Origin of the sequence: Escherichia sp. SCLE84 (assembly GCF_012584495.1) — a bacterium.
GTDB lineage: Bacteria > Pseudomonadota > Gammaproteobacteria > Enterobacterales > Enterobacteriaceae > ECMA0423.
This window is the reverse complement of sequence record NZ_CP051430.1, coordinates 2,935,987-3,166,672: the sequence shown is the minus strand read 5'-3', so window position 1 is coordinate 3,166,672 and position 230,686 is coordinate 2,935,987. Positions and strand designations below refer to the sequence as shown.

The following is a 230,686-nucleotide window of genomic DNA, read 5'->3' as shown; positions in this document are numbered from 1 at the left end:
GATTCACGTACTGGGATCGGATATCCCTCACCATAACCGAACCGTTTTGCGGTTTTTCAATGACGCGCTGGCTGCGACGAGCGAGCACGCGCGCGAGTTTATGGTTGTTGGCAAGGACGACGGCTTAAGTGATAGCTGTCCGGCGCTTTCTGTGCAATTTTTCCCTGGGAAAAAATCGCTGGCGGAAGCGGTCATCGCGAAAGCAAAAGCTAACCGTCAGCAGCGATTTTTTTTCCACGGTCAGTTCAATCCCACACTGTGGCTGGCTCTGCTGAGTGGTGGCATTAAGCCCAGCCAGTTTTTCTGGCATATCTGGGGGGCAGACCTGTATGAGCTTTCCAGTGGCTTGAGATATAAGCTTTTTTACCCACTACGTCGCCTGGCGCAAAAGCGAGTCGGCTGTGTATTTGCCACCCGCGGCGATTTGAGCTTTTTTGCCAAAACGCACCCAAAGGTGCGGGGAGAACTGCTGTACTTCCCGACGCGGATGGACCCTTCTCTCAATACGATGGCGAACGATCGGCAACGTGAAGGAAAAATGACCATTCTGGTGGGGAACTCCGGCGACCTCAGCAATGAGCATGTCGCCGCTTTACGTGCCGTTCATCAGCAATTTGGCGATACGGTAAAAGTGGTGGTGCCGATGGGATATCCGCCTAATAACGAAGCGTACATTGAGGAAGTTCGTCAGGCGGGGCTGGAGTTATTCAGCGAAGAAAATCTGCAAATTTTGAGCGAAAAACTGGAATTTGACGCCTATCTGGCGCTACTTCGTCAGTGCGATCTTGGTTACTTTATTTTTGCTCGCCAGCAGGGCATTGGTACGCTGTGCTTACTGATTCAGGCGGGCATTCCTTGTGTGCTTAACCGGGAAAATCCGTTCTGGCAGGATATGACGGAACAGCATTTGCCAGTGCTGTTTACTACCGACGATCTCAACGAGGATATTGTGCGTGAAGCGCAGCGCCAGTTGGCGTCGGTGGATAAAAACACCATTGCCTTCTTTAGCCCTAACTATCTACAAGGCTGGCAGCGGGCGTTGGCGATTGCCGCCGGGGAGGGCGCATGAGTCTGCTGCAATTCAGTGGCCTGTTTGTGGTCTGGCTGCTCTGCACGCTGTTTATTGCCACGCTGACCTGGTTTGAGTTTCGCCGTGTGCGCTTTAACTTCAATGTCTTCTTTTCATTGCTGTTTTTGCTCACCTTTTTCTTCGGCTTCCCGCTGACCAGCGTGCTGGTATTTCGCTTTGATGTTGGTGTCGCGCCGCCAGAAATCTTGTTGCAGGCGTTGCTTTCTGCGGGCTGCTTCTACGCGGTTTACTATGTCACCTACAAAACCCGCCTACGCAAACGCGTTGCTGATGTACCGCGCCGTCCGCTGTTTACCATGAACCGCGTGGAGACCAATCTTACGTGGGTGATCCTGATGGGCATCGCGCTGGTAAGCGTCGGCATCTTCTTCATGCACAACGGCTTTTTGCTGTTCCGGCTTAACTCCTACAGTCAGATCTTCTCCAGTGAAGTCTCCGGCGTGGCGTTAAAACGCTTCTTTTACTTTTTCATCCCGGCGATGCTGGTGGTCTACTTTCTGCGCCAGGATAGCAAAGCGTGGCTGTTTTTCCTCGTCAGCACGGTCGCCTTTGGCTTGCTGACTTATATGATTGTCGGCGGCACTCGCGCCAATATCATCATCGCATTCGCTATCTTCCTGTTTATTGGCATTATTCGCGGCTGGATTTCGTTGTGGATGCTGGCGGCGGCGGGCGTGCTGGGGATTGTGGGCATGTTCTGGCTGGCGCTAAAACGCTATGGAATGAATGTGAGCGGCGATGAAGCGTTCTATACGTTTCTCTATCTCACTCGCGACACCTTCTCGCCGTGGGAGAATCTGGCGTTGCTGTTGCAGAACTACGACAACATCGACTTCCAGGGCCTGGCTCCAATTGTCCGCGATTTCTATGTCTTTATCCCTTCCTGGCTGTGGCCGGGTCGCCCGAGTATGGTGCTGAACTCAGCCAACTACTTTACCTGGGAAGTGCTGAATAACCACTCCGGACTGGCGATCTCGCCTACGCTTATAGGCTCACTGGTGGTGATGGGCGGCGCGTTGTTCATCCCGCTCGGGGCGATCGTGGTTGGTCTGATCATCAAATGGTTCGACTGGCTGTATGAGCTGGGCAACCGCGAGCCTAATCGCTATAAGGCTGCGATATTGCACAGTTTCTGCTTTGGGGCGATCTTCAATATGATCGTGCTGGCACGTGAAGGGCTGGATTCGTTTGTCTCACGCGTAGTCTTTTTTATCGTGGTCTTCGGCGCATGTCTGATGATCGCAAAACTGTTGTACTGGCTTTTTGAAAGCGCCGGACTCATTCATAAACGTACAAAATCATCGCTCCGGACGCAGGTTGAAGGATAACAATGAATAACAACACCACGGCACCGACCTATACGCTGCGTGGCTTACAGTTGATTGGTTGGCGTGATATGCAGCACGCCCTCGATTATCTGTTTGCTGACGGGCAGCTTAAGCAGGGAACGCTGGTTGCCATTAATGCCGAAAAAATGCTGACCATTGAAGATAACGCCGAGGTCAGGGAGTTAATTAACGCTGCCGAATTTAAATATGCGGATGGCATCAGCGTTGTACGTTCAGTACGTAAAAAGTACCCGCAGGCGCAGGTTTCCCGCGTTGCCGGTGCCGATCTCTGGGAAGAGCTGATGGCGCGCGCAGGCAAAGAAGGGACGCCGGTATTTCTTGTGGGCGGTAAACCTGAAGTGCTGGCGCAAACTGAAGCTAAACTGCGCAACCAATGGAATGTGAATATCGTTGGCAGTCAGGATGGTTATTTTAAACCCGAGCAGCGTCAGGCGCTGTTTGAACGCATTCATGCCAGCGGAGCGCAAATCGTCACCGTTGCGATGGGATCGCCAAAGCAGGAGATCTTCATGCGCGACTGCCGTCTGGTGCATCCAGATGCGCTGTATATGGGCGTTGGCGGGACTTACGATGTTTTCACCGGTCACGTAAAACGCGCACCGAAAATCTGGCAAACGCTGGGACTGGAGTGGCTCTACCGCCTGCTTTCGCAGCCGAGCCGCATTAAGCGTCAGCTTCGTTTGCTGCGTTATTTACGCTGGCACTACACCGGCAACCTCTGATTTTCCTCTCTTTGTAAAGCGACGGAGTGGTCACTCCGTCGCCTGTCTGCTTTTTTATTACACAAAGCATTCAAATTTTTAATGCTTTATTTGCCATTTCTCCTGAATTACGAAAACATTCGCAACACTCGATGTACCCATAACGATAACCGGTAACACCGGAAAGCATGCAAACACAACACGAGGATTTATGGCAGATAACAAACCAGAGCTACAGCGTGGGCTGGAAGCTCGACATATCGAACTCATCGCCCTGGGGGGCACCATTGGCGTCGGCCTGTTTATGGGGGCCGCCAGTACCTTGAAATGGGCCGGGCCATCCGTATTGTTGGCCTATATCATCGCCGGGCTATTCGTCTTTTTCATCATGCGTTCAATGGGCGAAATGTTGTTCCTCGAACCGGTTACCGGTTCGTTCGCCGTTTATGCGCATCGTTATATGAGCCCGTTCTTTGGTTATCTCACCGCCTGGTCTTATTGGTTTATGTGGATGGCCGTGGGGATCTCAGAAATCACCGCCATTGGCGTTTATGTCCAGTTCTGGTTCCCGGAGATGGCGCAGTGGATACCCGCATTGATCGCAGTGGCGCTGGTGGCGTTGGCGAATCTGGCGGCGGTGCGGTTGTACGGCGAAATCGAGTTCTGGTTCGCGATGATCAAAGTCACCACGATTATCGTGATGATTGTCATTGGCCTGGGCGTGATTTTCTTTGGCTTTGGCAATGGCGGGCAGTCGATTGGTTTTAGCAATCTCACAGAGCATGGCGGTTTCTTTGCGGGTGGCTGGAAAGGGTTCCTGACCGCGCTGTGTATTGTGGTGGCGTCCTACCAGGGCGTGGAGTTGATTGGCATTACTGCCGGTGAAGCGAAGAATCCGCAGGTGACGCTGCGCAGTGCCGTAGGCAAAGTGCTGTGGCGGATCCTGATTTTCTACGTAGGCGCGATTTTCGTTATCGTCACCATCTTCCCGTGGAATGAAATTGGCAGCAACGGCAGCCCGTTCGTACTGACTTTTGCCAAAATCGGTATTACCGCAGCGGCGGGCATTATCAACTTTGTGGTGCTGACGGCTGCGCTCTCTGGCTGTAACAGCGGCATGTACAGTTGCGGACGTATGCTCTACGCACTGGCGAAAAACCGTCAGTTACCGGCGGCGATGGCGAAAGTTTCCCGTCACGGCGTACCAGTTGCGGGTGTGGCAGTATCTATTGCTATTCTGCTAATTGGCTCATGCCTGAACTACATCATTCCCAATCCGCAGCGTGTGTTTGTCTACGTCTACAGTGCCAGCGTGCTTCCGGGGATGGTGCCATGGTTTGTGATATTGATAAGCCAGCTGCGTTTTCGGCGTGCACATAAAGCGGCGATTGCCAGCCATCCGTTCCGCTCAATCCTGTTCCCGTGGGCCAACTACGTAACAATGGCATTCCTGATTTGCGTTTTGATCGGCATGTACTTTAATGAAGATACGCGTATGTCGCTGTTTGTTGGCATCATCTTTATGCTGGCGGTGACGGCGATTTATAAAGTTTTTGGCCTTAATCGCCACGGGAAAGCGCATAAACTGGAGGAATAAGCAGCAAAACGCACAAACCGTAACCAAACGCGCAATTTATTTAAAAAGGGACTAGACAGAGGGGTGGGAAGTCCGTATTATCCACCCCCGCAACGGCGCTAAGCGCCCGTAGCTCAGCTGGATAGAGCGCTGCCCTCCGGAGGCAGAGGTCTCAGGTTCGAATCCTGTCGGGCGCGCCATTTAGTCCCGGCGCTTGAGCTGCGGTGGTAGTAATACCGCGTAACAAGATTTGTAGTGGTGGCTATAGCTCAGTTGGTAGAGCCCTGGATTGTGATTCCAGTTGTCGTGGGTTCGAATCCCATTAGCCACCCCATTATTAGAAGTTGTGACAATGCGAAGGTGGCGGAATTGGTAGACGCGCTAGCTTCAGGTGTTAGTGTCCTTACGGACGTGGGGGTTCAAGTCCCCCCCCTCGCACCACGACTTTAAAGAATTGAACTAAAAATTCAAAAAGCAGTATTTCGGCGAGTAGCGCAGCTTGGTAGCGCAACTGGTTTGGGACCAGTGGGTCGGAGGTTCGAATCCTCTCTCGCCGACCAATTTTGAACCCCGCTTCGGCGGGGTTTTTTGTTTTCTGTGCATTTCGTCACCCTCCCTTCGCAATAAACGCCCGTAATAACTCATTGCCCCACGGTATGATTTCGCCCTTAACGTATTGAAGGATGACTTCAGGCAAGGAGTGACCATGCTGCAACAGGTTCCAACGCGTGCTTTTCATGTGATGGCGAAACCGAGTGGTTCCGATTGTAATCTGAACTGTGACTACTGTTTTTATCTCGAAAAACAATCCCTTTACCGCGAAAAGCCAGTCACGCATATGGACGATGACACGCTGGAAGCGTATGTCCGTCACTATATCGCTGCCAGCGAACCGCAAAACGAAGTGGCTTTTACCTGGCAGGGCGGCGAACCAACGTTACTCGGGCTGGATTTTTACCGCCGTGCCGTAAAGTTACAGGCGAAATACGGTGCTGGCAGGAAGATAAGTAACAGCTTCCAGACTAACGGCGTGCTGCTCGATGATAAATGGTGTGCATTTCTGGCAGAAAATCATTTTCTTGTTGGGTTATCGCTGGACGGTCCGGCTGAGATCCACAATCAATATCGCGTGACCAAAGGTGGCAGACCAACGCATAAGCTGGTGATGCGTGCCCTGACGCTGCTGCAAAAACATCATGTCGACTATAACGTGCTGGTCTGCGTCAACCGCACCAGCGCGCAGCAACCGTTGCAGGTTTATGATTTTTTGTGCGATGCGGGAGTCGAATTCATCCAGTTTATTCCGGTGGTCGAGCGCCTGGCTGATGAAACAGCTGCCAGCGATGGACTGAAACTACATGCGCCTGGTGATATTCAGGGGGAACTGACGGAATGGTCGGTGCGCCCCGATGAATTTGGTGAATTTCTGGTGGCGATATTCGACCACTGGATCAAACGCGACGTCGGCAAGATTTTCGTGATGAATATCGAATGGGCGTTTGCCAATTTTGTCGGTGCGCCGGGTGCGGTTTGCCATCATCAGCCAACCTGTGGGCGCTCGGTGATTGTTGAGCACAACGGCGACGTTTACGCCTGCGATCACTATGTTTATCCGCAATATCGGCTGGGGAATATGCATCAGCAAACAATTGCAGAAATGATCGATTCCCCGCAACAGCAGGTGTTTGGTGAAGATAAATTTAAGCAATTACCGGCGCAGTGTCGCAGTTGTAACGTGTTAAAAGCGTGCTGGGGAGGCTGCCCGAAACACCGCTTCATGCTCGATGCCAGCGGCAAACCGGGGCTGAATTATTTGTGTGCCGGGTATCAGCGTTATTTCCGCCATCTACCGCCATATCTTAAAGCAATGGCTGATTTGCTGGCGCACGGTCGCCCGGCCAGTGACATTATGCAGGCACATTTGCTGGTGGTGAATAAGTAAAAAAGCGGCCATTTTGTGGCCGCCTGCGGTTGATTGCCGGATGCGGCGTAAACGCCTTATCCGGCCTACATGATCGTGCAAATTCAATAAATTGCAGCGTTCTGTGGATACTGGTTTGGGTGATCGTATCCGGCAAAGCCTTTGCGTGCGGTGGCAGTTGACGGGGTATCTGCTGCGCTGGCCATGAGAGGAAGAGCGGCGGCGACAGCAACAACAAGAAGTTTGGGTGAAAACGAAAATTCCATGCAAAATGCTCCGGTTTCATGTCATCAAAATGATGACGTAATTAAGCATTGATAATTGAGATCCCTCTCCCTGACAGGATGATTACATAAATAATAGTGATAAAAATAAATTATTTATTTATCCAGAAAATGAATTGGAAAATCAGGAGAGCGTTTTCAATCCTACCTCTGGCGCAGTTGATATGTAAGGCAGGTTTATTATATCACGTTGATTATTGATGCTTTTTTAGTTTTAACGGCAATTAATATATGTGTTATTAATTGAATGAATTTTATCATTCATAATAAGTATGTGTAGGATCAAGCTCAGGTTAAATATTCACTCAGGAAGTTATTACTCAGGAAGCAAAGAGGATTACAGAATTATCTCATAACAAGTGTTAAGGGATGTTATTTCCCGATTCTCTGTGGCATAATAAACGGGTAGATGCTCATTCCATCTCTTATGTTCGCCTTAGTGCCTCATAAACTCCGGAATGACGCAGAGCCGTTTACGGTGCTTATCGTCCACTGACAGATGTCGCTTATGCCTCATCAGACACCATGGACACAACGTTGAGTGAAGCACCCACTTGTTGTCATACAGACCTGTTTTAACGCCTGCTCCGTAATAAGAGCAGGCGTTTTTTTATGCATCAGAAAGGTCCCGGAGGTGCTTGCCTCCGGGTGAGAAGGAACTACTGTGGTGGGTTGTTCTGCAACGTTAACATCAAACCGTCGCGACGCATCGCTGCAGCTTCTTCCGGCTTGTGCAGTCTGTCCAGCGCGTCGGCAAGCCATGCGTAATCGTAGGCGTCCGGACGTTGTTTCAGCGCCGCGCGGAAGGCGAGCGATGCTTCCTGCCATTCTCCGTGCTTCATCAGTGACTGGCCCAGTGTGCTCCACAACAGCGGGCGATCGCCGACGTTTTTGATCTGCTGGCGCAGCACTTTTTCCAGCTGTTCCGGATTGTTGGTTTTCAGTCGAGGAATCGGCAGCAGTAGGCGATCGTCGTACTGGCGTTTCAGGCCATCGATGATAATTTGCTGGGCAGTATCATGATCGTCACATTCAATAAGATGTTCCGCCATTGCCACCTGCAACGCTACCTGATGACGCGTTTTCCGGCTTTGGTTTTTCCACCAGTTACGCAAACCTTCACTACCGTTATCGGCACGCGCCTGATCCATCAGGCCAATCCATGCCTGTTGTTCCAGCATTGCACGATGTTCTTCATCACCAACATGGGCTTTCGCCATTGATGGGATGATATCCAGCAGAGAACTCCATGCACCTGTGCGGATATACGCCTGTTCCGCCAGACGTAATACTTCCGGATGGCGTGGCGTAACTTCCAGCAGCTTATCCACGCCGTGGCGTGCAGCATGGTTTTCATTACGGGCCAGTTGCAGACGTACACGGGTGATTTCTACCGGAATGGTGTCATTGCCGGCCAGCTCTGCTGCGCGTTCCAGATGTTGGTTGGCGCGTGCTTCATCACCACGTTGTTGCGCGGCTTCGGCAGCCAGTAGATAGTTCACCACCGGTTGTTCCGCGTGATCGGCATTTTTCGCCATCAGCTTTTCAACTTGCTGATAATCGCCTTCCGCCAGTTTCAGCAGCGCCTGTTCGGTCTGCTTACGGGCACGGCGACGCTTACGTCCGACAAACCACCCACGGGTGTGTGCGCCTGTGCGGAAGATCCGCCGCAGTAGCCACTCAATGGCAAACAGCACTACCATCGCCAGAATCAAAATAATCGCCAGGCCCGTGACGCTGGTTTCGATATTGTAGTTGTCAGTCTGGATCAGCACGTAACCCTGATGACCGGCAATCATCGGGCCAACCACTATCCCCGCAATCAGCAAAACAAAGAGTAATAACACTTTTAGCATGGTTATTCTCCTTGCGGCGCGGCTGCCGGAGTATCACCTTGCGGTGCAGGTGCAGGTGCAGGTGCAGGTGCAGGTGCAGGTGCAGGTTTAGCTTCCGTTGTCCCCGCTGCCGGTTGTGCCAGCAGGTTACGCACGCGGGTCTGCATCAGTTTTTCCAGCATCGCCTGGCTTTGCAGGGTTTCCGGAAGATCCATCGAGATATTTTGCTGGCTTAACTGGTCCACCTCGTCGAGGAACGCTTTGGTGGTGGCATCATCAGTATCGTAGTAAGCTCGTACCCAGGTGGAGACGTTCTCCAGCGCCTGGCGATAAGTCTCTTCCTGGTGACGCGGTACAGCTTGTGCTGCGACCAGCAGGCGAGAGCGAATATTTTCGCGCAGATAGATATCCTGATTTGGCGCTAACAGCGGTACGGCGGTGTCATCACGACGGCGAATCGCAATGAAGTTGTCCATAAAGTTCTGCCAGCTTTTTTGCAGATTGATACGCCATTCGCTGATGGAACTGGAAAGCTCTTCACCGTCGGAATCCATCGGCGAACCATCGCTGTCATTATCGGCCAGACGCAGGTTATCTACCTGATTTGAAAGCTGATTAAGCTTAAGGATGATGCCGTCATAATCCACCTGCGAAACTGCAGAAAGGCTGGCGATATCATCGGTAATTGCCCGACGAACGGTAATCAGACTCGGGTCATTCATATCCGCCAGGCTGGCATCTGCACTTTTCAGCAACGCTGCAGCGGTCGTGACGTCCTGATCGCTCCACAGCTTCCGTCCGGCGAGTTTCACCAGAAAATCGGCCTGAGCCAGCAGCCAGGTTTTAGCATCGCTGCCGGAAATGGTGGCGACCTTTTGTTGGACTTCATCCAACTGTTTTGCCAGCGTTTCTTGCTGACGATTCGCCTGCTTAAGCTGTGCAGCTTGTTGCTTAATAATGCCTTCCAGCTCGGCTTTTTGGCTCTCCTGGGCTTTTTGCAATGCCGTCAGTTGGTTAGCCAGGGCATCGCTGGTGGCGGTCTGATTGACGGCCTGTTGTTTACCCCAGCCATACAAACCGACACCCGCCGCCAGAGCAATAGCGATAGCCACCGCGCTGAGAATCAATGCAGTATTGTTCTTACTCTTTTTTTCTGTTGCGACAGGTTGTGACGTGGTGTCCACGGCCTCCCTGGTCTCTTCAACCACGGCGGAGGTTTTTTCTTGTTCCGTCATTATGGCTTCCTGTTATGAGAGTTATTGTAATGCCCGTAAAAGCGCATCGTTGTCAGCGTTATCGGCGACCTTAATGTCTTGCCAGCCCAGTTCCCGGGCGAGTTTCGCCAAACGCTCACTGACGACCAATAGTCGACAGTGTAGTAACCAGTGCTCACGATACCATTGTGGGATCAGCGACCAGAGTTGCTGCAACATTTCACCGCTGGTAACAACGACCATCGTCACCTCGCAGGATTGCCAGCGCATCGCTTCTTCTGCACCATCGTAATGGATTGCGCATCGTTGATAACATTCACAAAAAGTGACCTCAGCACCGCGCGCTGTCAGGGTATCCCCAATTAGCTCACGACCGCCATTGCCACGTAATATCAGCGCACGTTTGCCCGCAATATTTTGTAATTCAGGTAATTGTAGCAAGACTTCGCTGATTTCCCGATCCTGCGGGTAGAGAATCTTCTGTCCGCTTACGGTATGTAGCGCCAGTGCGGTGGTGCGTCCAATGGCGAAATAATCAGGTAGTCGGGGCCATTTACGATCTTGCTGATGCAGCTGTGATTGGGCAAAAGCAACCGCGTGTTGCGAGAGGGCAAACAACAGATCGCTCTCCCCCAGCGCCGCCAGTTGATCAGCAAGTTGCGGTAATTGTCGACCCGGAGAAAACTCAATCAGCGGAAAATGCCAGGCCACCTGCCCCAGTGTGCGCAGACGGCTCACTAACTCTTCTCCAGCGGGAGACGGGCGGGTGACCAGGATACTCATGCCGGGGCGTCTCCGTTATAGACTTCAGCGAGGATCTCGCGCGCGCCGTTATTCAGTAGCTCTTCTGCCAGCGAAATCCCCATTTGTTCGGCATTTTGCGGCGCACCGCGGCGTTCACCGCGAATAATCTGCGAACCGTCCGGCGCGCCGACCAGCGCACGCAGCCAGATTTCACCATCAATAAGCTCGGCGTAGCTACCAATTGGCACCTGACATCCACCTTCGAGACGGGTATTCATGGCGCGTTCTGCGGTAACGCGCAGTGCAGTTTCGTGGTGATTCAGCGCGGCAAGCAGCTCGCGAGTGCGCGTATCATCAAGGCGGCATTCAATACCGACTGCACCTTGTCCTACCGCCGGAAGAGAAATCTCGGGTGGTAACGCGGCGCGAATGCGGGACTCCAGACCTAAACGTTTTAGTCCGGCTACGGCAAGAATGATGGCATCGTATTCGCCGTTATCTAGTTTGCTCAGGCGAGTGCCGACGTTGCCGCGCAGGGAGCGGATAATCAGATCCGGGCGGCGTTCAGCCAGTTGGCACTGGCGACGTAAACTGGACGTCCCGACGATACTGCCTGCCGGTAACGCATCCAGACTGTCATAATTATTGGACACAAAGGCATCGCGAGGATCTTCACGCTCACAAATAGTGACCAACCCCAGACCTTGCGGGAATTCAACCGGCACATCTTTCATTGAATGTACGGCGATATCGGCGCGATTCTCCAGGAGCGCGACTTCCAGCTCTTTTACAAATAAGCCTTTTCCGCCTACTTTCGCCAGCGGCGTATCAAGAATCACATCGCCGCGCGTCACCATCGGTACCAGTTCAACCACCAGGCCCGGATGGCTCGCCATCAACTTGTCTTTGACATAGTGTGCCTGCCAGAGTGCAAGTGGGCTTTGGCGTGTGGCAATTCTTAAAACATTGTCTAACATGCTTGTTACCGTCATTATCATCCGTGGTCCATCCTAACATCCTTGCCAGAGTGATGTCAGTGTTGTGGTGAAACGTAGACGCCTGCGCAAACCGTAAAATGAGGTCTGGCAGTGGATCCTGACAGGCGTTTCACGCCGTCGTAATAAGGAATTTACAGAGAATAAACGGTGCTACACTTGTATGTAGCGCATCTTTCTTTACGGTCAATCAGCAAGGTGTTAAATTGATCACGTTTTAGACCATTTTTTCGTCGTGAAACTAAAAAAACCAGGCGCGAAAAGTGGTAACGGTTACCTTTGACATACGAAATATCCCGAATGCCGCGTGTTACCGTTGATGTTGGCGGAATCACAGTCATGACGGGTAGCAAATCAGGCGATACGTCTTGTACCTCTATATTGAGACTCTGAAACAGAGACTGGATGCCATAAATCAATTGCGTGTGGATCGCGCGCTTGCTGCTATGGGGCCTGCATTCCAACAGGTCTACAGTCTACTGCCGACATTGTTGCACTATCACCATCCGCTAATGCCGGGTTACCTTGATGGTAACGTTCCCAAAGGCATTTGCCTTTACACGCCTGATGAAACTCAACGCCACTACCTGAACGAGCTTGAACTGTATCGTGGAATGTCAGTACAGGACCCACCGAAAGGTGAGCTTCCAATTACTGGTGTATACACCATGGGCAGCACCTCGTCCGTAGGGCAAAGTTGTTCCTCTGACCTGGATATCTGGGTCTGTCATCAATCCTGGCTCGATAGCGAAGAGCGCCAGTTACTACAACGTAAATGTAGTCTGCTGGAAAGCTGGGCCGCCTCGCTGGGTGTGGAAGTCAGCTTCTTCCTGATTGATGAAAACCGCTTCCGTCATAATGAAAGCGGCAGCCTGGGGGGCGAAGATTGTGGCTCCACCCAGCATATACTGCTGCTTGACGAATTTTATCGTACCGCCGTGCGTCTCGCCGGTAAGCGTATTCTGTGGAATATGGTGCCGTGCGACGAAGAAGAGCATTACGACGACTATGTGATGACGCTTTACGCGCAGGGCGTGCTGACGCCAAATGAATGGCTGGATCTCGGTGGCTTAAGCTCGCTTTCTGCTGAAGAGTACTTTGGTGCCAGCCTTTGGCAGCTCTACAAGAGTATCGATTCCCCATACAAAGCGGTACTGAAAACACTGCTGCTGGAAGCCTATTCCTGGGAATACCCGAACCCACGTCTGCTGGCGAAAGATATCAAACAGCGTTTGCACGACGGCGAGATTGTATCGTTTGGTCTCGATCCATACTGCATGATGCTGGAGCGTGTTACTGAATACCTGACGGCGATTGAAGATTTTACCCGTCTGGATTTAGTACGTCGCTGCTTCTATTTAAAAGTGTGCGAAAAGCTCAGCCGTGAACGCGCCTGCGTAGGCTGGCGTCGCGCAGTGTTGAGCCAGTTAGTGAGCGAGTGGGGTTGGGACGAAGCTCGTCTGGCAATGCTCGATAACCGCGCTAACTGGAAGATTGATCAGGTGCGTGAGGCGCACAACGAGTTGCTCGACGCGATGATGCAGAGCTACCGTAATCTGATCCGCTTTGCGCGTCGCAATAACCTTAGCGTCTCCGCCAGTCCGCAGGATATCGGCGTGCTGACGCGTAAGCTGTATGCCGCGTTTGAAGCATTACCAGGTAAAGTGACGCTGGTAAACCCGCAGATTTCACCCGATCTCTCGGAACCGAATCTGACCTTTATTTATGTGCCGCCGGGCCGTGCTAACCGTTCAGGTTGGTATCTGTATAACCGCGCGCCAAATATTGAGTCGATCATCAGCCATCAGCCGCTGGAATATAACCGTTACCTGAACAAACTGGTGGCGTGGGCATGGTTTAACGGCCTGCTGACCTCGCGCACCCGTTTGTATATTAAAGGTAACGGCATTGTCGATTTGCCTAAGTTGCAGGAGATGGTCGCCGACGTGTCGCACCATTTCCCGCTGCGCTTACCTGCACCGACACCGAAGGCGCTCTACAGCCCGTGTGAGATCCGCCATCTGGCGATTATCGTTAACCTGGAATATGACCCGACAGCGGCGTTCCGCAATCAGGTGGTGCATTTCGATTTCCGTAAGCTGGATGTCTTCAGCTTTGGCGAGAATCAAAATTGCCTGGTAGGTAGCGTTGACCTGCTGTACCGCAACTCGTGGAACGAAGTGCGTACGCTGCATTTCAACGGCGAGCAATCGATGATCGAAGCCCTGAAAACTATTCTCGGCAAAATGCATCAGGACGCCGCACCGCCAGATAGCGTGGAAGTCTTCTGTTATAGCCAGCATCTGCGCGGCTTAATTCGTACTCGCGTGCAGCAACTGGTTTCTGAGTGTATTGAATTGCGTCTTTCCAGCACCCGCCAGGAAACCGGGCGTTTCAAGGCGCTGCGCGTTTCTGGTCAAACCTGGGGGTTGTTCTTCGAACGCCTGAATGTATCGGTACAGAAACTGGAAAACGCCATCGAGTTTTATGGCGCGATTTCGCATAACAAACTGCACGGCCTGTCAGTGCAGGTTGAAACCAATCACGTCAAATTACCGGCGGTGGTGGACGGCTTTGCCAGCGAAGGGATCATCCAGTTCTTTTTCGAAGAAACGCAAGACGAGAATGGCTTTAATATCTACATTCTCGACGAAAGCAACCGGGTTGAGGTGTATCACCACTGCGAAGGCAGCAAAGAGGAGCTGGTACGTGACGTCAGTCGCTTCTACTCGTCATCGCATGACCGTTTTACCTACGGCTCAAGCTTCATCAACTTCAACCTGCCGCAGTTCTATCAGATTGTGAAGGTTGATGGTCGTGAACAGGTGATTCCGTTCCGCACAAAATCTATCGGTAACATGCCGCCTGCCAATCAGGATCACGATACGCCGCTATTACAGCAGTATTTTTCGTGATGAACGTGCCGGAAAGCGAGGCTTATCCGGCATGCAATCTTAGCGGAAACTGACTGTTTCACCCGCCTGCTGCGTCGCCGCCTGTTCCAGCAAATCCCAGAAGGTTTCGCCGCTGCGATCGCAAATCCACTCATCGCCTTTCAGATCAAAATGGTAGCCGCCTTGTTTGGTTGCCAGCCATACCTGGTGCAGCGGTTCCTGTCGGTTGATAATGATTTTGCTGCCGTTTTCAAAGGTAATGGTCAGTACGCCGCCGTTGATTTCGCAGTCGATATCGCTGTCGCCATCCCAGTCGTCCAGGCGTTCTTCAATGGTCAGCCAGAGTTGATCAGCCAGGCGATGAAATTCACTGTCGTTCATTGTTGTATCCTGTTTTTAAGTGATGGCGGCAGTATAGCGGCATGGGGTCAGGGCTTCAAAGTTTGCACCTCTGCGGCTGCGTTCCGGCACGATTCATCCGTCACCGGAATAATGATGTCTCAGTGTAGCGAAAGATTTGTCTCTTCATTAGGGCGCAGTTACACCACGCCTTTCCCTGTTTCTGGTAAACATTATGATCAGGTTTACCGAGCGAGCATCCTCACGCTGACGGAACTAAAAAAGCCAACAAACAAACCACATTGCGATAGTGCATAAAGCCATCCTGGCGCGAGGTGCCGATCACGAAACTACCAGCAAAACATAAATCCCCACGTGTAAGCGTTATACTCGCAGCATTTCCTCACTTTTCAGACTTCATAAAGAGTCGCTAAACGCTTGCTTTTACGCCTTCTCCTGCGATGATAGAAAGCAGAAAGCGATGAACTTTACAGGCAATCCATAATGAAAAACGTGTTTAAGGCACTCACTGTATTAATTACTCTCTTCAGCCTGACGGGCTGCGGTCTGAAAGGTCCGCTCTATTTCCCGCCTGCAGATAAAAAGGCACCGCCGCCGACCAAACCGGTAGAGACGCAAACGCAATCCACGGTGCCGGATAAAAACGATCGCGCCACTGGCGATGGTCCATCCCAGGTGAATTACTAAAAGTCAGTTTCTGTACCCGCGTGATTGGAGTAAATGATGCAGTTCTCGAAAATGCATGGCCTTGGCAACGATTTTATGGTCGTCGACGCGGTAACGCAGAATGTCTTTTTTTCACCGGAGCTGATTCGTCGCCTGGCGGATCGGCACCTGGGGGTAGGGTTTGACCAACTGCTGGTGGTTGAGCCGCCGTATGATCCTGAACTGGATTTTCACTATCGCATTTTCAATGCTGATGGCAGTGAAGTGGCGCAGTGCGGCAACGGTGCGCGCTGCTTTGCCCGTTTTGTGCGTCTGAAAGGGCTGACCAATAAGCGTGATATCCGCGTCAGCACCGCCAACGGGCGGATGGTTCTGACCGTCACCGATGATGATCTGGTCCGCGTAAATATGGGCGAACCCAACTTCGAACCTTCCGCCGTGCCGTTTCGCGCTAACAAAGCGGAAAAGACCTATATTATGCGCGCCGCCGAGCAGACAATCTTATGCGGCGTGGTGTCGATGGGAAATCCGCATTGCGTGATTCAGGTCGATGATGTCGATACCGCGGCGGTAGAAACGCTTGGTCCTGTTCTGGAAAGCCACGAGCGTTTTCCGGAGCGAGCCAATATCGGTTTTATGCAAGTGGTTAAGCGCGAGCATATTCGTTTACGCGTTTATGAGCGTGGGGCAGGAGAAACCCAGGCCTGCGGCAGCGGCGCGTGTGCGGCGGTGGCGGTAGGGATCCAGCAAGGTTTGCTGGCCGAAGACGTACGCGTGGAACTCCCCGGCGGTCGTCTTGATATCGCCTGGAAAGGTCCGGGTCACCCGTTATATATGACTGGCCCGGCGGTACATGTCTACGACGGATTTATTCATCTATGAAGCAACCAGGGGAAGAACTGCAGGAAACACTCACGGAGCTTGATGACCGGGCGGTTGTCGATTATCTGATTAAAAATCCTGAGTTTTTTATCCGCAATGCGCGCGCAGTAGAAGCGATACGTGTGCCGCATCCGGTACGCGGCACCGTTTCGTTGGTCGAGTGGCACATGGCCCGCGCACGTAATCATATTCATGTTCTGGAAGAGAACATGGCGTTGTTGATGGAGCAGGCTATCGCCAACGAAGGGCTGTTTTATCGCCTACTCTACCTGCAGCGCAGTCTCACCGCCGCCAGCAGTCTCGATGATATGCTGATGCGCTTTCACCGCTGGGCGCGCGATCTCGGCCTGGCTGGTGCGAGTCTGCGCCTGTTTCCGGATCGCTGGCGCTTAGGTGCGCCGTCGAACCACACTCATCTGGCATTAAGCCGTCAGTCTTTCGAACCGCTGCGTATTCAGCGTCTGGGGCAGGAACAGCACTATCTTGGGCCGCTTAACGGACCGGAGCTGCTGGTGGTGCTACCGGAAGCGAAAGCGGTGGGATCGGTGGCGATGTCGATGCTGGGAAGCGATGCTGATTTGGGTGTTGTGCTGTTTACCAGTCGCGATGCCAGTCACTATCAACAAGGGCAGGGAACGCAGTTACTTCATGAAATTGCGCTGATGTTGCCGGAGCTTCTGGAGCGTTGGATTGAACGCGTATGACCGATTTACACACCGATGTAGAACGCTACCTACGTTATCTGAGCGTGGAGCGCCAGCTTAGCCCGATAACCCTGCTTAACTACCAGCGTCAGCTTGAGGCGATCATCAATTTTGCCAGCGAAAACGGCCTGCAAAGCTGGCAGCAATGTGATGTGACGATGGTGCGCAATTTTGCTGTACGCAGTCGCCGTAAAGGGCTGGGAGCAGCAAGCCTCGCGTTACGGCTTTCTGCGCTACGTAGCTTTTTTGACTGGCTGGTCAGCCAGAACGAACTCAAAGCTAACCCGGCGAAAGGTGTTTCGGCACCGAAAGCGCCGCGTCATCTGCCGAAAAACTTCGACGTGGACGATATGAATCGGCTGCTGGATATTGATATCAACGATCCCCTCGCTGTACGCGACCGTGCAATGCTGGAAGTGATGTACGGCGCGGGTCTGCGTCTTTCCGAGCTGGTGGGGCTGGATATCAAACACCTCGACCTGGAGTCTGGTGAAGTGTGGGTAATGGGGAAAGGCAGCAAAGAGCGCCGCCTGCCGATTGGTCGCAACGCTGTGGCGTGGATTGAGCACTGGCTTGATTTGCGCGACCTGTTTGGTAGCGAAGACGACGCGCTTTTTCTGTCGAAACTGGGCAAGCGTATCTCCGCGCGTAATGTGCAGAAACGCTTTGCCGAATGGGGCATAAAACAAGGGCTGAATAATCACGTTCACCCACATAAATTACGTCACTCGTTCGCTACGCATATGCTGGAGTCGAGCGGCGATCTTCGTGGTGTGCAGGAGCTACTGGGTCATGCCAACCTCTCCACCACGCAAATCTATACTCATCTTGATTTTCAACACCTTGCCTCGGTGTACGATGCGGCGCATCCACGCGCCAAACGGGGGAAATAATGCGTTTTTACCGGCCTTTGGGGCGCATCTCGGCGCTCACCTTTGACCTGGATGATACCCTTTACGATAACCGTCCGGTGATTTTGCGCACCGAGCGAGAGGCGCTTACCTTTGTGCAAAATTATCATCCGGCGCTGCGCAGCTTCCGGAATGAAGATCTGCAACGCCTGCGCCAGGCGGTACGGGAAGCGGAACCCGAGATTTATCACGACGTGACACGCTGGCGTTTTCGTTCGATTGAACAAGCGATGCTCGACGCCGGGCTGAGTGCCGAAGAAGCCAGTGCCGGCGCACATGCAGCAATGATCAACTTTGCCAAATGGCGCAGCCGAATCGATGTCCCGCAGCAAACCCACGACACCTTAAAACAGCTGGCGAAGAAATGGCCGCTGGTGGCGATCACCAACGGTAACGCCCAGCCGGAACTGTTTGGTTTGGGGGATTATTTTGAGTTTGTGCTGCGCGCTGGCCCGCACGGGCGCTCAAAACCGTTCAGCGATATGTACTTTCTGGCTGCGGAAAAACTCAACGTGCCGATCGGCGAGATCTTACATGTTGGGGACGATCTCACCACTGACGTGGGTGGGGCAATTCGCAGCGGAATGCAGGCTTGTTGGATCAGACCGGAAAATGGCGATCTGATGCAAACCTGGGACAGCCGTTTACTGCCGCATCTGGAAATTTCCCGGTTGGCATCTCTGACCTCGCTGATATAATCAGCAAATCTGTATATATACCCAGCTTTTTGGCGGAGGGCGTTGCGCTTCTCCGCCCAACCTATTTTTACGCGGCGGTGCCAATGGACGTTTCTTACCTGCTCGACAGCCTTAATGACAAACAGCGCGAAGCGGTGGCCGCGCCACGCAGCAACCTTCTGGTGCTGGCGGGCGCGGGCAGTGGTAAGACGCGCGTACTGGTGCATCGTATCGCCTGGCTGATGAGCGTGGAAAACTGCTCGCCGTACTCGATTATGGCGGTGACGTTTACCAACAAAGCGGCGGCGGAAATGCGTCATCGTATCGGGCAACTGATGGGCACCAGCCAGGGCGGCATGTGGGTCGGCACCTTCCACGGGCTGGCGCACCGCCTGCTACGTGCGCACCATATGGACGCCAATCTGCCGCAGGATTTCCAGATCCTCGATAGCGAGGACCAGCTGCGCCTGCTTAAGCGTCTGATCAAAGCCATGAACCTCGACGAGAAGCAGTGGCCGCCGCGCCAGGCAATGTGGTACATCAACAGCCAGAAAGATGAAGGCCTGCGTCCGCATCATATTCAAAGCTACGGTAATCCGGTGGAGCAGACCTGGCAGAAGGTGTATCAGGCGTATCAGGAAGCGTGCGATCGCGCGGGGCTGGTGGACTTCGCCGAGCTGCTGCTGCGCGCTCACGAGTTGTGGCTTAACAAGCCGCATATCCTGCAACACTACCGCGAACGTTTTACCAACATCCTGGTGGACGAATTCCAGGATACCAACAACATTCAGTACGCGTGGATCCGCCTGCTGGCGGGCGACACCGGCAAAGTGATGATCGTCGGTGATGACGACCAGTCAATCTACGGCTGGCGCGGGGCGCAGGTGGAGAATATTCAGCGTTTCCTTAATGATTTCCCCGGTGCCGAAACTATTCGTCTGGAGCAAAACTACCGCTCTACCAGCAATATTCTGAGCGCCGCTAACGCCCTGATTGAAAACAATAACGGGCGTCTGGGTAAAAAACTGTGGACCGATGGCGCGGACGGTGAGCCTATTTCCCTCTATTGCGCTTTTAACGAACTCGATGAAGCGCGTTTTGTGGTTAACCGCATCAAAACCTGGCAGGACAACGGCGGGGCGCTTGCCGAGTGCGCCATTCTCTACCGCAGCAACGCCCAGTCGCGTGTACTGGAAGAAGCACTGTTGCAGGCGAGTATGCCGTACCGTATTTACGGCGGGATGCGCTTCTTCGAACGCCAGGAAATCAAAGACGCACTCTCATATCTGCGTCTGATTGCCAACCGTAACGACGACGCGGCGTTTGAGCGCGTGGTGAATACGCCAACGCGGGGTATTGGTGACCGGACGCTGGACGTGGTGCGTCAGGCATCGCGTGATCGCCAGTTAACGCTGTGGCAAGCGTGCCGTGAACTGTTGCAGGAAAAAGCCCTCGCCGGACGTGCTGCCAGCGCCTTACAGCGGTTTATGGAACTGATCGACGCCTTAGCGCAGGAAACTGCCGATATGCCGCTACATGTACAGACTGACCGGGTAATTAAAGACTCCGGCCTGCGCACCATGTACGAGCAGGAGAAGGGCGAAAAAGGTCAGACGCGTATCGAAAACTTAGAGGAACTGGTGACGGCAACGCGCCAGTTCAGCTACAACGAAGAAGACGAAGATTTAATGCCGCTGCAGGCATTCCTCTCCCATGCGGCGCTGGAAGCGGGCGAGGGGCAGGCGGATACCTGGCAGGATGCGGTGCAGTTGATGACGCTACACTCGGCGAAAGGTCTGGAGTTTCCTCAGGTGTTTATCGTTGGTATGGAAGAGGGCATGTTCCCAAGCCAGATGTCGCTGGATGAAGGCGGGCGTCTGGAAGAAGAACGCCGTCTGGCCTACGTTGGTGTAACCCGCGCGATGCAGAAACTGACGCTGACCTACGCGGAAACCCGCCGTCTGTATGGTAAAGAGGTTTACCATCGCCCGTCGCGCTTTATCGGCGAGCTGCCGGAAGAGTGTGTGGAAGAGGTGCGCCTGCGCGCTACGGTAAGTCGTCCGGTCAGCCATCAACGGATGGGGACGCCGATGGTCGAGAACGACAGCGGCTACAAGCTCGGTCAGCGTGTACGCCACGCTAAGTTTGGTGAAGGCACCATCGTCAATATGGAAGGCAGCGGTGAACATAGCCGTTTGCAGGTGGCGTTCCAGGGCCAGGGAATCAAATGGCTGGTGGCGGCTTACGCCCGGCTGGAGACGGTATAACGTTGCGGGATGCGGTGCGCCACACCGCATCCCGCATCAGTAACTTACTTAGCGCACTTCTTCACATCAATATTCCAGTCAGCACCAGACGCAACCTGATGTTTCTGCGCGAAATTATCCATATTCAGCGCCACGGAAACATTCAATAAGCTGTTCAGATACACCATCGGCTGGCCTTCAGGCACATCGCCGAAGCTTGCGACATACGGCATTTTCCCTACGTATTTTTGCTGGGAACCTTCGGAAATGGTCACACACAACGTGTCGTTGAGTTTGATTCCTGCCTGATTCAGCAACTCGTCGCTGATATTGCTCCAGACGTTGCCGTACTGAATATCGAGAATCGGGATATTGCCCTTCACTTCACCTTTTGTTGCTTTGGCTTTCTGATAAGAAAGTTCGACAACTTTTGCAGGAAGCTCTGGCCCCACCTGTTCGAACGTGATCGCTCCGGAAGCCAGGCGTGCACCGGTGTAGGCATACACGTCACGACCGTGGAAGGTATATGACTTTTCGGAACCTTTCAGGCGGTTGGTTTTTTCATCGATTTGCCGGACGCTCTCAATACCCAGCGATTCCGCCACCAAAGTGAGCGTACCGTTATCTGGTGAAACGAAGTATTGACCGTTTTTGGTTTTCAGCACTACCGATTTACGGTCTGTACCAACACCTGGATCGACCACACTGACAAATACCGAACCTTGCGGCCAGTAACTGGCGGTCTGATACAGGCGGTAAGCGCCTTCCCAGATGTTATAAGGTGGAATTTCGTGTGTTAAATCAAATATTTTAAGATTATGGTCAACGCCGAAAGCGACCCCTTTCATCGCCGAGACGGCGCCATCTTTCAGGCTAAAATCCGTTTGTAAAATCAATGCGTTATCCGCATAAGCGGATGATGACCCTATACACGCTAATAAAAACAACGCTGAAACCGTTTTTTTCATCTATATTTCCTTAAGTTATCTGATGTTGTCCTGTGTTGTGCCAGACGAAGAGCATCTGGAACTCATAAGTTTAACGCTCTCTATTTTGTTTACCCAGAGCACGCCTGATGGATTCAGATTTTAACCACAAAATTTAAGTGTTCCGGGGAACGTAAACAGGAGGAAGCAGGAAAAAAATGTGTCGCCGTTGCGTGTTGACGGCAAAATTTTGCTGGCGTAACATGCGCGCACGATCACTCTAAGAGGACATTCGCCTTGGACACACCCAGTAGATACTGGCTCACTATCCTGTCATTCAGGATCAACTCCTAAGGCTATCCCTTTTTGCTGATAGCCTTAGCGGTTGTCAGCGACCTCATTTTTTCCCGTCGCGCTGAGTCAGGCTGTTTAATGGTCTGAAACCCAATTTGTTTCTGTGTGCCCACCGAACTGTCCGATATTTTAAGCATTGGGAGTCCCGGTCATGCTGAGCGCATTTCAACTGGAAAATAACCGACTGACCCGGCTGGAAGTCGAAGAGTCACAACCCCTTGTAAATGCAGTATGGATTGATCTTGTCGAACCGGACGACGACGAGCGACTGCGCGTACAATCTGAACTTGGCCAGAGCCTGGCAACCCGCCCGGAACTGGAAGACATCGAAGCATCGGCACGTTTCTTTGAAGACGATGACGGCCTGCATATTCACTCCTTCTTCTTCTTTGAAGATGCGGAAGATCACGCCGGTAACTCCACTGTGGCATTTACCATCCGTGATGGTCGTCTGTTTACTCTGCGTGAGCGTGAACTGCCTGCATTCCGTCTGTATCGTATGCGCGCCCGTAGCCAGTCAATGGTGGACGGTAACGCCTACGAGCTGCTGTTGGATCTGTTCGAAACCAAAATCGAACAGCTGGCAGATGAAATTGAAAATATCTACAGCGATCTGGAGCAGTTGAGCCGGGTGATTATGGAAGGGCATCAGGGCGATGAGTACGATGAGGCGCTCTCCACGCTGGCGGAACTGGAAGATATCGGCTGGAAAGTTCGCCTGTGTCTGATGGATACCCAGCGTGCGCTCAACTTCCTGGTGCGTAAAGCGCGTTTACCGGGTGGGCAACTGGAGCAGGCGCGTGAAATCCTGCGAGATATCGAATCCCTGCTGCCGCATAACGAATCCCTGTTCCAGAAGGTGAACTTCCTGATGCAGGCGGCAATGGGTTTTATCAACATCGAGCAGAACCGCATCATCAAAATTTTCTCGGTGGTATCCGTCGTGTTCCTGCCGCCAACGCTGGTTGCTTCCAGCTATGGGATGAACTTTGAGTTTATGCCAGAACTGAAGTGGAGTTTCGGCTACCCTGGCGCGATTATCTTTATGATCCTCGCGGGCCTGGCACCGTATCTGTACTTTAAGCGGAAGAACTGGTTGTAAAAAACGAGAGCGGTGGCTTAGTCTGGCTAAGCCACCTGTTATTCAAAGGCTCCAGGTATTTAACCCTTTTACCTCTTTCTCATAGAACCATTTGTTCGTGTTAACAGCAACATAGGCTGCTACGGCAATTCCCAGAATGTTAACGCCAATTAATGCACCAACAAATAGAGATAGAATGCCAAGTAATAGAACTATAATTGCTTTTTTCCATAAGCCCAGAACAAATAAATAGATCCAGGAACAGAAGAAAGCAATGAAATTCATTTGAATAGTTAATCGTTGTCTTACTTTTAATGCTTTAAATGCTGCTTTATATTCTGGTGTTGCTCCCCAGAATCCAGGAAAGCCATGTTGATCATAAAAATTAAATCGGTATTTCCATTTTTCACTTAATGAACCATCGTTCATATATTCCTTACTCATAAATACTCCATAACTATTGTTTTGATGAATCAGTAGGTGCAAGCATTAGCATACTGAAAGTGGAAAAATAACAAATCAAAAAAATCATCGAACCATTGCCTGAACAGGCAAAATCTTCGGCTATCATTGTGATGATAGAGATGATATATACTGCTAATGTACCAAAAACATAAGTTTTTATATAGATGAAACCACTATCACGGAGTCGCTGGCAATTCATGTTGATGACGAGATAATGGAGTACGATGGTAGAGACTATAACAAGAAAACCTGCTTCCCCATCGTTAAAAAAGATAATAAGAAAGGCAAAAATGAAATTTATTAAAATAAATGAAAATATATATCGGCGTCTGGAAATCTTACCGTTAGATGTTGGGATAAACATACGTAACATAAATTTTACATCCTTGTGTGAGTCTCCTGTCAGCATGGCAATATGCCCACTCTCATACAAGAGTCGGCATATTTTTTCAGAATATATTTATTTTTTATTTGGACGTTCTACGCTGCGTATAAATCGCATCCATCACAAAAATTGCCAGCGCCACCCAAATAAAGGCGAAAGTCACCATCTTATCGGCACCCGGTTTTTCACCATAAAACGTCACAGCCAGCAGGAACATCAGCGTCGGGCCAATGTACTGGAAAAAGCCTAACGTTGAGAGACGCAGGCGCGTGGCAGCGGCAGTAAAACACAACAGCGGTACGGTAGTGACAATACCGGCGGCGATCAGCAGTAAATTCAGCGACATCGGGTTTTGCCCCATATGGCTGGTTGAGCTGTCGGCAATAGCAAACAGGTAAATCGCCGCCACGGGCAGCAGCCACATGGTTTCAATTAACATGCCGGTTTGTGCTTCTACCGCAATCTTCTTGCGCACCAGGCCGTAGAAGGCAAAACTAAATGCCAGCCCCAGCGCGATAATAGGTAGCGAACCAAAAGTCCACAGCTGGACTAACACGCCACATATCGCCAGAATCACCGCCAGCCATTGCATCCGGCGGAATCGCTCGCCGAGGAAAATCATCCCCAGCACAATGTTCACCAGCGGGTTAATAAAGTAACCAAGGCTCGCTTCCAGCATATGGTGATTGTTCACCGCCCAGATAAACAGTAGCCAGTTGCCACCAATCAGCACGGCAGAGACTGCCAGCATAAAAATTTTCTGTGGCGTCTGAATCAGCGTTTTTAAATAGGACCACTGGCGGCAAATGCTCATCAGCACCACCATAAAGAAAAACGACCAGATCACGCGATGCGTCAGGATTTCATCGGCGGGCACGTAGTAAATCAACTTGAAGTACGCTGGCGCTATACCCCAAATAAAATAAGCGGCAAGAGCGAGTAATACGCCCTGCCGCGTTTGTTTTGCATCCATCGGGAATACTCATTTTTAATTGGTAACAGCAGTTTACCTGCTTTTATGTCTTCAACCTACCATATAGGTGGCGGTGGCACTGGCAATATAAAGCTGTTCTTCATTGTGTAATTCAACGCGGGCGACGGCGACTTTATTGCCTGCACGCAACAGGCTACTGGTAGCAGTAAAACGCTCGCCCCTGCCTGGGCGCAGATAATCAACGCGAAGATCAATGGTCCCCATCCGCGATAGCCGCTGGCGTAGTTCATCTTCACTGATGGTTTCGTGGCGGGTTAAGGTACTTCCCACGCACACCAGACCGGCGGCGACATCCAGCGCCGACGCAATGACTCCGCCGTGCAAAATGCTTTGCGCCCAGTTACCCACCATCATCGGCTGATTTTTAAAGGCCAGCTGTGCGAACTCTTTTTCGTAACGCTCCAGCTCCATCCCTAACGCGCGGTTAAATGGCATGTGATAAACAAACATCTCACCCACTAATTTCAGGGCTTGTTCAGCGGTCAGTACGGCAGACATATCATCCTTATACTTCATTGGTTAATGAAATGTTGATTTTATGCTTCTTTGTTGTTGGTTTCTACTTTAGGAAGGGATAACTAACGGCAATGGAGTTAAGTATGTAAAATAGCCCGCAGAAAAACATTCACCTTATCAATAATTCGTTACGGAGAACACGACCGATGCGGACTCTGCAGGGCTGGTTGTTGCCGGTGTTTATGTTGCCTATGGCAGTATATGCACAAGAGGCAACGGTGAAAGAGGTGCATGACGCGCCAGCGGTGCGTGGCAGTATTATCGCCAATATGCTGCAGGAGCATGACAATCCGTTCACGCTCTATCCTTATGACACCAACTACCTCATCTACACCCAAACCAGCGATCTGAACAAAGAAGCGATTGCCAGTTACGACTGGGCGGAAAATGCGCGTAAGGATGAAGTAAAGTTTCAGTTGAGCCTGGCATTTCCACTGTGGCGTGGGATTTTAGGCCCGAACTCGGTGTTGGGTGCGTCTTATACGCAAAAATCCTGGTGGCAACTGTCCAATAGCGAAGAGTCTTCACCGTTTCGTGAAACCAACTACGAACCGCAATTGTTCCTCGGTTTTGCCACCGATTACCGTTTTGCAGGTTGGACGCTGCGCGATGTGGAGATGGGGTATAACCACGACTCTAACGGGCGTTCAGACCCGACCTCCCGCAGCTGGAACCGCCTTTATACTCGCCTGATGGCAGAAAACGGTAACTGGCTGGTAGAAGTGAAGCCGTGGTATGTGGTGGGTAATACTGACGATAACCCGGATATCACCAAATATATGGGTTACTACCAGCTTAAAATCGGCTATCACCTCGGTGATGCGGTGCTCAGTGCGAAAGGACAGTACAACTGGAACACCGGCTACGGCGGCGCGGAGTTAGGCTTAAGTTACCCGATCACCAAACATGTGCGCCTTTATACTCAGGTTTACAGCGGCTATGGCGAATCGCTCATCGACTATAACTTCAACCAGACCCGTGTCGGTGTGGGGGTTATGCTAAACGATTTGTTTTGATGAACGGTTGAGTGGTTGGCAAATCTGGAATCCAGCATCCAGGATTACCCTCTCAGAGACTAAAAGCATTGCAGTTTCTCGCGCAGGCGCTGAAAATAGCGCCTGTTTTTATTTCAGGCAATCGGGGTGAATGTGGCGCAGGCGGAAGTGTTGAATCTGGAGTCCGGAGCTAAACAGGTTTTACAAGAAACCTTTGGCTACCAACAGTTTCGCCCCGGCCAGGAAGAAATTATCGACACTGTGCTTTCCGGTCGCGATTGCCTGGTCGTCATGCCCACCGGTGGCGGAAAATCCCTTTGCTATCAAATTCCTGCCTTATTGCTAAACGGCCTTACCGTGGTTGTTTCACCGCTGATTTCGTTGATGAAAGATCAGGTGGATCAACTGCAAGCCAACGGCGTGGCGGCGGCGTGCCTTAACTCGACGCAAACCCGCGAGCAGCAACTTGAAGTGATGACAGGCTGTCGCACCGGGCAAATCCGCCTGCTTTATATCGCGCCGGAACGCCTGATGCTGGATAACTTTCTTGAGCATCTGGCGCACTGGAATCCGGTGTTATTAGCCGTTGATGAAGCGCACTGTATCTCCCAATGGGGCCACGATTTCCGCCCGGAATATGCCGCGCTCGGTCAGTTGCGCCAGCGGTTCCCGACGCTGCCGTTTATGGCGCTGACCGCCACAGCCGACGACACCACGCGCCAGGATATCGTGCGCCTGCTGGGGCTGAACGATCCGCTGATTCAAATCAGCAGTTTTGACCGTCCGAATATTCGCTACATGCTGATGGAGAAATTCAAACCGCTCGATCAGTTGATGCGCTACGTGCAGGAACAGCGCGGTAAGTCCGGCATTATCTACTGCAACAGCCGGGCGAAAGTAGAAGACACCGCTGCGCGCCTGCAAAGCAAGGGTATTAGCGCGGCGGCCTATCATGCCGGGCTGGAAAATAATGTCCGCGCCGACGTGCAGGAGAAATTCCAGCGCGATGACCTGCAAATTGTGGTGGCGACGGTGGCGTTCGGCATGGGCATCAATAAACCAAACGTTCGCTTCGTGGTCCACTTTGATATTCCGCGCAATATCGAATCCTATTATCAGGAAACCGGTCGCGCCGGGCGTGATGGCCTGCCTGCGGAAGCGATGCTGTTTTACGATCCGGCTGATATGGCGTGGCTGCGCCGTTGTCTGGAAGAGAAGCCGCAGGGGCAGTTGCAGGATATCGAGCGCCACAAACTCAATGCGATGGGCGCGTTTGCCGAAGCGCAAACTTGCCGTCGTCTGGTATTGCTGAACTATTTTGGCGAAGGGCGTCAGGAGCCGTGCGGAAACTGCGATATCTGCCTCGATCCGCCGAAACAGTACGACGGTTCAACCGATGCTCAGATTGCCCTTTCCACCATTGGTCGTGTGAATCAGCGGTTTGGGATGGGTTATGTGGTGGAAGTGATTCGTGGTGCTAATAACCAGCGTATCCGCGACTATGGTCATGACAAACTGAAAGTCTATGGCATGGGCCGTGATAAAAGCCATGAACATTGGGTGAGCGTGATCCGCCAGCTGATTCACCTCGGCCTGGTGACGCAAAATATTGCCCAGCATTCTGCCCTACAACTGACAGAGGCCGCGCGCCCGGTGCTGCGCGGCGAATCCTCTTTGCAACTTGCCGTGCCGCGTATCGTGGCGCTCAAACCGAAAGCGATGCAGAAATCGTTCGGCGGCAACTATGATCGCAAACTGTTCGCCAAATTACGCAAACTGCGTAAATCGATTGCCGATGAAAGCAATGTCCCGCCGTACGTGGTGTTTAACGACGCAACCTTGATTGAGATGGCTGAACAGATGCCGATCACCGCCAGCGAAATGCTCAGCGTTAACGGCGTTGGGATGCGCAAGCTGGAACGCTTTGGTAAACCGTTTATGGCGCTTATCCGCGCGCATGTTGACGGCGACGACGAAGAGTAGTCAGCGGCATAAAAAAGTGCCAGGATGAAGACTCCGTAAACGTTTCCCCCGCGAGTCAAATGTATGTTGATGTTATTTCTCACCGTCGCCATGGTGCATATTGTGGCGCTTATGAGCCCCGGTCCCGATTTCTTTTTTGTCTCTCAGACCGCTGTCAGTCGTTCCCGTAAAGAAGCGATGATGGGCGTGCTGGGCATTACCTGCGGTGTAATGGTTTGGGCTGGGATTGCGTTGCTTGGCCTGCATTTGATTATCGAAAAAATGGCCTGGCTGCATACGCTGATTATGGTTGGCGGTGGCCTGTATCTCTGCTGGATGGGTTATCAGATGCTGCGCGGCGCGCTGAAAAAAGAGGCGGTTTCTGCACCTGCGCCACAGGTCGAGCTGGCGAAAAGTGGGCGCAGTTTCCTGAAAGGTTTACTGACCAATCTCGCTAATCCGAAAGCGATTATCTATTTTGGTTCGGTATTCTCATTGTTTGTCGGTGATAACGTTGGCACTACCGCGCGCTGGGGCATTTTTGCGCTGATCATTGTCGAAACACTGGCGTGGTTTACCGTCGTTGCCAGCCTGTTTGCCCTGCCGCAAATGCGCCGTGGTTATCAACGTCTGGCGAAGTGGATTGATGGTTTTGCCGGGGCGTTATTTGCCGGATTTGGCATTCATTTGATTATTTCGCGGTGATGCCAGACGCGTCTTCAGAGTAAGTCGGATAAGGCGTTTACGCCGCATCCGACATTATTTTTCACGCATGCCTCGCCGATGCTAACAGTACTCCCACCAGCATAAACAACGAGCCGAAAATCTTATTCAGCGCCTTCATCTGCTTTGGTCCTTTAATCCATAGAGCAATCCGTTGAGCAAGGGTGGCGTAACCGATCATCACAATAATATCGACCACAATAGTGGTGACGCCGAGCACGATATACTGCATCAGTTGCGGCTGTTGCGGCATGATGAATTGCGGAAATAGCGCCGCCAGAAACACAATACTTTTGGGATTGGTGAGATTCACAAAAACTGCGCGCTGGAACAAATGTCGACGCGATTGAGTAGAGGCCAGCGATTTAAGGTCAATTGCACCAGCGGCGCGCCACTGCTGGATTCCCAGCCAAATCAAGTAAGCCGCGCCTGCCCACTTCAACACTTCAAACGCAATCACTGAGCGGGAAAATAGCGTCCCCAACCCCACGCCAACCAGCACAATATGAATCGCCAGTCCGGTCTGAAGCCCAGCAATAGACGCCACCGCGCCGCGATAACCGTGGTTGAGCGAGGTGGTCATAGTGTTGATTGCACCAGAGCCTGGCGACAGGCTTAAAATGATCGATGTCAGCAGGTAGGCAAACCACCATTCTAAGGTCATGATGAACTCCCGGTGTGTCTATTTTTGTGCCACAATACGCTACTGTCGCAGCGTTGTGTCAGGCACGCTAAAAAAAACGATTTTACGTGGTTTAAGAGGCAGATTACCCGATGTTTCAGCAGCAAAAAGACTGGGAAACAAGAGAAAACGCGTTTGCTGCTTTTACCATGGGACCGCTGACTGATTTCTGGCGTCAGCGTGATGAAGCAGAGTTTACTGGTGTGGATGACATTCCGGTGCGCTTTGTCCGTTTTCGCGCACAGCACCATGACCGGGTGGTAGTCATCTGCCCGGGGCGTATTGAGAGCTACGTAAAATATGCGGAACTGGCCTATGACCTGTTCCATTTGGGGTTTGATGTCTTAATCATCGACCATCGCGGGCAGGGACGTTCCGGTCGCCTGTTAGCCGATCCGCATCTCGGGCATGTTAATCGCTTTAATGATTATGTTGATGATCTGGCGGCATTCTGGCAGCAGGAGGTTCAGCCCGGTCCGTGGCGTAAACGCTATATACTGGCACATTCGATGGGCGGTGCGATCTCCACATTATTTCTGCAACGCCATCCAGGTGTATGTGACGCCATTGCGCTAACTGCGCCAATGTTTGGGATCGTGATTCGTATGCCGTCATTTATGGCACGGCAGATCCTCAACTGGGCCGAAGCGCATCCACGTTTCCGTGATGGCTATGCAATAGGCACCGGGCGCTGGCGCGCGTTGCCGTTTGCTATCAACGTACTGACCCACAGCAGACAGCGATATCGACGTAACTTACGCTTCTATGCTGATGACCCAACGATTCGCGTCGGTGGGCCGACCTACCATTGGGTACGCGAAAGTATTCTGGCTGGCGAACAGGTGTTAGCCGGTGCGGGTGATGACGCCACGCCAACGCTTCTCTTACAAGCTGAAGAGGAACGCGTGGTGGATAACCGCATGCATGACCGTTTTTGTGAACTCCGCACCGCCGCGGGCCATCCTGTCGAAGGAGGACGACCGTTGGTAATTAAAGGTGCTTACCATGAGATCCTTTTTGAAAAGGACGCAATGCGCTCAGTCGCGCTCCACGCCATTGTTGATTTTTTCAACAGGCATAACTCACCCAGCGGAAACCGCTCTACAGAGGTTTAAATTTCTTATGTACCAGGTTGTTGCGTCTGATTTAGATGGCACGTTACTTTCTCCCGACCATACGTTATCCCCTTACGCCAAAGAAACCCTGAAGCTGCTCACCGCGCGCGGCATCAACTTTGTGTTTGCGACCGGTCGTCACCACGTTGATGTGGGGCAAATTCGCGATAATCTGGAGATCAAGTCGTACATGATCACCTCCAACGGCGCGCGCGTTCACGATCTGGATGGCAATCTGATTTTTGCTCATAACCTGGATCGCGACATTGCCAGCGATCTGTTTGGCGTAGTCAACGACAATCCGGACATCATTACTAACGTTTATCGCGACGACGAATGGTTTATGAATCGCCATCGCCCGGAAGAGATGCGCTTTTTTAAAGAAGCGGTGTTCAAATATGCGCTGTATGAGCCTGGATTACTGGAGCCGGAAGGCGTCAGCAAAGTGTTCTTCACCTGCGATTCCCATGAACAACTGCTGCCGCTGGAGCAGGCGATTAACGCTCGCTGGGGCGATCGCGTCAACGTTAGTTTCTCTACCTTAACCTGCCTGGAAGTGATGGCTGGCGGCGTTTCAAAAGGCCATGCCCTGGAAGCGGTAGCGAAGAAACTGGGCTACAGCCTGCAAGATTGTATTGCCTTTGGCGATGGAATGAACGATGCCGAAATGCTGTCGATGGCGGGTAAAGGCTGCATTATGGGCAGCGCGCATCAGCGCCTGAAAGATCTGCATCCCGAGCTGGAAGTGATTGGTACTAACGCCGAAGACGCAGTGCCGCATTATCTGCGTAAACTCTATTTATCGTAATCGTTCTTTATTTGGTTAGTTGTCAACCTGATACTTCGCTACAATGGATACTCGTTAATCAAAGAGTTTTCCATTGTGGCGCTACTTATCATCACCACGATTCTGTGGGCCTTCTCCTTTAGCTTTTATGGCGAGTACCTTGCGGGGCACGTCGATAGCTATTTTGCGGTGCTGGTGCGCGTTGGCCTGGCGGCACTCGTTTTTCTGCCGTTTCTGCGTACCCGTGGCAATAGCCTGAAAACAGTCGGCCTGTATATGCTGGTGGGCGCGATGCAGCTTGGCGTGATGTATATGCTGAGTTTCCGCGCTTATCTCTATCTGACGGTTTCCGAACTGCTGCTGTTCACCGTACTGACGCCGCTCTACATCACGCTGATTTATGACATCATGAGTAAGCGCCGTCTGCGCTGGGGATATGCTTTTAGTGCCTTGTTGGCGGTGATTGGTGCCGGGATTATTCGCTATGATCAGGTCACCGACCATTTCTGGACTGGCTTGTTGCTGGTGCAACTCTCCAATATCACTTTTGCCATCGGCATGGTGGGTTACAAACGCCTGATGGAAACTCGCCCGATGCCGCAGCATAACGCCTTTGCGTGGTTCTATCTTGGCGCGTTCCTGGTGGCGGTAATTGCATGGTTCTTGCTGGGAAATGCGCAGAAAATGCCGCAAACCACGTTGCAATGGGGCATTCTGGTGTTTCTTGGCGTGGTGGCTTCCGGGATTGGCTACTTTATGTGGAACTACGGCGCGACGCAGGTGGACGCCGGAACGCTGGGAATTATGAATAATATGCACGTTCCGGCAGGGCTGCTGGTAAACCTGGCTATCTGGCACCAACAGCCGCACTGGCCAACGTTTATTACAGGCGCGCTGGTGATCCTGGCCTCACTGTGGGTGCATCGTAAGTGGGTCGCTCCGCGCTCTTCACAAACGGCAGATGATCGCAGGCGTGATTGCGCGCTGAGCGAATAAACGCTTCCGTAACTGGCTGACGCTGCTCGCCATCGCGCACGGCGGCGTACAGTCGGCTCCACAAGCCTTCGCCCAGGGTTTTGGTCACCACCAGACCCTGGCGCTCAAAACTCTCTACTACCCAATGCGGTAGCGCGGCAATACCCATCCGCGCGGCAACCATCTGAATCAACAATAAGGTGTTATCGACGCTTTTTAGTGACGGACTGACGCCTGCCGGCTGAAGAAAATGCCGCCAGACATCCAGTCGACTACGCTGCACCGGATAAATCAACAGCGTCTCGCTGGCGAGATCTTCCGGTGTAATTCGCGTTTTCGCCGCCAGTGGATGGTCAGGTGCTAACACCAGACGCACTTCATAGTCGAACATCGGCGAATAATGCAGGCCACTGCGCGGCAGGATATCGGAGGTCATCACCAGATCCAGCTCGCCCTGTTGCAACGCGGGCTGCGGGTCAAACGTCACGCCCGATTTAAAATCCATCTCTACCTGCGGCCAGTTCTTATGGAAATTTTCTAACGCGGGCGTCAGCCACTGAATACAGCTATGGCACTCAATGGCAATGCGCAGACGCGTCTGCTGCGGTTCATTGCAGGCTTGCAGTGCCTGGCTAATTTGCGGCAGCACCTGGTTTGCCAGTTGCAACAGGATTTCTCCCTGCGGTGTAAAGCGTAGCGGCTGGCTCTTACGCACAAATAGCCGGAAGCCAAGGCGTTGTTCCAGATCGCTAAACTGGTGAGACAGGGCGGATTGCGTCTGATGCAACGTCGCCGCAGCGGCTGCGAGAGAGCCGCAGTTCCGCAACGCTTGTAGCGTTTTCAGGTGTTTTACTTCGATCATGAAAGTCCTTCACTTCGGCATGAATAATTTGCGCTTGAGGAATATACAGTAACCGCCAATTATGGATGTGTAAACATCTGGACGGCTAAATACTAAAAATTCCATAAGGGGCATATCATATAATGACAATTCTTAATCACACCCTCGGTTTCCCTCGCGTTGGCCTGCGTCGCGAGCTGAAAAAAGCGCAAGAAAGTTATTGGGCGGGGAACTCCACGCGTGAAGAACTGCTGACAGTAGGGCGTGAACTGCGTGCTCGTCACTGGGATCAACAAAAGCAAGCGGGTATCGACCTGCTGCCGGTGGGCGATTTTGCCTGGTACGATCATGTTCTGACCACCAGTCTGCTGCTGGGTAATGTTCCGCCACGTCATCAGAACAAAGACGGTTCGGTAGATATCGACACCCTGTTCCGTATTGGTCGTGGACGTGCGCCGACTGGCGAACCTGCGGCGGCAGCGGAAATGACCAAATGGTTTAACACCAACTATCACTACATGGTGCCGGAATTCGTTAAAGGCCAACAGTTCAAACTGACCTGGACGCAGCTGCTGGAGGAAGTGGACGAGGCGCTGGCGCTGGGCCACAACGTTAAGCCTGTGCTGCTGGGGCCGGTTACTTACCTGTGGCTGGGGAAAGTGAAAGGTGAACAGTTTGACCGCCTTAGCCTGCTGAACGACATTCTGCCGGTTTATCAGCAAGTGCTGGCAGAACTGGCGAAACGCGGCATCGAGTGGGTACAGATTGATGAACCCGCGCTGGTACTGGAACTACCACAGGCGTGGCTGGACGCATACAAACCCGCTTACGACGCGCTCCAGGGACAGGTGAAACTGCTGCTGACCACCTATTTTGAAGGCGTAACGCCAAATCTCGACACGATTACTGCGCTGCCTGTTCAGGGTCTGCATGTTGACCTCGTACATGGTAAAGATGACGTTGCTGAACTGCACAAGCGCCTGCCTTCTGACTGGTTGCTGTCTGCGGGTCTGATCAATGGTCGTAACGTCTGGCGCGCCGATCTTACCGAGAAATATGCGCAAATTAAGGACATTGTCGGCAAACGTGATTTGTGGGTGGCATCTTCCTGCTCGTTGCTGCACAGCCCCATCGACCTGAGCGTGGAAACGCGTCTTGATGCAGAAGTGAAAAGCTGGTTTGCCTTCGCCCTACAAAAATGCCATGAACTGGCACTGCTGCGCGATGCGCTGAACAGTGGTGACACGGCAGCTCTGGCAGAGTGGAGCGCCCCGATTCAGGCACGTCGTCACTCTACCCGCGTACATAATCCGGCGGTAGAAAAGCGTCTGGCGGCGATCACCGCCCAGGACAGCCAGCGTGCGAATGTCTATGAAGTGCGTGCCGAAGCCCAGCGTGCGCGTTTTAAACTGCCAGCGTGGCCGACCACCACGATTGGTTCTTTCCCGCAAACCACGGAAATTCGTACCCTGCGTCTGGATTTCAAAAAGGGCAATCTCGACGCCAATAACTACCGCACGGGCATTGCGGAACATATCAGGCAGGCCATTGTTGAACAGGAACGTTTGGGACTGGATGTGCTGGTACATGGCGAGGCCGAGCGTAATGACATGGTGGAATACTTTGGCGAGCACCTCGACGGGTTTGTCTTTACGCAAAACGGTTGGGTACAGAGCTACGGTTCCCGCTGCGTGAAGCCACCGATTGTTATTGGTGACGTTAGTCGCCCGGCACCGATTACCGTGGAGTGGGCGAAGTATGCGCAATCGCTGACCGACAAACCGGTGAAAGGGATGCTGACGGGGCCGGTGACCATACTCTGCTGGTCGTTCCCGCGTGAAGATGTCAGCCGTGAAACCATCGCCAAACAGATTGCGCTGGCGCTGCGTGATGAGGTGGCCGATCTGGAAGCGGCAGGGATTGGTATCATCCAGATTGACGAACCGGCGCTGCGCGAAGGTTTACCACTGCGTCGTAGCGACTGGGACGCCTATCTCCAGTGGGGCGTAGAGGCCTTCCGTATCAACGCCGCCGTGGCGAAAGATGACACACAAATCCACACTCACATGTGTTATTGCGAGTTCAACGACATCATGGATTCCATTGCGGCGCTGGATGCAGACGTCATCACCATCGAAACCTCGCGTTCCGACATGGAGTTGCTGGAGTCGTTTGAAGAGTTTGATTATCCGAATGAAATCGGTCCAGGCGTCTATGACATTCACTCGCCAAACGTACCGAGCGTGGAATGGATTGAAGCCCTGCTGAAGAAAGCGGCAAAACGCATTCCGGCAGAGCGCCTGTGGGTCAACCCAGACTGTGGCCTGAAAACGCGCGGCTGGCCAGAAACCCGCGCGGCACTGGCGAACATGGTGCAGGCGGCGCAGAATTTGCGTCTGGGGTAAATCCAAACCGGGTGGTAATACCACCCGGTCTTTTCTCATTACAGCGACTTCTTCCCACCATACTGCTTAAACCATTCCAGCATACGCTGCCAGCCATCTTTCGCAGATTCGGCATGATAGCTCGGGCGATAATCAGCGTTGAATGCATGCCCGGCATCCGGGTAGACGATAATCTCTGCTTTCGCATTAGCAGCCCGCAGCGCCTGGCGCATCGTTTCAACGCTCTCCTGCGGAATGCTGTTATCCTGACCGCCATATAAGCCGAGAACCGGCGCGTTAAGATCGGTTGCGATATCAACAGGTTGTTTCGGTGAATTCAGCGACTTATCGCCCGTCAGTTTGCCGTACCACGCCACTGCGGCTTTTAGCTGTGGATTATGCGCGGCATACAGCCAGGTGATACGTCCACCCCAGCAGAATCCGGTGATCATTAAACGATGAACATCGCCGCCGTTGCGGGATGCCCAACTGGCGACATGATCGAGATCGGCCAGCACCTGCGAGTCAGGCACTTTTGCTACCAGACCGCTAAGCAACGTGGGGATATCGGCAAAATCATTCGGATCGCCCTCGCGGAAGTAAAGTTCAGGTGCGATAGCCAGATACCCCTCCAGCGCCAGACGGCGACAAATGTCGCGGATATGTTCATGCACGCCAAAAATTTCCTGCACTACAATGACCACTGGCAGTGGGCCATCGCTTTGCTTTGGTCTGGCATGGTAAGCAGGCATGTTATCCCCTTGTGAAGGGATAGAGGTGAAGCCCGCCACAATCGCGTCGTCCGGGGTCTGAACGATGGTCGAAGCGAGAGGCGATGCAGCAGGTGCAAATCCAGATTGTTGTGTTGTTGCCATGGTATTCTCCGTACCCTTATAAAAATGTTGCGCAATGTTAACTATAGTCAGCATGCAACAAATCACATTGCCTGAATCGGCTCATCTTTTATGCAGTCCTGCAGAATGAAGAGTGATTTATGTGATTTGAATCACTTTTGGTGGGTAAATTTATGCAACGCATTTGCGTCATGGTGATGAGTATCACGAAAAAATGTTAAACCCTTCGGTAAAGTGTCTTTTTGCTTCTTCTGACTAAACCGATTCACAGAGGAGTTGTATATGTCCAAGTCTGATGTTTTTCATCTCGGCCTCACTAAAAACGATTTACAAGGGGCTACGCTTGCCATCGTCCCTGGCGACCCGGATCGTGTGGAAAAGATCGCCGCGCTGATGGATAAGCCGGTTAAGCTGGCATCTCACCGCGAATTCACTACCTGGCGTGCAGAGCTGGATGGTAAACCTGTTATCGTCTGCTCTACCGGTATCGGCGGCCCGTCTACCTCTATTGCTGTTGAAGAGCTGGCACAGCTGGGCATTCGCACCTTCCTGCGTATCGGTACAACGGGCGCTATTCAGCCGCATATTAATGTGGGTGATGTCCTGGTTACCACGGCGTCTGTCCGTCTGGATGGCGCGAGCCTGCACTTCGCACCGCTGGAATTCCCGGCTGTCGCTGATTTCGAATGTACGACTGCGCTGGTTGAAGCTGCGAAATCCATTGGCGCGACAACTCACGTTGGCGTGACAGCTTCTTCTGATACCTTCTACCCAGGCCAGGAACGTTACGATACTTACTCTGGTCGCGTAGTTCGTCACTTTAAAGGTTCTATGGAAGAGTGGCAGGCGATGGGCGTAATGAACTATGAAATGGAATCTGCAACCCTGCTGACCATGTGTGCAAGTCAGGGCCTGCGTGCCGGTATGGTAGCGGGTGTTATCGTTAACCGCACCCAGCAAGAGATCCCGAATGCTGAGACGATGAAACAAACTGAAAGCCAAGCGGTGAAAATCGTGGTGGAAGCGGCGCGTCGTCTGCTGTAATTCTCTTCTCCTGTCTGAAGGCCGACGCGTTCGGCCTTTTGTATTTTTGCGTAGCGCCTCGCAGGAAATGCCTTTCCAACTGGACGTTTGTACAGCACAATTCTATTTTGTGCGGGTAAGTTGTTGCGTCAGGAGGCGTTGTGGATTTCTCAATCATGGTTTACGCAGTTATTGCGTTGGTGGGTGTGGCAATTGGCTGGCTGTTTGCCAGTTATCAACATGCGCAGCAAAAAGCCGAGCAATTAGCTGAACGTGAAGAGATGGTCGCGGAGTTAAGCGCGGCAAAACAACAAATTACCCAAAGCGAGCACTGGCGTGCAGAGTGCGAGTTACTCAATAACGAAGTGCGCAGCCTGCAAAGTATTAACACCTCTCTGGAGGCCGATCTGCGTGAAGTAACCACGCGGATGGAAGCCGCACAGCAACATGCTGACGATAAAATTCGCCAGATGATTAACAGCGAGCAGCGCCTCAGTGAGCAGTTTGAAAACCTCGCCAACCGTATTTTTGAGCACAGCAATCGCCGGGTTGATGAGCAAAACCGTCAGAGTCTGAACAGCCTGTTGTCGCCGCTACGTGAACAACTGGACGGTTTCCGCCGTCAGGTTCAGGACAGCTTCGGTAAAGAAGCACAAGAACGCCATACCCTGACCCACGAAATTCGCAATCTCCAGCAACTCAACGCGCAAATGGCCCAGGAAGCGATCAACCTGACGCGCGCGCTGAAAGGCGACAATAAAACCCAGGGCAACTGGGGCGAGGTAGTATTGACGCGGGTGCTGGAGGCTTCCGGTCTGCGTGAAGGGTATGAATATGAAACCCAGGTCAGCATCGAAAATGACGCCCGCTCGCGGATGCAGCCGGATGTCATCGTGCGGCTGCCGCAGGGAAAAGATGTGGTGATCGACGCCAAAATGACGCTGGTCGCCTATGAACGCTATTTTAACGCCGAAGACGACTACACCCGCGAAAGCGCGCTACAGGAACATATCGCGTCGGTGCGTAACCATATCCGTTTGCTGGGACGCAAAGATTATCAACAGCTGCCGGGGCTGCGAACTCTGGATTACGTGCTGATGTTTATTCCCGTTGAACCCGCTTTTTTACTGGCGCTTGACCGCCAGCCGGAGCTGATCACCGAAGCGTTGAAAAACAATATCATGCTGGTTAGCCCGACTACGCTGCTGGTGGCGTTGCGTACTATTGCCAACCTGTGGCGTTATGAGCATCAAAGCCGCAACGCCCAGCAAATCGCCGATCGTGCCAGCAAGCTGTACGACAAGATGCGTTTGTTCATCGATGACATGTCCGCGATTGGTCAAAGTCTCGACAAAGCGCAGGATAACTACCGCCAGGCAATGAAAAAACTCTCTTCAGGTCGCGGAAATGTGCTGGCGCAGGCAGAAGCGTTTCGCGGTTTAGGAGTAGAAATTAAACGCGAGATTAATCCGGATTTGGCTGAACAGGCGGTGAGCCAGGATGAAGAGTATCGACTTCGGTCGGTTCCGGAGCAGCCGAATGATGAAGCTTATCAACGCGATGATGAATATAATCAGCAGTCGCGCTAGCCCATTAGGGGTAGTTAAGCCGGGTAGAAATCTAGGGCATCGACGCCCAATCTGTTACACTTCTGGAACAATTTTTTGATGAGCAGGCATTGAGATGGTGGATAAGTCACAAGAAACGACGCACTTTGGTTTTCAGACCGTCGCGAAGGAACAAAAAGCGGATATGGTCGCCCACGTTTTCCATTCCGTGGCATCAAAATACGATGTCATGAATGATTTGATGTCATTTGGTATTCATCGTTTGTGGAAGCGATTCACGATTGATTGCAGCGGCGTACGCCGTGGGCAGACCGTGCTGGATCTGGCTGGTGGCACCGGCGACCTGACAGCGAAATTCTCCCGCCTGGTCGGAGAAACTGGCAAAGTGGTCCTTGCTGATATCAATGAATCCATGCTCAAAATGGGACGCGAGAAGCTGCGTAATATCGGTGTGATTGGCAACGTTGAGTATGTTCAGGCGAACGCTGAGGCGCTGCCGTTCCCGGATAACACCTTTGATTGCATCACCATTTCGTTTGGTCTGCGTAACGTCACCGACAAAGATAAAGCACTGCGTTCAATGTATCGCGTGCTGAAACCCGGCGGCCGCCTGCTGGTGCTTGAGTTCTCGAAGCCAATTATCGAGCCGCTGAGCAAAGCCTATGATGCATACTCCTTCCATGTGCTGCCGCGTATTGGCTCACTGGTCGCGAACGACGCCGACAGCTACCGTTATCTGGCAGAATCCATCCGTATGCATCCCGATCAGGATACCCTGAAAGCCATGATGCAGGATGCCGGATTCGAAAGTGTCGACTACTACAATCTGACGGCGGGGGTTGTGGCGCTGCATCGTGGTTATAAGTTCTGACAGGAGACCGGAAATGCCTTTTAAACCTTTAGTGACGGCAGGAATTGAAAGTCTGCTCAACACCTTCCTGTATCGCTCACCCGCGCTGAAAACAGCCCGCTCGCGTCTGCTGGGTAAAGTATTGCGCGTGGAGGTAAAAGGCTTTTCGACGTCATTGATTCTGGTGTTCAGCGAACGCCAGGTTGATGTACTGGGCGAATGGGCAGGCGATGCTGACTGCACCGTTATCGCCTACGCCAGTGTGTTGCCGAAACTTCGCGATCGCCAGCAGCTTACCGCACTGATTCGCAGTGGTGAGCTGGAAGTGCAGGGCGATATTCAGGTGGTGCAAAACTTCGTTGCGCTGGCAGATCTGGCAGAGTTCGACCCTGCGGAACTGCTGGCCCCTTATACCGGTGATATCGCCGCTGAAGGAATCAGCAAAGCCATGCGCGGAGGCGCAAAGTTCCTGCATCACGGCATTAAGCGCCAGCAACGTTATGTGGCGGAAGCCATTACTGAAGAGTGGCGTATGGCACCCGGTCCGCTTGAAGTGGCCTGGTTTGCGGAAGAGACGGCTGCCGTCGAGCGTGCTGTTGATGCCCTGACCAAACGGCTGGAAAAACTGGAGGCTAAATGACGCCAGGTGAAGTACGGCGCCTATATTTCATCATTCGCACTTTTTTAAGCTACGGACTTGATGAACTGATCCCCAAAATGCGTATCACCCTGCCGCTACGGCTATGGCGATACTCATTATTCTGGATGCCAAATCGGCATAAAGACAAACTTTTAGGTGAGCGACTACGACTGGCCCTGCAAGAACTGGGGCCGGTTTGGATCAAGTTCGGGCAAATGTTATCAACCCGCCGCGATCTTTTTCCACCGCATATTGCCGATCAGCTGGCGTTATTGCAGGACAAAGTTGCTCCGTTTGATGGCAAGCTGGCGAAGCAGCAGATTGAAGCTGCAATGGGCGGCTTGCCGGTAGAAGCGTGGTTTGACGATTTTGAAATCAAGCCGCTGGCTTCTGCTTCTATCGCCCAGGTTCATACCGCGCGATTGAAATCGAATGGTAAAGAGGTGGTGATTAAAGTCATCCGCCCGGATATTTTGCCGGTTATTAAAGCGGATCTGAAACTTATCTACCGTCTGGCTCGCTGGGTGCCGCGTTTGCTGCCGGATGGTCGCCGTCTGCGCCCAACCGAAGTGGTGCGCGAGTACGAAAAGACATTGATTGATGAACTGAATTTGCTGCGGGAATCTGCCAACGCCATTCAGCTTCGGCGCAATTTTGAAGACAGCCCGATGCTCTACATCCCGGAAGTTTACCCTGACTATTGTAGTGAAGGGATGATGGTGATGGAGCGCATTTACGGCATTCCGGTGTCTGATGTTGCGGCGCTGGAGAAAAACGGCACCAACATGAAATTGCTGGCGGAACGCGGCGTGCAGGTGTTCTTCACTCAGGTCTTTCGCGACAGCTTTTTCCATGCCGATATGCACCCTGGCAACATCTTCGTAAGCTATGAACACCCGGAAAACCCGAAATATATCGGCATTGATTGCGGGATTGTTGGCTCGCTAAACAAAGAAGATAAACGCTATCTGGCAGAAAACTTTATCGCCTTCTTTAATCGCGACTATCGCAAAGTGGCAGAGCTACACGTCGATTCTGGCTGGGTGCCACCAGATACCAACGTTGAAGAGTTCGAATTTGCCATTCGTACGGTCTGTGAACCTATCTTTGAGAAACCGCTGGCCGAAATTTCGTTTGGACATGTACTGTTAAATCTGTTTAATACGGCGCGTCGCTTCAATATGGAAGTGCAGCCGCAACTGGTGTTACTCCAGAAAACCCTGCTCTACGTCGAAGGGGTAGGACGCCAGCTTTATCCGCAACTCGATTTATGGAAAACGGCGAAGCCTTTCCTGGAGTCGTGGATTAAAGATCAGGTCGGTATTCCTGCGCTGGTGAGAGCATTTAAAGAAAAAGCGCCGTTCTGGGTCGAAAAAATGCCAGAACTGCCTGAACTGGTTTACGACAGTTTGCGCCAGGGCAAGTATTTACAGCACAGTGTTGATAAGATTGCCCGCGAGCTTCAGTCAAATCATGTACGTCAGGGACAATCGCGTTATTTTCTCGGAATTGGCGCTACGTTAGTATTAAGTGGCACATTCTTGTTGGTCAGCCGACCTGAGTGGGGGCTGATGCCCGGCTGGTTAATGGCAGGTGGTCTGATCGCCTGGTTTGTCGGTTGGCGCAAAACACGCTGATTTTTTCATCGCTCAAGGCGGGCCGTGTAACGTATAATGCGGCTTTGTTTAATCATCATCTACCACAGAGGAACATGTATGGGTGGTATCAGTATTTGGCAGTTATTGATTATTGCCGTCATCGTTGTACTGCTTTTTGGCACCAAAAAGCTCGGCTCCATCGGTTCCGATCTTGGTGCGTCGATCAAAGGCTTTAAAAAAGCAATGAGCGATGATGAACCAAAGCAGGATAAAACCAGTCAGGATGCTGATTTTACTGCGAAAACTATCGCCGATAAGCAGGCGGATACGAATCAGGAACAGGCTAAAACAGAAGACGCGAAGCGCCACGATAAAGAGCAGGTGTAATCCGTGTTTGATATCGGTTTTAGCGAACTGCTATTGGTGTTCATCATCGGCCTCGTCGTTCTGGGGCCGCAACGACTGCCTGTGGCGGTAAAAACGGTAGCGGGCTGGATTCGCGCGTTGCGTTCACTGGCGACAACGGTGCAGAACGAACTGACCCAGGAGTTAAAACTCCAGGAGTTTCAGGACAGTCTGAAAAAGGTTGAAAAGGCGAGCCTCACTAACCTGACGCCCGAACTGAAAGCGTCGATGGATGAACTACGCCAGGCCGCGGAGTCGATGAAGCGTTCCTACGTTGCAAACGATCCTGAAAAGGCGAGCGATGAAGCGCACACCATCCATAACCCGGTGGTGAAAGATAATGAAGCTGCGCATGAGGGCGTAACGCCTGCCGCTGCACAAACGCAGGCCAGTTCGCCGGAACAGAAGCCAGAAACCACGCCAGAGCCGGTGGTAAAACCTGCTGCGGACGCTGAACCGAAAACCGCTGCACCTTCCCCTTCGTCGAGTGATAAACCGTAAACATGTCTGTAGAAGATACTCAACCGCTTATCACGCATCTAATTGAGCTGCGTAAGCGTCTGCTGAACTGCATTATCGCGGTGATCGTGATATTCCTGTGTCTGGTCTATTTCGCCAATGACATCTATCACCTGGTATCCGCGCCATTGATCAAGCAGTTGCCGCAAGGTTCAACGATGATCGCCACCGACGTGGCCTCGCCGTTCTTTACGCCGATCAAGCTGACCTTTATGGTGTCGCTGATTCTGTCAGCGCCGGTGATTCTCTATCAGGTGTGGGCATTTATCGCCCCAGCGCTGTATAAGCATGAACGTCGCCTGGTGGTGCCGCTGCTGGTTTCCAGCTCTCTGCTGTTTTATATCGGCATGGCGTTCGCCTACTTTGTGGTCTTTCCGCTGGCATTTGGCTTCCTTGCCAATACCGCGCCGGAAGGGGTACAGGTATCCACCGACATCGCCAGCTATTTAAGCTTCGTTATGGCGTTGTTTATGGCGTTTGGTGTCTCCTTTGAAGTGCCTGTGGCAATTGTGCTGCTGTGCTGGATGGGGATTACCTCGCCAGAAGACTTACGCAAAAAACGCCCGTATGTGCTGGTTGGTGCATTCGTTGTCGGGATGCTGCTGACACCGCCGGATGTCTTCTCGCAAACGCTGTTGGCGATCCCGATGTACTGTCTGTTTGAAATCGGTGTCTTCTTCTCACGCTTTTACGTTGGTAAAGGGCGAAATCGGGAAGAGGAAAACGACGCTGAAGCAGAAAGCGAAAAAACTGAAGAATAAATTCAACCGCCCGTCAGGGCGGTTGTCATATGGAGTACAGGATGTTTGATATCGGCGTTAATTTGACCAGTTCGCAATTTGCGAAAGACCGTGATGATGTTGTAGCGCGCGCTTTTGACGCGGGAGTTAATGGGCTACTCATCACCGGCACTAACCTGCGTGAAAGCCAGCAGGCGCAAAAGCTGGCGCGTCAGTATTCGTCCTGTTGGTCAACGGCGGGCGTACATCCTCACGACAGCAGCCAGTGGCAAGCTGCGACTGAAGAAGCGATTATTGAGCTGGCCGCGCAGCCAGAAGTGGTGGCGATTGGTGAATGTGGTCTCGACTTTAACCGCAACTTTTCGACGCCGGAAGAGCAGGAACGCGCTTTTGTTGCCCAGCTACGCATTGCCGCAGATTTAAACATGCCGGTATTTATGCACTGTCGCGATGCCCACGAGCGGTTTATGACATTGCTGGAGCCGTGGCTGGATAAACTGCCTGGTGCGGTTCTTCATTGCTTTACCGGCACACGCGAAGAGATGCAGGCGTGCGTGGCGCGTGGAATTTATATCGGCATTACCGGTTGGGTTTGCGATGAACGACGCGGGCTGGAGCTGCGGGAATTGTTGCCGTTGATTCCGGCGGAGAAATTGCTGATCGAAACTGATGCGCCGTATCTGCTCCCGCGCGATCTCACGCCAAAGCCATCATCCCGGCGCAACGAGCCAGCCCATCTGCCCCATATTTTGCAACGTATTGCGCACTGGCGTGGAGAAGATGCCGCATGGCTGGCTGCCACCACGGATGCCAATGTCAAAACACTGTTTGGGATTGCGTTTTAGAGTTTGCGGAACTCGGTGTTCTTCACACTGTGCTTAATCTCTTTATTAATAAGATTAAGCAATAGCATGGAGCGAGCCTCACCATCGGGTTCGGTGAAAATGGCCTGAAAGCCTTCGAACGCGCCTTCGGTAATAATCACCTTATCACCCGGATAAGGGGTTGCCGGATCGACAATGTCTTTCGGTTTATATACCGATAGCTGATGAATCACCGCCGATGGGACTATCGCTGGCGACGCGCCAAAGCGCACGAAGTGGCTGACACCGCGGGTCGCGTTGATAGTCGTGGTATGAATCACTTCTGGATCAAATTCGACAAACAGGTAGTTGGGAAACAATGGCTCACTGACTGCAGTACGTTTTCCACGCACGATTTTTTCCAGGGTGATCATCGGTGCCAGGCAATTCACAGCCTGTCTTTCGAGGTGTTCCTGGGCACGTTGAAGTTGCCCGCGCTTGCAGTACAGTAAATACCAGGATTGCATAATGACTCTTATCCGTTTAATCGGGGCGCAAGGATAGCAAAAGCTTTACGCTAAGTTAATTATATTCCCCGGTTTGCGTTATACCGTCAGAGTTCACGCTAATTTAACAAATTTACAGCATCGCAAAGATGAACGCCGTATAATGGGCGTAGATTAAGAGGCTACAATGGACGCCATGAAATATAACGATTTACGCGACTTCCTGACACTGCTTGAACAGCAGGGTGAGCTAAAACGTATCACGCTCCCGGTGGATCCGCATCTGGAAATCACTGAAATTGCTGACCGCACTTTGCGTGCCGGTGGGCCTGCGCTGTTGTTCGAAAACCCTAAAGGCTACTCAATGCCGGTGCTGTGCAACCTGTTCGGTACGCCAAAGCGCGTGGCAATGGGCATGGGGCAGGAAGATGTTTCGGCGCTACGTGAAGTTGGTAAATTATTGGCGTTTCTGAAAGAGCCGGAGCCGCCAAAAGGTTTCCGCGACCTGTTTGATAAACTGCCGCAGTTTAAGCAAGTATTGAACATGCCGACAAAGCGGCTGCGTGGTGCGCCCTGCCAACAAAAAATCGTCTCTGGCGATGACGTCGATCTCAATCGCATTCCCATTATGACCTGCTGGCCGGAAGATGCCGCGCCGCTGATTACCTGGGGGCTGACAGTGACGCGCGGCCCGCATAAAGAGCGGCAGAATCTGGGCATTTATCGCCAGCAGCTGATTGGTAAAAACAAACTGATTATGCGCTGGCTGTCGCATCGCGGCGGCGCGCTGGATTATCAGGAGTGGTGTGCGGCGCATCCGGGCGAACGTTTCCCGGTTTCTGTGGCGCTGGGTGCCGATCCCGCCACGATTCTCGGTGCAGTCACCCCCGTTCCGGATACACTTTCAGAGTATGCGTTTGCCGGATTGCTGCGCGGTACCAAGACCGAAGTGGTGAAGTGTATCTCCAATGACCTTGAAGTGCCCGCCAGTGCGGAGATTGTGCTGGAAGGGTATATCGAACAAGGTGAAACGGCGCTGGAAGGGCCGTATGGCGACCACACCGGTTACTATAACGAAGTCGATAGTTTCCCTGTCTTTACTGTGACGCATATTACCCAGCGTGAAGATGCGATTTACCATTCCACCTATACCGGGCGTCCGCCTGATGAACCTGCGGTACTGGGCGTGGCGTTGAACGAAGTGTTTGTGCCGATTCTGCAAAAACAGTTCCCGGAAATTGTCGATTTTTACCTGCCACCGGAAGGCTGTTCTTATCGTCTGGCGGTAGTGACGATCAAAAAACAGTACGCCGGACACGCGAAGCGCGTCATGATGGGCGTCTGGTCGTTCTTACGCCAGTTTATGTACACTAAATTTGTGATCGTTTGCGATGATGACGTCAACGCACGCGACTGGAACGATGTGATTTGGGCGATTACCACCCGTATGGACCCGGCGCGGGATACTGTTCTGGTAGAAAATACGCCTATTGATTATCTGGATTTTGCCTCGCCTGTCTCCGGGCTGGGTTCAAAAATGGGGCTGGATGCCACGAATAAATGGCCGGGGGAAACCCAGCGTGAATGGGGACGTCCCATCAAAAAAGATCCAGATGTTGTCGCGCATATTGACGCCATCTGGGATGAACTGGCTATTTTTAACAACGGTAAAAGCGCCTGATGCGCGTTTGTTTTGCCCTATTTATCGATCCGACAGAGAAAGCGCATGACAACCTTAAGCTGTAAAGTGACCTCGGTAGAAGCTATCACGGATACCGTATATCGTGTCCGCATCGTGCCAGATGCGGCCTTTTCTTTTCGCGCTGGTCAGTATTTGATGGTAGTGATGGATGAGCGCGACAAACGTCCGTTCTCAATGGCTTCGACGCCGGATGAAAAAGGGTTTATCGAGCTGCATATTGGCGCTTCTGAAATCAACCTTTACGCGAAAGCAGTCATGGACCGCATCCTCAAAGATCATCAAATCGTGGTCGATATTCCCCACGGAGAAGCGTGGCTGCGCGATGATGAAGAGCGTCCGATGATTTTGATTGCGGGCGGCACCGGGTTCTCTTATGCCCGCTCGATTTTGCTGACAGCGTTGGCGCGTAACCCAAACCGTGATATCACCATTTACTGGGGCGGGCGTGAAGAGCAGCATCTGTATGATCTCTGCGAGCTTGAGGCGCTTTCGTTGAAGCATCCTGGTCTGCAAGTGGTGCCGGTGGTTGAACAACCGGAAGCGGGCTGGCGTGGGCGTACTGGCACCGTGTTAACGGCGGTATTGCAGGATCACGGTACGCTGGCAGAGCATGATATCTATATTGCCGGACGTTTTGAGATGGCGAAAATTGCCCGCGATCTGTTTTGCAGTGAGCGTAATGCGCGGGAAGATCGCCTGTTTGGCGATGCGTTTGCATTTATCTGAGATATAAAAAAACCCGCCCCTGACAGGCGGGAAGAACGGCAACTAAAACTTTATTCAGTGGCATTTAGATCTATGTCGCATCCGGCATTCGGCACACGATGCCTGATGCGACGCTGGCGCGTCTTATCAGGCCTACATTGGTGCCGGATCGGTAGACCGGATAAGGCGTTCACGCCGCATCCGGCAAGTGGTTAAACCCGCTCAAACACCGTCGCAATACCCTGACCCAGACCGATACACATCGTCGCCAGACCAAACTGGACGTCTTTGCGCTCCATCAGATTTAGCAGCGTGGTGCTGATACGCGCACCGGAACAGCCCAGCGGATGACCCAGCGCGATCGCGCCACCGTTGAGGTTGATCTTCTCGTCAATCTGCTCCATTAGCCCCAGATCTTTAATACATGGCAGGATCTGCGCGGCAAAGGCTTCATTCATTTCAAACACGCCGATATCACTGACAGAAAGCCCCGCTTTTTTCAGCGCCAGCTTCGAGGCCGGAACCGGGCCGTAACCCATAATCGATGGGTCACAACCAACGACCGCCATCGAACGCACGCGGGCGCGCGGCTTAAGACCTAATTCATGGGCGCGGCTTTCACTCATCACCAGCATGGCAGCTGCGCCATCGGAAAGCGCAGAAGATGTACCCGCCGTTACCGTACCGCTTACTGGATCAAACGCCGGACGCAGCGTGGCGAGGGCTTCCACGGTGGTTTCCGGGCGAATCACTTCGTCGTAATTAAACTGCTTCAGGACGCCGTCGGCATCGTGACCACCGGTCGGGATAATTTCATTTTTAAATGCACCCGACTGCGTGGCGGCCCAGGCGCGGGCGTGTGACCGCGCGGCAAAGGCATCCTGCATTTCACGGCTGATACCGTGCATACGCGCCAGCATTTCTGCCGTTAAGCCCATCATGCCCGCCGCTTTGGCGACATTGCGGCTCAGGCCGGGGTGAAAATCGACGCCGTGGCTCATTGGCACATGGCCCATATGCTCCACGCCGCCGACAAGACATGCCTGCGCATCGCCAGTCATGATCATTCGTGCTGCGTCATGCAATGCCTGCATGGATGAACCACACAAGCGATTGACGGTCACCGCCGGGACAGAGTGTGGTACTTCTGCCAGCAGCGCCGCGTTACGGGCGATATTAAAACCCTGCTCCAGCGTCTGCTGCACACAACCCCAGTAAATATCGTCGAGGGCCGCCGCTTCCAGCGCCGGGTTACGCGCCAGCAGGCTACGCATTAAATGAGCGGAGAGATCTTCTGCACGCACGTTACGAAAAGCACCGCCCTTCGAACGGCCCATCGGGGTGCGAATTGCATCGACAATGACAACCTGTTCCATTGTGACTCCTTAAGCCGTTTTCAGGTCGCCAACCGGACGGGCTGGCTCAACCGGAGGATAGTACGGTTCGTTATGACGCGCTTTATTACGCAGACCTTCCGGCACTTCATACAGCGGGCCGAGGTGCTGATATTGCTGTGCCATATCGAGGTATTTTGCGCTACCGAGGGTGTCCAGCCAGCGGAACGCGCCGCCGTGGAACGGAGGGAAGCCCAGGCCGTAGACCAGCGCCATATCCGCTTCCGCCGGAGTGGCGATAATGCCTTCCTCCAGACAGCGCACCACTTCGTTGACCATCGGGATCATCATGCGGGCGATAATCTCTTCTTCGCTGAAATCGCGCTTCGGCTGGCTCACTTCTGCCAGCAGGTCTTCAACGGCGGCGTCTTCTTCTTTCTTCGGCTTACCTTTGCTGTCTTCTTTATAACGCCAGAAACCGAGGCCGTTCTTCTGACCAAAGCGGTTGGCATCAAACAGCGCGTCGATGGCATCGCGGTAATCTTTCTGCATCCGCTGCGGGAAGCCTGCTGCCATGACAGCCTGAGCGTGATGCGCGGTATCAATGCCCACGACATCCAGCAGATATGCCGGACCCATAGGCCAGCCAAACTGTTTTTCCATCACTTTGTCGATCTTGCGGAAATCCGCGCCGTCGCGCAGCAGCTGGCTGAAACCGGCGAAATACGGGAACAGCACGCGGTTAACAAAGAAGCCGGGGCAGTCGTTAACCACAATCGGCGTCTTGCCCATCTTGCTCGCCCAGGCGACAACTTTCGCGATGGTTTCGTCGGAGCTTTTCTCGCCGCGAATAATTTCTACCAACGGCATCCGGTGTACCGGGTTAAAAAAGTGCATTCCGCAGAAGTTTTCCGGGCGTTCCAGCGCGTTGGCCAGTTCGCTGATAGGAATGGTTGAAGTGTTAGACGCCAGCACGGTATCCGGGCGTACTTTTTGTTCGGTTTCTGCCAGTACGGCTTTTTTCACTTTCGGGTTTTCGACAACCGCTTCTACCACAACATCCACGCGGTCAAACCCGGCGTAGTCGAGCGTTGGGTGGATTGTGGAGATCACGCCAGCCAGTTTCAGACCATCGATCTTGCCGCGCTCAAGCTGCTTGTTCAGCAGTTTCGCGGCTTCGGTCATGCCGAGGGTTAACGACTTGTCGTTGATATCTTTCATGACAACCGGCACGCCTTTCCACGCAGACTGGTAAGCGATGCCGCCGCCCATAATGCCTGCACCCAGCACCGCGGCCTGTTTCGGGGTTTCAACGTCTTTGGTGAGTTTCTTCGCTTTGCCTTTTACATATTGATCGTTAAGGAAAATGCCGACCAGTGCGCGGGCTTCGTTGGTATGCGCCAGCGGGACAAAACTTTTGTTTTCCAGGTTTAAGGCTTCTTCACGACCAAAACGGGCCGCAGCTTCAATGGTTTTTACTGCGGTGATGGGGGCCGGATAATGTTTCCCCGCTGTTTGTGCGACCATCCCTTTAGCGATGGTGAAGCTCATGGTGGCTTCAATCTTGCTCAGTTTTAGTGGTTCCAGCTTCGGCTGACGTTTTGCTTTCCAGTCGAGGTCGCCGTTAATGGCCTGGCGTAAAACCGCCTTTGCGCCTTCAACCAGTTTTTCTGCTTTGACTACGCCATCCACCAGACCGATTTTCAGCGCCTGATCCGCGCCGACATCTTTACCGGCGGCAATGATTTCCAGCGCACTGTCAGCGCCCAGCATACGTGGCATACGTACAGAACCGCCAAAGCCCGGCATGATGCCCAGTTTGGTTTCCGGCAGACCGATGCGCAGATCCGGCGTCGCCAGACGATAATCGGTCGCCAGCACGCATTCGCAGCCACCGCCCAGCGCATAGCCGTTGGCGGCAGCAATGGTCGGCACCGGCAGATCTTCCAGGCGATTAAACACGCTATTGGCAAAGTGCAGCCACTGACTTAACTGTTCTTCAGGAACGAGGAACAGGGACAAAAATTCGGTGATATCAGCACCGACGATAAAGGCTGCTTTGTTCGAACGCAGCAGCAGCCCTTTTAGATCTGATTGCTGTTCCAGCACGCCGATGGCCTCGCCGAGGCTGGCGACGGTCGCAGTGTCGAGTTTATTAACTGAACCTGGGGCATCAAATACCAGTTCGGCAATGCCATCTTCCAGCCAGTCAAGGTACAGGGTGTCGCCTTTGTAAAGCATGTCAGTCTCCTGAATCCGCAAGGTGATCTGGTCGTACCAGATGAGTCGAAGTGTGTATTTTGTGTTAAAAATATGCAAATAAAAGATTAAAGAAATGCCGATCTGATCACGCTCGGCAGAAATCACGCTCTGGATGAACGATGTGCTAAGATGCGGAGACTTAAGGTCAAAAAAACAGAAGGGTAAAAAATGGAATCACTGGCCTCACTCTATAAAAATCATATAGCTACCTTACAGGAACGGACTCGCGATGCGCTGGCGCGCTTCAAGCTGGATGCGTTACTTATTCACTCCGGCGAACTGTTCAACGTTTTTCTCGACGATCATCCCTATCCGTTTAAAGTGAACCCGCAATTCAAAGCGTGGGTGCCGGTAACTCAGGTGCCAAACTGCTGGCTGCTGGTGGATGGCGTGAACAAGCCGAAACTGTGGTTCTATCTGCCGGTTGATTACTGGCACAACGTCGAACCGCTGCCGACCTCTTTCTGGACTGAAGACGTGGAAGTGATCGCGCTGCCGAAAGCCGATGGCATTGGTAGCCTGCTGCCTGCTGCGCGCGGGAATATCGGTTATATCGGTCCGGTGCCGGAACGTGCGCTGCAACTGGGTATTGAGGCCAGCAATATCAACCCGAAAGGGGTGATCGACTACCTGCATTACTACCGCTCCTTCAAAACCGAGTACGAACTGGCCTGTATGCGTGAAGCGCAGAAAATGGCGGTCAACGGTCATCGCGCGGCAGAAGAAGCGTTCCGTTCTGGCATGAGCGAGTTCGATATCAACATTGCCTATCTGACCGCGACCGGTCATCGTGATACCGACGTACCTTACAGCAACATTGTGGCGCTCAACGAACACGCTGCGGTGTTGCATTACACCAAACTGGACCACCAGGCACCGGAAGAGATGCGCAGCTTCCTGCTGGATGCCGGGGCCGAATATAACGGCTATGCGGCTGACCTGACCCGTACCTGGTCGGCAAAAAGTGACAACGACTACGCACAGCTGGTGAAAGACGTAAATGATGAACAACTGGCGCTGATCGCTACCATGAAAGCAGGCGTCAGCTATGTGGATTACCACATCCAGTTCCATCAGCGCATCGCCAAACTGCTGCGTAAACATCAAATCATCACCGATATGAGTGAAGAAGCGATGGTCGAAAACGATCTCACCGGACCGTTTATGCCGCACGGTATTGGCCATCCGCTGGGCCTGCAGGTGCATGACGTAGCCGGTTTTATGCAGGATGATAGCGGTACGCACCTCGCGGCACCGGCAAAATATCCGTACCTGCGCTGCACCCGTATTCTCCAGCCGGGCATGGTGTTAACCATCGAACCGGGTATCTACTTCATTGAATCGCTGCTGGCACCGTGGCGTGAAGGGCAGTTCAGCAAGCACTTCAACTGGCAGAAAATTGAAGCACTGAAACCGTTCGGCGGCATTCGTATCGAAGACAACGTGGTGATCCACGAAAACAACGTGGAAAACATGACCCGGGATCTGAAACTGGCGTGATGGAAAGCTGGTTAATTCCTGCGGCACCGGTCACGGTCGTTGAAGAGATCAAAAAAAGCCGCTTCATAACGATGTTGGCGCATACCGATGGCGTTGAGGCGGCGAAAGCGTTTGTTGAATCGGTGCGGGCAGAACACCCCGATGCCCGCCACCATTGCGTGGCGTGGGTGGCGGGTGCGCCGGATGATTCTCAACAGCTGGGTTTCTCTGACGACGGGGAGCCGGCGGGAACGGCAGGTAAACCGATGCTCGCCCAGCTAATGGGCAGCGGCGTCGGGGAAATTACCGCTGTGGTAGTGCGCTACTACGGCGGCATATTGCTTGGCACCGGTGGGTTAGTGAAAGCGTATGGCGGCGGCGTGAATCAGGCGCTGCGCCAGCTAACGACCCAACGCAAGACGCCATTAACCGAATATACTTTGTAATGTGAATATAGTCAGTTAACCGGCATTGAAGCGTTGCTGGGGCAGTGTGACGGCAAAATTATCAACAGTGATTATCAGGCATTCGTTCTGCTGCGGGTGGCGCTTCCGGCGGCGAAAGTGGCTGAATTTTCCGCAAAGCTGGCGGATTTTAGCCGTGGTTCATTGCAATTGTTAGCGATTGAAGAATAATCCCCACTTCGTTTTGCAGAACTAAGGAAGCGGCAGAGATGCATTTTCGCGCCATTACCCGAATCGTTGGACTACTGGTCATCTTATTTTCAGGGACCATGATTATCCCTGGGCTGGTAGCACTCATCTACCGGGATGGAGCGGGCCGCGCTTTTACCCAGACCTTTTTTGTCGCCCTCGCCATTGGCTCTATGCTGTGGTGGCCGAACCGCAAAGAGAAGGGCGAACTGAAATCCCGTGAGGGGTTTCTGATAGTGGTGCTGTTTTGGACCGTGCTGGGTAGCGTCGGTGCGCTCCCTTTTATCTTCTCGGAAAGCCCGAACCTCACGATTACCGATGCGTTTTTTGAATCTTTCTCTGGCCTGACCACCACCGGGGCCACTACGCTGGTGGGGCTGGATTCGCTCCCTCATGCCATCCTCTTTTATCGCCAGATGCTGCAATGGTTTGGCGGGATGGGGATCATCGTGTTAGCGGTTGCGATACTGCCTATCCTCGGCGTGGGTGGGATGCAGCTCTATCGCGCAGAAATGCCCGGCCCGCTGAAAGATAACAAAATGCGCCCGCGAATTGCGGAAACGGCGAAAACCCTGTGGTTGATTTATGTCTTGCTGACCGTCGCCTGTGCGCTGGCGTTGTGGTTTGCCGGAATGGATGCCTTTGATGCCATCGGCCATAGCTTTGCGACTATCGCTATTGGCGGCTTCTCGACACATGATGCCAGTATCGGTTATTTCGACAGCCCGACTATTAACACTATCATTGCTATCTTCCTGCTGATCTCCGGCTGTAACTACGGTCTGCACTTTTCACTGTTAAGTGGGCGTAGTCTGAAGGTTTATTGGCGCGATCCGGAATTTCGCATGTTTATCGGCGTACAGTTTACGCTGGTGGTTATTTGTACACTCGTACTGTGGTTTCATAATGTCTACAGTTCGGCGCTGATGACAATTAACCAGGCGTTTTTCCAGGTGGTATCGATGGCGACAACCGCCGGGTTTACGACTGACAGCATTGCCCGCTGGCCGCTCTTTTTGCCGGTACTGCTTTTATGTTCAGCTTTTATCGGCGGTTGCGCCGGGTCAACGGGCGGTGGCCTGAAAGTGATCCGCATCCTGCTGCTGTTTAAGCAGGGGAACCGTGAGCTGAAACGACTGGTGCATCCGAACGCCGTCTATAGCATTAAGCTGGGGAATCGCGCACTGCCGGAACGTATCCTCGAAGCCGTTTGGGGATTTTTCTCCGCCTATGCATTGGTGTTTATTGTCAGTATGCTGGCGATTATCGCCACGGGCGTGGATGACTTTTCTGCCTTTGCCTCAGTTGTTGCGACATTGAATAACCTGGGGCCAGGGCTTGGCGTGGTTGCTGATAACTTTACCAGTATGAACCCGGTGGCTAAATGGATCCTGATTGCCAACATGCTGTTTGGTCGTCTCGAGGTCTTTACATTGCTGGTGCTCTTTACCCCGACTTTCTGGCGTGAATGATGGAGTAATACGTGAAAACATTAATTCTTTTCTCAACAAGGGACGGACAAACGCGCGAGATTGCCTCCTACCTGGCTTCGGAACTGAAAGAACTGGGGATCCAGACGGATGTCGCCAATGTGCACCGCATTGAAGAACCACAATGGGAAAATTATGACCGTGTGGTCATTGGTGCTTCTATTCGCTATGGTCACTACCACTCTGCGTTCCAGGAATTTGTCAAAAAACATGCGACGCGACTGAATTCGATGCCGAGCGCCTTTTATTCCGTAAACCTGGTGGCGCGCAAACCGGAGAAGCGTACTCCACAGACCAACAGCTACGCGCGGAAGTTTCTGATGAACTCGCAATGGCGTCCCGATCACTGCGCGGTCATTGCCGGGGCGCTGCGTTACCCACGTTATCGCTGGTACGATCGTTTTATGATCAAGCTAATTATGAAGATGTCAGGCGGTGAAACGGATACGCGCAAAGAAGTTGTCTATACCGATTGGGAGCAGGTGGCGAATTTCGCCCGAGAAATCGCCCATTTAACCGACAAACCGACGCTGAAATAAGCATAAAGAATAAAAAATGCGCGGTCAGAAAATTATTTTAAATTTCCTCTTGTCAGGCCGGAATAACTCCCTATAATGCGCCACCACTGACACGGAACAACGGCAAACACGCCGCCGGGTCAGCGGGGTTCTCCTGAGAATCTCAACAGAGAAAAGTAAAAAATGCTTGACTCTGTAGCGGGAAAGCGTATTATGCACACCCCGCGCCGCTGAGAAAAAGCGAAGCGGCACTGCTCTTTAACAATTTATCAGACAATCTGTGTGGGCACTCGAAGATACGGATTCTTAACGTCGCAAGACGAAAAATGAATACCAAGTCTCAAGAGTGAACACGTAATTCATTACGAAGTTTAATTCTTTGAGCATCAAACTTTTAAATTGAAGAGTTTGATCATGGCTCAGATTGAACGCTGGCGGCAGGCCTAACACATGCAAGTCGAACGGTAACAGGAAACAGCTTGCTGTTTCGCTGACGAGTGGCGGACGGGTGAGTAATGTCTGGGAAACTGCCTGATGGAGGGGGATAACTACTGGAAACGGTAGCTAATACCGCATAACGTCGCAAGACCAAAGAGGGGGACCTTCGGGCCTCTTGCCATCGGATGTGCCCAGATGGGATTAGCTTGTTGGTGGGGTAACGGCTCACCAAGGCGACGATCCCTAGCTGGTCTGAGAGGATGACCAGCCACACTGGAACTGAGACACGGTCCAGACTCCTACGGGAGGCAGCAGTGGGGAATATTGCACAATGGGCGCAAGCCTGATGCAGCCATGCCGCGTGTATGAAGAAGGCCTTCGGGTTGTAAAGTACTTTCAGCGGGGAGGAAGGGAGTAAAGTTAATACCTTTGCTCATTGACGTTACCCGCAGAAGAAGCACCGGCTAACTCCGTGCCAGCAGCCGCGGTAATACGGAGGGTGCAAGCGTTAATCGGAATTACTGGGCGTAAAGCGCACGCAGGCGGTTTGTTAAGTCAGATGTGAAATCCCCGGGCTCAACCTGGGAACTGCATCTGATACTGGCAAGCTTGAGTCTCGTAGAGGGGGGTAGAATTCCAGGTGTAGCGGTGAAATGCGTAGAGATCTGGAGGAATACCGGTGGCGAAGGCGGCCCCCTGGACGAAGACTGACGCTCAGGTGCGAAAGCGTGGGGAGCAAACAGGATTAGATACCCTGGTAGTCCACGCCGTAAACGATGTCGACTTGGAGGTTGTGCCCTTGAGGCGTGGCTTCCGGAGCTAACGCGTTAAGTCGACCGCCTGGGGAGTACGGCCGCAAGGTTAAAACTCAAATGAATTGACGGGGGCCCGCACAAGCGGTGGAGCATGTGGTTTAATTCGATGCAACGCGAAGAACCTTACCTGGTCTTGACATCCACGGAAGTTTTCAGAGATGAGAATGTGCCTTCGGGAACCGTGAGACAGGTGCTGCATGGCTGTCGTCAGCTCGTGTTGTGAAATGTTGGGTTAAGTCCCGCAACGAGCGCAACCCTTATCCTTTGTTGCCAGCGGTCCGGCCGGGAACTCAAAGGAGACTGCCAGTGATAAACTGGAGGAAGGTGGGGATGACGTCAAGTCATCATGGCCCTTACGACCAGGGCTACACACGTGCTACAATGGCGCATACAAAGAGAAGCGACCTCGCGAGAGCAAGCGGACCTCATAAAGTGCGTCGTAGTCCGGATTGGAGTCTGCAACTCGACTCCATGAAGTCGGAATCGCTAGTAATCGTGGATCAGAATGCCACGGTGAATACGTTCCCGGGCCTTGTACACACCGCCCGTCACACCATGGGAGTGGGTTGCAAAAGAAGTAGGTAGCTTAACCTTCGGGAGGGCGCTTACCACTTTGTGATTCATGACTGGGGTGAAGTCGTAACAAGGTAACCGTAGGGGAACCTGCGGTTGGATCACCTCCTTACCTTAAAGAACTGTGCTTTGCAGTGCTCACACAGATTGTCTGATGAAAATGAGCAGTAAAACCTCTACAGGCTTGTAGCTCAGGTGGTTAGAGCGCACCCCTGATAAGGGTGAGGTCGGTGGTTCAAGTCCACTCAGGCCTACCAAATTTGCACGGCAAATTTGAAGAGGTTTTAACTACATGTTATGGGGCTATAGCTCAGCTGGGAGAGCGCCTGCTTTGCACGCAGGAGGTCTGCGGTTCGATCCCGCATAGCTCCACCATCTCTGTAGTGATTAAATAAAAAATACTTCAGAGTGTACCTGCAAAGGTTCACTGCGAAGTTTTGCTCTTTAAAAATCTGGATCAAGCTGAAAATTGAAACACTGAACAACGAGAGTTGTTCGTGAGTCTCTCAAATTTTCGCAACACGATGATGAATCGAAAGAAACATCTTCGGGTTGTGAGGTTAAGCGACTAAGCGTACACGGTGGATGCCCTGGCAGTCAGAGGCGATGAAGGACGTGCTAATCTGCGATAAGCGTCGGTAAGGTGATATGAACCGTTATAACCGGCGATTTCCGAATGGGGAAACCCAGTGTGTTTCGACACACTATCATTAACTGAATCCATAGGTTAATGAGGCGAACCGGGGGAACTGAAACATCTAAGTACCCCGAGGAAAAGAAATCAACCGAGATTCCCCCAGTAGCGGCGAGCGAACGGGGAGCAGCCCAGAGCCTGAATCAGTGTGTGTGTTAGTGGAAGCGTCTGGAAAGGCGCGCGATACAGGGTGACAGCCCCGTACACAAAAATGCACATGCTGTGAGCTCGATGAGTAGGGCGGGACACGTGGTATCCTGTCTGAATATGGGGGGACCATCCTCCAAGGCTAAATACTCCTGACTGACCGATAGTGAACCAGTACCGTGAGGGAAAGGCGAAAAGAACCCCGGCGAGGGGAGTGAAAAAGAACCTGAAACCGTGTACGTACAAGCAGTGGGAGCACAGAGCAATCTGTGTGACTGCGTACCTTTTGTATAATGGGTCAGCGACTTATATTCTGTAGCAAGGTTAACCGAATAGGGGAGCCGAAGGGAAACCGAGTCTTAACTGGGCGTTAAGTTGCAGGGTATAGACCCGAAACCCGGTGATCTAGCCATGGGCAGGTTGAAGGTTGGGTAACACTAACTGGAGGACCGAACCGACTAATGTTGAAAAATTAGCGGATGACTTGTGGCTGGGGGTGAAAGGCCAATCAAACCGGGAGATAGCTGGTTCTCCCCGAAAGCTATTTAGGTAGCGCCTCGTGAATTCATCTCCGGGGGTAGAGCACTGTTTCGGCAAGGGGGTCATCCCGACTTACCAACCCGATGCAAACTGCGAATACCGGAGAATGTTATCACGGGAGACACACGGCGGGTGCTAACGTCCGTCGTGAAGAGGGAAACAACCCAGACCGCCAGCTAAGGTCCCAAAGTCATGGTTAAGTGGGAAACGATGTGGGAAGGCCCAGACAGCCAGGATGTTGGCTTAGAAGCAGCCATCATTTAAAGAAAGCGTAATAGCTCACTGGTCGAGTCGGCCTGCGCGGAAGATGTAACGGGGCTAAACCATGCACCGAAGCTGCGGCAGCGACGCTTATGCGTTGTTGGGTAGGGGAGCGTTCTGTAAGCCTGTGAAGGTGTACTGTGAGGTATGCTGGAGGTATCAGAAGTGCGAATGCTGACATAAGTAACGATAAAGCGGGTGAAAAGCCCGCTCGCCGGAAGACCAAGGGTTCCTGTCCAACGTTAATCGGGGCAGGGTGAGTCGACCCCTAAGGCGAGGCCGAAAGGCGTAGTCGATGGGAAACAGGTTAATATTCCTGTACTTGGTGTTACTGCGAAGGGGGGACGGAGAAGGCTATGTTGGCCGGGCGACGGTTGTCCCGGTTTAAGCGTGTAGGCTGGTTTTCCAGGCAAATCCGGAAAATCAAGGCTGAGGCGTGATGACGAGGCACTACGGTGCTGAAGCAACAAATGCCCTGCTTCCAGGAAAAGCCTCTAAGCATCAGGTAACATCAAATCGTACCCCAAACCGACACAGGTGGTCAGGTAGAGAATACCAAGGCGCTTGAGAGAACTCGGGTGAAGGAACTAGGCAAAATGGTGCCGTAACTTCGGGAGAAGGCACGCTGATATGTAGGTGAAGTCCCTCGCGGATGGAGCTGAAATCAGTCGAAGATACCAGCTGGCTGCAACTGTTTATTAAAAACACAGCACTGTGCAAACACGAAAGTGGACGTATACGGTGTGACGCCTGCCCGGTGCCGGAAGGTTAATTGATGGGGTCAGCGCAAGCGAAGCTCTTGATCGAAGCCCCGGTAAACGGCGGCCGTAACTATAACGGTCCTAAGGTAGCGAAATTCCTTGTCGGGTAAGTTCCGACCTGCACGAATGGCGTAATGATGGCCAGGCTGTCTCCACCCGAGACTCAGTGAAATTGAACTCGCTGTGAAGATGCAGTGTACCCGCGGCAAGACGGAAAGACCCCGTGAACCTTTACTATAGCTTGACACTGAACATTGAGCCTTGATGTGTAGGATAGGTGGGAGGCTTTGAAGTGTGGACGCCAGTCTGCATGGAGCCGACCTTGAAATACCACCCTTTAATGTTTGATGTTCTAACGTGGACCCGTGATCCGGGTTGCGGACAGTGTCTGGTGGGTAGTTTGACTGGGGCGGTCTCCTCCTAAAGAGTAACGGAGGAGCACGAAGGTTGGCTAATCCTGGTCGGACATCAGGAGGTTAGTGCAATGGCATAAGCCAGCTTGACTGCGAGCGTGACGGCGCGAGCAGGTGCGAAAGCAGGTCATAGTGATCCGGTGGTTCTGAATGGAAGGGCCATCGCTCAACGGATAAAAGGTACTCCGGGGATAACAGGCTGATACCGCCCAAGAGTTCATATCGACGGCGGTGTTTGGCACCTCGATGTCGGCTCATCACATCCTGGGGCTGAAGTAGGTCCCAAGGGTATGGCTGTTCGCCATTTAAAGTGGTACGCGAGCTGGGTTTAGAACGTCGTGAGACAGTTCGGTCCCTATCTGCCGTGGGCGCTGGAGAACTGAGGGGGGCTGCTCCTAGTACGAGAGGACCGGAGTGGACGCATCACTGGTGTTCGGGTTGTCATGCCAATGGCACTGCCCGGTAGCTAAATGCGGAAGAGATAAGTGCTGAAAGCATCTAAGCACGAAACTTGCCCCGAGATGAGTTCTCCCTGACTCCTTGAGAGTCCTGAAGGAACGTTGAAGACGACGACGTTGATAGGCCGGGTGTGTAAGCGCAGCGATGCGTTGAGCTAACCGGTACTAATGAACCGTGAGGCTTAACCTTACAACGCCGAAGCTGTTTTGGCGGATGAGAGAAAGATTTTCAGCCTGATACAGATTAAATCAGAACGCAGAAGCGGTCTGATAAAACAGAATTTGCCTGGCGGCCGTAGCGCGGTGGTCCCACCTGACCCCATGCCGAACTCAGAAGTGAAACGCCGTAGCGCCGATGGTAGTGTGGGGTCTCCCCATGCGAGAGTAGGGAACTGCCAGGCATCAAATTAAGCAGAAGGCCCAGTCGGAAGACTGGGCCTTTTTGCGCTGGTGCAGAAAAAGGTCGGATGCGACACTGGCTGCGTCTGATCCAGCCTACTCTTGCTTATCCGTTCTGCTTTTGCATCCACTCCACCACAAAATCAGCCAGCCCCTCAACATCATTAATATCCAGTAATGCGACATCAAGATTAAGCGGCACATCACTGGCTACAGCAATAACATGCCTGTCTATCACTAATTCTTCAGGTCGATGTCCGGCTCCATCGCGAAACAGCACAATCTTTGCGATCTCTTCATGCTTAAACCCTTCGACCAGAATCAAATCCAGCTTTGAGGTATCCATTCGACTTGCGAGAAACTGTAGATCCAGCTCTTCTTCGTCTGGTGTTTCCGTCATCAAGGCCCATCGTTGCTGGCTGGCAACGATGGTTTGTGCCGCGCCAGCCTTGCGCAGCTCATAGCTATCTTTGCCTGGCTTATCAACATCCATATCATGGTGCGTATGCTTAATCAGCCCTGGACGGATCCCTCTGGCGCATAATGCCGGGATCAGTTGTTTCAAAAGCGTAGTTTTTCCGGTACCACTCCACGCGGCAAAGGCGAGTAACGGTATCATCGTTTTTCCTGCCATCGGGCAAGCTCCTCTGGCGTATTCACGTTAATAAATGCATCTTTATTATCGCTGAAATCAACCGCATGACCGCCAGCCAGACGCATAAATGCCATTACCCGGCGTTCTCCTGCTTGCAGATATTCCAGTAATAAAGGCTCAATTGCGCGGTTTACCAGAGCAATAGTCGGGTGATCGCGTTCACCGTCGTGGACCCACACGACAGGCGCATCTTTGCGCTGATGATTAAGCCGGGCTGCTAAATCCTCGGGAATATAAGGAGTATCGCACGGACAAAACAAAAACCACTCGCCTGCTTCCTGCTGCATTACTGAAAGCATTCCTGCCAGAGGGCCTGGGTAATCCGCCAGTGAATCTTCAATCACTTTCAGACCGCTTGCCTGATAGATTTCCTGATGGCGATTGGCATTAACCACGACGTGAGAGAGCTGCGTCATAAGCGCGTCAGCGACATGTTGCCATAATGGTTTGCCGTTTAATTCAAGCAATCCTTTATCTACGCCGCCCATTCGTCTGGCTTTACCGCCTGCCAGCACAACGCCTGTTATCGTCGTCATCAGATTCACCGATATCGCCTCTTTTATTGTGGGATTGACCCTGCTAACGTGTCTGTCTCAAGAGTAAGGAGCATTACTATGAAATGTAAACGTCTGAATGAAGTTATTGAACTCCTCCAGCCAGCCTGGCAAAAAGAGCCAGACCTTAACCTGTTGCAATTTTTGCAGAAACTGGCGAAAGAGTCAGGTTTTGACGGCGAACTGGCGGATTTGACGGATGACATTCTGATCTATCACCTGAAAATGCGTGATTCCGCGAAAGATGCGGTGATCCCGGGTTTGCAGAAAGATTATGAAGAAGACTTCAAAACGGCGCTGTTACGCGCTCGCGGCGTAATTAAAGAGTAAAAGCTTGTAAGCGGTGCCACCAAAATCATCGTGAAATGATATCCTTCATCATTCGTAATGTTTTCCGGATGATGGGATGAACAACAGCGCTTTTACTTTCCAGACACTACACCCGGATACCATCATGGATGCTCTATTTGAGCAAGGGATCCGGGTGGATTCCGGTCTTACCCCGCTTAACAGCTATGAAAACCGTGTCTATCAATTTCAGGACGAAGATCGTCGACGTTTTGTCGTCAAATTTTATCGCCCTGAACGTTGGACAGCCGATCAAATCCTCGAAGAACATCAATTTGCGTTGCAGTTGGTAAATGATGAAGTTCCGGTCGCAGCACCTGTGGCCTTTAACGGTCAGACTTTATTGAATCATCAGGGATTTTATTTCGCTGTTTTTCCAAGCGTCGGTGGTCGCCAGTTCGAAGCTGATAATATCGATCAGATGGAAGCGGTTGGGCGTTATTTAGGGCGTATGCACCAGACGGGGCGCAAACAGCTTTTTATCCATCGCCCGACCATCGGTCTGAATGAATATCTCATTGAGCCACGCAAGCTGTTTGAGGACGCTACACTGATGCCTTCCGGGTTGAAAGCGGCATTCCTGAAAGCGACAGATGAGCTGATCGCCGCCGTTACAGCACACTGGCGGGAAGACTTCACCGTTCTGCGGCTACATGGAGACTGCCACGCCGGGAATATTCTCTGGCGCGATGGTCCAATGTTTGTTGATCTGGATGATGCACGTAATGGTCCAGCTATTCAGGATTTGTGGATGTTGCTCAATGGCGATAAAGCCGAGCAGCGGATGCAACTGGAAACTATTATTGAAGCTTATGAAGAATTTAGCGAGTTCGACACCGCTGAAATCGGACTGATTGAACCTTTACGCGCCATGCGTTTGGTTTATTATCTTGCCTGGCTAATGCGGCGTTGGGCTGATCCCGCGTTCCCGAAAAATTTCCCGTGGTTAACCGGGGAAGATTACTGGCTGCGACAAACGGCGACTTTTATAGAACAGGCAAAAGTTCTACAAGAACCCCCTTTACAATTAACACCTATGTATTAATCGGAGAGAGTAGATCATGAAAAAGATTTGGCTGGCGCTGGCTGGTTTAGTTTTAGCGTTTAGCGCATCGGCGGCGCAGTATGAAGATGGTAAACAGTACACTACCCTGGAAAAACCGGTAGCTGGCGCGCCGCAAGTGCTGGAGTTTTTCTCTTTCTTCTGTCCGCACTGCTATCAGTTTGAAGAAGTTCTGCATATTTCTGATAATGTGAAGAAAAAACTGCCGGAAGGCGTGAAGATGACTAAATACCACGTCAACTTCATGGGTGGTGACCTGGGCAAAGATCTGACTCAGGCATGGGCTGTGGCGATGGCGCTGGGCGTGGAAGACAAAGTCACTGTTCCGCTGTTTGAAGGCGTACAGAAAACCCAGACCATTCGTTCAGCATCTGATATCCGCGATGTATTTATCAACGCAGGTATTAAAGGTGAAGAGTACGACGCGGCGTGGAACAGCTTCGTGGTCAAATCTCTGGTCGCTCAGCAGGAAAAAGCTGCAGCTGACGTGCAATTGCGTGGCGTTCCGGCGATGTTTGTTAACGGTAAATATCAGCTGAATCCGCAGGGTATGGATACCAGCAATATGGATGTTTTTGTTCAGCAGTATGCTGATACAGTGAAATATCTGTCCGAGAAAAAATAATTCAATGTAAATTACATAAGGCCCGTGAATATTCACGGGCTTTTTTTATTATTTAATAAATATAAATACATTCTGATAATGCGTCCTGCCGATGGACATTATTTCAGCATAAGCGGATATTTAAAGTTTTGCTGTTTTATCAGGGAATATTTATATGATACATAAGTCAGCTACAGGTGTTATTGTTGCGTTAGCCGTAATCTGGGGTGGTGGCACATGGTACACAGGTACGCAAATTCAGCCTGGTGTCGAAAAGTTTATTAAAGATTTTAACGATGCGAAAAAGAAAGGTGAACATGCCTACGATATGACGTTAAGTTATAAAAACTTTGACAAAGGCTTTTTTAATTCCCGTTTTCAAATGCAAATGACATTCGATAACGGTGCACCCGATCTCAATATCAAGCCAGGCCAGAAAGTTGTATTTGATGTGGATGTTGAGCACGGTCCGTTGCCCATCACAATGTTAATGCATGGTAATGTCATCCCAGCACTGGCAGCGGCAAAAGTGAACTTAGTGAATAATGAACTGACACAACCGCTATTTATCGCCGCGAAAAATAAATCGCCCGTGGAAGCGACATTGCGATTCGCGTTTGGTGGCTCATTCTCTACGACATTAGATGTTGCCCCTGCAGAGTATGGAAAGTTTTCTTTTGGTGAGGGCCAGTTTACTTTTAATGGTGATGGTAGTTCATTGTCTAACCTGGATATTGAAGGCAAAGTCGAAGATATTGTTCTGCAATTATCACCAATGAACAAAGTAACGGCAAAAAGTTTTACCATTGATTCTCTGGCGCGATTAGAAGAAAAGAAATTTCCGGTTGGTGAAAGCGAGTCGAAATTTAATCAGATTAACATTATCAATCACGGGGAAGACGTTGCCCAAATCGATGCTTTCGTTGCAAAAACCAGGCTGGATCGCGTTAAAGACAAAGATTATATCAATGTCAATCTCACCTACGAACTTGATAAGTTAACAAAAGGGAATCAGCAACTCGGTAGTGGTGAGTGGTCATTGATTGCTGAATCTATTGATCCCTCAGCAGTGCGCCAATTTATCATCCAGTATAACATTGCGATGCAGAAGCAGCTTGCTGCACACCCTGAGTTAGCAAACGATGAAGTTGCTCTGCAAGAAGTGAATGCTGCATTGTTCAAAGAGTATTTACCGTTATTACAAAAAAGTGAGCCGACCATTAAACAACCGGTAAGATGGAAGAACGCACTCGGCGAACTAAATGCCAATCTGGATATCAGTATTGCCGACCCAGCCAACTCTTCATCATCCACAAACAAAGATATCAAATCGCTCAATTTTGATGTGAAGTTACCGCTTAATGTCGTCACAGAAACCGCAAAACAGCTTAATTTATCTGAAGGAATGGATGCGGAAAAAGCGCAAAAGCAGGCTGATAAACAAATCAGCGGGATGATGACATTAGGTCAGATGTTTCAGTTAATCACGATTGACAACAATACCGCCTCGCTGCAGCTGCGTTATACACCGGGTAAAGTTGTTTTTAACGGACAGGAGATGAGCGAAGAAGAATTTATGTCTCGTGCCGGACGTTTTGTTCATTAAAATACTCACTCGCCTCTGCTCATTCAGAGGCGAGTAAAACTTACTTATTCTGACGCTGTGATGACATGAGAGACGTCAGAAGCCGGTCTTTTTCCTGCCACAATGAGTTCAGCCATTGCTGAAAATGGCGCTTAAAGCTTTTGTCATTGATGTAGTCGCCATGTAACTCATCGGCAATAGGCTGTAAATCCACATGTACGACAATCCGCGTCAGTTTACCGCTTAACATATCGAAGAACGGCTGACGGTTATTGTCCGGATAACACAGCGTAACATTAAGCAGTTTATCGAATTGTTTACCCAGTACATTTAGCGCCATCGCAATGCCTGCCGCCTTTGGTGGCAACAAGTTTTGAAAAGTGGAGTGGGTTTGCTGATGTTTTTCTTGCGTGAAACGGGAGCCTTCAACGAAATTGACAATGGTGGTGGGATGCAGGCGAAACTTTTCACAAGAACGCCGAGTGGTTTCAACATCTTTACCACGTCGCTCCGGATGACGTAATAAATAAGCGCGGGAATAACGCTTCATAAACGGCATATCCAGCGACCAGCACGCCAGGCCAAGAAATGGCACCCAGGCCAGCTGTTGCTTGAGGAAATATTTATTCATCGGAATGTGCTTACGAAACAGCACGCACAGTACGACAATATCTGCCCAACTACGGTGGTTACAAATAAGCAGATACCAGTTCTTCTTACTTAACCCTTCCAGCCCGTGAACTTCCCATTGCAGGTGTGGGTTCAGATGCAGTAATACCGCCAGACCTTCACACCAGCAATACATCATAAAATCACAAAAACGCGAAACCTTTCGCCAAATGACTGGCACAGGTAGCAATAGTTTTACAATCCCGGCAATGATGATCGGGACGGAACAAAAAATAGTGACCAAAATGGTCAATACGATACTCAGCAAAAGGGTTATCGCAGCGAGTATTCTCGTCATAATGAATTTATTCAAAAGGTTAGCCATAGACAGTGCGCTAAAGAAGCGCAAGGCGCAGATTTTAGCAGAAAACGACCCAAATAACGGATGATCCTTAAGGAGAAAAATAATTCATATCTATCCACATTAGAAAAAATCCCATTATCTCAATTATTAGGGATGGATTTATTTTTAACTGCATGAAAAACAAAGACAAACATCATGCTGTAAAAAGCATGATAATAAATTAAAAGCGATGTAAATAATTTATGCACAAAGTTATCCACATGACGATTTGCGAGCGATCCAGAAGATCTACAAAAGATTTTCACGAAAAGCGGTGAAAAACTCATGTTTTCATCCTGTCTGTGGCATCCTTTACCCATAATCTGATAAACAGGCACGGACATTATGGTTCAGATCCCCCAAAATCCACTTATCCTTGTAGATGGTTCATCTTATCTTTATCGCGCATATCACGCGTTTCCCCCGCTGACTAACAGCGCAGGCGAGCCGACCGGTGCGATGTATGGTGTCCTCAACATGCTGCGCAGTCTGATCATGCAATATAAACCGACGCATGCAGCGGTGGTCTTTGACGCCAAGGGAAAAACCTTTCGTGATGAACTGTTTGAACATTACAAATCACATCGCCCGCCAATGCCGGACGATCTGCGTGCACAAATCGAACCCTTGCACGCGATGGTTAAAGCGATGGGACTGCCGCTGCTGGCGGTTTCTGGCGTAGAAGCGGACGACGTTATCGGTACTCTGGCGCGCGAAGCCGAAAAAGCCGGGCGTCCGGTGCTGATCAGCACTGGCGATAAAGATATGGCGCAGCTGGTGACGCCAAATATTACGCTTATCAATACCATGACGAATACCATCCTCGGACCGGAAGAGGTGGTGAATAAGTACGGCGTGCCGCCAGAACTGATCATCGATTTCCTGGCGCTGATGGGTGACTCCTCTGATAACATTCCTGGCGTACCGGGCGTCGGTGAAAAAACCGCGCAGGCATTGCTGCAAGGTCTTGGCGGACTGGATACGCTGTATGCCGAGCCAGAAAAAATTGCTGGGTTGAGCTTCCGTGGCGCGAAAACAATGGCAGCGAAGCTCGAGCAAAACAAAGAAGTTGCTTATCTCTCATACCAGCTGGCGACGATTAAAACCGACGTTGAACTGGAGCTGACCTGTGAACAACTGGAAGTGCAGCAACCGGCAGCGGAAGAGTTGTTGGGGCTGTTCAAAAAGTATGAGTTCAAACGCTGGACTGCTGATGTCGAAGCGGGCAAATGGTTACAGGCCAAAGGGGCAAAACCAGCCGCGAAGCCACAGGAAACCAGTGTTGCAGACGAAGCGCCAGAAGTGACGGCAACGGTGATTTCTTATGACAACTACGTCACCATCCTTGATGAAGAAACACTGAAAGCGTGGATTGCGAAGCTGGAAAAAGCGCCGGTATTTGCATTTGATACCGAAACCGACAGCCTTGATAACATCTCTGCTAACCTGGTCGGGCTTTCTTTTGCTATCGAGCCAGGCGTAGCGGCATATATTCCGGTTGCTCATGATTATCTTGACGCGCCCGATCAAATCTCTCGCGAGCGTGCACTCGAGTTGCTAAAACCGCTGCTGGAAGATGAAAAGGCGCTGAAGGTCGGGCAAAACCTGAAATACGATCGCGGTATTCTGGCGAATTACGGCATTGAGCTGCGTGGGATTGCGTTTGATACCATGCTGGAGTCCTACATTCTCAATAGCGTTGCCGGGCGTCACGATATGGACAGCCTCGCGGAACGTTGGTTGAAGCACAAAACCATCACTTTTGAAGAGATTGCGGGTAAAGGCAAAAATCAACTGACCTTTAACCAGATTGCCCTCGAAGAGGCCGGACGTTACGCCGCCGAAGATGCTGATGTCACCTTGCAGTTGCATCTGAAAATGTGGCCAGATCTGCAAAAACACAAAGGGCCGTTGAACGTCTTCGAGAATATCGAAATGCCGCTGGTGCCGGTGCTTTCACGCATTGAACGTAACGGTGTGAAGATCGATCCGAAAGTGCTGCACAATCATTCTGAAGAGCTCACCTTGCGTCTGGCTGAGCTGGAAAAGAAAGCGCATGAAATTGCAGGTGAAGAATTTAACCTTTCTTCCACCAAGCAGTTGCAAACCATTCTCTTTGAAAAACAGGGTATTAAACCGCTGAAGAAAACGCCGGGTGGCGCGCCGTCAACGTCGGAAGAGGTACTGGAAGAACTGGCGCTGGACTATCCGTTGCCAAAAGTGATTCTGGAGTATCGTGGTCTGGCGAAGCTGAAATCGACCTACACCGACAAGCTGCCGCTGATGATCAACCCGAAAACCGGGCGTGTGCATACCTCTTATCACCAGGCAGTAACTGCAACGGGACGTTTATCGTCAACCGATCCTAACCTGCAAAACATTCCGGTGCGTAACGAAGAAGGTCGTCGTATCCGCCAGGCGTTTATTGCGCCAGAGGATTATGTGATTGTCTCAGCGGACTACTCGCAGATTGAACTGCGCATTATGGCGCATCTTTCGCGTGACAAAGGCTTGCTGACCGCATTCGCGGAAGGAAAAGATATCCACCGGGCAACGGCGGCAGAAGTGTTTGGTTTGCCACTGGAAACCGTCACCAGCGAGCAACGCCGTAGCGCGAAAGCGATCAACTTTGGTCTGATTTATGGCATGAGTGCTTTCGGTCTGGCGCGGCAATTGAACATTCCACGTAAAGAAGCGCAGAAGTACATGGACCTTTACTTCGAACGCTACCCTGGCGTGCTGGAGTATATGGAACGCACCCGTGCTCAGGCGAAAGAGCAGGGCTACGTTGAAACGCTGGACGGACGCCGTCTGTATCTGCCGGATATCAAATCCAGCAATGGTGCTCGTCGTGCAGCGGCTGAACGTGCAGCCATTAACGCGCCAATGCAGGGAACCGCCGCCGACATTATCAAACGGGCGATGATTGCCGTTGATGCGTGGTTACAGGCTGAGCAACCGCGTGTACGTATGATCATGCAGGTACACGATGAACTGGTATTTGAAGTTCATAAAGATGATGTTGATGCCGTCGCGAAGCAGATTCATCAACTGATGGAAAACTGTACCCGTCTGGATGTGCCGTTGCTGGTGGAAGTGGGGAGTGGCGAAAACTGGGATCAGGCGCACTAAGATTCGCCTGAACATGCCCTTTTTTCGTAAGTAAGCAACATAAGCTGTCACGTTTTGTGATGGCTATTAGAAATTCCTATGCAACAACTGAAAAAAAATTACAAAAAGTGCTTTCTGAACTGAACAAAAAAGAGTAAAGTTAGTCGCGTAGGGTACAGAGGTAAGATGTTCTATCTTTCAGACCTTTTACTTCACGTAATCGGATTTGGCTGAATATTTTAGCCGCCCCAGTCAGTAATGACTGGGGCGTTTTTTATTGGGCGAAAGAAAAGATCCGTAATGCCTGATGCGCTATGTTTATCAGGCCAACGGTAGAATTGTAATCTATTGAATTTACGGGCCGGATACGCCACATCCGGCACAAGCATTAAGGCAAGAAAATTATTCGCCGTCCTGCGTTTCTTCTACAGGCTGCATCTCGCTAAACCAGGTATCCAGTTTCTGCCGCAGCTTGTCCACGCCTTGTTTCTTCAACGAAGAAAACGTTTCAACCTGCACATCACCGTTAAACGCCAGTACAGCTTCACGCACCATATTCAATTGCGCTTTACGTGCGCCGCTTGCCAGTTTGTCCGCTTTGGTCAGCAGCACCAGAACGGCGATATTGCTGTCTACCGCCCACTCAATCATCTGCTGATCCAAATCTTTCAGCGGATGGCGAATATCCATTAGCACCACCAGACCTTGCAGGCTCTGACGTTTTTCGAGGTATTCGCCGAGCGCACGCTGCCATTTGCGCTTCATCTCTTCCGGGACTTCCGCATAACCGTACCCAGGCAAGTCAACCAGACGCTTGCCGTCAGCCACTTCAAACAGGTTGATAAGCTGGGTGCGCCCTGGGGTTTTTGAGGTACGAGCCAGGCTTTTCTGGTTAGTCAGCGTGTTCAGCGCGCTGGATTTACCTGCGTTGGAACGGCCTGCAAAAGCCACTTCAATTCCGGTATCGGAAGGTAGGTGGCGAATATCAGGCGCACTCATCACAAAATGCGTCTGTTGATAATTCAAATTAGTCAAAGCGGTCGTCTCCGTCAGTCAAAGCTTTGTGGCGATTATACCTGAACCATAATAAAAGGCGGATTTTTCGGCGTGAGCGTTGTAAGTAAAAGCCATACGCTTTGTGAGACATTGCCGATAGTCTTTATGCGAAATAGCAGAGAAAATTCTGCGATGCATGTCAAATAAGCTATATAAATCAGTGAATTGCTTTTATATAAAACTCTGAAAATGTGCAAATACTGATGGCGGTTGATTGTTTGTTTAAAGCAAAGGCGTAAAGTAGCACCCATAGAGCGAGGACGCTAACAGGAACAATGACTCAGGATGAGGGTCAGGAGCGCCAGGAGGCGAAGACAGAGGATTGTCAGGAAGACAAACGTCCGGAGACGTAATTAAACGGAAATGGAATCAACACGGATTGTTCCGGCTAAAGGAAAAACAGGGTGTGTTGGCGGCCTGCAAGGATTGTAAGACCCGTTAAGGGTTATGAGTCAGGAAAAAAGGCGACAGAGTAATCTGTCGCCTTTTTTCTTTGCTTGCTTTCTGTTAGATTCCGCCGCAAATCTATACTGAATAAAACGGCTAAAAGACGAACCATTATGAAACCATCATCTTCAAACTCACGCAGCAAAGGTCATGCAAAAGCGCGTCGAAAAACACGCGAGGAGCTGGATCAGGAAGCTCGTGATCGCAAGCGTCAGAAAAAACGTCGTGGTCATGCGCCGGGCAGCCGCGCAGCGGGCGGAAACACCACGTCAGGCAGCAAAGGCCAGAACGCACCAAAAGATCCACGTATTGGCAGTAAAACCCCTATTCCATTGGGCGTGACTGAAAAAGTCACCAAACAGCACAAACCGAAGAGTGAGAAACCTATGCTTTCACCGCAGGCGGAGTTGGAATTACTGGAAACGGATGAGCGTCTGGATGCGCTGCTGGAACGTCTGGAAGCAGGCGAAACCCTGAGTGCCGAAGAGCAATCCTGGGTGGATGCTAAACTGGATCGTATTGATGAGTTGATGCAGAAACTCGGCCTCTCTTATGACGATGACGAAGAAGAGGAAGAAGACGAGAAGCAAGAAGACATGATGCGTCTGCTGCGGGGCAACTAACGGATTGCCGCCGTGGGCCTTCCCGTTCTGCTGATAACCCTTCCGGTTATATGTTATCTGGTGTGGTTATTCGTTAAACTACAGCGGTTGTCGCGGCGACAAAAGTGGCTGCGCAACCGGCTAATGACCCGAAACGGGCATCCGCCGGTACGCCGTAGCCGCCAGAGACGCCATCGGAAGGAGTGAGCATGTCTGTACAGCAAATCGACTGGGATCTGGCCCTGATCCAGAAATATAACTATTCCGGGCCACGATACACCTCGTACCCGACCGCGCTGGAGTTTTCAGAAGACTTCGGCGAACAGGCGTTTTTACAAGCCGTGGCGCGCTATCCTGAGCGTCCATTATCTCTCTACGTACATATCCCGTTCTGCCATAAGCTTTGTTACTTCTGCGGTTGCAATAAGATTGTTACTCGCCAGCAGCACAAGGCCGATCAGTATCTGGACGCGCTGGAGCAAGAAATCGTCCATCGTGCACCGCTGTTCGCCGGGCGTCACGTCAGCCAATTGCACTGGGGCGGCGGAACGCCGACGTATCTGAATAAAGCGCAAATCAGCCGCCTGATGAAGCTGCTGCGCGAAAACTTCCAGTTCAATGCCGATGCGGAGATTTCGATCGAAGTCGATCCGCGGGAAATCGAACTGGATGTACTCGATCATTTACGCGCCGAAGGCTTTAATCGCCTGAGCATGGGCGTGCAGGACTTCAACAAAGAAGTGCAACGTCTGGTTAACCGCGAGCAGGATGAAGAGTTCATCTTTGCACTGCTTAACCATGCGCGTGAGATTGGTTTTACCTCCACCAACATCGACCTGATTTACGGCCTGCCGAAACAGACGCCGGAGAGTTTCGCCTTTACCCTGAAACGTGTGGCGGAGCTGAACCCCGATCGTCTGAGTGTCTTTAACTACGCGCATCTGCCGACCATTTTTGCTGCTCAGCGCAAAATCAAAGATGCTGACCTGCCGAGTCCGCAGCAAAAACTCGATATCCTGCAGGAAACCATCGCCTTCCTGACGCAATCGGGCTATCAGTTTATCGGTATGGATCACTTTGCCCGTCCGGATGACGAGCTGGCGGTGGCCCAGCGTGAAGGCGTGCTGCATCGTAACTTCCAGGGCTACACCACTCAGGGCGATACCGATCTGCTGGGGATGGGCGTTTCCGCCATCAGCATGATTGGCGACTGCTACGCGCAGAACCAGAAAGAGTTGAAGCAGTACTATCAGCAAGTGGATGAACAAGGCAATGCGCTGTGGCGTGGTATTGCGCTAACGCGTGATGACTGTATTCGCCGCGATGTGATTAAGTCGCTCATCTGCAACTTCCGTCTGGATTACGCCCCTATTGAGAAACAGTGGGATTTGCACTTCGCTGATTACTTTGCGGAAGATCTCAAGCTGCTCGCCCCGTTAGCAAAAGATGGGCTGGTGGATGTGGATGAGAAGGGAATACAGGTGACGGCGAAAGGTCGCTTGCTGATCCGCAACATTTGCATGTGCTTTGATACCTATCTGCGCCAGAAAGCGCGGATGCAGCAGTTCTCACGGGTGATTTAAATAGTGAATGGCGCTTCGTTTACAAAGTAGAAAACGAAAGCGCCATCAATGTGCTGAGAACAAGATTGCCTGATGCGCTACGCTTATCAGGCCTACAAAACCTGTTGAAAATATTGCTTTTGTAGGCCGGATAAGGCGTTCACGCCGCATCCGGCATGAACAAAGAGCACTTCATCAGCAATCTGAAACTCAACTAAACAGCCCAATCATTGCGGCACACAGCACGGCAGCAACGGCAGTTTGCGGTGTGTGGCTGTCAACTGCGCCACTCGATACCAGATTAATTATTGATTCCAGCATAATGACTCTCCCCGTTTTCCGGGCAAGATCATACTGAACTTATCGGAACAGTAAAGCGCAAAATACCAGCAATTTGCGCTCAATAATCAATCTTTACACACACGCCGTGAATCACTCCATCCCCAGCTCTTTTAACTTACGCGTCAGAGTGTTGCGGCCCCAGCCGAGTAGCCGCGCCGCTTCCTGTTTATGCCCCTGCGTATGTCGCAACGCGGTCGTCAGTAACGTCCGCTCCAGCTCTGGCTGCGCTTCGGAAAGCAGATTTTGATGACCGGAACGCAGCGCTCTGTCTGCCCACTGCGCAAGAAGCGTCGCCCAACTGTCCGGTTGCATTTGCGAAGTACTCTCCGCAACCGTTGATTCAAACAGTTCGCCGGGCAAATCCTGAATCAACACTTCCTGCCCGGCGGCCATCACCGTTAGCCAGCGGCAGGTGTTTTCCAGCTGGCGCACGTTGCCTGGCCACGCCAGACGCGTCAGAGCAGCTTCGGTTTCCGGATGCAGTAACTTCGCTTCTACGCCCAGTTCGCGCGCGGCAACCTGTAAAAAATGGCGCGCCAGACGGGGAATATCTTCCCGACGTTCGCGCAGCGGCGGCAGATGAACGCGGATAACGTTCAGGCGGTGGAACAGATCCTCACGGAACTTACCTTCCTGCACTCGCTGTTCGAGATTCTGGTGAGTGGCAGCGATAATCCGCACATCCACTTTCACCGGCGCATAGCCGCCAACGCGGTAAAACTGACCGTCTGCCAGCACGCGCAGCAAACGCGTCTGCACATCCAGCGGCATATCACCAATTTCGTCGAGGAATAATGTACCGCCATCGGCCTGTTCAAAACGCCCCTGACGAATGGTATTCGCGCCAGTAAACGCGCCTTTCTCGTGGCCAAACAGTTCTGATTCGATCAAATCTTTTGGGATAGCTGCCATATTCAGCGCGATAAACGGCGCTTTGGCGCGCGGACTGTGGCGATGCAGGGCATGAGCGACCAGTTCTTTACCGGTGCCGGATTCGCCGTTAATCAGCACGCTAATAGAAGAACGCGAAAGCCGACCGATAATACGGAACACGTCCTGCATGGCTGGCGCTTCGCCGATGATATCGGTCGTTGGGCCGTTAAGCTGAACATTACGCGGCTGCTGCTGTTCCTGGTAATGACTGATAGCGCGCTCAACCAGCGCCACTGCTTCGTCGATATCAAACGGTTTGGGCAGATAATCAAACGCCCCTTGTTGATAGGCGCTGACGGCAGCATCCAGATCGGAATGTGCGGTCATAATGATGACCGGAAGCATTGGATGGCGCTGTTTAATCTGCTTGAGCAGCGCCAGCCCGTCCATTCCCGGCATACGGATATCTGAAAGCAGCACATCCGGCGTTTTGCTCGCCAGCGCCTCCAGCACTTCTGCGCCGTTCTCAAACGTCGTACAGGTTAAACCTGCCCCAGCGAGCGCACGTTCAAGCACCCAACGGATGGAACTATCGTCATCGACTACCCAGACTATCCCTCGTTGCATAAACGTCACCTTTATTTCCTGATAGGCAGGTAAACCGAGAACTCGGTATGCCCTGGCCAACTGGTAAATTCAATTTTGCCTGAATGCTGATCAATCAAATTACGAGCGATGGATAAGCCAAGCCCGGTGCCACCTTCGCGGCCGCTGACCATCGGGTAAAACAGCGTATCCTGCAAATGAGGCGGAATGCCCGGCCCGTTATCTTCCACATCAATCCGCGCCGCCAGCCGGTAGCGCTCGCCGTGTAAGGTCAGTTGAAACGCGGTGCGGGTACGCAGAATGATTTCACCGCCTTCCGGCCCCAGCGCCTGTAGCGCATTGCGCACAATATTCAGCAAGACCTGTTCAATTTGATCCGGGTCGTGCGCCAGTTCCGGCAGGCTGGGATCGTAATCACGAATCAACCGCACGTTGTCCGGCAGTTCCATCGACACCAGCGTTACCACGCGTTCAGCCACTTTGTGAATACTTTCGGTAACGCGCGTACCGGGCAGCTGCGGCCCCAACAGACGGTCGACCAGATTTCGCAGCCGGTCCGCCTGTTCGATAATCACTTTGGTATATTCGAGTAGTGATGGGTCAGGTAACGCTTTGCTGAGCAGCTGCGCCGCGCCACGTAAACCGCCAAGCGGATTTTTAATCTCATGTGCCAGGCCGCGCACTAAATCACGGGCAGCAACCTGCTGGGCGTGCTGTAGCTGTTCCTGACTTAAGCGGCGCTGGTTATCCATCGGAGCCATCTCCAGCAGGATCATGCCGTCCGGCATACGCTGGGCCGTCACAGAAAGGATATGCGAGCGCCCGTCGATGACCAGCGTCACTTCGTTATCGGTAAAACCTTGCCCCGCCTCCAGACTTTCTTGCATCAGCTCGATATTTAATGAGAAGTAGCTCAACAGTTCCGGTAACGGTGTACCAAACAATTTGCGGGAGCTTTGGGCGAGCAGTTGTTGCGCGGCAGGGTTGGCGTAATGGATCGCCAGGTTGTCATCGATTAACAAAATACTGTTAATCAGCGAGTTGAGGATCTGCCCAGCATCGGGCTGCGTGCCTGTTGCCATAAAGCAGTCTCCTGAACAGGTTGCACCATTTTAGTGCATTATAGCTTTTTACGGATAAAAAGCGCGAAGCATCAGAGAATTGACGGAGAAAAAAGCCCATGCAGAGATGGGCTGAAATTTCCACGGCAACTAAAAACCAGTCCCATCAGGCTATTTTATTTGCCATTTTGAACCTGGGCAGTGCTCGAACTCCTCACGTACCAGTGTACGCTCCGGGTTCTGCGCGCTGTCCGTGTTCAAACTGGCTGCAACAATTACGCCAGATGGGCCTGGTTTGAACCTCCGGCGTTGTTGCGCCGGGTAGTACAACTTCAACTATTAGACGCTGTAGTACAGCTCAAACTCTACCGGATGCGGAGTCATACGCACGCGGTCATCTTCTTCGCGACGCAGAGCGATGTACGCATCAATTGCTTCGTCAGTGAACACGCCACCGGCTTTCAGGAACTCGCGGTCCAGATCCAGTTCGTTCAGTGCTTCTTCCAGAGAGCCTGCAACCTGTGGGATCTCTTTCGCTTCTTCTGGCGGCAGGTCATACAGGTTTTTGTCCATGGCTTCGCCCGGATGGATCTTGTTCTTGATACCATCAAGACCGGCCATCAGCAGGGCAGCAAAGCACAGGTACGGGTTAGCTGCCGGATCCGGGAAACGTACTTCGATACGACGTGCTTTCGGAGAAGAAACCACCGGAATACGGATAGACGCAGAACGGTTACGCGCAGAGTAAGCCAGCATTACCGGTGCTTCATAGCCCGGGACCAGACGCTTATAAGAGTTGGTGGTCGGGTTTGCCAGGGCGTTAATCGCTTTAGCGTGTTTGATTACGCCGCCAATGTAGTACAGCGCCTGCTCAGACAGACCTGCGTATTTGTCGCCTGCGAACAGGTTAACGCCGTTTTTAGACAGAGACATGTGGCAGTGCATACCGGAGCCGTTATCACCGAACATCGGTTTTGGCATAAAGGTCGCGGTTTTACCGAAGCGGTGCGCTACGTTGTGCACAACATATTTGTAGATCTGAATTTCGTCAGCTTTTTTGGTCATGGTATTGAAGCGGGTAGCCACTTCGTTCTGACCAGCAGTCGCTACTTCGTGGTGATGGGCTTCAACCACCAGACCCATCTGTTCCATCACCAGACACATTTCAGAACGAATATCCTGAGCCGAGTCTACCGGTGGAACCGGGAAGTAACCGCCTTTCACTGCCGGACGGTGACCTTTGTTACCACCTTCGTATTGGGTGGAGGAGTTCCATGCGCCTTCGATATCGTCGATAGCAACGTGGGAACCGGAGATAGATGATCCGAAACGGATGTCATCGAACAGGAAGAATTCAGGTTCTGGCCCGAACAGTACGGTGTCGGCAATGCCAGTGGAACGCAGGTAATCTTCGGCGCGCTTCGCAATGGAGCGCGGGTCACGGTCATAGCCTTGCAGGGTGCCAGGTTCAAGGATGTCGCAACGGATAATCAGGGTGGAGTCGGCGAAGAACGGGTCAATCACTGCGGTGGATGCGTCTGGCATCAGCACCATGTCGGACTCGTTAATGCCTTTCCAGCCGCCAATCGAGGAGCCGTCAAACATTTTGCCTTCTTCGAAGAATTCAGCATTCACCTGATGAGCAGGGATAGTGACGTGCTGTTCTTTACCTTTAGTATCGGTGAAGCGCAAATCAACAAACTTCACTTCGTGCTCGTTCAGCATCGTCAGTACGTGTTCAGCGGACATACTTTAACTCTCCTGGATTGGTCATGGTCGTCGTGGTAACGAAATCTGCAATTATTTTGGCCGTGTCGCCGTAAAAAAGATAAAGCGAAATCTGTGCCAACTTTTAAATTGCCCCTAAAAGGCGTTATCATGCGCACCATCGTGCAAAAGGGCTGCACCACGATGTGAATGTTGCACCAATATAGTGCTTCAATGGAAACATTAAGCACCATGTTGGTGCAATGACCTTTGGATAACCCTTTTTATGCTCCGTGAAAGCGATCACAAAGGGACTCTGCAATACTTGTTTGCGGAGGATGTTTGTGATCCTGTTTTGTAGTGCGATTAATCCGTGTACAATAACGCGCTATTTCTAATGCCTGAGGCAAAGTTGTGATCGAAAAATTGCGTAATATCGCCATCATCGCGCACGTAGACCATGGTAAAACCACCCTGGTAGACAAGCTGCTCCAACAATCCGGTACGTTCGACTCTCGTGCCGAAACCCAAGAGCGCGTGATGGACTCCAACGATTTGGAGAAAGAGCGTGGGATTACCATCCTCGCGAAAAACACCGCTATCAAATGGAATGATTACCGTATCAACATCGTTGATACCCCGGGGCACGCCGACTTCGGTGGTGAAGTTGAACGTGTAATGTCCATGGTAGACTCAGTGCTGCTGGTGGTTGACGCATTTGACGGCCCGATGCCGCAAACGCGCTTCGTAACCAAAAAAGCGTTTGCTTACGGCCTGAAGCCGATTGTTGTTATCAACAAAGTTGACCGCCCTGGCGCGCGTCCTGATTGGGTTGTGGATCAGGTATTCGATCTGTTCGTTAACCTCGACGCGACCGACGAGCAGCTGGACTTCCCGATCGTTTACGCTTCTGCGCTGAACGGTATCGCGGGTCTGGACCACGAAGATATGGCGGAAGACATGACCCCGCTGTACCAGGCGATTGTTGACCACGTTCCTGCGCCGGACGTTGACCTTGACGGTCCGTTCCAGATGCAGATTTCTCAGCTCGATTACAACAGCTATGTTGGCGTTATCGGCATTGGCCGCATCAAGCGCGGTAAAGTGAAGCCGAACCAGCAGGTCACTATCATCGATAGCGAAGGCAAAACCCGCAACGCGAAAGTCGGTAAAGTGCTGGGCCACCTCGGTCTGGAACGTATCGAAACCGACCTGGCGGAAGCTGGCGATATCGTTGCGATCACGGGCCTTGGCGAACTGAACATTTCTGACACCGTTTGCGACACGCAAAACGTTGAAGCGCTGCCGGCACTCTCCGTTGATGAGCCGACCGTTTCTATGTTCTTCTGCGTTAACACCTCGCCGTTCTGCGGTAAAGAAGGTAAGTTCGTAACGTCTCGTCAGATCCTGGATCGTCTGAACAAAGAACTGGTACACAACGTTGCGCTGCGCGTAGAAGAAACCGAAGACGCTGATGCGTTCCGCGTTTCTGGTCGTGGCGAACTACACCTGTCTGTTCTGATCGAAAACATGCGTCGTGAAGGTTTCGAACTGGCGGTATCCCGTCCGAAAGTTATCTTCCGTGAAATCGACGGTCGTAAACAAGAGCCATATGAAAACGTGACTCTGGACGTTGAAGAACAGCATCAGGGTTCTGTAATGCAGGCGCTGGGCGAACGTAAAGGCGACCTGAAAAACATGAATCCAGACGGTAAAGGCCGCGTACGTCTCGACTACGTGATCCCAAGCCGTGGTCTGATTGGCTTCCGTTCTGAGTTCATGACCATGACTTCCGGTACTGGTCTGCTGTACTCCACCTTCAGCCACTACGACGACGTACGTCCGGGTGAAGTGGGTCAGCGTCAGAACGGCGTACTGATCTCTAACGGTCAGGGTAAAGCGGTCGCGTTCGCGCTGTTCGGTCTGCAGGATCGCGGTAAGCTGTTCCTCGGTCACGGTGCAGAAGTTTACGAAGGTCAGATTATCGGTATTCATAGCCGCTCTAACGACCTGACTGTAAACTGCCTGACCGGTAAGAAACTGACCAACATGCGTGCTTCCGGTACTGACGAAGCCGTTGTTCTGGTTCCGCCTATCCGCATGACTCTGGAACAAGCTCTGGAGTTCATCGATGATGACGAACTGGTAGAAGTGACCCCGACCTCTATCCGTATTCGTAAACGTCACCTGACGGAAAACGATCGTCGTCGCGCCAACCGCGCACCGAAAGACGATTAATTTCGTTTTTTAGTCATAAAAAACCTGCCAGCGATGGCAGGTTTTTTTTTGCCTGTCGTGAGCACTCAGCAATGCGAGTATCTCCCTTATAAGTCTGTGGTTACGTCAATAGAGAGCTTTGTCACAATTATCTGCAAAGTCATACGCCGTTAATTGCTTTCTTTTTTGGCGTAAGCGTAAGATGCCTCATCTGGTTTAAACCAAAAGGATTAAACAATGACGGGAAATCAATCCACCGTAGAAAATGCAAAAGAGAAACTGGATCGGTGGTTAAAAGATGGCATCACTACGCCGGGTGGAAAACTCCCTTCAGAAAGAGAGCTGGGAGAGCTGCTGGGCATTAAACGTATGACGCTGCGCCAGGCGTTGCTGAACCTCGAGGCAGAATCCAAAATCTTCCGTAAGGATCGTAAAGGGTGGTTCGTGACTCAGCCGCGATTTAATTACAGCCCGGAGCTGTCGGCGAGCTTTCAGCGGGCCGCAATTGAGCAAGGGCGGGAACCTTCCTGGGGGTTTACCGAGAAAAACCGTACCAGCGATATTCCCGAGACGCTCGCGCCACTGATTGCAGTGACACCATCAACTGAACTCTATCGCATCACCGGCTGGGGGGCGCTGGAAGGACATAAAGTTTTCTATCACGAAACATATATTAATCCTGAAGTTGCTCCGGGTTTTATTGAACAACTTGAAAACCACTCATTTTCTGCAGTCTGGGAAAAGTGCTACCAAAAAGAGACGGTAGTAAAAAAATTGATTTTCAAACCCGTCAGAATGCCGGGCGATATCAGCAAGTATCTTGGCGGTTCTGCGGGTATGCCAGCGATCTTAATTGAAAAGCATCGCGCCGACCAGCAAGGCAATATTGTCCAGATAGATATTGAATATTGGCGATTTGAGGCCGTAGACCTCATCATTAATCTGTAGGTGTTTTATGGTGACAATAAATAACGCAAGAAAGATTCTACAACGTGTCGACACTCTTCCTCTTTATTTACATGCTTATGCCTTTCATTTAAATATGCGGCTGGAAAGAGTGTTGCCTGCTGATTTACTTGATATCGCAAGTGAAAATAATCTACGTGGCGTCAAAATCCATGTTCTGGATGGCGAGCGTTTTTCTCTTGGTAATATGGACGATAAAGAACTCTCTGCCTTTGGGGATAAAGCCCGCCGTCTGAACCTTGATATTCATATTGAAACCAGCGCTTCAGATAAGGCATCTATTGACGAAGCCGTCGCCATTGCGTTGAAAACTGGGGCATCGTCCGTACGTTTTTATCCACGTTATGAAGGTAATTTGCGCGACGTATTATCGATCATCGCTAACGACATTGCCTATGTACGGGAAACGTATCAGGACAGCGGCCTGACTTTTACGATCGAACAGCATGAAGATTTAAAAAGCCATGAGCTGGTGTCGCTGGTCAAAGAAAGTGAGATGGAATCTCTTTCCTTACTGTTTGATTTTGCGAACATGATCAATGCAAATGAGCATCCCATCGACGCTTTAAAAACGATGGCGCCGCATATTACCCAGGTCCATATCAAAGATGCCTTGATCGTTAAAGAACCGGGTGGCCTGGGTCATAAAGCCTGTATTTCAGGTCAGGGTGATATGCCGTTCAAAGCGTTATTAACGCACCTTATATGCCTGGGTGATGATGAGCCGCAGGTGACGGCATATGGCCTGGAAGAAGAGGTTGATTACTATGCGCCGGCGTTCCGCTTTGAAGACGAAGATGATAATCCGTGGATCCCTTATCGCCAGATGAGTGAAACACCATTGCCAGAAAATCATTTACTGGATGCGCGGTTACGTAAAGAAAAAGAAGATGCAATTAATCAGATAAATCATGTGCGTAACGTACTACAACAAATCAAACAAGAGGCAAACCATCTTCTGAACCACTAATAAGTTTTAACTCATACGCAGTTAATAAAACCATTCCATATGAATGGTCGGTATCTTATTGCCTTTAAAACAGTGATTTTAAAAATCGCTTAGGGGATGTTATGCTCACGAAAAAGAAATGGGCGTTATTTAGTCTATTAACATTGTGTGGCGGTACAATTTATAAATTACCGTCGCTGAAAGATGCGTTTTATATCCCGATGCAGGAATATTTCCATTTGACCAATGGTCAAATTGGTAATGCTATGTCGGTAAACTCATTTGTCACGACAGTGGGTTTTTTTCTGTCTATTTATTTTGCCGATAAACTACCGCGCAGATACACCATGTCATTCTCACTCATTGCGACAGGATTACTGGGTGTTTATTTGACGACAATGCCGGGGTATTGGGGCATCCTCTTTGTCTGGGCGCTATTTGGCGTTACTTGCGACATGATGAACTGGCCGGTCTTGCTCAAGTCGGTGAGTCGATTGGGCAATAGCGAACAACAAGGTCGGTTGTTTGGCTTCTTCGAAACAGGGCGTGGCATTGTCGATACCGTGGTGGCATTTTCTGCGTTGGCAGTATTTACCTGGTTTGGCAGTGGCTTATTGGGTTTTAAAGCAGGCATCTGGTTCTATTCCCTTATTGTGATTGCCGTAGGCATTATCATTTTCTTTGTTCTGAATGACAAAGAAGAGGCACCGTCCGTCGAGGTGAAAAAAGAAGACGGAGCATCGAAAAACACCAGTATGACCTCGGTGCTGAAAGACAAAACTATCTGGCTTATTGCTTTTAACGTCTTCTTCGTTTACGCGGTTTACTGTGGCCTGACATTCTTCATTCCATTCCTGAAAAACATCTATCTATTGCCCGTTGCGCTGGTGGGGGCTTACGGCATCATTAACCAATACTGTCTGAAAATGATTGGTGGACCGATTGGTGGCATGATTTCAGATAAGATCCTGAAATCGCCGAGTAAATATCTATGCTACACCTTTATCATCAGTACCGCTGCGCTCGTACTGTTGATTATGCTGCCGCACGAAAGTATGCCGGTCTATTTAGGGATGGCATGTACGCTGGGCTTTGGCGCGATAGTCTTTACACAGCGAGCCGTATTTTTTGCACCTATCGGCGAAGCAAAAATTGCTGAAAATAAAACAGGCGCGGCGATGGCGTTGGGTAGCTTTATTGGTTACGCTCCGGCGATGTTCTGCTTCAGTCTGTATGGCTACATTCTGGATTTAAATCCGGGGATTATTGGCTACAAAATCGTGTTTGGCATTATGGCCTGCTTCGCATTCTGTGGTGCGGTGGTTTCCGTAATGCTGGTTAAGCGAATTAGCCAACGTAAGAAAGAGATGCTGGCGGCTGAAGCTTGATTAATGGCCGGATGTGCTTAATCCGGCCAACGAAAACCGTATCAACCGTAGGCCGGATAAGGCGTTTACGCCGCATCCGGCAGTTTCACATCAGAAGAAATACTTCGTCCCGATACGAATCTGGTTTTGCTCGCGGTGGTACGGTTCGACATTACGATCTAACCAACGTAATTCGAAATAAGGCAGCCAGTGTTCATTAATGCGATAACGGAAGGTATTAGTGATTTCCCAGTGATGATCTTTTCCATTGCTGCTATTAAAGTCATTTACGCGTATGAAATAATGTGGCTCAAATGTATAGGAAAATTTATCGGTGATTTTAAAATTCCAGTAGGTGCCAATTTCATAGGTGTCATTATTATCCAGTTCCCCGCTCAAATCTGTTGAACTATAGTTATTATGGTTATAGCGATTTCGTACTGTCAGATTAAACCATGGTACAAATTTATAGTTGACGTCCAGATACACTGCACCACCCGAACCGATACTCTTATCATTAATTAAGCCACCGGGCTGGATGGTTAATTTATCGGTTGGTTTGAATAAAGGATACCAACCTTCAATTTCATTATAGCCATGTTTTAGTTCATCTTCTCGCTGAAAGGTGTAGGTATTGGTTAACATAATACCCGCGCCCATATCGAAGTTATAACCCACACGTAGCATAACCTCGCCCTGATCGGAGGCAAGATTATATGCCTCCCTGTTTTCGACGTATGCGCCAGCAAATACCGAGGCAGAGGTCAGAGAAGATAATAAAATTATTGCATTAATCTTTTTCATAATAAGTCCATTTTTTAAACGTAGGGAGGCCGCCACCCACCAGAATGGAAATAGCGGCTATTGACATTTATAACGTTACGGAAGCCGTTTTTTCTTCTGTCGCCATCTCTTTATTTTTGCGTTGGTTGATTTCCTCAATAATCAATGCAAACCGTTTTTCATTGAGTGTGTAAAAGAATCCCATCGTCAATGCAGCAATAATTGCCAGTGCACAAGGCCAGATAAAAATGAGCTGACGCAAACCCTGTAATGTCGCATCGCTTTGCGCGATGTTGGGAACATAACCAATTTGCGTCAGCATAATGCCTGGCAAGAAGCCAGCAAGTGCGGCAGAAATTTTACGAAAGAAGGTATAACCGGTATAAACAGAACCTTCGGCACGAATACCGGTTTTCCATTCACCGTAATCTACGGTATCTGGTACCAGTGCCCAGTTCAGGCTGTTTACAAAGGCCGTGCCAAAAAAGGCGACACAAGAGAACATGACGAAAGTGAAAGAGTTACTTCCCCAGAAATAATTCAGTATATCACCCACCGCCCACAGCACCATGCCAGCTAAATAAACCTGTTTTTTACCAAAACATTTTACAGTTACTGGCACCAGTAATACGCCGACGAGGATGCATCCCATACTGAAGAATCCCATCCACGACAATAAATTAATATCATTCAGCACATACTGGGTGTAATAGACCTGAATCGCCAGTTTGATATTAAATGCCGCCAGAGTACACAGGTTAGCAATGCATAAAACCAGCAATGGTGGATTACGAAATATCGCGCAAAAAGATTTGAGAATACTGGCTTTATGTCCGGTTGGCGCTGTGTCCACATAATGCTCTTTGACGCCTCTGTAGCACAGCATCATAAAAATAAAGCCGCCAATGGAGAACATAAGTGCCGCACAGGCATAACCGACGGTTGAGTCAGAAAAAAGCGACTGCAACGGAATAAACGCCACGGTACAAATCAATAGCCCTATGGTTGCACCACCCTGGCGGTAAGCCGCGAGCTGCGCGCGCTCATTCGGGTTTTTGGTAATTGCCGGGATCATCGCACCATACGAGCAGTTCATCAGACTGTATGAAAGTCCAAACATCATAAACAGCGCGGTGGCAATCGTCGTTTTAACCGGCAAACAAAAGGTGGTGGCGATAAACTGGAGCGTTGCAATTAACGCCGCCGGAACTGCTGCATATAAAATAAAGGGACGAAATTTGCCTTTAGGCCCAATATTTTTCCGCGAGTCGAGTAAAAATCCGGTGAGCATATCGGTAAACGCGGTAAAAAACTTCGCCACCAGAAAGATAATCCCGCCATAGTAAGCAGGCATCCCTAATTCATCGGTATAAAATTTGAGGAGATACAGAGTACCGATGCAGAGCATTAAATTCGAACCGACGTCGCCCATACCATAGGCGATTTTTTCCCGCAGATTCAGTTTTAATGTCAGTGGATTATGGTCAGACATAATCACTCCTTATAACGCCCCGCAGGGCGTCGTTTATTATTATTACGCCGTGCGTTTACGGGCTTCTATCTCTTCCACAATGCGGACATACATCTTCTCGTTCAGGCTGTAGAAGCAACCCATCGCCACAATGGTGACTACCGCCAGTGCGCTTGGGTAGATGAAGATCAACTGGCGTAACCCTTCAATGGTGTGGTCAGCCTGTGCGACGTTCGGCACATAGCCAATTTGCGTCAGCATCCAGCCGGGGAAGAAACCAGCCAGCGCCTGAGACACTTTGCGAAAGAAGGTGAAGCCGGTGTAGACCGTGCCTTCCGAACGCACGCCGGTGCGCCACTCGCCGTACTCGACGGTGTCGGAAACCAGCGCCCAGTTCAGGCTGTTAACAAACGCTGAGCCGAAGAACGCCAGGCAGGAGAACGCCACAAAGCTGACCGAGCCGCCGCCGAAGAAATAGTTGAGCAGATCGCCCAGCACCCAAATCAGCAGGCCGCCGATATAGACCTTCTTCTTACCAAAACGTCTGACTGCGCCAGGCATCAGGAACACGCCGATGAAAATACAGCCCATGCTGAAAAATCCCATATACGACAACAGGATGGGATCGTTAAGTACGTACTGGGTGTAATAGACCTGAATGGCGAGCTTGACGTTAAACGCCCCTAAGGTGCAGAGGTTGGCAATACACAGAATGAACAGTGGGCGGTTACCGGCAATTGCGCGGAAAGATTGCAACAGGCCAGGCTTTTGCGCCGGATTGGTTGGTTGGGTTTCGACATAACGCTCTTTCACGCCTGAGTAGCAGATCCACATAAACAGCAGGCCGAACAGTGAAAACAGCGTGGCGGCGAAGATATAGCCAAGTTGCTGATTACCCTCGATAAGATTCATCACTGGCACGAATCCCACCGTGCACAGCAGCAGGCCCAGCGTAGCGCCGCCCTGACGCCATGCCGCCAGTGAGGCGCGTTCGTTGGGGTTTTTGGTGATAGCGGGAACCATTGCGCCGTAGGAGCAGTTCATCATGCTGAAAAACAGTCCGTAAAGCATAAACAGAATAGTGGCCATCACCGTTTTACCGGTGACATCAAACGGTGTGCCGACAAAGTTGGCGATCGCCAGTAAGGTGACCGGGAATGACGCATACAGAATAAAAGGACGGAACTTACCTTTTGGACCGATCTTGCGTCGGGAATCCAACATAATGCCGGTACCCATATCGGTAAACGCAGTAAAGAATTTTGAAATCAAAAAGATAATGCCGCCATAGGTGCCTGGCAGCCCCAGAACGTCGGTATAAAACTTCAAAAGATAAAGTGTACCGATATCCAGCAGGATGTTAGAGGCCAGGTCGCCAATACCGTAAGAGAGTTTCTCTTTAAAGGGCAGGCGTAAAGTTGCTGGATCTTCCGTTGTGATGTGACTCATCGATGTTCTCCCTTTGCCCATGAGTTTCCCCACGGGCGGATGTGATTAGATGCTTTTTAACGACGCGAACAGTGCCGCCCATTCGCTATCGGCGCGATAAAAGACCGGCGGCTTGCCGATGGGCGCATTAACGGTAACTTCCCCGCCCCGGAACGCTTCACCCGTCCAGGCGTGGACCCAGTTATCCTCCGGCAGATAGAGCGTCCAGTCGCTACGGCCTTCTTCATGCACCGGAGCGATCAGAATGTCGCGACCTAACAGGTACTGATATTTCAGGGTGTAAGTGTGCGCATCGTCTTCGTAATGCAGGAACAGCGGGCGCATAACCGGCAGGCCGGACTTCGCATTCAGCGCGACAGCCTCTTTCAGGTAAGGTTTCAGGGTGGTGAAGACGGAGGTCATACGGGCAAAATGGGCGATAGTTTCTGCGTCGCCGTCAAACTGCCAGTTGTCGCCAGGACGGTTACCTTCGTGGGTGCGCATCATCGGCGTGAAGGCGCTGAAATCGCACCAGCGCAGCAGCAGCTCTTTGCTGCGCTTCATCTCAAACAGGGTGGTGTAACCGCCAATGTCGCTGTGGTGCAGGCCATGTCCGGTCATTGCCAGCGACAGCGCCGCCGGGACAACCGACGCCAGGCCATCGTCGAGACTCCAGTCGACGTTCTGGTCGCCCGCCCACATCATGGTGGAGTATTTCTGGCTACCGGTAGAACCGGCGCGCATAAAGAAAAGGATCTCGCCGAGCTTGCCCGTTTCTTCAAGGGCTTCGTAGTTACATTTCGCCCACAGCGCGGGCCAGGCGTTATGCATAATTTCGGCGCTGATGCCGTTATGCAGGTAAGTGTCGGTGGGCAGATACTCGCCGAAGTCAGCCATCCAGCCGCCGCAGCCGAGTTCAATCATGTTCTTTTTGATCACTTCCTTGAACCAGGCGTAGGCTTCTGGATTAGTGAGATCGACAACGCCGCCGTAAAACTCGCCAAACTCCACCAGATAGTCACCGCCAGAGGCATCTTTTGCCAGATAGCCGTGTTGTGCCGCTTCTTCGCAGAGATCTTTATCGCTGGCAACATACGGGTTGATATAGGCCAGGAACTGCACGCCCTCCTGATTCCACTGCTTAATGCGTGAATCCAGTTGCGGGTAGTTTTCGCTGTTCCACTTCCAGTTCCACATCACGCGTTTGCCAAAAGAGGTCATACGAATACCGGACCAGTCCTGCGCCCAGATGCCGTTGACCTTCACGCCCGCGTTACGCATGGTGTCCAGTTTCTTCTGGCACACTTCCGTCCCGCCCTGAATGCCGAGCGTTACTCCGTCATAAATCCAGTCGGGCAGTTCTGGCTGGCGTCCCAGCAGGGCGGTTAATTTTTCCAGCAGGGAAATGTATGTGTCAGCACATTCAAAACGCAGCGTTGCTTTGTCTTCCCACAGCGCCAGTTCATGGTATTCCGGGGCACTAAAGTCGAAGTTCATATAGCAACTGTTATCAACATGGCAGTAATACTTCTGCGTGCTGACAAACGTAGGCTGTGGGAAGAAAGTCCAGTAATAGTCGCCGCCCGCATTTTCTTTGCAGTCGGCCTGCCAGGTGACATAGGTTTGTTTGTTGCGACCAACGCCTTGTTCACTGGTCCATAGCGGGAACGGTTTGCCACGCAGATCGAAGTAGGAAAACTGTTCGCCGCAGCCGTAGATATGGTCCTCTGGTTGAGCGGCAAGGCGCAGCCAGATACGGTTGTGGTTAAGGTTGTCGTTTTGTAGTTCCAGCAATAAACGGCCCTGATCGTCGGCAGAGATATTCAGCGTGGCGCTAATGTCAGAACCACGGCTGAAATGAATTAACCAACCATCCGGTGACTGGCTGACGATGGCGTCGGTAAGCGCAATTTTCTCCTGTAGTTTATCTTTAATGCTGAAATTACCGCGGAACATATCGATATCCGCTATACCTGAGCCAATCCATAAACAAGGATTATCTTTGCTATGGGTTAAAATAAGACGTTGTTGAAAATGTAGGGTAAAACTGTCGTTATTCTGATGAAATTGAAAATCTAATAACTGTGGACGTGGCGTATCCATAACTAATCTCCATAGAGTTGAGAACGAGATTGTTGCCTTCCTGTTATTACAGGCTTATGTAAAATGATTCTCATAAAACTGATATATAAAAACTTTACAGAAGCTGAGCTGTTTTTAACTTAATAAATTGAAGATACATAATGTTGCCTTTAGCGAGTGAAATGTTCTTCAATGATTTTGACTGCTAATCAATACAAGTTATTTTCTCTGTCCGTAAATGTTAAAAAACAGGCGGTGCGGTTTTCCTGGTTCCAGTAATAATAAGTCGATACCTGAATTAAAGGCGTTAGGCGGGCAACTCATAGGTTCAACTGCCAGTCCCTGACGCTGTAATTTTTCACCGCTATAAATTTGTACCCAGGGTTGATCGCAACAAAGGCTAACCGAAAGCGCCTGTTGTGGATGGGTAATGGTTATTTCCCACAGATCATTAGCGGTTTTAAAGGTGTGGTCGATTTTTGTCGCGGCTATTGTTTTCGCCTGCGTGAAATTTAAATCCAGCTCATCAACGTGGTGAAGCGTTGTCGGATTTACGTGTTCATCAACGGCATAAACCTGGTTTGCCGGAAGCTGGAACAGATATTCATCAACAGATGTTAAGTTGCAGGTTAAATAAGTATGAATACCCACGCCATAAGGCGCTGCGACAGTGCCGATATTCTGGCTTGCGATCTCAACGGAAAGACCCGTGTGTGCGTTGAGCGAATAAACAACTTGTGAAGCCAGCATAAACGGATAGCCGTAACTGGGCGGCAGAAAAGCTGTCAGGGTAACGCTGGTGGCGGTTAATTCACTAATTTGCCAGTCTCGCCAGGCAAGCAGCCCGTGAATAGCGGCTTTTGAACTATGTTCATTAATGGGTAACTGATATTCCTGCCCCTGATAGCGGTAACAGCCGTTGGCGATCCGGTTCGGCCACGGAATAAGCACTTTACCCAGATGCGCCAGCGGCATCTCTTCGGGTTTGTGCGGGATGACTAAATGACAACCCTGAAAGGTTAATTCAGCCAGACCAGCACCGACGGTCACAATGGTCGCGTGATAATCCCCCGCGGCAAGTGAAACGGTCTGTCCACTGCAATGCATATTGGTGATTTGCATACAAGGCACCTTAATTAACGACATACAGCCTCCCGTGAGGCTGATGTCAAACCCAAAAACTGCACCGGACGGTCCCCTCGCCCCTTTGGGGAGAGGGTTAGGGTGAGGGGAAAACCCGCACCCTATTTTCAGATCAGTTATTTCGCATTAATATCCAGCAGACCCGCTGCAACCGCTGGAGCCATGCCGGGCGCTAACGGGATACGCGGGATCACCAGGCAATGCAGCAGGTGATAAATATCCTGTTTGCCGTCCCAGACTTTGGTGGTGACCTTATTGTCCGCATCCAGCTCCTGCCACCAGGAACCATTTTCATAGTCCATCAGGTACTTAATGCAGTACTCCCACCATGTTTGATACCAGGTTTCATACTGGCGATCGCCAGTGACGGTGTAGAGCGCGTAGGCCGTACCCATTGCTTCGACGATAGGCCAACGTACACGTTCGCGGACCACCGGTTTTCCTTCCCAGTCAACGGTATAAACAATCCCGTCCGCGCCATCGGGTGCCCAGGCATCGCGCACGGTGGCGTTAAACAGACCTTTGGCATCTTCTAGCAGCCATGCTGGTGGTTGTTCGCAACGGGCTTCCAGGGCAGCATGGATGTGCAGCATTAAACGGCCCCATTCGATCCAGTGGCCTGGTGTACCTCCAAACGCGCGGAAGCGATGCGCCGGGTTATCTTTGTTGTAATCCGGCAGCGGATTCCACTGGGTATCGAAGTGTTCGTTAACGCGATAATGATTATTTCTGGCGACGTCGTGGATAATCACGGAAGCCACGCGAATCGCGCGATCCAGCCATTTTTTGTCGTGAGTGACGTCATAAACAATCAAGAAAGCTTCCACCGCGTGCATATTGGCATTGCCGCCGCGGTACTCTTCGGTTTTGCTGAAGGCTTCGTCCCAGGATTCCAGGCACATCTGCTCTTCTTCGCTCCAGAAATATTTCTCGATAATTTCAATGGTGTAATCGAGCAGCTTGCGCGCTTCCGGGTGACCCGTTGTGACGGCGCTGGCGGCACCCAGCAGAGCAAAGAAGTGTTGATAGCCCTGTTTGGAGGCATCCACCACGCCCTCGTCATTCACGCAGGCATACCAGCCGCCATATTTTTTATCACGCAGTGCGCCGTTCATGGCTTTGATACCGTGATCAACCAACGAGTAAGCGCCAGGTCGACCCATCGCCGCAGCAACGGAATAAACGTGCAACATACGAGCGGTGATCCACAGATGGGTGCCCATCTCTTCTTTGATTTGCCCTTTATTGCCTAACCAGCCAAAACCAGTCGGCACTACGGAATTTTTACCAAAATCAAAGATGCGGTCGGTTTCCTGTTCCAGCCAACGGTTGTGGCTTAGGGTGTTAAACCATTTCATTCCTTTTATCCTCATCTTAGCGGCGTTTAGCCATCATTTCGTCGACGATATCGCCAAGTTGTTGTAATTTCGGTGCGCAAACGTCACGCAGCATCAGCTCGTTGTCTGGTAAACCGACGACCGATGCCCAGACTGCACGGCCTGCCAGGAATCCCGATGCGCCCGCCGTCATTGCCACGCGTACGGCACGCGGGAACAGTTTTTCGTCGACACCGGAAGAGAGGATCACCCATGGCATATTGATATGGTCATTCAGACGTTGTGAAGCACAGAGAAGCTCTTGTTGCGGACCTTTGCCATAAAGCGGCATTTCAACTTTGTAGAGGTCAGCGCCACTGTCGCCCAGCTCTTTGGCGGCATCGATGATCGCTTGTTCGCGATCGAATTTATCGCCACGACGCGGTGGGCGGACGACTGGCTCAATGATGCTTACCAGACCGTGTGAGTGGCACAGTTCGTTGAACTCTTTCACCATATCCAGACGTTGCTGCGCATCTTCATCACTACGCCACAGCACCAGCAGTTTTAAGGCTTTGCCACCGTCTTGTTTGATCTGTAGCGGATTGATTTTGCGGTCAATAACCACGCTATCGACCGGAATACCGTTGCCAGGAATGAACTCATCGGCGGCGACAATCATGGCGCAACTTTTGGCAATCGCGTTTTGCTCAACCACCTGGCGGTAGCAGAATTGTTGATCTACCAGAATCGCCGAGGCATAAGGCGAGAGGGCCTTTGCAGCGTTAACTTTGAAATCAGTTAAAACGCTATCGGCTACCGGAGCGGGTGCCCCAGCCGCGGCAAACATCATGCGCATGGCTTCGCGCTGATCGACCGCCAGCATGGCAAAACCGCCCGATGCGCGCGTAATGTCGTTGATGGTGTACTTATTCATTCATTTATTCCTTTATCCAGTCGTTACATTTTTACTTTGGCAGTCATCCCGGCACTGACACGGACCTGTTCCAGAATGGCGGACCAGTCCTGGCGACCGCGACCCGCTGCGCGCGCCTGGCTATAAACCTCCCGTGAGGCGGCCCCCAGCGGCATTGGCACATGCAGCTGGTTGGCGACATCAAGGGCGATGCCAAGATCCTTATGGGCAAGATCGATCATGAAGGCGGGAGAAAGATCTCCGCTGAGGACTTTGTTTGGCCAGGAAGTGGTGAAGTGACCTTTACCGGCGGCGGTACCGCTCATCACTTTGACGGCAACATCGAAGGGAAGATTCAGGGCTTCGCACAAAACGGCGGCTTCTGCCGAAAGCGCATTGAGCGCGATGCTCATGTAGTTGTTGATGAGCTTAACGCGGATCCCCATGCCCGGACCGCCAGAGTTGATCAACTCACTGCCCATCGCCATCAGGATCGGTGTGGCACGTTCAACTTGTTCAGCGGTGCCGCCAGCCAGCAGTAACAGAGTACCGGTAATGGCATTTGCAGAAGTACGGCCTACCGGAACATCCATCATGCTGAAGCCTTTGGCTTGCATATCGGCAATCAATTTATCGGTTTGCAGCGGATGGATGGTGGACATATCAATGACCAGCGCATCGGTAGATAAGCCTTCGCAAACGCCGTTTTCACCGAACAACACGTTGCGCACCAGATCGCCATTCGGCAACATGGTAATGATAAATTCGGCATCTTTAGCGGCCTGCGCCGGGTTGGCGGCGGGAGTCGCACCTTTGTCTACCAGATGCCGCACAGCTTCGGCGTTCACATCAAAGACGCGAAGTTGATGCCCTTGCTGCAATAAATTGCTCGCCATTGGCGAACCCATTTGTCCTAAACCGATAAACGCGATTGCTGCCATAACCCTCTCCTGAATACAGTGATGTCACTTTTTGTCATTTATGACATGCTTTGCTTGTCTGTTTTTGATCGTATTTGTAATTTATCGTCAAAAAATTGACAGCCGTCACTTTTTAAACAATTGGTGAAATTAAAATGAACGCATCCCAAAATGTTTAAGGAATGACCATGATTCGTGTTGCTTGTGTAGGTATAACCGTGATGGATCGCATCTATTACGTGGAAGGGTTACCGACGGAGAGCGGTAAATACGTGGCGAGAAATTATACGGAAGTTGGTGGCGGGCCAGCGGCGACGGCAGCGGTTGCGGCGGCAAGGCTGGGGGCGCAGGTCGATTTTATTGGTCGCGTAGGTGATGACGACACGGGCAACAGCCTGCTGGCAGAGCTGGAATCCTGGGGCGTTAACACCCGTTACACCAAACGGTATAACCAGGCGAAATCTTCGCAATCCGCCATCATGGTGGATACCAAAGGCGAGCGGATAATCATTAACTACCCCAGCCCGGATCTGCTGCCTGACGCAGAGTGGTTGGAGGAAATTGATTTCTCTCAGTGGGATGTTGTGCTGGCAGATGTACGCTGGCACGACGGCGCTAAAAAAGCCTTCACCCTGGCCCGTCAGGCGGGTGTGATGACCGTTCTGGACGGGGACATTACGCCGCAGGATATCAGTGAGCTGGTGGCATTAAGCGATCACGCGGCCTTTTCAGAACCGGGTCTGGCGCGCTTAACGGGCGTGAAAGAGATGGCCAGTGCGCTAAAACAGGCACAAACGCTCACAAATGGTCATGTCTATGTGACCCAGGGTAGCGCAGGCTGCGACTGGCTGGAAAATGGTGGGCGTCAGCATCAACCGGCCTTCAAAGTTGATGTGGTAGATACCACAGGTGCGGGTGATGTTTTTCACGGCGCTTTGGCGGTGGCGCTGGCAACAAGTGGGGATTTAGCGGAGTCAGTCCGCTTCGCCAGCGGTGTAGCGGCGTTAAAATGCACACGTCCCGGTGGACGAGCCGGGATCCCTGACTGTGATCAAACCCGATCTTTTTTGTCACTTTTTGTATAAAATGCCAGGGTGATGGTTTTTCGAGGAATTTTCATGAGCCTTACCGAACTAACCGGTAACCCGCGGCACGACCAACTCCTCATGCTGATCGCCGAGCGTGGGTATATGAATATTGATGAGCTGGCAAATCTGCTGGATGTCTCCACGCAGACGGTCCGCCGGGATATTCGTAAATTAAGCGAGCAAGGCCTGATTACGCGCCATCACGGTGGCGCGGGTCGGGCTTCCAGCGTCGTTAATACGGCGTTCGAGCAGCGTGAGGTTTCGCAAACCGAGGAAAAAAAAGCGATTGCCGAAGCGGTGGCAGACTATATTCCTGATGGTTCAACAATATTTATCACCATTGGTACGACTGTTGAGCATGTTGCCCGGGCGTTACTTAACCATAATCATTTGCGGATAATCACCAACAGCCTGCGTGTGGCGCATATTCTTTACCACAACCCGCGCTTTGAAGTGATGGTGCCCGGCGGTACGTTGCGCTCTCATAATAGCGGGATCATTGGCCCTTCAGCGGCGTCCTTTGTGGCTGATTTTCGTGCTGATTATCTGGTAACAAGCGTTGGGGCGATTGAGAGCGATGGCGCGTTGATGGAGTTTGATGTAAACGAAGCTAACGTGGTGAAAACGATGATGGCGCACGCGAGAAATATTCTGCTGGTCGCCGATCACACTAAGTATCATGCTTCGGCGGCGGTTGAAATTGGTAACGTGGCACAGGTCACTGCGCTCTTTACCGACGAGCTGCCGCCCGCTGCGCTAAAATCACGCTTACAAGACAGCCAAATTGAAATCATTCTTCCCCAGGAAGACGCGTAGATTTTTGTGACCGTTAACCTGGCTTCATACCTTGCCACATAGCCAAACCCATCCTTTCCCGCTACAGTTAATTTCTTGTGGCGCGAAAGGAGGCAAAAATGCTCTATATCTTTGATTTAGGTAATGTGATTGTCGATATCGACTTTAACCGTGTGCTGGGAGCCTGGAGCGATTTAACGCGTATTCCGCTGGCATCGCTTAAGAAGAGTTTTCATATGGGGGAGGCGTTTCATCAGCATGAGCGTGGGGAAATTAGCGACGAAGCGTTCGCAGAGGCGCTGTGTCATGAGATGGCTCTACCGCTAAGCTACGAGCAGTTCTCTCACGGCTGGCAGGCGGTGTTTGTTGCGCTGCGCCCGGAAGTGATCGCCATCATGCATAAACTGCGTGAGCAGGGGCATCGCGTGGTGGTGCTTTCCAATACCAACCGCCTGCATACCACCTTCTGGCCGGAAGAATACCCGGAAATTCGTGATGCTGCTGACCATATCTATCTGTCGCAAGATCTGGGGATGCGCAAACCTGAAGCTCGAATTTACCAGCATGTTTTGCAGGCGGAAGGTTTTTCACCCAGCGATACGGTCTTTTTCGACGATAACGCCGATAATATAGAAGGAGCTAATCAGCTGGGCATTACCAGTATTCTGGTGAAAGATAAAACCACCATCCCGGACTATTTCGCGAAGGTGTTATGCTAAAAACCATTCAGGACAAAGCCAGGCACCGTACCCGTCCACTATGGGCCTGGCTAAAACTACTCTGGCAACGTATTGATGAGGACAACATGACAACCCTGGCAGGTAACCTTGCCTATGTGTCGTTGCTCTCATTAGTGCCGCTGGTTGCCGTTGTTTTTGCGCTTTTCGCCGCTTTTCCCATGTTTTCCGACGTCAGCATTCAGTTGCGTCACTTTATTTTTGCCAACTTTCTGCCTGCTACTGGCGATGTTATTCAGCGGTATATCGAACAATTTGTTGCCAATTCCAACAAGATGACCGCCGTTGGCGCGTGCGGGCTGATCGTCACCGCGTTATTGTTGATGTACTCCATCGATAGCGCGTTGAATACCATCTGGCGCAGTAAACGAGCGCGACCAAAAATTTACTCGTTTGCCGTGTACTGGATGATTTTAACGCTGGGGCCGCTGCTGGCAGGGGCTAGTCTGGCGATCAGTTCCTATTTGCTCTCCCTGCGCTGGGCGAGCGATCTCAATACTGTCATCGACAACGTGCTGCGTATTTTTCCGCTGCTGTTGTCGTGGATCTCCTTCTGGTTGCTGTACAGCATTGTTCCTACCATCCGCGTACCTAACCGCGACGCGATTGTCGGCGCGTTTGTTGCTGCACTCCTGTTCGAAGCAGGAAAGAAAGGTTTCGCGCTTTATATCACCATGTTCCCGTCATATCAGCTCATTTACGGTGTGCTTGCGGTGATCCCCATTCTCTTTGTCTGGGTCTACTGGACATGGTGTATCGTCTTGCTTGGCGCGGAAATTACTGTCACTCTCGGGGAATACCGCAAACTAAAACAAGCTGCTGAACAAGAAGAAGACGACGAACCATGATTGCATTAATTCAACGCGTAACCCGTGCCAGCGTCACCGTGGAGGGAGAAGTGACGGGCGAAATTGGCGCGGGACTTTTGGTGTTATTGGGTGTCGAAAAGGATGACGACGAACAGAAAGCAAACCGTCTGTGCGAGCGTGTGCTCGGCTACCGCATCTTTAGCGATGCCGAAGGCAAGATGAATCTCAACGTGCAACAGGCGGGCGGCAGTGTGCTGGTGGTTTCCCAGTTTACCCTCGCCGCAGATACCGAACGGGGGATGCGCCCAAGTTTCTCCAAAGGTGCATCACCGGATCGCGCAGAGGCGTTATATGACTATTTCGTCGAACGCTGCCGTCAACAAGAGATGAACACGCAAACAGGACGCTTCGCTGCGGATATGCAGGTATCGCTGGTCAATGATGGCCCCGTGACATTCTGGTTGCAGGTATGAGCCAGCTTCCAGGGTTGTCACGGGAAACAAGAGAGAGTATCGCTATGTATCACCTTCGGGTTCCACAAACAGAAGAAGAATTAGAGCGTTACTATCAGTTTCGCTGGGAAATGTTGCGTAAGCCCCTGCATCAACCAAAAGGTTCGGAACGCGACGCGTGGGATGCGATGGCGCATCATCAGATGGTCGTCGATGAGCAGGGTAATCTGGTGGCGGTAGGCCGACTGTATATTAATGCCGACAATGAAGCGTCCATTCGCTTTATGGCCGTTCACCCGGACGTGCAGGACAAAGGGTTAGGCACGCTGATGGCTATGACCCTGGAGTCGGTGGCGCGTCAGGAAGGCGTTAAGCGCGTGACCTGTAGCGCCCGTGAAGACGCGGTGGAGTTTTTCGCCAAGCTGGGATTCATTAATCAGGGGGAGATCACCACGCCAACCACCACGCCGATTCGCCATTTTTTGATGATTAAGCCCGTCGCCACTCTGGATGATATTTTGCATCGCGGCGACTGGTGCGCGCAGCTGCAACAGGCGTGGTACGAACATATCCCGCTTAGTGAAAAAATGGGCGTGCGTATTCAACAATATACCGGGCAAAAATTTATCACCACCATGCCGGAAACCGGCAATCAGAATCCGCACCATACGCTGTTTGCCGGGAGTTTATTCTCGCTGGCGACGCTCACCGGTTGGGGGCTTATCTGGCTGATGCTGCGTGAACGCCACCTCGGCGGAACGATTATTCTGGCGGATGCGCATATCCGCTACAGCAAGCCGATTAGCGGTAAACCTCATGCGGTAGCCGACCTTGGTGCCTTAAGCGGCGATCTCGACCGTCTGGCGCGCGGACGAAAAGCACGGGTGCAGATGCAAGTTGAAATCTTTGGCGACGAGACGCCGGGAGCAGTGTTTGAAGGCACGTATATCGTTCTGCCCGCGAAGCCATTTGGCCCGTATGAAGAGGGCGGGAACGAAGAAGAGTAGGGGCGTTTTACTTGACTGAAAAGGTTTTCAATCTGAAAACCTTTTCAGGGCCCAGGTCCGAAGTTACCTTCCCGCTCTCCAGGCAACATCCCGTAGTGCCGATCGCGCGGCCTCGCTGATACCACCTAACTGAAAAAATCCGTGGATAACGCCAAGGTAGCGTTGGCAGGTGCATTGCACTCCTTGCCCTGTCATGCGGTGATACAACGCTTCACCTTCATCGCAAAGTGGGTCGTATTCAGCGGTAATGATATGTACAGGTGGCAAGCCATTGAAATCATCGCGCCATAGAGGACTGGCTTCAGGATGCTTGCGATCAATATCTGGTAGGTACATCTCAAAGCCGCTCAGTAGAGTATCGCGTGTGATGATGTAATCGTGACCATTGCGGATATAGCTTTCGAAATGCGCAGTCGCATCAAGCATGGGATAAATTAATATGAGTTGTGCAGGTTGCCACTCGCCAGCACGCTTTAATCGCAAAGCAGTTACCAGCGCCAGATGTCCGCCCGCACTGTCACCGGCAAGAGTTATCCGCTGTTTATCAACGCCAAGTCGTTCGGCGTGTTGCAAGACTAATTCTGCACCTCGTTGCGCATCATCATGGGCGGCGGGGAAAGTATGTTCCGGTGCCAGCCGATACTGGACGGCAATAACCCGACATTGCCCGTAATAGGCTAACTGGCGCAGCTGGTTGTCGTGAGTTGCGAACCCGCCGCTAACAAAACAGCCACCGTAGTAATAAATTATCGTCGGGAGTAATGTCGGGGCATTCAGCGGCGACACTATTCGTAAGGTCATCCCTTCAAGTTCGATAGTCTGAATATCTACCCGCGTTTCTGTCTCACCCGCAAGGACAGCGCTGGCGATATAGCCCTCCCTGCGCTGCGCAATACTTTGTTGACGCGATGAGGGGCGACCCGCAGCGATAAACTTTTCGACTAACTCTGCAATTCCTTTTTCCAGTGCCATAGTAGAACTTATTTTGCTGTATGAATGTACAGTCTTATACACCCGTTTTTGCTGGATGGATACAGGGAAATTCACGGGCGTGAAAAATCTGGAAAGCGCCTCGCAAATCTAAAGACAAACCCGGCAGAGACGTGGTTTTGCTGGAGCACTATCAGTAAGCTAGTGGTTTCAAGGGTACGTCAATGACGTACAAAAAGGATTGTTACTCTAAGCCAATGGCGTATAATTATGCTCTTCATCGAAACGGAAATTTTTACTGAAGATGTTCAAAAACTGCTGACCGACGATGAATTCAGTCGTTTTCAGTTTTTCCTGCCTTGAATCCTGACTATGGTGAGGTAATACCTGAAACTGGTGGGTTAAGAAAGGTTCGATGGGTTTCAGGAGGAAAGGGGAAACGTGCTGGTGTCAGGGTTATTTACTTTCATCAGGTTAAACATTATGAGATCAGATTACTGCTTATTTATCGTAAGGGTATTAAAGATGATCTGTCTCCCCAGGAAAAAGCAATGCTCCGGTTGTTAAATACGAGGTGGTAAATGGATAAGGCACTTTTTGAGCGGTTGACTCACAGCATGGCCCAGATGAATGAAATTATTGAAGGAACGCGACAGCCTTCGCGGACTTTTGAAGTTGATGCTATGAAAATCAAAGAAATACGCCGCGCTTCAGGGTTGTCACAATCTAAATTTGCCGATCTTATTTCTGTAAGCGTAGACACGTTGCGTAACTGGGAGCAGGGGCGACGTTCACCGACCGGGCCTGCAAAGGCTTTGCTGCGAGCGATTGCCAATGATCCGCAACATGTGCTGCAAGCACTTAACCGTTAGAGGCATGGTTATGCCATACAGAAAGCACTAGCATTCAGAACTCCTGTGAAAGCGGCATAGTGGTCGCCTGCCCAGGAGTTTTGCTATGACCCGTAATCGTGCTGAACGTCGCCACCCTATGATGCGATTAAAAAAACTCATCGTCGCGCTGATGATTGACGTCAATGCTATCGGATGATACCGGGGGGTTCCGGAAGGAATTCCTTGTTTCCCGAACTGTTACCAACAAAATTATAACGATGAACAAGTAAAGACCGGTTGGTGGCAGTACTGACCGGTCTGTGATGGATGATTAATTTCACCTTAAATCCGGGTGCTGTTAGGATGCTGACATTTTTCGGGTACACCATTCAGATTATGCAAATAAAGATCCAATCAAAAAATAAACATCCCTGAATATAATATATTCATAGTATCCATAACTCATCCTGGGCGATAACTAAACCATTTTTGAGTAATAAATGAAACAACTGCAACGCTCTTATTATTTCTGGAAAACGCCTCGCAAAAACAAAACGACATGCAAAAATCCGCTTTTTTTAAATGATTTTCCGGCGTAATTTTCGCACATACATTAATGAGTAATATATGTAAGGTGGTGGTAATGGCGATGAATACGGTTTTTCTTCATTTATCAGAAGAGGCAATTAAACGGCTGAACAAGCTTCGGGGCTGGCGTAAGGTTTCACGATCTGCAATTTTACGCGAAGCGGTTGAGCAATATCTGGAACGTCAGCAATTCCCGGTGCGTAAAGCAAAGGGAGGCAGGCAAAAGGGGGAGGTAGTTGGTGTTGATGATCAGTGTAAGGAGCATAAGGAATGAAAAAAATTTTTCATTCTTGAATATAAAAAAACAGATGCCCTTATTCTGGTATTAATACAAGGCTGTTTTACTTGAACTTATAATAACTGCAACTGTTACATCGTATCTGGAAAACGCCTCGCAAAAATAAAAAATGATGCGTAAATGAGCTTTCTTTAAAGATTCGGCAAGGGTACTTTTCTCTCCATAGATTCAAAAATGATATTGGCGAGATATTTATGAACTCTCTGGCAGGTATAGATATGGGCAGAATTTTACTCGATTTATCGAATGAGGTGATTAAGCAACTTGATGATCTCGAGGTGCAGCGTAATCTTCCTCGTGCGGACCTATTAAGGGAAGCGGTAGATCAATACCTGATAAATCAATCGCAAACAGCAAGAACCAGTGTTCCTGGCATCTGGCAAGGGTGTGAGGAAGATGGTGTCGAATATCAGCGTAAGCTGCGCGAGGAATGGTAATGGGAAAAAATGATGTCAATCAGATTGCTGACAACGTGCGCGTTGTTCATGCCGGATGCGGCGTGAACGCCTTATCCGGCCTACAAAGTCGTGAAAATTCAATATATTGCAGTTTATTGGTAGATACTGTTATGGCCTGCAAGTTTTTTCCTGGTCCGGTTTCCCGGATTGCAGGCATGCCAGACACAGCGCCGTCAGGCGCTGTTTTTTTCATCCCTTCCGCGATTTTTACGCCGCTACCGGATTATGCCGTGACGCATCGAACGGCACGCCTGACTTCAGCACTCCATACGCCACCTGTGCCAGCTTGCGCATCATCGCGCCGAGAATCACCTTTCCTTTCTTGCCATTAGCCGCCAGACGGTCGCGGAACGCCCGTCCCCACTCAGTCTTACTGGTGGCTACCATTGCGGGCATATACAACGCCCTGCGAAGCGACACATGTCCGGCCTTACTCATCCGGCTCGCCCCTCTCACACTGCTACCTGATTCATAACGCCGTGGTGTCAGACCCGCAAAAGCGGCGAACTGTCTGGCATGGGCGAAGCGGTCCTTCAGACCGATATAAGCCAGCAATACCGCAGATGTTTTCTCTCCGATACCCGGGATGCTTTCCAGCAGTTTCCTGCGGTGTTTCATATCCGGATCATCGTCTGTCAGGTCTTTTATCTGCTTCTCAAGACGCTTCAGCTCTGCTTCAAGCCACAGAAGGTGAGCATCAATGCTCGGTCTCTGGACTTCCCGCGCCGTTTCAGTGCGATTCAGTTCCTGCGTGTGCATATCTGTCAGCGCCTGGTGGCGGACTACCAGGGCACGCAACGCGCGTTCAAGCGGGTGAGGCGCTTCCCAGGCTGCAGGGCGCTTCTGACGACAGAACTCTGCCAGCATGCGCGCATCCACGGTATCAGTCTTGTTACGCAGTCCTTCACTCTGAGCGAAAGCTTTACCCAGCGCAGGATTAATGACTGACACTATGTAGCCAGCATCGTAAAGGCACTCAGCGACAGGTTCCATATAGGTGCCGGTCGCTTCGATGCAGATATGCGCATGGTCAATCTTGTGACCTTTCAGCCAGCTCACCAGCTCATCGTGCCCTTTAGTGGTGTTAGCGAATTTTTTGGTGCGATGACGACCATCAGGACGCAACACATCGACATCCAGTTTCTCTTTAGCGGTGTCGATACCGATATAATGAAGTTCATGTTCCATAGTGAAACCAACCTTGCAAATACGGATTACCGGGAAAACCGGTCCATGATACTGTCCGGTTTATCACTTTGGGAGAAAGGCAGTCCGCTGCATAAATCTACGCAACAGGTTAGAACCCAAGGCCCGATACGGCATGCGGACTGCAGGCAGAGAAAACTGGCCGATTTTCTCTGCACTGGAGGGATAATACAAGGCCTGATAAGCGCAGCGCATCAGGCAATCTTACGCTTGTTATCAGTGACATACCAATAACCTTATCGATGTGTTGGAGGGAAGAACGAGGCAAACAGGCACTGGCGGCATAGCTTGAGGTGGTAACGCGGAATACGGGAGATGGTGTCGTCACACCCTATGAGCTGTAATCCGGGCGACCAGCGCCACCCGGAAAACGTCAGAGATTACTCCCCTTCACCCGGAAACAGGAACGGGTTGATGGAACTGCGGGCATAGCCTTCTTGCTCCATTCGCGCGTCCAGTACCAGAGAGGCGAGGTCATCTGCCACGGCTTCAACTTTCGGTTCTTTTTCCTGATAAAGAATCTTCAGGTAAGTGCCGCAGTCATCGCAGCTTTCGGCTTTAATCGCGGCCTGTTCGTCATCCAGCGACCAGTAATGCAGTTTGCCGCTCTGCTCGCAGTTGCTGCATTTTACGCGCACTACGTGCCATTCGGTTTCACACAGGTTGCAGTGCAGGTAACGCAGACCCTGAGTGGTGCCAATTTGCACCATGCTGGACACCGGCATAGAACCACAAACCGGGCAATATTGACGTTGCTCGCCGTATTCAGCGCGGGCTTTGCCGGGGATCAGATTGGCCATCTGCGCCCAGTAGAGCGACAGTGCAGCCCAGATAAACGGCGCTTTATCGCTGCTGACGGATGAGAAATCAGAGGCAAACAGTGCGCTGGCCATATCTTCCAGCTCCTGAGTCGATGCCTTCTCCAGATTCTCAATCACTGCCAGCGCCGGGCCGCTCATTTCAGGTTTCAGCTCAGCAATCAGCGCCATCAGCAGCTTTTGCCAGTGCTTATCACGCGGCAGAACGTGAATATCCAGCGGGGGCTTGCCCTGTGCGCTGGCTTCTTTAATGCGCGCGGTCAGATCCATCTCCAGCGGATGGTCGTACAGCACCACTTCCTGGGCGTGGGCGATAAGCGCAGCAAAGCGCAGGTAATCACCCAGCGGATTATTTTCTGCCAGCTCGCGCAGACGCTCGGCGCGGCGGTTGTATAAATTCTTGAGCCGAGGGAACAATAACGGCGGAATCATATCCGCCGTACGTTTCTCGCTCGAACCCAGCTCATCTTGCGGGATTATGCGAATACTCATTCAGCTTTCTTTTCCGTTGTCTTGCGGACCTCACGGTACCAGCGCGGGTGATGTTTCTTCGCCCAGGCGCTGGTAACCCATCCTTCCACCATGGCGGTAATCGTGCCTTTCACCCAAAGGGCGGCGTAGATATGCACCATGATAACCACAATTAACGCCACTGCGGCAAATGAATGCAGCATTAACGCGAATCGGATCACCGGGATTGAGAAAGCAGGCGCAAAATAAGGACGCCAGATAATCACGCCGCTCACCAGCAGCAGAACCAGGAAAATAATCGCCGCCCAGAAAACGCATTTCTGACCGAAGTTATAACGCCCGGTGTCACCTACTTCCTCGTTGACGACGATCTTACGAATATTCTTCGCCCAAAAGATATCATCCCGATTGATTAGGTTGTGATGCCAGTAACGGAAAAACATGATGATGAACGAGGCAAACATAACCACGCCGACAAACGGGTGCAGAATTCGCGCCAGCTGCGGTGTGCCCATGATTTGCATCAACCAGTTGAAGGACGGGAACAAAAAGCCCAGCCCGCTCACCGCCGCCAGGATGAAGCAGAAGGCGGTGATCCAGTGGTTGATACGTTCCGGCGCGGTGTAGCGCACGATGGTGTCACGTCGTTTCATTTGCGCTCCTCGTCTTTCTCTTCGTGCAGATTATTCTCTTCCTCATCCGCACGGTTCGGACCGACACCCACGTAGTGGAAGATACTGGCCGCAAAGGTAGCCGCAAAGCCAACAGCCGCGAGCGGTTTCCAGATGCCTTTCCAGAATTTCACGGTTTCGCTGATTTCCGGGTTCTCCGGCAAGCCATGATACAGATTTGGCTTGTCAGCATGGTGCAGCACGTACATGACGTGTGTACCACCGACGCCTGCCGGATCGTACAGACCCGCATTGTCGTAACCGCGGGTTTTCAGCTCAGCAACGCGCTCGCTCGCCAGCGTTTTCATCGACTCTTTCGTACCGAAGTGAATCGCGCCCGTTGGGCAGGTCTTCACGCAGGCTGGTTCTTGCCCAACCACCACGCGGTCAACGCACAGCGTACATTTGTAGACGCGGTTGTCTTCCGGGTTGAGGCGCGGAATGTCGAACGGACAGCCCGCAATGCAATAACCGCAGCCAATGCACTGCTCGGACTGGAAGTCGACGATACCGTTGGCATACTGAATAATTGCACCTTCCGCCGGGCACGCTTTCAGGCAGCCTGGATCGGAACAGTGCATACAGCCGTCTTTGCGGATCAGCCATTCCAGTTTGTCGTTCTGCTCCACTTCCGAGAAGCGCATTACCGTCCACGATTTGGCGCTTAAATCATTGGGGTTGTCGTACACCCCAATGTTATTGCCGACGGTATCGCGAATGTCGTTCCACTCTGAACACGCCACCTGACAGGCTTTACAGCCGATACAGGTGGTGACGTCGATGAGTTTCGCCACTTCTTCCTGGAAGTCCCGCGCCTGAGGCGCGGGGGTCAGACCGTTAGTCGCGGAACGACGAATGATATCTTGAGATTGATAAGCCATATGTCGTCTCCGTTACACCTTTTCCACATTCACAAGGAAGGACTTAAACTCCGGCGTCTGCGTGTTCGCATCACCAACGAATGGCGTTAACGTATTGGCAATAAAGCCTTTTTTAGCTACGCCTTCATAACCCCAGTGAATCGGAATACCGATGGTATCGATATCTTTGCCGTTCGCTTTCAGCGTACGAATACGTTTGGTCACCACCGCTTTGGCTTTGATATAGCCACGGTTGGAGGAGACTTTCACGGTATCGCCCTGGGCAATGCCAAGTTTATTCGCCAGCGACTCCCCGATTTCCACAAACTGCTCTGGTTGCAAAATCGCGTTCAACAGCGCGTGTTTGGTCCAGTAGTGGAAGTGCTCGGTCAGACGATAGGTGGTTCCGACATACGGGAACTTATCGGCTTTACCCAATGCTTCGGCGTCGTCTTTAAAGATACGTGCAGCCGGGTTCGAGATAACGTTTGGATGCAGCGGGTTAGTTCCCAGCGGCGTTTCAAACGGCTCGTAGTGTTCCGGGAACGGACCTTCCGCCATCTTATCGAGGGCAAACAGACGCCCCATGCCTTCCTGCTGCATGATAAACGGCCCGACGCCGCTACCCGGAGGCGCTGCGCTGTAGTCCGGAATATCCCAGCCGGTCCACTTAGTGCCGTCCCATTTCAGCAACTGACGCTTCGGATCCCACGGGTTACCCTGCGGATCTGCGGAGGCGCGGTTATACAGAATGCGGCGGTTAAGCGGCCATGCCCATGCCCAGCCCAGCGTGTTACCGAGGCCAGACGGATCGGCGTTATCACGACGCGCCATCTGGTTGCCTTCCGGCGTCCAGCTACCGGCGAAAATCCAGCAGCCACAGGAGGTTGTACCGTCATCGCGCAATTGGGCGAACGAGCTAAGTTGTTGGCCTTTCTTGACGATAACCGCACCGGTTGCCGGATCGGTAATATCGGCCAGCGCCTTACCGTTGCTCTCCATCGCTACTTCTTCCGACTTCGGCTCATGCGGAATGGCGTAGTTCCAGGTCATGTTCAGCACCTGGTCCGGGTTCGCGCCACCCTGTTCGGCATACATCTTGCGCAAGCGCAGGAAGATACCGGAGAGGATCTCGCCATCAGTCAGCGCAATCCCCGGGGCGTCCGCACCTTTCCAGTGCCACTGCAACCAGCGACCTGAGTTAACGATTGAACCGTTCTCTTCTGCGAAGCAGGTCGATGGCAGACGGAACACTTCGGTCTGGATCTTCGACGAGTCAACTTCGTTCAGCTCACCGTGGTTCTGCCAGAAGTTAGAGGTTTCAGTGTTCAGTGGGTCGATGGTGACGAGGAACTTCAGTTTCGACAGACAACCGATCACTTTGTTTTTGTTCGGGAATGAGGCAACAGGGTTAAAGCCCTGGCAGATATAGCCATTGACCTTGCCCTCTTTCATCATCTCGAAGTACTGCAGGACGTCGTAGCCTTTATCCCACTTCGGCAACCAGTCAAAGCCCCAGCTATTTTCCGCCGTCGCTTTATCACCAAAGAAGGCCTTCATCATAGAGACGAAGAATTTCGGGTAGTTGCCCCAGTAGTTTACCTGGCCTTCCAGCAGCGGTTTTGGCGTGTTGGCGGTAAGGTAGGTTTGCAGATCGGTCTGCTTCTCGCTTGGCAGCGTCATGTAACCTGGCAGACTCTGCGACAGTAGCCCCAGGTCCGTCAGCCCCTGAATATTGGAGTGACCGCGCAGGGCGTTAACGCCGCCGCCGGCCATCCCCATATTGCCGAGCAGCAGCTGGATCATCGCCATCGTACGAATGTTTTGCGCACCAACGGAGTGTTGCGTCCAGCCGAGGGCATACAGGAACGAGGCAGTTTTATCGTGAGCACTGGTTTCTGCGATGTATTCGCAGACTTTCAGGAACGCGTCTTTTGGCGTACCACAGATGTTTTCAACCACATCTGGCGTGTAGCGGGAAACGTGCTGTTTCAGCAAGTTCCACACGCAGCGCGGATGTTGCAGCGTGGTATCGCGTTTGGCGAAGCCGTTTTCGTCCAGTTCATAAGTCCAGGAGGATTTATCGTACTTGCGTTTTTCCGCGTCGTAGCCGGTGAACAGGCCATCTTCAAAGCCGTAATCCTCACGCACTATCAGGCTGGCGTTGGTATAGGCTTCGGTGTATTCGCGGTTGAATTTTTCATTGTTCAGCAGGTACAGCAATACGCCTGACAGGAAAGCAATGTCAGTACCGGAACGAATAGGGGCATAGTAGTCAGCTACCGCCGCCGTACGCGTAAAGCGAGGATCGATCACAATCAGCTTCGCGCCGTTGTGAATTTTGGCTTCCATCGCCCAGCGGAACCCGACCGGGTGAGCTTCAGCGGCGTTACCGCCCATCACCACGACGAGGTTGGCGTTCTTGATGTCGACCCAGTGGTTGGTCATCGCACCGCGACCAAATGTTGGAGCAAGACTTGCTACCGTTGGTCCGTGTCAGACACGCGCCTGGTTGTCGACCGCGAGCATACCCAGCGCGCGGGAGAATTTTTGCGTTAAATAGCCGGTTTCGTTACTCGACGCGGAAGCACACAGCATCCCGGTGGAGAGCCAGCGGTTAACAGTCACGCCTTCGGCGTTTTGCGCAATGTAGTTAGCATCGCGGTCTTCTTTCATCAGTTTGGCGATGCGATCAAACGCCTCTTCCCAACTGATTTGCTGCCATTTATCAGAACCTGGCGCACGGTATTCCGGAAACTTCAGACGGCTTTCGGAGTGGATGAAATCCACCAGGCCAGCGCCTTTCGGACAAAGTGCACCGCGGTTGACCGGGTGATCCGGATCGCCTTCGATATGGAAGATAGATGCTTTGGCGTTTTTTGCTCCGTCACCGAGGCTGTACATCAACAGCCCACAGCCTACGGAACAATAGGTGCAGGTATTACGGGTTTCGCGGGTGCGCAGCAGTTTATACTGCCGGGTTTCCGCGAGCGCTACGCTGGGTGCAAAACCCAGTGCCGCTGCCGTGGTGCCTGCCATACCGCCAGCGCAGATCTTAAAGAACTGCCTTCTGCTGACCTGCATGGATTGCTCCTTGTTTCGACATTGTCACGTCCCATTTACATTCGCTTGCTGCGTGTGCAGGGAGTGGGAGTTATTTTTCTTTGCGGAAGGGGCCGCAAAGGTCCAGAATTGGCTCAATTTCCCTCCATCCAGGAAGGGTTTGTAACAGAATACCATAATGTTGGTGTGTGTGTTCTTATCTGGTTAAGAGAAAGTGAAAAAAACACAGCAAAAAGAAATCGAAAATGTGACAAATATCACAGGTGTTCGTCAAATTGAGTTATGGCGGCGTGATGATTTACAACACCCACGGTTAGATGAGGTCGCGGAAGAAGTTCCCGTTGCGCTGGTCTACAACGGCATTTCGCATGTGGTGATGATGGCGTCGCCCAAAGACCTTGAGTACTTTGCGCTCGGTTTTTCGCTTTCCGAGGGGATAATAGAAAGTCCGCGCGATATCTTCGGCATGGATGTCGTTCCTTCCTGTAATGGTCTTGAAGTACAAATTGAGCTTTCCAGCCGCCGCTTTATGGGGTTGAAGGAGCGCCGCCGGGCGCTGGCGGGACGTACGGGCTGTGGCGTATGCGGCGTGGAGCAACTTAATGACATCGGAAAACCGGTGCAGCCGCTACCGTTCACCCAGACGTTTGATCTCAACAAACTGGATGATGCATTACGTCATCTCAACGATTTTCAGCCAGTGGGGCAACTGACTGGTTGTACTCACGCCGCTGCCTGGATGTTGCCATCTGGCGAACTGGTCGGCGGGCATGAAGACGTGGGTCGCCATGTGGCGCTGGACAAACTGTTAGGCCGCCGGTCACAAGAAGGGGAAAGCTGGCAGCAAGGTGCGGTACTGGTTTCCAGTCGTGCCAGTTATGAAATGGTGCAAAAGTCGGCGATGTGCGGCGTAGAGATTTTGTTTGCGGTGTCTGCCGCGACCACGCTTGCTGTAGAAGTGGCTGAGCGTTGTAATCTGACGCTGGTGGGTTTTTGTAAGCCGGGTCGGGCAACGGTTTATACCCATCCGCAGCGTTTGAGCAATTAATTAAAATAAGTCCTGCGATATATATTAAATTGCAGGACTTATTCATTTCGTGAATTTTATTATTTTATTTATAAATAAAACGCGTGTAGTGGCGTTTTCTTTTTTCATTTATTATGTTCACTCTCTTATCTATATATTTATAAGGCAATTAAATGAAAAGGAATTTATTATCTTCCGCTATTATAGTCGCCATCATGGCCCTCGGTCTGACGGGTTGTGATGATAAAAAAGCCGAAACAGAAACGCCCCCGCCTGCCAATAGTCAACCTGCCGCACCAGCTCCTGAAGCTCCCGTTGCAAAAGCAGAAGCTAAACCTGAAACACCTGCGCAACCGGTGGTCGATGAACAAGCGGTTTTCGACGAAAAAATGGATGTCTATATCAAGTGCTATAACAAGTTACAGATCCCTGTACAGAGCAGTCTGGCGCGTTATGCTGACTGGCTGAAAGATTTTAAACAGGGGCCTACCGGTGAAGAGCGTACTGTTTATGGCATCTACGGCATTAGTGAATCCAACCTCGCTGAGTGTGAAAAAGGCGTAAAAAGTGCTGTGGCGTTAACGCCTGCGCTGCAACCTATTGATGGCGTGGCGGTGAGTTATATCGATGCTGCCGTGGCGTTGGGTAATACCATTAACGAAATGGATAAATATTACACCCAGGAAAATTATAAAGACGATGCGTTTGCGAAAGGGAAAACGCTGCACCAGACATTCTTAAAAAATCTGGAAGCCTTTGAAGCTGTAGCAGAATCTTATCATGCGGCGATTCAGGAAATTAACGATAAGCGCCAGCTTGCGGAACTGAAAAATATTGAAGAAAGAGAAGGGAAAACATTCCACTACTACTCTCTGGCAGTCATGATTTCAGCGAAACAAATTAATAATCTGATATCGCAAGAGAAGTTTGATGTTGATGCGGCAATGAAGAAAGTGTCTGAACTGGAAACGCTAGTGGCGCAGGCCAAAGAAGCGGATAAAGGCGGCATGAATTTCTCGTTTATTAATTCGGCAGGCCAGTATCAACTCGAGGCTAAAAAATACGTTCGCCGCATCAGAGATAAAGTCCCGTACTCTGACTGGGATAAAGAGCAACTTCAGGACGCAAACTCAAGCTGGATGGTCGAAGACTCTTTCCCGAGAGCATTACGCGAGTACAACGAAATGGTTGATGACTATAATAGCCTGCGTTAAACGTTTTTGATGATAAATGCAGTGTCGGATGCGGCGCATCCGACACAGTTCACCCCTTGTGAAGTAACTCCATAAATGCCTCATATCCTGTTAACCCGGCAATAATCTCCGCCGGATGCTGACACAATATGCTTGCCAGATAGCTAAATATTTTTAGCTCATGACGCGCATCGGCGGCGGCGCAGGCGATCAAGACATGGTTAATGACTTCGTTATTCACCTCAACTGGTTGGGCGAGGGTAATAAAAAATCCACGAAAACGTCGCTCCTGTTCGCTCCAGCAATGTGGGATGGCGAGGCGATTAACAATCAGGTTTTCACCTTCGCCTTCGCGGGCGATGATGCGTTGTGCTTCATCGGCGGTAATATGGTGTTGTGCGACTAATTGCGCACAAATTTGCCGGGTAATATGTTGCCAGCTTTCACCGCGTACATTCGAATAATGAAAACTTCCGGGGGCAGAGAAAAAACGCTCCGGCTGTTGGCGAATAAATGCCGTCGCCAGAAAATGTTTTATTTGTTCGATACCGGCAGCCGTAATGATATTTTTTACGGTGATGTAATTATTTACCGCGTCATCCAGTAAATAATGGCTGTTGTTAATGATCAATAACGGCTCAATCTCTTCGCGAATGGCAACAAGTTCGCTTAAGCTACGGGCAATAATCACCCGACAATGTAAAACATCGCGCTCAATGGCGAGCTGATTAATAGTGGCAATCGCGTTCTGGTCCGAGAGCAAAATGATCGGCTGGCGTTCGTTTTGATGCCGTTCCAGCGCACAGGCAAAATACAAACCGATCAGATCGCTGTCGAAAAGGGGAATATCGAGCTGTTCACGCAGTAGCGTAATAAAGTGCAGACTCATATCAAAGGCCGCAGGCCAGGCGGCTTTCAGGTTATTCATGCTGCTTTGGCGGTGCTCAGCAATCCACACCGGTGCGGCAAGGCAACGTAATAAATGCCCGGTAATGTTCTCAACCAGCTGCGTATCAATAATATTCAATGACGCGATGCCCGGCACCCTTTGCAGCAACCGCTGCACATTATCGGCAGAAATTATCTGCGCTTGCTGATGCTGTTTCTCTATCAAACCTGTCAGGGTTCTTACAGCGTTATCACCAAGAAACAGACCGCTATGTTCAACGATTTGTTTTATCTCGTCACCGGGATATTGCGGCCACTCATCGGTCAGTTGATTACGCAGGGCGTAAATCGCCAGAATCAGGCTGGAGAGATAATCACCCTGCATGAGCGGCCAGCGGTGTTGGTTGTCGCAGGCCGTGGATAAATGCTGAAGGTTGTCTCGTGTTACGCCCGCCAGCGGAATTAAAAACGGATCTTTGCGCAGCAAGTTCGCCAGCAAGATAACGCGCTTCTCTTCTGTCTCATCAATGAAATGGCCCAAACCGGGGCGGCTGGCCAGGCAACAAGCGCGTTCATAACGCTGTTTTAACCGGGGCAGACGCTCTGCGACCCACGTTTCTGGCAAATTAAGCGCCGAGGCGAGTTGCGCACGGGGAGTAAAGGTATTCAGTAATAACAGTGCCAGCAGCCGATCGTCGTTATCGTGCTTTTGCAGCAACTGAAAAAAGCTGCGGCGCTCGAAGATTTCCAGCTGATAGCCCGCACTACCACTGGCGGAAATGCGGGCTTTGCCGTTAAGGGTAAAGTTGAGATAGTCAATATCACGCAGGATGGTCCTGCCTGAAACGCCAGTCTGTTGCGCCAGCTCACCAGGCGTGCGCGGCTGTTGCTCCAGCAGATCGACAATCTTTAACTGGCGTTCGTTTAGCATTAATCCACCTGACGGAACTGGCTAAACGCGTTGACTTTCTCCGCAGTTAAGGTGGTCAGAAAACCCCGTATCAGCGTGAGCAGAGCATCGTAATCGGCTTTTGAAATCATACCGCTGTTGGCGTGCAGATAACGAGTTGGCAGACACAGCGCGACAACCGGACGCCCGCCGCCCATCACGTTGTAGCGCCCGCCATCCGTCGCTCCGGTTTTCATGGTGGAAAATTGCAGCGGTAAATCATTCTGCGTGGCACAGTTTTTAAACGCTGCTACCAGTTTCTGGTTGGGGAAGTAGCGCTTGTCAAACAGCATCAGCCCCGGCCCCTGGCCCAGTTTCAGCGGGTATTTAATGTTATCAATGCCCGGAACATCACCTGCGACAGCGGTATCCAGCACGATCACCACATCCGGTTTAATGTGTTCCGCCGAGGTTTGTGCCCCGCGTAGCCCAACTTCTTCTTCCACACTGCCAACGCCATACAGCGTAATTTCTGGGTTATTTACTGTCTGTAGTAGCTCCGCCATCATCGCGCAGCCGATGCGGTTATCCAGCGCCTTGCCGACTACTTTATCTTCGCCCCAGCAGGCAAAATTGGCTTCCGGGCTAATAAAATCGCCAATTTCCACGCCGCGTTTTTCCACCTCTTCGCGACTGTTCGCGCCAATATCAATGAACATCTCATCAAATGACAGCGGTTGTTGCTTTTGCTTTTCCGTTAACGCATGAGGCGCGACGGAACCAATCACACCAGGGATTTTCACTCCCTTGTGTGTGCGTATGGTTACCCGGTGGTTGAGCATCGACTGATTCCACCAGCCACCAATGGTGGTGAAGCGCAGAAAACCGCTCTCGTCGATGTGGGTGACCATAAAGCCGACTTCATCCATATGCCCAACAACGGCAACTTTTGGACCTTTATTTCCCTTACGGGCAACAAAGCTGCCCAGACCATCAAAGGTGATCTCATTAACGCAAGGTTCCAGCGTGTTTATCAGGATGTTGCGAACTTCCTGTTCATCGCCGCTAACGGCGCTGGCTTCGCACAACTGTTGCAGTAACTCAATGTTCATGGACAAGCTCCTGTTGCGCGGCTTTCGCTTTGCGGCGTAACCACAATCCTTTCAGGACGATAATGAATGAAATGTTCAGCGCGAGGCCAATCGCCAGCACCAGATAAAACGAACCTACCGGCGACATCAGGCCGATCAGCGGGTCAAAGATACCCAAACCAGGCGCCAGACGTTTGATTCCGAAAGCGATCACCAGCACGCCGGTAATGCCGCCCGCCAGCGTATTGGCGGTAATCATCGGCAACGGAGCTGCCAGAGCGTAAGGAATAGCCGGTTCGGTTGCGACTGTGGCACCGACCACAATGGCACTACTGGCAGCCTCTTTTTCCTGTCGGGTAAACAGTTTGGGCGCAATGAACGTCGCAAGACCCGCCGCGACGGGCGGCATCAACGCGACAACGCCGACGATGGCGTACCAGTCATAAATGTGTTTTTCCAGCAGTGAGAAGCAGAAGAACCAGGCGGTTTTATTGATGGGGCCGCCCATATCGAACGCCAGCATCGCACCGACCAGAAACGCTGCCGCAAACTTCATTGATGGAGGAATGGTGTTCAGGAAGTGGAGCAGCCCGCCCATGAGGTCGGACATCACCGGCCCGATAACGTAGTAAGTGAGCACGCCGAAAACCAGCAGAGTAACGAACGGGATCAGCATTGAACCGAGCAGCGGTTGTAATGCTTTGCCAAGGCGCACTTTGCGGAACCAGAAGACGAAATAGCCAATCGCCAGCCCCAGCACCACCGCGCCGAGGAATCCCGCACCCGACTGGGTGCCGAGCAGCGCTTTGTCGTTCGCCAGATAGCAAACCAGAAACGCCGGAGCGAAAGCCGGTTTATCGGCAATCGACGAGGCAATATAAGCGCCCATGATGGGGATCATAAAGGTGAAGCCGAGGTAACCGATGGATTCAACTACCCAGGTAAACGACGGCGCACCTTTCGACATATCGGTATATGGCAAACCGAACTGCACCAGCATGTTGGCAAGCGCCACCAGAATACCGCCGCCGATGACAAACGGCAGCGCCGCAGAGACGCCCGCCATCAGGTGGCTCATCACGCTGCCGCTTTGCACTTCCTGTTTGCCAAGCTTCACGCCGCTATCTGCAGCAAAAAGATGCGAGTTTGTTGGTAATTCACTGAAAATCTGATCGATATTTTTCAGCGCCTGGGAGATGGCAATCTCATAAACCTTCTTCCCGGCAAACCGCGCGCGATCGTCACCGCTCAGGCCACGCCCGGTAGCGAGAATGACGTAATCGGCAGCGGCAATCTCTTCGCTGGATAAGCGGTTTTCGACGCCGCTTGATCCTTGAGTTTCAACTTTAATGGTATGACCGAGAGAACGGGCTTTCTGTTCCAGGGCTTCCGCCACCATGTAGGTGTGAGCGATCCCGGCGGGGCAGTTGGTGATCGCGACAATACGTAAGGATGACTCCATCGCCACTTCCTTATGAGCTGAGGGTTTGATTTAACAAGGCAAGCACCTGGTCGGTATCGCCCTGTTGCAGTTGATGAATAAATTCCTTGTGAATAATTTTGCGACACAGTGTGCCGATGATTTTGACCTGATCCTCTTCGCCGCTTTGCGGCACGCCGAGGCAGATCCAGCAATTGACGTCTTCGCCATCGCTGGCTTTCCAGTCAATAGCCTGCGCTTTGCGGGCGAATAATACGAACGGTTGTTTAACGCAGGCGCTTTTACCGTGCGGCACGGCGACACCGGAACCAAATCCAGTAGAGTGCATTTTTTCGCGCAGCAGCAGGGTTTGCAGGAACTGGTGTGAGTCGGTGATAAAACCGTTTTGTAACGCTATTGTCGCCAACTGCTTCAGAACGGAATAAGCGCCATTGCCCTGAATATTCAGGTCAATACAGCTTGCAGTAAGAGCTGCCATTAATCGGACTCCATAAAATATATTTTAATCAATTGTAATGGTGGAGCGATTAAGTGATGAGAGGCGATATGTCGGTAAACAATGACAATTTGAGACAGAGTGAAAGGTCAGATTTGCGGAGTAATGCACATAATGGTTATTTAAATAAACCACATGAATCATTAATGGGTTATTCATTATTTTTGTGATTTACTCACAATGTATCAGGGAAATATAACTTACCGGGAGATGTAATATGTTTAATTTTTCAAATCGAAATTTAAAATATTGTGCCGGAGGCATCTCTGGCACATTGGGCAATTACGGCAGGTAAAACACTTCTTGCAGCTCGCTACTCACCGGGCTGTTATCCGGGTTAGCGGGCATAACATCGGTCATATATTTCCACCAACGTTGGCAAACATCAGTGCTGGCTACCGCATTCCACCGTTCTTCAGATTCAATCTCTACCGTGGCAAACAGCAGATTACGCGCTTTGTCGAGGTAAATGGCGTAGTTATGCGCACCGTGAGATTTCAACACTGCTTCCAGTTCCGGCCAGATGGGGTTATGCCGACGCTGATACTCTTCGTGGGCGTCGGGGTTAACCTGCATGACAAAGGCTTTGCGGATCATGTTTGCTCCTTACAGCGCCAGCGCACTAGCTAGTGGTGTAACGCCGAAGCGCTTGCCGAGCGCTATCAACTCTTCACGGCTGATGGTCTGTTTCATGCCGCCCATCGAATAAACCTTCACTAATACTTGTGCTGATTTTTCTGCGGTGTCGATTAAACCGAATGTTTCATCCAACGTCGACCCGCTGCCGAAGACGCCGTGGAAGGGCCACAACACCAGCGAATGTTTTTGCATCTCTTGTGCGGTCGCCTGGCCGATTTCGTCCGTGCCGGGCACCATCCACGGCAAAATGCCAACGCCATCCGGGAACACTACCAGACACTCGGTGCTGCCTTCCCACAGTTGGCGAGTAAAGACCGCGGTGTCGTTTTCCAGTACATAGGTGAGGGCGATCAGGTTGGTGGCGTGGCAGTGCATGATCACCCGATCTTTACCGTTGGTGGCTTTAATGCGCTCGCAGTGGGAGAGAAAGTGAGCCGGAAGTTCAGAAGTTGGAACGGCTTCGTTGGTTAACCCCCAGAGAATATGGTAGCCCGCGCCGTCGCTGTCGACTTTTACGACGCCTAAGTTAGCTGCAGGATCAAGCTGGACGTTACGGAAGAATTTGCCGGAGCCGGTGACAATAAACGGTGTATTTGCCAGTAAAGGCATGGGTTGGCTGAGCGGGATATAGCGCGGTTGTGCATGGAAGTTGTCTTTATAAGGCGCGATATCGGCGTCATCCAGGCGCAGCGTCAGGTTACCGCCGTTGCGCTCGTCCCAGCCTTTCAGCCAGGCATCGGTGGTGGCTTTGATCATTCCCTGGACAAACCAGGACTGGGTAATGTTTTGCATGTTCTGTGTTCCTGTAAATTAGGTTGCCTTGTTTAGACATGGTGCTGCTTGTTCCCTTCACCCTAACCCTCTCCCCGTAGGGGCGAGGGGACTGTCCGGAGCAGTGTTCAGCTCCGTTGCCGCACGAGGCTATGTTTTTCTCCCTCGCCCTTTCAGGGAGAGGGCCGGGGTGAGGGTGACAGCCCGCATGGACATTCGACCTGTAGGCCGGATAAGGCGCTCGCGCCGCATCCGGCAGTGTTTACCCACGCTGGCTCAAAATCGCTTTCTCATAAGCCCGCACGCTCTCCAGCCATTCGCTACCTGCTGGCGTATCGTGACGTTGGCAATACATTTCCCAGACCGCCTGCCACGGCAACGATTTCTGCTCTTCCAGCAGTGCCAGACGCGCAGTGTAATCGCCCGCCGCTTCCAGCTTGCGCAGCTCAGCGGTAGGTTCCAGCAACGCACGCAGCAGGGCTTTTTTCATATTGCGTGTACCAATGACCCACGCGGCAATGCGGTTGATAGAGGCATCGAAGAAGTCAAGGCCGATATGCACCCGGTCAAACAGATCGTGACGCACAATCTCACTGGCAATTGCCTGGGTTTCATCATCCAGCAGCACTACGTGATCGCTGTCCCAGCGAACCGGACGGCTGACGTGCAGCAGCAACTGCGGCACATACAGCATGGCGGCGGAAATCTTGTCGGAAATCACTTCAGTCGGGTGGAAGTGCCCGGCGTCCAGGCACAGCGCAGTCTGGCGGCTGGTGGCATACCCCATGTAAAACTCATTGGAGCCAACCGTGTAGCTCTCTGCGCCAATGCCAAACAATTTGCTCTCAACGGCGTCGATATGGTGCGCAGGGTTTAGCTTCTCGCTGATCACCTCATCCAGTGCTGCCAGCAGACGCTGACGCGGGGCGAGACGGTCAACGGTGATATCTTTCATACCATCCGGGATCCAGATGTTCATCACCGATGGTGTGCCGAGTTGCTCGCCAAAATAGGCCGAAACGCGACGGCTGGCTTTGCAGTGATCAATCCAGAACTGGCGAATGCTGTCGTCGGCATGGGAAAGCGTAAAGCCATCGGCGCTTAGCGGATGCGAAAAGCAGGAGGGGTTAAAATCCAGACCGAGCTGATTGGCTTTCGCCCATTCAACCCAGTTTTTGAAGTGCTCTGGTTTGATCTGATCGCGCGAGACTGGCGTATCTGATTCCAGATAGATGGCATGTAAATTAAGCCGTTTCGGCCCCGGAATCAGCCGCATAGCCTGTTCCAGATCGGTACGTAGCTCACTGGCATTACGCGCTTTGCCCGGATAATTACCAGTAGCTTGAATCCCACCGGTCAGCGAACCTTCCGGGTTTTCAAAACCGGAAACATCATCGCCCTGCCAGCAGTGCATTGAAACGGGTAAACGATCAAGTTGGCGCAGCGCCTCCTCGACATCAATCCCCACCGCCGCGAAACGCTGTTTCGCCAGCTCCCAGGCCTGTTCCAGTTGAGTGGTCATGCGCAAAGCTCCTTTGTCTGTCGTGTAGAGTGAATCTGCGCCACATAGTGGGCAATTTCACTGTCAGGATTAGGGGTAAAGGTGGTCAGATTCGCGGTGGTGCTGACGACCTGACGGAAATCATCCACATTGTTGAGTTCATCCAGCGTCATTAACTGGATGCCGATATTGCCGAGCGTTGAGGCTTCAACAGGCCCGGCGATCACCCGAATACCGCAGGCATCGGCGCATAGCTGGTTGAGCAGCGTGTTCTGGCAGCCGCCGCCGACAATATGCAGTTGCGAGAAATCTTCACCGCGCAGCTGCGCCAGCTCATGCAACACATCGGCATACAGCAGCGCCAGACTGTCGAAAATACAGCGCGCCAGTTCAGCATCACTTTCCGGGATCGGTTGCGCCGTTTCCCGACACGCAGCCTGAATTTCGCTGCACATCGCTTCAGGATTAATAAAGCGATCGTCATTGGGATTGATGATGAAGCGACAGGCCGGAAGTGCCTGTGTCGCGGCGATAAGCGCCGGGAGATCGTTGATTTGCCGTTCCTGAAGCACCCGCTGAAGCAGCCATAAGCCCATAATATTTTTCAGCACCCGATAGCGACCTTCCGCCCCGCCTTCATTGGTGATGTTGGCTGCCAGCGCCGTGTCATTGGTAAATGGCGTCTGGCTTTCGAAGCCCATCAATGACCAGGTACCAGAAGAGAGATAAGCGGCGCGTGAACCGTTTAACGGCGAGGCGATAACCGCGCTGGCGGTATCATGGCTGGCAACGGCGACCACCGGAATCTCATTACCCTGCGGGCAAATCCAGTGACCTATGACATTACCCGGATGCGTCGGGCGACCAAACCAGGCTTTGTTGGCACCGCTCCACGCCAGTAGCGACTCGTCCCAGTCGTCGCTATTGATATTGACCAGTTGCGTGGTTGTGGCGTTGGTGTACTCCCAGTTCATCTTGCCGGTAAGGCGATAACTAAAATAATCCGGCATTAGCAGAGCGTGAGCAATGTGTGGAATAAGTTCAGGTTGTTGCTCCGTCAGCGCCCGTAACTGATAAAGCGTATTGAAGGGCAGAAACTGGATGCCGCTACGTTGATAAATATCGCGTTTGCCGAGTTGTTGTTGTGCCTGCGCCATCAGGCCATTGGTGCGGCTATCGCGATAAGCAACGGGCAGGCCCACACGCTGACCCTGTTGGTCGAGCAGCACAAAGTCCACGCCCCAGGTATCAATCCCAATGCTATCGATACGAATCCCTTCCTCGCACACCTTGTTTAATCCAAGGCGAATGGCACTTTCCAGGCTATCCACATCCCAGGTGACATAGCCGTTCTGACTATGCAGCCCATTGTTAAAACGATGGATTTCGCGCAGCGTCAGGCTGCGGCATTCACGCTCGTAACGCGCCAGCATCACGCGCCCACTGGATGCGCCGAGATCGACGGCGACACAATTGCGAAAGGTCATAATGTGATCCTGCTGAATTTCATTACGACCAGTCTAAAAAGCGCCTGAATTCGCGACCTTCTCGTTACTGACAGGAAAATGGGCCATTGGCAACCAGGGAAAGATGAACGTGATGATGTTCACAATTTGCTGAATTGTGGTGATGTGATGCTCACCGCATTTCCTGAAAATTCACGCTGTATCTTGAAAAATCGACGTTTTTTACGTGGTTTTCCGTCGAAAATTTAAGGTAAGAACCTGACCTCGTGATTACTATTTCGCCGTGTTGACGACATCAGGAGGCCAGTATGACCGTATTACATAGTGTGGATTTTTTTCCGTCTGGTAACGCGTCCGTGGCGATAGAACCCCGGCTCCCGCAGGCGGATTTTCCTGAACATCATCATGATTTTCATGAAATTGTGATTGTCGAACATGGCACGGGTATTCATGTGTTTAATGGGCAGCCCTATACCATCACCGGTGGCACGGTCTGTTTTGTGCGCGACCATGATCGGCATCTGTATGAACATACCGATAATCTGTGTCTGACTAATGTGCTGTATCGCTCGCCGGATCGATTTCAGTTTCTCGCCGGGCTGAATCAGTTGCTGCCACAAGAGCTGGATGGGCAGTATCCTTCCCACTGGCGCGTTAACCACAGCGTATTGCAGCAGGTGCGACAGCTGGTTGCACAGATGGAACAGCAGGAAGGGGAAAATGATTTACCCTCGACCGCCAGTCGCGAGATCTTGTTTATGCAATTACTGCTCTTGCTGCGTAAAAGCAGTTTGCAGGAGAACCTGGAAAACAGCGCATCACGTCTCAACTTGCTTCTGGCCTGGCTGGAGGACCATTTTGCCGATGAGGTGAATTGGGATGCCGTGGCGGAGCAATTTTCTCTTTCGCTGCGTACGCTACATCGGCAGCTTAAGCAGCAAACGGGACTGACGCCTCAGCGTTACCTGAACCGCCTGCGACTGATGAAAGCCCGACATCTACTACGCCACAGCGAGGCCAGCGTTACTGATATCGCCTATCGCTGTGGATTCAGCGACAGTAACCACTTTTCGACGCTTTTTCGCCGAGAGTTTAACTGGTCACCGCGTGATATTCGTCAGGGACGGGATGGTTTTCTGCAATAACGCGAATCTTCTCAACGTATTTGTACGCCATATTGCGAATAATCAACTTCGTTCTCTGGCCGAGGTAGCCACGGTGGCGCATCAGTTAAAACTTCTCAAAGATGATTTTTTTGCCAGCGACCAGCAGGCAGTCGCTGTGGCTGACCGTTATCCGCAAGATGTTTTTGCCGAACATACACATGATTTTTGTGAGCTGGTGATTGTCTGGCGCGGTAATGGTCTGCATGTACTCAACGATCGCCCTTATCGCATTACCCGTGGCGATCTCTTTTACATTCATGCTGACGATAAACACTCCTACGCTTCCGTTAACGATCTGGTTTTGCAGAATATTATTTATTGCCCGGAGCGGCTGAAGCTGAATCTTGACTGGCAGGGAGCGATTCCGGGATTTAGCGCCAGCGCAGGGCAACCACACTGGCGCTTAGGTAGCGTGGGGATGGCGCAGGCGCGGCAGGTTATCGGTCAGCTTGAGCATGAAAGTAGTCAGCATGTGTCGTTTGCTAACGAAATGGCTGAGTTGCTGTTCGGGCAGTTGGTGATGTTGCTGAATCGCCATCGTTACACCAGTGATTCGTTGCCGCCAACATCCAGCGAAACGTTGCTGGATAAGCTGATTACCCGGCTGGCGGCTAGCCTGAAAAGTCCCTTTGCGCTGGATAAATTTTGTGATGAGGCATCGTGCAGTGAGCGCGTTTTGCGTCAGCAATTTCGCCAGCAGACTGGAATGACCATCAATCAATATCTGCGGCAGGTCAGAGTGTGTCATGCGCAATATCTTCTCCAGCATAGCCGCCTGTTAATCAGTGATATTTCGACCGAATGTGGCTTTGAAGATAGTAACTATTTTTCGGTGGTGTTTACCCGGGAAACCGGGATGACGCCCAGCCAGTGGCGTCATCTCAATTCGCAGAAAGATTAATTCGCCATGCCGATGCCGACGATGTTGGCGGCGACAATAATCACCACACAACCGAGGCTCAACACCGTTACCGGACGGCGACCTGCATTGTTCCACTCTTTCAGCACCAGCCCGACGATACCGCCGCACAATACATAGAAACTCATATGCAGCATCCAACTGATGTAGTCATACTGCGCCGGAATGCGGGCGTGGCCCCAGGCATAGAAAAAGAATTGCAGATACCACATCAACCCGCCCAGTGCTGAGAGTAACACATTGTGAATGATCAGCGGTTTTGCCAGCGAGAAGTCGGCTTTTAGCGACAAATCCTTCACTTTTGCCAGACGAATGAAGCAGAAACCGAGGTTGATGATCGCGCCGCCGCCCATGATGATGACATAGCTTGGCAGAGCGACATACAGTGGATCGACGCCCAGTGCGGCAGCGGCTTCATGCATCGGTTTTGCGGCGTTCATCGCAAAAGACATACCGGCAGAGAAAATGCCGCACATCACCGCCAGCACCAGCCCTTTTTTCAGGTTGAACTCTTCGGCTTTAATGCCCATTTTGCGCTCTTTCAACTGCCCGGCGCGAGTCACAATCCCTACGCCAATCAGCGCCACCAGAACGCCGAGCAACGTCATGCGTCCGCCTTCGGTGTTAATCAGCACATCGAAATTGCCGTTGATAATTGGCGTCATCAGCGTACCGACAATCAACGTAATGCCAATGGCGATGCCAATTCCCATCGACAGGCCGAGATAACGCATGGTCAGGCCATAGTTGATATTACCGATCCCCCACATAGCGCCGAACAGAAAAACAGGCAGCAGCGTAGAGAGACTAAACGAGCTGTAATACGCCCAGAAATCCGGTAGTAACAGGGCGCTGATGGCCCACGGCAGAATAATCCACGAAACAATCCCACCGACTGACCACATGGTTTCCCATGACCATTTTTTTACTTTTTTGAACGGAGCGTAAAAACAGGCTGCACTGGCCGCGCCGATCAAATGCCAAAATATCCCCATCGTAATCGCGTTACTCATCTTCTTATCCTCATCATTTTTCGTCGCTTCACATCTCCGACGAGATGAGTGTAAAAATCGTGCTGTCGATTAACCTTTCGCCTGTTGCCGCCGTTGTCGATTTACTGGCAATCACGGCATTAAGTGGGTGATTTGCTTCACATCTCGGGCATTTTCCTGCAAAACCATACCCTTACGAAAAGTACGGCATTGATAATCATTTTCAATATCATTTAATTAACTATAATGAACCAACTGCTTACGCGGCATTAACAATCGGCCGCCCGACAATACTGGAGATGAATATGAGCTATACCCTGCCATCCCTGCCGTATGCTTACGATGCCCTGGAACCGCACTTCGATAAGCAGACCATGGAAATCCACCACACCAAACACCATCAGACCTACGTAAACAACGCCAACGCGGCGCTGGAAAGCCTGCCAGAATTTGCCAACCTGCCGGTTGAAGAGCTGATCACCAAACTGGACCAGCTGCCAGCAGACAAGAAAACCGTACTGCGCAACAACGCTGGCGGTCACGCTAACCACAGCCTGTTCTGGAAAGGTCTGAAAAAAGGCACCACCCTGCAGGGTGACCTGAAAGCGGCTATCGAACGTGACTTCGGCTCCGTTGATAACTTCAAAGCAGAATTTGAAAAAGCGGCAGCTTCCCGCTTTGGTTCCGGCTGGGCATGGCTGGTGCTGAAAGGCGATAAACTGGCGGTGGTTTCTACTGCTAACCAGGATTCTCCGCTGATGGGTGAAGCTATTTCTGGCGCTTCCGGCTTCCCGATTCTGGGCCTGGATGTGTGGGAACATGCTTACTACCTGAAATTCCAGAACCGCCGCCCGGACTACATCAAAGAGTTCTGGAACGTGGTGAACTGGGACGAAGCTGCGGCGCGTTTCGCGGCGAAAAAATAATCATTTGCCGCCTGCTGCAATGAGGCGTATAGGCCGCATATCAGCTTAAAAAATGAACCATCGCCAACGGCGGTGGTTTTTTTGTGATCAATTTCAAAATAAAAACAATGATCCGATAAAAATAAAACAGTGTTTCAATTGATGTGGTTTTGATCACTTTTATTGATTAAATGAATGTCTATCTTCGTTTCCATCAACACTGATGCTCCATTGAGGAATGACGCATCAGCCCTTAAAAATATGCCGACAGGTGATGGAAATGCAGATAAAACGCTCGATTGAGAAAATCCCGGGGGGGATGATGCTCGTCCCGCTATTCCTTGGCGCACTGTGCCACACCTTCTCGCCGGGGGCGGGGAAATATTTTGGATCATTCACCAACGGGATGATTACCGGTACGGTGCCCATTCTGGCGGTGTGGTTTTTTTGCATGGGGGCGTCAATAAAATTAAGCGCGACGGGAACGGTATTGCGTAAATCCGGTACGCTGGTGGTAACAAAAATTGCCGTCGCGTGGGTGGTTGCGGCAATTGCCTCGCGCATTATTCCGGAACATGGTGTTGAAGTTGGATTCTTTGCCGGACTTTCAACGCTGGCGCTGGTGGCGGCGATGGATATGACCAATGGCGGACTTTACGCTTCCATCATGCAGCAGTACGGCACAAAAGAAGAAGCTGGGGCATTTGTGTTGATGTCGTTGGAGTCCGGGCCGCTCATGACGATGATTATTCTGGGCACTGCAGGGATTGCCTCGTTTGAACCGCATGTTTTCGTCGGCGCAGTATTACCGTTCCTGGTGGGCTTTGCCCTGGGGAACCTTGACCCTGAATTACGAGAATTTTTCAGCAAAGCGGTGCAAACGCTGATTCCATTCTTTGCCTTCGCGCTGGGCAATACCATTGATTTGACTGTGATTGCCCAGACTGGTTTGCTGGGGATCCTGTTGGGTGTGGCAGTAATTATCGTGACCGGTATTCCGTTGATTATCGCCGATAAATTGATTGGCGGTGGCGATGGCACTGCCGGAATTGCCGCTTCCAGTTCCGCAGGGGCCGCGGTAGCGACACCTGTGCTGATTGCAGAAATGGTGCCTGCGTTTAAACCGATGGCTCCGGCAGCAACTTCGCTGGTAGCGACGGCGGTCATTGTGACTTCGATTCTGGTGCCAATTCTTACCTCTATCTGGTCACGTAAAGTCAAAGCCAGAGCAGCGAAAATCGAAATTTTAGGTACGGTGAAATAAACCTGCTTCCTTAATCCCCACAGCCGGATGAACTAACGTTCGTCCGGTTTGCTATTGAGTTCCTGCCTGGATACTTACCGCGAAAACAGCACGCCTGACATAAAATAAATATGGTCTAATGGGGAAATTTCTCGTGGAGAGGGAACAGATGCGATATCCGGTTGATGTATACACAGGCAAGATTCAGGCTTATCCCGAAGGCAAACCCAGCGCAATTGCCAAAATCCAGGTTGATGGTGAGTTGATGCTGACGGAGCTGGGGCTGGAAGGTGACGAGCAGGCGGAGAAAAAGGTTCACGGCGGGCAAGACAGAGCGCTGTGTCATTATCCTCGTGAGCATTATCTCTACTGGGCGCGGGAATTTCCGGAACAGGCGGAGTTGTTTGTTGCGCCTGCGTTTGGTGAAAACCTCTCAACCGACGGCCTGACGGAAAGTAATGTTTATATGGGCGATATTTTCCGCTGGGGAGAGGCATTAATTCAGGTCAGCCAGCCGCGCTCGCCTTGCTATAAACTCAATTACCATTTTGATATCAGCGATATAGCGCAGTTGATGCAAAACACAGGTAAGGTGGGGTGGTTGTATAGCGTGATAGCGCCAGGGAAAGTGTCTGCGGACGCGCCGCTGGAGTTGGTTTCCCGTGTCAGCGATGTGACCGTGCAGGAGGCTGCCGCCATCGCATGGCATATGCCGTTTGATGACGATCAATATCACCGTTTACTCTCCGCCGCCGGGTTATCGAAAAGCTGGACGCGGACGATGCAAAAGCGCCGACTGAGCGGCAAGATCGAAGATTTTTCCCGCCGGTTGTGGGGAAAATAACCCCCGGAGTGTAGGCCTGATAAGACGCTATCAGCGTCGCATCAGGCATCCTGCTCAAATGCCGGATGCGGCGTAAACGCCTTATCCTGCCTACAAATGCGGAGTTTAACTCCGCTTATACAGCGGCAACCAAATCACCAGCCGTAAACCGCCCAGCGGGCTGTCTTCTGCCTTCACCCAGCCACGATGCTGCTGAATGGCGGTTTCAACAATCGCCAGCCCCAATCCTGTACCGCCAGATTCACGATCGCGTGCTTCATCGGTCCGATAGAACGGACGGAAAATCTGTTCGCGATCTTCCGGGCTAACGCCAGGACCATCGTCGTCCACCGTAATGGTGATACCGTCTTTATCTACCGCAAAGCCCACTTCAATCTTCGTATGGGAATAACGCAGAGCATTACGAACAATATTTTCCAGCGCACTTTCCAGGGCGTTCGGATTGCCGTACAGCGGCCACGGCCCAGGCGGGAAGTTAACCGTCAACGACTTGCCCATCTGCTCGGCTTCGAACGCCGCGTTATCCAGCACTTCACTCCACAACTGGTTGGCTTTGATGGTTTCGCTAACCAGCGCGTTTTTTTGCTGATTACGGGACATCACCAACAGATCGTTGATCATGCTGTCCAGACGTTGCGCTTCGGTTTCAATACGCTCCAGTTCCTTGCTTTCACCACTACGACGGCGCAGTAACGCCGTACCCAGTTGCAGACGCGTCAGCGGGGTGCGCAGCTCGTGAGAGATATCAGAAAGCAGACGCTGCTGAGAGGTCATCATGCGCTCCAGCGCGGTGACCATCTGGTTAAAACTGGCACCAGCGGCAAGGAATTCCTGTGGCCCCGCTTCAAGTTCCGGGTGCTGGCGTAAGTTTCCCTGGGCAACTTCATCGGCAGCGTTTTTCAGCTTACGCGCCGGTTTTGCCAGACTCCAGGCCAACCACAACAGCAGCGGCGTACTGACCAACATGGTGACAATCAGCAGTAATAGCGGGCGGTCAAACAGTAAGTTAATGAAATCGGATTGAGAACTGCTGGCCGGACGAATCAGATAAAGTTGGTAATTATCTTCGCCATCACGCACGGAGAACGGACCGACCAGTTCCACGCGGCCATACTTTTTCTTCTGCGGATGATCGGCATTATCGGCCTGACCAATAAAGTTACGAATGATCTGCATTTCGCTGCGTTCAGCGCCGATCACGCGGCCTTCGGTGGTCACCAATAACAAACGCTGTCCTGGCGGTGCCCACTTATCAATCGCCCGGAACAGACGTCGCCACCACATTAAATCGTTGGGCGGATCGTTCGCCAGTTCCGCTTCAACATGCTGCTCAATCATCAGCCCCTGACGCTGTTCGCTATCCAGAAGCTCGGTCATCTGGCGTGAATCGAGCTTGGGTAACATCAAAACCAACATCAACACCAGCGCCAGCGTCAGCCAGAAGATGGCGAAGATGCGCGCGGTTAAGCTGCCTATCATGAAGCAGAAACCATCAGATAGCCGCGACCACGCAAGGTTTTAAACCACGGGTGACCATCTTTACGATCCGGCAGTTTACGACGCAGGTTGGAAATGTGCATATCGATAGCGCGGTCGAAAGGCGTCAGGCGTTTGCCCAGCACTTCCTGGCTTAAATGTTCACGGGAAACCACCTGACCCAGATGCTGTGCCAGCAAATAGAGCAGGGTAAACTCAGTGCCGGTTAACTCCAGCGTTTGCCCGTCGAAGCTGGCTTCCTGACGGCCTGGATTCAGCACTAAGGCATCAACTTCCAGTGTCGGTGAACCGTTGTCGTTGTTTTGCTGTTGCTCGCTCCAGTGCGAACGGCGCAGGATCGCGCGAATACGTGCCACCAGCTCACGATCATTAAATGGTTTCGGGAGATAGTCATCTGCGCCCAGCTCAAGGCCGAGAACGCGATCAAGTTCACTGCCGCGCGCCGTCAACATAATGACAGGCGTCTGGTGTGTCTGGCGAAGTGCTTTTAATGTGTCGATACCATTTTTCTTCGGCATCATTACGTCAAGCAAAAGTAAATCAATGCTGTCGTCCAGAAGATCAAGCGCCTGTTCCCCATCGTGGGCAACAATCACGTTGAAGCCTTCCATCTCGAGCAGCTCCTTTAATAGGGAAGTCAGCTCTCGGTCATCATCAACTAACAGGATTTTATTCATTGTTTAAATACCTCCGAGGCAGAAATTACGTCATCAGACGTCGCTAATCCATGACTTTACGTTGTTTTACACCCCCTGACGCATGTTTGCAGCCTGAATCGTAAACTCTCTATCGTTGAATCGCGACAGAAAGATTTTGGGAGCAAATGATGCGCATAGTTACCGCTGCCGTCATGGCCTCAACGCTGGCAGTCAGTTCATTAAGCCACGCTGCTGAAGTCGGTTCAGGCGATAACTGGCATCCGGGTGAAGAACTTACGCAGCGCAGTACGCAGAGCCATATGTTCGACGGCATAAGTTTAACCGAACATCAGCGTCAGCAGATGCGAGATCTTATGCAACAGGCCCGGCACGAACAGCCTCCTGTTAATGTTAGCGAACTGGAGACAATGCATCGCCTTGTCACCGCAGAAAATTTTGATGAAAACGCTGTGCGCGCACAGGCAGAAAAAATGGCGAATGAGCAAATTGCTCGTCAGGTTGAGATGGCAAAAGTCCGCAACCAAATGTATCGCCTGTTAACGCCGGAGCAGCAAGCGGTTTTAAACGAGAAACATCAACAACGAATGGAGCAGTTGCGTGACGTGACGCAATGGCAAAAAAGTTCATCGTTGAAGCTATTGAGTAGTAGCAACTCACGTTCCCAGTAGTAAACCCTGTTTTCCTTGCCATAGACACCATCCCTGTCTTCCCCCACATGATGTGGGGTTTTTTTTTATCCTCAATTTGCCTGCTGCTTAATGCATTGCAGATGATTTGCTTCCGTTATACTAGCGTCAGTTGATAGCGGGAGTATTTATGAATCAATCTTATGGACGGCTGGTCAGTCGGGCGGCGATTGCTGCGACGGCGATGGCTTCGTTGCTATTGCTGATTAAAATTTTTGCATGGTGGTATACCGGGTCGGTGAGTATTCTCGCCGCGCTGGTGGATTCGCTGGTGGATATCGGCGCGTCGTTGACGAATTTACTGGTGGTGCGATATTCCCTGCAACCTGCCGACGATAATCACTCGTTTGGTCACGGTAAAGCAGAGTCCCTCGCGGCGCTGGCGCAAAGTATGTTTATCTCCGGTTCGGCACTATTCCTGTTTTTGACGGGTATTCAACATCTGATATCTCCAACACCGATGACAGATCCAGGCGTCGGGGTTATCGTGACAATTGTGGCGCTAATTTGTACGATTATCCTTGTCTCGTTTCAGCGTTGGGTGGTGCGCCGGACGCAAAGCCAGGCGGTGCGGGCTGATATGCTACATTACCAGTCTGATGTTATGATGAACGGCGCAATTCTGCTGGCGCTGGGGTTGTCCTGGTACGGCTGGCATCGCGCCGATGCTCTGTTTGCATTGGGAATCGGCATCTATATTTTATATAGCGCGTTACGCATGGGATATGAGGCGGTACAGTCATTACTGGATCGCGCATTGCCTGATGAGGAACGGCAAGAAATTATTGATATCGTGACTTCCTGGCCGGGTGTTAGCGGCGCTCACGATCTTCGCACGCGGCAGTCAGGGCCGACCCGCTTTATTCAGATTCATTTGGAAATGGAAGACTCTCTGCCTTTGGTTCAGGCACATATGGTGGCGGATCAGGTAGAGCAGGCTATTTTACGGCGTTTTCCGGGATCGGATGTAATTATCCATCAGGACCCCTGTTCCGTCGTACCCAGGGAGGGTAAACGGTCTATGCTTTCATAATCAGTATAAAAGAGAGCCAGACCCGCATTTTGTGTATAAAATACCGCCATTTGGCCTGACCTGAATCAATTCAGCAGGAAGTGATTGTTATACTATTTGCACATTCGTTGGATCACTTCGATGTGCAAGAAGACTTCCGGCAACAGATTTCATTTTGCATTCCAAAGTTCAGAGGTAGTCATGATTAAGAAAATCGGTGTGTTGACAAGCGGCGGTGATGCGCCAGGCATGAACGCCGCAATTCGCGGGGTTGTTCGTTCTGCGCTGACAGAAGGTCTGGAAGTAATGGGTATTTATGACGGCTATCTGGGTCTGTATGAAGACCGTATGGTACAGCTAGACCGTTACAGCGTGTCTGACATGATCAACCGTGGCGGTACGTTCCTCGGTTCTGCGCGTTTCCCGGAATTCCGCGACGAGAACATCCGCGCCGTGGCTATCGAAAACCTGAAAAAACGTGGTATCGACGCGCTGGTGGTTATCGGCGGTGACGGTTCCTACATGGGTGCAATGCGTCTGACCGAAATGGGCTTCCCGTGCATCGGTCTGCCGGGCACTATCGACAACGACATCAAAGGCACTGACTACACTATCGGTTTCTTCACTGCGCTGAGCACCGTTGTAGAAGCGATCGACCGTCTGCGTGACACCTCTTCTTCTCACCAGCGTATTTCCGTGGTGGAAGTGATGGGCCGTTATTGTGGCGATCTGACCCTGGCTGCGGCCATTGCCGGTGGCTGTGAATTCGTTGTGGTTCCGGAAGTTGAATTCAGCCGTGAAGACCTGGTAAACGAAATCAAAGCGGGTATCGCGAAAGGTAAAAAACACGCGATCGTGGCGATTACCGAACATATGTGTGATGTTGACGAACTGGCGCATTTCATCGAGAAAGAAACCGGTCGTGAAACCCGCGCAACTGTGCTGGGCCACATCCAGCGCGGTGGTTCTCCGGTGCCTTACGACCGTATTCTGGCTTCCCGTATGGGCGCTTACGCTATCGATCTGCTGCTGGCAGGTTACGGCGGTCGTTGCGTAGGTATCCAGAACGAACAGTTGGTTCACCACGACATCATCGACGCTATCGAAAACATGAAGCGTCCGTTCAAAGGCGACTGGCTGGACTGCGCGAAAAAACTGTATTAATGATTTCGGAAAAAGGCAGATTCATTTAGCCTGAAACCGATGACAGAAGCAAAAATGCCTGATGCGCTTCGCTTATCAGGCCTACATTAATTCTGCAATTTATTGAATTTGCAAACTTTTGTAGGCCGGATAAGGCGTTCGCGCCGCATCCGGCATGGACAAAGCGCACTTTGTCAGCAATATGAGGCGGATTTCTTCCGCCTTTTTAATCCTTCAACATATACCCGCAAGTTATAGCCAATCTTTTTTTATTCTTTAATGTTTGGTTAACCTTCTGGCACGCTTTGCTCATCACAACACAACATAAGAGAGTCGGGCGATGAACAAGTGGGGCGTAGGGTTAACATTTTTGCTGGCGGCAACCAGCGTTATGGCAAAGGATATTCAGCTTCTTAACGTTTCATATGATCCAACGCGCGAATTGTACGAACAGTACAACAAGGCATTCAGCGCCCACTGGAAACAGCAAACTGGTGATAACGTGGTGATTCGTCAGTCACACGGTGGTTCAGGTAAACAAGCGACGTCGGTAATCAACGGTATTGAAGCTGATGTTGTCACGCTGGCTCTGGCCTATGACGTGGACGCAATTGCGGAACGCGGGCGGATTGATAAAGAGTGGATCAAACGTCTGCCGGATAACTCCGCACCGTACACTTCCACCATTGTTTTCCTGGTGCGTAAGGGCAATCCGAAGCAGATCCATGACTGGAACGATCTGATTAAACCGGGTGTTTCGGTGATCACGCCTAATCCGAAAAGCTCTGGTGGCGCACGCTGGAACTACCTGGCTGCCTGGGGCTACGCGCTGCATCACAACAACAACGATCAGGCAAAAGCACAGGATTTTGTTCGGGCACTGTATAAAAACGTCGAAGTTCTGGATTCTGGCGCGCGCGGCTCCACTAACACCTTTGTCGAGCGCGGGATTGGCGATGTACTGATCGCCTGGGAAAACGAAGCTCTGCTGGCAGCGAATGAACTGGGGAAAGATAAATTCGAAATCGTCACGCCGAGTGAGTCTATCCTCGCAGAGCCAACCGTGTCGGTGGTCGATAAAGTGGTCGAGAAAAAAGGCACCAAAGAGGTGGCGGAAGCCTACCTGAAATATCTCTACTCGCCAGAAGGTCAGGAAATTGCCGCGAAAAACTACTACCGTCCGCGCGACGCTGAGGTGGCGAAAAAGTACGAAAATGCGTTTCCAAAGCTGAAGTTATTCACCATTGATGAAGAGTTCGGCGGCTGGACGAAAGCGCAAAAAGAGCATTTTGCTAACGGCGGTACGTTCGATCAGATCAGCAAACGCTGATTTCCCCAGGATAATTATCAAACCCGGTGGTTTCTCGCGACCGGGTTTTTTATTTGTCACGATTTTGCGTTACCCTTGCATCTCTTTGAGGTACAGGGAAAAAAAGATGAAAAAAGCGGGTCTTCTTTTTTTGGTGATGATAGTTATCGCCGTTGTGGCTGCCGGTATTGGTTACTGGAAATTAACCGGTGAAGAGTCGGATACATTACGTAAGATTGTCCTTGAGGAATGTTTGCCCAATCAGCAGCAAAATCAAAATCCTTCGCCATGTGCGGAAGTCAAACCCAATGCCGGATACGTGGTTTTAAAAGATCTTAATGGTCCACTGCAATATCTGTTGATGCCAACGTATCGTATTAACGGTACTGAAAGTCCTTTGTTGACCGATCCTTCAACGCCGAACTTCTTTTGGTTGGCCTGGCAGGCGCGTGATTTTATGAGCAAAAAATACGGCCAGCCGGTTCCCGATCGCGCGGTTTCTTTGGCGATCAACTCCCGCACCGGGCGTACGCAAAACCATTTTCATATTCATATCTCTTGTATTCGTCCTGATGTGCGCGAACAACTGGATAACAATCTGGCGAACATCAGCAGCCGCTGGTTGCCACTGCCAGGTGGTTTGCGCGGGCATGAATACCTGGCGCGTCGGGTAACGGAAAGCGAACTGGTACAACGCAGCCCATTTATGATGCTGGCAGAAGAAGTACCTGAGGCGCGGGAACATATGGGAAGCTACGGGCTGGCGATGGTACGGCAGAGTGATAACTCATTTGTATTGCTGGCGACACAACGAAATCTACTGACGCTTAACCGTGCTTCAGCCGAGGAAATTCAGGATCATCAGTGTGAGATTTTGCGTTAAGGCGAAGAGTTAAGGAAAGTAAGTGCCGGATATGAAATCCGGCACCTGTCAGACTTAAGCCTGTTTAGCCGCTTCTGCAGCTTTAACGATCACTGCGAAAGCGTCAGCTTTCAGAGAAGCACCGCCAACCAGCGCGCCGTCGATATCTGGCTGAGCAAACAGTTCTGCAGCGTTAGACGCGTTTACAGAGCCGCCGTACTGAATGATCACTTGTTCAGCGATGTTAGCGTCAACTTTAGCGATGTGGTCACGGATGAATTTGTGAACAGCCTGTGCCTGAGCCGGAGTTGCAGATTTGCCAGTACCGATTGCCCATACAGGTTCGTAAGCGATAACCGCACCTTCGAATGCCGCAGCACCCTGAGTTTTCAGTACCGCGTCGATCTGACGTGCGCAAACTTCTTCAGTTTTGCCCGCTTCGTTTTCAGCTTCGGTTTCACCGATGCACAGAACCGGAGTCAGGCCCTGCTCTTTCAGCACCGCGAATTTTTTCGCGATCAGTTCGTCAGACTCTTTGTGGTAAGTACGACGTTCAGAGTGGCCGATGATGATGTACTGAGCGCCGATGTCTTTCAGCATAGCGGCAGAAGTTTCACCGGTGAATGCGCCGGACAGGTTCAGGTCCACGTTTTGCGCACCCAGCATGATGTGGCTGCCTTCAGCTTCGCGCTTCGCCATATCGATGTACATTTCCGGTGGTGCGATTGCAACCGCACAGCCAGCAACACCTGCCAGCTCTTTACGCAGGTTAGAAACCAGCTCGTGAACCATGTGGCGGCTGCCGTTCAGTTTCCAGTTACCCATCACTAAAGGATGTCGCATTTTAATTCTCCACGCTTATAAGCGAATAAAGGAAGATGGCCGCCCCGCAGGGCAGCAGGTCTGTGAAACAGTATAGAGATTCATCGGCACAAAGGCTTTGCTTTTTGTCATTTATTCAAACCTTCAAGCGATTCAGATAGCGCCAGCTTAATCGGTTCAACAGCGAAGGTCAGCCCCTTTTCGCCGTTGTCCGCGACAACATAACGCAGTGCACCTTCTGTCTCGGTGTAATAACGTTTGTTTTTCCCCGCCGTTAGCAGCGACTGCAGTTTTTTCTGGCTTTGTGTTTTGGTCATTAATGGGGTGAGTGTGCGGATCACTGCTGCCATGTATTCCTGAGCTTTCGCTTTCGCTGCTTTTTGCTCTGGCCCCTGGATGGGTAGCCAGGTCATTTGAATGCTTTTGATTTTTAAGGTACCGCGCTCCAGCGCTGTAGAAGCATACAAGTTCTCGTTAATTTTACTTGCAGCACGAGTGAGATTGGCTTTGTCGGGACTGCTGTCGATGGCACGAAATTCGTTCAGTGGCAGGCTGGGATTCTGGCTGTTAAAGTCTTCTCGAAACTGGCTGATGGAGAGATCGAAAGTAGGGGCTCCAGCCAGCAGATAAGGCGCGGTCGTTGCCGTATCCGGTGTTTGTGCATGCGCCGTTGTTGTAACGGTTAATGCAGAACATAAGAGAAAAAACAGCGTACACCCTGGCTTCATTGACAGTACCTTTTGTTATGACTGGCTCCGATTAAAACGATATCTGTCGCCCTTGTCAAAAGGGTAGAATCCTGGAAAAGACAACCATCAAGGAACTTACATGACCATACAGCAATGGTTATTCTCATTTAAAGGGCGTATTGGACGCCGTGATTTCTGGATTTGGATAGGCCTGTGGTTCGCAGGCATGCTGGTGCTTTTCTCACTGGCGGGTAAAAATTTACTCGATATTCAGACCGCGGCGTTTTGCCTTGTGTGCTTGCTTTGGCCAACAGCGGCAGTAACTGTTAAGCGCTTGCATGATCGCGGGCGTTCCGGCGCATGGGCATTTCTGATGATTGTGGCGTGGATGCTGCTGGCGGGTAACTGGGCGATTTTACCGGGTGTCTGGCAATGGGCGGTGGGGCGTTTTGTCCCGACGTTGATTCTGGTGATGATGCTTATCGATCTTGGTGCGTTTGTTGGCACACAAGGCGAAAATAAATATGGTAAAGATACTCAGGATGTGAAGTATAAAGCCGACAATAAATCAAGTAATTAACCTTTAATATATCTCTTACTGCTATTTTTTTCCGGGATTGTTATTTCCACGATGCAAATGACAATACCCGGAAAATCCTTCTGAACTCTTCACCTTAAGCAATATCAAAAAAAATGGTAATCCATAAGATCATTACTTGTTTGTTCTTCCCTTAACGGCGCATTATTCTTAAGTCGTAATCGACAGAGAGGCGAATATACAGAGGTGCCCTATGAAAGATGTCGTAGATAAATGCAGTACTAAAGGATGTGCGATTGATATCGGTACGGTGATTGATAACGACAACTGTACCAGTAAGTTTTCGCGCTTTTTTGCCACCCGCGAAGAAGCAGAGTCTTTTATGACCAAACTGAAAGAGCTTGCCGCCGCTGCATCCTCTGCAGATGAAGGGGCCAGCGTGGCCTACAAGATTAAGGATCTGGAGGGGCAAGTTGAGCTTGATGCGGCCTTCACTTTCTCATGCCAGGCCGAGATGATTATTTTTGAGTTATCACTGCGTTCGTTAGCTTGATGGAGTTGCTTTAGAAGGAGTTAAACATGGCTTATAAACACATTGGCGTGGCAATTTCCGGGAATGAAGAAGATGCCTTACTGGTGAATAAAGCTCTGGAGCTCGCCAGACATAATGACGCTCACCTGACGTTAATTCATATTGATGATGGCTTAAGCGAGTTGTATCCGGGTATCTACTTCCCTGCAACAGAAGATATTCTTCAATTGTTGAAGAATAAGTCGGATAACAAGCTGTATAAACTGACGAAAAATATTCAATGGCCGAAGACAAAACTGCGTATTGAACGCGGAGAAATGCCGGAAACACTGCTGGAAATTATGCAAAAAGAGCAGTGCGACCTCCTTGTCTGTGGTCATCATCACTCATTTATCAACCGTTTGATGCCGGCATATCGCGGGATGATCAATAAGATGAGTGCGGATTTGCTCATCGTGCCGTTTATCGATAAGTAACCGCTTACCAGTAATGCTCCGCTGTCATATGGCCCGGTCGGCGACGTAAATGTTTCGTCATCTGCCGGGTCTCTTTCAGCAACTGTTGTGTATCGCGCACCATCTGTGGATTGCCGCACAGCATCACATGGCTGGTTTCTTTATTCATCGGCAGGCCAATCGCGCTTTCCAGTTCCCCACTTTCAATTAACGCCGGTATCCGCCCGGTGAGCGACCCCGCTGCCGTTTCCCGACTGACCACCGTCTGAATGCGCAGTTTCCCTTCGTAGCGTTTTTCCAGTTCTTGCATCAGTGGCAAATAGCTTAAGTCGGCGGCATAACGTGCGGCGTGAACCAGGACCAGATTTTTGAAGCGATCTAAATCTTTGCCTAGTTGCAGAATCGATAAATAAGGGCCAATCGCTGTACCGGTTGCCAGCATCCATAGCGTTTCGCAGTCCGGTACTTCATCCAGAACAAAGAAGCCAGCTGCTTCGCTAACCACCTGCACTTCATCGCCTGGTTTCAGTGCCGCCAATCGTGGGCTTAATTTGCCATCGGGGACGGTGACCAGGTAAAACTCCAGATCGGGATTATCGGGCGAGTTAACATAGGAGTAGGCGCGCTGGACGCGTTCGCCGTCGATTTCAAGGCCAAGCTTGGTGAATTGCCCGGCGGTAAACGGAAGCACGGGGGCGTGAACGGTGAGACTAAACAGGGCGTCGGTCCAGTTCTGCACTTTAGTGACTTTGCCTGTTACCCAATCAGCCATGTTTTTCTCCTGTTTTGATTAACTTGCCTTATCTTCGTTCTCCGAACAAAAAAATTCCAGTCCCGAAGGACTGGAAGGCTCAATCGATCAAATCAATCAGAGGATGTGCACCTGCATTTCCGGGTCTTTGCGATCCAGATAGTGGATGGACTGAATGCGGCGAATGGTGCGTGACTTGCCGCGGATCAGCAGCGTTTCGGTAGTCGCGATATTGCCTTTGCGGCTAATGCCTTCCAGCAGATCGCCTTTGGTAATACCGGTGGCAGAGAAGATGACGTTATCGCTGCGCGCCATATCGCCCAGGCGCAATACTTTACCGGCTTCGATGCCCATCGCTTTGCAGCGTGCCAGCTCCTGCTCGCCAATGCGACGATTCTCTTCGTTGTCGCCTTTGACGTCATGACGCGCCAGCAGACGACCGTTCATGTCGCCATCTAATGCGCGGATCACCGCCGCAGAAACTACGCCTTCCGGCGCGCCACCAATACCGTACAGCACGTCAACTTCGCTGTCTGGCATACAGGTGAGAATTGAGGCCGCAACGTCGCCATCCGGAATAGCAAATACGCGTACGCCGAGTTGCTGCATTTCAGCGATAACGGCATCGTGGCGTGGTTTAGCTAGAATCGTTACCGTCAGTTCGCTCAACGGTTTGCCGAGCGCCGCCGCTACATTGCGCAGGTTATCTGCCAGCGGCAGGTTCAGATCAATGGTGCCTTTGGCTCCCGGCCCGACAATCAGCTTCTCCATATACATATCCGGCGCATTGAGGAAGCAGCCTTTATCGTCTACTGCCAGCACCGCCAGCGCGTTAGCCTGGCCCATCGCCGTCATGCGCGTGCCTTCAATCGGATCAACAGCAATATCTACCGCGTCGCCGCGACCAGTACCGACTTTTTCACCAATGTAGAGCATCGGTGCTTCGTCGATTTCACCTTCACCAATGACGATGGTGCCGTCAATGTTGACCTGGTTGAGCATAATACGCATGGCGTTTACCGCCGCGCCGTCCGCGGTGTTTTTATCGCCGCGTCCTAACCATTTGTAGCCAGCCAGCGCCGCAGATTCGGTGACGCGGGAAAATTCGATGGCAAGTTCTCGTCTCATAGCAAACTCTAAGCAGTAAGGAATGGCGCGAAGTGTAGCACAGGGGAAGGGTGGGATTATTGATGTGTGCGGGGTTGCCCCCGCACGGTTTCAGGACTACCGGATGCGGCATAAACGCTTCATCCGGCATTTACATTACTCGTCGTGTTCTTCCCACGCCATCGCGCGTTTGACCGCTTTTTTCCAGCCTGCGTAACGGTAATTACGCTCAGTGGTTTCGATGCCTGGACGGAACTCGCGTTCAATCACCGCTTTCTCTTGCAGCTCGTCGAGGTTCTGCCAGAAACCGACCGCCAGACCAGCAAGATAGGCCGCACCCAATGCAGTCACTTCGCGAACTTCCGGGCGCTCAACGCGGGTGCCGAGAATATCGGACTGGAACTGCATCAGGAAATTGTTTGCTACTGCGCCACCATCCACGCGCAGGGCGTGCAGACGGATACCAGAGTCGGCCTGCATCGCTTCCAGCACGTCACGCGTCTGATAAGCAATAGACTCCAGCGTCGCGCGTATAATGTGGTTAGCGTTCACCCCACGAGTCAGACCGAAAATCGCCCCGCGCGCATACGGGTCCCAGTACGGCGCACCCAGCCCGGTAAATGCCGGAACCACATACACACCATTGGTGTTTTGCACTTTGGTGGCGAAATATTCGGAATCGTAGGCGTCGTTAATCAACTTCATCTCATCGCGCAGCCACTGAATGGATGCGCCTGCCATAAACACCGCACCTTCCAACGCATAGTTCACTTCGCCAGTCGGGCCGCAGGCGATGGTGGTCAGCAGGCCGTTTTCTGATTTCACCGCTTTCTCGCCAGTGTTCATCAGCATAAAGCAGCCAGTGCCATAGGTGTTCTTCGCCATCCCTTCTTTCACGCACAACTGACCAAACAGCGCGGCCTGCTGGTCACCGGCGATCCCGGAGATTGGAATACGCGTGCCGCCTTTGCCGCCAATGTTAGTCTGACCGTATACTTCGGAAGAACGACGCACTTCTGGCAGCATCTCGCGCGGAATATCCAGCACTTCCAGCATTTTGTCGTCCCAGTCCAGGGTATGGATGTTGAACAACATGGTACGAGAGGCGTTGGTGTAATCGGTCACATGGACACGGCCCTGAGTCATTTTCCAGATAAGCCACGTATCAACCGTACCAAACAGCAATTCACCACGACGTGCACGCTCGCGAGAGCCTTCCACATGGTCGAGGATCCACTTCACTTTGGTGCCAGAAAAGTACGGGTCAATCACCAGACCGGTATTGCTGCGGATATAATCTTCTAAACCGTCACGTTTTAAATGCTCGCAGATTTCTGCGGTACGACGGCACTGCCAGACAATGGCGTTATAGATAGGCTTGCCGGTTTCTTTTTCCCAGACAATAGTGGTTTCACGCTGGTTCGTAATACCGATAGCTGCAATTTGATCGGAACTGATATCGGCTTTCGCCAGCACTTCTACCAGCGTGGAGCTTTGGGTGGCCCAGATTTCCATTGGGTCGTGTTCTACCCAACCTGGTTTTGGGTAGATTTGCTCAAATTCGCGCTGCGACACGCTAATGATATTGGCATCGTGATCCATTACGACCGCGCGGGAGCTGGTGGTGCCCTGGTCGAGCGCAACGATATATTTTTTTTCAGTCATGTTTAATTGTCCCGTAGTCATATTACAGCGAAGCTTTTTGTTCTGAAGGAGTTGTGGTTTCCTTTTCTTCCACAACACAGATATCGCAAGGCAAATGGCGACCAATCAGTTTGCGGTAGGCAAATGCACCTACAATCGCGCCAACGATAGGGCCGAAAAGCGGCACCAGGAAGTAAGGAATGTCTCTGCCGCCGGTAAAGGCGACATTGCCCCAGCCCGCCAGCCAGGCAAAGACTTTCGGACCGAAGTCACGCGCTGGGTTCATGGCAAAACCTGTCAATGGGCCCATAGATGCGCCAATGACCGCAATCAGTAGACCAATCAGCAAGGGAGCCAAAGGGCCGCGTGGTACACCGTTGCCATCGTCCGTTAACGCCAGGATCAGCCCCATCAGAATAGCGGTAATCACCATCTCAACTGCGAAAGCCTGCACAAAATTGATATGAGGATTAGGGTAAGTAGAGAAAGTGCCAGCCAGATCAACACTTTCAACGCTGCCGCGAACAATGTGATGAGTCTGCTCGAAGTCGAAAAATAAATTGTAGTAAAGCCCGTAAACTAAAGCCGCAGCACAGAAAGCGCCGGCAACTTGTGAAACGATAAAAGGAATAACTTTGCGCTTGTCGAAACAGGCAAACAGCCACAATGCAATGGTAACAGCGGGATTAAGATGCGCGCCGGAAACCCCTGCGGTCAGGTAGATGGCCATTGCCACCCCCAGTCCCCAAATGACACTGATTTCCCACTGACCAAAAGACGCACCAGCGACTTTTAGTGCTGCAACGCAACCCACACCGAAGAAAATCAACAACCCGGTACCGAGGAATTCAGCAATGCACTGGCCTTTCAAGGTTGATGTTTGACTCATAATCGGATCCTGAAGAGTTAATGTTTGTTGTATGCGTGAAAGTCACGGACCTCCACGATGCTTGTAGGCATGCTGTAAACTTATCGTTAACGAGCAAAAACGAGAAATATCGAACTTAAAATGTGTGTGCTTCGTCATAAAATGAGCGTTATCGCGCCATTTATTCCATCTGATTGTACATGATGCATGTTTGTTAGATCATTCGCGCAACAAATTTATTAACATTTTCGATTGATGTGGATTATGTCACCAGGAGAAGGATGAAAAGTGTGGCAAACCGTAATCTGCAAGGCGTGCCGCTGGACAGCGATGGCGCGGCTTCATACAATCGGAGCTAACTAAAGTGCGCTCGTATTTATTAAGGCGTCACCGGTAATCGGGACGAGGATTTTTATCCATCAACGCCTTGCAATTCAGGAGAGGTATGACAATGTCATTAGAAGTGTTTGAGAAACTGGAAGCAAAAGTACAGCAGGCGATTGATACCATCACTCTGTTGCAGATGGAAATCGAAGAGCTGAAAGAAAAAAACAACTCACTGTCGCAGGAAGTTCAAAATGCCCAGCATCAGCGCGAAGAGCTGGAGCGTGAGAACAACCATCTGAAAGAACAGCAGAACGGCTGGCAGGAACGTCTGCAGGCCCTGCTGGGTCGCATGGAAGAGGTCTGATTACGCTTCATCTTCCGCGTAATTTCTTTACTGTGTAGGCCAACAGGTAACGCAGAAAAAAGGCACCTTGCGGTGCCTTTTCTATCATTCAATATCCAGCGGATCTTCAGAAAGAATAATCCCGGTATTGTCGGCATAAAGATGGTCGCCGGAGAAGAAGGTGACACCGCCAAAATTGACGCGGACATCGCTTTCGCCAATGCCTTCGCCAGCGGCACCAACCGGAATTGCCGCCATCGCCTGGATGCCGATATCCAACTCTTCCAGGTCATCTACCTGACGCACCGCGCCGTAAATGACCAGACCTTCCCATTCATTTTGTACTGCCAGACGCGCCAGTTCAGCATCGACCAGTGCGCGACGAACAGAACCACCGCCATCGACGACAAGAACACGACCACGGCCATTCTGTTCGAGCAGATCGTACAGCAACCCGTTGTCCTCGAAACATTTTACCGTGATTATTTGTCCGCCAAACGACGCCCGTCCGCCAAAGTTGGAGAACAGCGGTTCCACGACGTTAACATCTTCTTGATAGATGTCACAAAGCTCGGAAGTATCGTATTTCATAGGCTTAACATTCAGTTGCTGCGAGAATTTTCAGTATATCGCGCTATGTGGGCTGTTGGCAAAATCATCAATTGTTAATTGATATTTGTCAGTTATGCTGCCCACTGGCTTAGGAATATCCCTAAAACAAACAGCAGGTTAGTCAGTAACGCTCCCTTGACAGTACGTTCCAGCATTGGTCGCATCGCCACCGGGTCCATTTCCCGCATCACATAACGGGCTTGCTTCACCAGTAATGGTGCCGCCAGCAGGAACAGCCAGCCCCACAGGCTATGCAGCGAAAAGAGATTAAACAGCGCCAGACACACCAGCGAGCCCATCAGCAGGCAGGCATGATAACGACGCGCGTTCACTTCACCTAAGCGCACCACCAGCGTGTTTTTGCCATTTTCGCGGTCGCTATTGATATCACGCAGGTTATTAATATTCAGTACTGCCGTTGCCAGCAGGCCGCATGCGGTCGCCGGAAGGATCAGTGCCGGAATCAATGTATGAGCCTGTAAATACCAGCTCCCCATGACACTCAACCAGCCAAAGAAAACCAGTACGGAAATATCACCCAGACCGATATAACCATAAGGACGATTGCCCACGGTGTAGGTGATAGCGGCAATGATCGACAACCCGCCAAGAATCAGGAAACCGACAAAATCGGCCAGCGTATGGCATGCCACTGCAACCAGTGCCAGCCCGGAGAGACAGATGAGCACGACGGTAATAATGAGCGCCCGTTTCATCTCTTGCTGGGTAATGACCCCTTTTTGCATGCCGCGTAGCGGCCCAATGCGGTCAGGTTTATCGCTGCCTTTTACCGCATCGCCGTAATCATTGGCGAGGTTAGAAAGGATCTGTAATAGCCCGGCGGTAATCAGTGCCAGCAGGGCGACCAGCGGATCGAAGTGACCTTGCCACCATGCCAGCGCTGTCCCGACGATAATTGCAGCAAAGGCGAGGGGGAGGGTTTTAGGTCGTAAACTTTCCAGCCACGCCTGAGTTCGGCTAATTTGTTGTTCAGTCATAATACGCGCCAATAAAAATGGGGCCTTTCAGCCCCATCAAACAATGATGAAAATGATTGAACGCGATTATAGGATAAAACGGCTCAGATCTTCATCTGCCACCAACGCATCCAGATGTTTGCTCACATAATCTGCGTCAATGATGATAGTTTGACCGCTTAAATCGCTGGCGTCGTAGGAAATCTCTTCCATTAAACGCTCCAGAACAGTGTGTAAACGACGAGCACCGATGTTTTCGGTAGATTCGTTCACCTGCCATGCCGCTTCCGCGATGCGCTTAATACCGGAGTCGGTAAACTCGATATTTACGCCTTCAGTCGCCATCAGTGCTTTGTACTGCACGGTGATAGAGGCATTCGGCTCGGTCAGAATACGCTCGAAGTCGCTGGTGGTCAGCGCCTGCAGTTCAACGCGGATTGGCAGACGACCTTGCAGTTCCGGGATCAGGTCAGACGGTTTCGCAATCTGGAACGCGCCAGAAGCGATAAACAGAATGTGGTCAGTTTTGACCATCCCGTGTTTGGTGGAAACGGTGCAACCTTCTACCAGCGGCAGCAGGTCACGCTGAACGCCTTCACGAGAAACATCCGGACCGGAAGACTCGCCGCGCTTACAGATTTTGTCGATTTCGTCGATAAACACGATCCCGTGCTGCTCAACAGCGTCGATAGCGTCTTGCTTCAGCTCTTCCGGGTTCACCAGTTTCGCCGCTTCTTCTTCAATCAGCAGCTTCATGGCGTCTTTGATTTTCAGCTTACGCGCTTTTTGCTTCTGGCCGCCCAGGTTCTGGAACATGGACTGCAGCTGGCTGGTCATCTCTTCCATGCCTGGAGGAGCCATAATTTCAACGCCCATCGGTGCTGCGGCAAGATCGATCTCGATTTCTTTGTCATCAAGCTGGCCTTCACGCAGTTTTTTGCGGAATGCCTGACGAGCAGCGGACGGTTCCTGCTGCTGTTCGGTCTGTCCCCAGTTGTTTTTAGCAGGTGGGATCAGCACGTCGAGAATACGTTCTTCTGCCAGTTCTTCAGCGCGATAACGGTTTTTCTCGATAGCCTGGACGCGTACCATTTTCACGGCGGCATCGGTCAGATCGCGAATAATAGAATCCACTTCCTTACCGACGTAGCCCACTTCGGTGAATTTGGTCGCTTCAACTTTGATGAACGGCGCATTCGCCAGCTTAGCCAGACGACGGGCGATTTCAGTTTTACCGACACCGGTCGGGCCGATCATCAGGATATTTTTCGGGGTCACTTCATGGCGCAGCTCTTCGTTGAGCTGCATGCGACGCCAGCGGTTACGCAGAGCAATCGCCACAGAACGCTTGGCGTTGTCCTGGCCGATGATGTGCTTATCCAGTTCGCTGACGATTTCGCGTGGGGTCATTTCAGACATGGGAGATCCTTACGCTTTGTAGCTTAATTCTTCGATGGTGTGGAAATGGTTGGTATAGATGCAAATGTCGCCTGCAATATCCAACGCCTTTTCAGCAATTTCACGAGCACTCAGTTCAGTATTTTCTAACAGTGCACGCGCCGCAGCCTGGGCGTAAGGGCCGCCGGAGCCGATAGCAATAAGATCGTTTTCTGGCTGCACCACGTCACCGTTACCGGTGATGATAAGCGATGCAGTTTCATCCGCGACTGCCAGCAGTGCTTCAAGTTTGCGCAGCATGCGATCGGTACGCCAGTCTTTCGCCAGCTCAACGGCGGCTTTGACCAGATGGCCCTGATGCATTTCCAGTTTACGTTCAAACAGTTCGAACAGCGTAAAAGCATCCGCAGTACCGCCCGCAAAGCCCGCGATGACTTTGTCGTTGTACAGACGGCGGACCTTTTTCACGTTGCCTTTCATTACGGTATTGCCCAACGTGGCCTGACCATCACCAGCGATGACCACATGGCCGTTACGGCGTACGCTTACTATAGTTGTCACGAGCTGACCCCTTGGTTACGAATACAGAGTACAAACCCCGTACAAAAGTACGGGGCATAATGCAATTATAGATGGGGGGGATTTTGAGGGTTTCAACCCCCGGCGGCGAGCCGAATGCAGTTTGTATGACCCGCCATCTTCAACCGATTGAGGGTGCTGTCTGCGTTCTCTTTGCCTTTCACCGGGCCAATGACCACACGATTCCAGCCATTGTTGGTGGTGATTTTCGAGTCAAATCCTTCGAACGCCAGCTGAGCACGTACCGTCTCTGCCTGTTCCGCGCCTCTGAACGAACCGCACTGCACCATCCAGCGGCGTTCGTCTTTTTTCTCCGCCGTCGGTTTTGGCGCGTCAGCGGCACGAGCAACCGGCGCAGCTTGCTGCGGCTTCGACTGCGCGGTCGTGTGCGCAGGGGTTTGCAGCAGATCCTGGTACGGCTGCTGAGTAGAAGCCGGTTTAGACTGGCGCGGTTGCGCCTGTACCGGCGCGGCTTGCGACGTACGCGTCTGCTGCTGCCAGCTTTGTTCAGTCGTACGCGACTGCTGAGCCAGGCGTTGCTGCTCCGCTAATTGCTGCGCCTGACGCTGGCGTTGTAGCGTTTGCTGACGCTGTTCCGGCGTCTGTTCATTCCACGGAACTTCAACCAGCTGCGTTGGCTGCTGGCGCATATCAGCCTGCATTTGTTCAAGAAGCTGACGTTGTTCTGGTGTCAGTTGCTCCGGCGTTTTCACTTCACCACCGGCAGAAGGTTCTGTGGGCGCACGCACACCCGGCTGGCGACTTTCCAGCTCTTTAATGTAGCGCCAGCGTTCTTCTGGTTTTGGTGGTAGTCCGTTACCGGTCACTTTCTGGCTTTGCAGCGTCTCGGACTCTTCTTTCTTGTGATGCGTAATGAAGTACAGACCACCGATAAAGGTCACAAGAACGGCGGCAGCAATAGCGACCATAGCGGGAGAAACCGCAGGCAGATTTCGTTGCTTTTTCCGTGAGGTGCTCTTTTTTCGCCGCGAAGGTGCCGGTTGGCTGCGGCGTACATAATCTCGTTGTGCCACTATCGTTTCGATGTATTTATTCGTTCGTCAGCCCGCCATGTTACTTAAGCGGCGGGCCTTTGACCAGTCACGGCAGTCTTAAAGGTTTACTTTAAGGTAACGCGCGTGTTGATCCCCGGATGATAAGTTCGCAGTCCATTAAACGAGAGCCACTGCCAACGTGTTGCCCCTGCATTTGATCAAGCAATAACAGCATAGCTTCCCGACCGATTTCGTAACGCGGCTGCGCGATGGTTGTCAGCGGCGGATCACAAAATTGCGTCAGGTCGATGTTATCAAAACCGATTATGGAAAGGTCTTCCGGGACTTTCAGCCCCTGGCGTTTTGCCTGAGAAAGTGCGCCGAGCGCCATCACATCGCTATGGCAGAAGACAGCAGTAGGCGGTTGTGGAAGATCAAGCAGCTGCTGCATCGCTTTGCTTCCGGCTTCGAAGGTGAAGTCGCCACGGGCGATGTATTGCGGATCAACCATAATGCCGCAGCGACGCAGCGCCTGAACGTAACCTTGCAGGCGGTAGTGACACAGCGGCATCTCTTCGGGACCGGCTATACAGCCAATCCGTTTATGCCCTTGCTCATATAGATAATTTACTGCATCAAATGCGGCGGTCAGATTGTCGATATGAACTGTAGGTAGCTCCAGTTCCGGTGCGAATTCGTTCGCCATCACCATCGGCGGCAGATTACGCTGTTCCTCAATGCTGGCATCAAACGGCAGCCTTGAACCCAGCAGCAACATGCCATCAATTTGCTTGGTGATGATCAAATCGATAAAGGTTTTTTCCTGCTGATTTTGATGCGCACAGTCGCCAATCAGCACCAGATATCCGTGATTTGCCGCCGTAACTTCGATACCGCGAATAATTTCGCTAAAGAATGGATCGCAGATATCCGGGACAATCACCAGAATGGTGCGGGATTCATTACGCTTGACGTTGCGCCCCATAGGCTGCGGTAAATAACCCACTTCCCGGGCCGCTTTTTCAACCCGATTACGGGTGGCCTGGGAGACTTTATCGGGATTCATTAATGCTCGGGAGACAGTCGCTGTAGAGACTTTTGCCTTGAGGGCAACGTCTTTCATGGTCGCGGCAGTTTCCTGCTTCTTCGCTTTCACACTCACTCCTCGCCTGGCACGTCAGGCGTACTACATCCATGTTTACTTCACATCGGCAACATTTTTAGCAGATAGCGCGTGAAAACGGTTACAGAATTTTCATGAAAAGTGTGATGAATATTGAATTTTTCGATCCGCCTCGCATCGTAAGCGGTTTAACCCTCAATCGGATCAACATCCAGTACCCATTTCACCTTGCGGGAATCCGGTATTGTATTGATGAGCGCCAGCGTACCACTAATGATGTGTTGCAAGCGCACGCGGGAAGGGTGCTGCAACAATATCTGCCAGCGCCAGCGACCGCCACGTTTAGGTGCCAGTGCCGGAACCGGACCGAGAACCCACAGTTTGTCGTCTGCCAGCGGGCTGGAGAGGATCAGATTACGCAGTTGTTGCAGGAACAGCGGCGCATGCTGATTGTTATGATCTTCCGCACGCACAATCACATGGCTGGTCCATGGCGGCAGTTGCATCATCCGTCGCTCAGCCAGCGCCTGTTCGGCAAAGGCGTCGTAGCCTTTATAGAGCAACGTTTGCAACAGAGGATGTTCTGGATGGTGCGTTTGCAGCACCACTTCGCCTTGTTTACCCGCACGCCCGGCACGACCAGCGACCTGGGTGTAAAGCTGAGCGAAACGCTCTGCCGAGCGAAAATCGGCAGAAAACAGCGCGCCGTCCACATCCAGTAACGCCACCAGCGTCACATCCGGAAAGTGGTGACCTTTCGCCAGCATTTGTGTGCCGATCAAAATCCTCGCACCGCCGCGATGTACTTCCGCCAGTTGCTGTTCCAGCGCCCCTTTGCGGCTGGTGGTATCGCGGTCGATACGAGAAATGGGCACATCAGGGAACAGCGGCGCAAGCGTCTGTTCAAGCTGTTCGGTGCCCAGCCCCACGGGTACCAGGTGCGTGGAACCGCAGGAAGGGCACTGGCGCGGCACCGGACGCTGACTGTCACAGTGGTGACAGCGCAAATGCTGTTGCGCCTGATGCAGCGTGTAGTAGTGATCGCAACGTGGGCATTCGGCAATCCAGCCGCAGTCGTGGCACAGTAGCGCAGGCGCAAAACCCCGACGATTAAGAAAGAGGATAACCTGATTGTTGGCCTGTAAATGCTGGCGCATACGGGTGATTAACGCCGGAGCCAGACCTGCCTGCACCTTCTGACCTTTTAAATCCAGCACGTGTTGAATTGCCGGACGCGCATTCCCCGCCCGGCGCGTCAGGCGCAGCAGGCGGTATTTTTTCTGCTGGACGTTGCACAACGTTTCCAGCGCGGGCGTTGCGGAGCCAAGAATAATCGGGATTTGCTCGCTATGCGCACGATACACCGCCAGGTCGCGGGCATGATAGCGCCAGCCTTCCTGCTGCTTGTAGGAGCTGTCGTGCTCTTCATCAATGACAATCACGCCGAGATTTTTAAACGGCGTAAACAGCGCGGAGCGGGTGCCGATCACAATCGCCGCCTCGCCATTTTTCGCTTTCAACCACGCCGAAAGCCGCTCGCTGTCGTTCAGGCCGGAATGCAGAACTTCCACGGGGGCATTAAAACGTTCACGAAAACGGGCGATAGTTTGCGGTGTCAGGCCGATTTCCGGCACCATCACCAGCGCCTGTTTGCCCTGAGCGAGCACGTTTTCCAGTACACTGAGATAAACCTCCGTTTTACCGGAACCGGTAACGCCCGCCAGCAGCCAGGCAGAAAAAGTATCTGCCGCGCTATGAATTGCGCCAACGGCGGTGGCCTGTTCGGTATTCAATCGCAACCGCTCACCAGAAACGGCATAGTTCGTTTGCCAGTCGCTAAACTCTGGTGTTTCACTTGCTAAATCACACAGACCTTTTTTGCGTAGCGCCTGCAACGCGGCATCATTAAATTCGAGCGTGGCGACCTGGTCGCGCCAGATTTTGCCTTGCCGTAACGCCGCCAGCGCCTGTTGTTGCTTGGGGGAGCGTTTCAGGCTGTTCAGATCCACCGCCTGGCCTTGTTCAGTGGCAAACCAGTACCACATCGGCGCGTTCGCCGCAGGCCGCCCCTGGCGCAGTAAAATCGGCAAGGCATGAAACAGCACATCGCCAATCGGATGATGATAGTAATCTGCCGCCCAGAGCAGTAACCGCCAGACGGAGTGAGTAAATACCGGCTCAACGTCCAGCACTTCCACTACCGCTTTCAGCTCGTTAAGCGGCAGCTCACTGACATCGCTAACTGACACCACAACCCCGATGCGCTCCTGCTGTTTGCCAAACGGCACGCGCACGCGACACCCGGCTTTAACCGTCATGCCTTCTGGCAGCAGATAGTCAAAGGTACGAGGAAGCGGAACGGGCAAGGCAACGTGGGCAACGGGCATAGCATCATCCTGACTTGAAATTCGGTGGGTTAGTATACACATTGCCGTAGAAGAGTGCGGATCAGTTTGCATACGCTGGTTAATTTCTGTATGATTTCGCGCCTTCGTACGAAATGATCGTATTGAAGCTATACTTTTAACATCGCGTGGTGTCTGGCGTTAGGGCTGGAAGAGCGACGCGGCCTTAAACCGAGGTTTTCCCATGAAAAAAGATATTCACCCGAAATACGAAGAAATTACTGCTAGCTGCTCTTGCGGTAACGTAATGAAAATCCGCTCCACCGTTGGTCATGACCTGAACCTCGACGTGTGCAGCAAGTGCCACCCGTTCTTCACTGGCAAACAGCGTGATGTTGCTACCGGTGGCCGTGTTGACCGCTTCAACAAGCGTTTCAACATCCCGGGCAGCAAATAAGACCGGATTTCCGAAAAAAGCGCCGCACGGCGCTTTTTTTGTGCCTGTAATTTGCCTTTTATAAATTCTGAAAAATTCCGGGGTGTTAACTCATTATCATTTCCTGTTGTTGACTGGCGCTAGGCTTCTGGTTCTTATTTATTTCAAAAGGATTTTACGATGAGCGGAAAACCGGCGGCGCGTCAGGGCGACATGACGCAGTATGGCGGTAGCATTGTTCAGGGTTCAGCCGGGGTGCGCATCGGTGCCCCAACCGGTGTGGCCTGTTCGGGGTGCCCCGGCGGGGTGACGTCCGGCCATCCGGTCAATCCGCTGCTCGGTGCAAAGGTCCTTCCCGGTGAAACCGACATCGCCCTGCCCGCCCCGCTGCCGTTCATCCTCTCCCGCACCTACAGCAGTTACCGGACAAAAACGCCCGCGCCGGTGGGGAGCCTCGGCCCCGGCTGGAAAATGCCTGCGGATATCCGCTTACAGCTGCGCGATAACACACTGATACTCAGTGATAACGGCGGCAGAAGCCTGTATTTTGAGCACCTGTTTCCCGGTGAGGACGGTTACAGCCGCAGCGAGTCACTGTGGCTGGTGCGCGGCGGCGTGGCGAAACTGGATGAAGGTCACCGGCTGGCCGCACTCTGGCAGGCGCTGCCGGAAGAACTCCGCTTAAGTCCGCATCGTTATCTGGCGACAAACAGTCCGCAGGGGCCGTGGTGGCTGCTCGGCTGGTGTGAGCGGGTGCCGGAAGCGGATGAGGTGCTGCCTGCGCCGCTGCCGCCGTACCGGGTACTGACCGGGCTGGTGGACCGCTTCGGGCGCACACAGACGTTCCACCGCGAAGCCGCCGGTGAATTCAGCGGCGAAATCACCGGCGTGACGGATGGTGCCGGGCGTCACTTCCGGCTGGTACTGACCACGCAGGCGCAGCGGGCAGAAGAAGCCCGGCAGCAGGCCATTTCCGGCGGGACGGAACCGTCCGCTTTTCCTGATACCCTGCCGGGTTACACCGAATATGGCCGGGACAACGGCATCCGTCTGTCTGCCGTGTGGCTGACGCACGACCCGGAATACCCGGAGAATTTACCTGCCGCGCCGCTGGTGCGCTATGGCTGGACGCCGCGCGGCGAACTGGCGGCAGTGTATGACCGCAGCAATACACAGGTGCGCAGCTTTACTTACGATGATAAATACCGGGGCCGGATGGTGGCGCACCGTCACACGGGCCGACCGGAAATCCGTTACCGTTACGACAGCGACGGGCGGGTGACAGAACAGCTAAACCCGGCAGGCTTAAGCTACACGTATCAGTATGAGAAAGACCGCATCACCATCACCGACAGCCTGGACCGCCGTGAAGTGCTGCACACGCAGGGCGAAGCCGGGCTGAAGCGGGTGGTGAAAAAGGAACACGCGGACGGCAGCGTCACGCAGAGTCAGTTTGACGCCGTGGGCAGGCTCAGGGCACAGACGGATGCCGCAGGCAGGACAACAGAGTACAGCCCGGATGTGGTGACGGGCCTCATCACGCGCATAACCACGCCGGATGGCAGGGCATCGGCGTTTTACTATAACCACCACAACCAGTTAACGTCAGCCACCGGGCCTGACGGGCTGGAATTGCGCCGGGAATATGATGAATCCGGCCGTCTGATTCAGGAAACCGCCCCTGACGGCGATATCACCCGCTACCGTTATGATAATCCACACAGTGACCTCCCCTGCGCAACGGACGATGCCACCGGCAGCCGGAAAACCATGACGTGGAGCCGTTACGGTCAGTTGCTGACCTTCACTGACTGTTCCGGTTATGTAACCCGCTATGACCATGACCGTTTTGGTCAGGTGACGGCGGTGCACCGCGAGGAAGGCCTGAGCCAGTACCACGCATACGACAGCCGTGGACAGTTAACTGCGGTGAAAGACACGCAGGGCCATGAAACGCGGTATGAATACAACGCCGCCGGTGACCTGACCACCGTCATTGCCCCGGACGGCAGCAGAAACGGGACACAGTACGATGCGTGGGGAAAAGCCATCTGTACCACGCAGGGCGGTCTGACGCGCAGTATGGAATACGATGCTGCCGGACGGGTCATCCGCCTGACCAGTGAAAACGGCAGCCACACCACCTTCCGTTACGATGTACTCGACCGGCTGATACAGGAAACCGGCTTTGACGGCCGCACACAGCGTTATCACCACGACCTGACCGGCAAACTTATCCGCAGCGAGGATGAGGGGCTGGTCACCCACTGGCACTATGACGAAGCAGACCGCCTCACGCACCGCACCGTGAATGGCGAAACCGCAGAGCAGTGGCAGTATGACGAACGCGGCTGGCTGACAGACATCAGCCATATCAGCGAAGGGCACCGGGTGACGGTGCATTACGGGTATGATGAGAAAGGCCGGCTGACCGGTGAGCGTCAGACGGTGCATCACCCGCAGACGGAAGCACTGCTCTGGCAGCATGAGACCAGACATGCGTACAACGCGCAGGGGCTGGCGAACCGCTGTATACCGGACAGCCTGCCCGCCGTGGAATGGCTGACCTACGGCAGCGGTTACCTGGCAGGCATGAAACTCGGCGACACACCGCTGGTGGAGTACACCCGCGACCGCCTGCACCGGGAAACGCTGCGCAGCTTCGGCCGTTATGAACTCACCACCGCTTATACCCCTGCCGGGCAGTTACAGAGCCAGCACCTGAACAGCCTGCTGTCTGACCGCGATTACACCTGGAACGACAACGGCGAACTCATCCGCATCAGCAGCCCGCGCCAGACCCGGAGTTACAGCTACAGCACCACCGGCAGGCTGACCGGCGTTCACACCACCGCAGCGAATCTGGATATCCGCATCCCGTATGCCACAGACCCGGCAGGTAACCGCCTGCCCGACCCGGAGCTGCACCCGGACAGCACCCTCAGCATGTGGCCGGATAACCGTATCGCCCGTGACGCGCACTATCTTTACCGGTATGACCGTCACGGCAGGCTGACAGAGAAAACCGACCTCATCCCGGAAGGGGTTATCCGCACGGATGATGAGCGGACTCACCGGTACCATTACGACAGTCAGCACCGGCTGGTGCACTACACGCGGACACAATATGCAGAGCCGCTGGTCGAAAGTCGCTATCTTTACGACCCGCTGGGCCGCAGGGTGGCAAAACGGGTGTAGCGGCGTGAACGGGACCTGACGGGCTGGATGTCGCTGTCACGGAAACCGCAAGTGACCTGGTACGGCTGGGACGGCGACCGGCTGACCACGATACAGAACGACAGGAGCCGCATCCAGACGATTTATCAGCCGGGGAGCTTCACACCACTCATCAGAGTTGAAACTGCCACCGGTGAACTGGCCAGAACGCAGCGCCGCAGCCTGGCGGATGCGCTTCAGCAGTCCGGCGGCGAAGACGGTGGCAGTGTGGTGTTCCCGCCGGTGCTGGTGCAGATGCTCGACCGGCTGGAAAGTGAAATCCTGGCTGACCGGGTGAGTGAGGAAAGCCGCCGCTGGCTGGCATCGTGCGGCCTGACCGTGGAGCAGATGCAAAACCAGATGGACCCGGTGTACACGCCGGCGCGAAAAATCCACCTGTACCACTGCGACCATCGCGGCCTGCCGCTGGCCCTTATCAGCAAGGAAGGGACAACAGAATGGTGCGCAGAATACGATGAATGGGGCAACCTGCTGAATGAAGAGAACCCGCATCAGCTGCAGCAGCTTATCCGCCTGCCGGGGCAGCAGTATGATGAGGAGTCCGGCCTGTATTACAACCGCCACCGCTATTATGACCCGCTGCAGGGGCGGTATATCACTCAGGATCCGATTGGGCTGAAGGGGGGATGGAACCTGTATACATATCCGCTGAGCCCGGTGAATAGCATGGATCCATTAGGATTATATGAATTTAAATCAAAAAATATAGATGATATTGGAATATTTGCATTGGCAATGTGTAATGGAGAATCAATTAACGAGAATAAAGAATATGGTGGACTAATATGTAAGAAGCAAGGTGAATATTTCCCCATGAATCCGATAAGTTCAAATGATAATGATAGTGTAGACTTGCGAAATATAAAATGCCCTGAAGGTTCAGAGAGAGTAGGCGATTATCACACTCACGGTTTTTACTCTGACGATAAAGGAAATAAAGTAACAAAAGAAAATGATGTTTATGATAGTCTAAATTTTTCAAGCAAAGATTTAACGAATTCTTATATGAATGGAATGGGAAAAAAAGAATACAGTAGTTACTTGGGAACACCAAATAACACCTATCTAAAATATAATCCCAAAGCTAAAGGGAATGGAGTTACAATTATCAGGCAAGGGAGTAATTAAAATGAAGGCAATACAATGTTGTTATTTCCTTGCTTTAGTCTCCAGTCATTTAATGGCTGGAGTTATGGGTGATGATAATATATTTTTAAGTAATTCGGATTCAGCTGCTTTATATTGTGTGGCTAAAATATTTCCAGATGGAGAAAATATTTTAATATATAAAGTAAATATAATTAATGCTAGTTCAAAAAAAGATGTTTTTTTTTATGAAAGCCCAACATCAACCCACAATGACATAATGGGGGGCGGGGGAATGTCATATGCCTATGAATATGATGTAAAATATAATATATGTCATTTGAGAAAAAAGAGCAGAATGAGGTAAAAATCTTTGGCTGTGTATTCAGTCTGGTAATCATCCAAGGAAAGCTTATCAGAAGGGTGATGACTCCAATTAGTAGAACATATATTTTCGATAAAAGCACCGATGACTTTTTCATGAAGTTCTACAGAACGCGAGAAACAGATGGTTCTGCGGGCCAGACGTTTGATTCGGGTTCTCAGGGTCAGATTGTTACGCTCAATGTGCTGAGTAAAAATCTTACCAGTCAGATGCTTCTCCTTCGGTAACTCTCTAGCGTAACTACCCCATTCGTCAGTGGTCAACATGCCGATGGTAAAAGGGTAAGCAGCGCCCGCAATTCACGACAGGTTTCGTCAGTCCGGGGGCCAAAAGTGTAGGCCAGAACACCACCAGTTTTCGTGTTGTACACGTACCAGAGCCAGTGCTGTCGCGCTTTACTGCCGACAAAGCTCCATTGCTGACTAAGTTTGCAGATGAGTGCCACATCAGCATGAGCGACCGGGGATGACGTTATTCTTCGTGGCGAGAGTTTTTTAAAGTTCGGATGACTGTATTAATGCCGATTTTCAGCGTACGGGCAGTATCGCGAACCCCGGCACCGTTGAAAGTCATTTCAGCGATTTGGTCTTTAACTCCCGGTTTACGGGGCTCGTAACAGTAACTGAGCTGAAATACCCGGTGACAGTCACGGCCGCGGAATCGATCATGTCTTTTTGGGTTCTGCCCGTGACGGTAAACCTGAACGGACTGGCAACGGGGGCAATGAAGGTTAACTGTGACCATGAAACAACCTTAAAAGCGAGTATTATATCCTTAATTCAACTAATTGGAGGCATCACCGTTTACCGGAGCGACAGCTTGCGGAAAGGTCGTGCAACTACAAAGCAACAAACAGACTACGGCGGGAATTATTTTTTTCATCATCCATTACCACGAAAACAGCGGCCACTCTTTGGCAACCGTGGTGAGTTGTGGCGCGTCGAAAACGGCTTGTGGTGAAACTACCGTTTCCTCAAGCGGAATATTTTTACCGTAGCGTTCTTTGAGCTTCGCCTGGACCAGCGGGTTGCTGAGATCAAACTCTTTCAACTTCTGCTGTTCGCCCACGCGCATTCCCAGCGCGTTCTGGTAAACCTTCCACACCACTTCCGAACAGTACTGGCGATCGTCGCTCCATGAGAAGCTGAAATCATACGGTTTACCGAGATAACGTTTTGCCGTTTGCGCCAGTTTTTGCTGTTGTTCAACACTCAGTCCGCCTTCAACGCGGCGAACGACGTATTTGCCCTTTTCACCATGGGCAATCCACTGCTTGAGCGGGGTGTATTTCACCGGGCCGACCGCTTCAAAAACGTAGGGCTTTTTGTTACGCATCACCAGCATACCGGTGTGGCTGTAATCGGAATGGGTCGCCAGTTGGATCGCTTTACTTTGCGATGAGCGAGAGATCTGAAAGATGATGTCGCCAGTTTGCGGCTGCCAGGCAAAGGCAGGCACAGAAACCAGCAGGCTGAGGATCAGTAGCCTGATTTTCATCGTTAAACGTCCTTGTATGAAAAAAGCGGCTGGTTAACTCCGCGCCGCTCTTTTCCGCTTTAGTATTCCCACGTCTCCGGGTTAATCCCCATCTCACGCATGATCTCTTTTGCCGCTTCCGGGATTTCGTCGCTGCGCTCTTTACGCAGATCGGCATCATCCGGCAAAGGTTGCCCGGTAAAGGCATGCAGAAACGCTTCGCACAGCAGCTCGCTGTTGGTAGCGTGACGCAGGTTGTTCACCTGACGACGCGTGCGTTCATCGGTGAGGATTTTTAACACCTTAAGAGGAATGGAAACCGTAATCTTTTTGACTTGTTCACTCTTCTTGCCGTGCTCAGCGTATGGGCTGATATATTCGCCGCTCCATTCAGCCATGAGATACTTAATCCTCTTCGTCAATAAATTGAGACCAGACCACACAATTTATGTGGGTACTGACCGTAAACCCGCATAGTTTACCGTACAGGCGTTACCGTGACATCGTGTAATGCACCTGTCGGCGTGATAATGCATATAATTTTAACGGCTATTTGGGATTTGCTCAATCTATACGCAAAGAAGTTTAGATGTCCAGATGTATTGACGTCCATTAACACAATGTTTACTCTGGTGCCTGACATTTCACCGACAAAGCCCAGGGAACTTCATCACATGACGCGTAAACAGGCCACCATCGCAGTGCGTAGCGGGTTAAATGACGACGAACAGTATGGTTGCGTTGTCCCACCGATCCATCTTTCCAGCACATATAACTTTACCGGATTTAATGAACCGCGCGCGCATGATTACTCGCGTCGCGGCAACCCAACGCGCGATGTGGTTCAGCGTGCGCTGGCAGAACTGGAAGGCGGTGCTGGTGCAGTACTTACTAATACCGGCATGTCCGCGATTCACCTGGTAACGACCGTCTTTTTGAAACCTGGCGATCTGCTGGTTGCGCCGCACGACTGCTACGGCGGTAGCTATCGCCTGTTCGACAGCCTGGCGAAACGCGGTTGCTATCGCGTGTTGTTTGTTGATCAAGGCGATGAACAGGCATTACGGGCAGCGCTGGCAGAAAAACCCAAACTGGTACTGGTAGAAAGCCCAAGTAATCCATTGTTACGCGTCGTGGATATTGCGAAAATCTGCCATCTGGCAAGGGAAGTCGGGGCGGTGAGCGTGGTGGATAACACCTTCTTAAGCCCGGCATTACAAAATCCGCTGGCATTAGGTGCCGATCTGGTGTTGCATTCATGCACGAAATATCTGAACGGTCACTCAGACGTGGTGGCTGGCGTGGTGATTGCTAAAGATCCGGACGTTGTCACCGAACTGGCCTGGTGGGCAAACAATATTGGCGTGACGGGCGGCGCGTTTGACAGCTATCTGCTGCTACGCGGGTTGCGAACTCTGGTGCCGCGTATGGAGCTGGCGCAGCGCAACGCGCAGGCGATTGTGAAATATCTGCAAAGCCAGCCGTTGGTGAAAAAACTGTATCACCCGTCGCTGCCGGAAAATCAGGGGCATGAAATTGCCGCGCGCCAGCAAAAAGGCTATGGCGCAATGTTGAGTTTTGAACTGGATGGCGATGAGCAGACGCTGCGTCGTTTCCTGGGTGGACTGTCGTTGTTTACGCTGGCGGAATCATTAGGGGGAGTGGAAAGTTTAATCTCTCACGCCGCAACCATGACACATGCAGGCATGGCACCAGAAGCGCGTGCTGCCGCCGGGATCTCCGAGACGCTGCTGCGTATCTCCACCGGTATTGAAGATGGCGAAGATTTAATTGCCGACCTGGAAAATGGCTTCCGGGCTGCAAACAAGGGGTAAAAATGAGTGTGATTGCGCAGGCAGGGGCGAAAGGTCGTCAGCTGCATAAATTTGGTGGCAGTAGTCTGGCTGATGTGAAGTGTTATTTGCGTGTCGCGGGCATTATGGCGGAGTACTCTCAGCCTGACGATATGATGGTGGTTTCCGCCGCCGGTAGCACCACTAACCAGTTGATTAACTGGTTGAAACTAAGCCAGACCGATCGTCTCTCTGCGCATCAGGTTCAACAAACGCTGCGTCGCTATCAGTGCGATCTGATTAGCGGTCTGCTACCCGCTGAAGAAGCCGATAGCCTCATTAGCGCTTTTGTCAGCGACCTTGAGCGCCTGGCGGCGCTGCTCGACAGCGGTATTAACGACGCAGTGTATGCGGAAGTGGTGGGGCACGGTGAAGTGTGGTCGGCACGCCTGATGTCTGCGGTACTTAATCAACAAGGGCTGCCAGCGGCCTGGCTTGATGCCCGCGAGTTTTTACGCGCTGAACGCGCCGCACAACCGCAGGTTGATGAAGGGCTTTCTTACCCGTTGCTGCAACAGCTGCTGGTGCAACATCCGGGCAAACGTCTGGTGGTGACCGGATTTATCAGCCGCAACAACGCCGGTGAAACGGTGCTGCTGGGGCGTAACGGTTCCGACTATTCCGCGACACAAATCGGTGCGCTGGCGGGTGTTTCTCGCGTAACCATCTGGAGCGACGTCGCCGGGGTATACAGTGCCGACCCGCGTAAAGTGAAAGATGCCTGCCTGCTGCCGTTGCTGCGTCTGGATGAGGCCAGCGAACTGGCGCGCCTGGCGGCTCCCGTTCTTCACGCCCGTACTTTACAGCCGGTTTCTGGCAGCGAAATCGACCTGCAACTGCGCTGTAGCTACACGCCGGATCAAGGTTCCACGCGCATTGAACGCGTGCTGGCCTCCGGTACTGGTGCGCGTATTGTCACCAGCCACGATGATGTCTGTTTGATTGAGTTTCAGGTGCCCGCCAGTCAGGATTTCAAACTGGCGCATAAAGAGATCGACCAAATCCTGAAACGCGCGCAGGTACGCCCGCTGGCGGTTGGCGTACATAACGATCGCCAGTTGCTGCAATTTTGCTACACCTCAGAAGTGGCCGACAGTGCGCTGAAAATCCTCGACGAAGCGGGATTACCTGGCGAACTGCGCCTGCGTCAGGGGCTGGCGCTGGTGGCGATGGTCGGTGCAGGCGTCACCCGTAACCCGCTGCATTGCCACCGCTTCTGGCAGCAACTGAAAGGCCAGCCGGTCGAATTTACCTGGCAGTCCGATGACGGCATCAGCCTGGTGGCAGTACTGCGCACCGGCCCGACCGAAAGCCTGATTCAGGGGCTGCATCAGTCCGTCTTCCGCGCAGAAAAACGCATCGGCCTGGTATTGTTCGGTAAGGGCAATATCGGTTCCCGTTGGCTGGAACTGTTCGCCCGTGAGCAGAGCACGCTTTCGGCACGTACCGGCTTTGAGTTTGTGCTGGCAGGTGTGGTGGACAGCCGCCGCAGCCTGTTGAGCTATGACGGGCTGGACGCCAGCCGCGCGTTAGCCTTCTTCAACGATGAAGCGGTTGAGCAGGATGAAGAGTCGTTGTTCCTGTGGATGCGCGCCCATCCGTATGATGATTTAGTGGTGCTGGACGTTACCGCCAGCCAGCAGCTTGCTGATCAGTATCTTGATTTCGCCAGCCACGGTTTCCACGTTATCAGCGCCAACAAACTGGCGGGAGCCAGCGACAGCAATAAATATCGCCAGATCCACGACGCCTTCGAAAAAACCGGGCGTCACTGGCTGTACAATGCCACCGTCGGTGCGGGCTTGCCGATCAACCACACCGTGCGCGATCTGATCGACAGCGGCGATACTATTTTGTCGATCAGCGGGATCTTCTCCGGCACGCTCTCCTGGCTGTTCCTGCAATTCGACGGTAGCGTGCCGTTTACCGAGCTGGTGGATCAGGCGTGGCAGCAGGGCTTAACCGAGCCTGATCCGCGTGACGACCTCTCCGGCAAAGACGTAATGCGCAAGCTGGTAATTCTGGCGCGTGAAGCGGGTTACAACATTGAACCGGACCAGGTACGTGTGGAATCGCTGGTGCCTGCTCATTGCGAAGGCGGCAGCATCGACCATTTCTTTGAAAATGGCGATGAACTTAACGAGCAGATGGTGCAACGGCTGGAAGCGGCCCGCGAAATGGGGCTGGTGCTGCGCTACGTGGCGCGTTTCGATGCCAACGGCAAAGCGCGTGTGGGCGTGGAGGCGGTGCGTGAAGACCATCCGCTGGCATCACTGCTGCCGTGCGATAACGTCTTTGCCATCGAAAGCCGCTGGTATCGCGACAACCCGCTGGTGATCCGTGGGCCTGGCGCGGGGCGCGACGTCACCGCCGGGGCGATTCAGTCGGATATCAACCGGCTGGCACAGTTGTTGTAATTTCAGAAATTTAATAATGCCCGGTACTCATGTTTTCGGGTTTATGGTTTCTAATGAAATATATTGAATTATCATAGGATTAGGCCGGATTAAGCGTTTACGACGAATCCGGCAAGAAGCAATAAGTACATGGTTAGTTTATATTTGCAGTCCGGTTTGCTTTGCATACCGGATTTTCTTTTTCTTACCATCCTGAAGTTTTTTCATCTTCCCTGATTTTTCCTCACCATCATTGGTCATTTTTCGGTTGACGCCCTTCGGCTTTTCCTTCATCTTTACATCTGGACGTCTAAACGGATAGATGTGCACAACACAACATATAACTACAAGCGATTGATGAGGTAAGGTATGAGCTTTTTTCACGCCAGCCAGCGGGATGCCCTGAATCAGAGCCTGGCAGAAGTCCAGGGGCAAATTAACGTTTCGTTCGAGTTTTTCCCGCCGCGTACCAGTGAAATGGAGCAGACCCTGTGGAACTCCATCGATCGCCTTAGCAGCCTGAAACCGAAGTTTGTATCGGTGACCTATGGCGCGAACTCCGGCGAGCGCGACCGTACGCACAGCATTATTAAAGGCATTAAAGATCGCACTGGTCTGGAAGCGGCACCGCATCTTACTTGCATTGATGCGACGCCCGACGAGCTGCGCACCATTGCACGCGACTACTGGAATAACGGTATTCGTCATATCGTGGCGCTGCGTGGCGATCTGCCGCCGGGAAGTGGTAAGCCGGAAATGTATGCTTCTGACCTGGTGACGCTGTTAAAAGAAGTGGCAGATTTCGATATCTCCGTGGCGGCGTATCCGGAGGTTCACCCGGAAGCAAAAAGCGCTCAGGCGGATTTGCTCAACCTGAAACGCAAAGTCGATGCCGGAGCCAACCGCGCGATTACTCAGTTCTTCTTTGATGTCGAAAGCTACCTGCGTTTTCGTGACCGCTGCGTATCGGCGGGTATTGATGTGGAAATTATTCCGGGAATTTTGCCGGTCTCGAACTTTAAACAAGCGAAGAAATTTGCCGATATGACCAACGTACGTATTCCGGCGTGGATGGCACAAATGTTTGACGGGCTGGACGACGATGCCGAAACCCGCAAACTGGTGGGAGCGAATATTGCCATGGATATGGTGAAGATTTTAAGCCGTGAAGGAGTGAAAGATTTCCACTTCTATACGCTTAACCGCGCTGAAATGAGTTACGCGATTTGCCATACGCTGGGTGTTCGACCTGGTTTATAAATAGTGTGGCTTTTGTGAAAATCACACAGTGATCACAAATTTTAAACAGAGCACAAAATGCTGCCTCGAAATGAGGGCGGGAAAATAAGGTTATCAGCCTTGTTTTCTCCCTCATTACTTGAAGGATATGAACCTAAAACCCTTTTTTATAAAGCATTTGTCCGAATTCGGACATAATCAAAAAAGCTTAATTACGATCAATTTGATCTACATCTCTTTAACCAACAATATGTAAGATCTCAACTATCGCATCCGTGGATTAATTCAATTATAACTTCTCTCTAACGCTGTGTATCGTAACGGTAACACTGTAGAGGGGAGCACATTGATGAGCACGTCAGACGATATTCATAACACCACAGCCACTGGCAAATGCCCGTTCCATCAGGGCGGTCACGACCAGAGCGCGGGGGCGGGCACAACCACTCGCGACTGGTGGCCAAATCAACTCCGTGTTGACCTGTTAAACCAACATTCTAATCGTTCTAACCCACTGGGTGAGGACTTTGACTACCGAAAAGAATTCAGCAAATTAGATTACTACGGCCTGAAAAAAGATCTGAAAGCCCTGCTGACAGAATCTCAGCCGTGGTGGCCTGCCGACTGGGGCAGTTACGCCGGTCTGTTTATTCGTATGGCCTGGCACGGCGCGGGTACTTACCGTTCAATCGATGGACGCGGCGGCGCGGGTCGTGGTCAGCAACGTTTTGCACCGCTGAACTCTTGGCCGGATAACGTAAGCCTCGATAAAGCGCGTCGCCTGTTGTGGCCAATCAAACAGAAATATGGTCAGAAAATCTCCTGGGCCGACCTGTTTATCCTCGCAGGTAACGTGGCGCTGGAAAACTCCGGCTTCCGTACCTTCGGTTTTGGTGCCGGTCGTGAAGACGTCTGGGAACCGGATCTGGATGTTAACTGGGGTGATGAAAAAGCCTGGCTGACTCACCGTCATCCGGAAGCGCTGGCGAAAGCACCGCTGGGTGCAACCGAGATGGGCCTGATTTACGTTAACCCGGAAGGCCCGGACCACAGCGGCGAACCGCTTTCTGCGGCAGCAGCTATCCGCGCGACCTTCGGCAACATGGGCATGAACGACGAAGAAACCGTGGCGCTGATTGCGGGTGGTCATACGCTGGGTAAAACCCACGGTGCCGGTCCGACATCAAACGTAGGTCCTGATCCAGAAGCTGCACCGATTGAAGAACAAGGTTTAGGCTGGGCGAGCACTTACGGCAGCGGCGTTGGCGCAGATGCCATTACCTCTGGTCTGGAAGTAGTCTGGACCCAGACGCCGACCCAGTGGAGCAACTATTTCTTCGAGAACCTGTTCAAGTATGAGTGGGTACAGACCCGCAGTCCGGCTGGAGCAATCCAGTTCGAAGCGGTAGACGCACCGGAAATTATCCCGGATCCGTTCGATCCGTCGAAGAAACGTAAACCGACGATGCTGGTGACCGACCTGACGCTGCGTTTTGATCCTGAGTTCGAGAAGATCTCTCGTCGTTTCCTCAACGATCCGCAGGCGTTCAACGAAGCCTTTGCCCGTGCCTGGTTCAAACTGACGCACAGGGATATGGGGCCGAAATCTCGCTACATCGGGCCGGAAGTGCCGAAAGAAGATCTGATCTGGCAAGATCCGCTGCCGCAGCCGATCTACAACCCGACCGAGCAGGACATTATCGATCTGAAATTCGCGATTGCGGATTCTGGTCTGTCTGTTAGTGAGCTGGTATCGGTGGCCTGGGCTTCTGCTTCTACCTTCCGTGGTGGCGACAAACGCGGTGGTGCCAACGGTGCGCGTCTGGCATTAATGCCGCAGCGCGACTGGGATGTGAACGCCGCAGCCGTTCGTGCTCTGCCTGTTCTGGAGAAAATCCAGAAAGAGTCTGGTAAAGCCTCGCTGGCGGATATCATCGTGCTGGCTGGTGTGGTTGGTGTTGAGAAAGCCGCAAGCGCCGCAGGTTTGAGCATTCATGTACCGTTTGCGCCGGGCCGCGTTGATGCGCGTCAGGATCAGACTGACATTGAGATGTTCGAGCTGCTGGAGCCAATTGCTGACGGTTTCCGTAACTATCGCGCTCGTCTGGATGTTTCCACCACCGAGTCACTGCTGATCGACAAAGCCCAGCAACTGACCCTGACCGCGCCGGAAATGACCGCGCTGGTGGGCGGGATGCGTGTACTGGGTGCCAACTTCGATGGCAGCAAAAACGGCGTCTTCACTGACCGCGTTGGCGTATTGAGCAATGACTTCTTCGTGAACTTGCTGGATATGCGTTACGAGTGGAAAGCGACCGACGAATCGAAAGAGCTGTTTGAAGGCCGTGACCGCGAAACCGGCGAAGTGAAATACACTGCCAGCCGTGCGGATCTGGTATTTGGTTCTAACTCTGTCCTGCGTGCGGTGGCTGAAGTTTACGCCAGCAGCGATGCTCACGAGAAGTTTGTTAAAGACTTCGTGGCGGCATGGGTGAAAGTGATGAACCTCGACCGTTTCGACCTGCTGTAATCTGACCTTCTTCAGCGACTGCCTTTCAGGCAGTCGCTGAAGTTTCTTTACCGGCGTATAGTGTCCACAGGAAAACTACACACTGGATCTCTCATGTCTGTCGCAGGAAAGAGCAACCCACTGGCAATCAGTGGCCTGGTTGTGCTCACACTTATCTGGAGTTATAGCTGGATTTTCATGAAGCAAGTCACCAGCTACATCGGTGCCTTCGACTTTACCGCCTTACGCTGCATTTTCGGCGCTCTCGTTTTATTCATCGTCCTTTTATTACGTGGTCGCGGAATGCGCCCGACACCGTTTAAATACACCTTAGCCATTGCCCTGTTACAAACCTGCGGGATGGTTGGCCTGGCGCAGTGGGCGCTGGTCAGCGGCGGAGCGGGGAAGGTGGCGATCCTAAGCTATACCATGCCGTTCTGGGTGGTGATTTTCGCCGCGTTGTTTCTCGGTGAACGCCTGCGACGTGGGCAATATTTCGCGATACTGATTGCCGCTTTCGGCTTATTTTTGGTGTTGCAGCCGTGGCAACTCGATTTCTCTTCGATGAAAAGTGCCATGCTGGCAATCCTCTCCGGCGTCAGTTGGGGGGCGAGCGCGATTGTTGCTAAACGTCTGTATGCCCGTCATCCGCGCGTGGATTTATTGTCGTTAACATCCTGGCAGATGCTCTATGCGGCGCTGGTGATGAGTGTGGTCGCTTTACTGGTGCCGCAACGTGAAATTGACTGGCAGCCCACCGTGTTCTGGGCGCTGGCCTACAGTGCGATTCTGGCGACGGCGCTGGCGTGGAGCTTATGGTTGTTTGTATTGAAAAACTTGCCTGCCAGTATTGCCAGCTTAAGCACGCTGGCCGTTCCCGTTTGCGGCGTACTCTTTTCCTGGTGGCTGCTCGGTGAGAATCCGGGGGCCGTTGAAGGTAGCGGTATTGTGCTGATTGTGCTGGCACTGGCGCTGGTGAGCCGTAAGAAAAAAGAAGCTGTCAGTGTAAAAAGCATCTGAATTTTTTCTTCATGTGGGGCGATCGCTTATTTAACAAAATAACGATAATGCCCCACCATCCGCCAGCTAAACAGCACATCTTCTTCCTGCGCGCCTGCGCCAATGTTATGTATCACCAGCGGCGTACCGTCGCGGGCGAAGCCATCTGACACCACCCCAATATGTGCCAGTCCGTTATCCAGTCGCCAGGAGACAATATCGCCCGCTTGATAGTCACTGGGGTTCTTGCTGATGGGGCGTGTTTTATCGTGGCGGGTAAACCAGGTTTCCAGATTAGGCACCCGACGGTGATCGATGTTGCTGTCCGGGCGCTTTAACTGCCATTTTTGCGGGTACTCGGCAAAATTCTTCGCCATATCTTCGTGCACCAGTTTCTGCAAATCGACCTTCTGGCTGCGCAATGCACGGATCACCACATCGGAACATACCCCGCGTTCTTGCGGGACATCACCGCCAGGATAGGTAAGCTGCATATACGCCGGATCGTAAAATAGCGTGCTGCCAATTTGCTGTCTGGCACCGTCTGCGATGGCAAGGTTGGTATTGGCCTGGATTTGTACCACGGTTGGTGGAACGGCGGGAGATTTTAAGGAGTGGCTGGTAAATGCCGTTAGCAGGCTGAGCAGCGCCAGTGAAGCTTTCATCTGGTTCGTCCGTGAAAATAAGAGTCACAGATTCGACCTTCCGGGCTAACGATTGTTCTGTGGAGAAAATGTCCAGAAGCGGATAAAAAACTCCTGAACAACGTGGGAGTTTCAGATTACTGGCACAGAGTGCCGGATGCGGAGTGAACGCCTTATCCGGCCTACAAAAGCACGCATATTCAATATATTGCAGAGATTTCGTAGGCTTGATAAACGTAGCGCATCAGGCAATTTTGCGTTCAAACTCCCGGACAAGCCGGGAGTTTGGAGTAGGTTATTCCCACTCTTGCAGGAAACGCTGACCGTACTGGTCGGCTACCAGCAGAGCGGCGTAAACCTGATCTGGCGTCGCGCCGCCAGGCATGTTGTGAATGGTTTCACCTTCTGCACATGCCGCTTCTGCCACAATTCGCATTTTCGCCGGGACATCTTCTTTAATATCCAGTTGAGCGAGAGTTATTGGCAAACCTACCGCATGGCTAAGTGCAGCTACGGTTTCGATTTCCTCAACCGGTGCGTTTTCCAGAACCAGCTGCGTCAGCGTACCAAATGCCACTTTTTCACCGTGATAATAGTGATGCGCGTCCGGGATAGCGGTCAGGCCGTTATGCACCGCGTGAGCCGCCGCCAGCCCGCCGCTTTCAAAACCAACGCCGCTCAAATAGGTGTTCGCTTCAATCACGCGCTCCAGCGCCGGGGTTACTACATGCTGTTCGGCGGCAAGCATCGCTTTTTCGCCTTCTTCCAGCAGGGTGTTGTAGCACAGTTCAGCCAGTGCCAGCGCCGCCTGGGTGCACTTGCCGCCCGCCATGGTGGTCGCGCCGCTACGAGAGCAAGCACGCGCTTCAAACCAGGTTGCCAGCGCATCGCCGATACCCGCTGCTAACAGACGTGCAGGTGCGCCCGCGACGATTTTGGTGTCGACAATGACCATATTCGGGTTATTTGGCAACAGCAGATAGCGGTCAAACTCACCCTCATCGGTGTAGATAACAGACAATGCGCTGCACGGTGCATCGGTAGAGGCGATAGTCGGTGCGATCGCTACCGGAACACCCATGAAATGTGCCAGTGCTTTGGCAGTATCGAGGGTTTTTCCGCCACCGATACCGAGAATTGCGCCACACTGCGCAGTCTCCGCGATGCCACGCAGACGGTCGATCTCATTTTGCGAACATTCACCGCCAAACGGCGCAATTTCTACTACCAGTCCAGCATCTTTAAAGCTTTTCTCGACAGTGGATTGAGCAAAACCTAAAACAAATTTGTCACCCACCACTAACCAGCGTTCTGCCAGCGGCTTCAGGTATTCGCCCAGACGATTAATCACATCAGCGCCCTGGATGTATTTACCCGGTGATTGAATAATGCGGTCCATAATTGCTCCTTTAGAGATGAGTAGTGCCAAATGCGGCATTCCAGTCGTATTCAAACTTCTCTATAGCTGACTCTACCGCAGGCGTATTGAGCATTTGTTGCGCTACATCTAAAGGCAGGGTGATGGACTCACATCCTGCCAGCAAACAATCCAGTGCCTGACGCGGCGTTTTAAAGCTGGCTGCAAGCACCATGCTTTCTGGCGCGTGCATTTCTAACAGCGCTTGCAGCTCATGAACCGTACGAATACCGTCTCCGCCCTGGGCGTCTACGCGGTTAACATACGGAGCAACGTATTTTGCTCCTGCCAGTGCGGCTAATAACCCTTGTGCGGCGCTATATACAGCGGTGCCAAGTGTAGTAATACCCTCTTTTTTCAGTATTTTAATTGCTGCCAGACCTTCGGAAGTCACCGGGATTTTCACCACAATGCCCGGAATGGCGTCGCGCAGACGCTTCGCTTCTTCCACCATCCCCTGCGCGTCGCGGCTCATGGTCTGAGCAAACAGAATGCCCTCATCACCAATCGCTTTTTGCAGACGCGGCAGCACTTCCCAGATGGACTCCTTGCTGGCAGCGATAATGCTCGGGTTAGTTGTCACCCCGGCAATCGGGAATATGCGTGCCAGACGTTCGACTTCTGCGACGTTAGCGGTGTCCAGATACAGTTCCATGATGTTTCCTTTTACAGTTCCAGTTCATGTTGCAGCAGGCTGGCGATAGCGTCGGTAGAGGCGGCGTTAACCAGCGCGTTACGGAATTCTTCGTGCATGATGCGGCGAGCGAGGCGCGAGAAAATGCGCATGTGCTGATCGCCCGCAGCGTGTTTGTTCAGGGTTAACATAATGATGAATTGCGCTTCATCATCGCCCCAGCGCACCGGCGCTTGCAGACGCGCTACGCTGATGGTGGATTGCTCAATGTGTTCTGATTTGCTGTGTGGAATGGCAAAACTAAAGCCCAGACCGGTAGAGAAAACGGCCTCGCGCGCCCACAAGTCGGCTTCCAGTTTACGCGGATAGCGGCAGCGCCCTGCCAGCAGCAGGTTATCGGTCATGCCTTTGAGCACTTCTTCTTTGCTGCGCCAGTCGCTTTCCAGCGTGATGCACTCGGCGGTGACCAGTGGTGCGTCCTGTTGGGTCATGCGGAATTGCGCCAGCAGATGTTCCACTTCCAGCGAAGTACGGCAGGCCATTGCCTGGTTGAGCAACTGGCGGCACTCACGGCTATCAAGTTGCGCCATTCGCGCTTTCGCCGCCGGAATTGACGGTGCGCTCATGCTGAGTTCATCCAGCCCTAAACCGACCAGCAACGGCAGCACGGAACCTTTCGCTCCCAGCTCACCGCACAGACCAATCCATTTGCCCTGGCGATGCACCGCTTGCACGGCGTAATCGAGCGCCCGCAAGAATGCCGGATTCAGGCTGTTGTAGTGACGAGTAACCTTAGCGTTATCGCGATCCACCGCCAGCAGATATTGCGTCAGGTCATTACTACCAATACTAAAGAAATCAATCTCTTCGCAGCATTGATCGATGATGAACATCACCGACGGCACTTCCAGCATAATGCCGAGCTGGATCTTCTCATCAAACGGAATGTGTTCGTTACGCAGTTGCTGTTTGGCTTCCGCCAGTTTTTCTTTCACCCATAAGATCTCTTCCATTGAAGAGATCATCGGGATCATGATTTTCAGGCTGCCGTGAGCGGAGGCGCGCAGGATCGACCGTAGTTGTGTGGTGAACAGCGAGGCGTATTCTTCATAAATACGCACAGCGCGATAACCGAGGAACGGGTTAGCTTCTGCCGGAATGTTCAGATAATCAACGGGTTTGTCGCCGCCAATGTCCATAGTGCGCACAATAATGCTGCGTCCGTTGGCAGACTCCAGCGCCTGACAAAAAATGTTGTACAGCTCGCTTTCGCCCGGTGCACTGGTGCGATCCATATAGAGCATTTCAGTGCGGAACAAACCAACGCCTTCCGCACCATTGCCGAATGCGGCCTGCGCTTCCACGGAGTGAGCGATGTTAGCGGCAATTTCAATGCGGATACCGTCAGCGGTACGGGCTTGTTGGGTCAGCCAGACACGCTGTTGCTCACGAAGGGCGTCCTGTACGCGGGCTTCTTGCTGATAATAACGAGCTACGGCTTCCCCTGGCTCAACCACAGTCGCCCCAGCGTTGCCGTCGATATAAATCGTTTGATGCTGCCACGGAGTGAGAGCATCAATATCCACACCAACCAGCGTCGGAATGTTGAACGAACGGGCAAGGATCACCGTATGTGAGGTGGTGCCGCCGCTTTTCAGTAACAATCCTTTGAGGTGATTTTTATCCAGTTCGAGGAACTGGCTGGGAGTCAGTTCATCAGCCATACAAATGGCGGGCTGCGTCAGTTTGCCCGGTGCCGGGAAGCGTTGCTCACCGTAGATTTGCTGGAGTAACTGGAAGCAGACGTCGCGTACGTCCAGGGCACGTTCTTGCAGGTAGCTGCTGCTGGAACGGGCGAACTCTTCGCAAAAGTGATTCGCGCTGGCAACAATTGCTTCGGCGCAGCTTAATCCGGCGCTGACGCCTGCCAGTAAATGTTCGCGCAGGGAAGTATCGCCAGCCAGGGATCGGTGAGCTTCCAGAATCGCGCTGGTAGCACCGTCGCTATCCAGCAGACGAAACTCAATGTTTTTCAGTACCAGCGTCAGGCCGTTTTCCAGTGCGGATTGCTCGGCGTCAACGCTTTTGGCTGCGGGAAGATTACTCAGCGCATTGAGATCTAAAGAAGAGATCGACGTCAGAATGCCGCCTGCGCTACCGCTGCACACGGTGCGGGCGCGGATAATTTGCGGATTCAGATTGGTCAATGAAACCGGCAGTGGTTCCAGTTCGTCAGATTTTACTTCCGCCAGCGGTGCGTCGCAGTGGGGGAATTCATCGCGCAGCCATTGGCTTAAACGCTGGTGCGCTTCCTGTTCGTCGGCCCCGGAAATCAGTAACTGGCAGTTATCGCCCACCAGCGTATCGGTGCCAATCAGCGCAAGGGCGCTTTTGGCGTTGCCCTTGCGGTCAGTGCGCAGGTTATGCCACTCAATTTGTGATGAAAAAGTATTACACAGCGTTTCAACGTGGCTTGCCGGACGCGCATGTACGCCGTTAGGTAGCTCACAAATAAATTCCACAATCAGGGCCATTGCCTTTCTCCCGGTACGGTTTTCTGTTTACAGGATAAGAGCGCACGGCAACGGCCTGCCATGTGACAAATCTGCCAAAAGCTGGACAAATGTAATGTAACCGTCAATTTGCGACGCGTCTCACAAGACGCCGTTTTGCAGCATGCTTCCGGGTTATCGCAAGTTATGAGGCGGATCGCATTTTTGTACTGATATTACAAAAGTCCAGTAAATGGCCTTTTTATCCACTGTTTGCTCCGCCTGCGATTGCCTATTGTTTCCTCCATCAAAAATATGGACATGGGCTTTCGCAAGCCCGGGAGCAGCTTATGAATGAGTTGGTGCAGATCCTGAAAAATACCCGTCAGCATTTAATGACGGGCGTTTCACACATGATTCCCTTCGTGGTATCGGGCGGTATTTTGCTGGCGGTTTCCGTCATGTTGTATGGCAAAGGCGCAGTGCCGGATGCCGTAGCCGATCCGAATCTGAAAAAACTGTTTGATATCGGCGTTGCAGGTTTGACGCTGATGGTGCCTTTCCTCGCCGCTTACATCGGTTACTCCATTGCAGAGCGTTCTGCGCTGGCCCCGTGCGCTATCGGTGCCTGGGTTGGTAACAGCTTTGGTGCGGGCTTCTTTGGTGCGCTGATCGCCGGGATTATCGGCGGCATCGTGGTGCATTACCTGAAGAAAATTCCGGTGCATAAAGTTCTGCGCTCGGTGATGCCCATCTTCATTATTCCTATCATCGGCACACTGATTACCGCAGGCATCATGATGTGGGGCTTGGGCGAGCCTGTAGGGGCGTTGACCAACAGCCTGACTCAGTGGCTTCAGGGGATGCAGCAGGGCAGCATTGTTATGCTGGCGGTGATCATGGGGCTGATGCTGGCGTTCGATATGGGCGGTCCGGTTAACAAAGTGGCCTATGCCTTCATGCTGATTTGCGTTGCTCAGGGTGTTTATACCGTGGTGGCCATTGCTGCCGTGGGTATTTGTATCCCGCCGCTGGGGATGGGGCTGGCGACGCTGATTGGTCGTAAAAATTTCTCCGCAGAAGAGCGCGAAACCGGCAAAGCGGCGCTGGTGATGGGGTGCGTTGGGGTTACTGAAGGGGCGATTCCTTTCGCCGCTGCCGATCCGCTGCGTGTCATTCCTTCCATCATGGTCGGTTCTGTTTGTGGTGCGGTAACTGCGGCGCTGGTCGGTGCGCAGTGCTATGCAGGCTGGGGTGGTCTGATTGTGCTGCCGGTGGTTGAAGGCAAGCTGGGTTATATCGCAGCAGTGGCTGTCGGAGCAGTGGTGACGGCTGTTTGCGTGAACGTGCTGAAAAGTCTGGCGCGTAAAAATGGGTCTTCGACTGATGAGAAGGAAGACGACCTGGATTTGGATTTTGAAATTAATTAATTGAGGAACGAGCCATGACGAAAATTATTGCAGTAACCGCGTGTCCATCTGGTGTTGCCCATACCTATATGGCGGCAGAGGCGCTGGAAAGCGCCGCGAAAGCGAAAGGCTGGGAAGTGAAAGTAGAAACTCAGGGGTCAATTGGTCTGGAAAACGAACTGACTGCGGAAGACGTGGCGAGCGCCGATATGGTGATTCTGACCAAAGATATCGGCATCAAGTTTGAAGAGCGTTTTGCTGGCAAGACCATCGTGCGCGTCAACATTAGCGATGCGGTAAAACGTGCTGACGCCATTATGAGCAAAATTGAAGCTCACCTGGCGCAAACCGCTTAAGTTCTTCTCCCGCTCGCAAGGGCGGGTTCGCTTTCCCACAGGAGTTCCTCATGACGAATCGTATCTCTCGCCTCAAAACTGCACTGTTTTCCAATACCCGTGAAATCTCGCTGGAGCGGGCGCTGCTTTATACCGCCAGCCATCGGCAAACCGAAGGCGAACCGGTGATATTGCGCCGGGCGAAGGCAACAGCGTATATCCTTGAACATGTTGAAATTTCGATTCGTGATGAAGAACTGATTGCCGGTAACCGCACCGTAAAACCGCGCGCCGGGATTATGTCGCCGGAAATGGACCCTTACTGGCTGCTGAAAGAGCTGGATCAATTCCCGACGCGTCCGCAGGACCGCTTTGCTATCAGCGAAGAAGATAAACGTATCTACCGCGAAGAGTTGTTCCCGTACTGGGAAAAACGTTCGATGAAAGATTTCATCAACGGGCAGATGACAGATGAAGTAAAAGCCGCGACCAGCACGCAGATTTTCAGCATCAACCAGACAGATAAAGGCCAGGGGCACATTATTATTGATTACCCACGCCTGTTGAATCACGGGCTGGGGGAGCTGGTGGCACAGATGCAGCAACATTGTCAGCAACAGCCGGAGAATCACTTTTATCAGGCAGCGCTGTTACTGCTGGAAGCCTCGCAGAAACACATTTTGCGTTACGCCGAACTGGCGGAAACGATGGCGGCAAACTGCACAGATGCCCAGCGTCGCGAAGAGCTGCTGACTATTGCGGAGATCTCCCGCCATAACGCGCAACATAAGCCGCAGACGTTCTGGCAGGCGTGCCAGTTATTCTGGTACATGAACATCATTCTGCAATACGAATCCAACGCCAGTTCGCTATCGTTGGGGCGCTTCGACCAGTATATGTTGCCGTTCTATCAGACATCATTAACCCAGGGCGAAGATGCGGCGTTCCTGAAAGAACTGCTCGAATCTTTATGGGTGAAATGCAACGACATCGTGCTGTTGCGCTCCACCAGTAGCGCGCGTTATTTCGCCGGTTTCCCGACCGGCTATACCGCACTGCTCGGCGGGTTAACCGAGAACGGACGTAGCGCGGTGAACGTGCTTTCGTTCCTTTGCCTTGACGCCTATCAAAGCGTGCAATTACCGCAACCGAACCTCGGCGTGCGCACTAACGCCTTGATCGACACGCCGTTCCTGATGAAAACCGCCGAAACCATTCGCCTCGGCACCGGTATTCCGCAAATCTTTAACGATGAAGTGGTGGTGCCAGCGTTCCTCAACCGTGGCGTTTCGCTGGAAGATGCGCGCGACTATTCCGTAGTGGGCTGTGTGGAATTATCTATTCCCGGCAGAACCTACGGCTTGCATGACATCGCGATGTTTAATCTGCTGAAAGTGATGGAAATCTGCCTGTATGAAAATGAAGGCAATGCTGCGCTGACTTATGAAGGTTTACTGGAGCAGATCCGCGCCAAGATCAGCCACTACATCACCCTGATGGTTGAGGGCAGCAATATTTGTGATATCGGCCATCGCGACTGGGCACCTGTACCGCTGCTCTCGTCTTTTATCAGCGATTGTCTGGAAAAAGGCCGCGATATTACCGATGGCGGCGCGCGTTATAACTTCTCCGGCGTACAGGGGATCGGTATCGCCAACCTGAGCGATTCTCTCCATGCGTTGAAAGGGATGGTTTTTGAGCAACAGCGTTTAAGTTTTGACGAATTGCTGTCGGTATTAAAAGCCAACTTTGCAACGCCAGAAGGCGAAAAAGTCCGTGCTCGCTTAATTAACCGCTTCGAGAAATACGGTAACGATATCGACGAGGTGGATAACATCAGCGCCGAACTGTTACGCCACTACTGCAAAGAAGTGGAAAAATACCAGAACCCGCGCGGCGGTTACTTCACGCCGGGATCGTATACCGTTTCTGCTCACGTCCCGTTGGGATCGGTGGTTGGCGCGACGCCAGACGGTCGTTTTGCCGGGGAACAACTGGCAGACGGCGGCTTGTCACCTATGCTGGGCCAGGACGCACAAGGGCCAACAGCGGTACTGAAGTCAGTCAGTAAGCTCGATAACACGCTGCTGTCTAACGGTACGTTGCTGAACGTGAAATTCACTCCGGCGACCCTGGAAGGTGAAGCGGGATTACGCAAACTGGCCGACTTCTTACGGGCGTTTACCCAGCTTAAGTTGCAGCATATTCAGTTTAACGTGGTGAACGCCGACACGTTGCGGGAAGCGCAACAGCGCCCACAAGATTATGCCGGGCTGGTGGTGCGCGTTGCCGGATACAGCGCCTTCTTTGTCGAACTGTCGAAGGAGATCCAGGATGACATCATCCGCCGGACAGCGCATCAGCTGTAACGTTGTGGAAACGCGCCGCGATGATGTGGCGCGCATTTTCAACATTCAGCGTTATTCACTGAATGACGGCGAGGGCATTCGTACGGTGGTCTTTTTTAAAGGCTGTCCGCATCTTTGCCCGTGGTGTGCTAATCCGGAGTCGATCTCCGGCAAAATCCAGACGGTACGCAGAGAGGCGAAATGTCTGCACTGTGCGAAATGTTTGCGTGATGCGGATGAATGCCCCTCCGGGGCGTTTGAACGGATTGGCCGCGATATCAGCCTTGACGCGCTGGAACGGGAAGTGATGAAAGATGACATTTTCTTTCGCACGTCCGGCGGCGGCGTCACGCTTTCTGGCGGCGAAGTGTTAATGCAGGCGGAGTTTGCTACCCGTTTTTTACAGCGACTGCGGCTGTGGGGTGTCTCATGTGCCATTGAAACTGCCGGAGACGCGCCGGCCAGCAAGCTGTTACCACTGGCGAAATTGTGCGATGAAGTGTTGTTCGATTTAAAAATTATGGATGCGACTCAGGCGCGGGATGTGGTGAAGATGAACCTGCCACGCGTGCTGGAGAATCTGCGTTTGCTGGTGAGTGAGGGCGTCAACGTGATCCCGCGTTTACCGTTGATCCCTGGTTTCACGCTCAGCCGGGAGAATATGCAGCAGGCGCTGGATGTACTGATCCCGCTGAAAATCAGGCAGATCCATCTGTTACCGTTTCATCAGTACGGCGAACCGAAATACCGCCTGCTGGGGAAAACATGGTCGATGAAAGAGGTGCCTGCGCCGTCGTCAGCCGATGTGACAACGATGCGCGAAATGGCAGAACGGGCCGGATTTCAGGTTACCGTGGGAGGTTAAAATGGCATACCTGGTGGCAGTAACCGCCTGCGTCAGTGGCGTGGCGCATACTTATATGGCGGCGGAACGGCTGGAAAAGTTGTGCCTGTTAGAGAAGTGGGGAGTCAGCATTGAAACTCAGGGCGCGCTGGGAACGGAGAATCGTTTAGCGGACGAGGATATCCGTCGGGCGGATGTTGCTCTGTTGATTACGGATATCGAGCTTGCCGGTGCCGAGCGATTTGAACATTGCCGCTATGTGCAATGCAGCATCTACGCATTCCTGCGTGAGCCGCAGCGGGTAATGAGCGCGGTGCGCAAAGTGCTTTCTGCGCCGCAGCAAACCCATCTTATTCTGGAGTAGTCGGTTTTTCTGTCAGTTGGCTGTGGTACTGCCGACGATATTCCGACGGCGAGCGTTCGGTGTTTTTACGAAACAGACGGCAGAAGTAGTTGCTGTCGACAAAGCCGCAGGCGTGCGCCACTTCTTTTACCTTCAGGTCATAGCCTTTCAATAACGTCTTAGCGTGCTCCAGTCGCGTGTGATTCAGGTATTCGTTAAAACCAATGGCCCCCGTTTTTTGAAACAGGTGCGAGAGGTAATTTGGCGAAATATAAAACGCCTGCGCAACAGATTCGCGGGTAAGCGCGGAGGCATAGCGTTCGTCGATATAATCGCGAATAGCTTCAAATAGTGCCTGGCTGCGTGAGGCGGTCTGGATTTGGCTGCCAAGCAAATCGCGGCAGTGGCTAAGCAGGCTGGCGACGATAAGCCTTGCCGTTTGCTGCTCCTGCGGCTGCATTTGCATTTCATTGAGCGTTTGTAGCAGAAAAGAACCTATGCGTGGGCCGCGCCGGGCGACGTGTTGCTTCGCCAGATTTTGATATTGTTTGCCATCCCATTGCACGACGCTGAAGCCGAGTTGCTGTTTGCCAAACAGCACGCTAAAGGTGGTAGCGGGTGTTTTCCATTGTGGGAAATTCCAGCCACCAGCGGCAACGTACAGCACATCGCCGGGAACTAACGTTGCTCCAGCGCCGGTATCAACAAACTCACCTTCCAGCACAATTTCCAGCCGTGGAAAATCGACCTGATACGCAAGATCGGGCACCGGGCCGTTACTGCTGGCAAAGTAAATCTGGCGCAGGGACAGCGGGCCGTTGATCAGGCGGGAGAGCAGATAGCTGACGTCGTGATACATGTTATTCCCTTAGGTATGTAGACGGGAAAACAGTAACTGGCATTATTAAAAAAGGCCACCTGAAAAGTGTGGCCTGAGGGGAGTTCGATGTAAACATTGCGGCAGTTGTATTGCCGGATGTGGCGTAAACGCCTTATCCAGCCTACCGCCGCGATCTGTAGGCCGGATAAGACGCGTCAAGCGTCGCATCCGGCAAATAGCGCCTGGCTGATAATTACTGATTACCCACCTGATCGCCATACGGCAGTGTGTCGTAATCGATCAGCGCGTTTTTCTTGTACGGGTTACCAATCCAGCGGGTAGTTTCTTTGAACTGCGGATTCACCACTGAACGGGTTGGATCGTAACCGTCGTAAGATAAGCCCGCCAAATCTGACCAGGTGTGGATCAGTTCCGCCAGGCTGTATTTACGATCGACATCCTGTGAGAAATCACGGGGATGAGTCGCTTGCCATTTTTCCGACGTCCACAGCAGGAACGGAATGGTGTACATATGACGCGTCGGGTTGTCCTCATTACGCCCCTGGGTTTTATGAGGCGGCGTGTCGTAAACCTCTTCACCGTGGTCAGAGAAATAAACCAGGAAACCGTTCGGGTTTGCTGCTTTAAAGTCTTTAATCAGGCTGGCAACCACATGATCGTTATACAGGTTAGCGTTGTCATAATCGTTATATGACTCCAGCTCTTCCGCGTTTAATCCAGGCGGAACATGATCGGTATTGCCATCAAACTTGCCCTGATTTTCCGGGTAGCGGTATTTGTATTTGATATGCGTACCCAGCAGATGAACGATGATCAGTTTCTTCGGCGCAGGGTCATTCAGCACATCCTGGAACGGCTTCAGCACGTTGGTGTCGTATTCACGCGCACTCTGCGTACGTTGCTGGTTCATGTAGTACTGCTTGTCGGTCTGGCGCGAAAATACCGTCAGCATGGTATTGCGGGCGGTCATCGTCTGCTGGTTGGTGATCCAGAAGGTTTTATAACCCGCCTGTTTCATCATGTTCATCAGCGACGGCTGCGTCAGATACAGGTCCGGGTTCTTTTCATTGGCAAAGGTCAGCGCCTGTTGCAGGATTTCAATGGTGTACGGACGAGACGTAACCACGTTATTAAACACGGTCAGATTCGGATCGGTTTTATGCAGCGCATCCAGCTCCGGCGTGGTTTCACGCGGATAACCGTACAGACTCATGCGTCCACGCTGGGTTGACTCGCCAATCACCAGCACTAAGGTGCGCGGTTCGTTACCCGATTCATCTTTGAAATTAGCCAGCGGCGGCAAGGCATTATTTTCATTCAGTAGCTTTGTTAGCGAGTTTAGTTGCTGACGATACTGATAATAGCCGGTCAGGAATTGCCACGGTGCGGCAGGCTCCATACGCGAGGCCAGGTTATCCAACGTTTTCTCAAACGGCTTGTTTTTGATAAACGTATTCATGGCGATTGGATGCAGAATCAAGCCATAAAGCAGGGCAAAAGAGACAATATAACGCCACGGCTTTGGAATATAGACCGGGCGCAGACGTGTCCACAGCAGAACTGCCATTGCCGTATAGGCCAGCGCGATAAGCACAATTTTCAGGCTGAAATACTGGCTTAAATACTCGCTGGCTTCGTTGGTGTTGGTTTCGAACATCACAAACAGAACGCTCTGCGAGAACTCCTGCCCGTAGATGACGTAGTAGCATAGCGCCGCCAGAGAGGCCGCCCATAGCACCACGCCGATTACTGCGGCAATAATTTTAATCCGCTTCGGAAAGAGGAATACCGGGATCAACCACAGCGAGCTGAATAACAGCGAGTCGCGAATGCCGTTGGTGCCACTATAACCACTGATGTAAATAATGGCCTGTAGCAGAGTAGAGAAAAACCAAAAGTAGAGCAGTGCCCAACCCAGGGCTTTCCAGCTAAAAAGGGGTTTAGCCTGGACTTCTGTGGAATGCATAGTAAGAACCTGTCTTGAAAAAAATATCGCCGAATGTAACGACAATTCCTTAAGGATATCTGAAGGTATATTCAGAATTTGAATAAAATGCAGACAGAAATATATTGAAAACGAGGGTGTTAGAACAGAAGTATTTCAGAAAACCCTCGCGCAAAAGCACGAGGGTTTGCAGAAGAGGAAGATTAGCCGGTATTACGCATACCTGCCGCAATCCCGGCAATAGTGACCATTAACGCTTGTTCGACGCGAGGATCCGGTTCCTGGCCTTCTTTTTCTGCCTGGCGGGAGCGGTGCAGTAACTCGGCCTGCAATACGTTCAGCGGGTCGGTGTAAATATTCCGTAGCTGAATAGACTCTGCAATCCACGGCAGATCGGCCATTAGATGGGAATCGTTGGCAATCGCCAGCACCACTTTGATGTCTTCTTCTTGCAGGTTGCGTAACTCTTTACCTAACGGCCACAGTGCTTTGTCTACCAGGCGTTGGTCATAGTATTCCGCCAGCCACAGGTCTGCTTTGGCGAAGACCATCTCCAGCATGCCGAGACGCGTCGAGAAGAATGGCCAATCGCGGCACATGGCTTCCAGCTCGCTCTGTTTGCCATCTTCGACCACTTTTTGCAGCGCCGTACCTGCACCCAGCCAGGCGGGGAGCATCAGGCGGTTTTGCGTCCAGGCAAAAATCCACGGTATGGCGCGCAGCGACTCGACGCCGCCGGTTGGGCGACGTTTCGCCGGACGTGAACCCAACGGCAGTTTGCCCAATTCTTGTTCCGGCGTAGCGGAGCGGAAGTAAGGCACAAAATCTTTGTTTTCACGTACGTAGCCACGGTAGAGATCGCAGGAGATGACTGACAGTTCATCCATAATGCGACGCCAGCTCTCTTTCGGCTCAGGTGGTGGCAGCAGGTTGGCTTCCAGAATCGCCCCGGTGTACAGCGACAGGCTGCTGACGGTGATTTCTGGCAGACCATATTTAAAGCGGATCATCTCGCCCTGTTCAGTCACGCGCAGGCCACCTTTCAGGCTTCCTGGCGGTTGTGACAGCAGCGCCGCATGAGCAGGTGCGCCGCCGCGACCAATGGAACCGCCGCGACCGTGGAACAACGTCAGCTCAATACCCGCTTTTTCGCAGGTTTTGATTAATGCATCCTGTGCCTGATATTGCGCCCAGGAAGCTGCCATCACTCCCGCATCTTTTGCTGAGTCGGAATAGCCAATCATCACCATCTGTTTGCCCTGAATCAGGCCACGATACCAGTCAATATTGAGCAGCTGGGTCATGACATCGTTGGCGTTGTTCAGATCATCGAGGGTTTCAAACAGCGGAGCAACCGGCATCGCAAACCCGATACCCGCTTCTTTCAGCAGCAGGTGGACAGCCAGTACGTCGGACGGCGTTTTCGCCATCGAGATCACGTAGGCGGCAATGGAGCCTTGCGGCGCTTCGGCAATCACCTGGCAGGTATCGAGCACTTCGCGCGTTTCGGCGCTTGGTTGCCAGTTGCGCGGCAGAAGCGGACGTTTGGAGTTCAGTTCGCGGATCAGGAACGCCTGTTTGTCGGCCTCTGACCAGCTTTCGTAGTCGCCGATACCGAGGTAGCGGGTCAGCTCGCCCAGCGCTTCGGTATGGCGGGTGCTCTCCTGACGGATATCAATACGGACCAGCGGTACGCCGAAACATTTCACGCGGCGCAGGGTGTCGAGCAGATCGCCGTTGGCGATAATACCCATGCCACACGCCTGAAGTGACTGGTAGCAAGCGTAGAGCGGTTCCCACAGTTCTTCGTTTTGTGTCAGCAGCCCTTCTGGTTTTGGCAGTTCTTCGCCTTTCAGGCGCGCTTCCAGCCATGCCTGTGTCGCCATCAGGCGAGAACGCAGGTTTTTCATCAGATAGCGATACGGTTCTGCGGCACCTTCTTCGCCAACCAGCGCCAGCAGTTCAGGGGTCGCTTCAACCATCGACAGTTCAGAAACCAGCACCTGAATATCTTTCAGGAACAAATCGGTGGCTTTCCAGCGGCTGAGTAGCAGGACGTGGCGGGTGATATCGGCAGTGACGTTCGGGTTGCCGTCGCGGTCGCCGCCCATCCACGAAGTAAAACGGACCGGAACAAATTCGACGGGCAGTTTGTAGCCGAGGTTCTCTTCCAGTTGTTCGTTCAGTTCGCGCAGGTAATTTGGTACGCCTTGCCACAGGCTGTTTTCCACTACGGCAAAGCCCCATTTGGCTTCATCTACCGGGCTTGGACGCAGCTTACGGATTTCATCGGTATGCCATGACTGGGCGATTAACTGGCGCAGGCGACGCATCAGCTGGTTGTGTTCGTAGTCAGCGATATCTTTGTTATCGAGCTGTTTTAAGCAGGCGTTCACTTCCACCATTTTGTGGATCAGTGTACGACGGGTAATTTCGGTAGGGTGAGCCGTGAGGACCAGTTCCAGCGACAGCGATTCCACTGCTTTTTTGATGGTGTCTTCGCTCAGTTCCGGCTGGTTTTTCAGTTTACGCAGGGTGCGGGCGATCACTTCCGGGTTGCTGGCAGCTTCGCCTTTCGGCGAAATGCTGTGGTATTGCTCGGCGGTGTTGGCCAGGTTCAGGAACTGACTAAACGCACGCGCAACGGGCAGCAGCTCGTCGTTCGACAAATTTTGTAAGGTGGTGAGTAACTCCTGGCGGTTAGCATCATTGCCAGCGCGTGAAGATTTGGACAACTTACGGATAGTTTCTACGCGTTCAAGAATGTGTTCTCCCAACGCATCCTTGATGGTTTCTCCCAGCACTTTGCCGAGCATACTGACATTACTACGCAATGCGGAATATTGTTCGTTCATATTACCCCAGACACCCCATCTTATCGTTTGATAGCCCTGTATCCTTCACGTCGCATTGGCGCGAATATGCTCGGGCTTTGCTTTTCGTCGTCTTTTATAAAGCCACGTAAAAGCGGTGACGTCAAATGCTGCGAAATCGCTTCAGCAAACGAATAAATAGCAGGAATTTACGTCATTAAATTCACGACGCTTTAAATAAGCGTAACTTATGGAAATGTTAAAAAATCGCCCCAAGTAACACCAAAGGTGTAGGTCGGATAAGATGCGCAAGTATCGCATCCGACATTATTGCGGCACTGGAGTTTGACAACAGTGCCGGATGCGGCGCGAGCGCCTTATCCGGCCTACGTTTTAATGCCAGCAAAAATGGTGAATTACCTGGGTTATCAGTTCGCGGGTGGGCTTGATAAACCGTGTTTCCAGATATTCATCAGGTTGATGAGCCTGATTAATTGAGCCAGGCCCCAACACCAGCGTCGGGCATAACGTTTGAATAAACGGCGCTTCGGTACAGTAGTTCACCACTTCGGTCTTTGCTCCGAGCAATTTCTCAACTACTTCAACCAGTTGATGATTCGGTGGGCATTCATAGCCAGGGATCGGCGGATGCAGCTCGTCGACCGTCAGACGACCCGGCCAGCGTTCGCTCACCGGAGCCAATGCATCGTTGAGCAAACCATTAAGTTCATTGAGTGTCATGCCAGGCAGCGGACGAATATCCATATGCAACTCACAGCAAGCGCAAATACGGTTAGAAGCGTCGCCACCGTGAATATGCCCGAGGTTGAGCGTAGGGTATGGCACGGTAAACGCTTCGTAGTGATAACGTTCTTTCAGGTTATCGCGCAATTGCAAAATATGCCCGATGGCGTCGTGCATTAGTTCGATAGCGTTAACTCCGCGTGCTGGATCGCTGGAGTGCCCCGACTGGCCCTGAATACGGATGGCGTTAGAGATATGACCTTTATGTGCGCGTACCGGTTGTAGTGACGTCGGTTCGCCAATGATGGCGCAATCCGGGCGCAGGGCGGTAGTTTCGGCAAAATAACGCGCTCCGGCCATACTGGTTTCTTCATCAGCAGTCGCCAGAATGTAGAGCGGTTTTTTCAGTTTCGTGACGTCGACATCGCGTAGCGCATCAAGGATAAACGCAAAAAAGCCTTTCATGTCGGCGGTGCCTAAGCCGTAAAGCTTGCCGTCATGCTCCGTCAGTGTAAACGGATCGCGCGTCCAGCGACCGTCATCAAATGGCACCGTATCGGTATGCCCCGCCAGCAACAAGCCGCCAGCCCCCTGTCCGCAACTGGCCAGCATATTAAATTTGTTGCGAGTTCCTGGAACAGGCTGCACTTCCACATTGAAGCCCAAATCTTTAAACCAGTCCGCCAGCAGAGTGATTAAATCTGCATTGCTTTGATCGAGTGCCTCTTCCGTGGCGCTTATTGAAGGTGTGGCAATCAGAGCGCGGTAAATCTCGATAAATGGCGGTAATTTGTTTTTCATTGTTGACACACCTCTGGTCATGATAGTATCAATATTCATGCAGTATTTATGAATAAAAATACACTAACGTTGAGCGTAATAAAACCCACCAGCCGTAAGGTGAATGTTTTACGTTTAACCTGGCAACCAGACATAAGAAGGTGAATAGCCCCGATGTTGAATACGCTGATTGTGGGTGCCAGCGGCTACGCTGGCGCAGAGCTAGTGACCTATGTAAATCGCCATCCGCATATGAACATAACCGCTTTGACTGTTTCAGCGCAAAGCAATGATGCGGGAAAGTTAATCTCCGATTTGCATCCGCAGCTAAAAGGCATCGTTGATCTGCCGTTGCAGCCGATGTCGGATATCAGCGAGTTTAGCCCAGGGGTGGACGTAGTGTTTCTCGCCACCGCCCATGAAGTTAGCCACGATTTAGCGCCGCAGTTTCTTGAAGCGGGCTGCGTGGTGTTCGACCTTTCCGGCGCGTTTCGTGTTAACGACGCCACCTTCTATGAAAAATATTACGGCTTTACCCATCAATACCCGGAACTGTTGGAACAGGCAGCCTACGGTCTGGCGGAGTGGTGCGGTAATAAATTAAAAGAAGCGAATTTGATTGCGGTGCCGGGCTGTTATCCGACGGCGGCACAGCTGGCGCTGAAACCGTTGATTGATGCCGATCTTCTTGACCTCAATCAGTGGCCGGTGATCAACGCCACCAGCGGCGTGAGCGGTGCAGGGCGTAAAGCGGCCATTTCAAACAGCTTTTGTGAAGTTAGCCTGCAACCGTATGGCGTCTTTACTCATCGCCATCAACCAGAGATCGCCACACACCTCGGTGCTGACGTTATCTTCACCCCACATCTGGGCAATTTCCCGCGCGGCATTCTCGAAACCATTACCTGCCGCCTGAAATCGGGTGTGACCCAGGCGCAAGTCGCGCAAGTGTTACAGCAGGCGTATGCCCATAAACCGCTGGTGCGGCTGTATGACAAAGGCGTTCCGGCGCTGAAAAATGTCGTTGGGCTGCCATTTTGCGATATCGGGTTTGCCGTTCAGGGCGAGCATCTGATTATTGTGGCGACCGAAGACAACTTACTGAAAGGCGCGGCGGCACAAGCGGTACAGTGCGCCAATATTCGTTTCGGCTATGCGGAAACGCAGTCTCTTATTTAAGGGTGCAATGATGAATCCATTAATTATCAAACTGGGCGGCGTACTGCTGGATAGTGAAGAGGCGCTGGAACGTCTGTTTAGCGCACTGGTGAATTATCGTGAGTCACATCAGCGTCCGCTGGTGATTGTGCACGGCGGCGGTTGCGTGGTGGATGAGCTGATGAAAGGGCTGAATCTGCCGGTGAAAAAGAAAAACGGCCTGCGGGTGACGCCTGCTGATCAGATAGACATTATCACCGGAGCACTGGCGGGAACGGCAAATAAAACCCTGTTGGCATGGGCGAAGAAACATCAGATTGCGGCCGTAGGTTTGTTTCTCGGTGACGGCGACAGCGTCAAAGTGACCCAGCTTGATGAAGAGTTAGGTCATGTTGGACTGGCGCAGCCAGGTTCGCCTAAGCTTATCAACTCCTTGCTGGAGAACGGTTATCTGCCGGTGGTCAGCTCCATTGGCGTAACAGACGAAGGGCAACTGATGAACGTCAATGCCGACCAGGCGGCAACGGCGCTGGCGGCAACGCTGGGCGCGGATCTGATTTTGCTCTCCGACGTCAGCGGCATTCTCGACGGCAAAGGGCAACGCATTGCCGAAATGACCGCCGCGAAAGCAGAACAACTGATTGAGCAGGGCATTATTACTGACGGCATGATAGTGAAAGTGAACGCGGCGCTGGATGCGGCCCGCACGCTGGGCCGTCCGGTAGATATCGCCTCCTGGCGTCATGCGGAGCAGCTTCCGGCACTGTTTAACGGTATGCCGATGGGTACGCGGATTTTAGCTTAAGTTTTGTTGGCCGGAGGCGCAGCTTTCCGGCATTGAATTTCAAAATAAGGAAACAGAGTTATGGCACTTTGGGGCGGGCGTTTTACCCAGGCAGCAGATCAACGGTTCAAACAATTCAACGACTCACTGCGCTTTGATTACCGTCTGGCGGAGCAGGATATTGTTGGCTCTGTGGCCTGGTCCAAAGCCCTGGTCACGGTAGGCGTGTTAACCGCAGAAGAGCAGGCGCAACTGGAAGAGGCGCTGAACGTGTTGCTGGAAGATGTTCGCGCCAGGCCACAACAAATCCTTGAAAGCGACGCCGAAGATATCCATAGCTGGGTGGAAGGCAAACTGATCGACAAAGTGGGCCAGTTAGGCAAAAAGCTGCATACCGGGCGTAGCCGTAATGATCAGGTAGCGACTGACCTGAAACTGTGGTGCAAAGATACCGTTAGCGAGTTACTGACGGCTAACCGGCAGCTGCAATCGGCGCTGGTGGAAACCGCACAAAACAATCAGGACGCGGTAATGCCAGGTTACACTCACCTGCAACGCGCCCAGCCGGTGACGTTCGCGCACTGGTGCCTGGCCTATGTTGAGATGCTGGCGCGTGATGAAAGCCGTTTGCAGGATGCGCTTAAGCGTCTGGATGTCAGCCCGCTAGGCTGTGGCGCGCTGGCGGGAACGGCCTATGAAATCGACCGTGAACAGTTAGCAGGCTGGCTGGGCTTTGCTTCGGCGACCCGTAACAGTCTCGACAGCGTTTCTGACCGTGACCATGTGTTGGAACTGCTTTCTGCTGCCGCTATCGGCATGGTGCATCTGTCGCGTTTTGCTGAAGATCTGATTTTCTTTAACACCGGCGAAGCGGGGTTTGTGGAGCTTTCTGACCGCGTGACTTCCGGTTCATCATTAATGCCGCAGAAGAAAAACCCGGATGCGCTGGAGCTGATTCGCGGTAAATGCGGTCGGGTGCAGGGGGCGTTAACCGGCATGATGATGACGCTGAAAGGTTTGCCGCTGGCTTACAACAAAGATATGCAGGAAGACAAAGAAGGTCTGTTCGACGCGCTCGATACCTGGCTGGACTGCCTGCATATGGCGGCGCTGGTGCTGGACGGCATTCAGGTGAAACGTCCACGTTGCCAGGAAGCGGCTCAGCAGGGTTACGCCAACGCCACCGAACTGGCGGATTATCTGGTGGCGAAAGGCGTACCGTTCCGCGAGGCGCACCATATTGTTGGTGAAGCGGTGGTGGAAGCCATTCGTCAGGGCAAACCGCTGGAAGATCTGCCGCTCGACGAGTTGCAGAAATTCAGCCCGGTGATTGACGAAGATGTCTATCCGATTCTGTCGCTGCAATCGTGCCTCGACAAGCGTGCGGCAAAAGGCGGCGTCTCACCGCAGCAGGTGGCGCAGGCAATTGCTTTTGCGCAGGCGCGGTTAGAGTAATTTGTTTATATTGCTCCCCTGAAAATGGGGAGCTTACCACGCCTACAAAGTGCGACACTTCGTAGGCGGATAAGGCGTTTACGCCACATCAGGCAGAAATTTGTCAGCATTCTGGTGAGCTTAAATTTAACGCCCAACCAGAACCATTATTTGTCACATTCCTTTTTATCATTGTGTCTTCTTTACCTTCACACTCCCCATAAAAATCATATTTTCAATACATCAATCAATACATATTTTAATTAATTGAATATAATTCATTTCTATTGTTGTGCTTATTTTTAATGATTAATGGAGTTTGTTATGTGATTATTTAACGTGTTGTTTTAACGATGGTGGTTAATTATTCAGGTGGTTTTTGAGGGTATTTTTTCTCCTCGGCGGAAATTTTTATTTTTAATGTGATCACGGTTGAATAATCGCTCTTTCTCTCTTGTATGGTAGTAGGCGTAAAATTAAGTTTGAAGCGTCTATTTACAACACAGGAGATTGCAATAATGAAAATTATTGCTGCAGATGTTTTTGTTACTTGCCCAGGGCGTAATTTCGTTACGCTTAAAATAACCACTGAAAGCGGACTTTGTGGATTAGGAGATGCCACGTTAAATGGTCGCGAATTGTCGGTCGCTTCTTATCTGAAAGATCATCTTTGTCCACAACTAATTGGCCGCGATGCCAGCCGTATCGAAGATATCTGGCAATTCTTTTATAAAGGTGCTTACTGGCGACGTGGCCCCGTCACGATGTCAGCCATTTCTGCCATTGATATGGCGTTGTGGGATATCAAAGCTAAAGCGGCAAATATGCCATTGTATCAACTGCTTGGTGGTGCTTCTCGTGAAGGCGTGATGGTTTATTGCCACACCACCGGGCGGACGATTGATGAAGTCCTTGAAGACTATGCAAAGCACCAGCAGATGGGCTTTAAGGCGATTCGTGTGCAGTGCGGTGTACCGGGTATGCAAACTACTTATGGCCTGGCGAAGGGCAAAGGCCTGGCGTATGAACCGGCAACCAAAGGCCTGTGGCCAGAAGAGCAGTTGTGGTCTTCAGAAAAGTATCTCGATTTTACGCCGAAGTTATTTGAAGCGGTGCGTAATAAGTTCGGTTTTAACGAACATCTGTTGCATGACATGCACCATCGCCTGACCCCCATCGAAGCGGCGCGCTTTGGGAAGAGCATTGAGGATTACCGCCTGTTCTGGATGGAAGATCCGACGCCTGCAGAGAACCAGGAATGTTTTCGTCTGATTCGCCAGCATACCGTGACGCCGATTGCGGTCGGTGAAGTGTTTAACAGTATCTGGGACTGCAAGCAGTTAATCGAAGAGCAGCTGATTGACTATATTCGCACGACGATCACCCATGCAGGCGGCATTACCGGGATGCGGCGGATTGCCGATTTTGCATCGCTTTATCAGGTACGTACCGGTTCGCATGGCCCTTCAGATTTATCGCCTGTTTGTCATGCGGCGGCGCTGCATTTTGACCTATGGGTACCAAATTTTGGCGTTCAGGAGTACATGGGCTATTCCGAACAAATGCTTGAAGTTTTCCCGCACAGCTGGCGCTTCGAGGAAGGTTATATGCACCCAGGCGATGAACCGGGGCTGGGTATTTCTTTCGATGAGAAACTGGCGGCGAAATATCCGTATGACCCGGCGTATCTCCCCGTCGCACGACTGGAAGATGGCACATTGTGGAACTGGTAATAACGGTTCGCTTAATGATTTTCTGAATAGTCATCAAATCGATTAATTCCGCTCAAGGAGCTAAAAATGGACGTTGATGTGTCAACCAGTGTTGCGGGTAATAAACCGCAACGGATTCGTCGTATTCAGACAGTGACCCTGGTTTTATTATTTATGGCGGGGATCGTTAATTTTCTCGACCGTTCGTCATTGAGCGTGGCAGGTGAAGCGATTCGTGGCGAGTTAGGATTATCGGCGACAGAGTTTGGTGTTTTGCTTTCTGCATTTTCTCTGTCTTATGGTTTTTCACAACTACCTTCCGGTATTTTGCTAGACCGCTTTGGCCCACGAATTGTTTTAGGCGCAGGCTTAATATTCTGGTCATTAATGCAGGCATTAACAGGAATGGTTAATTCTTTTAGCCACTTTATTTTAATGCGTATCGGTCTGGGTATTGGCGAAGCGCCATTTATGCCTGCGGGAGTAAAGTCGATCACCGACTGGTATGCACAAAAAGAACGCGGCACGGCGCTGGGGATTTTTAACTCATCTACCGTTATCGGTCAGGCTATCGCGCCTCCTGCTCTTGTATTGATGCAGCTGGCATGGGGCTGGCGGACGATGTTCGTTATCATCGGCGTGGCAGGGATTCTGGTTGGGATCTGTTGGTACGCGTGGTATCGCAACCGGGCGCAGTTTGTCCTGACTGACGAAGAACGGACGTATCTCTCCGCGCCGGTTAAACCGCGTCCACAGCTGCAATTTAGCGAGTGGCTGGCGCTGTTTAAGCATCGGACAACCTGGGGGATGATTTTAGGTTTCTCTGGCGTCAATTATACCGGTTGGCTCTACATCGCGTGGTTACCCGGTTATTTGCAAGCCGAGCAAGGTTTCAGTCTGGCGAAAACCGGTTGGGTGGCGGCGATTCCTTTCCTCGCGGCGGCAGTCGGGATGTGGGTTAACGGTATTGTTGTCGATCGACTGGCGAAAAAAGGCTACGACCTGGCGAAGACGCGTAAAACGGCTATTGTCTGCGGTTTGATGATGTCGGCATTAGGCACGTTGCTGGTCGTGCAATCTTCCTCGCCAGCCCAGGCGGTAGCGTTTATCTCAATGGCGCTATTCTGCGTGCATTTCGCTGGAACGTCTGCATGGGGGCTGGTGCAGGTGATGGTGTCAGAAACAAAAGTGGCTTCCATCGCCGGGATTCAAAACTTTGGCAGTTTTGTTTTTGCTTCCTTTGCTCCGATCGTAACCGGTTGGGTAGTGGATACCACACACTCGTTTAATCTGGCGTTGGTTATCGCGGCCTGTGTGACGTTCACCGGGGCGCTGTGTTACTTCTTTATTGTCAAAGATCGCATTGAGTAATCGTTACTATCAGGCTCTCTTGCTGTGGGCCTGTAGAATAAAAAAAAGCGGATCCTGGAGATCCGCAAAAGTTCACGTTGGCTTTAGTTATTCGAGTTGAGAAACTCTCGAAACGGGCAGTGACTTCAAGGGTTAAAAGAGGTGCCGCTCCGTTTCTGTGAGCAATTATCAGTCAGAATGCTTGATAGGGATAATCGTTCATTGCTATTCTACCTATCGCCATGAACTATCGTGGCGATGGAGGATGGATAATGAATATTCGTGATCTTGAGTACCTGGTGGCATTGGCCGAGCACCGCCATTTTCGGCGTGCGGCAGATTCCTGCCACGTTAGCCAGCCGACGCTTAGCGGGCAAATTCGTAAGCTGGAAGATGAGTTGGGCGTGATGTTGCTGGAGCGGACCAGCCGTAAAGTGTTGTTCACCCAGGCGGGAATGCTGCTGGTAGATCAGGCGCGTACCGTACTGCGTGAGGTGAAAGTCCTTAAAGAGATGGCAAGCCAGCAGGGCGAGACGATGTCCGGGCCGCTGCACATTGGTTTGATTCCCACAGTTGGACCGTACCTGCTACCGCATATTATCCCTATGCTGCACCAGACCTTTCCAAAGCTGGAAATGTATCTGCATGAAGCACAGACCCACCAGTTACTGGCGCAACTGGACAGCGGCAAACTCGATTGCGTGATCCTCGCGCTGGTGAAAGAGAGCGAAGCATTCATTGAAGTGCCGTTGTTTGATGAGCCAATGTTGCTGGCTATCTATGAAGATCACCCGTGGGCGAACCGCGAATGCGTACCGATGGCCGATCTGGCAGGGGAAAAACTGCTGATGCTGGAAGATGGTCACTGTTTGCGCGATCAGGCAATGGGTTTCTGTTTTGAAGCCGGGGCGGATGAAGATACACACTTCCGCGCGACCAGCCTGGAGACGCTGCGCAACATGGTGGCGGCAGGTAGCGGGATCACTTTACTGCCAGCGCTGGCTGTGCCGCCGGAGCGCAAACGCGATGGGGTTGTTTATCTGCCGTGCATTAAGCCGGAACCACGCCGCACTATTGGCCTGGTTTATCGTCCTGGCTCACCGCTGCGCAGCCGCTATGAGCAGCTGGCAGAGGCCATCCGAGCAAGAATGGATGGCCATTTCGATAAAGTGTTAAAACAGGCGGTTTAAACCGTTTAACGCAGCTACCCGATAGGCTTCCGCCATGGTCGGGTAGTTAAAGGTGGTGTTGACGAAGTACTCAATAGTGTTGCCGCCACCTTTCTGTTCCATAATCGCCTGACCGATATGAATAATTTCGGCAGCGCGCTCGCCAAAGCAGTGAATACCCAGAATCTCTTTTGTTTCCCGATGGAACAAAATTTTCAGCGTGCCCACGTTCATGCCGACGATTTGTGCGCGTGCCAGATGTTTAAACTGGGCGCGGCCCACTTCATATGGCACTTTCATCGCGGTCAGCTGCTGTTCGGTTTTGCCCACAGAGCTGATTTCCGGGATGGTGTAAATGCCGGTAGGGATATCTTCAATCAGATGCGCGGTGGCTTCGCCTTTTACCAGCGCCTGCGCGGCAATGCGCCCCTGGTCATAGGCCGCTGATGCCAGGCTCGGATAACCAATCACGTCGCCCACCGCGTAAACGTGCGGCTGTGCGGTCTGATACATGCTGTTGACCTTCAGCTGTCCGCGACTGTCAGTTTCCAGCCCAATGTTCTGTAACGCCAGCGAATCGGTATTACCGGTACGACCGTTGGTATAGAGCAGGCAGTCAGCTTTCAGTTTTTTACCCGACTTCAGATGCATGATCACACCGTCGTCACAGCCTTCGATCTTCTCGTACTCTTCGTTGTGACGAATCACTACGCCACTGTTCCAGAAGTGATAGGAGAGAGAATCTGACATCTCTTGATCGAGAAATGCCAGCAGGCGATCGCGGGTGTTGATCAGATCCACTTTTACATCCATACCGCGGAAGATCGACGCATATTCACAGCCGATCACTCCAGCACCATAGATAAGTACATGGCGCGGTTCGTGGTGCATGCTAAGAATTGAGTCGCTGTCGTAAATGCGTGGATGGGTGAAATCAACATCTGTTGGATGATATGGACGAGAGCCGCAGGCAATAACAAATTTTTCAGCGGTTAGTGTTTCAACGCTGCCGTCCGGGCAATCCAGCGCCAACGTATGCTCGTCAACAAAGCGAGCGTTTCCCTGCAATATTTCACAGTGATTACGTTCGTAAAATCCCTGACGCATGCGCGTTTGTTGATTAATCACGTTATCGGCATGGTTAAGGATATCGGCAAAAGAAGAGCGGAGCAGTCGGGAATGGTCGCTGTAAAGTGGGTTTTGATTGAATTCTATAATGCGGCTGACGGCGTGACGGAGAGCTTTCGACGGGATGGTGCCCCAGTGGGTGCAACCGCCGCCAACATTTTGATAACGCTCGATAACTGCGACGCGCGCACCTTGCTTAACCAGGCCCATTGCAGCGCCTTCGCCGCCGGGGCCGGAACCTATTACTATGGCATCGTAATCGTAGGAATGTGGCATGGTAGGGCTTACCTGTTCTTATACATAAAAGCAACAGAATGGTAACATTTTATCGCGGGTAAGCCAATTGATCCCCGTCATTTATCTGGCTATATCCTGAGCGGCCTTTGCTTTGTCTGTTTCTTACTTTTGCCCTGACGTTTTATTGGATTTTTATCGACGATACTCTCCGTTTAAGCGGCAGGTTTCCGCTGTACGTAAAAGAACCGGCCAAAGAATTGCAGTAAATATGTTTTATTGCGTTACCGTTCATTCACAATACTGGAGCAATCCAGTATGTTCATTCTCTGGTATAGTGCCAGCAGTACTTTTGGCAAGGATTCAGACATCGTGATGGGCGTAAGAGCGCAACAAAAAGAAAAAACCCGCCGTTCGCTGGTGGAAGCCGCATTTAGCCAATTAAGTGCTGAACGCAGCTTCGCCAGCCTGAGTTTGCGTGAAGTGGCGCGTGAAGCGGGCATTGCTCCCACCTCTTTTTATCGGCATTTCCGCGACGTAGACGAACTGGGTCTGACCATGGTTGATGAGAGCGGTTTAATGCTACGCCAACTCATGCGCCAGGCGCGTCAGCGTATCGCCAAAGGCGGGAGTGTGATCCGCACCTCGGTCTCCACATTTATGGAGTTCATCGGTAATAATCCTAACGCCTTCCGGTTATTATTGCGGGAACGCTCCGGCACCTCCGCTGCGTTTCGTGCCGCCGTTGCGCGTGAAATTCAGCACTTCATTGCGGAACTTGCGGACTATCTGGAACTCGAAAACCATATGCCGCGTGCGTTTACTGAAGCGCAAGCCGAAGCAATGGTGACAATTGTCTTCAGTGCGGGTGCCGAGGCGTTGGACGTCGGCGTCGAACAACGTCGGCAATTAGAAGAGCGACTGGTACTGCAACTGCGAATGATTTCGAAAGGGGCTTATTACTGGTATCGCCGTGAACAAGAGAAAACCGCAATTATTCCGGGAAATGTGAAGGACGAGTAATGAAACAAGCAAATCAAGATAGAGGTACGCTGCTGCTGGCGTTAGTTGCTGGCTTATCGATTAATGGTACTTTCGCAGCGCTGTTTAGCTCCATTGTGCCATTTTCTGTATTCCCGATTATTTCCCTGGTGCTGACGGTTTACTGCCTGCATCAACGTTATCTTAATCGCACTATGCCGGTAGGCTTGCCGGGTCTGGCAGCTGCCTGTTTTATTCTCGGCGTACTGCTGTACAGCACGGTAGTTCGTGCGGAATATCCGGATATCGGCTCTAACTTCTTCCCGGCAGTACTCTCCGTCATTATGGTGTTCTGGATTGGCGCGAAGATGCGTAACCGTAAGCAGGAAGTTGCTGAGTAATCGGTATTATGCCGGATGCTGGCGCATCCGGCATGGGTTTTACTTCGCGGTCAGTAATACGCCGCACTCCATATGGTGCGTGTAGGGGAACTGATCAAACAGAGCCAGACGTTCGACCTTGTGCGTCTGGCTTAATGCTTCCAGATTCTTGCATAACGTTTCCGGGTTACAGGAGATGTACAAAATACGCGGATACGCCTGCACCATTTTCTCGGTTTCACTGTCCAGACCGCTGCGCGGTGGGTCGACAAAAATGGTTTCGCACTGATAACTCTTTAAGTCGATCCCTTGCAGGCGGTTAAACTCGCGCACACCATTCATCGCCTGAGTAAATTCTTCTGCCGCCATACGAATAATTTGTACGTTATCAATATGGTTAGCTGCGATGTTGTATTGCGCAGCAGCAACCGACGGCTTAGCGATTTCGGTGGCTAATACCCGATCAAAATTGCGCGCCAGCGCTAATGAAAAGTTACCGTTGCCGCAGTACAGCTCCAGTAAATCGCCTTTTGAGCCTTTGGTTACGTCCAGCGCCCATTCCAGCATCTGAATATTCATCGCCGCGTTCGGCTGGGTAAAACTGTTTTCTACCTGACGGTAGATCATCTCTTTCCCTGCGACCGGCAGACGTTCATCGATGTAATCTTGATCCAGCTCGATTTTGGTTTTCGTTGCCCGACCAATCAGATGCACATTCAGATTCTGCGCGCGCAGTGCATCGCGCAGGGCCTCCGCTTCCTGACGCCACTCATCATCCAGCTTCTTATGGTATAGCAGGGAAACCACCGCCTGATTACTCAGCGTGGTGAGGTAATCAATCTGGAACAACTTGTGGCGCAGAACGGGATTATTACGCACACCCGCAATCATCGCCGTCATCAACTGGTTGATAAGTTCACTGGCGGCGGGGAAGCTATCCACGCGGATGCGGCTTTTGGTTTGTTGATCGAAAATGATGTGATACAGGTCATCGCCATCGTGCCAGATGCGGAACTCCGCGCGCATCCGGTAATGACTGACCGGCGAGCGAAACACTTCCGGAACCAGGTCAGAAAACGGTGCCATCATACTTTGCAAACGTACCACTTTTTCGGCTAACTGCGCTTCATACTGTTCTGTTGGAAGGTGTTCGGGGGTCATGATGTATCCTGAAAAATTAAAGTACGCGGCGATTGTAGGGATTGCTCATCAGATGTCCAGATCTTGATGAATTCCTATTTGTGAGCTACGTCTGGACAGTAACTTGTTACAACCTGTAGCATCCACTTGCCGGTCCTGTGAGTTAATAGGGAATCCAGTGCGAATCTGGAGCTGACGCGCAGCGGTAAGGAAAGGTGCGATGATTGCGTTATGCGGACACTGCCATCCGGTGGGAAGTCATCATCTCTTAGTATCTTAGATACCCCTCCAAGCCCGAAGACCTGCCGGCCAACGTCGCATCTGGTTCTCATCATCGCGTAATATTGATGAAACCTGCGGCATCCTTCTTCTATTGTGGATGCTTTACAATGATTAAAAAAGCTTCGCTGCTGACGGCGTGTTCTGTCACAGCCTTTTCCGCTTGGGCACAGGATACCAGCCCGGATACTCTCGTCGTTACTGCTAACCGTTTTGAACAGCCGCGCAGCACTGTGCTTGCACCAACCACCGTTGTGACCCGTCAGGATATCGACCGCTGGCAGTCGACCTCGGTCAATGATGTGCTGCGCCGTCTTCCGGGCGTCGATATCACCCAAAACGGCGGTTCAGGTCAGCTCTCATCTATTTTTATTCGCGGTACAAATGCCAGTCATGTGTTGGTGTTAATTGATGGCGTACGCCTGAATCTGGCGGGGGTGAGTGGTTCTGCCGACCTTAGCCAGTTCCCTATTGCGCTTGTCCAGCGTGTTGAATATATCCGTGGGCCACGCTCCGCCGTTTATGGTTCCGATGCAATAGGCGGGGTGGTGAATATCATCACGACGCGCGATGAACCCGGAACGGAAATTTCAGCAGGGTGGGGAAGCAATAGTTATCAGAACTATGATGTCTCTACGCAGCAACAACTGGGGGATAAGACACGGGTAACGCTGTTGGGCGATTATGCCCATACTCATGGTTATGATGTTGTTGCCTATGGTAATACCGGAACGCAAGCGCAGACAGATAACGATGGTTTTTTAAGTAAAACGCTTTATGGCGCGCTGGAGCATAACTTTACTGATGCCTGGAGCGGCTTTGTGCGCGGCTATGGCTATGATAACCGTACCAATTATGACGCGTATTATTCTCCCGGTTCACCGTTGCTCGATACCCGTAAACTCTATAGCCAAAGTTGGGACGCCGGGCTGCGCTATAACGGCGAACTGATTAAATCACAACTCATTACCAGCTATAGCCATAGCAAAGATTACAACTACGATCCCCATTTTGGTCGTTATGATTCGTCGGCGACGCTCGATGAGATGAAGCAATACACCGTCCAGTGGGCAAACAATGTCATCGTTGGTCACGGTAGTATTGGTGCGGGTGTCGACTGGCAGAAACAGACTACGACGCCGGGTACAGGTTATGTTGAGAATGGATATGATCAACGTAATACCGGCATCTATCTGACCGGGCTGCAACAAGTCGGCGATTTTACCTTTGAAGGCGCAGCACGCAGTGACGATAACTCACAGTTTGGTCGTCATGGAACCTGGCAAACCAGCGCCGGTTGGGAATTCATCGAAGGTTATCGCTTCATTGCTTCCTACGGGACATCTTATAAGGCACCAAATCTGGGGCAACTGTATGGCTTCTACGGAAATCCGAATCTGGACCCGGAGAAAAGCAAACAGTGGGAAGGCGCGTTTGAAGGCTTAACCGCTGGGGTGAACTGGCGTATTTCCGGATATCGTAACGATGTCAGTGACTTGATCGATTATGATGATCACACCCTGAAATATTACAACGAAGGGAAAGCGCGGATTAAGGGCGTCGAGGCGACCGCCAATTTTGATACCGGACCACTGACGCATACTGTGAGTTATGATTATGTCGATGCGCGCAATGCGATTACCGACACGCCGTTGTTACGCCGTGCTAAACAGCAGGTGAAATACCAGCTCGACTGGCAGTTGTATGACTTCGACTGGGGTATTACTTATCAGTATTTAGGCACTCGCTATGATAAGGATTACTCATCTTATCCTTATCAAACCGTTAAAATGGGCGGTGTGAGCTTGTGGGATCTTGCGGTTGCGTATCCGGTCACCTCTCACCTGACAGTTCGTGGTAAAATAGCCAACCTGTTCGACAAAGATTATGAGACAGTCTATGGCTACCAAACTGCAGGACGGGAATACACCTTGTCTGGCAGCTACACCTTCTGAACCACGTCCCACCGTGCTGGTGTTTGACTCCGGCGTCGGTGGGTTGTCGGTCTATGACGAGATCCGGCATCTCTTACCGGATCTCCATTACATTTATGCTTTCGATAACGTCGCTTTTCCGTATGGCGAAAAAAGCGAAGAGTTTATTGTTGAGCGAGTGGTGGCAATTGTCACCGCAGTGCAAGAACGTTATCCCCTTGCGCTGGCTGTGGTCGCTTGCAACACCGCCAGTACCGTTTCACTTCCTGCATTACGCGAAAAGTTCGACTTCCCGGTTGTTGGTGTCGTGCCGGCGATTAAACCTGCTGCACGTCTGACGGCAAATGGCATTGTCGGATTACTGGCAACCCGCGGAACTGTTAAACGTTCTTATACTCATGAGCTGATCGCGCGTTTCGCTAATGAATGCCAGATAGAAATGCTGGGCTCGGCAGAGATGGTTGAGTTGGCTGAAGCGAAGCTGCATGGCGAAGATGTTTCTCTGGATGCACTAAAACGTATCCTACGCCCGTGGTTAAGAATGAAAGAGCCGCCAGATACCGTTGTATTGGGTTGCACCCATTTCCCTCTACTACAAGAAGAACTCTTACAGGTGCTGCCAGAGGGAACCCGGCTGGTGGATTCTGGCGCAGCGATTGCTCGCAGAACGGCCTGGCTGTTAGAACATGAAGCTCCGGATGCAAAATCTGCCGATGCGAATATTGCCTTTTGTATGGCAATGACGCCAGAAGCTGAACAATTATTGCCCGTTTTACAGCGTTACGGCTTCGAAACGCTCGAAAAACTGGCAGTTTTAGGCTGATTTGGTTGAATGTTGCGCGGTCAGAAAATTATTTTAAATTTCCTCTTGTCAGGCCGGAATAACTCCCTATAATGCGCCACCACTGACACGGAACAACGGCAAACACGCCGCCGGGTCAGCGGGGTTCTCCTGAGAACTCCGACAGAGAAAGCAAAAATAAATGCTTGACTCTGTAGCGGGAAAGCGTAATATACGCCACCTCGCGACAGTGCGCTAAAGCGCGTCGCAACTGCTCTTTAACAATTTATCAGACAATCTGTGTGGGCACTCGAAGATACGGATTCTTAACGTCGCAAGACGAAAAATGAATACCAAGTCTCAAGAGTGAACACGTAATTCATTACGAAGTTTAATTCTTTGAGCATCAAACTTTTAAATTGAAGAGTTTGATCATGGCTCAGATTGAACGCTGGCGGCAGGCCTAACACATGCAAGTCGAACGGTAACAGGAAGCAGCTTGCTGCTTCGCTGACGAGTGGCGGACGGGTGAGTAATGTCTGGGAAACTGCCTGATGGAGGGGGATAACTACTGGAAACGGTAGCTAATACCGCATAACGTCGCAAGACCAAAGAGGGGGACCTTCGGGCCTCTTGCCATCGGATGTGCCCAGATGGGATTAGCTTGTTGGTGGGGTAACGGCTCACCAAGGCGACGATCCCTAGCTGGTCTGAGAGGATGACCAGCCACACTGGAACTGAGACACGGTCCAGACTCCTACGGGAGGCAGCAGTGGGGAATATTGCACAATGGGCGCAAGCCTGATGCAGCCATGCCGCGTGTATGAAGAAGGCCTTCGGGTTGTAAAGTACTTTCAGCGGGGAGGAAGGGAGTAAAGTTAATACCTTTGCTCATTGACGTTACCCGCAGAAGAAGCACCGGCTAACTCCGTGCCAGCAGCCGCGGTAATACGGAGGGTGCAAGCGTTAATCGGAATTACTGGGCGTAAAGCGCACGCAGGCGGTTTGTTAAGTCAGATGTGAAATCCCCGGGCTCAACCTGGGAACTGCATCTGATACTGGCAAGCTTGAGTCTCGTAGAGGGGGGTAGAATTCCAGGTGTAGCGGTGAAATGCGTAGAGATCTGGAGGAATACCGGTGGCGAAGGCGGCCCCCTGGACGAAGACTGACGCTCAGGTGCGAAAGCGTGGGGAGCAAACAGGATTAGATACCCTGGTAGTCCACGCCGTAAACGATGTCGACTTGGAGGTTGTGCCCTTGAGGCGTGGCTTCCGGAGCTAACGCGTTAAGTCGACCGCCTGGGGAGTACGGCCGCAAGGTTAAAACTCAAATGAATTGACGGGGGCCCGCACAAGCGGTGGAGCATGTGGTTTAATTCGATGCAACGCGAAGAACCTTACCTGGTCTTGACATCCACGGAAGTTTTCAGAGATGAGAATGTGCCTTCGGGAACCGTGAGACAGGTGCTGCATGGCTGTCGTCAGCTCGTGTTGTGAAATGTTGGGTTAAGTCCCGCAACGAGCGCAACCCTTATCCTTTGTTGCCAGCGGTCCGGCCGGGAACTCAAAGGAGACTGCCAGTGATAAACTGGAGGAAGGTGGGGATGACGTCAAGTCATCATGGCCCTTACGACCAGGGCTACACACGTGCTACAATGGCGCATACAAAGAGAAGCGACCTCGCGAGAGCAAGCGGACCTCATAAAGTGCGTCGTAGTCCGGATTGGAGTCTGCAACTCGACTCCATGAAGTCGGAATCGCTAGTAATCGTGGATCAGAATGCCACGGTGAATACGTTCCCGGGCCTTGTACACACCGCCCGTCACACCATGGGAGTGGGTTGCAAAAGAAGTAGGTAGCTTAACCTTCGGGAGGGCGCTTACCACTTTGTGATTCATGACTGGGGTGAAGTCGTAACAAGGTAACCGTAGGGGAACCTGCGGTTGGATCACCTCCTTACCTTAAAGAAGCGTTCTTTGAAGTGCTCACACAGATTGTCTGATAGAAAGTGAAAAGCAAGGCGTCTTGCGAAGCAGACTGATACGTCCCCTTCGTCTAGAGGCCCAGGACACCGCCCTTTCACGGCGGTAACAGGGGTTCGAATCCCCTAGGGGACGCCACTTGCTGGTTTGTGAGTGAAAGTCACCTGCCTTAATATCTCAAAACTCATCTTCGGGTGATGTTTGAGATATTTGCTCTTTAAAAATCTGGATCAAGCTGAAAATTGAAACACTGAACAACGAAAGTTGTTCGTGAGTCTCTCAAATTTTCGCAACACGATGATGAATCGCAAGAAACATCTTCGGGTTGTGAGGTTAAGCGACTAAGCGTACACGGTGGATGCCCTGGCAGTCAGAGGCGATGAAGGACGTGCTAATCTGCGATAAGCGTCGGTAAGGTGATATGAACCGTTATAACCGGCGATTTCCGAATGGGGAAACCCAGTGTGATTCGTCACACTATCATTAACTGAATCCATAGGTTAATGAGGCGAACCGGGGGAACTGAAACATCTAAGTACCCCGAGGAAAAGAAATCAACCGAGATTCCCCCAGTAGCGGCGAGCGAACGGGGAGCAGCCCAGAGCCTGAATCAGTGTGTGTGTTAGTGGAAGCGTCTGGAAAGGCGCGCGATACAGGGTGACAGCCCCGTACACAAAAATGCACATGCTGTGAGCTCGATGAGTAGGGCGGGACACGTGGTATCCTGTCTGAATATGGGGGGACCATCCTCCAAGGCTAAATACTCCTGACTGACCGATAGTGAACCAGTACCGTGAGGGAAAGGCGAAAAGAACCCCGGCGAGGGGAGTGAAAAAGAACCTGAAACCGTGTACGTACAAGCAGTGGGAGCACAGAGCAATCTGTGTGACTGCGTACCTTTTGTATAATGGGTCAGCGACTTATATTCTGTAGCAAGGTTAACCGAATAGGGGAGCCGAAGGGAAACCGAGTCTTAACTGGGCGTTAAGTTGCAGGGTATAGACCCGAAACCCGGTGATCTAGCCATGGGCAGGTTGAAGGTTGGGTAACACTAACTGGAGGACCGAACCGACTAATGTTGAAAAATTAGCGGATGACTTGTGGCTGGGGGTGAAAGGCCAATCAAACCGGGAGATAGCTGGTTCTCCCCGAAAGCTATTTAGGTAGCGCCTCGTGAATTCATCTCCGGGGGTAGAGCACTGTTTCGGCAAGGGGGTCATCCCGACTTACCAACCCGATGCAAACTGCGAATACCGGAGAATGTTATCACGGGAGACACACGGCGGGTGCTAACGTCCGTCGTGAAGAGGGAAACAACCCAGACCGCCAGCTAAGGTCCCAAAGTCATGGTTAAGTGGGAAACGATGTGGGAAGGCCCAGACAGCCAGGATGTTGGCTTAGAAGCAGCCATCATTTAAAGAAAGCGTAATAGCTCACTGGTCGAGTCGGCCTGCGCGGAAGATGTAACGGGGCTAAACCATGCACCGAAGCTGCGGCAGCGACGCTTATGCGTTGTTGGGTAGGGGAGCGTTCTGTAAGCCTGTGAAGGTGTACTGTGAGGTATGCTGGAGGTATCAGAAGTGCGAATGCTGACATAAGTAACGATAAAGCGGGTGAAAAGCCCGCTCGCCGGAAGACCAAGGGTTCCTGTCCAACGTTAATCGGGGCAGGGTGAGTCGACCCCTAAGGCGAGGCCGAAAGGCGTAGTCGATGGGAAACAGGTTAATATTCCTGTACTTGGTGTTACTGCGAAGGGGGGACGGAGAAGGCTATGTTGGCCGGGCGACGGTTGTCCCGGTTTAAGCGTGTAGGCTGGTTTTCCAGGCAAATCCGGAAAATCAAGGCTGAGGCGTGATGACGAGGCACTACGGTGCTGAAGCAACAAATGCCCTGCTTCCAGGAAAAGCCTCTAAGCATCAGGTAACATCAAATCGTACCCCAAACCGACACAGGTGGTCAGGTAGAGAATACCAAGGCGCTTGAGAGAACTCGGGTGAAGGAACTAGGCAAAATGGTGCCGTAACTTCGGGAGAAGGCACGCTGATATGTAGGTGAAGTCCCTCGCGGATGGAGCTGAAATCAGTCGAAGATACCAGCTGGCTGCAACTGTTTATTAAAAACACAGCACTGTGCAAACACGAAAGTGGACGTATACGGTGTGACGCCTGCCCGGTGCCGGAAGGTTAATTGATGGGGTCAGCGCAAGCGAAGCTCTTGATCGAAGCCCCGGTAAACGGCGGCCGTAACTATAACGGTCCTAAGGTAGCGAAATTCCTTGTCGGGTAAGTTCCGACCTGCACGAATGGCGTAATGATGGCCAGGCTGTCTCCACCCGAGACTCAGTGAAATTGAACTCGCTGTGAAGATGCAGTGTACCCGCGGCAAGACGGAAAGACCCCGTGAACCTTTACTATAGCTTGACACTGAACATTGAGCCTTGATGTGTAGGATAGGTGGGAGGCTTTGAAGTGTGGACGCCAGTCTGCATGGAGCCGACCTTGAAATACCACCCTTTAATGTTTGATGTTCTAACGTGGACCCGTGATCCGGGTTGCGGACAGTGTCTGGTGGGTAGTTTGACTGGGGCGGTCTCCTCCTAAAGAGTAACGGAGGAGCACGAAGGTTGGCTAATCCTGGTCGGACATCAGGAGGTTAGTGCAATGGCATAAGCCAGCTTGACTGCGAGCGTGACGGCGCGAGCAGGTGCGAAAGCAGGTCATAGTGATCCGGTGGTTCTGAATGGAAGGGCCATCGCTCAACGGATAAAAGGTACTCCGGGGATAACAGGCTGATACCGCCCAAGAGTTCATATCGACGGCGGTGTTTGGCACCTCGATGTCGGCTCATCACATCCTGGGGCTGAAGTAGGTCCCAAGGGTATGGCTGTTCGCCATTTAAAGTGGTACGCGAGCTGGGTTTAGAACGTCGTGAGACAGTTCGGTCCCTATCTGCCGTGGGCGCTGGAGAACTGAGGGGGGCTGCTCCTAGTACGAGAGGACCGGAGTGGACGCATCACTGGTGTTCGGGTTGTCATGCCAATGGCACTGCCCGGTAGCTAAATGCGGAAGAGATAAGTGCTGAAAGCATCTAAGCACGAAACTTGCCCCGAGATGAGTTCTCCCTGACTCCTTGAGAGTCCTGAAGGAACGTTGAAGACGACGACGTTGATAGGCCGGGTGTGTAAGCGCAGCGATGCGTTGAGCTAACCGGTACTAATGAACCGTGAGGCTTAACCTTACAACGCCGAAGGTGTTTTGGCGGATGAGAGAAGATTTTCAGCCTGATACAGATTAAATCAGAACGCAGAAGCGGTCTGATAAAACAGAATTTGCCTGGCGGCCGTAGCGCGGTGGTCCCACCTGACCCCATGCCGAACTCAGAAGTGAAACGCCGTAGCGCCGATGGTAGTGTGGGGTCTCCCCATGCGAGAGTAGGGAACTGCCAGGCATCAAATAAAACGAAAGGCTCAGTCGAAAGACTGGGCCTTTCGTTTTATCTGTTGTTTGTCGGTGAACGCTCTCCTGAGTAGGACAAATCCGCCGGGAGCGGATTTGAACGTTGCGAAGCAACGGCCCGGAGGGTGGCGGGCAGGACGCCCGCCATAAACTGCCAGGCATCAAATTAAGCAGAAGGCCATCCTGACGGATGGCCTTTTTGCGTTTCTACAAACTCTTCCTGTCGTCATATCTACAAGCCATCCCCCCACAGATACGGTAAACTAGCCTCGTTTTTGCATCAGGAAAGCAGCTATGAACCACTCCTTAAAACCCTGGAACACATTTGGCATTGATCATAATGCTCAGCACATTGTATGTGCCGAAGACGAACAACAATTACTCAATGCCTGGCAGTATGCAACCGCAGAAGGACAACCCGTTCTTATTCTGGGTGAAGGAAGTAATGTACTTTTTCTGGAAGACTATCGCGGCACGGTGATCATCAACCGGATCAAAGGTATCGAAATTCATGATGAACCTGATGCGTGGTATTTACATGTAGGAGCCGGAGAAAACTGGCATCGCCTGGTAAAATACACTTTGCAGGAAGGTATGCCTGGTCTGGAAAATCTGGCATTAATTCCTGGTTGTGTCGGCTCATCACCTATCCAGAATATTGGTGCTTATGGCGTAGAATTACAGCGAGTTTGCGCTTATGTTGATTGTGTTGAACTGGCGACAGGCAAGCAAGTGCGCTTAACTGCCAAAGAGTGCCGTTTTGGCTATCGCGACAGTATTTTTAAACATGAATACCAGGATCGCTTCGCCATTGTAGCCGTAGGTCTGCGTCTGCCAAAAGAGTGGCAACCTGTACTAACGTATGGTGACTTAACTCATCTGGATCCTACAACAGTAACGCCACAGCAAGTATTTAATGCGGTGTGTCATATGCGCACCACCAAACTCCCTGATCCAAAAGTGAATGGCAATGCCGGTAGTTTCTTCAAAAACCCTGTTGTATCTGCCGAAACGGCTAAAGCATTACTGGCGCAATTTCCAACAGCACCAAATTACCCCCAGGCGGGTGGTTCAGTAAAACTGGCAGCAGGTTGGCTTATTGATCAGTGCCAGCTAAAAGGGATGCAAATGGGTGGGGCTGCGGTGCACCGTCAACAGGCGTTAGTTCTCATTAATGAAGACAATGCAAAAAGCGAAGATGTGGTGCAACTGGCACACCATGTAAGACAAAAAGTGGGTGAAAAATTTAATGTCTGGCTTGAGCCTGAAGTCCGCTTTATTGGTGCATCAGGTGAAGTGAGCGCAGTGGAGACAATTTCATGAAGGATAACACCGTGCCACTGAAATTGATTGCCCTGTTAGCGAACGGTGAATTTCACTCTGGCGAGCAGTTGGGTGAAACGCTGGGAATGAGCCGGGCGGCTATTAATAAACACATTCAGACACTGCGTGACTGGGGCGTTGATGTCTTTACCGTTCCGGGTAAAGGATACAGCCTGCCTGAGCCTATCCAGTTACTTAATGCTAAACAGATATTGGGTCAGCTGGATGGCGGTAGTGTAGCCGTGCTGCCAGTGATTGACTCCACGAATCAGTACCTTCTTGATCGTATCGGAGAGCTTAAATCGGGCGATGCTTGCATTGCAGAATACCAGCAGGCTGGCCGTGGTCGCCGGGGTCGGAAATGGTTTTCGCCTTTTGGCGCAAACTTATATTTGTCGATGTTCTGGCGTCTGGAACAAGGCCCGGCGGCGGCGATTGGTTTAAGTCTGGTTATCGGTATCGTGATGGCGGAAGTATTACGCAAGCTGGGTGCAGATAAAGTTCGTGTTAAATGGCCTAATGACCTCTATCTGCAGGATCGCAAGCTGGCAGGCATTCTTGTGGAGCTGACTGGCAAAACCGGCGATGCGGCGCAAATAGTCATTGGAGCCGGGATCAACATGGCAATGCGTCGTGTTGAAGAGAGTGTTGTTAATCAGGGGTGGATCACGCTGCAAGAAGCGGGGATCAATCTCGATCGTAATACGTTGGCGGCCATGCTAATACGTGAATTACGCGCGGCGCTGGAACTCTTCGAACAAGAAGGATTGGCACCTTATCTTTCGCGCTGGGAAAAGCTGGATAATTTTATTAATCGCCCAGTGAAACTTATCATTGGTGATAAAGAAATATTTGGCATTTCACGCGGAATAGACAAACAGGGCGCTTTATTACTTGAGCAGGATGGAATAATAAAACCCTGGATGGGCGGTGAAATATCCCTGCGTAGTGCAGAAAAATAAGAAAGGGGAGTATTCGCTCCCCTGCAAATTATTTGCGTAGTCTGACCTCTTCTACCGCATGATTTGCACTTTTCGTCAGGATTAAACTGGCGCGCTCACGAGTAGGTAGAATATTTTGCTTTAAGTTCAGCCAGTTGATCTCTTTCCACAATGTCATGGCAGTCTTAATCGCTTCTTCTTTAGTTAATTTCGCGTAGTTATGAAAATAGGAATCCGGGTCGGTAAAAGCCCCTTCGCGGAATTTCAGAAAACGGTTGATATACCATGTCTGAAGTAAGTCTTCCGGTGCATCAACATATATCGAAAAATCGACAAAATCAGAAACAAATACATGATGTGGATCGTGTGGATAATCCATCCCGCTCTGTAAGACATTTAACCCTTCAAGAATTAAAATATCAGGCTGAACAACCGTTTTATCTCCATCCGGGATCACATCATAAATAAGATGTGAGTAAACAGGTGCTGTAACGTTTGGCACGCCGGATTTGAGATCGGAAACAAACTTCACCAGGCGATGCATATCATACGATTCCGGGAAGCCTTTCTTCTTCATCAGACCACGTTCTTTCAGAACCTGATTAGGGTGAAGGAAGCCATCTGTAGTGATCAGTTCAACACGACGATGTTCCGGCCAACGGCTTAATAGCGCCTGCAATACACGGGCGGTTGTACTTTTCCCCACCGCGACACTGCCAGCAATACTGATAATGTAAGGAATGCGTTGCCCGTTAGTACCAAGAAACTGTTCCAGAACTGCCTGACGGCGCAGATTCGAGCTTATATAGAAGTTCAGCAAACGTGACAAAGGTAAATAGATCTCGGCAACTTCTTCTAACGAGAGATCTTCATTAATACCTTTGAGACGGGCGATCTCATCTTCCGATAACGTCATAGGTACGGAATCACGCAGAGCTGCCCACTGGTTGCGGTCAAACTGTAGGTAAGGCGTCATTAACGTTTGCTCTTTTATACTCATAAGCATGTTTCTGGCGGTCATAGCTCTATCGGCAAAGCGATATTTGCCATGGCGCGTCACAGTTCTGTTGAATGGGTTAATGGGCAGGAGGGTAACACCAGATGGGGAGGAATAATAAGAAAAAATCTCTGCCAGGAAGCTATCGTTGAAAAGCAATGTGACAGATATTCCATCTGATAAAAAGAATTATGGTTTAGCAGGAGCGCATTGTTGAGCACAATGATGTTGAAAAAGTGTGCTAATCTGCCCTCCGTTCGGCTGTTTCTTCATCGTGTCGCATAAAATGTGACCAATAAAACAAATTATGCAATTTTTTAGTTGCATGAACTCGCATGTCTCCATAGAATGCGCGCTACTTGATGCCGACTTAGCTCAGTAGGTAGAGCAACTGACTTGTAATCAGTAGGTCACCAGTTCGATTCCGGTAGTCGGCACCATCAAGTCCGGTGGGGTTCCCGAGCGGCCAAAGGGAGCAGACTGTAAATCTGCCGTCACAGACTTCGAAGGTTCGAATCCTTCCCCCACCACCAATTTCGGCCACGCGATGGCGTAGCCCGAGACGATAAGTTCGCTTACCGGCTCGAATAAAGAGAGCTTCTCTCGATATTCAGTGCAGAATGAAAATCAGGTAGCCGAGTTCCAGGATGCGGGCATCGTATAATGGCTATTACCTCAGCCTTCCAAGCTGATGATGCGGGTTCGATTCCCGCTGCCCGCTCCAAGATGTGCTGATATAGCTCAGTTGGTAGAGCGCACCCTTGGTAAGGGTGAGGTCGGCAGTTCGAATCTGCCTATCAGCACCACTTCTTTTCTCCTCCCTGTTTTTTCCTTCTGTTTATTGCATTCAACAAGTCGGGCATGTTGCCTGGTTGATGTGGTGATATCACCGATTTATCCGTGTCTTAGAGGGACAATCGATGTCTAAAGAAAAGTTTGAACGTACAAAACCGCACGTTAACGTCGGTACTATCGGCCACGTTGACCATGGTAAAACAACGCTGACCGCTGCAATCACTACCGTACTGGCTAAAACCTACGGCGGTGCTGCTCGCGCATTCGACCAGATCGATAACGCGCCGGAAGAAAAAGCTCGTGGTATCACCATCAACACTTCTCACGTTGAATACGACACCCCGACCCGTCACTACGCACACGTAGACTGCCCGGGGCACGCCGACTATGTTAAAAACATGATCACCGGTGCTGCTCAGATGGACGGCGCGATCCTGGTAGTTGCTGCGACTGACGGCCCGATGCCGCAGACTCGTGAGCACATCCTGCTGGGTCGTCAGGTAGGCGTTCCGTACATCATCGTGTTCCTGAACAAATGCGACATGGTTGATGACGAAGAGCTGCTGGAACTGGTTGAAATGGAAGTTCGTGAACTTCTGTCTCAGTACGACTTCCCGGGCGACGACACTCCGATCGTTCGTGGTTCTGCTCTGAAAGCGCTGGAAGGCGACGCAGAGTGGGAAGCGAAAATCCTGGAACTGGCTGGCTTCCTGGATTCTTATATTCCGGAACCAGAGCGTGCGATTGACAAGCCGTTCCTGCTGCCGATCGAAGACGTATTCTCCATCTCCGGTCGTGGTACCGTTGTTACCGGTCGTGTAGAACGCGGTATCATCAAAGTTGGTGAAGAAGTTGAAATCGTTGGTATCAAAGAGACTCAGAAGTCTACCTGTACTGGCGTTGAAATGTTCCGCAAACTGCTGGACGAAGGCCGTGCTGGTGAGAACGTAGGTGTTCTGCTGCGTGGTATCAAACGTGAAGAAATCGAACGTGGTCAGGTACTGGCTAAGCCGGGCACCATCAAGCCGCACACCAAGTTCGAATCTGAAGTGTACATTCTGTCCAAAGATGAAGGCGGTCGTCATACTCCGTTCTTCAAAGGCTACCGTCCGCAGTTCTACTTCCGTACTACTGACGTGACTGGTACCATCGAACTGCCGGAAGGCGTAGAGATGGTAATGCCGGGCGACAACATCAAAATGGTTGTTACCCTGATCCACCCGATCGCGATGGACGACGGTCTGCGTTTCGCAATCCGTGAAGGCGGCCGTACCGTTGGCGCGGGCGTTGTAGCAAAAGTTCTGAGCTAATTGCCGATAACATTTGACGCAATGCGCACTAAAAGGGCATCATTTGATGCCCTTTTTGCACGCTTTCGTACCAGAACCTGGCTCATCAGTGATTTTCTTTGTCATAATCATTGCTGAGACAGGCTCTGTTGAGGGCGTATAATCCGAAAAGCTAATACGCGTTTCGATTTGGTTTGCCTCGCGATCGCGGGGTGAAAATGTTTGTAGAAAACTTCTGACAGGTTGGTTTATGAGTGCGAATACCGAAGCTCAAGGAAGCGGGCGCGGCCTGGAAGCGATGAAGTGGGTCGTTGTGGTGGCATTGCTCCTGGTGGCGATTGTCGGCAACTACCTTTATCGCGACATTATGCTGCCGCTGCGTGCGCTGGCCGTAGTAATTCTGATTGCTGCAGCGGGTGGTGTCGCGCTGTTAACGACAAAAGGTAAAGCTACCGTTGCTTTTGCCCGTGAAGCGCGTACCGAAGTCCGTAAGGTCATTTGGCCGACTCGCCAGGAAACATTGCACACCACGCTGATTGTGGCTGCGGTTACCGCAGTAATGTCACTGATCCTGTGGGGACTGGATGGTATTCTGGTTCGCCTGGTATCCTTTATCACTGGCCTGAGGTTCTAAGATGTCTGAAGCTCCTAAAAAGCGCTGGTACGTCGTTCAGGCGTTTTCCGGTTTTGAAGGCCGCGTAGCAACGTCGCTGCGTGAGCATATCAAATTACACAACATGGAAGATTTGTTTGGTGAAGTCATGGTACCAACCGAAGAAGTGGTTGAAATCCGTGGCGGTCAGCGTCGCAAAAGCGAACGTAAATTCTTCCCTGGCTACGTCCTCGTTCAGATGGTGATGAACGACGCGAGCTGGCACCTGGTGCGCAGCGTACCGCGTGTGATGGGCTTCATCGGCGGTACTTCCGATCGTCCTGCGCCAATCAGCGATAAAGAAGTCGATGCGATTATGAACCGCCTGCAGCAGGTTGGTGATAAGCCGCGTCCGAAAACGCTGTTTGAACCGGGTGAAATGGTCCGTGTTAATGATGGTCCGTTCGCTGACTTCAACGGTGTTGTTGAAGAAGTGGATTACGAGAAATCTCGTCTGAAAGTGTCTGTTTCTATCTTCGGTCGTGCGACCCCGGTAGAGCTGGACTTCAGCCAGGTTGAAAAAGCCTAACCCAGCGATCAAAAAAGCGGCGATTTAATCGTTGCACAAGGCGTGAGATTGGAATACAATTTCGCGCCTTTTGTTTTTATGGGCCTTGCCCGTAAAACGATTTTTTATATCACGGGGAGCCTCTCAGAGGCGTTATTACCCAACTTGAGGAATTTATAATGGCTAAGAAAGTACAAGCCTATGTCAAGCTGCAGGTTGCAGCTGGTATGGCTAACCCGAGTCCGCCAGTAGGTCCGGCTCTGGGTCAGCAGGGCGTAAACATCATGGAATTCTGCAAAGCGTTCAACGCAAAAACTGATTCCATCGAAAAAGGTCTGCCGATTCCGGTAGTAATCACCGTTTACGCTGACCGTTCTTTCACTTTCGTTACCAAGACTCCGCCGGCAGCAGTTCTGCTGAAAAAAGCGGCTGGTATCAAGTCTGGTTCCGGTAAGCCGAACAAAGACAAAGTGGGTAAAATTTCCCGCGCTCAGCTGCAGGAAATCGCGCAGACCAAAGCTGCCGACATGACTGGTGCCGACATTGAAGCGATGACTCGCTCCATCGAAGGTACTGCACGTTCCATGGGCCTGGTAGTGGAGGACTAAGAAATGGCTAAACTGACCAAGCGCATGCGTGTTATCCGCGAGAAAGTTGATGCAACCAAACAGTACGACATCAACGAAGCTATCGCACTGCTGAAAGAGCTGGCGACTGCTAAATTCGTAGAAAGCGTGGACGTAGCTGTTAACCTCGGCATCGACGCTCGTAAATCTGACCAGAACGTACGTGGTGCAACTGTACTGCCGCACGGTACTGGCCGTTCCGTTCGCGTAGCCGTATTTACCCAGGGTGCAAACGCTGAAGCTGCTAAAGCTGCAGGCGCAGAACTGGTAGGTATGGAAGATCTGGCTGACCAGATCAAGAAAGGCGAAATGAACTTTGACGTTGTTATTGCTTCTCCGGATGCAATGCGCGTTGTTGGCCAGCTGGGCCAGGTTCTGGGTCCGCGCGGCCTGATGCCAAACCCGAAAGTGGGTACTGTAACACCGAACGTTGCTGAAGCGGTTAAAAACGCTAAAGCTGGCCAGGTTCGTTACCGTAACGACAAAAACGGCATCATCCACACCACCATCGGTAAAGTGGACTTTGACGCTGACAAACTGAAAGAAAACCTGGAAGCTCTGCTGGTTGCGCTGAAAAAAGCAAAACCGACTCAGGCGAAAGGCGTGTACATCAAGAAAGTTAGCATCTCCACCACCATGGGTGCAGGTGTTGCAGTTGACCAGGCTGGCCTGAGCGCTTCTGTAAACTAATGCCTTTACGTGGGCGGTGATTTTGTCTACAATCTTACCCCCACGTATAATGCTTAATGCAGACGTATATCCGAGATATTCGGGTTGTGGCAAGGCGGCAACTGAGTGAGTCGCCAGGAGCATAGCTAACTATGTGACTGGTGCGAATGAAGGAAGCCAACGCCGCCACAAGTTGAATAGCGACGGATAGAAAAGATTTGTTCGTTGGAGCCTGGCCTATCCAGGCCTCCGTCGAAGACCGCAGGAGTTTCGCAAGAAACTTAATCCCCTGCGTAGACGGTGACAGAACGCTAAGATTATTCTTTTATATTCTGGCTTGTTTCTGCTCACCGTAATTAAGACGCTCTCTCCGTTTGGAGGAGTGAAGTGAGTTCCAGAGATTTTCTCTGGCAAACATCCAGGAGCAAAGCTAATGGCTTTAAATCTTCAAGACAAACAAGCGATTGTTGCTGAAGTCAGCGAAGTAGCCAAAGGCGCGCTGTCTGCAGTAGTTGCGGATTCCCGTGGCGTAACTGTAGATAAAATGACTGAACTGCGTAAAGCAGGTCGCGAAGCTGGCGTATACATGCGTGTTGTTCGTAACACCCTGCTGCGCCGTGCTGTTGAAGGTACTCCGTTCGAGTGCCTGAAAGACGCGTTTGTTGGTCCGACCCTGATTGCATACTCTATGGAACACCCGGGCGCTGCTGCTCGTCTGTTCAAAGAGTTCGCGAAAGCGAATGCAAAATTTGAGGTCAAAGCCGCTGCCTTTGAAGGTGAGCTGATCCCGGCGTCTCAGATCGACCGCCTGGCAACTCTGCCGACCTACGAAGAAGCAATTGCACGCCTGATGGCAACCATGAAAGAAGCTTCGGCTGGCAAACTGGTTCGTACTCTGGCTGCTGTACGCGATGCGAAAGAAGCTGCTTAATCGCAGTTATCTTTTTAACGCATTCGCTTACGTATAAACTTATTCTGATATTCAGGAACAATTTAAATGTCTATCACTAAAGATCAAATCATTGAAGCAGTTGCAGCTATGTCTGTAATGGACGTTGTAGAACTGATCTCTGCAATGGAAGAAAAATTCGGTGTTTCCGCTGCTGCTGCTGTAGCTGTAGCTGCTGGCCCGGTTGAAGCTGCTGAAGAAAAAACTGAATTCGACGTAATTCTGAAAGCTGCTGGCGCTAACAAAGTTGCTGTTATCAAAGCAGTACGTGGCGCAACTGGCCTGGGTCTGAAAGAAGCTAAAGACCTGGTAGAATCTGCACCGGCTGCTCTGAAAGAAGGCGTGAGCAAAGACGACGCAGAAGCACTGAAAAAAGCTCTGGAAGAAGCTGGCGCTGAAGTTGAAGTTAAATAAGCCAACCCTTCCGGTTGCAGCCTGAGAAATCAGGCTGATGGCTGGTGACTTTTTAGTCACCAGCCTTTTTGCGCTGTAAGGCGCCAGTAGCGTTTCACACTGTTTGACTACTGCTGTGCCTTTCAATGCTTGTTTCTATCGACGACTTAATATACTGCGACAGGACGTCCGTTCTGTGTAAATCGCAATGAAATGGTTTAAGCGTGATAGCAACAGGCATTGCGGAAAGTGTTCCATTTTCCGGTCAACAAAATAGTGTTGCACAAACTGTCCGCTCAATGGACAGATGGGTCGACTTGTCAGCGAGCTGAGGAACCCTATGGTTTACTCCTATACCGAGAAAAAACGTATTCGTAAGGATTTTGGTAAACGTCCACAAGTTCTGGATGTACCTTATCTCCTTTCTATCCAGCTTGACTCGTTTCAGAAATTTATCGAGCAAGATCCTGAAGGGCAGTATGGTCTGGAAGCTGCTTTCCGTTCCGTATTCCCGATTCAGAGCTACAGCGGTAATTCCGAGCTGCAATACGTCAGCTACCGCCTTGGCGAACCGGTGTTTGACGTCCAGGAATGTCAAATCCGTGGCGTGACCTATTCCGCACCGCTGCGCGTTAAACTGCGTCTGGTGATCTATGAGCGCGAAGCGCCGGAAGGCACCGTAAAAGACATTAAAGAACAAGAAGTCTACATGGGCGAAATTCCGCTCATGACAGACAACGGTACCTTTGTTATCAACGGTACTGAGCGTGTTATCGTTTCCCAGCTGCACCGTAGTCCGGGCGTCTTCTTTGACTCCGACAAAGGTAAAACCCACTCTTCGGGTAAAGTGCTGTATAACGCGCGCATCATCCCTTACCGTGGTTCCTGGCTGGACTTCGAATTCGATCCGAAGGACAACCTGTTCGTACGTATCGACCGTCGCCGTAAACTGCCTGCGACCATCATTCTGCGCGCCCTGAACTACACCACAGAGCAGATCCTCGACCTGTTCTTTGAAAAAGTTATCTTTGAAATCCGTGATAACAAGCTGCAGATGGAACTGGTGCCGGAACGCCTGCGTGGTGAAACCGCATCTTTTGACATCGAAGCTAACGGTAAAGTGTACGTAGAAAAAGGCCGCCGTATCACTGCGCGCCACATTCGCCAGCTGGAAAAAGACGACGTCAAACTGATCGAAGTCCCGGTTGAGTACATCGCAGGTAAAGTGGTTGCTAAAGACTATATTGATGAGTCTACCGGCGAGCTGATCTGCGCAGCGAACATGGAGCTGAGCCTGGATCTGCTGGCTAAGCTGAGCCAGTCTGGTCACAAGCGTATCGAAACGCTGTTCACCAACGATCTGGATCACGGCCCATATATCTCTGAAACCTTACGTGTCGACCCAACTAACGACCGTCTGAGCGCACTGGTAGAAATCTACCGCATGATGCGCCCTGGCGAGCCGCCGACTCGTGAAGCAGCGGAAAGCCTGTTCGAGAACCTGTTCTTCTCCGAAGACCGTTATGACCTGTCTGCGGTTGGTCGTATGAAGTTCAACCGTTCTCTGCTGCGCGAAGAAATCGAAGGTTCCGGTATCCTGAGCAAAGACGACATCATTGATGTTATGAAAAAGCTCATCGATATCCGTAACGGTAAAGGCGAAGTCGATGATATCGACCACCTCGGCAACCGTCGTATCCGTTCCGTTGGCGAAATGGCGGAAAACCAGTTCCGCGTTGGCCTGGTACGTGTAGAGCGTGCGGTGAAAGAGCGTCTGTCTCTGGGCGATCTGGATACCCTGATGCCTCAGGATATGATCAACGCCAAGCCGATTTCCGCAGCAGTGAAAGAGTTCTTCGGTTCCAGCCAGCTGTCTCAGTTTATGGACCAGAACAACCCGCTGTCTGAGATTACGCACAAACGTCGTATCTCCGCACTCGGCCCAGGCGGTCTGACCCGTGAACGTGCAGGCTTCGAAGTTCGAGACGTACACCCGACTCACTACGGTCGCGTATGTCCAATCGAAACCCCTGAAGGTCCGAACATCGGTCTGATCAACTCTCTGTCCGTGTACGCACAGACTAACGAATACGGCTTCCTTGAGACTCCGTATCGTAAAGTGACCGACGGTGTTGTAACTGACGAAATTCACTACCTGTCTGCTATCGAAGAAGGCAACTACGTTATCGCCCAGGCGAACTCCAACCTGGATGAAGAAGGCCACTTCGTAGAAGACCTGGTAACTTGCCGTAGCAAAGGCGAATCCAGCTTGTTCAGCCGTGACCAGGTTGACTACATGGACGTATCCACCCAGCAGGTGGTATCCGTCGGTGCGTCCCTGATCCCGTTCCTGGAACACGATGACGCCAACCGTGCATTGATGGGTGCGAACATGCAACGTCAGGCCGTTCCGACTCTGCGTGCTGATAAGCCGCTGGTTGGTACTGGTATGGAACGTGCTGTTGCCGTTGACTCCGGTGTAACTGCGGTAGCTAAACGTGGTGGTGTCGTTCAGTACGTGGATGCTTCCCGTATCGTTATCAAAGTTAACGAAGACGAGATGTATCCGGGTGAAGCAGGTATCGACATCTACAACCTGACCAAATACACCCGTTCTAACCAGAACACCTGTATCAACCAGATGCCGTGTGTGTCTCTGGGTGAACCGGTTGAACGTGGCGACGTGCTGGCAGACGGTCCGTCCACCGACCTCGGTGAACTGGCGCTTGGTCAGAACATGCGCGTAGCGTTCATGCCGTGGAATGGTTACAACTTCGAAGACTCCATCCTCGTATCCGAGCGTGTTGTTCAGGAAGACCGTTTCACCACCATCCACATTCAGGAACTGGCGTGTGTGTCCCGTGACACCAAGCTGGGGCCAGAAGAGATCACCGCTGACATCCCGAACGTGGGTGAAGCTGCGCTCTCCAAACTGGATGAATCCGGTATCGTTTATATTGGTGCGGAAGTGACCGGTGGCGACATACTGGTTGGTAAGGTTACGCCGAAAGGTGAAACTCAGCTGACCCCAGAAGAAAAACTGCTGCGTGCGATCTTCGGTGAGAAAGCCTCTGACGTTAAAGACTCTTCTCTGCGCGTACCAAACGGTGTATCCGGTACGGTTATCGACGTTCAGGTCTTTACTCGCGATGGCGTAGAAAAAGACAAACGTGCGCTGGAAATCGAAGAAATGCAGCTCAAACAGGCGAAGAAAGACCTGTCTGAAGAACTGCAGATCCTCGAAGCGGGTCTGTTCAGCCGTATCCGTGCTGTGCTGGTAGCCGGTGGCGTTGAAGCTGAGAAGCTCGACAAACTGCCGCGCGATCGCTGGCTGGAGCTGGGCCTGACCGACGAAGAGAAACAAAATCAGCTGGAACAGCTGGCTGAGCAGTATGACGAACTGAAACACGAGTTCGAGAAGAAACTCGAAGCGAAACGCCGCAAAATCACCCAGGGCGACGATCTGGCACCGGGCGTGCTGAAGATTGTTAAGGTATATCTGGCGGTTAAACGCCGTATCCAGCCTGGTGACAAGATGGCAGGTCGTCACGGTAACAAGGGTGTAATTTCTAAGATCAACCCGATCGAAGATATGCCTTACGATGAAAACGGTACGCCGGTAGACATCGTACTGAACCCGCTGGGCGTACCGTCTCGTATGAACATCGGTCAGATCCTCGAAACCCACCTGGGTATGGCTGCGAAAGGTATCGGCGACAAGATCAACGCCATGCTGAAACAGCAGCAGGAAGTCGCGAAACTGCGCGAATTCATCCAGCGTGCGTACGATCTGGGCGCTGACGTTCGTCAGAAAGTTGACCTGAGTACCTTCAGCGATGAAGAAGTTATGCGTCTGGCTGAAAACCTGCGCAAAGGTATGCCAATCGCAACGCCGGTGTTCGACGGTGCGAAAGAAGCAGAAATTAAAGAGCTGCTGAAACTTGGCGACCTGCCGACTTCTGGTCAGATCCGCCTGTACGACGGCCGCACTGGTGAACAGTTCGAACGTCCGGTAACCGTTGGTTACATGTACATGCTGAAACTGAACCACCTGGTCGACGACAAGATGCACGCGCGTTCCACCGGTTCTTACAGCCTGGTTACTCAGCAGCCGCTGGGTGGTAAGGCACAGTTCGGTGGTCAGCGTTTCGGGGAGATGGAAGTGTGGGCGCTGGAAGCATACGGCGCAGCATACACCCTGCAGGAAATGCTCACCGTTAAGTCTGATGACGTGAATGGTCGTACTAAGATGTATAAAAACATCGTGGACGGCAACCATCAGATGGAGCCGGGCATGCCAGAATCCTTCAACGTATTGTTGAAAGAGATTCGTTCGCTGGGTATCAACATCGAACTGGAAGACGAGTAATTCTCGCTCAAACAGGTCACTGCTGTCGGGGTAAAACCCGGCAGCGGATTGTGCTAACTCCGACGGGAGCAAATCCGTGAAAGATTTATTAAAGTTTCTGAAAGCGCAGACTAAAACCGAAGAGTTTGATGCGATCAAAATTGCTCTGGCTTCGCCAGACATGATCCGTTCATGGTCTTTCGGTGAAGTTAAAAAGCCGGAAACCATCAACTACCGTACGTTCAAACCAGAACGTGACGGCCTTTTCTGCGCCCGTATCTTTGGGCCGGTAAAAGATTACGAGTGCCTGTGCGGTAAGTACAAGCGCCTGAAACACCGTGGCGTCATCTGTGAGAAGTGCGGCGTTGAAGTGACCCAGACAAAAGTACGCCGTGAGCGTATGGGCCACATCGAACTGGCTTCCCCGACTGCGCACATCTGGTTCCTGAAATCGCTGCCGTCCCGTATCGGCCTGCTGCTCGATATGCCGCTGCGCGATATCGAACGCGTACTGTACTTCGAATCCTATGTGGTTATCGAAGGCGGTATGACCAACCTGGAACGTCAGCAGATCCTGACTGAAGAGCAGTATCTGGACGCGCTGGAAGAGTTCGGTGACGAATTCGACGCGAAAATGGGTGCGGAAGCAATCCAGGCTCTGCTGAAGAGCATGGATCTGGAGCAAGAGTGCGAACAGTTGCGTGAAGAGCTGAACGAAACCAACTCCGAAACCAAGCGTAAAAAGCTGACCAAGCGTATCAAACTGTTGGAAGCGTTCGTTCAGTCTGGTAACAAACCAGAGTGGATGATCCTGACCGTTCTGCCGGTACTGCCGCCAGATCTGCGTCCGCTGGTTCCGCTGGATGGTGGTCGTTTCGCGACTTCTGACCTGAACGATCTGTATCGTCGCGTCATTAACCGTAACAACCGTCTGAAACGTCTGCTGGATCTGGCTGCGCCGGACATCATCGTACGTAACGAAAAACGTATGCTGCAGGAAGCGGTTGACGCCCTGCTGGATAACGGTCGTCGCGGTCGTGCAATCACCGGTTCTAACAAGCGTCCTCTGAAATCTTTGGCCGACATGATCAAAGGTAAACAGGGTCGTTTCCGTCAGAACCTACTCGGTAAGCGTGTTGACTACTCCGGTCGTTCTGTAATCACCGTAGGTCCATACCTGCGTCTGCATCAGTGCGGTCTGCCGAAGAAAATGGCACTGGAGCTGTTCAAACCGTTCATCTACGGCAAGCTGGAACTGCGTGGTCTTGCTACCACCATTAAAGCTGCGAAGAAAATGGTTGAGCGCGAAGAAGCTGTCGTTTGGGATATCCTGGACGAAGTTATCCGCGAACACCCGGTACTGCTGAACCGTGCACCGACTCTGCACCGTCTGGGTATCCAGGCATTTGAACCGGTACTGATCGAAGGTAAAGCTATCCAGCTGCACCCGCTGGTTTGTGCGGCATATAACGCCGACTTCGATGGTGACCAGATGGCTGTTCACGTACCGCTGACGCTGGAAGCCCAGCTGGAAGCGCGTGCGCTGATGATGTCTACCAACAACATCCTGTCCCCGGCGAACGGCGAACCAATCATCGTTCCGTCTCAGGACGTTGTACTGGGTCTGTACTACATGACCCGTGACTGTGTTAACGCCAAAGGCGAAGGCATGGTGCTGACTGGCCCGAAAGAAGCAGAACGTCTGTATCGCTCTGGTCTGGCTTCTCTGCATGCGCGCGTTAAAGTGCGTATCACCGAGTATGAAAAAGATGCAAACGGTGAATTAGTAGCGAAAACCAGCCTGAAAGACACGACTGTTGGCCGTGCCATTCTGTGGATGATTGTACCGAAAGGTCTGCCTTACTCCATCGTCAACCAGGCGCTGGGTAAAAAAGCAATCTCCAAAATGCTGAACACCTGCTACCGCATTCTCGGTCTGAAACCGACCGTTATTTTTGCGGACCAGATCATGTACACCGGCTTCGCCTATGCAGCGCGTTCTGGTGCATCTGTTGGTATCGATGACATGGTCATCCCGGAGAAGAAACACGAAATCATCTCCGAGGCAGAAGCAGAAGTTGCTGAAATTCAGGAGCAGTTCCAGTCTGGTCTGGTAACTGCGGGCGAACGCTACAACAAAGTTATCGATATCTGGGCTGCGGCGAACGATCGTGTATCCAAAGCGATGATGGATAACCTGCAAACTGAAACCGTGATTAACCGTGACGGTCAGGAAGAGAAGCAGGTTTCCTTCAACAGCATCTACATGATGGCCGACTCCGGTGCGCGTGGTTCTGCGGCACAGATTCGTCAGCTTGCTGGTATGCGTGGTCTGATGGCGAAGCCGGATGGCTCCATCATCGAAACGCCAATCACCGCGAACTTCCGTGAAGGTCTGAACGTACTCCAGTACTTCATCTCCACCCACGGTGCTCGTAAAGGTCTGGCGGATACCGCACTGAAAACTGCGAACTCCGGTTACCTGACTCGTCGTCTGGTTGACGTGGCGCAGGACCTGGTGGTTACCGAAGACGATTGTGGTACCCATGAAGGTATCATGATGACTCCGGTTATCGAGGGTGGTGACGTTAAAGAGCCGCTGCGCGATCGCGTACTGGGTCGTGTAACTGCTGAAGACGTTCTGAAGCCGGGTACTGCTGATATCCTCGTTCCGCGCAACACGCTGCTGCACGAACAGTGGTGTGACCTGCTGGAAGAGAACTCTGTCGACGCGGTAAAAGTACGTTCTGTTGTATCTTGTGACACCGACTTTGGTGTATGTGCGCACTGCTACGGTCGTGACCTGGCGCGTGGCCACATCATCAACAAAGGTGAAGCAATCGGTGTTATCGCGGCACAGTCCATCGGTGAACCGGGTACACAGCTGACCATGCGTACGTTCCACATCGGTGGTGCGGCATCTCGTGCGGCTGCTGAATCCAGCATCCAGGTGAAAAACAAAGGTAGCATCAAGCTCAGCAACGTGAAGTCGGTTGTGAACTCCAGCGGTAAACTGGTTATCACTTCCCGTAACACCGAACTGAAACTGATCGACGAATTCGGTCGTACCAAAGAAAGCTACAAAGTGCCTTACGGTGCGGTACTGGCGAAAGGCGATGGCGAACAGGTTGCTGGCGGCGAAACCGTTGCAAACTGGGACCCGCACACCATGCCGGTTATCACCGAAGTAAGCGGTTTTGTACGCTTTACTGACATGATCGACGGCCAGACCATTACTCGTCAGACCGACGAACTGACCGGTCTGTCTTCGCTGGTGGTTCTGGATTCCGCAGAACGTACCGCAGGTGGTAAAGATCTGCGTCCGGCACTGAAAATCGTTGATGCTCAGGGTAACGACGTTCTGATCCCTGGTACCGATATGCCTGCGCAGTACTTCCTGCCGGGTAAAGCGATTGTTCAGCTGGAAGATGGCGTACAGATCAGCTCTGGTGACACCCTGGCGCGTATTCCGCAGGAATCCGGCGGTACCAAGGACATCACCGGTGGTCTGCCACGCGTTGCGGACCTGTTCGAAGCACGTCGTCCGAAAGAGCCGGCAATCCTTGCTGAAATCAGCGGTATCGTTTCCTTCGGTAAAGAAACCAAAGGTAAACGTCGTCTGGTTATCACCCCGGTAGACGGTAGCGATCCGTACGAAGAGATGATTCCGAAATGGCGTCAGCTCAACGTGTTCGAAGGTGAACGTGTAGAACGTGGTGACGTAATTTCCGACGGTCCGGAAGCGCCGCACGACATTCTGCGTCTGCGTGGTGTTCATGCTGTGACTCGTTACATCGTTAACGAAGTACAGGACGTATACCGTCTGCAGGGCGTTAAGATTAACGATAAACACATCGAAGTTATCGTTCGTCAGATGCTGCGTAAAGCTACCATCGTTAACGCGGGCAGCTCCGACTTCCTGGAAGGCGAACAGGTTGAATACTCTCGCGTCAAGATCGCAAACCGCGAACTGGAAGCGAACGGCAAAGTGGGTGCAACTTACTCCCGCGATCTGCTGGGTATCACCAAAGCGTCTCTGGCAACCGAGTCCTTCATCTCCGCGGCATCGTTCCAGGAGACCACTCGCGTGCTGACCGAAGCAGCCGTTGCGGGCAAACGCGACGAACTGCGCGGCCTGAAAGAGAACGTTATCGTGGGTCGTCTGATCCCGGCAGGTACCGGTTACGCGTACCACCAGGATCGTATGCGTCGCCGTGCTGCGGGTGAAGCTCCGGCTGCACCGCAGGTGACTGCCGAAGACGCATCTGCCAGCCTGGCAGAACTGCTGAACGCAGGTCTGGGCGGTTCTGATAACGAGTAATCGTTAATCCGCAAATAACGTAAAAACCCGCTTCGGCGGGTTTTTTTATGGGTGTTATTCAGAGGGCAAATTCTTCACGGAATTTTTAAGAAAGGCAGGGCGAAACGAGGAAGAAGCTTTTCGCCCTGGACAACATTCCTGCTGACGGAACTACCATAAAAAAACAGAACGCTTTCAACAACCTTGCGTTTTTCATCTTCCGTAGCGGCTCGGAATAAATTTACGTTGTTACATTCTGTCTCATGGCCTTTGCGAGGCGTGTCCCAGATAGCTGTCCCAGTCTTTCCATACCGGCTGCAAACCCTGAGCGGTTAACGCGGCCGCAACTGCTTCTGGTCTGCGATCGTCGTGCGGTGAGAACTGTTCCAGCTCGGGGTGATTGTCGGCATAGCCACCTGGCTGCGTTTTCGAAAAAGCGCTGACGTTATTAATTGCCAGCGGAATCACGCGATCGCGAAACCACGGTGATTCCCGCGTGGAGAGTGAGAGTTCAATCTCCGGTGCAAGCAGTCGGAAGGCGCAGATGGTTTGCACTAACTGGCGTTCATCCATAATCGACGCAGGCTCAATGCCGCCAGTACACGGGCGCAGGCGCGGAAAGGAGACAGAGTAACGGCTTTGCCAGTAATGCTGTTGCAGCCATAGCAAATGTTCGGCAACCATATAGCAGTCAACGCGCCAGTTGTCGGAAAGGCCAATTAGCGCGCCGAGGCCTATCTTATCAATCCCCGCACGCCCCAGCCGATCCGGCGTTTCCAGCCGCCAGAAGAAGTCCTGTTTTTTGCCTTTCAAATGATGGCGGGCATAAGTCGCCTCGTGATATGTCTCCTGATAAACCATCACGCCATCCAGACCAAGCTGCTTTAACTCGGCGTATTCCGTCTCCGCCAGCGGTTGCACTTCCATTTGTAGTGAAGAGAACTGTTCACGCAGGGCGGGGAGATGACGACGAAAGTAATCCATCCCCACTTTCGCCTGATGTTCACCAGTGACTAATAGCAGATGTTCAAAGCCCATCTCCCGTATAGCGGCGCTTTCCCTGGCAATATCCGCTTCATCCAGCGTTTTGCGCTTGATGCGATTACTCATGGAAAATCCGCAGTACGTGCAGTCGTTAGCGCAAAGATTGGAAAGATAAAGCGGGACGTAGAAACTAACTGTGTTGCCAAATCGCTGACGGGTCAGACGCTGCGCCCGTTGGGCCAGTTGTTCCAGATAGCCACTGGCGGCTGGCGATAACAGCGCCATCATATCGTCGCGGGTGAGTTGCGAGGCATTTAGCGCCCGTTCTACGTCAGCAGCCGTTTTGCCGTTGATACGCAGGCGGATGTCGTCCCAGTCCAGTTGTCGCCAGCGATCGCTGAAGGTTTTCATGCCGATGCCTCCAGAAATCCAGTCAGCGGGCTGGTGGCATGAGCAAAATGACTGCGGCTGCCCGGTCCGGACTGACGTGCCAGCAGGCCTGCTTCTACCGCCAGACGAAATGCCTTCGCCATGTTGACGGGATCGTCCGCGACGGCAATTGCCGTATTCACTAACACCGCGTCGGCCCCCATTTCCAGCGCCTGCGCGGCATGGCTGGGAACGCCGATGCCAGCATCGACAACCACCGGCACTGTGGCCTGCTGGATAATAATCTCCAGCATGGCGCGGGTTTCCAGTCCCTGATTCGAGCCAATCGGCGCGCCGAGCGGCATCACCGCTGCACAGCCGACTTCTTCCAGACGTTTACACAATACCGGATCGGCCCCGCAGTAAGGCAGCACGACAAATCCCTGTTGTACCAGCGTTTCGGCGGCTTTCAGGGTTTCGATGGGATCGGGCAACAGCCAGCGGGCGTCAGGGTGAATCTCTAATTTTAACCAGTTTGTGCCTAACGCTTCACGAGCCAGATGGGCGGCGAAAATGGCTTCTTCCGCTGTTTTCGCCCCGGATGTATTTGGCAGCAGGGTCACACCCGCCGCGATAAGCGGTTCGAGGATAGCGTCGTTGTGCTGGCGCAAGTCGACACGTTTCATCGCCAGTGTCACCAGCTGGCTGCCGGAAGCGCGGATCGCCTCCACCATCAGTTGTGAAGAAGCGAATTTCCCTGTGCCGGTAAACAGATGTGAATCAAACGTTTTGTCCGCAATACGTAACATTTCAACCCCCTGCAATAACCTGAAAAAGCAGGATCTGGTCGCCATCCTGCACGATATGTTGCGCCCACTGCTCACGCGGGACGATTTGCTGATTAATCGCCAGAGCCGCGCCCGCTTGTCGTTGGTCGAGTTGCTCCAGTAGTTCGTGAACAGTTTGCCCGGCGGCGCACTGCATCGGTTGATCGTTAAACAGGATCTGCATTGCTTCCTCCGCATACCGGGCAACCACTGGCGCGGCGCAACGCCAGGCTGCGCCACTGGCTCGATTTACCGTCGAACAGTCGGAGTTCTCCCGCAGGTGTCTCTATACCGCTTAATAACTTAATGGCTTCCAGTGCCTGCAAAGTGCCCATAACCCCGACCACCGGGCCAACCACGCCCGCCGTGCGGCAGTTGCGTTCTGGCTCCTGGTTATCTGGCCACAGGCAGCGGTAACACCCCTGCTCCCAGGGCGGCGTCAGTACCATCAACTGACCGCCAAATCCGACCGCGCTGGCGGTGATAAGCGGCGTGTTGAGTGCCACGCAGGCGGCATTAATCTCCTGGCGAGTCGCCATATTGTCGGTACAGTCGAGCACCACATCGGCCCGTGCAACCGCATCTTTTAACGCCTCACCCGTTAACCGTTGTTGTAATGCTGTCAGTTGAATGTCGGGATTCAACTGTGTCAGTCGCTGTTGGCTGACCTGCGATTTCGGGCTGTTGATATCTTCAGTGGTAAAGAGGATTTGTCGTTGCAGATTGCTTAAATGCACATCGTCGTCATCTGCCAGTACCAGCGTCCCGACGCCAGCGCCCGCCAGGTACAGCGCAGCAGGTGTACCCAGCCCGCCCAGACCGATAATCAGCACCTGGCTGTCGAGCAGTTTTTGCTGCCCGTCCAGAGCGATATCGTCGAGCAGGATTTGGCGGCTATAACGCATAAAGTCACGGTCATTCATCGCCAACTCCTGCAATTTCCAGCAACTGTGCCGTTGCCAAACGCCAGTCTGCAGCTTGAGTAATGGCGCTGACGACGGCGATACTGCCGACACCCGTTGCTATCACCGCAGGCGCGCGTGCCAGACTGATACCGCCAATCGCCACGGTGGGATACTCCGCCAGTCGCTCAACATGCCGTGCCAGCTGTTCCAGCCCCTGCGGTGCAGAAGGCATCTGTTTGGTTTGCGTCGGGAACACATGTCCCAGCGCGATATAAGAGGGGCGTGCTGCCAGCGCGACGTCGATTTCCATATCGTCATGTGTCGAAACGCCCAGCCGCAGGCCTGCCGCGCGGATGGCATTGAGATCGGTGGCTTGCAAATCTTCCTGCCCCAAATGGACGCCATACGCCTGATGCTTGATCGCCAGCCGCCAGTAATCGTTGATAAACAATCGCGCGTTATAGCGGCGGCCCAGCGCAATTGCCGCCACGACATCGGCTTCCACCTCTTCATCGCGCCGATCTTTGATGCGTAGCTGGAGAGTACGTACGCCTGCATCCAACAGACGTTCGATCCACTGTACGCTGTCCACCACCGGGTACAGTCCTAAACGAAAAGGTACAGGAGGAAAATCAGGCTGATACATCACGCTTCCTCCTTACGCAGGTAGATTTCTCCGCCTCTGGCACGGAAGTTCTCCGACATATCCGCCATTCCCATTTCAATAGTTTGCGTGGCGGCGTAATCACGCACTTCCTGGCTGATTTTCATCGAACAGAATTTCGGCCCACACATGGAGCAAAAATGGGCGACTTTACCTGACTCTTGCGGCAGGGTTTCATCGTGATAAGCGCGGGCGGTAAACGGGTCGAGGGCCAGATTAAACTGGTCTTCCCAGCGAAATTCGAAGCGGGCTTTCGACATGGCGTTATCGCGAATTTGCGCGCCCGGATGCCCTTTCGCCAGGTCAGCGGCGTGGGCGGCAATCTTATAGGTGATAAGCCCCTGCTTAACATCTTCTTTATTAGGCAGACCCAGATGCTCTTTTGGCGTTACGTAACAGAGCATCGCGCAGCCAAACCAGCCAATCATCGCCGCACCAATCCCCGACGTGAAGTGGTCATAGCCCGGCGCAATATCGGTAGTTAGCGGCCCCAGAGTGTAAAACGGCGCTTCGTGGCAGTGCTCTAACTCCTCGGTCATATTGCGGCGGATCATCTGCATCGGCACGTGACCTGGGCCTTCAATCATCACCTGCACGTCATATTCCCAGGCAATTTTGGTCAGTTCGCCCAGCGTATGCAGCTCGGCAAACTGCGCTTCATCGTTGGCGTCCTGAATAGAACCGGGGCGCAGACCGTCGCCCAGCGACAGCGAAACGTCATAAGCGGCACAGATTTCACAAATTTCGCGGAAGTGTTGATAGAGGAAATTTTCCTGATGATGGGAGAGGCACCATTTCGCCATAATCGAACCGCCGCGAGAGACGATACCGGTCAGGCGTTTCGCGGTCATCGGCACATAGCGCAGCAGTACGCCCGCATGGATAGTGAAGTAATCCACACCTTGCTCGGCCTGTTCCAGCAGCGTGTCGCGGAACGCTTCCCAGGTAAGATCTTCGGCGATCCCGTTAACCTTCTCCAGCGCCTGGTAGATCGGCACTGTACCGATCGGCACCGGGCTGTTACGCAAAATCCACTCGCGGGTTTCGTGAATATAGCGACCGGTGGAGAGATCCATCACCGTATCCGCTCCCCAGCGCGTGGACCATACCAGCTTTTCCACTTCTTCTTCGATGGAAGAGGTGACCGCCGAGTTGCCGATATTGGCGTTAACTTTTACCAGGAAATTGCGACCAATAATCATCGGCTCCGATTCCGGATGATTAATGTTGGCCGGGATAATCGCACGTCCGGCAGCAACTTCATCACGGACAAATTCCGCAGTGATATTTTCCGGCAGATGTGCGCCAAAGCTCATTCCCGGATGCTGGTGGCGTAAAACCTCGCTACGGATGCGCTCGCGGCCCATATTCTCGCGGATGGCGATGAATTCCATTTCCGGCGTGATGATGCCCTGGCGGGCGTAGTGCAGTTGGGTGACACGGCGTCCTGCTTTGGCGCGTTTTGGTGTTAGTACACCGCTAAAACGCAGTTCGTCGAGGCCATCATCTGCCAGCCGCGCTTTAGTGTAATCGGAACTGCGCACGGTAAGTTCTTCGGTATCGCCGCGCGCATCGATCCACGGCTGGCGTAGTTTTGCCAGCCCTTGCTGCACGTTAATGGCAATCTGCGGATCACCATACGGGCCGGAGGTGTCGTAGACCGGAATCGCTTCGTTTTCTTCGTACTGCGGCTGTTCTTTGCTACCGCCAATTAGCGTCGGGCTAAGCTGGATCTCACGCATCGGCACGCGCACGCCGGGGTGTGTGCCAGTGATATAAATGCGTTTTGAGTTGGGAAAGGCGGTGCCTTCCAGGGTGTCGATAAAATGTTGGGCCCGGGCGCGTTGTTCGCGGCGGGTCAGTTTTGTTGCAGACATAGCTCATTCCAAAAAGTTAAGGACGTGGCTTGTCAGACGACGGATGAAGCAAGAGACGATCGCCGCAGGGGCGATGCGATAGCAGATTAACTCTTGTTCCCTTCGCAGGTATTAGCCTGATCAGGTTCCGCGGATCCCGAATAAACGGTCTCAGCCAGTTAAGGCACTCCGACAAGAAATTAGCCCCGCAAATGGGGCATTGAATGTAAATTACGCGTTAACAGCGCAGAACTCAAGCAGGATGTTTGACGCGGGCGGCGTCAAGCACCAGCAGAATCAGCTTATCTTCCAGCACAAAGCGCGCTTCCAGCGCCTCGCCGATGTCAGATAAAACCTGTTGAAACTCAAGGTAATTATCATGATCGATGGCGGTTTCCAGACTGGAATCGTAGTAATCCATAATCTGTTGAGTATTGGCTTCGAGTTGCGGCCAAATCTTCGCGGCGCGCGCGAGTTGCCCGTTGCCTTCCAGCTTATGAAGAATGCGCTCATAAATACTGAAATGTCCGGCAGACAAGTAATCGACCAGGCTCTGACAAAAATCATCAAGGGCTTTTTCGTTTAGCCTCATGTACGATTCTTTGCCAGGCTTAATGCCAACCAGATTGTAGTAAGCCACGAGCAGATGCTTACGTACATGTAGCCAGCGATCAACCAGTTTGTTACTTCCTCTGACGCGCTCCGTCAGGTTATCGAGCTGGTTAAGCATGATTGACTCCGCAAGTTTGTATTCAAAAACTGCTCAGTGAGAAATGTAAAAACCATGTTAAACATGCCAGTGATGCAAAGGTAGTGCAAGAGCTATGGATCGTATAATTGAAAAATTAGATCACGGCTGGTGGGTCGTCAGCCATGAACAAAAATTATGGTTGCCGAAGGGAGAATTGCCATATGGCGAAGCGGCAAATTTCGATCTTGTGGGTCAGCGCGCACTACAAATCGGCGAATGGCAGGGGGAACCTGTTTGGTTAGTACAACAGCAGCGGCGTCACGATATGGGGTCGGTACGTCAGGTCATTGATCTCGATGTTGGGCTGTTTCAACTGGCCGGACGAGGCGTACAACTGGCGGAGTTTTACCGATCGCATAAATACTGTGGTTACTGCGGGCATGAAATGTATCCGAGCAAAACCGAATGGGCGATGCTGTGCAGCCATTGCCGTGAGCGTTACTACCCGCAAATCGCCCCCTGCATTATTGTTGCTATCCGTCGCGATGATTCGATCCTCCTCGCCCAGCATACCCGCCATCGTAACGGTGTCCATACAGTACTTGCCGGATTCGTCGAAGTGGGCGAAACCCTCGAGCAGGCAGTCGCGCGGGAAGTGATGGAAGAGAGCGGAATTAAAGTTAAAAACTTGCGTTACGTGACTTCTCAGCCGTGGCCGTTTCCTCAGTCTTTAATGACCGCGTTTATGGCGGAATATGACAGCGGCGACATCGTGATCGACCCGAAAGAATTGCTCGAGGCGAACTGGTATCGCTATGACGATTTGCCGTTACTCCCGCCGCCCGGCACCGTAGCGCGCCGTCTGATAGAAGATACGGTGGCGATGTGTCGGGCAGAGTATGAGTGATGATACACTGACCGCCTGACGCACTAAGGAACAGCCAAAATGACCGAACTTAAAAACGATCGTTATCTGCGGGCGCTGCTGCGCCAGCCCGTTGATGTCACTCCAGTATGGATGATGCGCCAGGCGGGTCGCTATCTACCGGAATATAAAGCCACGCGCGCCCAGGCGGGCGATTTTATGTCGCTGTGCAAAAACGCCGAGCTGGCGTGCGAAGTGACTTTGCAACCGCTGCGTCGCTACCCGCTGGATGCGGCGATCCTCTTTTCCGATATCCTCACCGTGCCGGACGCGATGGGGTTAGGGCTCTATTTTGAAGCCGGAGAAGGTCCGCGTTTTACCTCGCCAGTCACCTGCAAAGCCGACGTCGATAAACTGCCAATTCCGGACCCGGAAGATGAGCTGGGTTACGTGATGAACGCGGTGCGTACCATTCGTCGCGAACTGAAAGGCGAAGTGCCGCTGATTGGTTTTTCCGGCAGCCCGTGGACGCTGGCAACCTACATGGTGGAAGGCGGCAGCAGCAAAGCCTTCACCGTGATCAAAAAAATGATGTATGCCGATCCGCAGGCGCTGCACGCTCTACTCGATAAACTGGCGAAAAGCGTCACTTTGTATCTGAATGCGCAGATTAAAGCCGGTGCTCAGGCTGTGATGATTTTCGACACCTGGGGCGGCGTGCTTACCGGGCGCGATTATCAACAGTTCTCGCTTTATTACATGCATAAAATTGTTGATGGTTTACTGCGTGAAAACGACGGTCGCCGCGTACCGGTCACGCTGTTTACCAAAGGCGGCGGACAGTGGCTGGAAGCCATGGCAGAAACCGGTTGCGATGCGCTGGGCCTCGACTGGACAACGGACATCGCCGATGCGCGCCGCCGTGTGGGCAATAAAGTCGCGTTGCAGGGTAATATGGATCCGTCGATGCTGTACGCGCCGCCTGCCCGCATTGAAGAAGAAGTAGCGACTATACTTGCAGGTTTCGGTCACGGCGAAGGTCATGTCTTTAACCTTGGTCACGGCATTCATCAGGATGTGCCGCCAGAACATGCTGGCGTGTTCGTGGAGGCAGTGCATCGACTGTCTGAACAGTATCACCGCTAAGGAGTGATTATGGATCTCGCGTCATTACGCGCTCAACAAATCGAACTGGCTTCTTCTGTGATCCGCGAGGATCGACTCGATAAAGATCCACCGGATCTGATCGCCGGAGCCGATGTCGGGTTTGAGCAGGGCGGAGAAGTGACGCGAGCGGCGATGGTGCTGCTGAAATATCCCTCGCTTGAGCTGGTGGAGTATAAAGTTGCCCGCATCGCCACCACCATGCCTTACATTCCAGGTTTTCTTTCCTTCCGCGAATATCCTGCGCTGCTGGCAGCGTGGGAGATGCTGTCGCAAAAGCCGGATTTAGTGTTTGTCGATGGTCATGGGATCTCGCATCCTCGCCGTCTTGGCGTCGCCAGCCATTTTGGTTTGATGGTGGATGTGCCAACGATCGGCGTGGCGAAAAAACGGCTCTGCGGTAAATTCGAACCGCTCTCCAGCGAACCGGGCGCGCTGGCCCCACTGATGGATAAAGGCGAGCAGCTGGCCTGGGTCTGGCGCAGCAAAGCGCGCTGTAACCCGTTGTTTATCGCTACCGGCCATCGGGTCAGCGTGGACAGCGCGCTGGCGTGGGTACAACGCTGCATGAAAGGCTATCGTCTGCCGGAGCCAACGCGCTGGGCGGACGCGGTGGCCTCGGAACGTCCGGCGTTCGTGCGCTATACAGCAAATCAGCCCTAATTCAGGTAAACTGCGGATAATTTCCGTATTTGAGAACTCAACATGTTACAAAACCCAATTCATCTGCGTCTGGAGCGCCTGGAAAGCTGGCAGCATGTCACTTTCATGGCTTGCTTATGCGAACGCATGTACCCCAATTACGCCATGTTCTGCCAGCAAACCGGTTTTGGTGATGGGCAAATTTACCGTCGTATTCTCGATCTCATCTGGGAAACGCTGACCGTTAAAGACGCAAAAGTAAATTTCGACAGCCAACTGGAGAAATTTGAAGAAGCGATTCCTTCAGCCGACGATTTCGATCTGTACGGCGTTTATCCGGCAATCGATGCCTGCGTGGCGTTAAGTGAACTGGTCCATTCGCGTTTGAGTGGTGAAACGCTCGAACACGCGGTGGAAGTGAGTAAGACCTCCATCACGACCGTTGCGATGCTGGAAATGACTCAGGCTGGTCGCGAAATGAGCGATGAAGAGCTTAAAGAAAACCCAGCTGTAGAGCAAGAATGGGACATTCAGTGGGAAATATTCCGACTTTTAGCTGAGTGCGAAGAACGCGATATCGAGCTGATAAAAGGCCTTAGGGCAGACCTGCGTGAGGCGGGTGAGAGCAATATTGGTATAATTTTTCAGCAATAAGACCAGAAAACGTGATTTAACGCCTGATTTGTCGTACCTGGAGTCTTCCCTTTCGCCCCCCGTCTGGTCTACATTTGGGGGGCGAAAAAAAGTGGCTATCGGTGCGTGTATGCAGGAGAGTGCTATTCTGGCATTTCCGTCGCACTCGATGCTTAGCAAGCGATAAACACATTGTAAGGATAACTTATGAACAAGACTCAACTGATTGATGTAA

At 52.0% G+C, this 230,686-nt stretch carries 192 protein-coding genes, 11 tRNA genes, 6 rRNA genes, 7 pseudogenes and 2 riboswitches (2 of these 218 running past the window's edge); of the genes and pseudogenes, 130 read left to right on the top strand and 86 right to left on the bottom strand.

Going from position 1 to position 230,686, the window contains the following annotated elements; all coding sequences use genetic code 11:
* The 9 genes from rffT to HGD79_RS15345 form a co-directional block, all read left to right on the top strand.
* Nucleotides 1-1,069, top strand: the 3' portion of a protein-coding gene (gene rffT / locus HGD79_RS15385) for a TDP-N-acetylfucosamine:lipid II N-acetylfucosaminyltransferase (RefSeq protein ID WP_000217237.1). Its footprint begins 11 nt before the window's first position; 1,069 of the gene's 1,080 nt are visible here — the last part of the coding sequence; its start codon lies off the left edge, out of view; its stop codon occupies nt 1,067-1,069.
* Nucleotides 1,066-2,418 (top strand): ECA oligosaccharide polymerase, encoded by a 1,353-nt coding sequence (gene wzyE / locus HGD79_RS15380; RefSeq protein ID WP_000055129.1) that lies wholly within the window; start codon nt 1,066-1,068, stop codon nt 2,416-2,418. Before rffT ends, wzyE begins: the two co-directional genes overlap by 4 nt.
* A 2-nt stretch (nt 2,419-2,420) precedes the next feature.
* A complete protein-coding gene (gene wecG / locus HGD79_RS15375) occupies nt 2,421-3,161 on the top strand; it encodes a lipopolysaccharide N-acetylmannosaminouronosyltransferase (protein ID WP_001064038.1) in 741 nt (246 codons plus the stop codon).
* Nucleotides 3,162-3,351: 190 nt separating this feature from the next.
* Nucleotides 3,352-4,737, top strand: a complete 1,386-nt coding sequence (locus tag HGD79_RS15370; protein ID WP_000774731.1) for an amino acid permease — start codon at nt 3,352-3,354, stop codon at nt 4,735-4,737.
* Between the two features lie 102 nt (nt 4,738-4,839).
* Nucleotides 4,840-4,916: transfer RNA gene (locus HGD79_RS15365), tRNA-Arg, on the top strand.
* A 58-nt stretch (nt 4,917-4,974) separates the two neighbouring features.
* Nucleotides 4,975-5,050: transfer RNA gene (locus HGD79_RS15360), tRNA-His, on the top strand.
* Nucleotides 5,051-5,070: 20 nt separating this feature from the next.
* Nucleotides 5,071-5,157 (top strand) — tRNA-Leu (locus HGD79_RS15355).
* A gap of 42 nt (nt 5,158-5,199) precedes the next feature.
* A tRNA-Pro gene (locus HGD79_RS15350) sits at nt 5,200-5,276 on the top strand.
* A gap of 146 nt (nt 5,277-5,422) precedes the next feature.
* On the top strand, nt 5,423-6,658 hold the full coding sequence (locus HGD79_RS15345) for an anaerobic sulfatase maturase (RefSeq protein ID WP_000941530.1): 1,236 nt from the start codon (nt 5,423-5,425) through the stop codon (nt 6,656-6,658).
* 107 nt (nt 6,659-6,765) lie between these two features.
* Here the strand turns inward: HGD79_RS15345 and HGD79_RS15340 are convergent.
* The 5 genes and pseudogenes from HGD79_RS15340 to hemC form a co-directional block, all read right to left on the bottom strand.
* Nucleotides 6,766-6,903 (bottom strand): annotated as a pseudogene (locus HGD79_RS15340) (arylsulfatase); the annotation flags it as partial.
* A 677-nt stretch (nt 6,904-7,580) separates the two neighbouring features.
* Entirely contained in the window at nt 7,581-8,777 is a 1,197-nt protein-coding gene (gene hemY, locus HGD79_RS15335) for a protoheme IX biogenesis protein HemY (RefSeq protein ID WP_000921791.1), read from the bottom strand.
* A gap of 2 nt (nt 8,778-8,779) precedes the next feature.
* Nucleotides 8,780-9,991: a uroporphyrinogen-III C-methyltransferase gene (gene hemX / locus HGD79_RS15330; RefSeq protein ID WP_000139030.1), complete on the bottom strand. Its 1,212-nt coding sequence runs from the start codon at nt 9,989-9,991 to the stop codon at nt 8,780-8,782.
* Nucleotides 9,992-10,012: 21 nt separating this feature from the next.
* Nucleotides 10,013-10,753 (bottom strand): uroporphyrinogen-III synthase, encoded by a 741-nt coding sequence (gene hemD / locus HGD79_RS15325; protein WP_097421613.1) that lies wholly within the window; start codon nt 10,751-10,753, stop codon nt 10,013-10,015.
* A complete protein-coding gene (gene hemC / locus HGD79_RS15320) occupies nt 10,750-11,691 on the bottom strand; it encodes a hydroxymethylbilane synthase (RefSeq protein WP_001307481.1) in 942 nt (313 codons plus the stop codon). Before hemC ends, hemD begins: the two co-directional genes overlap by 4 nt.
* 386 nt (nt 11,692-12,077) lie before the next feature.
* Between hemC and cyaA the strand changes: the two genes are divergently transcribed.
* Nucleotides 12,078-14,624: a class I adenylate cyclase gene (gene cyaA, locus HGD79_RS15315; protein WP_000281680.1), complete on the top strand. Its 2,547-nt coding sequence runs from the start codon at nt 12,078-12,080 to the stop codon at nt 14,622-14,624.
* Between the two features lie 39 nt (nt 14,625-14,663).
* Here the strand turns inward: cyaA and cyaY are convergent, their stop codons facing one another.
* Nucleotides 14,664-14,984: an iron donor protein CyaY gene (cyaY, locus tag HGD79_RS15310; RefSeq protein WP_000999947.1), complete on the bottom strand. Its 321-nt coding sequence runs from the start codon at nt 14,982-14,984 to the stop codon at nt 14,664-14,666.
* 161 nt (nt 14,985-15,145) lie between these two features.
* Nucleotides 15,146-15,288 (bottom strand): annotated as a pseudogene (locus HGD79_RS26670) (DKNYY family protein); the annotation flags it as partial.
* 158 nt (nt 15,289-15,446) lie between these two features.
* Here HGD79_RS26670 and HGD79_RS15305 point away from each other — a divergent pair.
* The 6 genes from HGD79_RS15305 (at nt 15,447) to uvrD (ending at nt 21,070) form a co-directional block, all read left to right on the top strand.
* The gene (locus HGD79_RS15305) at nt 15,447-15,650 is read left to right on the top strand and encodes a lipoprotein (RefSeq protein WP_000799883.1); all 204 of its coding nucleotides are present in this window, start codon (nt 15,447-15,449) and stop codon (nt 15,648-15,650) included.
* A 36-nt stretch (nt 15,651-15,686) separates the two neighbouring features.
* Nucleotides 15,687-16,511 (top strand): diaminopimelate epimerase, encoded by an 825-nt coding sequence (gene dapF / locus HGD79_RS15300; protein WP_040062145.1) that lies wholly within the window; start codon nt 15,687-15,689, stop codon nt 16,509-16,511.
* The gene (locus HGD79_RS15295; protein WP_000812796.1) at nt 16,508-17,215 is read left to right on the top strand and encodes a DUF484 family protein; all 708 of its coding nucleotides are present in this window, start codon (nt 16,508-16,510) and stop codon (nt 17,213-17,215) included. Before dapF ends, HGD79_RS15295 begins: the two co-directional genes overlap by 4 nt.
* The gene (xerC, locus tag HGD79_RS15290) at nt 17,212-18,108 is read left to right on the top strand and encodes a tyrosine recombinase XerC (RefSeq protein WP_168848433.1); all 897 of its coding nucleotides are present in this window, start codon (nt 17,212-17,214) and stop codon (nt 18,106-18,108) included. Before HGD79_RS15295 ends, xerC begins: the two co-directional genes overlap by 4 nt.
* Nucleotides 18,108-18,824: a 5-amino-6-(5-phospho-D-ribitylamino)uracil phosphatase YigB gene (gene yigB, locus HGD79_RS15285; RefSeq protein ID WP_001213592.1), complete on the top strand. Its 717-nt coding sequence runs from the start codon at nt 18,108-18,110 to the stop codon at nt 18,822-18,824. The genes xerC and yigB overlap by 1 nt, the downstream gene beginning before the upstream one ends.
* An 83-nt stretch (nt 18,825-18,907) precedes the next feature.
* The gene (gene uvrD / locus HGD79_RS15280) at nt 18,908-21,070 is read left to right on the top strand and encodes a DNA helicase II (protein ID WP_032221871.1); all 2,163 of its coding nucleotides are present in this window, start codon (nt 18,908-18,910) and stop codon (nt 21,068-21,070) included.
* Between the two features lie 44 nt (nt 21,071-21,114).
* On the opposite strand, the gene HGD79_RS15275 is transcribed toward uvrD, so the two are convergent.
* Nucleotides 21,115-22,017, bottom strand: coding sequence for an S-adenosyl-l-methionine hydroxide adenosyltransferase family protein (locus HGD79_RS15275; RefSeq protein WP_000754468.1), 903 nt, complete (start codon nt 22,015-22,017; stop codon nt 21,115-21,117).
* A gap of 255 nt (nt 22,018-22,272) precedes the next feature.
* On the opposite strand from HGD79_RS15275, the gene ysgD reads away from it, so the two are divergent.
* Nucleotides 22,273-22,329 carry a YsgD/CorL family protein gene (gene ysgD / locus HGD79_RS26665; protein ID WP_212591408.1) on the top strand — a complete coding sequence of 19 codons (57 nt, stop codon included), beginning with the start codon at nt 22,273-22,275 and terminating at the stop codon, nt 22,327-22,329.
* 151 nt (nt 22,330-22,480) lie between these two features.
* Nucleotides 22,481-23,431 carry a magnesium/cobalt transporter CorA gene (gene corA, locus HGD79_RS15270; RefSeq protein ID WP_000947159.1) on the top strand — a complete coding sequence of 317 codons (951 nt, stop codon included), beginning with the start codon at nt 22,481-22,483 and terminating at the stop codon, nt 23,429-23,431.
* 42 nt (nt 23,432-23,473) lie between these two features.
* Here the strand turns inward: corA and HGD79_RS15265 are convergent, their stop codons facing one another.
* From HGD79_RS15265 to yigI, 4 genes are all read right to left on the bottom strand, one after another.
* Nucleotides 23,474-23,854 (bottom strand): DUF2628 domain-containing protein, encoded by a 381-nt coding sequence (locus HGD79_RS15265; RefSeq protein WP_000032581.1) that lies wholly within the window; start codon nt 23,852-23,854, stop codon nt 23,474-23,476.
* Between the two features lie 13 nt (nt 23,855-23,867).
* Nucleotides 23,868-24,248 (bottom strand): protein YigG, encoded by a 381-nt coding sequence (gene yigG, locus HGD79_RS15260; RefSeq protein ID WP_001399535.1) that lies wholly within the window; start codon nt 24,246-24,248, stop codon nt 23,868-23,870.
* 94 nt (nt 24,249-24,342) lie between these two features.
* Nucleotides 24,343-25,233, bottom strand: coding sequence for an EamA family transporter RarD (gene rarD / locus HGD79_RS15255; protein WP_000339104.1), 891 nt, complete (start codon nt 25,231-25,233; stop codon nt 24,343-24,345).
* Between the two features lie 51 nt (nt 25,234-25,284).
* Nucleotides 25,285-25,752, bottom strand: coding sequence for an acyl-CoA thioesterase YigI (yigI, locus tag HGD79_RS15250; protein ID WP_001277142.1), 468 nt, complete (start codon nt 25,750-25,752; stop codon nt 25,285-25,287).
* A gap of 164 nt (nt 25,753-25,916) precedes the next feature.
* Between yigI and pldA the strand changes: the two genes are divergently transcribed.
* The 3 genes from pldA (at nt 25,917) to rhtC (ending at nt 29,432) form a co-directional block, all read left to right on the top strand.
* Complete coding sequence (pldA, locus tag HGD79_RS15245) at nt 25,917-26,786, top strand: phospholipase A (RefSeq protein ID WP_001259700.1); 870 nt, start codon at nt 25,917-25,919, stop codon at nt 26,784-26,786.
* Nucleotides 26,787-26,918: 132 nt separating this feature from the next.
* The gene (gene recQ / locus HGD79_RS15240) at nt 26,919-28,748 is read left to right on the top strand and encodes an ATP-dependent DNA helicase RecQ (protein ID WP_000035581.1); all 1,830 of its coding nucleotides are present in this window, start codon (nt 26,919-26,921) and stop codon (nt 28,746-28,748) included.
* Nucleotides 28,749-28,811: 63 nt separating this feature from the next.
* On the top strand, nt 28,812-29,432 hold the full coding sequence (gene rhtC, locus HGD79_RS15235) for a threonine export protein RhtC (protein WP_000928824.1): 621 nt from the start codon (nt 28,812-28,814) through the stop codon (nt 29,430-29,432).
* Nucleotides 29,433-29,493: 61 nt separating this feature from the next.
* Here rhtC and rhtB read toward each other — a convergent pair whose 3' ends face one another.
* Complete coding sequence (gene rhtB / locus HGD79_RS15230) at nt 29,494-30,114, bottom strand: homoserine/homoserine lactone efflux protein (protein WP_096260405.1); 621 nt, start codon at nt 30,112-30,114, stop codon at nt 29,494-29,496.
* A gap of 110 nt (nt 30,115-30,224) precedes the next feature.
* On the opposite strand from rhtB, the gene pldB reads away from it, so the two are divergent.
* The 3 genes from pldB (at nt 30,225) to bioP (ending at nt 33,030) form a co-directional block, all read left to right on the top strand.
* Nucleotides 30,225-31,247 (top strand): lysophospholipase L2, encoded by a 1,023-nt coding sequence (pldB, locus tag HGD79_RS15225; RefSeq protein ID WP_000487654.1) that lies wholly within the window; start codon nt 30,225-30,227, stop codon nt 31,245-31,247.
* A gap of 7 nt (nt 31,248-31,254) precedes the next feature.
* The gene (yigL, locus tag HGD79_RS15220) at nt 31,255-32,055 is read left to right on the top strand and encodes a sugar/pyridoxal phosphate phosphatase YigL (protein ID WP_000285355.1); all 801 of its coding nucleotides are present in this window, start codon (nt 31,255-31,257) and stop codon (nt 32,053-32,055) included.
* 75 nt (nt 32,056-32,130) lie between these two features.
* Nucleotides 32,131-33,030: a biotin transporter gene (gene bioP / locus HGD79_RS15215; RefSeq protein WP_001196238.1), complete on the top strand. Its 900-nt coding sequence runs from the start codon at nt 32,131-32,133 to the stop codon at nt 33,028-33,030.
* On the opposite strand, the gene metR is transcribed toward bioP, so the two are convergent.
* Nucleotides 32,918-33,871, bottom strand: a complete 954-nt coding sequence (gene metR / locus HGD79_RS15210; RefSeq protein ID WP_000573621.1) for an HTH-type transcriptional regulator MetR — start codon at nt 33,869-33,871, stop codon at nt 32,918-32,920. The two genes, bioP and metR, sit on opposite strands and share 113 nt — an antisense overlap.
* A gap of 122 nt (nt 33,872-33,993) precedes the next feature.
* On the opposite strand from metR, the gene metE reads away from it, so the two are divergent.
* Nucleotides 33,994-36,255 carry a 5-methyltetrahydropteroyltriglutamate--homocysteine S-methyltransferase gene (gene metE / locus HGD79_RS15205; RefSeq protein WP_000153973.1) on the top strand — a complete coding sequence of 754 codons (2,262 nt, stop codon included), beginning with the start codon at nt 33,994-33,996 and terminating at the stop codon, nt 36,253-36,255.
* A gap of 38 nt (nt 36,256-36,293) precedes the next feature.
* Here metE and HGD79_RS15200 read toward each other — a convergent pair whose 3' ends face one another.
* Nucleotides 36,294-37,109, bottom strand: coding sequence for a dienelactone hydrolase family protein (locus tag HGD79_RS15200; protein WP_001296987.1), 816 nt, complete (start codon nt 37,107-37,109; stop codon nt 36,294-36,296).
* A gap of 261 nt (nt 37,110-37,370) precedes the next feature.
* Between HGD79_RS15200 and udp the strand changes: the two genes are divergently transcribed.
* The 9 genes from udp to tatD all read left to right on the top strand — a co-directional run bounded on the left by udp (nt 37,371) and on the right by tatD (nt 45,276).
* Entirely contained in the window at nt 37,371-38,132 is a 762-nt protein-coding gene (gene udp / locus HGD79_RS15195) for a uridine phosphorylase (RefSeq protein WP_000045180.1), read from the top strand.
* Nucleotides 38,133-38,272: 140 nt separating this feature from the next.
* Nucleotides 38,273-39,700 carry a DNA recombination protein RmuC gene (gene rmuC, locus HGD79_RS15190; RefSeq protein ID WP_000347714.1) on the top strand — a complete coding sequence of 476 codons (1,428 nt, stop codon included), beginning with the start codon at nt 38,273-38,275 and terminating at the stop codon, nt 39,698-39,700.
* Between the two features lie 94 nt (nt 39,701-39,794).
* Nucleotides 39,795-40,550: a bifunctional demethylmenaquinone methyltransferase/2-methoxy-6-polyprenyl-1,4-benzoquinol methylase UbiE gene (gene ubiE, locus HGD79_RS15185; protein WP_000227958.1), complete on the top strand. Its 756-nt coding sequence runs from the start codon at nt 39,795-39,797 to the stop codon at nt 40,548-40,550.
* A gap of 13 nt (nt 40,551-40,563) precedes the next feature.
* Nucleotides 40,564-41,169, top strand: a complete 606-nt coding sequence (gene ubiJ, locus HGD79_RS15180) for a ubiquinone biosynthesis protein UbiJ (protein ID WP_001295259.1) — start codon at nt 40,564-40,566, stop codon at nt 41,167-41,169.
* A complete protein-coding gene (gene ubiB / locus HGD79_RS15175; RefSeq protein WP_000187530.1) occupies nt 41,166-42,806 on the top strand; it encodes a ubiquinone biosynthesis regulatory protein kinase UbiB in 1,641 nt (546 codons plus the stop codon). Before ubiJ ends, ubiB begins: the two co-directional genes overlap by 4 nt.
* 78 nt (nt 42,807-42,884) lie before the next feature.
* Nucleotides 42,885-43,154, top strand: coding sequence for a Sec-independent protein translocase subunit TatA (gene tatA / locus HGD79_RS15170; protein WP_001295260.1), 270 nt, complete (start codon nt 42,885-42,887; stop codon nt 43,152-43,154).
* 3 nt (nt 43,155-43,157) lie between these two features.
* Nucleotides 43,158-43,673, top strand: a complete 516-nt coding sequence (gene tatB / locus HGD79_RS15165) for a Sec-independent protein translocase protein TatB (protein ID WP_000459594.1) — start codon at nt 43,158-43,160, stop codon at nt 43,671-43,673.
* A 2-nt stretch (nt 43,674-43,675) separates the two neighbouring features.
* Nucleotides 43,676-44,452, top strand: coding sequence for a Sec-independent protein translocase subunit TatC (gene tatC, locus HGD79_RS15160; RefSeq protein ID WP_000109943.1), 777 nt, complete (start codon nt 43,676-43,678; stop codon nt 44,450-44,452).
* A 41-nt stretch (nt 44,453-44,493) separates the two neighbouring features.
* Complete coding sequence (tatD, locus tag HGD79_RS15155; protein WP_001296978.1) at nt 44,494-45,276, top strand: 3'-5' ssDNA/RNA exonuclease TatD; 783 nt, start codon at nt 44,494-44,496, stop codon at nt 45,274-45,276.
* Here the strand turns inward: tatD and rfaH are convergent.
* Nucleotides 45,273-45,761 (bottom strand): transcription/translation regulatory transformer protein RfaH, encoded by a 489-nt coding sequence (gene rfaH, locus HGD79_RS15150; RefSeq protein ID WP_001192396.1) that lies wholly within the window; start codon nt 45,759-45,761, stop codon nt 45,273-45,275. The genes tatD and rfaH overlap by 4 nt on opposite strands.
* A gap of 166 nt (nt 45,762-45,927) precedes the next feature.
* On the opposite strand from rfaH, the gene ubiD reads away from it, so the two are divergent.
* Together ubiD and fre are read left to right on the top strand one after the other, a co-directional pair.
* Entirely contained in the window at nt 45,928-47,421 is a 1,494-nt protein-coding gene (gene ubiD, locus HGD79_RS15145) for a 4-hydroxy-3-polyprenylbenzoate decarboxylase (protein ID WP_115177387.1), read from the top strand.
* A gap of 45 nt (nt 47,422-47,466) precedes the next feature.
* Complete coding sequence (gene fre, locus HGD79_RS15140) at nt 47,467-48,168, top strand: NAD(P)H-flavin reductase (RefSeq protein ID WP_000209826.1); 702 nt, start codon at nt 47,467-47,469, stop codon at nt 48,166-48,168.
* A 191-nt stretch (nt 48,169-48,359) separates the two neighbouring features.
* On the opposite strand, the gene fadA is transcribed toward fre, so the two are convergent.
* The gene (fadA, locus tag HGD79_RS15135; protein WP_000438743.1) at nt 48,360-49,523 is read right to left on the bottom strand and encodes an acetyl-CoA C-acyltransferase FadA; all 1,164 of its coding nucleotides are present in this window, start codon (nt 49,521-49,523) and stop codon (nt 48,360-48,362) included.
* Between the two features lie 9 nt (nt 49,524-49,532).
* Nucleotides 49,533-51,722, bottom strand: a complete 2,190-nt coding sequence (gene fadB, locus HGD79_RS15130) for a fatty acid oxidation complex subunit alpha FadB (protein ID WP_000965894.1) — start codon at nt 51,720-51,722, stop codon at nt 49,533-49,535.
* A 189-nt stretch (nt 51,723-51,911) separates the two neighbouring features.
* Here fadB and pepQ point away from each other — a divergent pair, with 189 nt between their 5' ends.
* The 9 genes and pseudogenes from pepQ (at nt 51,912) to rrf (HGD79_RS15085) (ending at nt 61,384) form a co-directional block, all read left to right on the top strand.
* Nucleotides 51,912-53,243 (top strand): Xaa-Pro dipeptidase, encoded by a 1,332-nt coding sequence (gene pepQ / locus HGD79_RS15125; protein WP_000444561.1) that lies wholly within the window; start codon nt 51,912-51,914, stop codon nt 53,241-53,243.
* Nucleotides 53,243-53,857: pseudogene (locus tag HGD79_RS15120) on the top strand (IMPACT family protein). The gene pepQ and the pseudogene HGD79_RS15120 overlap by 1 nt, the downstream one beginning before the upstream one ends.
* 38 nt (nt 53,858-53,895) lie before the next feature.
* Nucleotides 53,896-55,347, top strand: a complete 1,452-nt coding sequence (trkH, locus tag HGD79_RS15115; protein ID WP_000545677.1) for a Trk system potassium transporter TrkH — start codon at nt 53,896-53,898, stop codon at nt 55,345-55,347.
* Between the two features lie 11 nt (nt 55,348-55,358).
* Entirely contained in the window at nt 55,359-55,904 is a 546-nt protein-coding gene (gene hemG, locus HGD79_RS15110; RefSeq protein WP_000853969.1) for a menaquinone-dependent protoporphyrinogen IX dehydrogenase, read from the top strand.
* A 375-nt stretch (nt 55,905-56,279) separates the two neighbouring features.
* Nucleotides 56,280-57,821 (top strand): 16S ribosomal RNA (locus tag HGD79_RS15105).
* Between the two features lie 68 nt (nt 57,822-57,889).
* Nucleotides 57,890-57,966 (top strand) — tRNA-Ile (locus HGD79_RS15100).
* 42 nt (nt 57,967-58,008) lie between these two features.
* Nucleotides 58,009-58,084 (top strand) — tRNA-Ala (locus tag HGD79_RS15095).
* Nucleotides 58,085-58,267: 183 nt separating this feature from the next.
* Nucleotides 58,268-61,173: ribosomal RNA gene (locus HGD79_RS15090) — 23S ribosomal RNA — on the top strand.
* A 95-nt stretch (nt 61,174-61,268) separates the two neighbouring features.
* Nucleotides 61,269-61,384: ribosomal RNA gene (gene rrf / locus HGD79_RS15085) — 5S ribosomal RNA — on the top strand.
* The 16S, 23S and 5S rRNA genes sit together here with 2 tRNA genes alongside, the layout of an rRNA operon.
* A 104-nt stretch (nt 61,385-61,488) precedes the next feature.
* Here the strand turns inward: rrf (HGD79_RS15085) and mobB are convergent.
* Nucleotides 61,489-62,016 carry a molybdopterin-guanine dinucleotide biosynthesis protein MobB gene (gene mobB / locus HGD79_RS15080; protein WP_000907641.1) on the bottom strand — a complete coding sequence of 176 codons (528 nt, stop codon included), beginning with the start codon at nt 62,014-62,016 and terminating at the stop codon, nt 61,489-61,491.
* Nucleotides 61,998-62,582 (bottom strand): molybdenum cofactor guanylyltransferase MobA, encoded by a 585-nt coding sequence (gene mobA / locus HGD79_RS15075; protein WP_001052174.1) that lies wholly within the window; start codon nt 62,580-62,582, stop codon nt 61,998-62,000. The genes mobB and mobA overlap by 19 nt, the downstream gene beginning before the upstream one ends.
* 69 nt (nt 62,583-62,651) lie before the next feature.
* On the opposite strand from mobA, the gene HGD79_RS15070 reads away from it, so the two are divergent.
* The 4 genes from HGD79_RS15070 to HGD79_RS15055 all read left to right on the top strand — a co-directional run bounded on the left by HGD79_RS15070 (nt 62,652) and on the right by HGD79_RS15055 (nt 66,212).
* Nucleotides 62,652-62,921 carry a YihD family protein gene (locus tag HGD79_RS15070; RefSeq protein ID WP_001295263.1) on the top strand — a complete coding sequence of 90 codons (270 nt, stop codon included), beginning with the start codon at nt 62,652-62,654 and terminating at the stop codon, nt 62,919-62,921.
* A gap of 76 nt (nt 62,922-62,997) precedes the next feature.
* Nucleotides 62,998-63,984, top strand: a complete 987-nt coding sequence (srkA, locus tag HGD79_RS15065; RefSeq protein ID WP_001065520.1) for a stress response kinase SrkA — start codon at nt 62,998-63,000, stop codon at nt 63,982-63,984.
* 16 nt (nt 63,985-64,000) lie between these two features.
* Nucleotides 64,001-64,627: a thiol:disulfide interchange protein DsbA gene (dsbA, locus tag HGD79_RS15060; protein ID WP_000725337.1), complete on the top strand. Its 627-nt coding sequence runs from the start codon at nt 64,001-64,003 to the stop codon at nt 64,625-64,627.
* A gap of 154 nt (nt 64,628-64,781) precedes the next feature.
* On the top strand, nt 64,782-66,212 hold the full coding sequence (locus tag HGD79_RS15055) for a YdgA family protein (RefSeq protein ID WP_096147578.1): 1,431 nt from the start codon (nt 64,782-64,784) through the stop codon (nt 66,210-66,212).
* A 40-nt stretch (nt 66,213-66,252) separates the two neighbouring features.
* Here HGD79_RS15055 and HGD79_RS15050 read toward each other — a convergent pair whose 3' ends face one another.
* Nucleotides 66,253-67,185 (bottom strand): acyltransferase, encoded by a 933-nt coding sequence (locus HGD79_RS15050; protein ID WP_001311257.1) that lies wholly within the window; start codon nt 67,183-67,185, stop codon nt 66,253-66,255.
* A 363-nt stretch (nt 67,186-67,548) separates the two neighbouring features.
* On the opposite strand from HGD79_RS15050, the gene polA reads away from it, so the two are divergent.
* Nucleotides 67,549-70,335, top strand: coding sequence for a DNA polymerase I (polA, locus tag HGD79_RS15045; RefSeq protein WP_000250006.1), 2,787 nt, complete (start codon nt 67,549-67,551; stop codon nt 70,333-70,335).
* Nucleotides 70,336-70,716: 381 nt separating this feature from the next.
* Here polA and yihA read toward each other — a convergent pair whose 3' ends face one another.
* A complete protein-coding gene (gene yihA, locus HGD79_RS15040) occupies nt 70,717-71,349 on the bottom strand; it encodes a ribosome biogenesis GTP-binding protein YihA/YsxC (RefSeq protein ID WP_000183349.1) in 633 nt (210 codons plus the stop codon).
* 296 nt (nt 71,350-71,645) lie between these two features.
* Between yihA and HGD79_RS26660 the strand changes: the two are divergent.
* From HGD79_RS26660 to hemN, 3 genes and pseudogenes are all read left to right on the top strand, one after another.
* Nucleotides 71,646-71,812 (top strand): annotated as a pseudogene (locus HGD79_RS26660) (hypothetical protein).
* Between the two features lie 118 nt (nt 71,813-71,930).
* Nucleotides 71,931-72,440 (top strand): Der GTPase-activating protein YihI, encoded by a 510-nt coding sequence (gene yihI / locus HGD79_RS15035; protein WP_001295266.1) that lies wholly within the window; start codon nt 71,931-71,933, stop codon nt 72,438-72,440.
* A 188-nt stretch (nt 72,441-72,628) separates the two neighbouring features.
* The gene (gene hemN, locus HGD79_RS15030; protein ID WP_000116090.1) at nt 72,629-74,002 is read left to right on the top strand and encodes an oxygen-independent coproporphyrinogen III oxidase; all 1,374 of its coding nucleotides are present in this window, start codon (nt 72,629-72,631) and stop codon (nt 74,000-74,002) included.
* A gap of 189 nt (nt 74,003-74,191) precedes the next feature.
* On the opposite strand, the gene HGD79_RS15025 is transcribed toward hemN, so the two are convergent.
* The 4 genes from HGD79_RS15025 to glnA form a co-directional block, all read right to left on the bottom strand.
* Nucleotides 74,192-74,302: a YshB family small membrane protein gene (locus HGD79_RS15025; protein WP_000893994.1), complete on the bottom strand. Its 111-nt coding sequence runs from the start codon at nt 74,300-74,302 to the stop codon at nt 74,192-74,194.
* Nucleotides 74,303-74,413: 111 nt separating this feature from the next.
* Nucleotides 74,414-75,823 carry a nitrogen regulation protein NR(I) gene (gene glnG / locus HGD79_RS15020; protein WP_001188777.1) on the bottom strand — a complete coding sequence of 470 codons (1,410 nt, stop codon included), beginning with the start codon at nt 75,821-75,823 and terminating at the stop codon, nt 74,414-74,416.
* Nucleotides 75,824-75,834: 11 nt separating this feature from the next.
* Entirely contained in the window at nt 75,835-76,884 is a 1,050-nt protein-coding gene (gene glnL / locus HGD79_RS15015; RefSeq protein WP_000190577.1) for a nitrogen regulation protein NR(II), read from the bottom strand.
* 318 nt (nt 76,885-77,202) lie between these two features.
* The gene (gene glnA / locus HGD79_RS15010; RefSeq protein WP_001271717.1) at nt 77,203-78,612 is read right to left on the bottom strand and encodes a glutamate--ammonia ligase; all 1,410 of its coding nucleotides are present in this window, start codon (nt 78,610-78,612) and stop codon (nt 77,203-77,205) included.
* Between the two features lie 372 nt (nt 78,613-78,984).
* Between glnA and typA the strand changes: the two genes are divergently transcribed.
* The 4 genes from typA (at nt 78,985) to HGD79_RS14990 (ending at nt 84,090) form a co-directional block, all read left to right on the top strand.
* Nucleotides 78,985-80,808: a ribosome-dependent GTPase TypA gene (typA, locus tag HGD79_RS15005; protein ID WP_000570668.1), complete on the top strand. Its 1,824-nt coding sequence runs from the start codon at nt 78,985-78,987 to the stop codon at nt 80,806-80,808.
* Between the two features lie 216 nt (nt 80,809-81,024).
* Nucleotides 81,025-81,735 carry a GntR family transcriptional regulator gene (locus HGD79_RS15000; RefSeq protein WP_000147427.1) on the top strand — a complete coding sequence of 237 codons (711 nt, stop codon included), beginning with the start codon at nt 81,025-81,027 and terminating at the stop codon, nt 81,733-81,735.
* Between the two features lie 7 nt (nt 81,736-81,742).
* On the top strand, nt 81,743-82,723 hold the full coding sequence (locus HGD79_RS14995) for a TIM barrel protein (protein ID WP_000256396.1): 981 nt from the start codon (nt 81,743-81,745) through the stop codon (nt 82,721-82,723).
* A 101-nt stretch (nt 82,724-82,824) separates the two neighbouring features.
* Entirely contained in the window at nt 82,825-84,090 is a 1,266-nt protein-coding gene (locus HGD79_RS14990; RefSeq protein WP_000956312.1) for an MFS transporter, read from the top strand.
* A gap of 90 nt (nt 84,091-84,180) precedes the next feature.
* Here the strand turns inward: HGD79_RS14990 and ompL are convergent, their stop codons facing one another.
* The 8 genes from ompL to yihU form a co-directional block, all read right to left on the bottom strand.
* The gene (gene ompL, locus HGD79_RS14985; RefSeq protein ID WP_000723472.1) at nt 84,181-84,873 is read right to left on the bottom strand and encodes a porin OmpL; all 693 of its coding nucleotides are present in this window, start codon (nt 84,871-84,873) and stop codon (nt 84,181-84,183) included.
* A gap of 67 nt (nt 84,874-84,940) precedes the next feature.
* Nucleotides 84,941-86,344, bottom strand: a complete 1,404-nt coding sequence (locus tag HGD79_RS14980) for an MFS transporter (protein ID WP_001297066.1) — start codon at nt 86,342-86,344, stop codon at nt 84,941-84,943.
* Nucleotides 86,345-86,386: 42 nt separating this feature from the next.
* The gene (locus tag HGD79_RS14975) at nt 86,387-87,772 is read right to left on the bottom strand and encodes an MFS transporter (protein ID WP_000018387.1); all 1,386 of its coding nucleotides are present in this window, start codon (nt 87,770-87,772) and stop codon (nt 86,387-86,389) included.
* Nucleotides 87,773-87,817: 45 nt separating this feature from the next.
* Nucleotides 87,818-89,854: a sulfoquinovosidase gene (gene yihQ, locus HGD79_RS14970; protein ID WP_000380838.1), complete on the bottom strand. Its 2,037-nt coding sequence runs from the start codon at nt 89,852-89,854 to the stop codon at nt 87,818-87,820.
* Nucleotides 89,855-90,052: 198 nt separating this feature from the next.
* Nucleotides 90,053-90,955: an aldose-1-epimerase gene (locus tag HGD79_RS14965; RefSeq protein ID WP_001167553.1), complete on the bottom strand. Its 903-nt coding sequence runs from the start codon at nt 90,953-90,955 to the stop codon at nt 90,053-90,055.
* 137 nt (nt 90,956-91,092) lie between these two features.
* Complete coding sequence (gene yihS / locus HGD79_RS14960) at nt 91,093-92,334, bottom strand: sulfoquinovose isomerase (RefSeq protein ID WP_000870916.1); 1,242 nt, start codon at nt 92,332-92,334, stop codon at nt 91,093-91,095.
* A 16-nt stretch (nt 92,335-92,350) separates the two neighbouring features.
* Nucleotides 92,351-93,229 carry a sulfofructosephosphate aldolase gene (yihT, locus tag HGD79_RS14955; protein ID WP_001046453.1) on the bottom strand — a complete coding sequence of 293 codons (879 nt, stop codon included), beginning with the start codon at nt 93,227-93,229 and terminating at the stop codon, nt 92,351-92,353.
* A 23-nt stretch (nt 93,230-93,252) separates the two neighbouring features.
* Nucleotides 93,253-94,149, bottom strand: a complete 897-nt coding sequence (gene yihU / locus HGD79_RS14950) for a sulfolactaldehyde 3-reductase (RefSeq protein WP_000718896.1) — start codon at nt 94,147-94,149, stop codon at nt 93,253-93,255.
* A 167-nt stretch (nt 94,150-94,316) separates the two neighbouring features.
* Between yihU and yihV the strand changes: the two genes are divergently transcribed.
* The 6 genes from yihV (at nt 94,317) to fabY (ending at nt 99,016) form a co-directional block, all read left to right on the top strand.
* Nucleotides 94,317-95,213: a sulfofructose kinase gene (gene yihV, locus HGD79_RS14945; RefSeq protein ID WP_000621656.1), complete on the top strand. Its 897-nt coding sequence runs from the start codon at nt 94,317-94,319 to the stop codon at nt 95,211-95,213.
* A gap of 33 nt (nt 95,214-95,246) precedes the next feature.
* Nucleotides 95,247-96,032 (top strand): DeoR/GlpR family DNA-binding transcription regulator, encoded by a 786-nt coding sequence (locus tag HGD79_RS14940; protein ID WP_000059678.1) that lies wholly within the window; start codon nt 95,247-95,249, stop codon nt 96,030-96,032.
* 98 nt (nt 96,033-96,130) lie between these two features.
* A complete protein-coding gene (gene yihX, locus HGD79_RS14935; protein ID WP_001295269.1) occupies nt 96,131-96,730 on the top strand; it encodes a glucose-1-phosphatase in 600 nt (199 codons plus the stop codon).
* Nucleotides 96,724-97,596, top strand: a complete 873-nt coding sequence (locus HGD79_RS14930; protein ID WP_000920762.1) for a virulence factor BrkB family protein — start codon at nt 96,724-96,726, stop codon at nt 97,594-97,596. Before yihX ends, HGD79_RS14930 begins: the two co-directional genes overlap by 7 nt.
* Complete coding sequence (gene dtd, locus HGD79_RS14925; RefSeq protein WP_000560983.1) at nt 97,593-98,030, top strand: D-aminoacyl-tRNA deacylase; 438 nt, start codon at nt 97,593-97,595, stop codon at nt 98,028-98,030. Before HGD79_RS14930 ends, dtd begins: the two co-directional genes overlap by 4 nt.
* A 44-nt stretch (nt 98,031-98,074) precedes the next feature.
* The gene (fabY, locus tag HGD79_RS14920) at nt 98,075-99,016 is read left to right on the top strand and encodes a fatty acid biosynthesis protein FabY (protein WP_001343389.1); all 942 of its coding nucleotides are present in this window, start codon (nt 98,075-98,077) and stop codon (nt 99,014-99,016) included.
* Nucleotides 99,017-99,079: 63 nt separating this feature from the next.
* Here fabY and HGD79_RS14915 read toward each other — a convergent pair whose 3' ends face one another.
* A complete protein-coding gene (locus tag HGD79_RS14915) occupies nt 99,080-99,988 on the bottom strand; it encodes an alpha/beta hydrolase (protein ID WP_001299484.1) in 909 nt (302 codons plus the stop codon).
* Between the two features lie 228 nt (nt 99,989-100,216).
* Between HGD79_RS14915 and HGD79_RS14910 the strand changes: the two are divergent.
* The 4 genes and pseudogenes from HGD79_RS14910 (at nt 100,217) to yiiF (ending at nt 102,102) form a co-directional block, all read left to right on the top strand.
* A pseudogene (locus tag HGD79_RS14910) lies at nt 100,217-100,527 on the top strand (type II toxin-antitoxin system RelE/ParE family toxin).
* On the top strand, nt 100,528-100,818 hold the full coding sequence (nadS, locus tag HGD79_RS14905; RefSeq protein ID WP_000356397.1) for a NadS family protein: 291 nt from the start codon (nt 100,528-100,530) through the stop codon (nt 100,816-100,818).
* Nucleotides 100,819-101,422: 604 nt separating this feature from the next.
* Nucleotides 101,423-101,641 (top strand): CopG family transcriptional regulator, encoded by a 219-nt coding sequence (locus tag HGD79_RS14900; protein WP_001295676.1) that lies wholly within the window; start codon nt 101,423-101,425, stop codon nt 101,639-101,641.
* Between the two features lie 218 nt (nt 101,642-101,859).
* On the top strand, nt 101,860-102,102 hold the full coding sequence (gene yiiF, locus HGD79_RS14895; RefSeq protein ID WP_001086388.1) for a protein YiiF: 243 nt from the start codon (nt 101,860-101,862) through the stop codon (nt 102,100-102,102).
* A 228-nt stretch (nt 102,103-102,330) separates the two neighbouring features.
* Here yiiF and HGD79_RS14890 read toward each other — a convergent pair whose 3' ends face one another.
* The 5 genes from HGD79_RS14890 to fdnG all read right to left on the bottom strand — a co-directional run bounded on the left by HGD79_RS14890 (nt 102,331) and on the right by fdnG (nt 109,233).
* Nucleotides 102,331-103,311 carry an IS110-like element IS621 family transposase gene (locus HGD79_RS14890; RefSeq protein WP_000399648.1) on the bottom strand — a complete coding sequence of 327 codons (981 nt, stop codon included), beginning with the start codon at nt 103,309-103,311 and terminating at the stop codon, nt 102,331-102,333.
* Between the two features lie 398 nt (nt 103,312-103,709).
* On the bottom strand, nt 103,710-104,639 hold the full coding sequence (fdhE, locus tag HGD79_RS14885) for a formate dehydrogenase accessory protein FdhE (protein WP_000027708.1): 930 nt from the start codon (nt 104,637-104,639) through the stop codon (nt 103,710-103,712).
* A complete protein-coding gene (fdoI, locus tag HGD79_RS14880) occupies nt 104,636-105,271 on the bottom strand; it encodes a formate dehydrogenase cytochrome b556 subunit (RefSeq protein ID WP_000829013.1) in 636 nt (211 codons plus the stop codon). Before fdoI ends, fdhE begins: the two co-directional genes overlap by 4 nt.
* Nucleotides 105,268-106,170, bottom strand: a complete 903-nt coding sequence (fdoH, locus tag HGD79_RS14875) for a formate dehydrogenase O subunit beta (protein ID WP_000331377.1) — start codon at nt 106,168-106,170, stop codon at nt 105,268-105,270. Before fdoH ends, fdoI begins: the two co-directional genes overlap by 4 nt.
* A 12-nt stretch (nt 106,171-106,182) precedes the next feature.
* Entirely contained in the window at nt 106,183-109,233 is a 3,051-nt protein-coding gene (gene fdnG, locus HGD79_RS14870) for a formate dehydrogenase-N subunit alpha (protein WP_011310337.1), read from the bottom strand.
* 193 nt (nt 109,234-109,426) lie between these two features.
* Between fdnG and fdhD the strand changes: the two genes are divergently transcribed.
* Both fdhD and HGD79_RS14860 read left to right on the top strand, forming a co-directional pair.
* Nucleotides 109,427-110,260, top strand: a complete 834-nt coding sequence (fdhD, locus tag HGD79_RS14865) for a formate dehydrogenase accessory sulfurtransferase FdhD (RefSeq protein WP_000753589.1) — start codon at nt 109,427-109,429, stop codon at nt 110,258-110,260.
* Nucleotides 110,261-110,412: 152 nt separating this feature from the next.
* Nucleotides 110,413-111,453 carry a YiiG family protein gene (locus HGD79_RS14860; RefSeq protein ID WP_001348539.1) on the top strand — a complete coding sequence of 347 codons (1,041 nt, stop codon included), beginning with the start codon at nt 110,413-110,415 and terminating at the stop codon, nt 111,451-111,453.
* A gap of 49 nt (nt 111,454-111,502) precedes the next feature.
* Here HGD79_RS14860 and HGD79_RS14855 read toward each other — a convergent pair whose 3' ends face one another.
* The 8 genes from HGD79_RS14855 to rhaB all read right to left on the bottom strand — a co-directional run bounded on the left by HGD79_RS14855 (nt 111,503) and on the right by rhaB (nt 120,635).
* Complete coding sequence (locus tag HGD79_RS14855; RefSeq protein WP_000931335.1) at nt 111,503-113,251, bottom strand: putative frv operon regulatory protein; 1,749 nt, start codon at nt 113,249-113,251, stop codon at nt 111,503-111,505.
* On the bottom strand, nt 113,251-114,321 hold the full coding sequence (locus HGD79_RS14850) for an aminopeptidase (RefSeq protein ID WP_001019508.1): 1,071 nt from the start codon (nt 114,319-114,321) through the stop codon (nt 113,251-113,253). The genes HGD79_RS14855 and HGD79_RS14850 overlap by 1 nt, the downstream gene beginning before the upstream one ends.
* Entirely contained in the window at nt 114,311-115,762 is a 1,452-nt protein-coding gene (locus HGD79_RS14845; protein WP_000446010.1) for a PTS fructose-like transporter subunit IIBC, read from the bottom strand. The genes HGD79_RS14850 and HGD79_RS14845 overlap by 11 nt, the downstream gene beginning before the upstream one ends.
* Nucleotides 115,763-115,772: 10 nt before the next feature.
* Nucleotides 115,773-116,219, bottom strand: coding sequence for a PTS fructose transporter subunit IIA (locus HGD79_RS14840; RefSeq protein WP_000729595.1), 447 nt, complete (start codon nt 116,217-116,219; stop codon nt 115,773-115,775).
* A gap of 300 nt (nt 116,220-116,519) precedes the next feature.
* Nucleotides 116,520-116,834: an L-rhamnose mutarotase gene (rhaM, locus tag HGD79_RS14835; RefSeq protein WP_000619503.1), complete on the bottom strand. Its 315-nt coding sequence runs from the start codon at nt 116,832-116,834 to the stop codon at nt 116,520-116,522.
* A 9-nt stretch (nt 116,835-116,843) separates the two neighbouring features.
* Complete coding sequence (gene rhaD, locus HGD79_RS14830) at nt 116,844-117,668, bottom strand: rhamnulose-1-phosphate aldolase (protein WP_001179764.1); 825 nt, start codon at nt 117,666-117,668, stop codon at nt 116,844-116,846.
* A 241-nt stretch (nt 117,669-117,909) separates the two neighbouring features.
* Nucleotides 117,910-119,169: an L-rhamnose isomerase gene (gene rhaA / locus HGD79_RS14825; RefSeq protein WP_001300077.1), complete on the bottom strand. Its 1,260-nt coding sequence runs from the start codon at nt 119,167-119,169 to the stop codon at nt 117,910-117,912.
* Nucleotides 119,166-120,635 carry a rhamnulokinase gene (rhaB, locus tag HGD79_RS14820; protein ID WP_000144076.1) on the bottom strand — a complete coding sequence of 490 codons (1,470 nt, stop codon included), beginning with the start codon at nt 120,633-120,635 and terminating at the stop codon, nt 119,166-119,168. Before rhaB ends, rhaA begins: the two co-directional genes overlap by 4 nt.
* Nucleotides 120,636-120,922: 287 nt before the next feature.
* Here rhaB and rhaS point away from each other — a divergent pair, with 287 nt between their 5' ends.
* Together rhaS and rhaR are read left to right on the top strand one after the other, a co-directional pair.
* Nucleotides 120,923-121,759: an HTH-type transcriptional activator RhaS gene (gene rhaS, locus HGD79_RS14815; RefSeq protein ID WP_000217139.1), complete on the top strand. Its 837-nt coding sequence runs from the start codon at nt 120,923-120,925 to the stop codon at nt 121,757-121,759.
* 73 nt (nt 121,760-121,832) lie between these two features.
* Complete coding sequence (rhaR, locus tag HGD79_RS14810; RefSeq protein WP_001298410.1) at nt 121,833-122,681, top strand: HTH-type transcriptional activator RhaR; 849 nt, start codon at nt 121,833-121,835, stop codon at nt 122,679-122,681.
* Here rhaR and rhaT read toward each other — a convergent pair.
* Nucleotides 122,678-123,712: an L-rhamnose/proton symporter RhaT gene (gene rhaT, locus HGD79_RS14805; RefSeq protein WP_000063484.1), complete on the bottom strand. Its 1,035-nt coding sequence runs from the start codon at nt 123,710-123,712 to the stop codon at nt 122,678-122,680. The two genes, rhaR and rhaT, sit on opposite strands and share 4 nt — an antisense overlap.
* Nucleotides 123,713-123,996: 284 nt before the next feature.
* Here rhaT and sodA point away from each other — a divergent pair, with 284 nt between their 5' ends.
* The 3 genes from sodA to yiiM all read left to right on the top strand — a co-directional run bounded on the left by sodA (nt 123,997) and on the right by yiiM (nt 126,683).
* Complete coding sequence (sodA, locus tag HGD79_RS14800; protein WP_001297064.1) at nt 123,997-124,617, top strand: superoxide dismutase [Mn]; 621 nt, start codon at nt 123,997-123,999, stop codon at nt 124,615-124,617.
* A gap of 259 nt (nt 124,618-124,876) precedes the next feature.
* A complete protein-coding gene (kdgT, locus tag HGD79_RS14795; protein WP_001166063.1) occupies nt 124,877-125,860 on the top strand; it encodes a 2-keto-3-deoxygluconate transporter in 984 nt (327 codons plus the stop codon).
* 148 nt (nt 125,861-126,008) lie between these two features.
* Nucleotides 126,009-126,683 carry a 6-hydroxyaminopurine reductase gene (yiiM, locus tag HGD79_RS14790; protein ID WP_139496416.1) on the top strand — a complete coding sequence of 225 codons (675 nt, stop codon included), beginning with the start codon at nt 126,009-126,011 and terminating at the stop codon, nt 126,681-126,683.
* Nucleotides 126,684-126,788: 105 nt separating this feature from the next.
* Here the strand turns inward: yiiM and cpxA are convergent, their stop codons facing one another.
* Together cpxA and cpxR are read right to left on the bottom strand one after the other, a co-directional pair.
* Nucleotides 126,789-128,162 carry an envelope stress sensor histidine kinase CpxA gene (cpxA, locus tag HGD79_RS14785; RefSeq protein WP_000580417.1) on the bottom strand — a complete coding sequence of 458 codons (1,374 nt, stop codon included), beginning with the start codon at nt 128,160-128,162 and terminating at the stop codon, nt 126,789-126,791.
* Nucleotides 128,159-128,857, bottom strand: a complete 699-nt coding sequence (cpxR, locus tag HGD79_RS14780; protein ID WP_001033722.1) for an envelope stress response regulator transcription factor CpxR — start codon at nt 128,855-128,857, stop codon at nt 128,159-128,161. Before cpxR ends, cpxA begins: the two co-directional genes overlap by 4 nt.
* A gap of 149 nt (nt 128,858-129,006) precedes the next feature.
* Here cpxR and cpxP point away from each other — a divergent pair, with 149 nt between their 5' ends.
* The 5 genes from cpxP to cdh all read left to right on the top strand — a co-directional run bounded on the left by cpxP (nt 129,007) and on the right by cdh (nt 133,872).
* Nucleotides 129,007-129,507, top strand: coding sequence for a cell-envelope stress modulator CpxP (gene cpxP, locus HGD79_RS14775; protein WP_001223800.1), 501 nt, complete (start codon nt 129,007-129,009; stop codon nt 129,505-129,507).
* Nucleotides 129,508-129,655: 148 nt separating this feature from the next.
* Complete coding sequence (fieF, locus tag HGD79_RS14770; RefSeq protein WP_001076742.1) at nt 129,656-130,558, top strand: CDF family cation-efflux transporter FieF; 903 nt, start codon at nt 129,656-129,658, stop codon at nt 130,556-130,558.
* 180 nt (nt 130,559-130,738) lie between these two features.
* Nucleotides 130,739-131,701 (top strand): 6-phosphofructokinase, encoded by a 963-nt coding sequence (gene pfkA / locus HGD79_RS14765; protein ID WP_000591795.1) that lies wholly within the window; start codon nt 130,739-130,741, stop codon nt 131,699-131,701.
* Nucleotides 131,702-132,020: 319 nt separating this feature from the next.
* On the top strand, nt 132,021-133,010 hold the full coding sequence (gene sbp / locus HGD79_RS14760; RefSeq protein WP_001045689.1) for a sulfate/thiosulfate ABC transporter substrate-binding protein Sbp: 990 nt from the start codon (nt 132,021-132,023) through the stop codon (nt 133,008-133,010).
* Between the two features lie 106 nt (nt 133,011-133,116).
* Nucleotides 133,117-133,872: a CDP-diacylglycerol diphosphatase gene (gene cdh, locus HGD79_RS14755; protein WP_000708998.1), complete on the top strand. Its 756-nt coding sequence runs from the start codon at nt 133,117-133,119 to the stop codon at nt 133,870-133,872.
* 54 nt (nt 133,873-133,926) lie between these two features.
* On the opposite strand, the gene tpiA is transcribed toward cdh, so the two are convergent.
* Both tpiA and HGD79_RS14745 read right to left on the bottom strand, forming a co-directional pair.
* Nucleotides 133,927-134,694: a triose-phosphate isomerase gene (gene tpiA, locus HGD79_RS14750; protein ID WP_001216325.1), complete on the bottom strand. Its 768-nt coding sequence runs from the start codon at nt 134,692-134,694 to the stop codon at nt 133,927-133,929.
* A 107-nt stretch (nt 134,695-134,801) separates the two neighbouring features.
* Nucleotides 134,802-135,401, bottom strand: a complete 600-nt coding sequence (locus tag HGD79_RS14745) for a YiiQ family protein (protein WP_000802226.1) — start codon at nt 135,399-135,401, stop codon at nt 134,802-134,804.
* A 100-nt stretch (nt 135,402-135,501) separates the two neighbouring features.
* Between HGD79_RS14745 and HGD79_RS14740 the strand changes: the two genes are divergently transcribed.
* From HGD79_RS14740 to uspD, 3 genes are all read left to right on the top strand, one after another.
* Complete coding sequence (locus HGD79_RS14740) at nt 135,502-135,942, top strand: DUF805 domain-containing protein (RefSeq protein WP_000155257.1); 441 nt, start codon at nt 135,502-135,504, stop codon at nt 135,940-135,942.
* 211 nt (nt 135,943-136,153) lie between these two features.
* A complete protein-coding gene (locus HGD79_RS14735; RefSeq protein WP_000655986.1) occupies nt 136,154-136,453 on the top strand; it encodes a DUF406 domain-containing protein in 300 nt (99 codons plus the stop codon).
* A 26-nt stretch (nt 136,454-136,479) separates the two neighbouring features.
* A complete protein-coding gene (gene uspD, locus HGD79_RS14730; RefSeq protein WP_000323556.1) occupies nt 136,480-136,908 on the top strand; it encodes a universal stress protein UspD in 429 nt (142 codons plus the stop codon).
* A gap of 4 nt (nt 136,909-136,912) precedes the next feature.
* Here uspD and fpr read toward each other — a convergent pair whose 3' ends face one another.
* The 4 genes from fpr to glpF all read right to left on the bottom strand — a co-directional run bounded on the left by fpr (nt 136,913) and on the right by glpF (nt 141,278).
* Nucleotides 136,913-137,659, bottom strand: a complete 747-nt coding sequence (gene fpr, locus HGD79_RS14725) for a ferredoxin--NADP(+) reductase (protein WP_000796320.1) — start codon at nt 137,657-137,659, stop codon at nt 136,913-136,915.
* A 96-nt stretch (nt 137,660-137,755) separates the two neighbouring features.
* A complete protein-coding gene (glpX, locus tag HGD79_RS14720) occupies nt 137,756-138,766 on the bottom strand; it encodes a class II fructose-bisphosphatase (RefSeq protein ID WP_168848432.1) in 1,011 nt (336 codons plus the stop codon).
* A 135-nt stretch (nt 138,767-138,901) separates the two neighbouring features.
* Complete coding sequence (gene glpK, locus HGD79_RS14715) at nt 138,902-140,410, bottom strand: glycerol kinase GlpK (protein WP_000136788.1); 1,509 nt, start codon at nt 140,408-140,410, stop codon at nt 138,902-138,904.
* Between the two features lie 22 nt (nt 140,411-140,432).
* Complete coding sequence (gene glpF / locus HGD79_RS14710) at nt 140,433-141,278, bottom strand: glycerol uptake facilitator protein GlpF (RefSeq protein WP_000084268.1); 846 nt, start codon at nt 141,276-141,278, stop codon at nt 140,433-140,435.
* A 424-nt stretch (nt 141,279-141,702) separates the two neighbouring features.
* Here glpF and zapB point away from each other — a divergent pair, with 424 nt between their 5' ends.
* The gene (gene zapB / locus HGD79_RS14705) at nt 141,703-141,948 is read left to right on the top strand and encodes a septal ring assembly protein ZapB (RefSeq protein ID WP_001296623.1); all 246 of its coding nucleotides are present in this window, start codon (nt 141,703-141,705) and stop codon (nt 141,946-141,948) included.
* Nucleotides 141,949-142,032: 84 nt separating this feature from the next.
* Here the strand turns inward: zapB and rraA are convergent, their stop codons facing one another.
* The 7 genes from rraA to priA all read right to left on the bottom strand — a co-directional run bounded on the left by rraA (nt 142,033) and on the right by priA (nt 149,998).
* Complete coding sequence (gene rraA / locus HGD79_RS14700; RefSeq protein ID WP_000872908.1) at nt 142,033-142,518, bottom strand: ribonuclease E activity regulator RraA; 486 nt, start codon at nt 142,516-142,518, stop codon at nt 142,033-142,035.
* Nucleotides 142,519-142,610: 92 nt separating this feature from the next.
* Complete coding sequence (menA, locus tag HGD79_RS14695; RefSeq protein WP_000139496.1) at nt 142,611-143,537, bottom strand: 1,4-dihydroxy-2-naphthoate polyprenyltransferase; 927 nt, start codon at nt 143,535-143,537, stop codon at nt 142,611-142,613.
* A gap of 66 nt (nt 143,538-143,603) precedes the next feature.
* A complete protein-coding gene (gene hslU / locus HGD79_RS14690) occupies nt 143,604-144,935 on the bottom strand; it encodes an HslU--HslV peptidase ATPase subunit (protein ID WP_001293343.1) in 1,332 nt (443 codons plus the stop codon).
* A gap of 9 nt (nt 144,936-144,944) precedes the next feature.
* Nucleotides 144,945-145,475: an ATP-dependent protease subunit HslV gene (gene hslV / locus HGD79_RS14685; RefSeq protein WP_000208242.1), complete on the bottom strand. Its 531-nt coding sequence runs from the start codon at nt 145,473-145,475 to the stop codon at nt 144,945-144,947.
* 92 nt (nt 145,476-145,567) lie between these two features.
* Nucleotides 145,568-146,527, bottom strand: a complete 960-nt coding sequence (gene ftsN / locus HGD79_RS14680; protein ID WP_000068834.1) for a cell division protein FtsN — start codon at nt 146,525-146,527, stop codon at nt 145,568-145,570.
* Between the two features lie 91 nt (nt 146,528-146,618).
* The gene (gene cytR / locus HGD79_RS14675) at nt 146,619-147,644 is read right to left on the bottom strand and encodes a DNA-binding transcriptional regulator CytR (RefSeq protein ID WP_000644904.1); all 1,026 of its coding nucleotides are present in this window, start codon (nt 147,642-147,644) and stop codon (nt 146,619-146,621) included.
* A gap of 155 nt (nt 147,645-147,799) precedes the next feature.
* Nucleotides 147,800-149,998, bottom strand: coding sequence for a primosomal protein N' (gene priA, locus HGD79_RS14670; protein WP_001298972.1), 2,199 nt, complete (start codon nt 149,996-149,998; stop codon nt 147,800-147,802).
* Between the two features lie 202 nt (nt 149,999-150,200).
* Between priA and rpmE the strand changes: the two genes are divergently transcribed.
* The 3 genes and pseudogenes from rpmE to HGD79_RS14655 all read left to right on the top strand — a co-directional run bounded on the left by rpmE (nt 150,201) and on the right by HGD79_RS14655 (nt 155,082).
* The gene (gene rpmE, locus HGD79_RS14665; RefSeq protein ID WP_000710769.1) at nt 150,201-150,413 is read left to right on the top strand and encodes a 50S ribosomal protein L31; all 213 of its coding nucleotides are present in this window, start codon (nt 150,201-150,203) and stop codon (nt 150,411-150,413) included.
* A gap of 159 nt (nt 150,414-150,572) precedes the next feature.
* A pseudogene (gene rhsC, locus HGD79_RS14660) lies at nt 150,573-154,757 on the top strand (rhs element protein RhsC).
* A 1-nt stretch (nt 154,758) separates the two neighbouring features.
* Complete coding sequence (locus HGD79_RS14655) at nt 154,759-155,082, top strand: RHS element protein dsORF-f3 (RefSeq protein WP_001323627.1); 324 nt, start codon at nt 154,759-154,761, stop codon at nt 155,080-155,082.
* A gap of 86 nt (nt 155,083-155,168) precedes the next feature.
* Here HGD79_RS14655 and HGD79_RS14650 read toward each other — a convergent pair.
* The 3 genes and pseudogenes from HGD79_RS14650 to metJ form a co-directional block, all read right to left on the bottom strand.
* Nucleotides 155,169-155,844, bottom strand: a pseudogene (locus tag HGD79_RS14650) (IS1 family transposase); the annotation flags it as partial.
* A 144-nt stretch (nt 155,845-155,988) separates the two neighbouring features.
* Nucleotides 155,989-156,597, bottom strand: coding sequence for a YiiX family permuted papain-like enzyme (locus HGD79_RS14645; RefSeq protein WP_000702307.1), 609 nt, complete (start codon nt 156,595-156,597; stop codon nt 155,989-155,991).
* Between the two features lie 59 nt (nt 156,598-156,656).
* Nucleotides 156,657-156,974 (bottom strand): met regulon transcriptional regulator MetJ, encoded by a 318-nt coding sequence (gene metJ, locus HGD79_RS14640; RefSeq protein WP_000852812.1) that lies wholly within the window; start codon nt 156,972-156,974, stop codon nt 156,657-156,659.
* A gap of 276 nt (nt 156,975-157,250) precedes the next feature.
* Between metJ and metB the strand changes: the two genes are divergently transcribed.
* Entirely contained in the window at nt 157,251-158,411 is a 1,161-nt protein-coding gene (gene metB / locus HGD79_RS14635) for a cystathionine gamma-synthase (RefSeq protein ID WP_001356125.1), read from the top strand.
* Nucleotides 158,412-158,413: 2 nt separating this feature from the next.
* The gene (metL, locus tag HGD79_RS14630) at nt 158,414-160,846 is read left to right on the top strand and encodes a bifunctional aspartate kinase/homoserine dehydrogenase II (protein WP_000110772.1); all 2,433 of its coding nucleotides are present in this window, start codon (nt 158,414-158,416) and stop codon (nt 160,844-160,846) included.
* 138 nt (nt 160,847-160,984) lie between these two features.
* Here metL and HGD79_RS26890 read toward each other — a convergent pair whose 3' ends face one another.
* Nucleotides 160,985-161,119 carry a hypothetical protein gene (locus tag HGD79_RS26890; protein WP_000660586.1) on the bottom strand — a complete coding sequence of 45 codons (135 nt, stop codon included), beginning with the start codon at nt 161,117-161,119 and terminating at the stop codon, nt 160,985-160,987.
* 75 nt (nt 161,120-161,194) lie between these two features.
* On the opposite strand from HGD79_RS26890, the gene metF reads away from it, so the two are divergent.
* The 3 genes from metF to yijE all read left to right on the top strand — a co-directional run bounded on the left by metF (nt 161,195) and on the right by yijE (nt 165,593).
* Nucleotides 161,195-162,085, top strand: coding sequence for a methylenetetrahydrofolate reductase (gene metF / locus HGD79_RS14625; RefSeq protein WP_000007523.1), 891 nt, complete (start codon nt 161,195-161,197; stop codon nt 162,083-162,085).
* Nucleotides 162,086-162,413: 328 nt separating this feature from the next.
* The gene (katG, locus tag HGD79_RS14620) at nt 162,414-164,594 is read left to right on the top strand and encodes a catalase/peroxidase HPI (RefSeq protein ID WP_001297636.1); all 2,181 of its coding nucleotides are present in this window, start codon (nt 162,414-162,416) and stop codon (nt 164,592-164,594) included.
* Nucleotides 164,595-164,687: 93 nt separating this feature from the next.
* Nucleotides 164,688-165,593 (top strand): cystine transporter YijE, encoded by a 906-nt coding sequence (gene yijE / locus HGD79_RS14615; RefSeq protein WP_001341951.1) that lies wholly within the window; start codon nt 164,688-164,690, stop codon nt 165,591-165,593.
* Nucleotides 165,594-165,619: 26 nt separating this feature from the next.
* Here the strand turns inward: yijE and HGD79_RS14610 are convergent, their stop codons facing one another.
* From HGD79_RS14610 to ptsP, 4 genes are all read right to left on the bottom strand, one after another.
* On the bottom strand, nt 165,620-166,237 hold the full coding sequence (locus HGD79_RS14610) for a DUF1287 domain-containing protein (protein ID WP_000647882.1): 618 nt from the start codon (nt 166,235-166,237) through the stop codon (nt 165,620-165,622).
* 274 nt (nt 166,238-166,511) lie between these two features.
* Complete coding sequence (gene gldA, locus HGD79_RS14605) at nt 166,512-167,615, bottom strand: bifunctional L-1,2-propanediol dehydrogenase/glycerol dehydrogenase (RefSeq protein WP_000374004.1); 1,104 nt, start codon at nt 167,613-167,615, stop codon at nt 166,512-166,514.
* Between the two features lie 10 nt (nt 167,616-167,625).
* Nucleotides 167,626-168,288: a fructose-6-phosphate aldolase gene (gene fsa / locus HGD79_RS14600; RefSeq protein ID WP_000424837.1), complete on the bottom strand. Its 663-nt coding sequence runs from the start codon at nt 168,286-168,288 to the stop codon at nt 167,626-167,628.
* Nucleotides 168,289-168,299: 11 nt separating this feature from the next.
* Nucleotides 168,300-170,801, bottom strand: a complete 2,502-nt coding sequence (gene ptsP / locus HGD79_RS14595) for a phosphoenolpyruvate--protein phosphotransferase (RefSeq protein ID WP_168848431.1) — start codon at nt 170,799-170,801, stop codon at nt 168,300-168,302.
* A 308-nt stretch (nt 170,802-171,109) separates the two neighbouring features.
* On the opposite strand from ptsP, the gene HGD79_RS14590 reads away from it, so the two are divergent.
* The 5 genes from HGD79_RS14590 to HGD79_RS14570 are packed head-to-tail and all read left to right on the top strand — an operon-like array spanning nt 171,110 to nt 176,059.
* Nucleotides 171,110-172,189 (top strand): PTS fructose transporter subunit EIIC, encoded by a 1,080-nt coding sequence (locus HGD79_RS14590; protein WP_001004442.1) that lies wholly within the window; start codon nt 171,110-171,112, stop codon nt 172,187-172,189.
* Nucleotides 172,190-172,203: 14 nt separating this feature from the next.
* Entirely contained in the window at nt 172,204-172,524 is a 321-nt protein-coding gene (locus tag HGD79_RS14585; protein WP_000161265.1) for a PTS fructose-like transporter subunit IIB, read from the top strand.
* 50 nt (nt 172,525-172,574) lie between these two features.
* The gene (locus HGD79_RS14580) at nt 172,575-174,872 is read left to right on the top strand and encodes a formate C-acetyltransferase (protein ID WP_029488711.1); all 2,298 of its coding nucleotides are present in this window, start codon (nt 172,575-172,577) and stop codon (nt 174,870-174,872) included.
* Nucleotides 174,838-175,716, top strand: a complete 879-nt coding sequence (locus tag HGD79_RS14575; protein ID WP_000204101.1) for a [formate-C-acetyltransferase]-activating enzyme — start codon at nt 174,838-174,840, stop codon at nt 175,714-175,716. The genes HGD79_RS14580 and HGD79_RS14575 overlap by 35 nt, the downstream gene beginning before the upstream one ends.
* Nucleotide 175,717: 1 nt before the next feature.
* The gene (locus tag HGD79_RS14570; RefSeq protein ID WP_000323846.1) at nt 175,718-176,059 is read left to right on the top strand and encodes a PTS fructose-like transporter subunit IIB; all 342 of its coding nucleotides are present in this window, start codon (nt 175,718-175,720) and stop codon (nt 176,057-176,059) included.
* On the opposite strand, the gene HGD79_RS14565 is transcribed toward HGD79_RS14570, so the two are convergent.
* The 4 genes from HGD79_RS14565 to argE all read right to left on the bottom strand — a co-directional run bounded on the left by HGD79_RS14565 (nt 176,046) and on the right by argE (nt 183,182).
* Nucleotides 176,046-176,897: an AraC family transcriptional regulator gene (locus HGD79_RS14565; protein ID WP_000274624.1), complete on the bottom strand. Its 852-nt coding sequence runs from the start codon at nt 176,895-176,897 to the stop codon at nt 176,046-176,048. The two genes, HGD79_RS14570 and HGD79_RS14565, sit on opposite strands and share 14 nt — an antisense overlap.
* 214 nt (nt 176,898-177,111) lie before the next feature.
* On the bottom strand, nt 177,112-178,845 hold the full coding sequence (locus HGD79_RS14560) for a phosphoethanolamine transferase CptA (protein ID WP_096147585.1): 1,734 nt from the start codon (nt 178,843-178,845) through the stop codon (nt 177,112-177,114).
* A gap of 182 nt (nt 178,846-179,027) precedes the next feature.
* A complete protein-coding gene (ppc, locus tag HGD79_RS14555) occupies nt 179,028-181,679 on the bottom strand; it encodes a phosphoenolpyruvate carboxylase (RefSeq protein ID WP_001005579.1) in 2,652 nt (883 codons plus the stop codon).
* Nucleotides 181,680-182,030: 351 nt separating this feature from the next.
* Nucleotides 182,031-183,182 (bottom strand): acetylornithine deacetylase, encoded by a 1,152-nt coding sequence (gene argE / locus HGD79_RS14550; RefSeq protein WP_001295506.1) that lies wholly within the window; start codon nt 183,180-183,182, stop codon nt 182,031-182,033.
* A gap of 153 nt (nt 183,183-183,335) precedes the next feature.
* On the opposite strand from argE, the gene argC reads away from it, so the two are divergent.
* From argC to oxyR, 6 genes are all read left to right on the top strand, one after another.
* Entirely contained in the window at nt 183,336-184,340 is a 1,005-nt protein-coding gene (gene argC / locus HGD79_RS14545) for an N-acetyl-gamma-glutamyl-phosphate reductase (RefSeq protein WP_000935370.1), read from the top strand.
* A gap of 7 nt (nt 184,341-184,347) precedes the next feature.
* Nucleotides 184,348-185,124 carry an acetylglutamate kinase gene (gene argB, locus HGD79_RS14540; RefSeq protein WP_001302318.1) on the top strand — a complete coding sequence of 259 codons (777 nt, stop codon included), beginning with the start codon at nt 184,348-184,350 and terminating at the stop codon, nt 185,122-185,124.
* Nucleotides 185,125-185,184: 60 nt separating this feature from the next.
* The gene (argH, locus tag HGD79_RS14535; protein WP_001230081.1) at nt 185,185-186,558 is read left to right on the top strand and encodes an argininosuccinate lyase; all 1,374 of its coding nucleotides are present in this window, start codon (nt 185,185-185,187) and stop codon (nt 186,556-186,558) included.
* A gap of 497 nt (nt 186,559-187,055) precedes the next feature.
* Nucleotides 187,056-188,270 carry a D-mannonate dehydratase ManD gene (manD, locus tag HGD79_RS14530; RefSeq protein WP_000690934.1) on the top strand — a complete coding sequence of 405 codons (1,215 nt, stop codon included), beginning with the start codon at nt 187,056-187,058 and terminating at the stop codon, nt 188,268-188,270.
* A gap of 66 nt (nt 188,271-188,336) precedes the next feature.
* The gene (locus HGD79_RS14525; protein ID WP_000382183.1) at nt 188,337-189,620 is read left to right on the top strand and encodes an MFS transporter; all 1,284 of its coding nucleotides are present in this window, start codon (nt 188,337-188,339) and stop codon (nt 189,618-189,620) included.
* Nucleotides 189,621-189,871: 251 nt separating this feature from the next.
* On the top strand, nt 189,872-190,789 hold the full coding sequence (oxyR, locus tag HGD79_RS14520; protein WP_001025939.1) for a DNA-binding transcriptional regulator OxyR: 918 nt from the start codon (nt 189,872-189,874) through the stop codon (nt 190,787-190,789).
* Here the strand turns inward: oxyR and sthA are convergent.
* On the bottom strand, nt 190,772-192,172 hold the full coding sequence (gene sthA / locus HGD79_RS14515) for a Si-specific NAD(P)(+) transhydrogenase (RefSeq protein ID WP_149596056.1): 1,401 nt from the start codon (nt 192,170-192,172) through the stop codon (nt 190,772-190,774). The two genes, oxyR and sthA, sit on opposite strands and share 18 nt — an antisense overlap.
* 330 nt (nt 192,173-192,502) lie before the next feature.
* Here sthA and fabR point away from each other — a divergent pair, with 330 nt between their 5' ends.
* Nucleotides 192,503-193,153: an HTH-type transcriptional repressor FabR gene (fabR, locus tag HGD79_RS14510; RefSeq protein WP_001309117.1), complete on the top strand. Its 651-nt coding sequence runs from the start codon at nt 192,503-192,505 to the stop codon at nt 193,151-193,153.
* Nucleotides 193,153-193,512, top strand: a complete 360-nt coding sequence (locus tag HGD79_RS14505; protein ID WP_000806411.1) for a YijD family membrane protein — start codon at nt 193,153-193,155, stop codon at nt 193,510-193,512. The genes fabR and HGD79_RS14505 overlap by 1 nt, the downstream gene beginning before the upstream one ends.
* A gap of 39 nt (nt 193,513-193,551) precedes the next feature.
* Here HGD79_RS14505 and trmA read toward each other — a convergent pair whose 3' ends face one another.
* Entirely contained in the window at nt 193,552-194,652 is a 1,101-nt protein-coding gene (trmA, locus tag HGD79_RS14500; RefSeq protein WP_168848430.1) for a tRNA (uridine(54)-C5)-methyltransferase TrmA, read from the bottom strand.
* A 113-nt stretch (nt 194,653-194,765) separates the two neighbouring features.
* A riboswitch (cobalamin riboswitch) is annotated at nt 194,766-194,956 on the top strand.
* 64 nt (nt 194,957-195,020) lie between these two features.
* On the opposite strand from trmA, the gene btuB reads away from it, so the two are divergent.
* The 8 genes from btuB (at nt 195,021) to birA (ending at nt 205,346) form a co-directional block, all read left to right on the top strand.
* On the top strand, nt 195,021-196,865 hold the full coding sequence (gene btuB / locus HGD79_RS14495; RefSeq protein WP_000591355.1) for a TonB-dependent vitamin B12 receptor BtuB: 1,845 nt from the start codon (nt 195,021-195,023) through the stop codon (nt 196,863-196,865).
* Nucleotides 196,810-197,667, top strand: a complete 858-nt coding sequence (gene murI / locus HGD79_RS14490; protein ID WP_000201827.1) for a glutamate racemase — start codon at nt 196,810-196,812, stop codon at nt 197,665-197,667. The genes btuB and murI overlap by 56 nt, the downstream gene beginning before the upstream one ends.
* 374 nt (nt 197,668-198,041) lie before the next feature.
* Nucleotides 198,042-199,583, top strand: a 16S ribosomal RNA gene (locus HGD79_RS14485).
* A gap of 85 nt (nt 199,584-199,668) precedes the next feature.
* Nucleotides 199,669-199,744 (top strand) — tRNA-Glu (locus HGD79_RS14480).
* A 193-nt stretch (nt 199,745-199,937) separates the two neighbouring features.
* A 23S ribosomal RNA gene (locus HGD79_RS14475) occupies nt 199,938-202,843 on the top strand.
* Between the two features lie 94 nt (nt 202,844-202,937).
* A 5S ribosomal RNA gene (gene rrf / locus HGD79_RS14470) occupies nt 202,938-203,053 on the top strand.
* 302 nt (nt 203,054-203,355) lie between these two features.
* Nucleotides 203,356-204,384: a UDP-N-acetylmuramate dehydrogenase gene (murB, locus tag HGD79_RS14465; RefSeq protein WP_001016693.1), complete on the top strand. Its 1,029-nt coding sequence runs from the start codon at nt 203,356-203,358 to the stop codon at nt 204,382-204,384.
* Nucleotides 204,381-205,346, top strand: a complete 966-nt coding sequence (birA, locus tag HGD79_RS14460; RefSeq protein ID WP_000654630.1) for a bifunctional biotin--[acetyl-CoA-carboxylase] ligase/biotin operon repressor BirA — start codon at nt 204,381-204,383, stop codon at nt 205,344-205,346. Before murB ends, birA begins: the two co-directional genes overlap by 4 nt.
* Before the next feature lie 28 nt (nt 205,347-205,374).
* Here the strand turns inward: birA and coaA are convergent, their stop codons facing one another.
* Nucleotides 205,375-206,325 (bottom strand): type I pantothenate kinase, encoded by a 951-nt coding sequence (coaA, locus tag HGD79_RS14455; protein WP_000023081.1) that lies wholly within the window; start codon nt 206,323-206,325, stop codon nt 205,375-205,377.
* Between the two features lie 361 nt (nt 206,326-206,686).
* Here coaA and HGD79_RS14450 point away from each other — a divergent pair.
* The 13 genes from HGD79_RS14450 (at nt 206,687) to rpoC (ending at nt 220,872) form a co-directional block, all read left to right on the top strand.
* Nucleotides 206,687-206,762: transfer RNA gene (locus tag HGD79_RS14450), tRNA-Thr, on the top strand.
* Between the two features lie 8 nt (nt 206,763-206,770).
* A tRNA-Tyr gene (locus tag HGD79_RS14445) sits at nt 206,771-206,855 on the top strand.
* 116 nt (nt 206,856-206,971) lie between these two features.
* Nucleotides 206,972-207,046, top strand: a tRNA-Gly gene (locus HGD79_RS14440).
* A 6-nt stretch (nt 207,047-207,052) separates the two neighbouring features.
* Nucleotides 207,053-207,128, top strand: a tRNA-Thr gene (locus tag HGD79_RS14435).
* Nucleotides 207,129-207,242: 114 nt separating this feature from the next.
* Entirely contained in the window at nt 207,243-208,427 is a 1,185-nt protein-coding gene (gene tuf / locus HGD79_RS14430; protein WP_000031784.1) for an elongation factor Tu, read from the top strand.
* 229 nt (nt 208,428-208,656) lie between these two features.
* Nucleotides 208,657-209,040: a preprotein translocase subunit SecE gene (secE, locus tag HGD79_RS14425; RefSeq protein WP_001275702.1), complete on the top strand. Its 384-nt coding sequence runs from the start codon at nt 208,657-208,659 to the stop codon at nt 209,038-209,040.
* 1 nt (nt 209,041) lies between these two features.
* Nucleotides 209,042-209,587, top strand: coding sequence for a transcription termination/antitermination protein NusG (nusG, locus tag HGD79_RS14420; RefSeq protein ID WP_001287516.1), 546 nt, complete (start codon nt 209,042-209,044; stop codon nt 209,585-209,587).
* 158 nt (nt 209,588-209,745) lie between these two features.
* Nucleotides 209,746-210,174: a 50S ribosomal protein L11 gene (gene rplK / locus HGD79_RS14415; protein WP_001085926.1), complete on the top strand. Its 429-nt coding sequence runs from the start codon at nt 209,746-209,748 to the stop codon at nt 210,172-210,174.
* A gap of 3 nt (nt 210,175-210,177) precedes the next feature.
* The gene (gene rplA, locus HGD79_RS14410; protein ID WP_001096684.1) at nt 210,178-210,882 is read left to right on the top strand and encodes a 50S ribosomal protein L1; all 705 of its coding nucleotides are present in this window, start codon (nt 210,178-210,180) and stop codon (nt 210,880-210,882) included.
* A gap of 412 nt (nt 210,883-211,294) precedes the next feature.
* Nucleotides 211,295-211,792 (top strand): 50S ribosomal protein L10, encoded by a 498-nt coding sequence (gene rplJ, locus HGD79_RS14405; protein WP_001207201.1) that lies wholly within the window; start codon nt 211,295-211,297, stop codon nt 211,790-211,792.
* A 66-nt stretch (nt 211,793-211,858) separates the two neighbouring features.
* The gene (gene rplL, locus HGD79_RS14400; RefSeq protein WP_000028878.1) at nt 211,859-212,224 is read left to right on the top strand and encodes a 50S ribosomal protein L7/L12; all 366 of its coding nucleotides are present in this window, start codon (nt 211,859-211,861) and stop codon (nt 212,222-212,224) included.
* 319 nt (nt 212,225-212,543) lie between these two features.
* The gene (gene rpoB, locus HGD79_RS14395) at nt 212,544-216,572 is read left to right on the top strand and encodes a DNA-directed RNA polymerase subunit beta (protein ID WP_000263098.1); all 4,029 of its coding nucleotides are present in this window, start codon (nt 212,544-212,546) and stop codon (nt 216,570-216,572) included.
* Between the two features lie 76 nt (nt 216,573-216,648).
* A complete protein-coding gene (gene rpoC, locus HGD79_RS14390) occupies nt 216,649-220,872 on the top strand; it encodes a DNA-directed RNA polymerase subunit beta' (RefSeq protein ID WP_000653944.1) in 4,224 nt (1,407 codons plus the stop codon).
* A 240-nt stretch (nt 220,873-221,112) separates the two neighbouring features.
* Here the strand turns inward: rpoC and thiH are convergent, their stop codons facing one another.
* The 7 genes from thiH to rsd form a co-directional block, all read right to left on the bottom strand.
* Nucleotides 221,113-222,246, bottom strand: coding sequence for a 2-iminoacetate synthase ThiH (gene thiH, locus HGD79_RS14385; RefSeq protein WP_000847444.1), 1,134 nt, complete (start codon nt 222,244-222,246; stop codon nt 221,113-221,115).
* Entirely contained in the window at nt 222,243-223,013 is a 771-nt protein-coding gene (gene thiG, locus HGD79_RS14380) for a thiazole synthase (protein WP_000944103.1), read from the bottom strand. The genes thiH and thiG overlap by 4 nt, the downstream gene beginning before the upstream one ends.
* Before the next feature lies 1 nt (nt 223,014).
* Nucleotides 223,015-223,215 (bottom strand): sulfur carrier protein ThiS, encoded by a 201-nt coding sequence (gene thiS / locus HGD79_RS14375; RefSeq protein ID WP_001166230.1) that lies wholly within the window; start codon nt 223,213-223,215, stop codon nt 223,015-223,017.
* Nucleotides 223,199-223,954 (bottom strand): thiazole biosynthesis adenylyltransferase ThiF, encoded by a 756-nt coding sequence (gene thiF, locus HGD79_RS14370; RefSeq protein WP_000999750.1) that lies wholly within the window; start codon nt 223,952-223,954, stop codon nt 223,199-223,201. The genes thiS and thiF overlap by 17 nt, the downstream gene beginning before the upstream one ends.
* The gene (gene thiE, locus HGD79_RS14365; protein WP_096147587.1) at nt 223,947-224,582 is read right to left on the bottom strand and encodes a thiamine phosphate synthase; all 636 of its coding nucleotides are present in this window, start codon (nt 224,580-224,582) and stop codon (nt 223,947-223,949) included. The genes thiF and thiE overlap by 8 nt, the downstream gene beginning before the upstream one ends.
* Nucleotides 224,582-226,477, bottom strand: coding sequence for a phosphomethylpyrimidine synthase ThiC (gene thiC, locus HGD79_RS14360; protein ID WP_001276926.1), 1,896 nt, complete (start codon nt 226,475-226,477; stop codon nt 224,582-224,584). Before thiC ends, thiE begins: the two co-directional genes overlap by 1 nt.
* A gap of 80 nt (nt 226,478-226,557) precedes the next feature.
* A riboswitch (TPP riboswitch) is annotated at nt 226,558-226,658 on the bottom strand.
* A gap of 51 nt (nt 226,659-226,709) precedes the next feature.
* Nucleotides 226,710-227,186, bottom strand: a complete 477-nt coding sequence (rsd, locus tag HGD79_RS14355; protein ID WP_000934302.1) for a sigma D regulator — start codon at nt 227,184-227,186, stop codon at nt 226,710-226,712.
* Nucleotides 227,187-227,280: 94 nt separating this feature from the next.
* Here rsd and nudC point away from each other — a divergent pair, with 94 nt between their 5' ends.
* The 5 genes from nudC to hupA all read left to right on the top strand — a co-directional run.
* Entirely contained in the window at nt 227,281-228,054 is a 774-nt protein-coding gene (gene nudC / locus HGD79_RS14350; protein WP_000373940.1) for an NAD(+) diphosphatase, read from the top strand.
* A 39-nt stretch (nt 228,055-228,093) separates the two neighbouring features.
* A complete protein-coding gene (gene hemE, locus HGD79_RS14345) occupies nt 228,094-229,158 on the top strand; it encodes a uroporphyrinogen decarboxylase (RefSeq protein WP_000137657.1) in 1,065 nt (354 codons plus the stop codon).
* Nucleotides 229,159-229,167: 9 nt separating this feature from the next.
* The gene (nfi, locus tag HGD79_RS14340; protein ID WP_000362392.1) at nt 229,168-229,839 is read left to right on the top strand and encodes a deoxyribonuclease V; all 672 of its coding nucleotides are present in this window, start codon (nt 229,168-229,170) and stop codon (nt 229,837-229,839) included.
* 42 nt (nt 229,840-229,881) lie between these two features.
* On the top strand, nt 229,882-230,472 hold the full coding sequence (locus HGD79_RS14335; protein ID WP_000940106.1) for a YjaG family protein: 591 nt from the start codon (nt 229,882-229,884) through the stop codon (nt 230,470-230,472).
* A gap of 186 nt (nt 230,473-230,658) precedes the next feature.
* Nucleotides 230,659-230,686, top strand: partial view of a nucleoid-associated protein HU-alpha gene (gene hupA, locus HGD79_RS14330; protein ID WP_001044513.1) — the start only. 245 nt of this gene lie beyond the right edge of the window; 28 of the gene's 273 nt are visible here — the first part of the coding sequence; it begins with the start codon at nt 230,659-230,661; its stop codon lies beyond the right edge, outside the window.

What these genes read in the sequence shown, in the direction of transcription:
- wzyE (WP_000055129.1), top strand. Translation starts at nt 1,066, where the DNA reads ATGAGTCTGCTGCAATTCAGTGGCCTGTTTGTGGTCTGGCTGCTCTGC.
- wecG (WP_001064038.1), top strand. Translation starts at nt 2,421, where the DNA reads ATGAATAACAACACCACGGCACCGACCTATACGCTGCGTGGCTTACAG.
- HGD79_RS15370 (WP_000774731.1), top strand. Translation starts at nt 3,352, where the DNA reads ATGGCAGATAACAAACCAGAGCTACAGCGTGGGCTGGAAGCTCGACAT.
- HGD79_RS15345 (WP_000941530.1), top strand. Translation starts at nt 5,423, where the DNA reads ATGCTGCAACAGGTTCCAACGCGTGCTTTTCATGTGATGGCGAAACCG.
- hemY (WP_000921791.1), bottom strand. Translation starts at nt 8,777, where the DNA reads ATGCTAAAAGTGTTATTACTCTTTGTTTTGCTGATTGCGGGGATAGTG.
- hemX (WP_000139030.1), bottom strand. Translation starts at nt 9,991, where the DNA reads ATGACGGAACAAGAAAAAACCTCCGCCGTGGTTGAAGAGACCAGGGAG.
- hemD (WP_097421613.1), bottom strand. Translation starts at nt 10,753, where the DNA reads ATGAGTATCCTGGTCACCCGCCCGTCTCCCGCTGGAGAAGAGTTAGTG.
- hemC (WP_001307481.1), bottom strand. Translation starts at nt 11,691, where the DNA reads ATGTTAGACAATGTTTTAAGAATTGCCACACGCCAAAGCCCACTTGCA.
- cyaY (WP_000999947.1), bottom strand. Translation starts at nt 14,984, where the DNA reads ATGAACGACAGTGAATTTCATCGCCTGGCTGATCAACTCTGGCTGACC.
- HGD79_RS15305 (WP_000799883.1), top strand. Translation starts at nt 15,447, where the DNA reads ATGAAAAACGTGTTTAAGGCACTCACTGTATTAATTACTCTCTTCAGC.
- dapF (WP_040062145.1), top strand. Translation starts at nt 15,687, where the DNA reads ATGCAGTTCTCGAAAATGCATGGCCTTGGCAACGATTTTATGGTCGTC.
- HGD79_RS15295 (WP_000812796.1), top strand. Translation starts at nt 16,508, where the DNA reads ATGAAGCAACCAGGGGAAGAACTGCAGGAAACACTCACGGAGCTTGAT.
- xerC (WP_168848433.1), top strand. Translation starts at nt 17,212, where the DNA reads ATGACCGATTTACACACCGATGTAGAACGCTACCTACGTTATCTGAGC.
- yigB (WP_001213592.1), top strand. Translation starts at nt 18,108, where the DNA reads ATGCGTTTTTACCGGCCTTTGGGGCGCATCTCGGCGCTCACCTTTGAC.
- uvrD (WP_032221871.1), top strand. Translation starts at nt 18,908, where the DNA reads ATGGACGTTTCTTACCTGCTCGACAGCCTTAATGACAAACAGCGCGAA.
- HGD79_RS15275 (WP_000754468.1), bottom strand. Translation starts at nt 22,017, where the DNA reads ATGAAAAAAACGGTTTCAGCGTTGTTTTTATTAGCGTGTATAGGGTCA.
- corA (WP_000947159.1), top strand. Translation starts at nt 22,481, where the DNA reads ATGCTGAGCGCATTTCAACTGGAAAATAACCGACTGACCCGGCTGGAA.
- HGD79_RS15265 (WP_000032581.1), bottom strand. Translation starts at nt 23,854, where the DNA reads ATGAGTAAGGAATATATGAACGATGGTTCATTAAGTGAAAAATGGAAA.
- yigG (WP_001399535.1), bottom strand. Translation starts at nt 24,248, where the DNA reads ATGTTACGTATGTTTATCCCAACATCTAACGGTAAGATTTCCAGACGC.
- rarD (WP_000339104.1), bottom strand. Translation starts at nt 25,233, where the DNA reads ATGGATGCAAAACAAACGCGGCAGGGCGTATTACTCGCTCTTGCCGCT.
- yigI (WP_001277142.1), bottom strand. Translation starts at nt 25,752, where the DNA reads ATGTCTGCCGTACTGACCGCTGAACAAGCCCTGAAATTAGTGGGTGAG.
- pldA (WP_001259700.1), top strand. Translation starts at nt 25,917, where the DNA reads ATGCGGACTCTGCAGGGCTGGTTGTTGCCGGTGTTTATGTTGCCTATG.
- rhtC (WP_000928824.1), top strand. Translation starts at nt 28,812, where the DNA reads ATGTTGATGTTATTTCTCACCGTCGCCATGGTGCATATTGTGGCGCTT.
- rhtB (WP_096260405.1), bottom strand. Translation starts at nt 30,114, where the DNA reads ATGACCTTAGAATGGTGGTTTGCCTACCTGCTGACATCGATCATTTTA.
- pldB (WP_000487654.1), top strand. Translation starts at nt 30,225, where the DNA reads ATGTTTCAGCAGCAAAAAGACTGGGAAACAAGAGAAAACGCGTTTGCT.
- yigL (WP_000285355.1), top strand. Translation starts at nt 31,255, where the DNA reads ATGTACCAGGTTGTTGCGTCTGATTTAGATGGCACGTTACTTTCTCCC.
- metR (WP_000573621.1), bottom strand. Translation starts at nt 33,871, where the DNA reads ATGATCGAAGTAAAACACCTGAAAACGCTACAAGCGTTGCGGAACTGC.
- metE (WP_000153973.1), top strand. Translation starts at nt 33,994, where the DNA reads ATGACAATTCTTAATCACACCCTCGGTTTCCCTCGCGTTGGCCTGCGT.
- HGD79_RS15200 (WP_001296987.1), bottom strand. Translation starts at nt 37,109, where the DNA reads ATGGCAACAACACAACAATCTGGATTTGCACCTGCTGCATCGCCTCTC.
- udp (WP_000045180.1), top strand. Translation starts at nt 37,371, where the DNA reads ATGTCCAAGTCTGATGTTTTTCATCTCGGCCTCACTAAAAACGATTTA.
- ubiE (WP_000227958.1), top strand. Translation starts at nt 39,795, where the DNA reads ATGGTGGATAAGTCACAAGAAACGACGCACTTTGGTTTTCAGACCGTC.
- ubiJ (WP_001295259.1), top strand. Translation starts at nt 40,564, where the DNA reads ATGCCTTTTAAACCTTTAGTGACGGCAGGAATTGAAAGTCTGCTCAAC.
- ubiB (WP_000187530.1), top strand. Translation starts at nt 41,166, where the DNA reads ATGACGCCAGGTGAAGTACGGCGCCTATATTTCATCATTCGCACTTTT.
- tatA (WP_001295260.1), top strand. Translation starts at nt 42,885, where the DNA reads ATGGGTGGTATCAGTATTTGGCAGTTATTGATTATTGCCGTCATCGTT.
- tatC (WP_000109943.1), top strand. Translation starts at nt 43,676, where the DNA reads ATGTCTGTAGAAGATACTCAACCGCTTATCACGCATCTAATTGAGCTG.
- tatD (WP_001296978.1), top strand. Translation starts at nt 44,494, where the DNA reads ATGTTTGATATCGGCGTTAATTTGACCAGTTCGCAATTTGCGAAAGAC.
- rfaH (WP_001192396.1), bottom strand. Translation starts at nt 45,761, where the DNA reads ATGCAATCCTGGTATTTACTGTACTGCAAGCGCGGGCAACTTCAACGT.
- ubiD (WP_115177387.1), top strand. Translation starts at nt 45,928, where the DNA reads ATGGACGCCATGAAATATAACGATTTACGCGACTTCCTGACACTGCTT.
- fre (WP_000209826.1), top strand. Translation starts at nt 47,467, where the DNA reads ATGACAACCTTAAGCTGTAAAGTGACCTCGGTAGAAGCTATCACGGAT.
- fadA (WP_000438743.1), bottom strand. Translation starts at nt 49,523, where the DNA reads ATGGAACAGGTTGTCATTGTCGATGCAATTCGCACCCCGATGGGCCGT.
- fadB (WP_000965894.1), bottom strand. Translation starts at nt 51,722, where the DNA reads ATGCTTTACAAAGGCGACACCCTGTACCTTGACTGGCTGGAAGATGGC.
- pepQ (WP_000444561.1), top strand. Translation starts at nt 51,912, where the DNA reads ATGGAATCACTGGCCTCACTCTATAAAAATCATATAGCTACCTTACAG.
- trkH (WP_000545677.1), top strand. Translation starts at nt 53,896, where the DNA reads ATGCATTTTCGCGCCATTACCCGAATCGTTGGACTACTGGTCATCTTA.
- mobB (WP_000907641.1), bottom strand. Translation starts at nt 62,016, where the DNA reads ATGGCAGGAAAAACGATGATACCGTTACTCGCCTTTGCCGCGTGGAGT.
- HGD79_RS15070 (WP_001295263.1), top strand. Translation starts at nt 62,652, where the DNA reads ATGAAATGTAAACGTCTGAATGAAGTTATTGAACTCCTCCAGCCAGCC.
- srkA (WP_001065520.1), top strand. Translation starts at nt 62,998, where the DNA reads ATGAACAACAGCGCTTTTACTTTCCAGACACTACACCCGGATACCATC.
- dsbA (WP_000725337.1), top strand. Translation starts at nt 64,001, where the DNA reads ATGAAAAAGATTTGGCTGGCGCTGGCTGGTTTAGTTTTAGCGTTTAGC.
- HGD79_RS15055 (WP_096147578.1), top strand. Translation starts at nt 64,782, where the DNA reads ATGATACATAAGTCAGCTACAGGTGTTATTGTTGCGTTAGCCGTAATC.
- HGD79_RS15050 (WP_001311257.1), bottom strand. Translation starts at nt 67,185, where the DNA reads ATGGCTAACCTTTTGAATAAATTCATTATGACGAGAATACTCGCTGCG.
- polA (WP_000250006.1), top strand. Translation starts at nt 67,549, where the DNA reads ATGGTTCAGATCCCCCAAAATCCACTTATCCTTGTAGATGGTTCATCT.
- yihI (WP_001295266.1), top strand. Translation starts at nt 71,931, where the DNA reads ATGAAACCATCATCTTCAAACTCACGCAGCAAAGGTCATGCAAAAGCG.
- hemN (WP_000116090.1), top strand. Translation starts at nt 72,629, where the DNA reads ATGTCTGTACAGCAAATCGACTGGGATCTGGCCCTGATCCAGAAATAT.
- HGD79_RS15025 (WP_000893994.1), bottom strand. Translation starts at nt 74,302, where the DNA reads ATGCTGGAATCAATAATTAATCTGGTATCGAGTGGCGCAGTTGACAGC.
- glnG (WP_001188777.1), bottom strand. Translation starts at nt 75,823, where the DNA reads ATGCAACGAGGGATAGTCTGGGTAGTCGATGACGATAGTTCCATCCGT.
- glnL (WP_000190577.1), bottom strand. Translation starts at nt 76,884, where the DNA reads ATGGCAACAGGCACGCAGCCCGATGCTGGGCAGATCCTCAACTCGCTG.
- glnA (WP_001271717.1), bottom strand. Translation starts at nt 78,612, where the DNA reads ATGTCCGCTGAACACGTACTGACGATGCTGAACGAGCACGAAGTGAAG.
- HGD79_RS15000 (WP_000147427.1), top strand. Translation starts at nt 81,025, where the DNA reads ATGACGGGAAATCAATCCACCGTAGAAAATGCAAAAGAGAAACTGGAT.
- HGD79_RS14995 (WP_000256396.1), top strand. Translation starts at nt 81,743, where the DNA reads ATGGTGACAATAAATAACGCAAGAAAGATTCTACAACGTGTCGACACT.
- HGD79_RS14990 (WP_000956312.1), top strand. Translation starts at nt 82,825, where the DNA reads ATGCTCACGAAAAAGAAATGGGCGTTATTTAGTCTATTAACATTGTGT.
- ompL (WP_000723472.1), bottom strand. Translation starts at nt 84,873, where the DNA reads ATGAAAAAGATTAATGCAATAATTTTATTATCTTCTCTGACCTCTGCC.
- HGD79_RS14980 (WP_001297066.1), bottom strand. Translation starts at nt 86,344, where the DNA reads ATGTCTGACCATAATCCACTGACATTAAAACTGAATCTGCGGGAAAAA.
- HGD79_RS14975 (WP_000018387.1), bottom strand. Translation starts at nt 87,772, where the DNA reads ATGAGTCACATCACAACGGAAGATCCAGCAACTTTACGCCTGCCCTTT.
- yihQ (WP_000380838.1), bottom strand. Translation starts at nt 89,854, where the DNA reads ATGGATACGCCACGTCCACAGTTATTAGATTTTCAATTTCATCAGAAT.
- HGD79_RS14965 (WP_001167553.1), bottom strand. Translation starts at nt 90,955, where the DNA reads ATGCAAATCACCAATATGCATTGCAGTGGACAGACCGTTTCACTTGCC.
- yihS (WP_000870916.1), bottom strand. Translation starts at nt 92,334, where the DNA reads ATGAAATGGTTTAACACCCTAAGCCACAACCGTTGGCTGGAACAGGAA.
- yihT (WP_001046453.1), bottom strand. Translation starts at nt 93,229, where the DNA reads ATGAATAAGTACACCATCAACGACATTACGCGCGCATCGGGCGGTTTT.
- yihU (WP_000718896.1), bottom strand. Translation starts at nt 94,149, where the DNA reads ATGGCAGCAATCGCGTTTATCGGTTTAGGACAAATGGGTTCGCCAATG.
- yihV (WP_000621656.1), top strand. Translation starts at nt 94,317, where the DNA reads ATGATTCGTGTTGCTTGTGTAGGTATAACCGTGATGGATCGCATCTAT.
- HGD79_RS14940 (WP_000059678.1), top strand. Translation starts at nt 95,247, where the DNA reads ATGAGCCTTACCGAACTAACCGGTAACCCGCGGCACGACCAACTCCTC.
- yihX (WP_001295269.1), top strand. Translation starts at nt 96,131, where the DNA reads ATGCTCTATATCTTTGATTTAGGTAATGTGATTGTCGATATCGACTTT.
- HGD79_RS14930 (WP_000920762.1), top strand. Translation starts at nt 96,724, where the DNA reads ATGCTAAAAACCATTCAGGACAAAGCCAGGCACCGTACCCGTCCACTA.
- dtd (WP_000560983.1), top strand. Translation starts at nt 97,593, where the DNA reads ATGATTGCATTAATTCAACGCGTAACCCGTGCCAGCGTCACCGTGGAG.
- fabY (WP_001343389.1), top strand. Translation starts at nt 98,075, where the DNA reads ATGTATCACCTTCGGGTTCCACAAACAGAAGAAGAATTAGAGCGTTAC.
- HGD79_RS14915 (WP_001299484.1), bottom strand. Translation starts at nt 99,988, where the DNA reads ATGGCACTGGAAAAAGGAATTGCAGAGTTAGTCGAAAAGTTTATCGCT.
- nadS (WP_000356397.1), top strand. Translation starts at nt 100,528, where the DNA reads ATGGATAAGGCACTTTTTGAGCGGTTGACTCACAGCATGGCCCAGATG.
- HGD79_RS14900 (WP_001295676.1), top strand. Translation starts at nt 101,423, where the DNA reads ATGGCGATGAATACGGTTTTTCTTCATTTATCAGAAGAGGCAATTAAA.
- yiiF (WP_001086388.1), top strand. Translation starts at nt 101,860, where the DNA reads ATGAACTCTCTGGCAGGTATAGATATGGGCAGAATTTTACTCGATTTA.
- HGD79_RS14890 (WP_000399648.1), bottom strand. Translation starts at nt 103,311, where the DNA reads ATGGAACATGAACTTCATTATATCGGTATCGACACCGCTAAAGAGAAA.
- fdhE (WP_000027708.1), bottom strand. Translation starts at nt 104,639, where the DNA reads ATGAGTATTCGCATAATCCCGCAAGATGAGCTGGGTTCGAGCGAGAAA.
- fdoI (WP_000829013.1), bottom strand. Translation starts at nt 105,271, where the DNA reads ATGAAACGACGTGACACCATCGTGCGCTACACCGCGCCGGAACGTATC.
- fdoH (WP_000331377.1), bottom strand. Translation starts at nt 106,170, where the DNA reads ATGGCTTATCAATCTCAAGATATCATTCGTCGTTCCGCGACTAACGGT.
- HGD79_RS14860 (WP_001348539.1), top strand. Translation starts at nt 110,413, where the DNA reads ATGAAAAGGAATTTATTATCTTCCGCTATTATAGTCGCCATCATGGCC.
- HGD79_RS14855 (WP_000931335.1), bottom strand. Translation starts at nt 113,251, where the DNA reads ATGCTAAACGAACGCCAGTTAAAGATTGTCGATCTGCTGGAGCAACAG.
- HGD79_RS14850 (WP_001019508.1), bottom strand. Translation starts at nt 114,321, where the DNA reads ATGAACATTGAGTTACTGCAACAGTTGTGCGAAGCCAGCGCCGTTAGC.
- HGD79_RS14845 (WP_000446010.1), bottom strand. Translation starts at nt 115,762, where the DNA reads ATGGAGTCATCCTTACGTATTGTCGCGATCACCAACTGCCCCGCCGGG.
- HGD79_RS14840 (WP_000729595.1), bottom strand. Translation starts at nt 116,219, where the DNA reads ATGGCAGCTCTTACTGCAAGCTGTATTGACCTGAATATTCAGGGCAAT.
- rhaM (WP_000619503.1), bottom strand. Translation starts at nt 116,834, where the DNA reads ATGATCCGCAAAGCCTTTGTCATGCAGGTTAACCCCGACGCCCACGAA.
- rhaD (WP_001179764.1), bottom strand. Translation starts at nt 117,668, where the DNA reads ATGCAAAACATTACCCAGTCCTGGTTTGTCCAGGGAATGATCAAAGCC.
- rhaA (WP_001300077.1), bottom strand. Translation starts at nt 119,169, where the DNA reads ATGACCACTCAACTGGAACAGGCCTGGGAGCTGGCGAAACAGCGTTTC.
- rhaB (WP_000144076.1), bottom strand. Translation starts at nt 120,635, where the DNA reads ATGACCTTTCGCAATTGTGTCGCCGTCGATCTCGGCGCATCCAGTGGG.
- rhaS (WP_000217139.1), top strand. Translation starts at nt 120,923, where the DNA reads ATGACCGTATTACATAGTGTGGATTTTTTTCCGTCTGGTAACGCGTCC.
- rhaT (WP_000063484.1), bottom strand. Translation starts at nt 123,712, where the DNA reads ATGAGTAACGCGATTACGATGGGGATATTTTGGCATTTGATCGGCGCG.
- sodA (WP_001297064.1), top strand. Translation starts at nt 123,997, where the DNA reads ATGAGCTATACCCTGCCATCCCTGCCGTATGCTTACGATGCCCTGGAA.
- kdgT (WP_001166063.1), top strand. Translation starts at nt 124,877, where the DNA reads ATGCAGATAAAACGCTCGATTGAGAAAATCCCGGGGGGGATGATGCTC.
- yiiM (WP_139496416.1), top strand. Translation starts at nt 126,009, where the DNA reads ATGCGATATCCGGTTGATGTATACACAGGCAAGATTCAGGCTTATCCC.
- cpxA (WP_000580417.1), bottom strand. Translation starts at nt 128,162, where the DNA reads ATGATAGGCAGCTTAACCGCGCGCATCTTCGCCATCTTCTGGCTGACG.
- cpxR (WP_001033722.1), bottom strand. Translation starts at nt 128,857, where the DNA reads ATGAATAAAATCCTGTTAGTTGATGATGACCGAGAGCTGACTTCCCTA.
- cpxP (WP_001223800.1), top strand. Translation starts at nt 129,007, where the DNA reads ATGCGCATAGTTACCGCTGCCGTCATGGCCTCAACGCTGGCAGTCAGT.
- fieF (WP_001076742.1), top strand. Translation starts at nt 129,656, where the DNA reads ATGAATCAATCTTATGGACGGCTGGTCAGTCGGGCGGCGATTGCTGCG.
- pfkA (WP_000591795.1), top strand. Translation starts at nt 130,739, where the DNA reads ATGATTAAGAAAATCGGTGTGTTGACAAGCGGCGGTGATGCGCCAGGC.
- sbp (WP_001045689.1), top strand. Translation starts at nt 132,021, where the DNA reads ATGAACAAGTGGGGCGTAGGGTTAACATTTTTGCTGGCGGCAACCAGC.
- cdh (WP_000708998.1), top strand. Translation starts at nt 133,117, where the DNA reads ATGAAAAAAGCGGGTCTTCTTTTTTTGGTGATGATAGTTATCGCCGTT.
- tpiA (WP_001216325.1), bottom strand. Translation starts at nt 134,694, where the DNA reads ATGCGACATCCTTTAGTGATGGGTAACTGGAAACTGAACGGCAGCCGC.
- HGD79_RS14745 (WP_000802226.1), bottom strand. Translation starts at nt 135,401, where the DNA reads ATGAAGCCAGGGTGTACGCTGTTTTTTCTCTTATGTTCTGCATTAACC.
- HGD79_RS14740 (WP_000155257.1), top strand. Translation starts at nt 135,502, where the DNA reads ATGACCATACAGCAATGGTTATTCTCATTTAAAGGGCGTATTGGACGC.
- HGD79_RS14735 (WP_000655986.1), top strand. Translation starts at nt 136,154, where the DNA reads ATGAAAGATGTCGTAGATAAATGCAGTACTAAAGGATGTGCGATTGAT.
- uspD (WP_000323556.1), top strand. Translation starts at nt 136,480, where the DNA reads ATGGCTTATAAACACATTGGCGTGGCAATTTCCGGGAATGAAGAAGAT.
- fpr (WP_000796320.1), bottom strand. Translation starts at nt 137,659, where the DNA reads ATGGCTGATTGGGTAACAGGCAAAGTCACTAAAGTGCAGAACTGGACC.
- glpX (WP_168848432.1), bottom strand. Translation starts at nt 138,766, where the DNA reads ATGAGACGAGAACTTGCCATCGAATTTTCCCGCGTCACCGAATCTGCG.
- glpK (WP_000136788.1), bottom strand. Translation starts at nt 140,410, where the DNA reads ATGACTGAAAAAAAATATATCGTTGCGCTCGACCAGGGCACCACCAGC.
- glpF (WP_000084268.1), bottom strand. Translation starts at nt 141,278, where the DNA reads ATGAGTCAAACATCAACCTTGAAAGGCCAGTGCATTGCTGAATTCCTC.
- zapB (WP_001296623.1), top strand. Translation starts at nt 141,703, where the DNA reads ATGACAATGTCATTAGAAGTGTTTGAGAAACTGGAAGCAAAAGTACAG.
- rraA (WP_000872908.1), bottom strand. Translation starts at nt 142,518, where the DNA reads ATGAAATACGATACTTCCGAGCTTTGTGACATCTATCAAGAAGATGTT.
- menA (WP_000139496.1), bottom strand. Translation starts at nt 143,537, where the DNA reads ATGACTGAACAACAAATTAGCCGAACTCAGGCGTGGCTGGAAAGTTTA.
- hslU (WP_001293343.1), bottom strand. Translation starts at nt 144,935, where the DNA reads ATGTCTGAAATGACCCCACGCGAAATCGTCAGCGAACTGGATAAGCAC.
- priA (WP_001298972.1), bottom strand. Translation starts at nt 149,998, where the DNA reads ATGCCCGTTGCCCACGTTGCCTTGCCCGTTCCGCTTCCTCGTACCTTT.
- rpmE (WP_000710769.1), top strand. Translation starts at nt 150,201, where the DNA reads ATGAAAAAAGATATTCACCCGAAATACGAAGAAATTACTGCTAGCTGC.
- HGD79_RS14655 (WP_001323627.1), top strand. Translation starts at nt 154,759, where the DNA reads ATGAAGGCAATACAATGTTGTTATTTCCTTGCTTTAGTCTCCAGTCAT.
- HGD79_RS14645 (WP_000702307.1), bottom strand. Translation starts at nt 156,597, where the DNA reads ATGAAAATCAGGCTACTGATCCTCAGCCTGCTGGTTTCTGTGCCTGCC.
- metJ (WP_000852812.1), bottom strand. Translation starts at nt 156,974, where the DNA reads ATGGCTGAATGGAGCGGCGAATATATCAGCCCATACGCTGAGCACGGC.
- metB (WP_001356125.1), top strand. Translation starts at nt 157,251, where the DNA reads ATGACGCGTAAACAGGCCACCATCGCAGTGCGTAGCGGGTTAAATGAC.
- metL (WP_000110772.1), top strand. Translation starts at nt 158,414, where the DNA reads ATGAGTGTGATTGCGCAGGCAGGGGCGAAAGGTCGTCAGCTGCATAAA.
- HGD79_RS26890 (WP_000660586.1), bottom strand. Translation starts at nt 161,119, where the DNA reads ATGAAGGAAAAGCCGAAGGGCGTCAACCGAAAAATGACCAATGATGGT.
- metF (WP_000007523.1), top strand. Translation starts at nt 161,195, where the DNA reads ATGAGCTTTTTTCACGCCAGCCAGCGGGATGCCCTGAATCAGAGCCTG.
- katG (WP_001297636.1), top strand. Translation starts at nt 162,414, where the DNA reads ATGAGCACGTCAGACGATATTCATAACACCACAGCCACTGGCAAATGC.
- yijE (WP_001341951.1), top strand. Translation starts at nt 164,688, where the DNA reads ATGTCTGTCGCAGGAAAGAGCAACCCACTGGCAATCAGTGGCCTGGTT.
- HGD79_RS14610 (WP_000647882.1), bottom strand. Translation starts at nt 166,237, where the DNA reads ATGAAAGCTTCACTGGCGCTGCTCAGCCTGCTAACGGCATTTACCAGC.
- gldA (WP_000374004.1), bottom strand. Translation starts at nt 167,615, where the DNA reads ATGGACCGCATTATTCAATCACCGGGTAAATACATCCAGGGCGCTGAT.
- fsa (WP_000424837.1), bottom strand. Translation starts at nt 168,288, where the DNA reads ATGGAACTGTATCTGGACACCGCTAACGTCGCAGAAGTCGAACGTCTG.
- ptsP (WP_168848431.1), bottom strand. Translation starts at nt 170,801, where the DNA reads ATGGCCCTGATTGTGGAATTTATTTGTGAGCTACCTAACGGCGTACAT.
- HGD79_RS14590 (WP_001004442.1), top strand. Translation starts at nt 171,110, where the DNA reads ATGAATGAGTTGGTGCAGATCCTGAAAAATACCCGTCAGCATTTAATG.
- HGD79_RS14585 (WP_000161265.1), top strand. Translation starts at nt 172,204, where the DNA reads ATGACGAAAATTATTGCAGTAACCGCGTGTCCATCTGGTGTTGCCCAT.
- HGD79_RS14580 (WP_029488711.1), top strand. Translation starts at nt 172,575, where the DNA reads ATGACGAATCGTATCTCTCGCCTCAAAACTGCACTGTTTTCCAATACC.
- HGD79_RS14575 (WP_000204101.1), top strand. Translation starts at nt 174,838, where the DNA reads ATGACATCATCCGCCGGACAGCGCATCAGCTGTAACGTTGTGGAAACG.
- HGD79_RS14570 (WP_000323846.1), top strand. Translation starts at nt 175,718, where the DNA reads ATGGCATACCTGGTGGCAGTAACCGCCTGCGTCAGTGGCGTGGCGCAT.
- HGD79_RS14565 (WP_000274624.1), bottom strand. Translation starts at nt 176,897, where the DNA reads ATGTATCACGACGTCAGCTATCTGCTCTCCCGCCTGATCAACGGCCCG.
- HGD79_RS14560 (WP_096147585.1), bottom strand. Translation starts at nt 178,845, where the DNA reads ATGCATTCCACAGAAGTCCAGGCTAAACCCCTTTTTAGCTGGAAAGCC.
- ppc (WP_001005579.1), bottom strand. Translation starts at nt 181,679, where the DNA reads ATGAACGAACAATATTCCGCATTGCGTAGTAATGTCAGTATGCTCGGC.
- argE (WP_001295506.1), bottom strand. Translation starts at nt 183,182, where the DNA reads ATGAAAAACAAATTACCGCCATTTATCGAGATTTACCGCGCTCTGATT.
- argC (WP_000935370.1), top strand. Translation starts at nt 183,336, where the DNA reads ATGTTGAATACGCTGATTGTGGGTGCCAGCGGCTACGCTGGCGCAGAG.
- argB (WP_001302318.1), top strand. Translation starts at nt 184,348, where the DNA reads ATGATGAATCCATTAATTATCAAACTGGGCGGCGTACTGCTGGATAGT.
- argH (WP_001230081.1), top strand. Translation starts at nt 185,185, where the DNA reads ATGGCACTTTGGGGCGGGCGTTTTACCCAGGCAGCAGATCAACGGTTC.
- manD (WP_000690934.1), top strand. Translation starts at nt 187,056, where the DNA reads ATGAAAATTATTGCTGCAGATGTTTTTGTTACTTGCCCAGGGCGTAAT.
- HGD79_RS14525 (WP_000382183.1), top strand. Translation starts at nt 188,337, where the DNA reads ATGGACGTTGATGTGTCAACCAGTGTTGCGGGTAATAAACCGCAACGG.
- oxyR (WP_001025939.1), top strand. Translation starts at nt 189,872, where the DNA reads ATGAATATTCGTGATCTTGAGTACCTGGTGGCATTGGCCGAGCACCGC.
- sthA (WP_149596056.1), bottom strand. Translation starts at nt 192,172, where the DNA reads ATGCCACATTCCTACGATTACGATGCCATAGTAATAGGTTCCGGCCCC.
- HGD79_RS14505 (WP_000806411.1), top strand. Translation starts at nt 193,153, where the DNA reads ATGAAACAAGCAAATCAAGATAGAGGTACGCTGCTGCTGGCGTTAGTT.
- trmA (WP_168848430.1), bottom strand. Translation starts at nt 194,652, where the DNA reads ATGACCCCCGAACACCTTCCAACAGAACAGTATGAAGCGCAGTTAGCC.
- btuB (WP_000591355.1), top strand. Translation starts at nt 195,021, where the DNA reads ATGATTAAAAAAGCTTCGCTGCTGACGGCGTGTTCTGTCACAGCCTTT.
- murI (WP_000201827.1), top strand. Translation starts at nt 196,810, where the DNA reads ATGGCTACCAAACTGCAGGACGGGAATACACCTTGTCTGGCAGCTACA.
- murB (WP_001016693.1), top strand. Translation starts at nt 203,356, where the DNA reads ATGAACCACTCCTTAAAACCCTGGAACACATTTGGCATTGATCATAAT.
- birA (WP_000654630.1), top strand. Translation starts at nt 204,381, where the DNA reads ATGAAGGATAACACCGTGCCACTGAAATTGATTGCCCTGTTAGCGAAC.
- coaA (WP_000023081.1), bottom strand. Translation starts at nt 206,325, where the DNA reads ATGAGTATAAAAGAGCAAACGTTAATGACGCCTTACCTACAGTTTGAC.
- tuf (WP_000031784.1), top strand. Translation starts at nt 207,243, where the DNA reads ATGTCTAAAGAAAAGTTTGAACGTACAAAACCGCACGTTAACGTCGGT.
- secE (WP_001275702.1), top strand. Translation starts at nt 208,657, where the DNA reads ATGAGTGCGAATACCGAAGCTCAAGGAAGCGGGCGCGGCCTGGAAGCG.
- nusG (WP_001287516.1), top strand. Translation starts at nt 209,042, where the DNA reads ATGTCTGAAGCTCCTAAAAAGCGCTGGTACGTCGTTCAGGCGTTTTCC.
- rplK (WP_001085926.1), top strand. Translation starts at nt 209,746, where the DNA reads ATGGCTAAGAAAGTACAAGCCTATGTCAAGCTGCAGGTTGCAGCTGGT.
- rplA (WP_001096684.1), top strand. Translation starts at nt 210,178, where the DNA reads ATGGCTAAACTGACCAAGCGCATGCGTGTTATCCGCGAGAAAGTTGAT.
- rplJ (WP_001207201.1), top strand. Translation starts at nt 211,295, where the DNA reads ATGGCTTTAAATCTTCAAGACAAACAAGCGATTGTTGCTGAAGTCAGC.
- rplL (WP_000028878.1), top strand. Translation starts at nt 211,859, where the DNA reads ATGTCTATCACTAAAGATCAAATCATTGAAGCAGTTGCAGCTATGTCT.
- rpoB (WP_000263098.1), top strand. Translation starts at nt 212,544, where the DNA reads ATGGTTTACTCCTATACCGAGAAAAAACGTATTCGTAAGGATTTTGGT.
- thiH (WP_000847444.1), bottom strand. Translation starts at nt 222,246, where the DNA reads ATGAAAACCTTCAGCGATCGCTGGCGACAACTGGACTGGGACGACATC.
- thiG (WP_000944103.1), bottom strand. Translation starts at nt 223,013, where the DNA reads ATGTTACGTATTGCGGACAAAACGTTTGATTCACATCTGTTTACCGGC.
- thiS (WP_001166230.1), bottom strand. Translation starts at nt 223,215, where the DNA reads ATGCAGATCCTGTTTAACGATCAACCGATGCAGTGCGCCGCCGGGCAA.
- thiF (WP_000999750.1), bottom strand. Translation starts at nt 223,954, where the DNA reads ATGAATGACCGTGACTTTATGCGTTATAGCCGCCAAATCCTGCTCGAC.
- thiE (WP_096147587.1), bottom strand. Translation starts at nt 224,582, where the DNA reads ATGTATCAGCCTGATTTTCCTCCTGTACCTTTTCGTTTAGGACTGTAC.
- thiC (WP_001276926.1), bottom strand. Translation starts at nt 226,477, where the DNA reads ATGTCTGCAACAAAACTGACCCGCCGCGAACAACGCGCCCGGGCCCAA.
- rsd (WP_000934302.1), bottom strand. Translation starts at nt 227,186, where the DNA reads ATGCTTAACCAGCTCGATAACCTGACGGAGCGCGTCAGAGGAAGTAAC.
- nudC (WP_000373940.1), top strand. Translation starts at nt 227,281, where the DNA reads ATGGATCGTATAATTGAAAAATTAGATCACGGCTGGTGGGTCGTCAGC.
- hemE (WP_000137657.1), top strand. Translation starts at nt 228,094, where the DNA reads ATGACCGAACTTAAAAACGATCGTTATCTGCGGGCGCTGCTGCGCCAG.
- nfi (WP_000362392.1), top strand. Translation starts at nt 229,168, where the DNA reads ATGGATCTCGCGTCATTACGCGCTCAACAAATCGAACTGGCTTCTTCT.
- HGD79_RS14335 (WP_000940106.1), top strand. Translation starts at nt 229,882, where the DNA reads ATGTTACAAAACCCAATTCATCTGCGTCTGGAGCGCCTGGAAAGCTGG.